The organism is Flavobacterium sp. 21.1, assembly GCF_057801535.1.
Genome location: NZ_JBYNXA010000001.1, coordinates 459,861 through 690,546, shown reverse-complemented (window position 1 = coordinate 690,546; position 230,686 = coordinate 459,861). Strand labels below are relative to the sequence as shown.

The 230,686-nt window shown below is 37.7% G+C and carries 207 protein-coding genes, 2 tRNA genes and 2 pseudogenes (2 of these 211 only partly in view); 88 read left to right on the top strand and 123 right to left on the bottom strand.

Annotated features, from left to right (window positions below; all coding sequences use genetic code 11):
• The 7 genes from AC3E9U_RS03140 to AC3E9U_RS03110 form a co-directional block, all read right to left on the bottom strand.
• Positions 1 to 6,114, bottom strand: partial view of a T9SS type B sorting domain-containing protein gene (locus AC3E9U_RS03140; protein ID WP_488745450.1) — the 5' portion only. It extends 1,335 nt beyond the left edge of the window; 6,114 of the gene's 7,449 nt are visible here — the first part of the coding sequence; it begins with the start codon at positions 6,112 to 6,114; its stop codon lies off the left edge, out of view.
• A gap of 373 nt (positions 6,115 to 6,487) precedes the next feature.
• Positions 6,488 to 8,746: a monovalent cation:proton antiporter family protein gene (locus AC3E9U_RS03135; protein ID WP_488745449.1), complete on the bottom strand. Its 2,259-nt coding sequence runs from the start codon at positions 8,744 to 8,746 to the stop codon at positions 6,488 to 6,490.
• A 125-nt stretch (positions 8,747 to 8,871) separates the two neighbouring features.
• Positions 8,872 to 9,405: a YybH family protein gene (locus AC3E9U_RS03130; protein WP_488745448.1), complete on the bottom strand. Its 534-nt coding sequence runs from the start codon at positions 9,403 to 9,405 to the stop codon at positions 8,872 to 8,874.
• 265 nt (positions 9,406 to 9,670) lie between these two features.
• A complete protein-coding gene (gene purB / locus AC3E9U_RS03125; RefSeq protein ID WP_488745447.1) occupies positions 9,671 to 11,014 on the bottom strand; it encodes an adenylosuccinate lyase in 1,344 nt (447 codons plus the stop codon).
• 245 nt (positions 11,015 to 11,259) lie between these two features.
• Positions 11,260 to 11,943, bottom strand: a complete 684-nt coding sequence (locus AC3E9U_RS03120; RefSeq protein WP_488745446.1) for an SIR2 family NAD-dependent protein deacylase — start codon at positions 11,941 to 11,943, stop codon at positions 11,260 to 11,262.
• 74 nt (positions 11,944 to 12,017) lie between these two features.
• Entirely contained in the window at positions 12,018 to 12,818 is an 801-nt protein-coding gene (locus AC3E9U_RS03115) for an anti-sigma factor (RefSeq protein ID WP_488745445.1), read from the bottom strand.
• On the bottom strand, positions 12,818 to 13,348 hold the full coding sequence (locus AC3E9U_RS03110; protein ID WP_488745444.1) for an RNA polymerase sigma factor: 531 nt from the start codon (positions 13,346 to 13,348) through the stop codon (positions 12,818 to 12,820). The genes AC3E9U_RS03115 and AC3E9U_RS03110 overlap by 1 nt, the downstream gene beginning before the upstream one ends.
• 57 nt (positions 13,349 to 13,405) lie before the next feature.
• Between AC3E9U_RS03110 and AC3E9U_RS03105 the strand changes: the two genes are divergently transcribed.
• On the top strand, positions 13,406 to 14,074 hold the full coding sequence (locus AC3E9U_RS03105; RefSeq protein ID WP_488745443.1) for a TrmH family RNA methyltransferase: 669 nt from the start codon (positions 13,406 to 13,408) through the stop codon (positions 14,072 to 14,074).
• A gap of 50 nt (positions 14,075 to 14,124) precedes the next feature.
• Here the strand turns inward: AC3E9U_RS03105 and AC3E9U_RS03100 are convergent, their stop codons facing one another.
• From AC3E9U_RS03100 to AC3E9U_RS03075, 6 genes are all read right to left on the bottom strand, one after another.
• Positions 14,125 to 14,529, bottom strand: coding sequence for a lipocalin family protein (locus AC3E9U_RS03100; protein ID WP_488745442.1), 405 nt, complete (start codon positions 14,527 to 14,529; stop codon positions 14,125 to 14,127).
• A gap of 26 nt (positions 14,530 to 14,555) precedes the next feature.
• Entirely contained in the window at positions 14,556 to 15,446 is an 891-nt protein-coding gene (locus AC3E9U_RS03095) for a YARHG domain-containing protein (RefSeq protein ID WP_488745441.1), read from the bottom strand.
• Positions 15,443 to 16,009 carry a DUF2306 domain-containing protein gene (locus AC3E9U_RS03090; RefSeq protein ID WP_488745440.1) on the bottom strand — a complete coding sequence of 189 codons (567 nt, stop codon included), beginning with the start codon at positions 16,007 to 16,009 and terminating at the stop codon, positions 15,443 to 15,445. Before AC3E9U_RS03090 ends, AC3E9U_RS03095 begins: the two co-directional genes overlap by 4 nt.
• 88 nt (positions 16,010 to 16,097) lie before the next feature.
• Positions 16,098 to 16,871 carry a carboxypeptidase-like regulatory domain-containing protein gene (locus tag AC3E9U_RS03085; RefSeq protein ID WP_488745439.1) on the bottom strand — a complete coding sequence of 258 codons (774 nt, stop codon included), beginning with the start codon at positions 16,869 to 16,871 and terminating at the stop codon, positions 16,098 to 16,100.
• A gap of 79 nt (positions 16,872 to 16,950) precedes the next feature.
• Positions 16,951 to 18,843 carry a DEAD/DEAH box helicase gene (locus tag AC3E9U_RS03080; protein ID WP_488745438.1) on the bottom strand — a complete coding sequence of 631 codons (1,893 nt, stop codon included), beginning with the start codon at positions 18,841 to 18,843 and terminating at the stop codon, positions 16,951 to 16,953.
• 99 nt (positions 18,844 to 18,942) lie between these two features.
• On the bottom strand, positions 18,943 to 19,515 hold the full coding sequence (locus tag AC3E9U_RS03075; RefSeq protein WP_488745437.1) for a non-canonical purine NTP diphosphatase: 573 nt from the start codon (positions 19,513 to 19,515) through the stop codon (positions 18,943 to 18,945).
• A gap of 531 nt (positions 19,516 to 20,046) precedes the next feature.
• Between AC3E9U_RS03075 and AC3E9U_RS03070 the strand changes: the two genes are divergently transcribed.
• The 10 genes from AC3E9U_RS03070 (at position 20,047) to AC3E9U_RS03025 (ending at position 29,457) form a co-directional block, all read left to right on the top strand.
• A complete protein-coding gene (locus tag AC3E9U_RS03070) occupies positions 20,047 to 20,565 on the top strand; it encodes a hypothetical protein (protein WP_488745436.1) in 519 nt (172 codons plus the stop codon).
• 263 nt (positions 20,566 to 20,828) lie between these two features.
• Positions 20,829 to 21,242, top strand: a complete 414-nt coding sequence (locus tag AC3E9U_RS03065) for a hypothetical protein (RefSeq protein WP_488745435.1) — start codon at positions 20,829 to 20,831, stop codon at positions 21,240 to 21,242.
• 36 nt (positions 21,243 to 21,278) lie between these two features.
• On the top strand, positions 21,279 to 21,656 hold the full coding sequence (locus AC3E9U_RS03060) for a 2-dehydro-3-deoxyphosphooctonate aldolase (protein ID WP_488745434.1): 378 nt from the start codon (positions 21,279 to 21,281) through the stop codon (positions 21,654 to 21,656).
• Between the two features lie 170 nt (positions 21,657 to 21,826).
• The gene (locus AC3E9U_RS03055) at positions 21,827 to 23,299 is read left to right on the top strand and encodes an FAD-binding protein (RefSeq protein WP_488745433.1); all 1,473 of its coding nucleotides are present in this window, start codon (positions 21,827 to 21,829) and stop codon (positions 23,297 to 23,299) included.
• A 47-nt stretch (positions 23,300 to 23,346) separates the two neighbouring features.
• On the top strand, positions 23,347 to 24,456 hold the full coding sequence (locus tag AC3E9U_RS03050; protein WP_488745432.1) for a serine hydrolase domain-containing protein: 1,110 nt from the start codon (positions 23,347 to 23,349) through the stop codon (positions 24,454 to 24,456).
• A gap of 235 nt (positions 24,457 to 24,691) precedes the next feature.
• Positions 24,692 to 26,218 (top strand): GNAT family N-acetyltransferase, encoded by a 1,527-nt coding sequence (locus AC3E9U_RS03045; protein WP_488745431.1) that lies wholly within the window; start codon positions 24,692 to 24,694, stop codon positions 26,216 to 26,218.
• Between the two features lie 159 nt (positions 26,219 to 26,377).
• Entirely contained in the window at positions 26,378 to 27,037 is a 660-nt protein-coding gene (locus AC3E9U_RS03040; RefSeq protein WP_488745430.1) for a hypothetical protein, read from the top strand.
• Positions 27,038 to 27,070: 33 nt separating this feature from the next.
• On the top strand, positions 27,071 to 27,457 hold the full coding sequence (locus tag AC3E9U_RS03035; RefSeq protein ID WP_488745429.1) for a hypothetical protein: 387 nt from the start codon (positions 27,071 to 27,073) through the stop codon (positions 27,455 to 27,457).
• Positions 27,458 to 27,461: 4 nt separating this feature from the next.
• On the top strand, positions 27,462 to 28,112 hold the full coding sequence (locus AC3E9U_RS03030) for a sigma-70 family RNA polymerase sigma factor (RefSeq protein WP_488745428.1): 651 nt from the start codon (positions 27,462 to 27,464) through the stop codon (positions 28,110 to 28,112).
• A 199-nt stretch (positions 28,113 to 28,311) separates the two neighbouring features.
• Positions 28,312 to 29,457 carry a M23 family metallopeptidase gene (locus tag AC3E9U_RS03025; protein WP_488745427.1) on the top strand — a complete coding sequence of 382 codons (1,146 nt, stop codon included), beginning with the start codon at positions 28,312 to 28,314 and terminating at the stop codon, positions 29,455 to 29,457.
• Positions 29,458 to 29,597: 140 nt separating this feature from the next.
• On the opposite strand, the gene AC3E9U_RS03020 is transcribed toward AC3E9U_RS03025, so the two are convergent.
• The 6 genes from AC3E9U_RS03020 to AC3E9U_RS02995 all read right to left on the bottom strand — a co-directional run bounded on the left by AC3E9U_RS03020 (position 29,598) and on the right by AC3E9U_RS02995 (position 37,095).
• On the bottom strand, positions 29,598 to 29,834 hold the full coding sequence (locus AC3E9U_RS03020; protein ID WP_488745426.1) for a hypothetical protein: 237 nt from the start codon (positions 29,832 to 29,834) through the stop codon (positions 29,598 to 29,600).
• A 60-nt stretch (positions 29,835 to 29,894) separates the two neighbouring features.
• Positions 29,895 to 30,272 carry a hypothetical protein gene (locus AC3E9U_RS03015; RefSeq protein WP_488745425.1) on the bottom strand — a complete coding sequence of 126 codons (378 nt, stop codon included), beginning with the start codon at positions 30,270 to 30,272 and terminating at the stop codon, positions 29,895 to 29,897.
• 532 nt (positions 30,273 to 30,804) lie between these two features.
• The gene (locus AC3E9U_RS03010) at positions 30,805 to 32,244 is read right to left on the bottom strand and encodes a TolC family protein (RefSeq protein WP_488745424.1); all 1,440 of its coding nucleotides are present in this window, start codon (positions 32,242 to 32,244) and stop codon (positions 30,805 to 30,807) included.
• On the bottom strand, positions 32,231 to 35,443 hold the full coding sequence (locus AC3E9U_RS03005; RefSeq protein ID WP_488745423.1) for an efflux RND transporter permease subunit: 3,213 nt from the start codon (positions 35,441 to 35,443) through the stop codon (positions 32,231 to 32,233). The genes AC3E9U_RS03010 and AC3E9U_RS03005 overlap by 14 nt, the downstream gene beginning before the upstream one ends.
• A gap of 27 nt (positions 35,444 to 35,470) precedes the next feature.
• Positions 35,471 to 36,556 (bottom strand): efflux RND transporter periplasmic adaptor subunit, encoded by a 1,086-nt coding sequence (locus tag AC3E9U_RS03000; RefSeq protein ID WP_488745422.1) that lies wholly within the window; start codon positions 36,554 to 36,556, stop codon positions 35,471 to 35,473.
• 125 nt (positions 36,557 to 36,681) lie between these two features.
• Positions 36,682 to 37,095 (bottom strand): hypothetical protein, encoded by a 414-nt coding sequence (locus AC3E9U_RS02995; RefSeq protein WP_488745421.1) that lies wholly within the window; start codon positions 37,093 to 37,095, stop codon positions 36,682 to 36,684.
• Between the two features lie 287 nt (positions 37,096 to 37,382).
• Here AC3E9U_RS02995 and capB point away from each other — a divergent pair, with 287 nt between their 5' ends.
• Positions 37,383 to 38,642, top strand: a complete 1,260-nt coding sequence (capB, locus tag AC3E9U_RS02990; protein WP_488745420.1) for a cysteate-C-fatty acyltransferase — start codon at positions 37,383 to 37,385, stop codon at positions 38,640 to 38,642.
• A 316-nt stretch (positions 38,643 to 38,958) separates the two neighbouring features.
• On the opposite strand, the gene AC3E9U_RS02985 is transcribed toward capB, so the two are convergent.
• Positions 38,959 to 40,077 carry a GTP cyclohydrolase gene (locus AC3E9U_RS02985; protein WP_488745419.1) on the bottom strand — a complete coding sequence of 373 codons (1,119 nt, stop codon included), beginning with the start codon at positions 40,075 to 40,077 and terminating at the stop codon, positions 38,959 to 38,961.
• Between the two features lie 2 nt (positions 40,078 to 40,079).
• Entirely contained in the window at positions 40,080 to 41,033 is a 954-nt protein-coding gene (locus AC3E9U_RS02980) for a transporter (protein WP_488745418.1), read from the bottom strand.
• 128 nt (positions 41,034 to 41,161) lie between these two features.
• Here AC3E9U_RS02980 and AC3E9U_RS02975 point away from each other — a divergent pair, with 128 nt between their 5' ends.
• The 4 genes from AC3E9U_RS02975 to AC3E9U_RS02960 all read left to right on the top strand — a co-directional run bounded on the left by AC3E9U_RS02975 (position 41,162) and on the right by AC3E9U_RS02960 (position 45,645).
• Positions 41,162 to 41,425: a hypothetical protein gene (locus tag AC3E9U_RS02975; protein WP_488745417.1), complete on the top strand. Its 264-nt coding sequence runs from the start codon at positions 41,162 to 41,164 to the stop codon at positions 41,423 to 41,425.
• 103 nt (positions 41,426 to 41,528) lie between these two features.
• Positions 41,529 to 43,961, top strand: coding sequence for a YfhO family protein (locus tag AC3E9U_RS02970; protein ID WP_488745416.1), 2,433 nt, complete (start codon positions 41,529 to 41,531; stop codon positions 43,959 to 43,961).
• A 34-nt stretch (positions 43,962 to 43,995) separates the two neighbouring features.
• Positions 43,996 to 44,367, top strand: a complete 372-nt coding sequence (gene crcB, locus AC3E9U_RS02965; RefSeq protein ID WP_488745415.1) for a fluoride efflux transporter CrcB — start codon at positions 43,996 to 43,998, stop codon at positions 44,365 to 44,367.
• Positions 44,368 to 45,645 (top strand): glycosyltransferase family 4 protein, encoded by a 1,278-nt coding sequence (locus tag AC3E9U_RS02960; RefSeq protein ID WP_488745414.1) that lies wholly within the window; start codon positions 44,368 to 44,370, stop codon positions 45,643 to 45,645.
• A gap of 47 nt (positions 45,646 to 45,692) precedes the next feature.
• Here AC3E9U_RS02960 and AC3E9U_RS02955 read toward each other — a convergent pair whose 3' ends face one another.
• Positions 45,693 to 46,694, bottom strand: coding sequence for an SIMPL domain-containing protein (locus AC3E9U_RS02955; RefSeq protein WP_488745413.1), 1,002 nt, complete (start codon positions 46,692 to 46,694; stop codon positions 45,693 to 45,695).
• Positions 46,695 to 46,894: 200 nt separating this feature from the next.
• On the opposite strand from AC3E9U_RS02955, the gene AC3E9U_RS02950 reads away from it, so the two are divergent.
• Positions 46,895 to 47,761: a hypothetical protein gene (locus AC3E9U_RS02950; RefSeq protein WP_488745412.1), complete on the top strand. Its 867-nt coding sequence runs from the start codon at positions 46,895 to 46,897 to the stop codon at positions 47,759 to 47,761.
• A 1-nt stretch (position 47,762) separates the two neighbouring features.
• Positions 47,763 to 48,326 carry a hypothetical protein gene (locus tag AC3E9U_RS02945; RefSeq protein ID WP_488745411.1) on the top strand — a complete coding sequence of 188 codons (564 nt, stop codon included), beginning with the start codon at positions 47,763 to 47,765 and terminating at the stop codon, positions 48,324 to 48,326.
• A 63-nt stretch (positions 48,327 to 48,389) separates the two neighbouring features.
• On the opposite strand, the gene AC3E9U_RS02940 is transcribed toward AC3E9U_RS02945, so the two are convergent.
• Both AC3E9U_RS02940 and AC3E9U_RS02935 read right to left on the bottom strand, forming a co-directional pair.
• Complete coding sequence (locus tag AC3E9U_RS02940) at positions 48,390 to 49,106, bottom strand: hypothetical protein (RefSeq protein WP_488745410.1); 717 nt, start codon at positions 49,104 to 49,106, stop codon at positions 48,390 to 48,392.
• Between the two features lie 238 nt (positions 49,107 to 49,344).
• Complete coding sequence (locus AC3E9U_RS02935; protein ID WP_488745409.1) at positions 49,345 to 49,737, bottom strand: VOC family protein; 393 nt, start codon at positions 49,735 to 49,737, stop codon at positions 49,345 to 49,347.
• 112 nt (positions 49,738 to 49,849) lie between these two features.
• Between AC3E9U_RS02935 and AC3E9U_RS02930 the strand changes: the two genes are divergently transcribed.
• On the top strand, positions 49,850 to 51,037 hold the full coding sequence (locus AC3E9U_RS02930) for a M28 family peptidase (RefSeq protein ID WP_488745408.1): 1,188 nt from the start codon (positions 49,850 to 49,852) through the stop codon (positions 51,035 to 51,037).
• 153 nt (positions 51,038 to 51,190) lie between these two features.
• On the opposite strand, the gene AC3E9U_RS02925 is transcribed toward AC3E9U_RS02930, so the two are convergent.
• Both AC3E9U_RS02925 and uvrA (AC3E9U_RS02920) read right to left on the bottom strand, forming a co-directional pair.
• Entirely contained in the window at positions 51,191 to 51,820 is a 630-nt protein-coding gene (locus AC3E9U_RS02925) for a porin family protein (RefSeq protein WP_488745407.1), read from the bottom strand.
• Positions 51,821 to 52,058: 238 nt separating this feature from the next.
• Positions 52,059 to 54,845, bottom strand: coding sequence for an excinuclease ABC subunit UvrA (uvrA, locus tag AC3E9U_RS02920; RefSeq protein WP_488745406.1), 2,787 nt, complete (start codon positions 54,843 to 54,845; stop codon positions 52,059 to 52,061).
• 306 nt (positions 54,846 to 55,151) lie between these two features.
• Between uvrA (AC3E9U_RS02920) and AC3E9U_RS02915 the strand changes: the two genes are divergently transcribed.
• A complete protein-coding gene (locus AC3E9U_RS02915) occupies positions 55,152 to 55,736 on the top strand; it encodes an RNA polymerase sigma factor (RefSeq protein WP_488745405.1) in 585 nt (194 codons plus the stop codon).
• A gap of 51 nt (positions 55,737 to 55,787) precedes the next feature.
• Positions 55,788 to 55,931 carry a hypothetical protein gene (locus tag AC3E9U_RS02910; protein WP_488745404.1) on the top strand — a complete coding sequence of 48 codons (144 nt, stop codon included), beginning with the start codon at positions 55,788 to 55,790 and terminating at the stop codon, positions 55,929 to 55,931.
• A 35-nt stretch (positions 55,932 to 55,966) separates the two neighbouring features.
• Here AC3E9U_RS02910 and nth read toward each other — a convergent pair whose 3' ends face one another.
• Entirely contained in the window at positions 55,967 to 56,620 is a 654-nt protein-coding gene (gene nth, locus AC3E9U_RS02905) for an endonuclease III (protein ID WP_488745403.1), read from the bottom strand.
• A 171-nt stretch (positions 56,621 to 56,791) separates the two neighbouring features.
• Between nth and bcp the strand changes: the two genes are divergently transcribed.
• Positions 56,792 to 57,247 carry a thioredoxin-dependent thiol peroxidase gene (gene bcp, locus AC3E9U_RS02900; protein ID WP_488745402.1) on the top strand — a complete coding sequence of 152 codons (456 nt, stop codon included), beginning with the start codon at positions 56,792 to 56,794 and terminating at the stop codon, positions 57,245 to 57,247.
• 44 nt (positions 57,248 to 57,291) lie between these two features.
• On the opposite strand, the gene AC3E9U_RS02895 is transcribed toward bcp, so the two are convergent.
• Positions 57,292 to 58,770: a TonB-dependent receptor gene (locus AC3E9U_RS02895; protein ID WP_488745401.1), complete on the bottom strand. Its 1,479-nt coding sequence runs from the start codon at positions 58,768 to 58,770 to the stop codon at positions 57,292 to 57,294.
• Positions 58,771 to 58,856: 86 nt separating this feature from the next.
• Here AC3E9U_RS02895 and AC3E9U_RS02890 point away from each other — a divergent pair, with 86 nt between their 5' ends.
• The 3 genes from AC3E9U_RS02890 to AC3E9U_RS02880 are packed head-to-tail and all read left to right on the top strand — an operon-like array spanning position 58,857 to position 60,679.
• The gene (locus AC3E9U_RS02890) at positions 58,857 to 59,621 is read left to right on the top strand and encodes an MBL fold metallo-hydrolase (protein ID WP_488745400.1); all 765 of its coding nucleotides are present in this window, start codon (positions 58,857 to 58,859) and stop codon (positions 59,619 to 59,621) included.
• 1 nt (position 59,622) lies between these two features.
• Complete coding sequence (locus AC3E9U_RS02885) at positions 59,623 to 60,126, top strand: hydrolase (RefSeq protein WP_488745399.1); 504 nt, start codon at positions 59,623 to 59,625, stop codon at positions 60,124 to 60,126.
• 49 nt (positions 60,127 to 60,175) lie between these two features.
• Positions 60,176 to 60,679 carry a hypothetical protein gene (locus tag AC3E9U_RS02880; protein ID WP_488745398.1) on the top strand — a complete coding sequence of 168 codons (504 nt, stop codon included), beginning with the start codon at positions 60,176 to 60,178 and terminating at the stop codon, positions 60,677 to 60,679.
• Between the two features lie 29 nt (positions 60,680 to 60,708).
• On the opposite strand, the gene AC3E9U_RS02875 is transcribed toward AC3E9U_RS02880, so the two are convergent.
• The 20 genes and pseudogenes from AC3E9U_RS02875 to AC3E9U_RS02780 form a co-directional block, all read right to left on the bottom strand.
• Positions 60,709 to 61,353 carry an alpha/beta hydrolase gene (locus AC3E9U_RS02875; protein ID WP_488745397.1) on the bottom strand — a complete coding sequence of 215 codons (645 nt, stop codon included), beginning with the start codon at positions 61,351 to 61,353 and terminating at the stop codon, positions 60,709 to 60,711.
• A gap of 2 nt (positions 61,354 to 61,355) precedes the next feature.
• Entirely contained in the window at positions 61,356 to 61,685 is a 330-nt protein-coding gene (locus AC3E9U_RS02870) for a hypothetical protein (protein ID WP_488745396.1), read from the bottom strand.
• 6 nt (positions 61,686 to 61,691) lie between these two features.
• Positions 61,692 to 62,945: a dihydroorotase gene (locus AC3E9U_RS02865; RefSeq protein ID WP_488745395.1), complete on the bottom strand. Its 1,254-nt coding sequence runs from the start codon at positions 62,943 to 62,945 to the stop codon at positions 61,692 to 61,694.
• Positions 62,942 to 64,870, bottom strand: a complete 1,929-nt coding sequence (locus AC3E9U_RS02860; protein WP_488745394.1) for a vWA domain-containing protein — start codon at positions 64,868 to 64,870, stop codon at positions 62,942 to 62,944. The genes AC3E9U_RS02865 and AC3E9U_RS02860 overlap by 4 nt, the downstream gene beginning before the upstream one ends.
• Before the next feature lie 100 nt (positions 64,871 to 64,970).
• Complete coding sequence (locus AC3E9U_RS02855) at positions 64,971 to 66,317, bottom strand: DEAD/DEAH box helicase (RefSeq protein WP_488745393.1); 1,347 nt, start codon at positions 66,315 to 66,317, stop codon at positions 64,971 to 64,973.
• A gap of 138 nt (positions 66,318 to 66,455) precedes the next feature.
• Positions 66,456 to 66,812, bottom strand: coding sequence for a response regulator transcription factor (locus tag AC3E9U_RS02850; protein ID WP_488745392.1), 357 nt, complete (start codon positions 66,810 to 66,812; stop codon positions 66,456 to 66,458).
• An 18-nt stretch (positions 66,813 to 66,830) separates the two neighbouring features.
• Positions 66,831 to 68,039, bottom strand: coding sequence for a YaiO family outer membrane beta-barrel protein (locus AC3E9U_RS02845; RefSeq protein WP_488745391.1), 1,209 nt, complete (start codon positions 68,037 to 68,039; stop codon positions 66,831 to 66,833).
• Positions 68,040 to 68,077: 38 nt separating this feature from the next.
• Positions 68,078 to 69,511, bottom strand: a complete 1,434-nt coding sequence (locus AC3E9U_RS02840) for a glycosyltransferase family 2 protein (protein ID WP_488745390.1) — start codon at positions 69,509 to 69,511, stop codon at positions 68,078 to 68,080.
• The gene (locus AC3E9U_RS02835) at positions 69,508 to 70,566 is read right to left on the bottom strand and encodes a HEAT repeat domain-containing protein (protein ID WP_488745389.1); all 1,059 of its coding nucleotides are present in this window, start codon (positions 70,564 to 70,566) and stop codon (positions 69,508 to 69,510) included. Before AC3E9U_RS02835 ends, AC3E9U_RS02840 begins: the two co-directional genes overlap by 4 nt.
• Before the next feature lie 291 nt (positions 70,567 to 70,857).
• Positions 70,858 to 71,124, bottom strand: a pseudogene (locus AC3E9U_RS02830) (DUF2400 family protein); the annotation flags it as partial.
• 36 nt (positions 71,125 to 71,160) lie between these two features.
• A complete protein-coding gene (locus AC3E9U_RS02825; protein WP_488745388.1) occupies positions 71,161 to 71,790 on the bottom strand; it encodes a hypothetical protein in 630 nt (209 codons plus the stop codon).
• A gap of 38 nt (positions 71,791 to 71,828) precedes the next feature.
• Positions 71,829 to 72,116: an SMEK domain-containing protein gene (locus AC3E9U_RS02820; protein WP_488745387.1), complete on the bottom strand. Its 288-nt coding sequence runs from the start codon at positions 72,114 to 72,116 to the stop codon at positions 71,829 to 71,831.
• Between the two features lie 7 nt (positions 72,117 to 72,123).
• Positions 72,124 to 73,041 carry a hypothetical protein gene (locus tag AC3E9U_RS02815; RefSeq protein ID WP_488745386.1) on the bottom strand — a complete coding sequence of 306 codons (918 nt, stop codon included), beginning with the start codon at positions 73,039 to 73,041 and terminating at the stop codon, positions 72,124 to 72,126.
• Positions 73,042 to 73,162: 121 nt separating this feature from the next.
• The gene (locus AC3E9U_RS02810) at positions 73,163 to 74,938 is read right to left on the bottom strand and encodes a DUF6119 family protein (protein WP_488745385.1); all 1,776 of its coding nucleotides are present in this window, start codon (positions 74,936 to 74,938) and stop codon (positions 73,163 to 73,165) included.
• Between the two features lie 65 nt (positions 74,939 to 75,003).
• The gene (locus AC3E9U_RS02805) at positions 75,004 to 76,797 is read right to left on the bottom strand and encodes a recombinase family protein (RefSeq protein ID WP_488745384.1); all 1,794 of its coding nucleotides are present in this window, start codon (positions 76,795 to 76,797) and stop codon (positions 75,004 to 75,006) included.
• Between the two features lie 107 nt (positions 76,798 to 76,904).
• Complete coding sequence (locus tag AC3E9U_RS02800; protein ID WP_488745383.1) at positions 76,905 to 77,243, bottom strand: hypothetical protein; 339 nt, start codon at positions 77,241 to 77,243, stop codon at positions 76,905 to 76,907.
• 263 nt (positions 77,244 to 77,506) lie between these two features.
• Positions 77,507 to 78,196, bottom strand: coding sequence for a hypothetical protein (locus AC3E9U_RS02795; protein WP_488745382.1), 690 nt, complete (start codon positions 78,194 to 78,196; stop codon positions 77,507 to 77,509).
• A 77-nt stretch (positions 78,197 to 78,273) separates the two neighbouring features.
• Positions 78,274 to 79,479: a hypothetical protein gene (locus tag AC3E9U_RS02790; protein WP_488745381.1), complete on the bottom strand. Its 1,206-nt coding sequence runs from the start codon at positions 79,477 to 79,479 to the stop codon at positions 78,274 to 78,276.
• Between the two features lie 55 nt (positions 79,480 to 79,534).
• Positions 79,535 to 80,215, bottom strand: coding sequence for a recombinase family protein (locus AC3E9U_RS02785; protein WP_488745380.1), 681 nt, complete (start codon positions 80,213 to 80,215; stop codon positions 79,535 to 79,537).
• Positions 80,216 to 80,382: 167 nt separating this feature from the next.
• Positions 80,383 to 80,694 carry a hypothetical protein gene (locus AC3E9U_RS02780; RefSeq protein ID WP_488745379.1) on the bottom strand — a complete coding sequence of 104 codons (312 nt, stop codon included), beginning with the start codon at positions 80,692 to 80,694 and terminating at the stop codon, positions 80,383 to 80,385.
• 200 nt (positions 80,695 to 80,894) lie between these two features.
• Here AC3E9U_RS02780 and AC3E9U_RS02775 point away from each other — a divergent pair, with 200 nt between their 5' ends.
• Positions 80,895 to 81,881 carry a DNA cytosine methyltransferase gene (locus AC3E9U_RS02775; RefSeq protein WP_488745378.1) on the top strand — a complete coding sequence of 329 codons (987 nt, stop codon included), beginning with the start codon at positions 80,895 to 80,897 and terminating at the stop codon, positions 81,879 to 81,881.
• A gap of 62 nt (positions 81,882 to 81,943) precedes the next feature.
• Here the strand turns inward: AC3E9U_RS02775 and AC3E9U_RS02770 are convergent, their stop codons facing one another.
• Both AC3E9U_RS02770 and AC3E9U_RS02765 read right to left on the bottom strand, forming a co-directional pair.
• On the bottom strand, positions 81,944 to 82,420 hold the full coding sequence (locus AC3E9U_RS02770; RefSeq protein ID WP_488745377.1) for a hypothetical protein: 477 nt from the start codon (positions 82,418 to 82,420) through the stop codon (positions 81,944 to 81,946).
• A gap of 37 nt (positions 82,421 to 82,457) precedes the next feature.
• The gene (locus tag AC3E9U_RS02765) at positions 82,458 to 83,120 is read right to left on the bottom strand and encodes a hypothetical protein (RefSeq protein WP_488745376.1); all 663 of its coding nucleotides are present in this window, start codon (positions 83,118 to 83,120) and stop codon (positions 82,458 to 82,460) included.
• Between the two features lie 106 nt (positions 83,121 to 83,226).
• Here AC3E9U_RS02765 and AC3E9U_RS02760 point away from each other — a divergent pair, with 106 nt between their 5' ends.
• The 3 genes from AC3E9U_RS02760 to AC3E9U_RS02750 all read left to right on the top strand — a co-directional run bounded on the left by AC3E9U_RS02760 (position 83,227) and on the right by AC3E9U_RS02750 (position 86,121).
• Entirely contained in the window at positions 83,227 to 83,469 is a 243-nt protein-coding gene (locus AC3E9U_RS02760; RefSeq protein ID WP_488745375.1) for a helix-turn-helix domain-containing protein, read from the top strand.
• A 483-nt stretch (positions 83,470 to 83,952) separates the two neighbouring features.
• On the top strand, positions 83,953 to 84,201 hold the full coding sequence (locus AC3E9U_RS02755) for a hypothetical protein (RefSeq protein WP_488745374.1): 249 nt from the start codon (positions 83,953 to 83,955) through the stop codon (positions 84,199 to 84,201).
• Between the two features lie 498 nt (positions 84,202 to 84,699).
• The gene (locus tag AC3E9U_RS02750) at positions 84,700 to 86,121 is read left to right on the top strand and encodes a hypothetical protein (protein WP_488745373.1); all 1,422 of its coding nucleotides are present in this window, start codon (positions 84,700 to 84,702) and stop codon (positions 86,119 to 86,121) included.
• Here the strand turns inward: AC3E9U_RS02750 and AC3E9U_RS02745 are convergent.
• The 6 genes from AC3E9U_RS02745 to AC3E9U_RS02720 all read right to left on the bottom strand — a co-directional run bounded on the left by AC3E9U_RS02745 (position 86,118) and on the right by AC3E9U_RS02720 (position 94,117).
• Entirely contained in the window at positions 86,118 to 87,107 is a 990-nt protein-coding gene (locus AC3E9U_RS02745) for a PD-(D/E)XK motif protein (RefSeq protein ID WP_488745372.1), read from the bottom strand. The genes AC3E9U_RS02750 and AC3E9U_RS02745 overlap by 4 nt on opposite strands.
• Positions 87,104 to 89,416 carry a Z1 domain-containing protein gene (locus AC3E9U_RS02740; RefSeq protein ID WP_488745371.1) on the bottom strand — a complete coding sequence of 771 codons (2,313 nt, stop codon included), beginning with the start codon at positions 89,414 to 89,416 and terminating at the stop codon, positions 87,104 to 87,106. Before AC3E9U_RS02740 ends, AC3E9U_RS02745 begins: the two co-directional genes overlap by 4 nt.
• 1 nt (position 89,417) lies before the next feature.
• Positions 89,418 to 90,953 (bottom strand): ATP-binding protein, encoded by a 1,536-nt coding sequence (locus tag AC3E9U_RS02735; protein ID WP_488745370.1) that lies wholly within the window; start codon positions 90,951 to 90,953, stop codon positions 89,418 to 89,420.
• Positions 90,950 to 92,287, bottom strand: a complete 1,338-nt coding sequence (locus tag AC3E9U_RS02730; protein ID WP_488745369.1) for a DNA cytosine methyltransferase — start codon at positions 92,285 to 92,287, stop codon at positions 90,950 to 90,952. The genes AC3E9U_RS02735 and AC3E9U_RS02730 overlap by 4 nt, the downstream gene beginning before the upstream one ends.
• Positions 92,288 to 92,479: 192 nt before the next feature.
• Positions 92,480 to 93,124, bottom strand: a complete 645-nt coding sequence (locus AC3E9U_RS02725) for a hypothetical protein (protein ID WP_488745368.1) — start codon at positions 93,122 to 93,124, stop codon at positions 92,480 to 92,482.
• A gap of 9 nt (positions 93,125 to 93,133) precedes the next feature.
• The gene (locus tag AC3E9U_RS02720) at positions 93,134 to 94,117 is read right to left on the bottom strand and encodes a hypothetical protein (protein WP_488745367.1); all 984 of its coding nucleotides are present in this window, start codon (positions 94,115 to 94,117) and stop codon (positions 93,134 to 93,136) included.
• 281 nt (positions 94,118 to 94,398) lie between these two features.
• On the opposite strand from AC3E9U_RS02720, the gene AC3E9U_RS02715 reads away from it, so the two are divergent.
• Positions 94,399 to 95,682: a hypothetical protein gene (locus AC3E9U_RS02715; RefSeq protein WP_488745366.1), complete on the top strand. Its 1,284-nt coding sequence runs from the start codon at positions 94,399 to 94,401 to the stop codon at positions 95,680 to 95,682.
• Between the two features lie 41 nt (positions 95,683 to 95,723).
• On the opposite strand, the gene AC3E9U_RS02710 is transcribed toward AC3E9U_RS02715, so the two are convergent.
• The 4 genes and pseudogenes from AC3E9U_RS02710 to AC3E9U_RS02695 form a co-directional block, all read right to left on the bottom strand.
• Positions 95,724 to 96,128 carry a hypothetical protein gene (locus AC3E9U_RS02710; protein WP_488745365.1) on the bottom strand — a complete coding sequence of 135 codons (405 nt, stop codon included), beginning with the start codon at positions 96,126 to 96,128 and terminating at the stop codon, positions 95,724 to 95,726.
• Positions 96,129 to 96,229: 101 nt separating this feature from the next.
• A complete protein-coding gene (locus tag AC3E9U_RS02705) occupies positions 96,230 to 97,000 on the bottom strand; it encodes a TIGR02757 family protein (protein ID WP_488745364.1) in 771 nt (256 codons plus the stop codon).
• A 65-nt stretch (positions 97,001 to 97,065) separates the two neighbouring features.
• Positions 97,066 to 97,581 (bottom strand): annotated as a pseudogene (locus tag AC3E9U_RS02700) (DUF2400 domain-containing protein); the annotation flags it as partial.
• 84 nt (positions 97,582 to 97,665) lie between these two features.
• On the bottom strand, positions 97,666 to 98,349 hold the full coding sequence (locus AC3E9U_RS02695; RefSeq protein ID WP_488745363.1) for an ABC transporter ATP-binding protein: 684 nt from the start codon (positions 98,347 to 98,349) through the stop codon (positions 97,666 to 97,668).
• A 251-nt stretch (positions 98,350 to 98,600) separates the two neighbouring features.
• On the opposite strand from AC3E9U_RS02695, the gene msrA reads away from it, so the two are divergent.
• Together msrA and AC3E9U_RS02685 are read left to right on the top strand one after the other, a co-directional pair.
• A complete protein-coding gene (gene msrA, locus AC3E9U_RS02690) occupies positions 98,601 to 99,143 on the top strand; it encodes a peptide-methionine (S)-S-oxide reductase MsrA (protein WP_488745501.1) in 543 nt (180 codons plus the stop codon).
• A gap of 76 nt (positions 99,144 to 99,219) precedes the next feature.
• Complete coding sequence (locus AC3E9U_RS02685; RefSeq protein WP_488745362.1) at positions 99,220 to 99,516, top strand: hypothetical protein; 297 nt, start codon at positions 99,220 to 99,222, stop codon at positions 99,514 to 99,516.
• A 14-nt stretch (positions 99,517 to 99,530) separates the two neighbouring features.
• On the opposite strand, the gene AC3E9U_RS02680 is transcribed toward AC3E9U_RS02685, so the two are convergent.
• The 7 genes from AC3E9U_RS02680 to AC3E9U_RS02650 form a co-directional block, all read right to left on the bottom strand.
• Positions 99,531 to 99,860: a DUF6787 family protein gene (locus tag AC3E9U_RS02680; protein ID WP_488745361.1), complete on the bottom strand. Its 330-nt coding sequence runs from the start codon at positions 99,858 to 99,860 to the stop codon at positions 99,531 to 99,533.
• Positions 99,861 to 99,888: 28 nt separating this feature from the next.
• Complete coding sequence (locus AC3E9U_RS02675; RefSeq protein ID WP_488745360.1) at positions 99,889 to 100,353, bottom strand: DUF6146 family protein; 465 nt, start codon at positions 100,351 to 100,353, stop codon at positions 99,889 to 99,891.
• Between the two features lie 103 nt (positions 100,354 to 100,456).
• Entirely contained in the window at positions 100,457 to 101,008 is a 552-nt protein-coding gene (locus AC3E9U_RS02670; RefSeq protein WP_488745359.1) for a hypothetical protein, read from the bottom strand.
• 59 nt (positions 101,009 to 101,067) lie between these two features.
• Positions 101,068 to 102,024 (bottom strand): D-2-hydroxyacid dehydrogenase, encoded by a 957-nt coding sequence (locus AC3E9U_RS02665; RefSeq protein WP_488745358.1) that lies wholly within the window; start codon positions 102,022 to 102,024, stop codon positions 101,068 to 101,070.
• A gap of 161 nt (positions 102,025 to 102,185) precedes the next feature.
• Positions 102,186 to 103,259, bottom strand: a complete 1,074-nt coding sequence (gene serC / locus AC3E9U_RS02660) for a 3-phosphoserine/phosphohydroxythreonine transaminase (protein ID WP_488745357.1) — start codon at positions 103,257 to 103,259, stop codon at positions 102,186 to 102,188.
• A gap of 5 nt (positions 103,260 to 103,264) precedes the next feature.
• On the bottom strand, positions 103,265 to 103,666 hold the full coding sequence (locus tag AC3E9U_RS02655; RefSeq protein WP_488745356.1) for an LNS2 domain-containing protein: 402 nt from the start codon (positions 103,664 to 103,666) through the stop codon (positions 103,265 to 103,267).
• A gap of 101 nt (positions 103,667 to 103,767) precedes the next feature.
• Complete coding sequence (locus AC3E9U_RS02650; RefSeq protein ID WP_488745355.1) at positions 103,768 to 104,826, bottom strand: acyl-CoA reductase; 1,059 nt, start codon at positions 104,824 to 104,826, stop codon at positions 103,768 to 103,770.
• Between the two features lie 68 nt (positions 104,827 to 104,894).
• Here AC3E9U_RS02650 and AC3E9U_RS02645 point away from each other — a divergent pair, with 68 nt between their 5' ends.
• On the top strand, positions 104,895 to 105,245 hold the full coding sequence (locus AC3E9U_RS02645) for a 4Fe-4S dicluster domain-containing protein (RefSeq protein ID WP_488745354.1): 351 nt from the start codon (positions 104,895 to 104,897) through the stop codon (positions 105,243 to 105,245).
• Between the two features lie 90 nt (positions 105,246 to 105,335).
• Here the strand turns inward: AC3E9U_RS02645 and AC3E9U_RS02640 are convergent, their stop codons facing one another.
• From AC3E9U_RS02640 to AC3E9U_RS02610, 7 genes are all read right to left on the bottom strand, one after another.
• Positions 105,336 to 107,357, bottom strand: coding sequence for a S9 family peptidase (locus AC3E9U_RS02640; protein ID WP_488745353.1), 2,022 nt, complete (start codon positions 107,355 to 107,357; stop codon positions 105,336 to 105,338).
• Positions 107,358 to 107,596: 239 nt separating this feature from the next.
• Complete coding sequence (locus tag AC3E9U_RS02635) at positions 107,597 to 109,393, bottom strand: acyl-CoA dehydrogenase FadE (protein ID WP_488745500.1); 1,797 nt, start codon at positions 109,391 to 109,393, stop codon at positions 107,597 to 107,599.
• A gap of 73 nt (positions 109,394 to 109,466) precedes the next feature.
• Positions 109,467 to 109,820: a four helix bundle protein gene (locus AC3E9U_RS02630; RefSeq protein WP_488745352.1), complete on the bottom strand. Its 354-nt coding sequence runs from the start codon at positions 109,818 to 109,820 to the stop codon at positions 109,467 to 109,469.
• A 45-nt stretch (positions 109,821 to 109,865) separates the two neighbouring features.
• On the bottom strand, positions 109,866 to 111,047 hold the full coding sequence (locus AC3E9U_RS02625; protein WP_488745351.1) for an acetyl-CoA C-acyltransferase: 1,182 nt from the start codon (positions 111,045 to 111,047) through the stop codon (positions 109,866 to 109,868).
• A 79-nt stretch (positions 111,048 to 111,126) separates the two neighbouring features.
• Positions 111,127 to 113,517, bottom strand: a complete 2,391-nt coding sequence (locus tag AC3E9U_RS02620; protein WP_488745350.1) for a 3-hydroxyacyl-CoA dehydrogenase/enoyl-CoA hydratase family protein — start codon at positions 113,515 to 113,517, stop codon at positions 111,127 to 111,129.
• A gap of 93 nt (positions 113,518 to 113,610) precedes the next feature.
• On the bottom strand, positions 113,611 to 114,060 hold the full coding sequence (locus AC3E9U_RS02615) for a MarR family winged helix-turn-helix transcriptional regulator (RefSeq protein WP_488745349.1): 450 nt from the start codon (positions 114,058 to 114,060) through the stop codon (positions 113,611 to 113,613).
• A gap of 116 nt (positions 114,061 to 114,176) precedes the next feature.
• Positions 114,177 to 115,955: an AMP-dependent synthetase/ligase gene (locus AC3E9U_RS02610; protein ID WP_488745348.1), complete on the bottom strand. Its 1,779-nt coding sequence runs from the start codon at positions 115,953 to 115,955 to the stop codon at positions 114,177 to 114,179.
• 398 nt (positions 115,956 to 116,353) lie between these two features.
• Here AC3E9U_RS02610 and AC3E9U_RS02605 point away from each other — a divergent pair, with 398 nt between their 5' ends.
• The 3 genes from AC3E9U_RS02605 (at position 116,354) to AC3E9U_RS02595 (ending at position 121,422) form a co-directional block, all read left to right on the top strand.
• Positions 116,354 to 118,282 carry an LTA synthase family protein gene (locus tag AC3E9U_RS02605; protein ID WP_488745347.1) on the top strand — a complete coding sequence of 643 codons (1,929 nt, stop codon included), beginning with the start codon at positions 116,354 to 116,356 and terminating at the stop codon, positions 118,280 to 118,282.
• Between the two features lie 97 nt (positions 118,283 to 118,379).
• Positions 118,380 to 118,958: a dual specificity protein phosphatase family protein gene (locus AC3E9U_RS02600; RefSeq protein WP_488745346.1), complete on the top strand. Its 579-nt coding sequence runs from the start codon at positions 118,380 to 118,382 to the stop codon at positions 118,956 to 118,958.
• A gap of 208 nt (positions 118,959 to 119,166) precedes the next feature.
• Positions 119,167 to 121,422 (top strand): ATP-binding protein, encoded by a 2,256-nt coding sequence (locus AC3E9U_RS02595; protein WP_488745345.1) that lies wholly within the window; start codon positions 119,167 to 119,169, stop codon positions 121,420 to 121,422.
• Between the two features lie 17 nt (positions 121,423 to 121,439).
• Here the strand turns inward: AC3E9U_RS02595 and AC3E9U_RS02590 are convergent, their stop codons facing one another.
• The 4 genes from AC3E9U_RS02590 to AC3E9U_RS02575 all read right to left on the bottom strand — a co-directional run bounded on the left by AC3E9U_RS02590 (position 121,440) and on the right by AC3E9U_RS02575 (position 128,352).
• Positions 121,440 to 122,225, bottom strand: a complete 786-nt coding sequence (locus tag AC3E9U_RS02590) for a DUF3667 domain-containing protein (RefSeq protein ID WP_488745344.1) — start codon at positions 122,223 to 122,225, stop codon at positions 121,440 to 121,442.
• Positions 122,226 to 122,306: 81 nt separating this feature from the next.
• Positions 122,307 to 125,975 (bottom strand): phosphoribosylformylglycinamidine synthase, encoded by a 3,669-nt coding sequence (purL, locus tag AC3E9U_RS02585; RefSeq protein WP_488745343.1) that lies wholly within the window; start codon positions 125,973 to 125,975, stop codon positions 122,307 to 122,309.
• 168 nt (positions 125,976 to 126,143) lie between these two features.
• Positions 126,144 to 126,788 (bottom strand): DUF1579 domain-containing protein, encoded by a 645-nt coding sequence (locus tag AC3E9U_RS02580; RefSeq protein WP_488745342.1) that lies wholly within the window; start codon positions 126,786 to 126,788, stop codon positions 126,144 to 126,146.
• 25 nt (positions 126,789 to 126,813) lie between these two features.
• The gene (locus tag AC3E9U_RS02575) at positions 126,814 to 128,352 is read right to left on the bottom strand and encodes a right-handed parallel beta-helix repeat-containing protein (protein ID WP_488745341.1); all 1,539 of its coding nucleotides are present in this window, start codon (positions 128,350 to 128,352) and stop codon (positions 126,814 to 126,816) included.
• A gap of 153 nt (positions 128,353 to 128,505) precedes the next feature.
• Here AC3E9U_RS02575 and AC3E9U_RS02570 point away from each other — a divergent pair, with 153 nt between their 5' ends.
• The 6 genes from AC3E9U_RS02570 to AC3E9U_RS02545 all read left to right on the top strand — a co-directional run bounded on the left by AC3E9U_RS02570 (position 128,506) and on the right by AC3E9U_RS02545 (position 132,041).
• Positions 128,506 to 128,940, top strand: coding sequence for a PaaI family thioesterase (locus AC3E9U_RS02570; RefSeq protein WP_488745340.1), 435 nt, complete (start codon positions 128,506 to 128,508; stop codon positions 128,938 to 128,940).
• Positions 128,933 to 129,997, top strand: a complete 1,065-nt coding sequence (locus tag AC3E9U_RS02565) for an isochorismate synthase (RefSeq protein WP_488745339.1) — start codon at positions 128,933 to 128,935, stop codon at positions 129,995 to 129,997. The genes AC3E9U_RS02570 and AC3E9U_RS02565 overlap by 8 nt, the downstream gene beginning before the upstream one ends.
• 2 nt (positions 129,998 to 129,999) lie before the next feature.
• Complete coding sequence (gene bshB1 / locus AC3E9U_RS02560) at positions 130,000 to 130,716, top strand: bacillithiol biosynthesis deacetylase BshB1 (protein WP_488745338.1); 717 nt, start codon at positions 130,000 to 130,002, stop codon at positions 130,714 to 130,716.
• Positions 130,717 to 130,778: 62 nt separating this feature from the next.
• A tRNA-His gene (locus tag AC3E9U_RS02555) sits at positions 130,779 to 130,854 on the top strand.
• Positions 130,855 to 130,929: 75 nt separating this feature from the next.
• Positions 130,930 to 131,469: a hypothetical protein gene (locus tag AC3E9U_RS02550; protein ID WP_488745337.1), complete on the top strand. Its 540-nt coding sequence runs from the start codon at positions 130,930 to 130,932 to the stop codon at positions 131,467 to 131,469.
• 35 nt (positions 131,470 to 131,504) lie between these two features.
• Positions 131,505 to 132,041 (top strand): hypothetical protein, encoded by a 537-nt coding sequence (locus AC3E9U_RS02545; protein WP_488745336.1) that lies wholly within the window; start codon positions 131,505 to 131,507, stop codon positions 132,039 to 132,041.
• A 263-nt stretch (positions 132,042 to 132,304) separates the two neighbouring features.
• On the opposite strand, the gene AC3E9U_RS02540 is transcribed toward AC3E9U_RS02545, so the two are convergent.
• Positions 132,305 to 132,781, bottom strand: a complete 477-nt coding sequence (locus AC3E9U_RS02540; RefSeq protein WP_488745335.1) for a hypothetical protein — start codon at positions 132,779 to 132,781, stop codon at positions 132,305 to 132,307.
• A gap of 300 nt (positions 132,782 to 133,081) precedes the next feature.
• Positions 133,082 to 134,155, bottom strand: a complete 1,074-nt coding sequence (locus AC3E9U_RS02535; protein WP_488745334.1) for an AI-2E family transporter — start codon at positions 134,153 to 134,155, stop codon at positions 133,082 to 133,084.
• Between the two features lie 225 nt (positions 134,156 to 134,380).
• Here AC3E9U_RS02535 and AC3E9U_RS02530 point away from each other — a divergent pair, with 225 nt between their 5' ends.
• The 4 genes from AC3E9U_RS02530 (at position 134,381) to AC3E9U_RS02515 (ending at position 137,591) form a co-directional block, all read left to right on the top strand.
• Complete coding sequence (locus AC3E9U_RS02530) at positions 134,381 to 135,319, top strand: SdiA-regulated domain-containing protein (protein ID WP_488745333.1); 939 nt, start codon at positions 134,381 to 134,383, stop codon at positions 135,317 to 135,319.
• 151 nt (positions 135,320 to 135,470) lie between these two features.
• A complete protein-coding gene (locus AC3E9U_RS02525) occupies positions 135,471 to 135,830 on the top strand; it encodes a hypothetical protein (protein ID WP_488745332.1) in 360 nt (119 codons plus the stop codon).
• 89 nt (positions 135,831 to 135,919) lie between these two features.
• Positions 135,920 to 137,167: an MFS transporter gene (locus AC3E9U_RS02520; RefSeq protein WP_488745331.1), complete on the top strand. Its 1,248-nt coding sequence runs from the start codon at positions 135,920 to 135,922 to the stop codon at positions 137,165 to 137,167.
• A 94-nt stretch (positions 137,168 to 137,261) separates the two neighbouring features.
• Entirely contained in the window at positions 137,262 to 137,591 is a 330-nt protein-coding gene (locus tag AC3E9U_RS02515; RefSeq protein ID WP_488745330.1) for a YegP family protein, read from the top strand.
• A gap of 54 nt (positions 137,592 to 137,645) precedes the next feature.
• On the opposite strand, the gene AC3E9U_RS02510 is transcribed toward AC3E9U_RS02515, so the two are convergent.
• From AC3E9U_RS02510 to uvrA (AC3E9U_RS02495), 4 genes are all read right to left on the bottom strand, one after another.
• A complete protein-coding gene (locus AC3E9U_RS02510) occupies positions 137,646 to 138,674 on the bottom strand; it encodes a M28 family metallopeptidase (protein ID WP_488745329.1) in 1,029 nt (342 codons plus the stop codon).
• Positions 138,675 to 138,736: 62 nt separating this feature from the next.
• On the bottom strand, positions 138,737 to 139,798 hold the full coding sequence (locus tag AC3E9U_RS02505) for a DUF3667 domain-containing protein (RefSeq protein WP_488745328.1): 1,062 nt from the start codon (positions 139,796 to 139,798) through the stop codon (positions 138,737 to 138,739).
• A 131-nt stretch (positions 139,799 to 139,929) separates the two neighbouring features.
• Positions 139,930 to 140,655, bottom strand: a complete 726-nt coding sequence (locus AC3E9U_RS02500) for an LOG family protein (RefSeq protein ID WP_488745327.1) — start codon at positions 140,653 to 140,655, stop codon at positions 139,930 to 139,932.
• 28 nt (positions 140,656 to 140,683) lie between these two features.
• On the bottom strand, positions 140,684 to 143,515 hold the full coding sequence (gene uvrA, locus AC3E9U_RS02495; protein ID WP_488745326.1) for an excinuclease ABC subunit UvrA: 2,832 nt from the start codon (positions 143,513 to 143,515) through the stop codon (positions 140,684 to 140,686).
• A 349-nt stretch (positions 143,516 to 143,864) separates the two neighbouring features.
• Here uvrA (AC3E9U_RS02495) and AC3E9U_RS02490 point away from each other — a divergent pair, with 349 nt between their 5' ends.
• The gene (locus AC3E9U_RS02490) at positions 143,865 to 144,557 is read left to right on the top strand and encodes a hypothetical protein (protein WP_488745325.1); all 693 of its coding nucleotides are present in this window, start codon (positions 143,865 to 143,867) and stop codon (positions 144,555 to 144,557) included.
• A 96-nt stretch (positions 144,558 to 144,653) separates the two neighbouring features.
• Here the strand turns inward: AC3E9U_RS02490 and AC3E9U_RS02485 are convergent, their stop codons facing one another.
• The 3 genes from AC3E9U_RS02485 to AC3E9U_RS02475 all read right to left on the bottom strand — a co-directional run bounded on the left by AC3E9U_RS02485 (position 144,654) and on the right by AC3E9U_RS02475 (position 147,798).
• A complete protein-coding gene (locus AC3E9U_RS02485; protein WP_488745324.1) occupies positions 144,654 to 146,474 on the bottom strand; it encodes a chloride channel protein in 1,821 nt (606 codons plus the stop codon).
• A gap of 74 nt (positions 146,475 to 146,548) precedes the next feature.
• Entirely contained in the window at positions 146,549 to 147,214 is a 666-nt protein-coding gene (locus AC3E9U_RS02480) for a DNA alkylation repair protein (protein ID WP_488745323.1), read from the bottom strand.
• Positions 147,214 to 147,798, bottom strand: coding sequence for an acyl carrier protein phosphodiesterase (locus tag AC3E9U_RS02475; protein WP_488745322.1), 585 nt, complete (start codon positions 147,796 to 147,798; stop codon positions 147,214 to 147,216). Before AC3E9U_RS02475 ends, AC3E9U_RS02480 begins: the two co-directional genes overlap by 1 nt.
• Before the next feature lie 688 nt (positions 147,799 to 148,486).
• Here AC3E9U_RS02475 and glmM point away from each other — a divergent pair.
• Positions 148,487 to 149,875, top strand: coding sequence for a phosphoglucosamine mutase (gene glmM / locus AC3E9U_RS02470; protein ID WP_488745321.1), 1,389 nt, complete (start codon positions 148,487 to 148,489; stop codon positions 149,873 to 149,875).
• Between the two features lie 43 nt (positions 149,876 to 149,918).
• Here glmM and AC3E9U_RS02465 read toward each other — a convergent pair whose 3' ends face one another.
• Positions 149,919 to 150,404 carry a cupin domain-containing protein gene (locus tag AC3E9U_RS02465; RefSeq protein ID WP_488745320.1) on the bottom strand — a complete coding sequence of 162 codons (486 nt, stop codon included), beginning with the start codon at positions 150,402 to 150,404 and terminating at the stop codon, positions 149,919 to 149,921.
• 182 nt (positions 150,405 to 150,586) lie between these two features.
• Entirely contained in the window at positions 150,587 to 151,363 is a 777-nt protein-coding gene (locus tag AC3E9U_RS02460) for a slipin family protein (RefSeq protein WP_488745319.1), read from the bottom strand.
• A gap of 274 nt (positions 151,364 to 151,637) precedes the next feature.
• Between AC3E9U_RS02460 and yaaA the strand changes: the two genes are divergently transcribed.
• Entirely contained in the window at positions 151,638 to 152,396 is a 759-nt protein-coding gene (gene yaaA, locus AC3E9U_RS02455) for a peroxide stress protein YaaA (protein WP_488745318.1), read from the top strand.
• Here the strand turns inward: yaaA and AC3E9U_RS02450 are convergent, their stop codons facing one another.
• From AC3E9U_RS02450 to AC3E9U_RS02395, 12 genes are all read right to left on the bottom strand, one after another.
• On the bottom strand, positions 152,397 to 152,747 hold the full coding sequence (locus tag AC3E9U_RS02450; protein ID WP_488745317.1) for a hypothetical protein: 351 nt from the start codon (positions 152,745 to 152,747) through the stop codon (positions 152,397 to 152,399).
• A 195-nt stretch (positions 152,748 to 152,942) separates the two neighbouring features.
• Complete coding sequence (locus AC3E9U_RS02445; protein ID WP_488745316.1) at positions 152,943 to 154,523, bottom strand: MDR family MFS transporter; 1,581 nt, start codon at positions 154,521 to 154,523, stop codon at positions 152,943 to 152,945.
• A gap of 1 nt (position 154,524) precedes the next feature.
• Positions 154,525 to 155,604 carry an HlyD family secretion protein gene (locus tag AC3E9U_RS02440; protein WP_488745315.1) on the bottom strand — a complete coding sequence of 360 codons (1,080 nt, stop codon included), beginning with the start codon at positions 155,602 to 155,604 and terminating at the stop codon, positions 154,525 to 154,527.
• A 15-nt stretch (positions 155,605 to 155,619) separates the two neighbouring features.
• A complete protein-coding gene (locus AC3E9U_RS02435) occupies positions 155,620 to 156,930 on the bottom strand; it encodes a TolC family protein (RefSeq protein ID WP_488745314.1) in 1,311 nt (436 codons plus the stop codon).
• Positions 156,920 to 157,543 (bottom strand): TetR/AcrR family transcriptional regulator, encoded by a 624-nt coding sequence (locus AC3E9U_RS02430; RefSeq protein ID WP_488745313.1) that lies wholly within the window; start codon positions 157,541 to 157,543, stop codon positions 156,920 to 156,922. Before AC3E9U_RS02430 ends, AC3E9U_RS02435 begins: the two co-directional genes overlap by 11 nt.
• 331 nt (positions 157,544 to 157,874) lie before the next feature.
• Positions 157,875 to 158,636 (bottom strand): tryptophan synthase subunit alpha, encoded by a 762-nt coding sequence (gene trpA, locus AC3E9U_RS02425; RefSeq protein WP_488745312.1) that lies wholly within the window; start codon positions 158,634 to 158,636, stop codon positions 157,875 to 157,877.
• 129 nt (positions 158,637 to 158,765) lie between these two features.
• Entirely contained in the window at positions 158,766 to 159,947 is a 1,182-nt protein-coding gene (trpB, locus tag AC3E9U_RS02420) for a tryptophan synthase subunit beta (protein WP_488745311.1), read from the bottom strand.
• Between the two features lie 59 nt (positions 159,948 to 160,006).
• On the bottom strand, positions 160,007 to 160,639 hold the full coding sequence (locus tag AC3E9U_RS02415; protein ID WP_488745310.1) for a phosphoribosylanthranilate isomerase: 633 nt from the start codon (positions 160,637 to 160,639) through the stop codon (positions 160,007 to 160,009).
• Positions 160,640 to 160,727: 88 nt separating this feature from the next.
• Positions 160,728 to 161,519 carry an indole-3-glycerol phosphate synthase TrpC gene (gene trpC / locus AC3E9U_RS02410; protein WP_488745309.1) on the bottom strand — a complete coding sequence of 264 codons (792 nt, stop codon included), beginning with the start codon at positions 161,517 to 161,519 and terminating at the stop codon, positions 160,728 to 160,730.
• Between the two features lie 17 nt (positions 161,520 to 161,536).
• The gene (gene trpD / locus AC3E9U_RS02405) at positions 161,537 to 162,565 is read right to left on the bottom strand and encodes an anthranilate phosphoribosyltransferase (protein WP_488745308.1); all 1,029 of its coding nucleotides are present in this window, start codon (positions 162,563 to 162,565) and stop codon (positions 161,537 to 161,539) included.
• Between the two features lie 86 nt (positions 162,566 to 162,651).
• A complete protein-coding gene (locus AC3E9U_RS02400; RefSeq protein WP_488745307.1) occupies positions 162,652 to 163,221 on the bottom strand; it encodes an anthranilate synthase component II in 570 nt (189 codons plus the stop codon).
• 10 nt (positions 163,222 to 163,231) lie between these two features.
• A complete protein-coding gene (locus AC3E9U_RS02395) occupies positions 163,232 to 164,632 on the bottom strand; it encodes an anthranilate synthase component I family protein (RefSeq protein ID WP_488745306.1) in 1,401 nt (466 codons plus the stop codon).
• Positions 164,633 to 164,959: 327 nt separating this feature from the next.
• Between AC3E9U_RS02395 and AC3E9U_RS02390 the strand changes: the two genes are divergently transcribed.
• The 14 genes from AC3E9U_RS02390 to AC3E9U_RS02325 all read left to right on the top strand — a co-directional run bounded on the left by AC3E9U_RS02390 (position 164,960) and on the right by AC3E9U_RS02325 (position 182,677).
• Positions 164,960 to 165,475, top strand: coding sequence for a DUF2975 domain-containing protein (locus AC3E9U_RS02390; RefSeq protein WP_488745305.1), 516 nt, complete (start codon positions 164,960 to 164,962; stop codon positions 165,473 to 165,475).
• A gap of 4 nt (positions 165,476 to 165,479) precedes the next feature.
• Positions 165,480 to 165,686: a helix-turn-helix domain-containing protein gene (locus tag AC3E9U_RS02385; protein ID WP_488745304.1), complete on the top strand. Its 207-nt coding sequence runs from the start codon at positions 165,480 to 165,482 to the stop codon at positions 165,684 to 165,686.
• Between the two features lie 128 nt (positions 165,687 to 165,814).
• Complete coding sequence (locus tag AC3E9U_RS02380) at positions 165,815 to 166,711, top strand: ABC transporter ATP-binding protein (protein WP_488745303.1); 897 nt, start codon at positions 165,815 to 165,817, stop codon at positions 166,709 to 166,711.
• Positions 166,704 to 170,249: a M1 family aminopeptidase gene (locus tag AC3E9U_RS02375; RefSeq protein WP_488745302.1), complete on the top strand. Its 3,546-nt coding sequence runs from the start codon at positions 166,704 to 166,706 to the stop codon at positions 170,247 to 170,249. Before AC3E9U_RS02380 ends, AC3E9U_RS02375 begins: the two co-directional genes overlap by 8 nt.
• 545 nt (positions 170,250 to 170,794) lie before the next feature.
• Positions 170,795 to 171,490: a phosphoadenylyl-sulfate reductase gene (locus AC3E9U_RS02370; RefSeq protein WP_488745301.1), complete on the top strand. Its 696-nt coding sequence runs from the start codon at positions 170,795 to 170,797 to the stop codon at positions 171,488 to 171,490.
• A gap of 43 nt (positions 171,491 to 171,533) precedes the next feature.
• Entirely contained in the window at positions 171,534 to 172,436 is a 903-nt protein-coding gene (gene cysD, locus AC3E9U_RS02365; protein WP_488745300.1) for a sulfate adenylyltransferase subunit CysD, read from the top strand.
• Between the two features lie 188 nt (positions 172,437 to 172,624).
• Positions 172,625 to 173,857: a sulfate adenylyltransferase subunit 1 gene (locus AC3E9U_RS02360; RefSeq protein ID WP_488745299.1), complete on the top strand. Its 1,233-nt coding sequence runs from the start codon at positions 172,625 to 172,627 to the stop codon at positions 173,855 to 173,857.
• Positions 173,857 to 174,672: a serine O-acetyltransferase EpsC gene (gene epsC, locus AC3E9U_RS02355; protein WP_488745298.1), complete on the top strand. Its 816-nt coding sequence runs from the start codon at positions 173,857 to 173,859 to the stop codon at positions 174,670 to 174,672. The genes AC3E9U_RS02360 and epsC overlap by 1 nt, the downstream gene beginning before the upstream one ends.
• A 131-nt stretch (positions 174,673 to 174,803) precedes the next feature.
• Positions 174,804 to 175,715, top strand: coding sequence for a cysteine synthase A (gene cysK, locus AC3E9U_RS02350; protein WP_488745297.1), 912 nt, complete (start codon positions 174,804 to 174,806; stop codon positions 175,713 to 175,715).
• A 78-nt stretch (positions 175,716 to 175,793) separates the two neighbouring features.
• A complete protein-coding gene (cobA, locus tag AC3E9U_RS02345; RefSeq protein WP_488745296.1) occupies positions 175,794 to 176,609 on the top strand; it encodes a uroporphyrinogen-III C-methyltransferase in 816 nt (271 codons plus the stop codon).
• Positions 176,599 to 178,257: a diflavin oxidoreductase gene (locus tag AC3E9U_RS02340; RefSeq protein WP_488745295.1), complete on the top strand. Its 1,659-nt coding sequence runs from the start codon at positions 176,599 to 176,601 to the stop codon at positions 178,255 to 178,257. The genes cobA and AC3E9U_RS02340 overlap by 11 nt, the downstream gene beginning before the upstream one ends.
• Before the next feature lie 587 nt (positions 178,258 to 178,844).
• Positions 178,845 to 180,494, top strand: coding sequence for an NADPH-dependent assimilatory sulfite reductase hemoprotein subunit (locus AC3E9U_RS02335; protein ID WP_488745294.1), 1,650 nt, complete (start codon positions 178,845 to 178,847; stop codon positions 180,492 to 180,494).
• On the top strand, positions 180,439 to 181,230 hold the full coding sequence (locus AC3E9U_RS02330; RefSeq protein ID WP_488745293.1) for a DUF2490 domain-containing protein: 792 nt from the start codon (positions 180,439 to 180,441) through the stop codon (positions 181,228 to 181,230). The genes AC3E9U_RS02335 and AC3E9U_RS02330 overlap by 56 nt, the downstream gene beginning before the upstream one ends.
• On the top strand, positions 181,223 to 182,677 hold the full coding sequence (locus AC3E9U_RS02325) for a TSUP family transporter (RefSeq protein ID WP_488745292.1): 1,455 nt from the start codon (positions 181,223 to 181,225) through the stop codon (positions 182,675 to 182,677). The genes AC3E9U_RS02330 and AC3E9U_RS02325 overlap by 8 nt, the downstream gene beginning before the upstream one ends.
• Before the next feature lie 50 nt (positions 182,678 to 182,727).
• Here AC3E9U_RS02325 and AC3E9U_RS02320 read toward each other — a convergent pair whose 3' ends face one another.
• From AC3E9U_RS02320 to AC3E9U_RS02310, 3 genes are read right to left on the bottom strand one after another with little or no spacing between them, the layout of a single operon-like run.
• A complete protein-coding gene (locus tag AC3E9U_RS02320) occupies positions 182,728 to 183,300 on the bottom strand; it encodes a YceI family protein (protein WP_488745291.1) in 573 nt (190 codons plus the stop codon).
• Between the two features lie 54 nt (positions 183,301 to 183,354).
• Positions 183,355 to 183,987: an NAD(P)H-dependent oxidoreductase gene (locus tag AC3E9U_RS02315; RefSeq protein WP_488745290.1), complete on the bottom strand. Its 633-nt coding sequence runs from the start codon at positions 183,985 to 183,987 to the stop codon at positions 183,355 to 183,357.
• A 2-nt stretch (positions 183,988 to 183,989) separates the two neighbouring features.
• On the bottom strand, positions 183,990 to 184,445 hold the full coding sequence (locus AC3E9U_RS02310; protein WP_488745289.1) for a MarR family winged helix-turn-helix transcriptional regulator: 456 nt from the start codon (positions 184,443 to 184,445) through the stop codon (positions 183,990 to 183,992).
• Between the two features lie 223 nt (positions 184,446 to 184,668).
• On the opposite strand from AC3E9U_RS02310, the gene AC3E9U_RS02305 reads away from it, so the two are divergent.
• The 4 genes from AC3E9U_RS02305 to AC3E9U_RS02290 all read left to right on the top strand — a co-directional run bounded on the left by AC3E9U_RS02305 (position 184,669) and on the right by AC3E9U_RS02290 (position 189,275).
• On the top strand, positions 184,669 to 187,647 hold the full coding sequence (locus AC3E9U_RS02305) for a M4 family metallopeptidase (RefSeq protein ID WP_488745288.1): 2,979 nt from the start codon (positions 184,669 to 184,671) through the stop codon (positions 187,645 to 187,647).
• 139 nt (positions 187,648 to 187,786) lie between these two features.
• A complete protein-coding gene (locus AC3E9U_RS02300; protein WP_488745287.1) occupies positions 187,787 to 188,320 on the top strand; it encodes a TlpA disulfide reductase family protein in 534 nt (177 codons plus the stop codon).
• 3 nt (positions 188,321 to 188,323) lie between these two features.
• The gene (locus AC3E9U_RS02295; RefSeq protein ID WP_488745286.1) at positions 188,324 to 188,938 is read left to right on the top strand and encodes a thioredoxin family protein; all 615 of its coding nucleotides are present in this window, start codon (positions 188,324 to 188,326) and stop codon (positions 188,936 to 188,938) included.
• Positions 188,939 to 188,960: 22 nt separating this feature from the next.
• Positions 188,961 to 189,275 (top strand): rhodanese-like domain-containing protein, encoded by a 315-nt coding sequence (locus tag AC3E9U_RS02290; RefSeq protein WP_488745285.1) that lies wholly within the window; start codon positions 188,961 to 188,963, stop codon positions 189,273 to 189,275.
• Between the two features lie 35 nt (positions 189,276 to 189,310).
• Here the strand turns inward: AC3E9U_RS02290 and AC3E9U_RS02285 are convergent, their stop codons facing one another.
• Positions 189,311 to 189,991: a Crp/Fnr family transcriptional regulator gene (locus AC3E9U_RS02285; protein ID WP_488745284.1), complete on the bottom strand. Its 681-nt coding sequence runs from the start codon at positions 189,989 to 189,991 to the stop codon at positions 189,311 to 189,313.
• Positions 189,992 to 190,095: 104 nt separating this feature from the next.
• On the opposite strand from AC3E9U_RS02285, the gene AC3E9U_RS02280 reads away from it, so the two are divergent.
• The 9 genes from AC3E9U_RS02280 to AC3E9U_RS02240 all read left to right on the top strand — a co-directional run bounded on the left by AC3E9U_RS02280 (position 190,096) and on the right by AC3E9U_RS02240 (position 199,155).
• Complete coding sequence (locus AC3E9U_RS02280) at positions 190,096 to 192,468, top strand: heavy metal translocating P-type ATPase (protein ID WP_488745283.1); 2,373 nt, start codon at positions 190,096 to 190,098, stop codon at positions 192,466 to 192,468.
• 114 nt (positions 192,469 to 192,582) lie between these two features.
• Entirely contained in the window at positions 192,583 to 192,759 is a 177-nt protein-coding gene (ccoS, locus tag AC3E9U_RS02275) for a cbb3-type cytochrome oxidase assembly protein CcoS (protein ID WP_488745282.1), read from the top strand.
• A 2-nt stretch (positions 192,760 to 192,761) separates the two neighbouring features.
• A complete protein-coding gene (gene ccoN / locus AC3E9U_RS02270) occupies positions 192,762 to 194,957 on the top strand; it encodes a cytochrome-c oxidase, cbb3-type subunit I (RefSeq protein ID WP_488745281.1) in 2,196 nt (731 codons plus the stop codon).
• Positions 194,958 to 194,962: 5 nt separating this feature from the next.
• The gene (locus tag AC3E9U_RS02265; RefSeq protein ID WP_488745280.1) at positions 194,963 to 195,157 is read left to right on the top strand and encodes a CcoQ/FixQ family Cbb3-type cytochrome c oxidase assembly chaperone; all 195 of its coding nucleotides are present in this window, start codon (positions 194,963 to 194,965) and stop codon (positions 195,155 to 195,157) included.
• Between the two features lie 3 nt (positions 195,158 to 195,160).
• On the top strand, positions 195,161 to 196,069 hold the full coding sequence (locus tag AC3E9U_RS02260) for a cbb3-type cytochrome c oxidase N-terminal domain-containing protein (RefSeq protein WP_488745279.1): 909 nt from the start codon (positions 195,161 to 195,163) through the stop codon (positions 196,067 to 196,069).
• Positions 196,070 to 196,123: 54 nt separating this feature from the next.
• A complete protein-coding gene (gene ccoG, locus AC3E9U_RS02255; protein ID WP_488745278.1) occupies positions 196,124 to 197,542 on the top strand; it encodes a cytochrome c oxidase accessory protein CcoG in 1,419 nt (472 codons plus the stop codon).
• 45 nt (positions 197,543 to 197,587) lie between these two features.
• On the top strand, positions 197,588 to 198,034 hold the full coding sequence (locus AC3E9U_RS02250) for a FixH family protein (RefSeq protein WP_488745277.1): 447 nt from the start codon (positions 197,588 to 197,590) through the stop codon (positions 198,032 to 198,034).
• A gap of 142 nt (positions 198,035 to 198,176) precedes the next feature.
• On the top strand, positions 198,177 to 198,884 hold the full coding sequence (locus AC3E9U_RS02245; RefSeq protein ID WP_488745276.1) for a sulfite exporter TauE/SafE family protein: 708 nt from the start codon (positions 198,177 to 198,179) through the stop codon (positions 198,882 to 198,884).
• Positions 198,885 to 198,981: 97 nt separating this feature from the next.
• Positions 198,982 to 199,155, top strand: a complete 174-nt coding sequence (locus tag AC3E9U_RS02240; RefSeq protein ID WP_488745275.1) for an HP1242/YdcH family protein — start codon at positions 198,982 to 198,984, stop codon at positions 199,153 to 199,155.
• A 162-nt stretch (positions 199,156 to 199,317) separates the two neighbouring features.
• On the opposite strand, the gene AC3E9U_RS02235 is transcribed toward AC3E9U_RS02240, so the two are convergent.
• The 5 genes from AC3E9U_RS02235 to hemN all read right to left on the bottom strand — a co-directional run bounded on the left by AC3E9U_RS02235 (position 199,318) and on the right by hemN (position 204,517).
• The gene (locus AC3E9U_RS02235; RefSeq protein ID WP_488745274.1) at positions 199,318 to 199,806 is read right to left on the bottom strand and encodes a hypothetical protein; all 489 of its coding nucleotides are present in this window, start codon (positions 199,804 to 199,806) and stop codon (positions 199,318 to 199,320) included.
• Between the two features lie 173 nt (positions 199,807 to 199,979).
• A complete protein-coding gene (locus AC3E9U_RS02230; RefSeq protein ID WP_488745273.1) occupies positions 199,980 to 200,420 on the bottom strand; it encodes an SRPBCC family protein in 441 nt (146 codons plus the stop codon).
• A 47-nt stretch (positions 200,421 to 200,467) separates the two neighbouring features.
• Complete coding sequence (locus AC3E9U_RS02225) at positions 200,468 to 202,009, bottom strand: carboxypeptidase-like regulatory domain-containing protein (protein ID WP_488745272.1); 1,542 nt, start codon at positions 202,007 to 202,009, stop codon at positions 200,468 to 200,470.
• A gap of 173 nt (positions 202,010 to 202,182) precedes the next feature.
• Positions 202,183 to 203,016 carry a hypothetical protein gene (locus tag AC3E9U_RS02220; RefSeq protein ID WP_488745271.1) on the bottom strand — a complete coding sequence of 278 codons (834 nt, stop codon included), beginning with the start codon at positions 203,014 to 203,016 and terminating at the stop codon, positions 202,183 to 202,185.
• Positions 203,017 to 203,152: 136 nt separating this feature from the next.
• Complete coding sequence (gene hemN / locus AC3E9U_RS02215) at positions 203,153 to 204,517, bottom strand: oxygen-independent coproporphyrinogen III oxidase (protein WP_488745270.1); 1,365 nt, start codon at positions 204,515 to 204,517, stop codon at positions 203,153 to 203,155.
• A gap of 168 nt (positions 204,518 to 204,685) precedes the next feature.
• Between hemN and AC3E9U_RS02210 the strand changes: the two genes are divergently transcribed.
• The 3 genes from AC3E9U_RS02210 (at position 204,686) to AC3E9U_RS02200 (ending at position 208,223) form a co-directional block, all read left to right on the top strand.
• On the top strand, positions 204,686 to 206,956 hold the full coding sequence (locus AC3E9U_RS02210) for a cation:proton antiporter (protein ID WP_488745269.1): 2,271 nt from the start codon (positions 204,686 to 204,688) through the stop codon (positions 206,954 to 206,956).
• A gap of 62 nt (positions 206,957 to 207,018) precedes the next feature.
• Complete coding sequence (locus AC3E9U_RS02205) at positions 207,019 to 207,735, top strand: DUF3784 domain-containing protein (RefSeq protein ID WP_488745268.1); 717 nt, start codon at positions 207,019 to 207,021, stop codon at positions 207,733 to 207,735.
• A 50-nt stretch (positions 207,736 to 207,785) separates the two neighbouring features.
• Positions 207,786 to 208,223, top strand: a complete 438-nt coding sequence (locus AC3E9U_RS02200; RefSeq protein WP_488745267.1) for a VOC family protein — start codon at positions 207,786 to 207,788, stop codon at positions 208,221 to 208,223.
• 124 nt (positions 208,224 to 208,347) lie between these two features.
• Here AC3E9U_RS02200 and AC3E9U_RS02195 read toward each other — a convergent pair whose 3' ends face one another.
• Complete coding sequence (locus AC3E9U_RS02195) at positions 208,348 to 210,750, bottom strand: alpha-ketoacid dehydrogenase subunit alpha/beta (RefSeq protein WP_488745266.1); 2,403 nt, start codon at positions 210,748 to 210,750, stop codon at positions 208,348 to 208,350.
• 204 nt (positions 210,751 to 210,954) lie between these two features.
• Positions 210,955 to 213,783: a gluzincin family metallopeptidase gene (locus AC3E9U_RS02190; RefSeq protein WP_488745265.1), complete on the bottom strand. Its 2,829-nt coding sequence runs from the start codon at positions 213,781 to 213,783 to the stop codon at positions 210,955 to 210,957.
• A 193-nt stretch (positions 213,784 to 213,976) separates the two neighbouring features.
• Here AC3E9U_RS02190 and AC3E9U_RS02185 point away from each other — a divergent pair, with 193 nt between their 5' ends.
• The gene (locus AC3E9U_RS02185; RefSeq protein WP_488745264.1) at positions 213,977 to 215,947 is read left to right on the top strand and encodes a T9SS type A sorting domain-containing protein; all 1,971 of its coding nucleotides are present in this window, start codon (positions 213,977 to 213,979) and stop codon (positions 215,945 to 215,947) included.
• A gap of 133 nt (positions 215,948 to 216,080) precedes the next feature.
• Here the strand turns inward: AC3E9U_RS02185 and AC3E9U_RS02180 are convergent.
• From AC3E9U_RS02180 to AC3E9U_RS02160, 5 genes are all read right to left on the bottom strand, one after another.
• Positions 216,081 to 216,162, bottom strand: a tRNA-Tyr gene (locus AC3E9U_RS02180).
• A gap of 159 nt (positions 216,163 to 216,321) precedes the next feature.
• Positions 216,322 to 217,449: a redoxin domain-containing protein gene (locus AC3E9U_RS02175; protein ID WP_488745263.1), complete on the bottom strand. Its 1,128-nt coding sequence runs from the start codon at positions 217,447 to 217,449 to the stop codon at positions 216,322 to 216,324.
• Positions 217,450 to 217,622: 173 nt separating this feature from the next.
• A complete protein-coding gene (locus AC3E9U_RS02170) occupies positions 217,623 to 219,038 on the bottom strand; it encodes an MBL fold metallo-hydrolase (protein WP_488745262.1) in 1,416 nt (471 codons plus the stop codon).
• Positions 219,039 to 219,097: 59 nt separating this feature from the next.
• A complete protein-coding gene (locus tag AC3E9U_RS02165) occupies positions 219,098 to 219,892 on the bottom strand; it encodes a sulfite exporter TauE/SafE family protein (RefSeq protein ID WP_488745261.1) in 795 nt (264 codons plus the stop codon).
• Positions 219,892 to 220,524: a Crp/Fnr family transcriptional regulator gene (locus AC3E9U_RS02160; protein WP_488745260.1), complete on the bottom strand. Its 633-nt coding sequence runs from the start codon at positions 220,522 to 220,524 to the stop codon at positions 219,892 to 219,894. The genes AC3E9U_RS02165 and AC3E9U_RS02160 overlap by 1 nt, the downstream gene beginning before the upstream one ends.
• 233 nt (positions 220,525 to 220,757) lie before the next feature.
• On the opposite strand from AC3E9U_RS02160, the gene AC3E9U_RS02155 reads away from it, so the two are divergent.
• Complete coding sequence (locus AC3E9U_RS02155; protein WP_488745259.1) at positions 220,758 to 222,032, top strand: Glu/Leu/Phe/Val family dehydrogenase; 1,275 nt, start codon at positions 220,758 to 220,760, stop codon at positions 222,030 to 222,032.
• A gap of 77 nt (positions 222,033 to 222,109) precedes the next feature.
• Here AC3E9U_RS02155 and AC3E9U_RS02150 read toward each other — a convergent pair whose 3' ends face one another.
• Together AC3E9U_RS02150 and AC3E9U_RS02145 are read right to left on the bottom strand one after the other, a co-directional pair.
• A complete protein-coding gene (locus AC3E9U_RS02150; RefSeq protein WP_488745258.1) occupies positions 222,110 to 222,454 on the bottom strand; it encodes an eCIS core domain-containing protein in 345 nt (114 codons plus the stop codon).
• Between the two features lie 11 nt (positions 222,455 to 222,465).
• Positions 222,466 to 222,846 (bottom strand): DUF423 domain-containing protein, encoded by a 381-nt coding sequence (locus AC3E9U_RS02145; protein ID WP_488745257.1) that lies wholly within the window; start codon positions 222,844 to 222,846, stop codon positions 222,466 to 222,468.
• Positions 222,847 to 223,032: 186 nt separating this feature from the next.
• Here AC3E9U_RS02145 and AC3E9U_RS02140 point away from each other — a divergent pair, with 186 nt between their 5' ends.
• The 5 genes from AC3E9U_RS02140 to AC3E9U_RS02120 are packed head-to-tail and all read left to right on the top strand — an operon-like array spanning position 223,033 to position 224,978.
• Positions 223,033 to 223,593: a hypothetical protein gene (locus AC3E9U_RS02140; RefSeq protein ID WP_488745256.1), complete on the top strand. Its 561-nt coding sequence runs from the start codon at positions 223,033 to 223,035 to the stop codon at positions 223,591 to 223,593.
• Complete coding sequence (locus tag AC3E9U_RS02135) at positions 223,580 to 223,720, top strand: hypothetical protein (protein WP_488745255.1); 141 nt, start codon at positions 223,580 to 223,582, stop codon at positions 223,718 to 223,720. Before AC3E9U_RS02140 ends, AC3E9U_RS02135 begins: the two co-directional genes overlap by 14 nt.
• A 10-nt stretch (positions 223,721 to 223,730) precedes the next feature.
• The gene (locus tag AC3E9U_RS02130) at positions 223,731 to 224,006 is read left to right on the top strand and encodes a hypothetical protein (RefSeq protein ID WP_488745254.1); all 276 of its coding nucleotides are present in this window, start codon (positions 223,731 to 223,733) and stop codon (positions 224,004 to 224,006) included.
• A gap of 37 nt (positions 224,007 to 224,043) precedes the next feature.
• Complete coding sequence (locus AC3E9U_RS02125; RefSeq protein ID WP_488745253.1) at positions 224,044 to 224,430, top strand: YchJ family protein; 387 nt, start codon at positions 224,044 to 224,046, stop codon at positions 224,428 to 224,430.
• Positions 224,430 to 224,978 (top strand): hypothetical protein, encoded by a 549-nt coding sequence (locus tag AC3E9U_RS02120; RefSeq protein WP_488745252.1) that lies wholly within the window; start codon positions 224,430 to 224,432, stop codon positions 224,976 to 224,978. Before AC3E9U_RS02125 ends, AC3E9U_RS02120 begins: the two co-directional genes overlap by 1 nt.
• Here AC3E9U_RS02120 and AC3E9U_RS02115 read toward each other — a convergent pair whose 3' ends face one another.
• Positions 224,979 to 225,533, bottom strand: coding sequence for a 2'-5' RNA ligase family protein (locus AC3E9U_RS02115; RefSeq protein WP_488745251.1), 555 nt, complete (start codon positions 225,531 to 225,533; stop codon positions 224,979 to 224,981).
• Between the two features lie 181 nt (positions 225,534 to 225,714).
• Between AC3E9U_RS02115 and AC3E9U_RS02110 the strand changes: the two genes are divergently transcribed.
• The gene (locus tag AC3E9U_RS02110) at positions 225,715 to 227,319 is read left to right on the top strand and encodes a class I SAM-dependent methyltransferase (RefSeq protein WP_488745250.1); all 1,605 of its coding nucleotides are present in this window, start codon (positions 225,715 to 225,717) and stop codon (positions 227,317 to 227,319) included.
• 44 nt (positions 227,320 to 227,363) lie between these two features.
• On the opposite strand, the gene AC3E9U_RS02105 is transcribed toward AC3E9U_RS02110, so the two are convergent.
• From AC3E9U_RS02105 to AC3E9U_RS02095, 3 genes are all read right to left on the bottom strand, one after another.
• Positions 227,364 to 228,506: a saccharopine dehydrogenase family protein gene (locus AC3E9U_RS02105; protein ID WP_488745249.1), complete on the bottom strand. Its 1,143-nt coding sequence runs from the start codon at positions 228,504 to 228,506 to the stop codon at positions 227,364 to 227,366.
• 196 nt (positions 228,507 to 228,702) lie between these two features.
• On the bottom strand, positions 228,703 to 229,701 hold the full coding sequence (locus AC3E9U_RS02100; RefSeq protein WP_488745248.1) for a metal-dependent hydrolase: 999 nt from the start codon (positions 229,699 to 229,701) through the stop codon (positions 228,703 to 228,705).
• Positions 229,702 to 229,837: 136 nt separating this feature from the next.
• Positions 229,838 to 230,173: a hypothetical protein gene (locus AC3E9U_RS02095; protein ID WP_488745247.1), complete on the bottom strand. Its 336-nt coding sequence runs from the start codon at positions 230,171 to 230,173 to the stop codon at positions 229,838 to 229,840.
• 212 nt (positions 230,174 to 230,385) lie between these two features.
• Here AC3E9U_RS02095 and AC3E9U_RS02090 point away from each other — a divergent pair, with 212 nt between their 5' ends.
• Positions 230,386 to 230,686 carry the start of a DnaJ C-terminal domain-containing protein gene (locus tag AC3E9U_RS02090; RefSeq protein WP_488745246.1) on the top strand. The gene runs 602 nt beyond the window's last position, so the window shows 301 of its 903 coding nt (coding positions 1-301); it begins with the start codon at positions 230,386 to 230,388; its stop codon lies off the right edge, out of view.

Below are 230,686 nucleotides of genomic sequence, written 5' to 3'. Positions count from 1 at the left end.
TGGTGTTCCAGGACATCCGTTATTGATTGGTGTGATGGTATAAACCGCCTGACCGATTGTAGTACCTGAAGCCGTAAGAACCTGATTGATTGAAGAACCCGTTCCGCTTGATGCTCCAGCTACGCCATTGGTCTGAATAACATTCCAGTTAAAAGTCGTAGTCGCTACGTTACTAGTCATGGTAATATTTGTTGTACCACCAGTACAGATAGATTGATCCGTAACATTAACATTTACTAATGGTACCGGAGTCACTGTTACTGTTACCGTAATCGGAGTTCCTGTACAGCTTCCAACAGCAGGGGTGATGGTGTAGGTAACCGTTCCCGGTGAAATTCCCGCTGTAAGTACCTGCGAAATAATATTTCCGCTTCCGTTAGAGGCACCTGTTACACCACCTGTTTGGGTATAAGTCCATGAAAAAGTAGTATTTGGAACAGTACCTTGCAATTGGATTCCGGTAGATTGTCCTGAACATAATGTCTGAGATGTAGGAGTCGCTGCTACTGTAGGTGTCTGCACCACAGTTACTGTTACCGATCCTGATAATGCTTGGACGCAATTAGGTGTAGTTCCTGCGGTTACATCGACCAAAGCATATGTTGTAGTTACTGCTAAATTGCCTGTGTTTATTGTAGTTGTTCCACCAGCGCCAAGGATAACCGACTGATTTGTTCCTCCGTTCACCGTGTATTGAACTGTTGCTCCAGGTGTACCTGTAAACGTTATATTGGCTGATGAATTAAAACAAATTGATGTAGTTCCTGAAATTGAAGCTGTTGGCTGAGGTGCAATATTTACTACCACTGATTGTGATAATGATGATGTACATCCGGAACCTGCAGATACACTTACCAATTGATAAGTTGTCTGAGCTGATAAATTTGCTGTAGCGAAAGTGGTCGTTCCCGAAACTGGTAAATTAACAGAAGCAGGCGTTCCATTAATAGTGTAATTAACTGTAGAACTGGAAGATCCTGTTATAGTTATGGTTGTGGATGATCCTGCGCAAATAGTAGATGGTCCTGAAATAGCTATTGTAGCCGTTGGCGTAGAAAGCACGTTTACAACAGCAGTTGTGGAACATCCGTTGATGTCGATATAAGTAATCGTTGCATTTCCTGCCGCAACACCCGTGATTACTCCTGTAGTACTTACAGTTGCCACTGAAGTATTTGAAGACGACCAAGCATTTGAAGACGCCGGTGTTCCTGAACCTGTTAACTGCGAAGTTGACCCAATGCAAACTGTCAGGTTACCTGAGATTGTTGGTAATGGATTAACAGTAACCGTAGCACTAACCGAACATCCGTTACTGTTTGTATAAGTAATTGTTGTTGTTCCGGCTGATAGAGCTGTAACCAGTCCGCTGCCATTAATAGTTGCCACCGTTGTATTGGATGATTGCCATGCATTTGTTGCTGCAGGTGATACTGAACCCGTCAACTGCGTTGTTGAACCATTACATAAAGATAATGTTCCCCCGATTGTTGGTAATGAGTTCACCGTAATGGTCATTGTACCTGTGTTTGCACATTGTCCGGCAGTCGGTGTGAAGGTGTACGTTGTGGTAGCCGTATTGTTTATCGCTGGTGACCAAGTTCCTGTTATGCCTTCATTTGAAGTTGTCGCTAAAGCTGCTAATGATCCGCCTGCACAAATAGGAGCAACCTGAGTAAACGTAGGGTTTACAACCGGATTCACTGTAATTGTCATAGTAACCGTACTTGAACACTGACCAGCATTCGGCGTAAATGTATAGGTAGTTGTTGCTGTATTGTTCAAAGCCGGCGACCAAACTCCTGTTATTCCATTGTTGGATGTCGTTGGTAATGCCGCTAATGTTTGTCCCGAACAAATTGCTGCAACCTGAGTAAATATAGGTGCAGTATTAGGCGTTACCGTAATGGTCATTGTAGTTGGAAGAACGCATGTTCCAGTACTTGGTGTAAAGGTATACGTAGTTGTAGCTGTATTGTTTATAGCCGGTGACCATGCTCCCGATATTCCTTCGTTGGAAGTCGTAGGTAAAGGTGCCAATGTTCCGCCTGCACAAATAGGGGATACCTGTGTGAAGGTAGGTGTTGTATTAGGAGTTACTGTAATCGTCATTGTAGTCTGACTTGCACATTGACCGGTAGTTGGCGTAAATGTGTATATAGTCGTAGCAGTGTTGTTCAATGCCGGTGACCAGGTTCCTGTAATTCCATTGTTTGAAGTTGTTGGCAAGGCGGATAACGTCGTCCCGGAACAAATTGCCGCAATTTGAGTAAATGTAGGTGTAACCACAGGGTTTACAGTAATGGTCATTGTCGCAGTAGTTGCACATTGACCTGCATTTGGAGTAAATGTGTACGTGGTTGTAGTTGTATTATTCATAGCAGGTGACCAAGTTCCTGATATACCTTCAGCAGAGGTAGTTGGCAATGCTGCTAATGTCGCACCGGAACAAATTGGCGTAACCTGTGTAAATGTTGGTGTTACTATCGGGTTTACGGTGATAGTCATCGTAGTTGTAACTGCACATAGGCCAGGGTTCGGTGTAAAGGTATACGTCGTGGTAGTCGTATTGTTCAAAGCCGGTGACCATGTTCCCGAAATACCTTCGTTGGAAGTTGTTGGCAATGCTGTCAATGTTCCTCCTGCGCAAATTGCCGGAACCTGTGTAAAGGTAGGCGTGGTATTAGGGGTAACTGTAATAGTCATTGTAGCAGTACTTGCACACTGACCTACAGTTGGTGTAAATGTATAGGTAGTAGTAGCTGTATTGTTCAACGCAGGTGACCAGGTTCCTGTTATGCCTTCATTGGAAGTTGTTGGTAATGCTGCTAACGTTCCTCCTGAACATATTGCCGGAACCTGAGTGAACGTAGAAGTCACAATCGGATTCACTGTAATAGTCATAGTTACCGGACCTGAACATTGCCCAGCATTAGGTGTAAATGTGTAGGTCGTAGTTGCTGTATTGTTTAAAGCCGGTGACCAAACCCCAGTGATTCCATTGTTGGATGTTGCTGGTAAAGCAGCTAATGTTTGTCCTGAACATATTGCTGCAACCTGAGTAAATGTAGGTGCGGTATTAGGTGTTACCGTAATGGTCATTGTCGTTGGTACCGCACATGGTCCTGCATTTGGCGTAAAGGTATACGTAGTTGTATTTGTATTGTTCAAAGCCGGTGCCCATGTTCCCGCAATTCCTTCGATAGAAGTTGTCGGTAACGCTGCCAATGTTCCGCCTGAACAAATAGGGGGAACCTGTGTAAACGTAGGAGTTGTATTAGGTGTAACCGTAATTGTCATTGTGGTCGGACTTGCGCATTGTCCCGTAGTTGGTGTAAACGTATAGGTTGTGGTAGCCGTATTATTCAATGCAGGTGACCAGGTTCCTGTTATACCTTCAGCAGATGTTGTCGGTAATGCCGCTAATGATCCTCCTGAACAAATTGCCGGAACCTGAGTGAATGTAGGTGTAGCTCCAGGAGTTATCGTGATAGTCATTGTTGCTGTATTAGCACATTGTCCTGCATTTGGTGTAAATGTATAAGTAGTGGTAGCAACATTATTAATTGCAGGTGACCAAGTTCCTGTTACACCATTGTTAGATGTTGTTGGTAACGCTGGGATAGCTGCCGAAGCACAAACCGCCGGAACCTGAGTAAACGTAGGTACTACGTTTCCATTATTCACATAGGTAACCTGTATCGTTGTGGTACAATATAAAGTTGTCCAACTATAGGTATAAGTACCCGGTACTGAGAAACCACTTATAGTAGTCATATTTGCCGTCGTATTTCCAATAACGGTAGGTGAAGGATTGGAAGCACTGGCAGACCATGTTCCCATTCCGGCAGCCGTAACAGTTGTTACATTTGTGTTACAATCCAAAGTATAAGGAGAAGCAGAAATGATACTGTTGTCTGCTGTGAAGTTGATAGCATCCAAGAAGTTACCGATAGTGGCACCTCCCACACTTGATATGGATTGGAAAATAAATCGGGTAATTGGCTGGCCTGAAGGAACCGTGTAGGAACCGGTATTATAACTCCAAGCTGATGGTGCTGAACCCGTACTAACTCTTCTGATCTCAACATAGGGTCCGCCCGGAGGTCCTGCCAAAAGAGCAACAGTGTCAACACCTTGTCTTCCTTTGTGAGCAAATCCGTAATTAAACACGGTAGTAACCGGTGTCGCGTAATCCTGATAAATTCCGGAAACCTGATTTGCATTTAATTCAACGAACTGTCTTCCGGAATAAGCGGTATGTCCTTCATAATTTGGTGCCGGCCAAAATTCTAACTTATGATCCGTAGCGGTTGTTCTCCATCCCAAAACCGTATAGTCAATAATACTAAAATTTGGAGAAGTACCGGTAATTACAGGATTTTCAAAATCATAATTTACAGTATTAATCATACAGTTTAAGCTACTTCCATTCGTTGGAGGTGTCGGTGTTTTAACGCATACGTTAAACTGAAGATTCAAGTTTGTTGTTACTGCATTGATTGACGCTCTTACTAAATAAACTGTATTAACCTGTAATCCTGTTACTGTTATAGAGTTGTTGAAACTGCAGGCAATCTGATTTAAACTTGCACACGTCCCCGAATACAGTGTTAATGCAATTGGTTGGGGCGTTCCGGTAAAATCGTTAATATCTATAGTCTGCGCTGAATTAATAGCTCTAAATGAGAACCAGATGTCGCCTGAATTACTGGTTCCGCAAGATGTACCACCTTGTGCCGAAACTGTTGATCCCACAAAGGATACGTTTCGTACCTGAGTACACGCATTTGTATTGTTTACAGGAATATCTAACGGCATTGAACACTGATCATATCCAATCAAGGTAGCTGCTGTAGCTGGTCCAAACCATGTACTTGAATCTGTAGGAGAACAAATAGCTCTTACATAAAAATCATACGTAGTAGATGCATTTAAACCATTTAAAACAAATGGCGGCGGACTTGAAACCGCTGTCCCAACCATCCCGACAAAAGGCGCAGGTGATCCTGTTGGTAATGCAATAACTTCCCATTGTGTTTCATTATAACCGGGAGTCCAATTTAAGGTAGCGCTTGTATATCCCATAGAACCTGCGGTTAGGTTTGTTGGGTTTGGACATGTCGGAATGTCTTCAATAATTACATTGTCGATATATAATCTGTTGCCATCGACACCGCCGTTGGGTACATGAAATGCAATGTTTACAGCACCTGTTAATGGGTTGTTTGACGCGTCAACTAAGTTAATGATGCGTTCTACATAAGCAATATTGGTATAGGAGGCCAATGGTAGAATGGTTTGCGTGAAGTTAGCAACAGCATTTCCGGTTGTTGAAAGCATCACTCTAAAATCATTTGGCTCTGTAGCCGACTGAACCTTATAGTGGAATTTTAATCTTTTAGGACGGGTTGTAGAGTTCAAATTGATCTTTGGTGAAATCAACCAGTCATCATTGTTTCCTGCGTTAAGATCAGTGAATAACATCGCTACCTGATTTCCTTCGTATGGCGTTGTAGCATAGTCCATATTCCATGAATCCGCATCTGCGTTACTATTCACCACTGTCCAACATTGCTGGGTGATGGACGAGGAGTTGAAACCTTCTATATAAGGTACCGGAAACATATCACAGCTAGTGTCAATATATCCTGGCCCCGCCCAGGGACTTGATTCACTTGCAGAGCAAACAGCTCTTACATAAAACTCATAATTAGAGACTGGGTCCAATCCGGTTACAGTAAAAGGATTAGTTCCCGCGGCGATAATGGTACTCGATCCTGTAGGAGTCCCATAACCGACATCCTGAACCACGATTTCCCATTGTGTTTCGGTTGAGCCCGGAGTCCACTGCAAGGTAGCGGTGGTTCCCGTTACGCTAACTACTGTTAAAGCAGTTGGCGGAGGACAAACCGGTAAAGCTTTATAACTTGTTGCATCTGCACTGACACGCGCAGCATTAACATTGTTCGGTATCCGAATATCCGTCAAGTTACGTTCACTTTCAGGCAATCCCAAAATGACGTTTCTTGAAGAATCAAAGTTTCCTAATAATCGGGAATAACCCGCCAAAGAAAACATTGACATCAAAAATAACAATGTAATTTTTTTCATAATGAATAATTGGTTGTTTGGTATATTATCTGTAATGTTCCCAAATTTATGTTAATTTACCTGCCAACATTCTGAAACCGATTAACATTCACAAAAATCAAGGTACTTGTGTTTTTTTTTATTTTTTTGTTGTTTTTGTGTAAAAAATTAAAAAAACAATGAGGGTATGTTGACAAAATTGACGTAAAATAAGCATTTTGTTGACATTAAAGAAATTGTGAAATGTTTAAAAAATAGGTTTTTTATTACAATATTTAATTTTATCGGCTTGATATCTAAAAATATTGCTAATCCATATCAGATAATATTAAAAAAGGTGTTCCCAAATTGAGAACACCTTAATTTTTTTAATAACGTATTGATTTGTAGGTGACTATGAAGTTTTTCGAATCTGTCCTTTAGCCAAACTTGACAATAGTTTTTTATCGCCTACAACCCAAAGGATATCACCCTGTTCCAAAATGAGATGGGAATCCGGATTTAGCATACGCCGTCCGTCACGTTCGATTCCTACTACCAGACCGCTGGTTTTTTCCCGTATTTGAGATTCACGGATGCTTTTGCCAATGAATGATTCGTTTTTAAGTTCCAGATGTTGTAATACAATATCACTTTCTTCAACACGTTCCGGCGCTTCAATTTCGTTCTGTTCGAGATACTTCTTGAATTTCTTTACCTGAAAGTCGGTTCCAATGACACAAATTTCGTCACCCGGAAATAACCGTTCATTTCGACTTGGAACATTGATCGTGATTTCCCCTCGCTTAATAAAAGCAATGTTGATCCCGATCTTTTCGCGCATTTGCAGTTCTTTCAGCGTTTTTGCAACTATATTGGACGATGCTGCCACTTCAAAGGTTGCCATGTGTCCGTCCCAAGGCGTCAGATCACGACGGTTTTTCTTTTCTTTGGCAATCTCGCGGTCGTTCAGATTACTCAAAAAGTGTCGCTCTATTTTATGATATCGGGCGTGAAGTTGTTTCGGGAAAATAAAATACGTCACCAGTGCGACAATCAGGGCAACGAAAGCAATCCCGGGTGAAAAGAAGTTATTCAGAATGAATCCCACGAAAAACAGACCAAGAATCATTCTGAAAAAAATTATCAGCACAATCGGTCCGCGTTGTTTTCGCGTTTCAAATAATTCGGTTACTTCTTTAACGGCAATTTTTCGCAAAGAAAGCGCCCATAAGAAAGGGGATACTATAACAAGTGTAATCAATGCACCGGCCGCGTGGCCAAATTTAGACCCCTCAATCAACGGTAATATATAACGTGTTGAGACTACAATGATACCTATAATTATTATGGAGTGTAGAACAATCTGAAAAAGGAAAGCCCGTAAAACGATCTGCCAAGTGCTAACTGTCTTGATTGCTTCTGCGTTTGCGCTGTAATTTTGTATGTTTTTGATCCATTTACGAGGTAGCTTTTTTTCCAATAACAGTGCCAAAGGCGTTCCCAATTTAACCATGTACGGTGTGGTGAAAGTGGTAATGGCTGAAACGGCGACTATGGTCGGATACAGGAAATCACTGGTTACCTTCAGAGACATTCCTAAAGTGGCAATGATGAATGAGAATTCCCCAATTTGCGAAAAACTGACACCCGACTGAACCGCCTGTTTTAACGGTTGCCCCGATAACAGAGAGCCTGCAGTGGAACTTATCGATTGTCCTAAAAGCACTACTAAGGTGAGAATCGCAACCGGTAGTGCATAATTCATCAGCGCTGTCGGATTGATCATCATACCAACCGATACAAAGAAAACCGCGCCGAATAAATCTTTTACCGGTTTAACCAAATGTTCGATATGTTCGGCCTGCGTAGTTTCGGCAATGATGGAACCCATGATGAAAGCACCCAAGGCCGGTGAAAAACCTACATTGGCAGCTAAAGTTACCATAACCAGACATAGGGCAATGGAAAGTATCAGAAGCATTTCATCGGTTAACAGTTTTTTGGCGTGTTTAAGCAAGGTCGGAACAAAGAAAATTCCGCCCACAAACCAGATAGTCAGAAAAAAAACCAATTTTGTAACCGAGTAGAATAATTCCGATCCGGATACCTGCTGACTAACGGCAATGGTTGATAGTAATACCATCATTAAAATAGCCAGAATGTCCTGTACGATGAGCGCTCCGATTACATTTCCTGCAAATTTCTGCGCTTTTACACCCAATTCATCGAAGGCTTTAAGGATGATAGTTGTTGATGAAATCGATAATATAACGCCGAGAAAAAGACAATCCATATTTTTCCATCCCATTAATTGTCCGGCAATAAAGCCCAGAATGACCATGGTTACAATTTGAGTAATTGCAGTAATTGAAGCGGTGCCGCCAACTTTGACCAGCTTCTTAAAACTAAATTCCAAACCTAAACCGAACAGTAAAAAAATCACACCGATCTGCGCCCAAATCTCGACGCTGTGGGTGTCTTTTACAGAAGGGAAAAAATCAAAATGATTACCCGCCAGAAAACCGGCGATAAGGTAGCCCAAAACCAAAGGCTGTTTTATTTTTTTAAACAAAAGAACCGCAATACCCGCAGTCATAAGTATTAACCCCAAATCACTGATTAAGGGTGGAATATGAGAGGTGGCGGATGGCGCGGCAAGGGTTAAGAGCATGGGCGTATAATTATTTTATGGTTTGAATGAAAAGAAGTGTAAAATAATAAAAAAAGCCCATATTTTCAATTTTTTTTATTGAAATAGGGCTTTTTAGAAGCATTTCTGCGAATATTTTAAAAACGTTATTTTTTGGCTGCAGCAGGCGGTGGCGGCATTGGTGGCATATCGCTGTTCCAAATTTCAGTCACAATTTTCCATGAATCGCCAACTTTTCTCCAGGTACAAACGAATTTCCCTTTGTCCGCAACATTTCCTTTTCCGTCTCCAATCGAATATTTTCCGATTTCAACCAGATTGTCTTCCGTGCCGGAAAGTGATACGGCCTCAATTTTGAAATCGGTCATTTTCATGTCCATCGGATGCATCATGAATTTTTTGATTTCCGCTGTTCCGGATTTAGCTTCCATGTTCGGAGGAAATACTTTCGAATTGTCATCATACCGCGCCATTAGACCGATACTGTCGTTTGCCATCATAGCCTTGCAGAATTCGGCATTACTGGCGTCTATCGCGGCACGAGCCGATTCCGGATTAAAGGAAGCTTCTGCTTTAGGAGCTTCTTCCGGTGATTTGTCCTTCATTTTGTCACAACCTATGATAACCACAAGGGTCGCAAGTAAAAGAAGGTAAAGAAAGAGTAAATTTTTTCTCAACATGATCTTAGGTTTTTAGGTTATTATTTAAAAAATTAGTTTAAAAATTTTTAGCGGGAGAATAAAGATAGAACCTTTTGTTTTTCGCCATCATTTTAATCTTTGAACGATATGAAAATCTCGTTAAAATGATTTTTGTGGTTTTTGAACTTTGAAATTGCGGATACAATGTTTTGAAAATTATGAACTTTGGAAATCGGCCAAAAAAAAATCCGTAACTGATTTTAGTTACGGACTTTTAAAACCTTTCGGTCTGTATGTTGCACTTTTAGATTCCTAAGTAATTACTAGGTGTAATCCTCATCAATTCCGATTTAATATCCTCAGAAACATTTAAAGTTCCGATGAAATTATGAATCGCTTCTTTATTGATTACCGTGTTTGTTCTGGTTAGTTCTTTCAAAGCTTCGTACGGATTCGGATACGCTTCACGACGTAAAATCGTTTGGATCGCTTCTGCTACAACTGCCCAGTTTTTCTCTAAATCTTCTGCGAATTTATCTTCGTTTAAAAGTAATTTGTTCAAACCTTTCAAAGTAGCTTCAAAAGCGATGATAGTGTGTCCCATCGGTACGCCGATATTACGTAAAACGGTACTGTCGGTTAAGTCACGCTGTAATCTGGAAACAGGTAGTTTTGCCGATAAATGTTCGAAAATAGCATTGGCAATTCCTAAGTTACCTTCCGAGTTTTCAAAATCAATCGGGTTTACTTTATGAGGCATAGCTGATGAACCGATTTCACCTGCTTTGATTTTCTGTTTGAAATAATCCATGGAAACATACGTCCAGATATCTCTGTCCAAATCAATCAAGATCGTATTGATACGTTTCAATGCATCAAAAAACGCAGCGAAATGGTCATAATGTTCAATTTGTGTTGTAGGGAAAGAATGGTGTAATCCTAAAATATCTTCCACAAATTCATTTCCGAATTTTTTCCAGTCGTTGTTTGGATAAGCCACAGCATGCGCATTGTAATTTCCGGTAGCGCCACCGAACTTAGCAGCAAACGGTACGTTGAACAACAAACGCATCTGCTCTTCCAAACGCTCTACGAAAACGTTGATTTCTTTACCTAAACGGGTAGGGGAAGCCGGCTGTCCGTGCGTACGGGCTAACATCGGAATATCTTTCCATTCGATGCTTAATTCTTTCAGTTTTGAAATTACGCTGATTAAGCTTGGCATGTATACTTTTTCGAACGCTTCTTTAGTAGAAAGAGGAATCGCTGTATTGTTTATGTCCTGAGAAGTCAATCCGAAGTGGATGAACTCTTTGTATTGCTGTAATCCTAACTTGTCAAACGCCGCTTTGATGAAATATTCAACAGCTTTCACATCGTGATTGGTGGTCTTTTCAGTTTCTTTGATCCAAAGCGCATCTTCTGTTGAGAAGTTTTCATACATTTTACGTAACTCAGGATACAAGTTTTTATCCACGCCTGAAAGTTGCGGTAAAGGCAATTCACAAAGCGCAATAAAATATTCCACCTCCACCAAAACACGGTAGCGGATTAAAGCTTCTTCAGAAAAATATTGGGATAACGAAACGGTTTTATTTCTATAACGACCATCAATTGGTGAAATAGCGTTCAATTCAGTTAGTTGCATCTTTTTGTATGTTGTTTTTACGAAAGGGCAAAGATAATTTTTTTAAGGCACAAGGCAAAAGGGAGAGGGGAAAAGTTATCAGGGTAAAAAGACGAAGAAAGAAAATAGGTTTGGACCAAGAGTAAGAAGAAAGAGACGAGAAGTAAGAGACAAGAAATAAGAGACAAGAAATAAGAGAGGTAGGTCGTTAGGATTACAACTGTTTGGTTTTCTTCCGCATTATCCGCAATCCTTGGTTCTTCTCCCTATCTCAACTGATTTTTTATAAAATTCATTCCCTCACTCGCAGTCATTGGTAATATCTCCAACGGATTCGGAAGATCGTAAATCGTGGCAGGTTTTAAATCGATATAGTAAACCGGAACATATTGTTTGGCGAAATTCATTAATCCGGCGGCAGGGTATACCTGTAATGAGGTTCCGATGACTATAAGAACGTCGGCGGTTTCTACAATATCAATGGCTTCGTCCATCGCGTTCACTGCTTCTCCAAACCATACGATGTGGGGACGGAGCTGATGTCCGAATTGGTCAGTATCGCCTAAATTTAAATCGGTTTTCCAGTCGAGGAGGTGGTTTTCGTTGTGGATACTGCGCACTTTTAGCAACTCACCGTGAAGGTGGAGCACCTTGGTGCTTCCGGCGCGTTCATGGAGATCGTCTACGTTTTGAGTGATAACGTGAACGTCGAACAAGTTTTCCAGTTCGGCGATGATTTCATGTCCGCGGTTCGGTCGCACTTCGAAAAGTTGTGCGCGGCGTTTGTTATAGAAGTCCAAAACCAGTTCCGGATTCTTGTTCCATCCTATGGGAGAGGCTACTTCCATAATGTCGTGGCCTTCCCAAAGTCCGTCGGCATCACGAAAGGTTTTAATGCCGCTTTCGGCACTCATGCCGGCGCCGGACAGGATTACAAGTTTCTTCTTCATCTCTAAAAGTTTAAGGTACAAAAAGCGGTTGAATAGTTCCGTTTCGATAGCTGTAGGGGAAGACGCTCTAAATATTACATTTTTCCTAAAGCGTACAGTTGTTCCATGGTTGGCATTGCGCTTCCGCCTTCCGGTTCCAGAGTGATTCCAAAGGCCTCAGCATCAACCGTGCTTTCCACCTGGTATATTTTTGTGGTGTCAGCGGTCATTTGATTTAGTATGCCGATGCTGGTCGGTGTTAACGGATCCATTTTTAGGGACCAAACCTGATAAACCATTCCCTGAGGAGGTCTGGGTAATCCCTGCACGTCGACGTAAACAGCTTGTGTGGCTTTGTTCCAATAGATTTTTGCCATTGCTCCTGGCATCGCGGGTTGCCCTTCTAAGGTTACTACCCTGTTGTTTTTATCGCGGATGATCTTTAAAAGGTTTTCGGTGGTTTTGTTTTTGCTTTCCAGCGTTGTGATGGTCTTTTGCATCCCCTTGAACTCGGAATTGTTTTTTTCAATTTCCGTATTGATAATTCCGTTCATCTGGTCGTTCATCTGCAGGTACATGAAAGCAGCGCCCAAGAGAATTACTACTGCGGCAGCCCAGCCTATATACTGCGACCAGTTGGTTTTTGATTTCGTCTGAACTTCTTCCGTGCTATCACCTAATAACTCATGACGGATTTTATCGTAGGTTTCGGAGGAGATGTTAGGTGCAACACTTTGCGAAAGATTGACCACCGCGTGTTCAATGGCTGCGATCTCAGTTCGCATCGCGGGATTGTCTGCGGCCATTTGCTGTACGTCACGGGCTTCTTCTTCTGAAAGTTTTCCAAAAACATAAAGCTCCAAAATGCCGCTCTCTATATATTCTTTACTGTTCATTAGGCTTTCAAAAGATTTCTTAATTCGTTTATGCAGTTTCGGTTTTGTGTTTTCACGGTGCCCAGTGGAATTTCAAGTTCATCGGAAGCTTCCTGTTGGGTATACCCTTTAAAAAACAACAGATCAATCAACTGTATGCATTTAGGTTTTAATTTTTTGACAAATTCATGAACACCAATCGCATCAATCTTATTGGTTACTTTGGCCGGATCGTCAAGTATATGTACGAAATTATCAGCCGACAGGTTTTTCTGCTGATTGTTAAAATCTTTGGAGCGTAATTTATCGATGGCATTATTGCGTGCGATATTGAGAATCCAGGTGTAAAAACGACCTTTGCTTTCGTTGTAGCTATCGATATTTTTCCAGATTTTCACAAATGTCTCCTGCAATACGTCTTCCGCTTCTTCCTTATCTCTTATCAGACTGAATATTACGCCAAAAAGACTCCTGGCGTACATATCGTACAAAAGGGTAAAAGCTTTATTGTCTTTTTTATAAATTAGCGGCAATAATTCGTCTTGAGTCATACGTAAGAATTAACTCCGACTAATTTACTAAACAATATTCAAAATTCAGTGTTTTTAATGGAAAACCTTTTATCAGACCCCGATTATCTGAATTATCTGGAAGAATTTATCACGCCAAACCGGAAAGAAGGCTTTTTGAAAGTCTTACAAAACCGAACCAAACATTTTACGGTTGCTTTGGAAGATGTTTATCAGTTACACAATACGAGTGCAGTAATGCGAAGTTGTGAAGTTTTCGGAATACAGGAGCTGAATGTCGTAGAGCAACGTTACGGGAAAAAAATTGATAAGGAAATCGCAATGGGTGCTGAAAAATGGGTAGACATTCATCGTTTCAGTAATAATCAGGATTGTATTGATAACCTAAAGGCGAGGGGTTACCAGCTTATTGCCACCACGCCACACGAAAACGACTGTATGCTGGAAGAATTTGATATTAGGAAACCTTCTGCGATTTTTTTCGGTACGGAACGACTTGGATTATCCGAAGAAGTGCTGCAACAGGCTGACGGTTTTCTGAAAATTCCGATGGTAGGTTTTACCGAGAGTCTGAACATATCGGTTTCAGCAGCGATTATTCTGCAGCATATTTCCACGCGCCTTCGTCATTCAGATGTTGAATGGCAGTTAACAGATGCAGAATTGCTGGAAAAGCGCATCGATTGGACTCGAAAATCGATTAAGGATATTGATTTTATTACGCAAAAGTATTTGGAGCGGGTTTAGCTGGCAGTGTTCAGTGATCCGTTTGCTCAAAGGCAGTGCAAAAAGGGTTTTTACAATTTTGGTTTTGGTTTAGAGAATAAACTTGTTCTTTTCAACACCAATCTATTTTTTGTAAGTTTTATGATTCTCTTGCTCTGAAGGAAATATTGAGTTTTTAAAATTAGAATTGAATCCGATTTGATCTCCCAGGTTCCTTTTGACGTTTCGTATTTAAATTCGCTTGCAGAGGTTTCATATTTTATGGTTTCTGAATAGGTTCCATCTTTTGAAAATTCAAAGCATTCACAATTTTCCGGTAACTTTTTTTGAGCTTTATAAATCAATGTGTCATTTATTCTGCTTTCTAAAACCCAAATTTTTTCCAAAGAAATCTTATTATTTTCTTTAATGTTGATAAAAGAAAAAGATATAAAGGCAAATAGAATAAGACAGAAGTAGTTTTGTATTCCCGCCATTTTGGTAAAATTTTTAAAAAAAGAAATTAACGCCCGAATGAATCATAATTGTCTTCAGCATATTTTTCAAACCGTTCTAACAGCACTATGTTTTTCTTTTCAATAGCTGTAAGTTTGCCTGAAACATTATCAGAAACAGGGATATACCAATCGACAGGATCGAAAAACTGGCGGTAACTTTTCTTTTTGAAAGAATAGCCATGTCGTGCAAAGATGGTGTTTCGCAGTATTTCAAGTTCTAATTTTTTCAGGTTTTTGACGTCTTCTTCAGCCAGTAATTTTGTGGAAGAATTAATGGTGAAAATAACATCGGAAGCGGCTCTGTATAATTCGGTGTATTCCACTACTTCTTCTCCCTCAATTTCCAATGTGTCTGCTGCAGTACTGTCCACTTTCCTGCTGTACATATCAAAATACATATTGTCCTCGGGAAGCATAGCTTCGGGTTTGTATTCGAAGTTCTGTTTTACGAGTTTGAAAGTGCGTTTTGTGACAACGGCATTTTTGTCATAAGCTGCCCATTCCCCCGAAAGTGTATCGCTTTTGATGTTAAAGGTGAAAATGCCATCACCTTTTTGGTCTCCCGGTTCTTTTAAAACGAAATGACGGTCGCCGTAGCTATCAATGGTCATAGTTCCTGAAATCGGTCTCATATTTCCGGCCACGATATTTATACCGGTGACAGCTTCACCCTGTATTCTTTTGATGATGATATTGATTTTGTTTGAATAAACATAATCGTCGTTTTCCGTATTATCACGGTGTTCCGAAACAATAAAATCACCCACCCAGTTTCCGTAAAGAAATTTGTAGGGTTCTTTTTCTATTTTTTCATTCGAAGCGGTAAATTTAGCTCCTTCATTTTTGCAGGAAACCAAAAAGAGAAGAGTAAGGGTAAGTACGATGATTTTTTTCATGATTTGAATTTTTTGTACAGATATAATTCAATGATAATGATATTGGGAATCCAACCCAGCCAAGCTATGATCTGATAGGTGTCCATAGGAGCGGGGTGGAACAAATATACAAGAATTACCTTCCAAAAACGCAGGGTTATGGCAGAGAATGTCAAAGCAAAACTCCGATTCATGTATTTCTGGTGTTCCGGAATATTTTTGTTTTTAATGGAGGTAAACGCTTTGAATGTAAACCAAAACCAGAGAAGGGAAAGTGTTATGAATGCTATTTTGGAATACAGCCCACCATTCGCAAAACAAGCAATGAAAAGCCCTGAGGGTGCTGCAAACAAAAGAATAATTGCGACATAAAGACTTCCGATTTTGCGATGCAGTTGTTTGTTTCTTTTCAGAATCCGATCATTAAACTGCGTGAATCCTGATACTAGAGCAAAAATGGAGGAGAAAACATGAATGTAAAAAATAGGCAAATAGGCTTCAACCTGATTTACTTCTGTCTGCTTGATGTTTAGAAAACCTGCTGCTGAATTTGCGGGAATATATTTCAGCGTTATCTCGATCATCAGAAGGAAGAAAATGCCAAAAATCAGTTGCCACCAAAGAGTTTTATGTCGGAATAGCCAAGAGATCAATAGTAATTGTAATAAATGGCTACTGTTTTTTCTTCAACAACTTGTAATCTTCGTAACAGCCTTTGATAGCGTCCATGATCTGAAGGTCGTTTGCTGTTTCGATAAATGCATCTGAATAATTACAGCCTTTCAGGATTTCCTTGATTTCTTTTTTCTCGATACCTAGAATAGCGGAAACGGTTTCGCGATCGTACTTTGAAGCCAGCACGTTACGGATGGTTTCGTCTTTTTTGAACTCGCGGAGTTTTTTCATCTCTTTAGATTTTTTACCGAATACATTATAAAGCGCGTCGGCCGGATTGGAAAGCGAACCCATTACTTTGTTGATCTGTGATGCGGCACTTCCCCCGGATTCATATCCGTAATTTAACCCGGAAATGCTGTAACGCTGTGCGTCGTTAAGTGCAATAAGTTTGGTGTCTACTTCTATGTATCCTGTAAGTAAGTATCTTGGAATAAACATTTCTTCAAGCGCATAGGCTTTCTCGGTCAGTTTTACTTTGAAACCGGTTTTGTTTTTAACCCAGTCGGCAGAAACACGGATTTTAATCGATTGGAAACCGATATAAGAAAAGTGAAGGGTATCGTTGACTTTTGCTTCAATTTCAAATTCCCCGCGACCGTTGGTTGTAGTTCCTTTTACGGTATTGAGGTTGATAACGTTTACGTCGCTTTTAGGCAGCAAATTAGCCTCATTGACCACTACGCCCGATATTTTGGTATATTCTCCGTCCTGTGCAAATGAGGAAAGAGAGGTAAGGAAAAACAATAAAAAAACTACAAAATACTTCATACTGAATTTAGAAAGGTCTAAATGTACTCGTTATTTTGTAGTTTTTGATTTTTATTTAAAGAAAATTAACAAAAAGTGATTAACTTCTTCTTCCTCTTCTTGGAGCCGGACTGTCCGAACGTCTTGGTGCTGAGCCTCCTGAACGTCTTTCGTTTCTTGGTGCTCTGTCATCAGAACCGCTTCTTCTTTCTGAACGTCTTTCACCACCAAAACCTCCACGGTCGCTTCTTTCTCCTCTTGGAGCTCTGTCACGATCGCCTCCGAAACTCTTGCGTTCTCCTCCGAAACCACCTCTGCGTTCACCGCCAAAGCCGCCTCTTCTTTCTCCGCCTGAATTTCTTCCGTTATGGTCACGTCTTCCGCCACCGTCGTTTTTAGAAATTTCAACGTTGATACGTCTTCCTTCCAATTGGACGTTGTTTAAGATCTCCATTACTTTATCAGAGTGTTCTGCGTCTGTATTAAAGAAAGAGAATCCTTCTTTAACGTCTACTTTAAATACGTCATCACGACCTAAGTCTAATGTTTCTTTTAAGTAATCTTTCAATGACATCCAATCGAAGTTGTCTCTCGAACCGATGTTGATGAAATAACGAACCGCGTCACCTGCTTGAGGAGTTCTTCCTTCAGAACTTCTTTCGCTGCCAGACTGGCTTGATAAATCTCTTTTCTTTTTGTAGTAGCTGATGAATCGGTTGAATTCTACAGATACCATTTTCTTGATAAGATCTTCTTTTGATAAACCGTCTAACACTTCGTTGATTGCAGGAAGGTAGTTGTCGATTTCGTGATCAACTTCCGTGTCTTTAATCTTGTTAGCTAAGTGTAATAACTGAATTTCGCAGATTTCAATTCCGTTTGGAATTGTTTTCTCTTCAAATTTCTGTTTGATGATTCTTTCGATAGCAGAAATTTTACGCAATTCACTTTTCGTGATGATTACGATCGAAGTACCTAATTTACCTGCACGACCTGTACGGCCAGAACGGTGGTTGTAAGTTTCGATTTCATCCGGTAACTGATAGTTTACTACGTGCGTTACGTTGTCTACGTCGATTCCACGAGCCGCTACGTCTGTAGCAACCAACATCTGGATCTGACGGCCACGGAACGATTTCATTACCCCGTCACGTTGTGCCTGAGATAAATCACCGTGTAAAGCTGCAGCGTTGTATCCGTCTTCGATTAATTTTTCCGCGATGGCCTGAGTGTCTCTTTTTGTACGACAGAAAACTACCGAGAAAATATCCGGGTTAGCATCCGCCAAACGTTTTAAAGCCTCATAACGGTCACGTGCGTTAACTAAATAAAATTCGTGCGATACAGTCGCCGAACCTGAGTTTTTATGTCCTACCGTAATTTCTTCCGGGTTTGACATGAATTGTTTTCCGATGCGTGCTACTTCAGCAGGCATGGTTGCGGAGAATAACCAAGTGTTTTTTTCCTCCGGTGTGTCCGATAAAATGGAACAAATGTCGTCGTAGAATCCCATGTTCAACATCTCATCTGCCTCATCCAAGATACAGAAATCGATGTTTTTAATGTTTACAAGACCTCTATTGATCATATCTTGCATTCTACCTGGTGTAGCCACAATAATCTGTGCGCCACGTTTTACCTCTCTAGCTTGTTCTGTAATGCTTGCACCACCATAAACAGCCACAGTATGTAACCCCTTTATGTACTTTGAGTATAATTTTATCTCGTTGGTGATCTGTAAGCATAATTCACGCGTTGGCGACAAAATCAATGCCTGAGTATTTTTGTTCTCAGCGTCGATTTTTTGAATTAGAGGGAAACCAAAAGCGGCGGTTTTCCCTGTTCCTGTTTGCGCTAGGGCAACTAAATCTGTGTTTTGTTCCAATAGTACTGGAATCGCTTTTTCTTGCACTTCTGACGGATTCTCAAATCCTAGATCTTTAATCGCCAGCAGTAGCGACTCATTCAATCCTAATTGTTCAAATTTATTCATAAAATATTTTAAATTGGGTGCAAAGGTATTGTTTATTAATGGAATAAACTAATGCAAAATCCAATATTAAAATTTTATTATGAATTGAAAATCAATAAGTTACTGTTTTAAAAAAGCGATTAACTGAGCAACAGCCCTGCCGCGATGGCTTATGGCGGACTTTTCTGCGAGTGAAATTTGTGCAAAAGTATCAGAAAAACCTTCGGCAATAAAAATCGGATCGTAACCGAAACCATTGGTTCCAAGTGGGGCATTTGTTATTTCTCCATTGATGATTCCGGTAAAAAGGTGTTGTTTCCCGTCTAAATTGAGGGCGATAACGGTTTTGAAGTTGGCTTTTCGGTTAGCTTCGTTTTTCAGAAGATCCAACACTTTATTGATATTATCATTGTCATTGCGTTGCGAACCTGCATAACGTGCGGAATACACACCCGGTTCACCGTTCAAAGCATCGATTTCCAGACCACTGTCATCGGCGAAGCAGTTGTAGCCGTAATGTTCGGTCACGTAATTGGCTTTCAGCATGGCATTACCTTCAATAGTATCTGCCGTTTCGGGAATATCAACATCACAACCGATATCATTTAAACTTAAGATCTGAATATCGGCAGGAACCAATTGTTGGATTTCCTTTATTTTATTGGCATTGTTGGAGGCGAAAACGAGTTGCATTTGATATCAATTATATAAGTGAGGAACAAAGATAGAATTTGAAGCGGAATTGTTTCAGTATTAAATAAGCTTTCTTGTTTTGTGTGTGTCAAAATGAAATTTGGTTTTCAATTTGAAACAGCGGTCACTTCCTTTTCAAACTATAGCAAACCAACATTAAAACGTATAACTCTAATTTACTTTATTAACGAACAAAAACCACAACTTTACAGGTTGTATTTGTTTATTTGCTCTCATTGTAGACGCAGATTACAAATCCGTGCTATCTGGTAAAAAAATGAATGCCATTGGGGTTGTGTTTGTGTAGTAACAATGTGTAGAAAATGGTTAAATTTGCAAAAAAATAAACTGATTCCCGTTTTAGGACTCCTTGTTTTTTGAAATCAGCAGAAATTCTAAAAAAAAGTGACTATTTAATAAATTCAAATAATGAAAAACCATTTTCTAAAAAACATACTCCTGATGATAGGGTTAATAATTACTTGCACAATTTATCATAGTTGCGCTATTCCGTCGCTACCAAGTCAACCTATGTATTTCAAAAAAGGAAATACGGAAAAGGGTATGATGGTAGGCTCAATAACTTTCCCCCAAGAAAAACCAAATTTTGACAGATATTTCTTTAAAGTCGATTGTTTGAATGACGACCCAAAAATCTCAAAAAAAAATAGTACAGAAATATCCATTACACCCGAACCGGTTAGGCCAAAACATCGTGGGCAATACACAAATGGCAGAACATATTTGTTTGCGATAGAAAGACCTGAAGGGAAATATACAATGTCCGGGATTAGATTATATTCAAATTATGGTTATGGTGGGAAAGAAAGCTATATTTCCGGTTTTTCCATACCTTTTGAAGTTAAAAATGGTGAAATTACTTATGTGGGGAACCTAATGTTTAACGATTATGCCAAAGACAATGATACAATTGTGAAACTTGAAAATAATTTCGAAAGAGATATAAGGGGGCTTAAAAAATTACAGCCGAGCGTAGATTGGAGTAATGTCAATGATGATAAAGAAAGGAAAATCGAATATTTGAAATAGATCTTTGGCAAACAACATCACCCGATAGCACGGATTTACAATCCATTCCCACAAAGAGAAGAAAACAAAAAAGTTGCGGTTTTTTTTGTCACGGATTGTTAGAAATAGCCGGTTTTTTAATGGAAACTGTTGTGAAAATTTTCGAAAAATCACCAAAATTGGTGAGGGCGCGAATGGATTGAAATGGTTATGTTTGGGAAATCTAAAACAGACCGCATATTTGCTGTTTTAGTACTTTAAACTAATCCGAAATTCTGTAAAAAATGGGGATGAATCAGCTGCAAAGAATAGGGAAGAAAAACACTATACTGATTTCAATCAGTATTTTATTAGTGTCGCTGTACACTATATATTTTTATAATTTACTTGTACCAAATGCCGGAACCGGGAAACTTAGCCAACAGATGATCAGGTTTATTTTGACAGGTGGTTTGTTGGTGTTTGCATATAATGGAAAGAACTGGGCCCGAATACTATCAATAGTATTATTTTCAATTGCGTCTTTTGGAGCTGTTTTCTCTTTGTTTTCTCTTTCATCCCCGTTACCTGCGAAAATTCCTTTTTTGGTGATGATAATTGTTTATTCCGCATCGGTATACCATTTTGGATTTTCAAAAAGCTTCAAAGCTTTTTCAAAGTATCAGAATGAGAAACTGAGTCTGAACAGAAAATATTAAAAAACAACGATCCTAATTTTAATAACTGTATACAGAATGAAAAAAATAATTGTCCTCATTTCATTATCAGCATTGTTTTCCTGTTCGTCAACAGGATCAGGAACCCAAACCGCTACAACTGATGCGACTTATGGGTATTCGGAGAAAAATCCGATCAAAGTTGGCGGTGTTTCGGAAGGTCCAGGTAATGAAAGGAATTTTTTAAATTCATTGTCCGGTCCCAACGGGGAAGCAGTAAGTTATTACCGTACGGGTAGCTGTTGCGGTTTTGATACTAAAAACAGTCCGTTTGGTATGGGCATGCTGGATATTTATAAAGTTACCTATGAAAATAAAAAAGATACGGTAAGTTTATATATTAATATGTATGACAAAGCAAAACTTAAGGCTCCAATGGGATTCAAGTTTAAATAAACACCCCTACAAGAGTAGTGCATATGAAGCGATCCGGATTATTTCCGGTCTATAGGTGATTGCTCAGTTCAAAATTTTCTTTTAGTCTTTTTGGTATATTTGTAAGAAGAAATAACCAATTTTTAAAGCAGCCCATGGTTGCACATCATCGGAAATTCCGGTAAAAAACAATGAAAAAGAAACACTATTGGCTTTTAGGAGCAACACTCATTATTCTGATTTTTGTAGCGATTCCGGTTGTTCATATCCTTAAAACAAAATGGAATGAAAACGACCATAAAACAGAAATTCCAAACGGTTATTCCAACGACGCAAGTCAGCTGAACCTCACTAAGGTTGATACCATCATAAAAGTTCCCAACGATAAAGCGGAAATTGAAAATCAGCTTCGTCTTATTTTAAAATACGCTAAAGAAAACAAGTTGAAAATTTCAATTGCCGGCGCTCAGCACAGTATGGGCGGTCATACCATTTATCCGAATGGGATTGTTCTGAACATGCTTCCGTACAAGCAAATGAAATTGGATACTGTGAATAACATCCTGACCATCGGCTCAGGTGCGCTTTGGGAAGATGCGATTGAATATCTGGATGGTTATGGGAAATCGATTGCTGTAATGCAGGCTTTTAGTTCTTTTTCGGTTGGAGGTTCGATGAGCGTGAACGGTCACGGATGGCAAAAGGATTTGCCGCCAATTTCGTCCAGTGTAGTTTCCTTTACTTTAATGACCGCCGAAGGTGAAATACTCGAGTGCAGCAGAGAACAAAATGCAGAACTGTTCAAACTGGCAATCGGCGGTTATGGCTTATTTGGGATTATCCTTGACGTGAAGTTAAAAGTGGTTGACAATATCGCACTACAATACAAATACCTTCGACTGAGTCCGGAAAATTATGTTGCTAATTATAAAAAATATATTTCCGACAATGGCAAGGTGAATCTCGTTTTTGGAAGGTTACGCATTTCAAATAAAAAATTCTTAGAAGAAGCGACCATCAATTTCTTTGAAAAAGTTGATGAAAAACCATTGCCCTTACAACAGCAAACTGAGAAAAACGACGAAACAAAACGATTGGTTTTCAGAAGCACGGTAAATAGCGAATACGGAAAGCGGCTGCGATGGGATTTGGAAACCGGTATGAATAAAGTATCCAGAAACAGTGTTTTCTCGCGCAACGAATTACTGAATGACCATGTTTCCCTGATCGAAAACAAAGATCCGAAATCGACAGATCTGCTTCAGGAGTATTTTATACCGGAAAACAATTTCAATCAATTTATCAAAGACATAAAACCGATTTTACTCGCGTCAAAAATTGATTTGCTGAACATAACGATTCGCGGCGTTCATAAGGACAACGACAGTTACCTGAATTATGCCAGAGAAAACACCTTTGGTTTTGTATTCCTGTTCAATCAGAAGAAGACAGAAAAAGAAGAAAACGAAATGAAGAAACTGACCAACCTGTTAGTAGATGCGGCCTTAAAAAACCAAGGTACGTTCTATCTGCCGTACCGTCTGCACATTGACAGGGAAAAAATGCGTAAATCTTATCCGCAGGCGGAATCTTTTTTTGAATTGAAAAGAAAGTACGACCCGACAGAACTGTTCAATAATAAATTTTATGAGCATTATAAATAAAGCGGAAGCACTCACTTTACAATCGATACAAGAAGAATATAAACGTGATGAAAATCAATAGAATCCTGTACTTTATATTTTTTCAGATGTTCTGCTACGCCACTGCTACAGGACAAGTAACTATTTCTAAAATTGACTCGCTGTTAATCAGCTTTCATAATGGGGGTAAATTTAATGGCAATGCTGAGGTTATTAAAGAAGGTAAAATCATCATCAGAAAAAGTTTGGGTTATGCCGACTTTGATAAGAAGGTAAAGCTAAATGAAAATTCTGTTTTTTATTTAGGGTCTTTGTCCAAGCAGTTTACGGCCATGTGCATTGTTATTTTGAAATCCAAAGGACAATTGCAGTATGATGATCCTGTCAACAAGTATATTAAAGATTTTCCGTTTCCTAATGTTACCATTCGTCATTTGCTGACACACAGTTCTGGTATTCCTGATTATATCAACATGACACTGGAGCAATGGCAAAAATTTCCCAAGGCAACTGACAAGGATATTGTAAAGATTATCCTTGAAAATTTCGGTAAGCTTGATTTTCAGCCAGGGGAGAAATTCCTTTACAGCAATAGTAATTATTCGCTATTGGTTACCATTATTGAAAACTTGTCAAAAGACAGTTACGCAAAGTTTATCCATAAAAATATTTTCAGGCGACTTAAAATGAAGCATAGTTTTATAAAAACAGAAAAACAGGCTGCAGATAAATCGGTGAAAGGGTACATTAAAAACGATTCGCTGAACAAAATAGAATTGCCCGACAAATTAAACGGTCTGTTTGGAAGTCCTACCTACGGAATTATTGGCGGTGGAGGAATCTTCTGCGATTTAGAAGATTTATATAAATGGGACCAGGCATTATACACCAATAAACTTGTAAGTACAAGTGATCTGAACGACATTTTCACCCAGTATACCTTCAATGATGGTAATAAAAGCAGGTATGGTTTCGGCTGGAATCTATACCATAGGGACAATGGTGATTTCGTAATGCGACATGCCGGACAGTTTACTGGGTACCTTTCAATTATAACCAGAAATGTTTCAAGAAAAGAATCCATTGTTTTATTGACCAACGTTACCGGTGAGGGCGATGTTCAAAGCATTGTATCGCTTATGTCGCAGATTGAGCGAATTCTTGAAGAGGGAAAATAGTTTATGGTACTCTAATTGAATTAAATAATTAATGTAAATAGTTGATGCACAGTGATTTGCGTTTATCAAAACCTCGGAAATTCTTTGTTAAACCGCAAAGTTTTAGTAATTTTGTTATACCCCACTCGGTAAAGGCATAATGCCATAACAATGAAGCTGCAGCCTCTGGTTTGCAATGCGATTCTCAATACACACCATCCTATCAGTCTTTCGGAATCCGAAAAACAGTATAATCATGAATGATATTGTTGAAGTGCGGGAACTAAAGCTCGACGACTACAAACAGTTGATTGAAACGATGGAAGCCGCCTACAGAAACTGGCGCGGAAACGTGTGGGCATTCGATTCCATCGATACGCTTATTAATAAATTTCCTGAAGGTCAGTTGGTGGTCTGTTTTAATGAGAAAATCGTCGGTTGCGCATTATCCATCATTGTGAATTACGACGATTTTGGCGACAGGCATACCTACGAGGAAATTACAGGCAATTATTCTTTTTCCACGCATAATAAGAAAGGCGATGTGCTGTACGGAATTGAAATATTCATCCATCCTGATTACAGAGGCAAGCGTCTGGGACGAAGACTTTATGATGTTCGTAAAGAGCTGTGCGAAAAAATGAACTTAAAAGCAGTGGTTTTCGGCGGAAGAATTCCGAACTATCACAAATATGTTTCGGAGATGAAACCGAAGGAATATATCACCAAAGTCAAAAATAAAGAGATTTATGATCCGGTGTTAACGTTTCAGTTAAGCAACGATTTTCACGTAAAAAAAGTACTTTATAATTACATGCCCGGAGACAAGCAAAGCCAGGAATTTGCGACATTGTTACAATGGGACAACGTGTATTACGACGATAAAGAAGCTATTGAAGTCAAAAGAGTAATTCGCAGCGTCCGTCTGGGATTGGTGCAATGGGAAATGCGTTATTACACTACCTTGGATCAGGTGTTTATGCAGGCGGAGTATTTTATTGACTCGGTTTCGGGATATAAATCGGATTTTGCTGTTTTCCCCGAATTCTTTAATGCACCGATGATGGCTTTGTTGGAGAGTAAAGATGAAGCCGATGCAATGCGGCAACTGTCGAATTACACGGAACAGATCCGCGATAAATTCCATGAGTGGGCCATTAAATACAATGTGAACATTATTACCGGAAGTATGCCGTTTGTAGAGGATAACCGACTTAAAAATGTAGGTTTCTTATGCCATCGCAGCGGTAAAATAGATATCTACGAAAAGATTCACATCACACCCGATGAAGAAAAATACTGGGGATTGAAAGGCGGGGACACTATTCAGGCCTATGATACCGATGCCGGTAAAATAGGTATATTAATTTGTTATGACGTCGAATTCCCCGAATTAGCCCGATTGCTTTCTGAAGAACGAATCCAGATTTTGTTTGTTCCTTATCTGACTGACACCCATAATGCTTATATGAGAGTACGGCACTGTTCTGCTGCCCGTGCCATAGAAAATGAATGTTTTGTTGCTATAACGGGAAGTGTCGGTAACCTGCCACAAGTGGAAGCGATGGACTTGCACTATTCCCAAGCCGTTGTTTTTACCCCCTGTGATTTCGCTTTCCCATTTAACGGAATTAAAAGCGAAGCCACTGCCAATACCGAAATGATCCTTATTTCGGATGTCGATTTAAGTCTCTTGGAAGACCTCCATTTTCACGGAAGCGTAAAAAATCTGCTCGACAAAAGAACCGATCTGTACTCCTTACAATTTAATCCGAAGTCGTAACCTAAATGTGTTTGGTAATTTAGGTTGATTTGGTCGGTGGCTGAGGCTATGGAAGCCACCTGTCATGAAAAGAGAAAGCACAAAACTTTCTCCGATTTTTTGTAACCTTTTTATTTTTCATTTACTCTAATCTTTTAACAATCACTAAAAATTAAAAGCATGAAAACAATAATCTTTATTCTTACCTTTTTTATGGTAAGTGCGACTGTCAGTGCGCAAAACATGGATCATTCCGGTATGAAAAGCACTGATTCCAAAGAAATGGCTAAAATCATGAGTAGCCCGAAATACCTGAAACTTAATCAGGATATGCGTAAGTTATGGTCGGATCACATGCATTGGACATTGGCTACCGTTGATGCCTTCTACAATGAGCCAAAGCAATTCGATGCTAAACTGACCCGCCTGTTGGAGAATCAAAAACAAATTGGCGCTGCCATTGTACCGTATTACGGAAAAGCGGCCGGAGACCAATTGGCAAAACTTTTAAAAGAGCATATTGAAGGATCTGTTCCGGTATTAAAAGCGGCGCAGGCAAACGATAAAATTGCTTTAGATAAGGCACTTGCGGCCTGGCATAAAAACGCTAAGGAAATCGCCGACTTTCTTTCTGCAGCTAATCCTAAAAACTGGCCTACATCAGCTACCGAGCCAATGATGAAAAGCCATATTGATCAAACAACAGCTTATTCTGTTCATATACTTAAGGGGGAAGTTAAATCTTCAATCGACGAGTTTGAAGAAGCACTCCAACATATGATGATGCTTGCCGATACTTTATCTGAAGGAATCGTTAAACAGTTCCCCGATAAATTTTAAAACCAAACACCAAATACCTTAACAAAAAATAAAATGGAAAATAACAGATCAGAGCAGCTTGTGTTAGTACAAACATACAATTTGTTAAAATACACATTCGTAATTGTACCCATCGTAGCAGGAGCAGACAAATTCACTAACTTGCTTACAGATTGGGATCAGTATCTTAATCCTACAATTGCAGGGATGTTGCCTTTTTCGACAGATACCTTTATGATGATTGTGGGAGTTATTGAGATTGTTGCAGGACTGATTGTTCTGAAAAAAGCCGAAATTGGAGGTTATATTGTCGGAGCTTGGCTGACATCCATTGCATTGACACTGATTCTCAGTTTACATTATTTAGATGTGGCAGTAAGGGATCTTGTGATGGCTATAGCCGCTTTTTCAATGGCCAGAATTTCAAAAATTGTAAATTAACAGTATGCGTCAGTTTGATCAACTTTCTGAAACGGAAATAATTGACCGGGTTTTAAACGGAGAGAAACTACTTTATGAACTTATAGTAAGGCGGTTTAACTCCTTTTTATACAAAATCGGAAGATCTTACAATTACAACCATGAAGACACACAGGATTTGATGCAGGATACTTATGTTGATGCTTATAAAAGTCTGAAACAATTTGAAAACCGCTCCAGTTTTAAAACATGGCTGATCCGGATCATGCTGAACAACTGCTACCGGAAAAGAGAAAAATCCAGTTTCAAAAACGAGTTTGCGAAAGCAGATGTAAACGAAAATGTAATACCGATGTTTACCAATTCAAATACCGATGCCAATAAACAGATTCACAACCGTGAATTAGGACGTATCATAGAAGAATCACTCCATAAAATACCCGAAGATTACCGAATGGTTTTTTCTTTGAGGGAAATTACAGGATTGAATGTGGCGGAAACCGCTGATTTGCTTAATATCAGTCAGGCAAATGTAAAAACGCGGCTCAATAGGGCAAAAGTGATGCTGAGAGAACAATTGGAAAAATCCTATTCGACCAGTGAACTCTTTGAATTTAATTTGATCTATTGTGATGCCATAACCGAAAATGTGATGCGGAAAATAAATGAACTTTAAAATAATTGGGGAAACTATTATCCATGTGAATAGCAGAAACACTCATAAATAAACTAAAATTTTTGTAAACAGTGGCTGAGGTTCTCCAGGCCACTGTTTTTATTTTTACAACATTTTCAGGTCTAATTCAAAATAAAATAACAGTTCTATTGAAAAAAGTATAAATTTGGTTCAATCATTAATCAAATTTAAATCATCAATGAATCAATCAATCAAAAAACAATCAATCATCAGTGCATTTTTTTTAGTTTTTGCAGGATTCTCACTTATGGCGCAAGATCAGAAAGCCATTATGAACACAGTTCCCGTCGAAGTAAAACCGGATGTCGTCTATTTTGAAAAAGACGAACACAATCAGTACCTAAATTTCGACTTCATCATTACCAATACAGGGAAAACCGGTATCATCCCGACCACCATCGAAGTATCGGTTTTGGACGAAAAAGGAAAGTTGGCACATCGCGATTTTATCAATCTTTATAGCCGAGAAAGCCTGGAACTCACGAAAGCAAAACCAATCGAATCGAAAGGCATACGCATGATTTACAATCCGTTTAGCGTATTGGATATAAACATTCCGCTGCATCAGTTGAAATTTGAGTTGGGTTTCCAAACCGAAGACGGTAGTCAGAATTTCATTACCGAAGTCAGCGTTTTTCCGAAATTTTATCAAACCAAAACCAATCTGATCTTACCCGTAAAAGGAAGATTGTTGATTTGGGACGGACACGATTATGCCTCACACCACCGACGTTTTGATTATACCGATCCGTATTTTGTGAAGCGAGGTTCAAAAACGAATTTCCAGCGCTATGGTTACGATTTTGTGGTGGTGGATGATAAAGGCTCAATCTACAAAGGAGAACCAAAAGTGCATATTAACTACTACGATGATAAACCTGACGCAAATACTGACTATTACGGTTTTGGGACAGACATTTATGCAGCCGGGGACGGAGTAGTGGTAGACGCTCAGGACGGTGCGGAAGATAACCGAACTTACAGCCAGGCCGATTTGGATAAAAACGAAAAAGCTTATGGAGGAAACTACATCATCATCGACCATTTGAATGGAGAATTCAGTTGGTTCGGACATCTGCAAAAAGGAAGCGTAAAAGTCAAAAAAGGAGATAAGGTAAAGCAAGGAGCAGTAATTGGTAAAATGGGAGCGTCCGGTAGTTCTTTATTCCCGCATTTGCATTACGAGTTGCGCAATGGCGACGGTGCCAATACCGTGGAAGGATTACCGTCGTATTTCAGTAATTACACCAAGGTACTAGGACAGAAACAGCAGGGAGTCAAAAAAGGTCTTGTGAAAGTTGGAGATGTTCTTGAGAGTAAATAGTTTTTCAGGACAATTAATGTCCCTGCTATTCATTTAAAAATACTAAAAAGCTGCAACGTTTATTGGTGCAGCTTTTGTTTTTATTGTTTTTTGTTGGTTGTTTCTTTGATTTGTTTTGTTACTTTTCGAAGAACTAGTTACTATCTCCATGAAATCATTTTGTAATTTGAAAAATTTGTTTCCATATCATTTATTCTGTCTTCAAGAATCTTGGCACCTTTGCTGAAATATTCTGTCTTTTCAAAATCACTTAAAACATAAATAATATCAAAACCGGGAGCCGGGATTGAAATCGGAATGGATAATTCAATAGTATCTTCGACTTCATAAATGTAATATTTCAGTTCTTTTTTTTCTAATAGGATTCTTGCTGTCATAAGTTAATTTTGGTAAGGATTCTGCTGCTATTTTTTCCGATTGTTTTTTGCATTTGATACCTAATTTGTTGCATAAACTGCTTCTAAATTTAAAATGTATCTTCCCGGCTGTTTCTCGCCAAAGGAAAATATGTACAGGTAATTTTCCTTGATTAAAAAATAAAGCGAAAGTCCATCGTCCGATCGGTAAAAATCTTCAAGGAAGGTTAAATCTTTAAACTGTTTGACGAATTCTGAATTTTCAAGAGTCTGAAATTTTAGTTCCTGTGTGATTTTTGAAAAATCTTCTTCGGAAATATGCTTTTTTAAATTCGCAATTTCGCTGGTAATTATTTCGGAAAGTTTGAAATTGTGATTGTTAACGATAAAAATTCCGGTATGCAATTCGTTGTTTTCCACCCCGTCGTATAATGTTTTCCTATTTTCCAGTGGTGTCATTTTTTGTTCCGATTTCAGTAGTTTGCTGGGTATTATTTCATCACTATTCAAATATATCAATCCAATAAACAAATCAAAAGCAGATGGAAGAATTTTTATATTTTTGGGAAAATACCAATCTGAATTTTGATAAAGTGCTGAAAATATCAAATCCTAAAAGCAGCAAAGTTTGATTTGGCGAAAAGAAAGATTATTGAAATTGATTTACAGAAAGAAAAAATAGCGTGTTTTCCGGAGCGTGATTAAATAGGCGGATAAAAACATCCGATAATCAAAAAAGGCTGTAAAAAGAAAAAAGCCGAGGTGGAGCCCCCGACTTTTAAGATGAACATGTAACCACATTACTGTGTGTTCAGGGGCAAATATACATCTTTTTAATTAAACCAAGCATAACTATTCTATTTATAATTAAAATATCTGAATATACATGCAGAGGATTTTGAAAATACTAAAGTAAAAGAGCCATTATACAACTTTGTATAATGGCTCTTTCTTCATTTAATCAATCTATTGTAACTAACTTAAATTAATTTTAGTTCCATCCGCCCCCCAAAGCTCTGTAAATGTTCACCATTGCATTTAACTGCTGCATTTTGGTTTCCACTAAATCGAACTTTGATTCCAAAGCATCGCGTTGCGTCAATAATACTTCCATATAATCAGCATGAGCCGAACGGAACAAATCGGTGGAAATGTTTACCGAACTGTTCAAGGCTTCCACCTGCTGGTTTCTTAAAGTATAGCTTTTTTCCAGATTACTGATTTTAGAAACCTGATTGCTAACTTCAACATAAGCTTTTAAAATAGTCTGCTCATAATTGTAAACGGCTTGAATTTGTTTAGCATTTGCTGTGTTGTAGCTGGCTTTGATCGCATTTCGGTTAACCAATGGCGCTACTAAATCTCCTGCCAATGAGTACAATAAAGACTGCGGTTTAAAAATAAATTCCGGATTGAAAGCCTGATAACCGATACCTGCTGTAATCCCTAACTGAGGGTAAAAGCGCGCTTTAGCCGATTTAATATCAAGTTTTGAAGCGGCCAATTCAAATTCAGCCTGTTTGATATCCGGACGATTAGCTAACAAATCTGCTGGCAAACCTGTATGGATACTGTTTGGAATACTTTCATTGAAAGAACCTGAATTACGTTCAACATGCTGCGGGAATCGGCCAACAAGGAAATTGATCTTGTTTTCCGTTTCTACGATTTTCTGCTGAATGTCAAATTGAAGACTTTTCGTTTTAAAAACTTCCGCTTCAAATTTCTTAACTGCCAATTCAGTCACACGTGCTGATTCTTTCTGTAATTTTACAATATCCAATGCATTACTCTGAATGGTAATGTTCTGGTTTACGATTTCCAGCTGATTATCTAAAGCCAATAATTCATAATAAGAATTGGCAATTTCCGCAATCAGATTGGTTACCATAAAGTTTTTACCCTCAACAGTTGAAAGATAACGGCTCACAGCTGCTTTTTTAGCATTGCGCAGTTTACCCCAAATATCTACTTCCCAGTTGGCATAAAGACCTAATTTATAATCCTGCAAAGGTTCCGGCATTTCTTCTCCCGGTCGAATTTCAGTATTAGCTTCCATTGCTCCGATGTTGGTGTAACGGGCCACTTTATCAACGCCAGCACCAGCCTGAGCTCCAACAAACGGAAGATATTCTCCTTTACGGGCTTTTATTTCGTTTTTGGAGATCTCGATTTCCTGCATGGTGATGTTCAGCTCCTGGTTGTTTTTCAGGGCTTCATCGATCAGGCTTTGTAAATTCGTATCCTTAAAGTAATTCTTCCAGGTTATTTTTCCCGAATTAACCGTATCCTGAACAGTAGTTGCATACTGTTCAGGGACTTTGGTGTTAGCTGCTTTTTCAGCCACACCCGACGTTTTGCAACTGGCGATGCTCAGTAAAATAAGGGCACCGGCAACAAATTTATAATTCCAATTCTTAATGATTTTCATTGTTTTCGTCTGTTTCAGGGTTGATTTTAAAAGCATCCATACTATGTACGAAATCTTCACTTAAGGAGCTTTCCTCTTCATTTTTGATAAGTTTACGGCCATCTGCTAAACTCGCAAAGATGTAATACAAGCCGGGAACAACAATTACTCCGAAAACGGTTCCCAACAGCATACCTCCTAAAGCGGCACCACCAATGGTTTTATTACCGATAGCTCCCGCTCCGGTCGCAATAATCAACGGGATCAATCCGGCGATAAACGCGAAGGAAGTCATCAAAATTGGTCGGAAACGTACTTTAGCCCCTTCAATGGCGGCTTCCAGAATGGTCAGACCTTCGTTGCGCTTCTGTATGGCAAATTCAACGATAAGTACCGCATTCTTACCGAGGAGTCCGACGAGCATGATCAGTCCGATTTGCGCATAAATATTGTTCTCAAGTCCCATTAACTGAAGGAAGAAGAAAGAACCGAAAATACCGGCAGGCAACGAGAAAATTACCGATAGCGGGATAATGAAACTCTCGTATTGGGCCGCTAATACCAGGTAAACGAATATCAATACAATTCCGAAAATAATGATCGACTCATTTCCTCTGTTGGATTCGTCATACGAAAGACCTTCCCATGCAATGTCATAACCTTTAGGTAAGGATACTTCAGCTGTTTCGCGGATCGCTTGGATTGCGTCTGCAGTAGTATAACCTTGTGCAGGAAGTCCTTGAATAGCAGACGAATTATACATGTTATATCGCGTAATCTCATTTGGACCTTGTGATTTCTTAAGTGTCATAAAGGCCGAATAAGGTACCATTTCCCCGTGTTCGTTTTTAACAAACATGTTCAGGATGTCTGATGGTAATCTTCTGAATTTAGGATCCGATTGTACATATACTTTAAAGAAACGTCCAAACTTAATGAAACCTTGTTCGTAGGTACTACCAACCATAATGTTGAGGTTTTCCATGGCTTTACCGATAGAAACTCCTTTCTGCATGGCGAGATCATTATTGATTTCCAGCTCATACTGAGGATAATTGGCAGCAAAGAAGGTGAACAATCCTGTAAGTTCTTTGCGTTTCGCCAGATCAGCCATGAATTTTTTGTTGATTTTATCAAATGCACGGTAATCCGTAGTGGTGTTTTTATCCAATAAACGCATGGAGAAACCTCCCGAAGAACCGAATCCAGGGATGGCCGGCGGCTCGAAATATTCCACAACGGCTCCAAGACCTTTGGATTTCTCTTCCAATTCTTCCATGATCTCTTTTACCGTATGTTTACGGTCGTGCCATGATTTTAAGTTGATCAGACAGGTTCCGGCATTAGAACCACGACCTTCTGTCATAATTTCATAACCCGCAAGGGAAGAAACGGATTCCACACCTTCAACCTGTTTACAGATTTTCGAAAGTTTCTGGGAAACCTGATTAGTTCGCTCTAAAGTTGAACCCGGAGGTGTCTGGATGATGGCATAAATCGTACCCTGATCCTCACTTGGGATGAATCCCGCCGGTAGCACCTGATTCTCTATAAATATTCCAGCACCGAAAATCAATAAGATACCGAAAGTTACCCATCTTCTGCTGGCAATCGATCTTAATAAGGTTACATATTTTCCGGTTAGTTTGTCAAATCCGCGGTTGAATGTATCAAGAGCTCTTGTAAATGCATTGCTTTTCTTTTCTTTTCCGTGATTGTTCTTAAGCATCATCGCACACAATACCGGGGTAAGGGTAAGTGCAATAATTGCTGAAATCACAATGGAACTTGCCATGGTAATAGAGAACTGACGGTAGAATGTTCCCACCGGACCGGACATGAATGAAATCGGTAAGAATACCGAAACCATTACTGCGGTAATTGCGATAATCGCACCACTGATTTCACCCAATACTTTTTTAACAGCCATGTAAGGCGTAATGTGCGGATCTTCTTCAAATTTCGCGTGGACGGCCTCGACGACGACAATCGCGTCATCCACCACAATACCAATAGCTAGTACAAGGGCAAAAAGGGTTACTAAGTTAATGGAGAGTCCGAAGAACTGAATCACGAAGAAGGCACCGATTAACGATACCGGTACGGCCAAGATCGGGATTAAGGTCGAACGCCAGTCTCCCAAGAAAATAAACACTACCAATGCAACAAGTATGAACGCATCTCTCAAAGTGTCAATTACCTGCTCGATCGAAGCGTCAAGGAACTGAGAAACGTCATAACTGATCTTGTAATCCATTCCCGGAGGGAACGATTCTTTCATTTCTTCCAGTTTTCCTTTGATCTCTTCGATTACATCACTCGCGTTACTGCCATAGTTCTGTTTTAATACGATAGCGGCTGACGGGCTGCCATCCAAATTCGAATAGATATCGAAGAATTCACTTCCTAATTCCACCTTACCGATATCTTTTAAACGGATGCTTTCACCGGAAGCATTAGCCCGGATAATTACGTTTTCGTATTCTTTTGGTTCGCTGTATCGTCCTTTATAGGTTAAAACATATTCCAAGGACTGCGCAGAAATACCCGAACTCTGTCCGATACGACCGGGACGTCCGATAATACTTTGTTCTCCCAAAGCAGTCATTACTTCATCCACAGAGATGTTGTACGAACGCATACGATCCGGATTTAACCATACTCGCATCGCGTAGGTTCTACTTCCTAAGATCTGGGAACGGGCAACCCCTTTAAGACGATTGATTTCCGGAATCATTTTTACGTTGGCATAATTGTACAGGAATTTTTCATCCATACCTTTATCCTTAGAGTAAAGATTCACATACATCAACATACTCGGTTGGATCGGGGTAATAACAACCCCTTCACGCTGAACAAGTTCCGGTAAGAGCGGCATTACCTGGTCGACCCTGGTTTTTACACGGACGACCGCCTGATTGGGATCGGTTCCTGGTTCGAAAATGATTCTTAACGTCGCTTCTCCGGCACTGGTGGCGTCGGTAGCGATATAACGCATACCTTCAACACCATTAATAGCGTTTTCAAGGGTGATAAGTGTGGACTTCACCAATACATCGGCACTTGCACCCGGATAAGCAATAAATATATTTACTGTTGTTGGCGCAATTTGGGGGAACTGAGATATAGGTAGTTGCTTGATTGCAAGCGACCCCATAAAAAGTATTACGATAGAAATTACTATCGCAAATACCGGTCTGTGTATAAATTTGCTGAACATTTTTTCTTCTTTTTAAGATGCATGAAATTATTCAGCGTATAAGCCTAGATTTGACATTACAGATGCCGCATCAACTTTTTTATACTCGATTTTTTCGTTCTCTTTCACAAGACCTAATCCTTCAAGAAGAATTTTATCACCTTCTGCCAAACCGCTGCTAATAGCAAAAAGATGCGGTAATTCAGCAGCAATCGTAATAGGTCGTGAGTGTATCACATTGTTTTTGTCTACTACGTAAACATATTTTTTGTCAAGTACTTCGAAAGTTGATTTCTGTGGTACCAATAAAGCATTTTTTAACGGAATGGTAGTTTGAACACTTCCTGTTTCTCCGTGTCTTAATAAGGCTTTCGGGTTAGGGAAGGTAGCTCTGAACGATATATTTCCGGTTTCGTTATTGAAATCTGCTTCGATGGTTTCCACAACTCCGTTGTAATCAAAATATTGATTATTAGCCATTAATAATTTTACAACGGTTTTCTCGTTGCCTTTTACTTTTGCCTTATAATCTAAATATTCTGCTTCAGGAACATTGTAATATACCCACATTTTACTGTTGTCGGACAATTCTGTTAATAGATCTCCTTCTTCCAACAAACTACCTAATCGTACATGGAATTTATCGATAAATCCATCAAAAGGCGCTCTGATCTCGGTAAACTGCAAATGTACTTTGGTCAGGGCTAACTCGGCTTTAGCTTTGTCTAATTTTGCTTTAGCCATTGCTAATTCACTAGGAGCAACAACGTTTTTCTCTGCCAATCGTTTAGTGTTCTGATATTCGATCTCAGTAAAATTAACTTCAGCCTGCGTTTTTTGAACTTCAGCCTGATAAAGGTTCGGCATGATCTGGAACAGTAATTGTCCCTTTCTTACGAATTGTCCTTCATCAACATAAATTTTCTGTAAATAACCTCTTTCCTGAGCTCTTAATTCAATGTGGTTGATAGAATGAATCTGACACACATAAGACTTGGTAACTAAGGTGTCTTTCTTTATTGGATTAGTAACCAGGAAATTATTTTTTTCTTCTTTTTTTTCTTTGTCGGTGTTGCAGCTTGTGTTTAAGATAAGACCACACAAGCTAATAAGCAACAAAAGTCTTTTAGCCATAATTATAAAAATGGAATGATTATATAAGTAAATAGAAATAGAGGGACACCGCCTTCTTTCGGAAAAAAGAAAGTTTTGCTTACTTAATAAGGTTTATGGTGTCGATACAAGGCAGACTTATAAAATCATATCCTGAAGACGCAGAAAATAATGCGAAGGGATTGCATCTTTTCTAAATATAAAATATGCTTGCAGGGTGCTAAGCCATTTTGTATTTGTGTACTGAAATTTCCTGATGAGTGTGTGTAGAAGTAATTTTCAAAGAAGTTGAAATTACCGGGAACGTATAAAGCATGAGAATCTTCGGTTTCATTTTCATTTTCCGAAAGCTCGATCTTATCTTTATCTGTCTTCTGAACAAAGTAAGGTTGTCTGAGAACGGAAACCGATTCGAATTCCACAACCAATTCTGTCGGATCCTGAAAAGTGGTCTGTGATTCCGAAAAAGGAGCCGTGGACTTAAATGTATTAGCGAACGATTGGTTGCTAATCATTAAAGCCGTCGAAAGAATCAGTATGTAACTTAACAGTTTTTTCATAACAGAAGCGCAAAAGTAATTAAACTTTTTTGTTGCGGAAATTTAATAGGAATAAATTATTGTTAAAATAAATTAACGTTTTTGCAAAGAAATGGAAAGGCCGCTTAGGAGTTTTCAGTAGAAATCAGAACTAAATTAAGTACTTAAAATGCGGTTTATCCAACTGATTTATCCGTTAAATTTTGGGCACGAATTTTAGTTTTTAAAAATTGTAATTTATTATGATAGAAGAATAGAAATAATTACTTTTGGAGCGATTAAAAATCAGATTTATACCTATTTGAATTATGGCTAAAGATTTATTTGAAAGAATACAGAACAATAAAGGTCCTTTAGGAAAATGGGCTTCACAAGCAGAAGGATACTATGTGTTTCCGAAATTGGAAGGAGAATTAGGACCGAGAATGCAGTTCCACGGAAAAGAAATTTTGAACTGGTCTATCAATGATTATTTAGGATTGGCAAACCATCCTGAAGTTCGCAAAGCGGATATTGAAGCAGCACAGAGATACGGTGCAGCTTATCCGATGGGAGCGAGAATGATGTCAGGACATACAACATACCATGAGCAGTTGGAAAATGAATTGGCTGCTTTTGTAATGAAGGAATCAGCTTATTTATTGAATTTCGGTTACCAGGGAATGGTATCTATTATTGATGCTTTGGTAACTAAAAACGATATTATCGTATACGACGTGGATTCACACGCTTGTATCATTGACGGTGTTCGTTTGCATATGGGTAAACGTTTTACTTACAAACACAATGATTTGGAGAGCATGGAGAAAAATCTTCAGCGTGCTACTAAAATGGCTGATGAAACCGGCGGAGGAATCCTTTTCATTACAGAAGGTGTTTTTGGTATGCGTGGTCAGCAAGGTAAGCTGAAAGAAATCGTAGCCATGAAAGAAAGATACAACTTCCGTTTGTTGGTTGACGATGCACACGGTTTCGGAACACTTGGTAAAACAGGTGCTGGAGCAGGTGAGGAGCAAGGTTGTCAGGACGGAATTGATGTTTATTTTTCAACATTCGCAAAATCGATGGCTAACATCGGAGCATTCGTTGCGGCTGATAAAGACGTTATTGACTATTTAAAATATAACCTGCGTTCACAAATGTTCGCAAAAGCATTACCGATGATCCAGACTATCGGTTCATTGAAACGTTTGGAGCTGTTGCGTAATTCTTCTGAAATCAAAGATAAACTTTGGGAGAATGTAAACACGTTACAAAACGGTTTAAAATCAAGAGGATTCAATATCGGAGATACCAATACTTGTATCACACCGGTTTATCTGGAAGGTTCTATTCCGGAAGCGATGGTAATGGTGAATGATTTACGTGAGAACTATGGGATTTTCCTTTCGATCGTAGTATATCCGGTTATTCCTAAAGGCATTATCTTATTGCGTATGATTCCTACAGCATCGCATACTTTACAAGATATCAACGAAACTTTAACTGCTTTTGAGGCGATCCGTGAAAAGCTTGTAAATGGTACCTATAAGCAGATTGCACAGGAAACTACAGTAGATGTTTCATAAAGAAAATTAATTCTTACAAATAAAAAAACCATTCGTTTTACCGGATGGTTTTTTTTATTTTTTTTAACAAATAGTGATTTTCTTCGTTAACTGAGTGTGGGGTTTTACAAACTAAAAAATGACATTCAGAAGATAGGGAAAAATGGCACTACGTTTTCCCGCTATCTTTGATGAAAATTAAAGCCCCCGACCCCATGAAAACATTATTCAAAAAAGACCGTACCGAAACCATGTTACTTATAATGTATGCAATAGTGATTGCATCTGTATTGTTTTCATTAGTGTAACGTAATTTCTTCAGATTTTCGGCGGATATTTAAATGTCTTTCCTGTAGGTCCTTCTTCTTTTATGGATTTTCGGATCAAAGTTTTTCCAAAGATTGTGCATAGCGTGATTCTCTTCTAATTCAGGAGTTCGAATGAATTTTTTGATTTTTTTCTCCTGGAATACTTTGTAGAAATCATCAAAGATTACAGCCGTTATTCCTTTATTGTGGTATTCGGGATGCACACCTATCAGATAAAAAACCACTTCTCTGGATTTCTTTTTTGCATGCAGCAAATGAAGGAAACCAAACGGGAATAATTTTCCTTTAGCTTTTTGTAAAGCAGCTTCGTAGGAAGGCATTACAATGGTGAAAGCAATGATTTTATCGTTACCGTCAACGACGAATTTAATATATTCCGGGTTAACAAAGCTGATGTACTTTTTCTTGAAATAGTCCTGCATTTCCTTACTTAGGGGAACAAACGACTGCAAACCGGTATAGGCTGCATTGAATAAATCAAACATCTGATCCACATAAGGCATTACCTCGGAGTTCTTCTTAAATTCCAGTGTCCTTAAACCGTAACGTTCCCTGATCATTTTGCTGGCCCGCTGGAAAGGTGCCGGGTTGATGGCATCCATGGTAAACCAACTCTCGTAAAATTCTTTTTCAGGAACCATTCCCAGTTTTTCGAAATGTTCTTTGTAGTAAGGCATGCTGTACCAGGAAATCATGGTTCCCATCTGATCAAAACCCTCAGTTAAAACACCGACTTTATCCAAATTAGAAAAACCCATAGGACCTTCGATGTGATCCATCTGATGTTTATGACCTAATTCAACAGCTTTATCGAGTAAAGCTTTAGTAACTTCAATGTCGTCAATAACATCAAACCAGCCAAAGCGTACTTTCTTTTTGCCCAGCAGATTTACTTCATCCCAATTGATCATGGTCGCAATTTTCCCGACAATTTTGTTGTCCTTGTACGCCAGATAAAAATGAGCTTCGGCACTCTTGAACGCCGGATTTTTGGCAGCGTCAAACGATTCCAATTCGTCTGAAATTATAGGGGGGATCCAATAGGGGTTGTCCTTGAAAATTTCAAAAGAAAACAATACAAACTCTCTGAGTTCTTTTTTGGAGCCGACTTCTTTAATGGTAATCATAATTATTTTACTTCGTCTGAACGTTTTTTCTTTTCTTCTTCTATTTTTTTGCCTTGTGAATCGCCTTTTACTTCTTTACCGCCTTTGATCTCGATTGGTTTGTAGCTCTTGTCAAAACGCCATGAGAATCCTACCGCACCGGTAAAGATAGATGGTGTGTTTTTGATACTTGTTCCGACGGAAGCATCAATTTGCATATTTTTCTTTAGCAGGTATGCTGCACCTCCTCTAAAAATACAGTCGGCATACCAATCACTTTTATAGCCCTGATTTTCTAAAAACACAGACCAATTTTCATTAATTCCGCGGCTCAGTGTTAAAATGTAGCCGTAAGTCGGATAATCGGTGGTGAATTTGTCGGCAATAAGGTTTGTGGTCAATACGGTTCGGCTGCCGAAGTGGTTCTGAAGCAATAACATTACTTTCGGACTGACGCTCGGATCCGTTGGGAAAGTATATGGATTATCGCCCGGATTAAAATTAGCGCCGATATAACCGCCGATAGCAGGTCTTAATTTTCTCCATTTGAATTTATGTTCGGCTTTCCAACTGTAAACGTTTACTTTTTCCACATAGTTTTTCCACGGATCATAAAATAAATATTTGGCACCCACCGTCAATTGTCGGAATCCATTTCGATCTTCCTGAAAGCCCCCGGGAGCGGTGTACGTGTCTTTTTGATATTGCATCTCGGCAATGAACTCCAGCTGCTCAAAAAATGCTCCGTATCGCGCCACTAATTCCAGTCCGAAACCTTTTGACTCCCATTCCTGAAGATCATGTTCTTCTTTGGTGTAATAAATGCCGGTTTCGGCCTGAATTACTTTTTTTCCTATTGAGAACGCGCCAAAGGATTTTCCCGGACGGTTCGAATTAATTTCATCGGTATGTTGAGCGATTGCAATTCCTGACGTAATAAGTAAAAAACCAAGGAGTTTCGATTTTAATTGGAGCATAGGGTTATAATTTGTTTAAATTTTAAAGGTATCAGTTGTCCAAAAATAGTTATTTTATTATTATTTTAAGAAAGTCATCTTATTTTTAAATGTAGCTTTGCTTAAATTTGATAAAATTTTGATTCAGGATGGAAACAGCATCATTTACAGGTTTGATAAGAGTATTACTTTGGATCTTTTTCATATACTACGCACTGAAATTCATTATGCGTCTCATGGCACCGTATTTTCTACAGCAGGTAGTTAAAAAAGCGGAAGAAAATTTCAGACATCAACAACAAAATTACCAACAGCAGCAATCACAATCCAATACCCATTCGTCTGCTCAGGCCGAAATGCCGAAAGAGAAGAAGAAAGTCGGTGAGTATATTGATTTTGAAGAAATTGAATAGTTTAAATTAAAACGAATAACAGCCGAGTTATTCGTTTTCTTTTTTTAAAGGGTTTTTATTGTTACTTTAGCCTGATTTTTAAGCCAATTGAAGCAGAAAAAACATGAAAAACCTGAACAAGATTTATCCTTATTTATTAGTCGTAATCGGCTTTACAGTAATTTCCATTCTATATTTTTATCCGGTAATGCAGGGTAAAAAAGTGTTTCAGAGTGACATCGCTCAGTACACCGGAATGGCGAAAGAGCAAAACGACTTCAGAAAGGAAACCGGTGAAGAACCTTATTGGACAAACAGTGCTTTCGGAGGGATGCCGACCTATCAGTTGGGAGCCAATTATCCGCACAACTATATCAAGCAATTGGATGATGTGATTCGTTTTTTACCACGTCCTGCGGATTATCTTTTCCTTTATTTTATTGGATTTTTCATTTTGCTGAAAGCTTTAAAAGTAGACAATCTTAAAGCCTTTTTCGGGGCACTCGCTTTCGGTTTTTCCACCTATATGATTATTATTCTCGGCGTAGGACACAATGCTAAAGCGCATGCGATTGCCTATATGCCAATGGTCGTGGCCGGTGTAATTATGGTTTATCAGAGGCGCTATTTGGCGGGCGGATTATTGACGATGATTGCCGCTGCTTTCGAAATCAATGCAAACCACTTCCAAATGACCTTTTACCTGCTTTTATTTTTACTGGTAATTGCGGTTTATTTTAAAATCCAATACATTAAAGAAAAGGATTTCAAGGGACTGTGGAAGGCTTTTGGTGTTTTTATTATTGCCGGAATCCTGGCTGTCGGAGCTAACGCAACGAACTTAATGGCTACATCAGAATATGCTAAGAATTCGACACGTAGCGACAGTGAATTAACGTTTTCAGCAGACGGAAAGAAAGCAGAGAATAATAATGCAATGTCCTATGAATATATCACGGAATACAGTTATGGTATAGGGGAAAGTTTAAATTTGATCGCACCGCGTTTGTTTGGTGGTTCCAACCATGAGAACGTAGGCGAAGGATCTCCAATGTACGAATTCGTTCTGGGTCAGGGCGCATCTCCGACAGAAGCTAAAGATTTTGCATCAGCGGTGCCAACATACTGGGGAGCTCAGCCAATTGTGGCAGCACCAGCCTATATCGGAGCAATCGTGTTCTTCCTTTTCGTTCTGGGAATGTTCATCGACAAACGTAAAATCAAATATGCCTTTTTAGCGGGAGCTGTATTTTCGTTACTGCTGTCTTGGGGTAAATATTTCCCACTTTTGACGGATTTTTTCATCGATTTCGTACCGATGTACAACAAATTCAGAGCCGTTTCTTCTATTCAGGTAATTTTGGAATTGTGTATGCCGGTAATGGCAATATTAGGAATGCAGGCTTTCTTCAATGCCGAAGAAAAAGAGCGTTTCAAGGCATTATGGATGACAGCTGCAACCACTTTGGGAATCATTGTTGTACTGTTCCTGTTTAAAGGGATGTTCAGTTTTACTGGTGGTTCCGACAGTATGTACCTGCAGATGTATGGTGAAATGGGACCTCCTTTCATCAGTGCACTGAAAGAACAACGCCAGGAAATGTATTCTTCCGATCTAATGCGTTCCGCAATTTTAATGATCTTGGTGGCAGTGGTGCTTTGGTTCTATATCAAAAACAAACTATCAGAACTTGCAGCTATCATTATTGTTGGGGTTTTGATGGTGGGTGATTTGTTCTTCGTAGATAAGAATTATGTGAATAACGACAGTTTTGTTTCGGCACGTCAGGCAGACATTCCTTTTGAAGCGACACCGGCGGATCAACACATTTTGGCCGATACAACTAATTACCGCGTGTTTGAGGTAGAAGGTAATATGGCGAGTGCAAGAGCATCTTATTTCCATAAATCAATTGGTGGATATCACGCAGCAAAACCTAGAAAAATGCAGCAGTTGTTCGATTACCAGATTGCAAAAAACAATATCGGTGTGCTGAACATGCTGAATGTGAAATACATTATTCAGAAAGACGAGCAAGGGCAGGACATGCCAATGACCAATCCGAATGTCAATGGAAATGCTTGGTTCGTTAGTGAAGTTAAACTGGTAAATTCAGCCGATGAGGAAATGAAAGGGCTGGACAAACTGGATACAAAGAAAACGGCAATTGTAAACCAAAAAGAGTTTGCAGGTGCGGTGAAAGCTACTTCATTGGTAAAAGACAGTCTGGCAACGATCGAACTGAAACTTTACAAACCGAATCATATAAAATACGTTTCAAATAATACCAATGCAGGTGTGGCCGTTTTCTCGGAAATCTATTATCCAAAAGGTTGGATTGCTACTATCGATGGTAAGGAAACCAATATTTTCTGTGCTGATTATGTGTTGAGAGCCATCAATGTTCCGGCAGGAAAACACACTATAGAATTCAAATTTGAACCTCAGGTGGTGAAAACCGGAGGCATGATTTCGTTATTCAGTTTCATCGGAATGTTGATGTTAACAGGTTTCGGAATTTTTACTGAAATTAAGAGAAAAGAGAATAAGGAATAAGAAACAAGGTTGCACTTTGTAATTCGTAATTAAATTGAGAACTATTTTATTAATAGCATTGGGTGGTGGTTTAGGTAGTGTTTTTCGTTACCTGACAGCGCAATGGGTTAATAAATATACTCAACTGTTTTTTCCATATGCAACTTTTATAACCAATGTCTTAGGATGTTTTCTTATTGGGTTGTTTTTGGGTTGGATGGAAAAAAATAATGTCACTAATCCTGATCTAAAATTCTTTCTGGTAACAGGTTTTTGTGGAGGATACACAACTTTTTCAACATTTTCCAACGAGAACATACAGTTGTTCAATGCTAATCAGACCGGAACGGCGTTTTTGTATATCGGATTGAGTGTGGTTTTAGGATTAGCCGCAACTTTGGCTGGACTAACGGTTTCAAAATTGTAAATGAAAAAAGTACTTATCATAACCTATTATTGGCCACCGGCAGGTGGTCCCGGCGTTCAGCGTTGGTTAAAGTTTGTGAAGTATCTGCCTGATTTCGGAATCGAACCAATAGTTTACATTCCTGAAAATCCGACCTATCCCTTACTGGATGAAAAATTACTTTCGGAGGTATCTTCTAACGTAACTATTCTTAAAAATAAGATTATTGAGCCGTATGCCTGGGCGTCGGTTTTTTCAAAAAAGAGCACAAAAAAGATCAGTTCCGGAATCATTCCCAACCAGAAAAAGCAATCGTTCGTTCAGAAAATGATGCTTTGGATAAGAGGAAATATTTTTATTCCTGACGCAAGGGTTCTATGGGTAAAACCATCAGTTGCCTATTTATCGAAATACATTCAGGAACACGGAATTGACACCATAATTACTACCGGTCCGCCGCACAGTCTGCATTTGATCGGTTTAGAATTAAAAGCAAAACTCAATGTAAAATGGGTAGCGGATTTTCGTGACCCGTGGACAACCATTGGTTATCATAAGGCATTAAAGTTATCAGCTTCATCGGCTGCAAAGCATAAAATGATGGAATCTGAAGTGATGAATACTGCAGATTTTCTTCTGGTCACAAGTCCAACAACAAAGAAAGAGTTTGAGGCAATCACGATAAAGCCGATTCACGTTATTACCAATGGTTATGATGTGGAAAATGTGAGCCGACAGCCTTTGGATGAGAAATTCACTCTGGCGCATATCGGTTCGTTTTTATCCGAAAGAAATCCCAGGATTTTATGGGAAGCACTTCAGGAATTGATTCATGAAAATGGGAAGTTTAGGGATGTCTTCGAGCTGAAGTTGATTGGCGCCATCAGTCAGGAAGTTTTAGATACCATAACCGAATTTGAGTTGGATGACTATCTCAATAATCTCGGATATGTGTCGCATCAGGAAGCTTTGGAACACCAACGTAAATCGCAGGTTTTGTTGCTTATCGAAATCGATTCGGAAGAGACTAAAAGTATCATTCCCGGAAAACTGTTTGAATATATGGTTTCCGAACGACCGATTTTAGCGATTGGACCGAAAGATGCCGACTTCGCAATAATCCTAAAACAAACAAATACCGGGATTTTTGCTTTATACGATGAAAAGGAAAAGGTGAAAGAAGCAATTTTGAACTACTTCAATTTATACCAGGAAAACAATCTGAAAGTTCATCCGGTTGGTTTACAGCAATACAGTCGCAAGAACCTGACAAAGGAATTGGCGACGTTATTGCAATAAAAAATCCCGCGTCACATTGTCGCTTCACGGGATTCTTCTTAATTTCTCTATAAATTCAATGGTTTGATATCACCGGCAGGAGTGATGATGTAATATCGGTTGTTTCTGATGATCGTATTTTTAGGTAGCTGATCTTCTTTGAGTTTTATCTTGATGGTCATATCATAAAAAAGCTGAATAGTTGGTTCGGTAATTTCAGGATTGACAACGAAAGTGTGAGATTTGGACAAAGCCGCATCGTAAAATTGTGTGCTGTTTTTCTTCACTTGATTCACTTGGCTTTTCGGATCAAAATTGATGGAAGCCTGACTGTAAGCGGTATATGATTTATAGCTTTCCATCGGATAGACTGTATTGTAACCTTCTGTCAGCGTTTTTTCTTTTTTGAACAAATCAGTATTCATTATTGAAGAATAATTGGTGAGCATCTGCTTGTATTCTTCAAGCGCTTTTGCCTGAAGCACATCTCGGATCTGGTCAAGATTATTGGTAACATAATCTACCTTTGCCATATCGTAGATTTCCTGTTTGGCACAAATGTTCATGATTTTGTTCAGGTCGTTGGTATTTTTGTATTTGATAATCAGGTTTTTCTTCAGCTCAAATCCTGATGGTTTTTCATTGTAGGTTTTTGGATTAAAGATTTTTTTCTCGACTTGGTATTCGTAAGTTGGGATGAAGGTTATAATGTCGGATACTACATCAATATCTTTGTTGAACTCCTGAAGTTCCTTTACCACTTTGCCGATACGTTCATCAATAAGATTTGTTACTTCTTCCGCCGATTTGCCAATTTGAAGTACACTGAATACGGCTCGTTGCGCAGTAGCTTTTTCATTGTAAATCCCCTTGATGTTAATTATCATTTCATAATCGTTGGAGTAGGTGGTCTGAATGCTGTTCACTTCGCGATTCTGATACTGGTTGTTGTAATTGTAATTTCCCATTTCTTTCTGAGCGGTTTCGGAATTCACATTGCCCGAATGTTGTGCATGAACAGTTACAAAAGAAGTTGCAATGCATACGATGGTTAGCCATTTTGATTTCATAATGTTGGTTTTTAAAGTTTATAGGGCAAATGTATTTTTGGGTAGCGGATTGTTTACTGTAAAACCGGTTTCGACTTTCTGTAATGTTTTTTCAGTACATTTACAGTGCTTTTACAGTAAGAAAAATTAAGCGGGAACTACTTTTACAGCAGTTATTTATGACCGAATTGCAAGTGTTTTTTCATTTAAAACAAAGTGTTTTGGAAACGTATCAAAATCAGCATCCGTATTTTTCCGGAAGTTGGAAGACATTCAGTTCCCAGGATATTTTTAATCTGATCGATGCAATTCAGTTGAGTACAAAGCAGTCGGTAAGTGAGAAGTGGATTTACACCCATCTGAAACCGGAACACAATGAAAAGCTGCCCCGAAAAGACATGCTTGATATTTTGAGTCAGTATGTTGGTTTTTCGGGTTGGGACGAATTTAAATTTCAGTATCAGAAAACGGAATTAAATGATGAGAAAGCAGTCATTGTTCCCAAAAACAAGAAAAACAGAATGTTGTATGTTGCGGTCGCAGGTTTAGTTTTAGTCCTTGTCACTTTCCTTATAAAGAATATGTTTGTTCAACAAAAACAAACAATAGAATTGAAAGACACTTTTACCAAAGAGAAAATAACGACAGATGAAGTAAGTGCTTTTGTTGTGGAGGACTCTGTGGAGAAAGCAATTCCGGTAAAAAATGGTGTTTTGGAAGTTCGGGAGAAAGAAAATGTGGTTTTGAAAAGTCCGTTTTATGAATCCAAGCTAATTACGGTAAACCCCAATGAGGAACCTCAGGTAATTGAACTGAAACCGGACGACTACGGAATGATGTTGAAAGCGTTCATGCAATCCGATGTTAAAGATTGGGAAATCCGAAAAAAACAATTAGAGATGATCTTATCGGATGAACTTGAAGTAATGATAATGCTGAAAGATAATCTGGGAATTGAGTATTTTGATAAAAAAGAGTTCACACAACAATTAGTAGTACCGACGCCATCGCTTAAGCAACTTAAAATAGTGGTTTTGGAAAAAGACAGTGATAACAAAATTTCACTAATCCGATTAATTCAGAAGTAAGATGAAACAATACCTAAATTTATTGCTGGTGCTGAGTTCTGTTTTTTGTTTCGGGCAAAATGTTTCGAATAAGGAAACGAGTACCGAAGCGGCTGGTGTTAATAAAAAAATGCCCAAGCAAGCGATTCAGGCCAACTTCAATGTTGCGGCAATTGGCGTTTATCAGGAGAATGCGGAAGAAAAAATAAAAGATTTGTACAGTTATTTTCAAATGCTTTCAGGAAATGAAGCGGACGATTTTAAACTGCAGGTTGTTCAGAATATCAATGATCTTTTCGGAAGTTCTTCGATAGTGATGGATAATATTTTATTGGCTTCCGGATCCAAAATCAACCTTGACATTTTTTTACAGAAACTAAAAACTTCAAAACACAATATTCAGTTTTTGGGAATTGAAAAAAAGACGGTTCTTGAAAATAGTTTTCTGTTTACCTATACAATTCTGGTGGATTCCGAGAAGAAAACAGTTCAGCAGGAGGTGTTTTTTTACCCGACGCAAAAGCAATTCGGAGGCAAAACAAAGGAAGTCTGGAAGTATACTTTAGGATCGGTTAAAATGCAATAAAAAATCCCGGTTCACATTGCTGTTCCGCGGGACTTTAATTAACCAAACTTACCAACCAATTTATTATGTTCTCTTGTTTTTCTCTATTACTGTTTGTTCATCTTTTTTAACGGCATCGATTTCTTCTGAAGTCATTTTGGCTTTTGTTCCGTCGGCTTTGTAGTAATAGTAATCTTCTTCGTTATATCCTGAGCCGTTTTCGTATCCGTAATCGTTTCCATAATCCTGGTTGTCATAACTGTTTCCGCCATAAGTATAAGGGTTGTAGCTATAACCGTGACTCCATCCGTTTACATAACCAACTACATCGATGATGTGACCTCTTCTGTTGTACAGTATTCGTAAACCACCCACCTGTGTAAGTGCAAAGCTGTTGTATCGCATATAAACTGAACCCACACGTTTCACCCTGTTGTATCCGTCATAGTTGATAAATACATTTCCGATGCGTCGCACTCTGCCGAAGTTATCATGTTCAACACGTACACCGTAGTTAGCCGGACCATAATAAGCTGATGTGTGAACTCCGGGCGCTCCGTAGGTTGTGTTCACAGTTGCACGTCTTGGACCTGATGGGCGGGTGTTGAAATCAAACTGTCCGTCAGGGAAAACATAAAACTCGATGCCACGTTCCATGAAAACAATTGGTTCGGCATTTCTGTAATCTGCAGCATAACGCGGACCTTTGTCATTATTGTCAGAAAAAACAGGATTTTCTGACGCATAAGCCATACTTCCTACCAGAAGTATACTGGCTACTAAAAGAGTAATTTTCTTCATAATACAATAATTTAATAGTTTACCTACTCGTAACGTTTTTCGGTTTTCACGTTTCTGATTTTATTCAGAGTTTCATTTGGTAAGTGATATCCAATTTGCGTGCCAAAAAATGAAAAGATATTTTCGGTGTGAATTAAAATGATTGTAATTACTTGATTTTCAAAAAGATAATTTACAAAAAAAAATCCCGATTCTTTTTTGAAACGGGATTTCTGCGAAGACTGAATGTTGATTTTAATTATATTTTTTCGGCGAAGGCGATAACATGACCATCCGGATCAGAAAAATAACAAGCCCGGTCACCCCAGTTGCGTTCTTCAATTTCGCTGATAATTTTCGCTCCTGCTTTTACGGCATTTTCAAATTCAAAATGAATATTTTGAACCTGAAAATACAATTCACACCGCGGAATTCCATTTCCCGTTTTAGGATGTGGAGTTTTGTCAGCCAGTATTTTTGCAATTCCATCGTTTGGCATCAACCCTATTTTTAAATTTTCGGAGAGCATAAATTCTGTCATGCCGGGAACCTCTAATATGGGTTTGGTTCTGAAAAGTATTTCATAAAACCGGGAACTTGTTTGCTGATTGCTAACGTAAAGGATAAATTCTGACGAAAGGATATGTTTCATTTTTGCTTTAATAGTATTGTGATGAAAAAATATAAAAAAATGCAATCGATTAGTTAAATTTTTTTAAATTCGTAAACCAAAACTAACTGACTTAACTAAAACTAACAAGAAAATGAAGGTTTTTACCCGGAACACAGTAGTGTTTTTATTGGCAATCTTTGGTCTGCAAACCACCACAGCGCAGACATTCATCCAAAGATACGCAGATATTGTCAATCAGACTTCTCAAACTAACATCACCAACAATTTAACCCAATTTGAAGCTTTTGGTGTAAAAAGAAGGGGAACCACCGCACTGCAAAATACCTTAGATTGGTTAAAGAACAAATACCTGAGTTATGGTTACACCGCAGGACAGATGGTCGAAGATTCCTATTCTTATTCCGGTTTTACCTGTAAAAATCTGGTGCTGACAAAAATCGGAACTCTTTATCCCAACACCTATGTAATCATTTGCGGCCATTATGATTCTATCACCGGTTCGGGAACAAACGACAATGGCAGCGGAACAGCAGTACTACTTGAAGCTGCACGTTTGCTGCAAAATGTACCTACCGAGTATTCAATCAAATTCATCAATTTCAGTGGTGAAGAGGACGGATTGTACGGTAGTCAGCATTATGTGTCTTCAGTGGTAAACGGAACTACTCCGAAAATGGATATCAGACTGGTGTTTAACATTGATGAAGTAGGAGGTGTGGCCGGAATGACTAACAATAATATTACATGTGAAAGAGATACCGGAAGCCCGACCACTAATAATGCAGCGTCAAATACAATTACTAATGAACTGATTACTTGTGTTGGTCTGTATTCTCCGTTAAGTACAACTTTGTCGTATGCCTATGCTTCTGATTATATGCCTTTTGAAGATAATAATGAAGTAATCACCGGATTTTTCGAAACCAATGAAACGGCTTATGCACATACGGTAAATGATTTGCTGGTAAATATGGATCCGGTATATAATTATAAAGTGTCTAAAGCGGCTACAGGGGCTTTACTGCACTTTGCGCGAGCCAGTACAACCTTAACAAATAGTGAATTCAATGCCGATTTTCAGATTAGTTTCTTTCCCAATCCGACAAAAGGAAAATTAAATATTAATTTGGGAACCTTGCCGAAAAACAATTATACGTTTTCGTTGATTGATATCCAGGGGAAAGAGGTTTACAGGGATACCATAGCCAATGCCAGACAAATTGAAACAATTGATGTTTCCCGTTTTAATAGCGGAATTTATATGGGAGTTCTCGAAAGCGGCGAAACAAGAGTCACCAAAAAGATAGTTATCGAATAAATTATAGGGTCGAAACTGACTTCAAAGGCGTGTTGACCTTAAAAAAAAACAAGCGATTGTTGAATAGTGTATAAATGCTATTCTCAATCGCTTGTTAGATTATAAGACCTTTTGTTATGACGTTAAATGCGTTTGCAAAAAGGTTTTGATTATTTATTGGAATCTGAATCCTAAACCAATTTGAAATACAGAATTTTTAATGTTATCACCTTCTCCGGCATCTCCAATTTGAGTTAAACCAAACTGATATCTTGCATTAGCAAAAACAACATCGGAAAAGTCATAGTTCATACCAAAGCCTAAACCAAAATCTGTTGATTTAAATAGGTCTTTCTGATCAGATGTATCCGAGCCTAAACCTTCTATTTCAACCTTTACTTTAGCAGTTGTCAAAAACCCTACATATGGACCTCCTTCTAATGAAAAATCTTTTACGACTTCATATTTAAACATCACAGGAACATTAATGTAGTTTAATTTTAAAGTAGCATCATAATTATATCCAAGATAATTTCCTTCACTTTTAGAACCTTGAGCCGAATACACTACTTCCGGTTGGATCGATAATTTATCAGTTAAAGGAATTTCAACAAATAAACCGGCATTAAATCCGACAAACATATTTGCATCGCCGGCATCATCACCAACTATGTTAGCTAAATTCAGACCCGCTTTGGCTCCATAGCTTACTTCTGAAGTTTTTGAATTCGTTTTTGTTGTTTCCTGTGCATTAGCAAAACCAAATGCTAATAATGCTACTGCAGATAATGCAATTTTTCTCATTTTGTAATTAATTTTTCGCAAAAATAAGGAAAATCACGTTATATATTTAACGATGCAATATTTTGTGTTTTTAAAATTGTAAGAAAAAGATCTTAAAAATTTCAATTAAGACATAGGATAAAATTGTAAGCCAAACAATATCAATCTCTTTTCTAAAGACTGGTTTAAATTCTTTTTTTAAATCTTTTTTTCCTTCAAAAAGTCCACTCGTTTTGGGAAAATATTTGTATCGTACTTTTTACAGTTTCTCTTTCAGGTATTTACCTGTAGCGGACTGCTTATTCTTGACGATTTCTTCCGGAGTACCAAAAGCAATCAGTTTTCCTCCGTTTTCACCACCTTCCGGACCAATATCGATAATGTAATCGGCACATTTGATCAAATCAAGATTGTGTTCGATTACGATAATGGAATGTCCTTTTTCAAGCAATGCATCAAACGAAGCCAACAGTTTTTTGATATCGTGGAAGTGCAATCCGGTTGTCGGTTCATCGAATACGAATAAAGCTTTTTCTTTTGTTGCCCCTTTCACTAAGAATGAAGCCAGTTTGATACGCTGTGCCTCTCCGCCGGAAAGAGTAGAAGAGGACTGCCCCAACTGAACATAGCCCAAGCCAACATCCTGAAGCGGCTGCAGTTTCTGGGTGATTTTAGTCTGCTTATGTTCGTTGAAAAATGCAATGGCATCATCAATGGTCATCGTCAAGACATCATCGATGTTTTTGTTTTCATAATTAACTTCCAGAATCTCTTTTTTGAAGCGTTTACCGCCACAGGTTTCACATTCCAGATGCACATCGGCCATGAACTGCATTTCAATCGTCACTTCACCATCTCCTTTACAGGTTTCGCAACGGCCTCCTTCCACATTGAAAGAGAAATGTTTGGGCTGATAACCACGCATTTTCGACAATTGCTGTTTGGCAAACAAATCACGGATCTCATCGTAGGCTTTGATATAAGTTACGGGATTCGAACGTGAACTTCTTCCGATCGGATTCTGGTCTACGTATTCAATGTGTTTTATATGAGAATAGCTTCCTGCTAATTCAGTAAACTGACCCGCTTTTTCTCCCACGCCTTCCAGTTTTTTCTGGATCGCCGGGAACAATATTTTTTTGACCAAAGTACTTTTTCCACTTCCTGAAACACCGGTAATTACCGTCAGGCATTCCAAAGGAAAAGTAACATTGATATTTTTTAAATTATTTTCACGTGCGCCGATAACATCAATATGATTTTTGAATTTTCGACGTTTTTTAGGAACTTCGATCTGCATTTTACCATTTAGGTATTTTGCAGTCAGCGAGTCAGCTTTAAGGATTTCATCGTAGGTTCCCTGAGCAACCAGTTCACCTCCTAAAGTTCCTGCTTCCGGACCTATATCGATGATCATATCTGCCGCTTTCATGATGTCTTCATCATGTTCCACTACAATTACAGTATTTCCTAAATTGCGCAAGTCTTCCAGAACTTTTATCAGTCTTTCGGTATCTTTCGGATGTAAACCGATACTTGGTTCGTCCAAAATATACATGGATCCCACCAAACTGCTTCCCAAGGATGTAGCCAGGTTGATTCGTTGTGATTCTCCTCCTGAAAGTGTGGCTGAATTTCGGTTTAAGGTCAGATAATTTAATCCGACTTCATCCAAAAAGCGCAAACGGTTATTGATTTCGATCAAAAGACGTTTGGCCACTTTCTCGTCATATTCGGATAAAGTCAGCGCTTTAAAGAACTCGATCAGGTTTTTAATAGGCAAATCCACTAAATCAGAGATGGTTTTCCCACCAACCTGAATGTAATTGGCTTCAGGGCGTAATCGCTTTCCTTTACAGGCATTGCACTTCGTTTTTCCGCGGTAGCGTGACAGCATTACGCGGTTTTGGATTTTATAATTTTTCTCTTCCAGTTCTTGAAAGAAGGCATCCAATCCTACAAAATAGCGGTTGCCGTTCCAGATCAACGCTTTTTGTTCGTTTGACAGTTCGAAAAAAGGTTTATGGATCGGAAAATCGAAATGATGGCTGTTGTTGACCAACTGATCGCGGTACCAGCCCATGCTTTCACCACGCCAAGGGTAAATGGCATTTTCATAAACCGAAAGGGCCGTATTTGGGATTACTAATTCCTCATCAATACCGATAACATTTCCGTAGCCTTCGCATTTCGGACAGGCGCCATAAGGATTGTTAAAACTGAATAGATGAACGTTCGGCTCTAAAAATGTGATTCCGTCCAATTCAAAGTTATTGCTGAAAACAAAACGTTTGTCGGAATTCAACTCCTGAAGATAGCATTCGCCTTTTCCTTCATAAAAAGCGGTCTGAACGGCATCGGCAAGACGATTATAGAACTCTTCCTCTTCTTTTACAATGATTCGGTCGATGATTAAAAGCACGTCTTTGTTATCTAAGGAATGCTGATCGATTTCGTCTAAACGAACCATTTCATTGTCAACCAGAATACGGGCAAAACCTTGCTGCAGCAAGACTTTCAATTTGTCCTCAAGCGCTCTTCCCTGTTCTAAATGAATAGGGGCGAGGAGAAGCCATTTGCTTTCCAATTCAAAACGCTGAACTTCGGCAATGACATCGCTCACGGTTTGTTTTTTCACTTCTTTTCCTGAAATCGGTGAAAAAGTTCTTCCAACTCGGGCATACAGTAATTTCAGATAATCATAGATTTCTGTTGAAGTTCCCACAGTCGAACGTGCGTTGGTCGTGTTTACTTTCTGTTCAATGGCAATGGCCGGTGCTATTCCTTTTATGTAATCGACTTTCGGTTTGTCCAATCGGCCTAAAAACTGACGTGCATAAGAAGATAGACTCTCAACATAGCGACGTTGCCCTTCCGCATACAGCGTATCGAATGCCAAACTGGATTTTCCCGAACCTGAAAGTCCGGTGATAACCACAAGTTTGTTTCGCGGAATCGCGACATCCACATTCTTAAGATTGTGAAGTTGCGCTCCCTTTATGATGATGTTTTTCTTTGGCTCTAATGTTGTAATGTCAGTTTTCATAGAAAGTCGATGAACTGCAAAGATAGCGAAAAACCAAATTTTAAAGAATTTGTTTCGGTATTATTAGTGTCAAAATAAGGAGGGTAGATTCTTTATTAACAGACTTTAAAGTATTGATTTCATAATTTTATTTAATTCATTTTCAGGTATATTGTATTGTCAAATGTTAAATTTTAGAATATTATTTGTAGGATAAAAACATTTATTCTTATATTTGGTTAACAATAATTCAAAAAAAAAACAACAGCCTATTGTATAAAAATACTTTTTAGAATTAATCCCAAACCAAAACTAAAAGGTATTATTATGGCTAATGTTGTACTTCCGGACGCAGTCCTAGTAAAAAATTATGTAGGCGGAGATGAAAATGCTTTAGCTACATTAATTGAGAGACACCAATCTAAAATTTACGGATTTATTTATTCCAAGGTAATGGACAGAGATGTCACCGAGGATATCTTTCAGGACACTTTTATTAAAGTTATCAAAACTTTAAAGACTAAAAATTATAGCGAAGAAGGTAAATTTTTACCTTGGGTGATGCGTATTTCTCATAATCTGATTGTTGATTATTTCAGAAAGACCAAAAAAATGCCATTTAACAGAGATACTGAAGAATATTCTGTTTTTTCACTGATGACGGATAACAGTCCGAATATCGAAAGCAGAATAATCACGGAACAGGTGGAGGTAGATTTACAGCGTCTTATCAATGAATTACCGGACGATCAGCGTGAGGTATTGGTTATGCGAATTTATGATGATTTAAGCTTCAAAGAAATTGCAGATTTGACTGGGGTTAGTATCAATACAGCCTTAGGCAGAATGCGTTACGCTTTGATGAACTTGAGAAAAGTGATCGAGAAAAATCAAATTATTTTAACCAATTAAACAATATTATTGGTCGGGTTGCGTTATTGTTTTATAATTAATACAGAAGCAATGGCAAAACTCTACTCTAAAAAGAAAAAAGCAACTCCAAAAATGTTACCTAAAAAGGAAACCGTAAATTTTTTGCTCAACTATTCTAAAGCGTTGAACATTACAAAGGTGGGTGACTTAACTTTTGAGAATATTGCTAATTAGGAAAATGTCCCGAAACAGGAGTTTCGGGACATTTTTTATTTACCCTTGTAGTACTCATCCAAAACCGATTTTCTACCAATGGTTTTTGTGATTATGTCTTTCTCGATGTTCCAGCCGCGAGCCGGAGAATATTCCCTTCCATACCAGATAATCTGAAGATGCAGGTCGTTCCACAATTCGCGTGGAAAAATACGTTTTGCATCTTTTTCCGTTTGTTGAACGTTCTTTCCATTGGTTAGGTTCCAGCGATACATTAGTCGGTGAATATGTGTGTCAACCGGAAAAGCAGGAATTCCAAAAGCCTGACTCATTACCACACTTGCTGTTTTATGTCCTACAGCCGGCAAAGCTTCCAGTTCTTCAAAACTCTGTGGTACTTCTCCATTGTGTTTTTCAATCAATATTTGGGATAGGCCGTGAATTCCTTTTGATTTCATTGGCGAAAGTCCGCAGGGCTTTATGATTTCTTTGATTTCTTCAACCGAAAGTTTTACCATATCATAAGGATTATCCGCCTTGGCAAATAAAATTGGAGTGATTTGATTTACCCTGACATCCGTACATTGAGCCGAAAGAAGAACGGCTATTAACAGTGTATAAGGATCTTTATGATCTAGCGGAATAGGAATTTCGGGATAAAACTCATTCAGCTTATCAATTACAAACTGAATTTTTTCGTCTTTGGTCATTTGGAATTACGAATTAATAATTACGAATTACGAATTGCGAAAATAAGTTTTCTTCAGCAATAAAACACAGAGGTTCCAGGAAACTGCTAAATTTGATCTTAGAACCTTAGAACCTTAGAACCTCCGATAAACTTTGTAACTTTGCTGCTTTACAACTTTGAAACTATAGAAATGACAACATTACAAAAGGGAGATAAAGCACCTAATTTTTCGGCAGTGGACCAAGATGGAAAATTACATTCCTTGGCAGATTATGCCGGGAAAAAATTAGTGGTTTTCTTCTATCCAAAGGCTAATACACCAGGTTGTATAACAGAAGCCTGTGACTTGAGAGATAATTACGAACGTTTTAAAGCCGGTAACTATGCGCTTTTAGGAGTGAGTGCTGATAGCCAAAAAGCTCAGGGAAAATTTAAGAATAAATTCGATTTTCCTTTTCCGCTTTTAGCCGATGAGGATAAAAAAGTAATTGAAGCCTTCGGGGTTTGGGGACCAAAGAAGTTTATGGGAAGGGAATTTGACGGAATCCACCGAACCACCTTTGTAATTGACGAAAACGGAATAATAGAAGATGTTATTACCAAAGTTAAAACCAAAGCACATGCTGCCCAGATTTTGGATAGTTAATTCAGATGATAAAAGAAAAGAGGAAGCAATTAGCTTCCTCTTTTTTATTTTGTTGTATTCTCTTCTTGTAAAATGGTTTCCTCATTATAACCAAAAAGATGGTTTTTCTTGATGAGTTCCGCAATACCTTCAGGCAACATTTCTTCCCAGCCTTTTTTTCCTTTACTGATCATTTTCAATACTTCACGGGAGAAAATCTTAAGGTGATCTTTATCAAAATCTGTGATATCCATTACTTTCCCATTGTAAGCGAAGAATTTGTACAATTCTTTCATTCGCGGATGAACTTTCAGGTTTTGCGAGGTAATAATCTGATGGTCTTCATCTTCCATCGGATATAAAAACACTTTTAAATCACGATAGAACAATTTACCGAAAGCTTCCAGGATGCCTCCGCTTAAGTGACGGTAATATTTCTCGTCGAAAATATCGATCAGGTTACTAACTCCCATGGCTAATCCCATGCGGGCTTTGGTGTATTCTGAGAAATATTCCACCACTTTATAATATTCCTGGAAATTGGAAATCATAACGGTTTTTCCCAGTGAGCAAAGCAATTCCGCTCTGTCGATGAAGTCAAGTTCGTCAATTTCTCCTTCGGAACGTAAGTTGGAAAGTGTGATTTCAAAAACTACTAAAGCATTTTCTTTTTCTACTTTCTTTTCCTGAAGGAACATTTCCAGTGATTTCTCATACATGTCCATGTTTACCTTCGTAACCGGTCTGAAACTTCCGCGAAGTGCTAATATATTTTTCTTGTATAAAACGGCAGCCGGCAGTACATTGTTTCCGTCAGGACCAAACATTACTGCGTCGGTCATTCCGTTTTTAACTAACTGCAAACTCATTAATCGGTTATCTACATCTTCAAAACGCGGACCTGCAAAGTTGATCGTGTCAATTTCCAGCTGGTCTTTGTCCAAATGGTCGTACAGGTAACGTAATAACTTTCGGGGATCGTTGTATTTGTAAAATGCGCCGTAAATCAAATTTACTCCCAGAATTCCAAGTGTTTCCTGTTGTAATTTAGCATCGTTTTCTTTGAAACGAATATGCAGAATGATTTCGTTGTAGTCCTCATTAGGCTCAACCTGGAATTTGATTCCTACCCAACCATGGCCTTTAAATTGTTTTGCAAAGTCAATGGTTGCAACAGTATTTGCATAACTGAAGAACATTTTGTCCGGGTGTTTTGCACGGTCCAAACGCTCTTCAATCAGACGGGTTTCATGGGTTAACATTTTTCGAAGACGGCTTTCCGTAACATAACGACCGTCATCTTCAACACCATAAATAGCATCACTGAAGTCTTTATCATAGGCAGACATTGCTTTTGCGATCGTACCTGAAGAACCACCCGCACGGAAAAAGTGTCTTACTGTTTCCTGACCGGCACCAATCTCGGCAAATGTCCCGTAAATGTTCTTATTGAGATTTATTCGAAGTGCTTTGTCTGCAACAGCAGGTATAACTTCAATTTCGCGATCTCCTTTTAATTTGATTTCGCCTCCTAAATTCTTCATAGTTCAATGATATAATGACAAAGTTAACAAAATAGCTATTTTTAAAAAAGAGAAATAATCCTATTTTTGTAAAAAACACTACAATTTTGAAAGTATATTTTTTAGGAACCGGAACTTCACAAGGTATTCCCGTAATCGGCAGCCATCATTCGGTGTGCCTGAGTGATGATATAAAAGACAAGCGATTGCGTGTATCGGTGTGGATTCACTGGGAAGATCACTCATATGTAATCGATTGTGGCCCTGATTTCCGACAGCAGATGCTGGCTTCAAAATGCCAAACATTGGACGGGATACTGTTTACCCATGAACATGCTGATCATACGGCTGGTCTTGATGATATCCGCCCTTTTAATTTCCGCAAGGGAGCTTTGCCGATTTATGCCCAGGACAGGGTGGTTGAAAGTTTGGTAACGAGGTTCGGTTATATTTTTGAAACGGAAAACCGTTATCCGGGAGCACCGTCAGTGATTGTAAATGAGATAGAAAACAATAAGCCTTTTGCAATCGGAAACAAAACAGTAGTTCCGGTTTCAGTATGGCATGGAAGTTTGCAGGTTTTTGGTTTCAGAATTGATGATTTTGCCTATTTGACGGATGTAAAAACCATAGACGAAGCCGAGATTGAAAAGCTGAAAGGAGTTAAGGTTCTGGTAGTCAATGCGCTTAGAGAAGAGTTGCATGCCACGCATTTTAATTTGCAGGAAGCGTTGGATTTCATAGATTTGATAAAGCCGGAGCGCGCTTATTTAACGCATATAAGCCACTTATTGGGTTTCCATGCAGAAGTAGAAAAAAACTTGCCCAAAAATGTATTTTTGGCTTACGATAATTTAGAAATCAGTATTTAAAATGAAAAAAGCAGTTTTATATTTATTTATTCTTTCCCTGTTGTTTAACGTGTTTCAGTACATGAATTCAACAAAAATCCTTAAAACACAAATTAAGGAAATTGAAAATGCCAAGGCAAAAACTAAAGTAGTAAGGGATTCGGCCAATATTCTGTACAATCAGATGGTGGATGCCAATTATTTTTCGCTGGAACAGGATGATGAATCGATAAATTATCTTGAAAATTACAGCATTCCGGAACTGACCAATATCATTAAAAACGAATTATTGGAACTAAACAATAAACCGAATGGTAACCCGTTGGTTCCATATGATCCGATCGACGGAAACAAATGGATTATCAATAAGATCAAGTTGCTAAATCATCGTTGGATTATTGCTGATATATATAGCGGACAGATGCGGGGCGAAATTTTAATCAAATACTTTGTAAACGAAAATAAACCGACCGATTTTGAAACCATAGAAACGATTTTGCATTCGAAAAATGCGCCAGGTCGATAAATTTGTAGTAAATTAGTCCGGATATTTAGTATTTAAACCTTTTCATGACATGAAATCAGTTTTCGCAATAATCATAGCAGCCGTACTCTTTACTTCCTGCGATCTCATTTTAAAGGATCATTCCAAAGATGATGAGATTCAAATGGAAACAAAGCCTGTGGTTCTTGGTACTGATAGAGATGATAAAGGTTGTGTTACTTCTGCAGGGTATGTCTGGTCGCAGACTAAGAAGAATTGTATTCGTATTTTTGAAGAAGGTTTTCGCCTGACGCCCTATCATTCACCTGCTGACACCATTGATGTGGACGGAGAACAGGCAACTTTAAACGCTTATGTCATTTTTAATGAAGAAAAATCCGTAGCCGAATTATTTTTACCGGATACTAAAAATTCCCTTTTATTAAAAAGAGAAAGTGACGAAGAACCCTATGTAAAAGATGATTGGAAACTGGAAGCAAAGAAAGGCTATGTTCTTAAAAAAGGCAGTCAGATAGAATATGTTTCGGCCTTGGCCATAGAAAAGAAAATAACCGGCAGTGATACCGGTGAATAAAAAAAGCTCCTTTTTTGGAGCTTTTTTTATTATTGTTCTAACCAGTTTTTAAAGTCGAAGAAATTCTGAGGAGCGACACCATGACCAACCGGATATTCTTTATAAACAACATCCAGTGCCAGATCTCTTAAAACTTCAGGAGCTTTTCGTGCCCAATCCACCGGAATAACCTGATCGACAGTGCCGTGAGAAATGAAAAATTTCAGTTTACTGATATCATTGTTTTGGAAATTTTCTTTTAGAATGTCGAAGTTCAGGTAACCGCTCAAAGCTACCACACGGCGTACTTTTTCCGGATAGGAAAGTGCCACTGCATAACTTAAAATCGTACCCTGACTAAATCCAACCAAGGTTACATCTTTCGGATCGATCGGATAATTAGCCACTAATTCGTCAATAAATGTCACAATTAAATCGCGGGAAGCTCTTGCCTCGTCATTATCGGAGAATTTGTTTTCATCGGCATCAAAATGAATAGCGTACCAGGCATTTCCATAAGGTGGAAGCGGGTAGGGAGCACGTGCCGAAATCACAAAATAGTCATCAGGTAATTCCTGTGCGAAAGAGAATAAATCTTCTTCATTACTACCATAACCGTGCAACAGCAGCAATAAAGGGTTCTTATCTTTTTTGATTTTTGGTTCTCTGACCAAATGATATAATGAAAAACTCATGTTTATGAAATGCTTTTAAACCAACTCTGAAAATAAGTTCCCAGCAACGGAACCGGTTTTGTTTCGCCTTTTACGGCTGACATGATGCCAAATGCCCAAAGAACAGAAACTCCAATCCACGCGGAAATAGTAATCATCGGGTTGTTGAAATTATTGACAATCAATCCTAATCCTATGAAAGTAATGGTTAACCCTAATGCCTGCCGAATATGAAAAGAAGCAAAACTGTTTTTGCTTTCCGCATTCATGGACATTGCAATAAGAACACCAATTCCCAGAATGTAGCTGGTTATCGCTGTTGTTTTACCTTCTTCTACCGTGTTGTTTTCCATGTCCGGTTAGTTTAAAATCAATTTTCCGTTATTATAAATTCCGTATGCTTTACCTTTCATCGGTTGTCCCAGAAAGGCAGAGTTTTTTGATTTTGAAAGGATGTTTTCTTTGCTGAATTCCCAGTTTCCTTCAGGAGTAAACAAAGTAAGAGAAGCTTTGTTTCCTTCTTGAACACCGTGTTTTTCAATACCGAAAACTCGTTTTCCATTTGTTAGTTTATCGATGATAACTTCCAGAGGTAATACCGTTTGTAACGCGCCGAAAGCACTTTCCAATCCGATGGTTCCGTTTTTGGCATTATCGAATTCCATTTTCTTGTGTTCGATATCCAATGGGTTATGATCAGAAGTAATCAAATCGATAGTTCCATCCAAAACGCCTGCAATTAAAGCTTTTCTGTGATTTTCGTCACGTAAAGGCGGACTTACTTTGTATCTGGTGTCAAATCCGGTTAAAACATCGTCAGTTAACACTAAATTATGAACGGCAACACTACAGGTTACATTCAACCCTTTTGCTTTCGCTGATTTAATTAATTCAACTGATTTTGCAGATGAGATCGTCGGGATATGCATTTTTCCGCCTGTATATTCCAATAAAAACAGGTTTCGGGCAATTTCAAGTTCTTCTGCCAAAGCCGGAATAGCTTTTAATCCCATGCGTGTGCTTACCAACCCTTCGTGAACCACTCCGTTTCCTTTGATGGTTTTGTCCTGGCAGTAAGCAAGAACCAATCCGTCAAAATCCTGAACATATTGCAATCCGATTTTCAAAATATTGGCATTATCGGAATTCTTGTTATAATCTCCAAAAGCAACCGCTCCGGCATTTTTCATATCAAACATTTCAGCCAAATCGTTGCCTTCGCTGTTTTTGGTGAATGCTCCGATCGGGTGCAATTGTGTAGCAAATCCGTTAGATTTATTAAGTACGAAGCTCACTTGAGATTGATTGTCGATAACCGGGAGCGAATTAGGCTGCAGAGCTACATTGGTAAATCCGCTTTTTGCCGCAGTTGAAAGTCCGTTTGCAATGGTCTCACGATCTTCAAAACCAGGCTCACCAAAAGAAACCGATGCGTCAAACCAACCTTGTGAAACGTGAAGGTCTTCTAATTCGATCACTTCAAGACTTTCATCATTGGAAAGGTTCTGACCGATTTTTGTTATGATTCCGTCGATAATTTTAATGTCGGCTTTTTGATTGTGAAAAGCACTTTCATTATCAATAATAGTTGTGTTTTTTAAAATTACGTTCATTTTACGAATTTTTGTATCAGTAGTTCGAGTACTAAAAATAGTAGTGTTGCCAGTATAAAATAGTTCCATACTTCGTTGCCGGTTCGGGCAGAATGGATGTCGTTGAAAACAGCTTCCACAGAAGTTACGGAGGTAAAATTATCAAATATATTGTCGTTGATCAGACTTAGGTCGCTTTCAGTTCTGGGATGATTAAAGCTGATGTTTTTCAGGACTTCCTTGTTCTTCATTACCGAGAAATTACCCGATTGTTCCGGATAATCACCAAAGGTTAATTTGATTTTGTTGTTCAGGATCTGTTGCATCGGAATGAAGTCCGAGTGATCGTTTGCAATGGTAACCACTTCATCTTTAGAAAGTAAAGCGTCTAAGATCAGGTTTTGGTTATCACCGATAGTAAACGCCGTAATTCCAGTTTTCTGATTGTTCTGAGCCATGTTGAAAAACGTCGGTACAATCAGCGGTGAATTTTGGAAATTACTGTTGGCTTTGTTGATCGGAGCTGAGAAAACATACAGATTTCCTATCTTGTTGGTGGCCGAACCTAAAAAGAAGGACTGATCGGCATAACTTAAAACGGGAGAACCGCTATTGTTGGTGCTGAATGCCGCATTTACTTTAGGATATTGAAAATTATCGGTTTTTCTTTCGAATACAGTTTTGTATAACGGATGGCTGAAAGCGATTTTGGTAATCTGTTTTTCCTGATTTTGAAGTGCTCCGAACTGAATACCGCTGAAATTACTCAAAAATGAATTGATATTTTGAGGAGTACTTTCCGCAGAAGGAATCAATACTACGTTGCCTCCTTTTTCGTAAAAGGCTTTCAGTGTTGTGGTTAGCGCCTGCGGAATGTCTGTGATCTCGTTCAGTACAACCGCGTCCTGTCTTTCAATGGCATTGTAATCCAATCCGCTAAGTTCTGTTGATGTGAAGTTGAACTCGTCTGTTGTATAAATTCGGGAAAGGAAATTGTTTTTCTGGCTTTCGCCGATGGCAATGACATTAGATTTTTGCGGTTTTGAAATACTGAAATAATAAGTATTATCATAACTCAGACTATTGTCTTCGATGGAAACATAACCGTGAAAATCCTTTTTCGGCAAATTGAACTGCACCGATTTTTTGTTGTCTTCAAGCTTTGCAACCGTTTTGGCAATAAGATTTTTTCCGTTGTAAACTGACATCGGGATTTCTTTTTCGTGATCACCAAATCCTTTTACGTCGACTTTTATTTCATAAAACGTCTCTGATTGTCCTGTTATGGAAACCGCACCAATACTGACATTGTTTTTGTTTTCCGCCGTTGGGATCCAATAATAAACCGGAGAACTTTCACTGATTTTTTCAATGTTTTTCGACTGCACATTAACGGCATCGGTTATGATGAAAATATCTTTAGGGATGTTGTGTTTTTTGGTTTCTATTTTTGTCAGCAGAAAATCCAACTGAAACGGAGTCGCACTGTATTGCAGGTTTTGCAGATCCTTCTGAATCGATTTGATATCAGTGTCCCAAAAAGTCTCGGTATTGGTAACCAATGAAAAACGCTGGTTTCCCGGAGTGTCTTCCAAAAGTTCCTGAATGGATCTTTTTAATAATTCCCCACGGCTGCCTTTTGCCTGCATTGAAAAAGAATTATCGAGAATGATAACCATTTCGTTTCCGGAATTCTGACTGTCTTTGGCTTTAAAAAAAGGCTGCGCAAAAGCTATAATCAGACACGCTAATAAAAGCAAACGGATTGCAAGCAATAACCATTTTTTGATTTTGGAACTCTTTCGGGTTTGAATACTGAGCTCTTTCAGGAAGCGAACATTGGTGAAATATTCGGTCTTAAAGCGGCGTAATTGAAATAAATGCACCAAAATTGGTATCACCAATAAAAAAAGGAAATACAGAATTTCGGGATGTTTGAATTGCATTTATTTTTTAAGATTTTTCAAAGATAACTATTAGTTTTTAGTGTTCAGTATTCAGTATTCAGTTTTTTTTTATTGATTACTGATAACTGAACATTGCCAACTATTTCTTCTTTCTCTTCTGTGCACGTTTTTTCTCAACGCCTCTGTTTCTTGGTGCCGTTTTTCTTGGTTTTGTTTTACCCGGACCTCCAAGATTTACTTTTTTGTTTTTATCCGATTTTTCATGAAAAGCAGCTCCACCTTCAAGTTTCACCTTTTTCATAAGGAATTTGACTTTTTTCTTGTCTTTTTCAAATTCCAATCGTTTTTCCTCGATGGTTATTTCCTCCGGAATTGCAAGGATCTCCAATTCTTTTTCCATTAAAAGTTCAGCTTCCATCTGGAATTCTTCTTCCGCAGGAGAAATCAAACTGATGGCGATACCGTCTTTGTCCGCACGACCGGTACGCCCAATACGGTGAATGTACTGCTCCGGCACTTCCGAAAACTGCATATTGATAACGTGTGTAATGTCGGAAATATCCAAACCGCGGGCCATGATATCGGTAGTTACAATTCCTCGGATTTCCCCAGCCTGGAAACTGGCCATTGTATTCAAACGGTAATTCTGAGATTTATTGGAGTGGATAACACCGAATTGTCCGGAGAAATCTTCTTCCAAAAGATCCATCAGAATATCCGCTACTTTTTTATTATTGACAAATACCAAAAGACGCTCCATGCTTTCATCTTCTGCAAGTAAATGCTTCAGTAAATTGACTTTAGTAAGGAAATTAGGAACATGGTAAGCCAATTGTTGTATTTTTTCTAAAGGAGTTCCCGATTGTGCCAGGGACACTTCTTCAGGAAAATCGAAAAACTCTTCCAAAATCTCATCAACTTCATCCGTCATCGTTGCCGAAAACAAAATGTTCTGACGCTTAGGACGCATCATCGAGAGTATGGAAGTAATCTGGAAACGGAAACCTAAATTCAGGATTTCGTCAAATTCGTCAATTACTAATTTCTGGGTTTCATCAAAACGAACAACATTATCTAAAGCCAAATCCATCATACGGCCCGGTGTTCCGACTAAAACATCAACTCCTTGATATACAGATGTTTTTTGTGTATTAATGTTTACACCTCCATAAACTCCTAAAACGCGAACCGACATATATTTGGTCAGTTTTTCCACTTCTTCGGCTACCTGAACAACCAATTCACGGGTAGGGACTATAATCACCACTTTTGGTGTATGCGTTGGAGTAAATTTCCACTGTTTTAAGATGGGAAGTAAATATGCATAAGTTTTACCCGTACCGGTTTGGGCAATTCCCATAACATCGCGTCCCGACATGATAACCGGAAAAGATTTCACCTGAATCGGTGTTGGGGTTGTTATGCCCAACTCGTCAATGGCTTTCTGTAGGGATTTTGGAAGATTGAATTGCTCAAAAGTACTCATAAAAACGTATATTTTCTGCAAAGATACGATTTTCTGACTCAGTAAGCGAATCGGTTGTGCGGATGTAAAAACATTTGATTATCAATCCGTTCGATTGACAATCATTTTTATAGGGGAAGTTTTGGTAAATACTTCGGTTTAAATCAAATTTTTGACTTTTGCTATCAGTTCGGCAGGATTAAAAGGTTTGGCGATAAATTCATCGACACCCAAATTCCTAACATCGATTACCGTCTGGTCTTCTTTTCCCAATGCCGAAATCATGATTATTGGTATTTCCGGATAATTGGTTTTTGAAAACAAAGTTATTTCACGACCCGATTTGAATGGCATCATGATATCTGAAATTACTAAATCCGGACGAACGGAACTGATTTTTTCGATACCTTCAATACCGTCTTTTGCGACATGCGTTTCATATCCTTCTTTCTTAAGAAGAAAATCCAAGATGTTGATAATGATCTTATCATCCTCAATAATTACTATTTTTTTCATACGCAACTGAATTTTGGATTAGAATTTATACTGAATAGAAAAAAACAAATCGAATTCGTTCTGGTAATTATTTGGAGTATATTCCTGACGGTTTAAAACTCCCTGTAATCCCAAACAATAGTGTTCCCACAAAAGTTTATAATAGCCTGCTCCGACTCTGAACGAGTTTAAAGCAACCCTCTGCTGTATCTGTCCTAAAGTTACTCTTTCGTCCGGCGAGGTTCCGTAACCTGCAAGTACGGTTGCATAATCGAATTTTGTGTCAAAGTAATATCTTGCGGTAGCTGTAAATGCCGGATACATTTTATCATCCTCCCATTGCCAGTATGATTTCAAATTGAACCAATAAGGTCCTGTATATTTCCCGATTCCCACAACTGCTGCATATATATCAGCATCTGCAGTGTTAATGTAACGTCCGCCTAAATCACCTTCCCAGCCTTTGCCCAGATTTCTGTAATAAGAATAGGAGAGGCGTAGTTTTGGAAAGATAACTTCATCACTGATGGCTACATTGGCAAAAGAATAGCTTTTCTTTCCGGTAGTGAAATAGGTTTCAAATTCATATTGGAATCCTGAATTTACACTGTTGCCGTTATAACGTCGATCCGCATAATTGATGCGCCCGATCAGGGTTAATTTTTTACGCTCACGGACATATTGTAATCCGACCAAATGCCAGGGGCCAACACCGTCACGGCTAAAAGTGGTATAATTATAACCTAAACCGATACGGTCTGAAACTGATTTCAGTTTTAACTCTGTTATTTGATTTTGCAATTCTTTATCATCCGGGTATTTTTCGGATACAGAATTCAAGTATTCAATCGTCTTTTCATCATCTTTTTCCAATGCAATTGCATCTGCTTTAAGAAGGTAGAATTCTTTTTCTTCCGGATAAAACGAAAGGCCTTTATCCAATGCAACAACTGCATTTTTACTGTTTTTTTCCTCAATTTCCAATTTAGCAAGATAGCTGAAAGCCTCTTTGTATTTTGGATTTTGAGCGATCACATGATTAAAATAATAACGGGCACTGTCCTTTTGTTGGGTAAGCCAATGAGCTCTTCCCAAAAGAAGATGGAAATCCAGATAATTAGGAGCATTTTTGATTCCGAGATGCGCTAATTCCTTGGCTTTTACGTAGTTTTTATTTGTATTTAACTCAAACGCAGCTTTTACCAAAAGACTGTCGGTATTTACTTTTTGTGCTTGTAGCGCAAGCATACCAATCAGATTCAAAATGATTATAAGAACTATTTTTTTCACTGTAACTGCGTTGAATTAGTAAATCCTTTTCGGGACATTACTCCCCATTTCTGTTTCTTTCTTATCACGTAATTGAAATACCCTCTTAATGAAGCATAAACATTTAAAGGATGATAAATGAAAGGCTCTAAAAATGCCAATACGATTAATCTGAGAATTTCTTTGATACCTGAATAATGCTGGTATATCAGCTGATCCAAAAGAACCGACAACAGGGTTACCGTAGTGTAGAACAGATAAATGAAAACACTGACGATCAGCAGAAAATCATAATTGATGTCAAAATAGAAAAAATCGAGTACTAAAACCGCTAGTCCTATGACTTCCAATATTGGAACCACAAATTCAAAAAAGACAAAATAAGGGAAGGCCAGCATTCCGGTTTTTCCGTATTTCGGGTTCAGAAATACTTTTTTGTGTAAAAATAAGGTCTGAAGTAAACCTCTTGACCATCTTGTACGCTGTTTTACAAATACTTCCATGGTGCTCGGCACTTCAGTCCAGCAAAGTGTCTCCGGAATATATTTTATCAGGAACTTTTCCTTTCGGTCGTGCATGTACTTTCGTATGCGGGTAATCAGTTCAAAATCTTCACCTAATGATTTATGCCAATAACCACCGACTTTAATAACCGTTTCTTTATCAAACATTCCCAGTCCTCCGGAAACTAAAAGCAAACTGTTCATTTTACTCCAGGCCATTCTTCCAAATATGAAGGCTCTGATGTACTCCAGTTCCTGGAATCCTGCAAAGAAATTTTTAGGATAATGCGATTTGTAAAGTTCACCGTCTTTAAATTCACATGAGTTAGACGTACGGATCGTTGCTCCGGTGGCAATTACTTTCTCGGTGTTTTCAATGAAAGGTTTCGCTAAAATAGCTACGGTGTCTTTTCTTAAAATACAATCTACATCAGTACAAAGGAAAAGAGAATACCTAGCAGAATTAATTCCGGCATTAGTAGCATCCGCCTTACTGTTTCCGTTAAATTTATCAACTACCAATAATTTCGAATAGATCGGATTGGTCGATTTGTAATGTGCTTTTACGGGCTGCGTAACTATTTTTTCCTGATAGAAAAAGTCAACTTTCACCAAACTGAATTCGGAGATAAGTAATTCCAGTGAATTGTCCGTACTTCCGTCATTAACGATGATTACCTCAAATTTAGGATATTCCTGGGAAAGTAATGATTTAACGTTGTATACAATAGTTGCAGATTCGTTGAACGCAGGTGCAATTATAGAAACTCCAACAGTATGATTGGATTTAACCAATACGTCTTTGTGTAAATAATACTTTGAATTATAGTATTTTTTAATGGCTAAATACGACATTAGTGCCAATAAAAGGTACAGTATTACATAGCTTACGGAATAATAAGCTGCGAATATTTCGTAGTATTTTATGAAGAATTCTAGCGTTTTCAATTCAGATATGGATTAATAGCGTGTAATACAATTTTACTGACGATCTCGTCTTCTGTTTTATTACCGGTCGTGAAATTTTTAAAGTAGGACGGATCAATTTTATTGATACAGCTTACGATTTCAAACTTGATTTCCAGGTCGTTTTCCTGAGTTAAAATCCCAGAAGCGAATTCCAGTGTCTTTTGATTCCCGATAATCCCTAATGTTTTCAGACAGGAAATCTTATTTCGCTTATTGGTTTCTGTTGGATAATGGCTGATCAGAATATCATTAGCATCAGCGATTTTTAATTCACGTATCGCCAATAAAGTTTCTTTTCGCACTAAAACATCTTCATTATGAAGTAGTTGCTTTATCTGCGGAATATCTAATGCTTCTTTATAACGGATCATTAATTTCAGCGCCAGAATTACAATGGAATCATTGCTGTGGGAAATCCATTTGACAATGTTCTTCGGAAGTTTTGATTTTTTCTGATAGATGATATCTAAAATCTTAAGTTCATCCGCTCGTGAAATTTTTTCCGTATAGTCGTCTAAAACTCCGAATTTTTCATCGGATAACGCTATAGTTGCAATCAAAGCATTGGAACGCAGGTATTTGTTTTTAGATTCTAAAAGTGATGTAAGCTGTCCTTTTTTAATTTTATAATCCAAAACCTGAAAATGGTAAATACCCAATGATTTGAAATACCATCTACGGTCGTTAAACAATTTACGGCTATAATTTTGAAGTCCGAAATATTTGTAGATTAATAATATCCTATTCTGGTCTAATCCGTGGATGTTTTGTTTGAAATGGATCAGTTTGTTAAGAATCATGTACCTGCACCAATTTTCCTCATAAGGAATCGTGGTTTTGAAATCGGCGATCTTTTTCTTCAGCTCTTTTGAATCGTAAGTCGAAAAAATAATTTCAGTCAGAAAATCATTCACCAACGTATCTATTTCCTTTTTCTTTGCGGTTAGTTTTTCCGATTTAAATCGATTGATAATTAATGAAAAAATCAATGTGCCTACAATCAGAATAAAAAAAGGAATGAGGAAGAATTTCAAAATTGAATAGAAACAGTCAAAGGTATAACAAGGTTCTAAATCGTTAAGATTTAGCTTGTTAAAAAATTCTGTCAGGGCCTCCGAATCTAAATTCCCTATTTCTGGGACTAAGTTTTGACTTTTGTCTTTAAGAAAGAGCAAAATAGTATTAAACATAAAAATTTATTACAAAATCAAGGTTACTTAGGTTTTTTATGAAACAGATTTGGGAGAAATGTTTGAATAAAAATCAAAATAAGCGGCAAAGATAAAGATAAAATTAATTGAATGTTGGTAAAATGTTATGTTTTGCTAAAATTCTTCAAAAACACCTAATCCAAAGAGGGCAAAATCATATTTTGCGGGATCGGTAGGGTCCAGCAGACGTAAATTGGTGTCCAGTTCCTGTAAAGCTTTGGCATCGTTTTGTTTACGTGTAAGTAATTCCAGTTTTCTGGCTACATTCCCGGAATGCACATCCAAAGGGCATGAAAGTTTGGAAGGAGAGATGCTTTTCCAGATTCCGAAATCGACGCCCTTGTTATCTTTTCGGCACATCCATCGCAAAAACATGTTGATAAGTATAAATTGTATGGCTCAGTCTTCAAATATTATTTATCTCATATGCTTTTTAAAATCAATCATTATTTCCTTTTCGTTATAATGTCTAAGTATAATATTAAAATCCAGTAGAATGTCTTCTCGAAAATTATCAAATACTGAAATTGTTTGTATTTGATTTTTAGGAAAAAATCTTTTACTATTGGGGTTTATTTCTCCTGTCTTTACATAAAGTTTATAAAGTCTATGTAACTCTTGAAACTTATATTGTAAGTTTTCTAAGCTATCTTTAGTGTTAACATCTTTGAATAAGTGAATTGGCTTAACTTCAAGACCTTGCTTAATTAGTCCAATAGAGAATGCCTTGTTTATTTCAATAATTGCTTCTTCAAAGTCATTCATACTTCCTTCAAGGTAAAATGTATCTAATAAAGCTTTTCGCTTTATCAGACTTTTATAATTTTTAATTGCTTTGTCATCATTTTGTGAAGTTAAGCTATTAAGTTCATTGTAATATTTCACTTCATTTGATAAAAAGTCGCAAATTCTTTGAAGTTTTGCTGTGTCAAGAATTTTAATATCTACAATTAAACTTTGAAAGTCAATGATGTCTTTTTCGGTAAAATTTATTTGACTTACATTAGAAAATGGAGAATATTTAGGTAGCTTACTTCTTAATAACAAAATTTTGAGTGTGTCAAATTGTTTTTTTAATTTATGCTTTACGAAACTATCAATAGTCTTTTGAACTTTAACTTGAGTATTTGTCGAAGTAACTTGATAAGCATTTTTTTAGTTTCATCAACAAGGTCTACACTAGCTGCGTTTCTTTTTGTATTGTTTATGTTTTGTAAATTTAAGTCATAAATAATATTTAGAAGTCCTGCAAAAAAGTCTTCTGAAATTATATTACTGTCATAAAAATTTAGCAATATTCTATTTCTAAAACTTGTCTCAAGTAATGCGAATGTGTCTGTTATTTTTTGAATGTAATCTTGTCTTAATAGCATTTTATTTTTATTTCATTTGATAGTAAATGTCTCCAGTTTGAGATGCATGTCTTCTTTTTATCAATATCATATCATTTAATCGAATTCTGCCTTCTAAAACTTGCATTAAGTCCATTCCATCCATTAAAATCATTGATTTTAGAATAGGACTACCCGTTTCGGTACATTCTGAAGAGAATGGACCAAGTGAAATAAATAAGCCTAATGTGTTTTTTAGTTTACCTTGTATTTTTCCTCCAAAGGAATACAAGTCGGCAGCAACTATTGATTTTTCTTGCCATTTTGCTTCTAAAAGATAATCAGTGTTATCAAAGGTAAAAGCTCCATCAATTTGTTCACCAATAACTTTAAAAGCCGCTTTTGGGTCTAAATCAAAAAAGGTAAACAGTTTATTTAAAAACTTTTCAAACTGAAATCCTTTTTGTTGAGAATTAGTATTCGAAGCTATTTCGTAAAATTCCATTTTTAGCTCATCTAGTTTCTGCTGATATGCAATACTGTTTTTAAGTTTTTCTTTATTTATTTCTCTTCTTTCTTCTGCTTTTTTTAATTCTTCAATTGTTTCAAAATGCCCTTTTGCTTGATTTCTTAACTTTTCAACAGCTACTTTAGCTTTTTTTATTAAACCTTTATTTTCTTTTTCCCAATACTCCAAATGTGAAAAATCATTAATATTGCCCACTTCTTGAACTAATTTTAAGAGGTCTGTTTGATATAAATCTTGTCTCTTTACCATTCGGTCGATTAACTGAGATACACTTTCGTATTTTACATTATCATTCCAATCAATAGTAGAGACAATTGCCTTATTCTCAATAGTCAATTCAATAAACTGCCTTAAATCTTTTTTTCGATAATATATTGCAACTAAAGCATCCTTTAGTGCTAAAATTGAATTAGTCGATATTTTTTTATTAATGTTCATTTTTTTTGTTATTAATAATGATGCTAAGTTCTGTAAGTGATTTTGAAAAAGTAGATTAAGTCCAAATGTACCAATTTAAGGTTAAGTTGCAAGAACTAAACAAACACACCTGGAATATAAATTAATTATTAGCCAAATCAAATATTTTTATTGGATATGAATTAGTATTCATATCTCTTACGCATTGAATTAAGGCATATTTTGCAATATTTGAGCGAAGTGACGCTACATCTGTTCTTATATCTAGATGAGTACTTATTTTTGATTTAAATGCCATTACAAAGTAAATATCCTTAGTATTTAAAGTGTTCAAGAAATCAATTTTTATTATTTGCCTATTTACGTTTTCAGGTTTAGTATTATATCCATCAATAATTCCATTAACGAATTCATAACCCCCAGAACTTTTATCATTCCAAAACCTTGTTGCTGATATTACTACTTGATTTGTTAAATCCCTAATTTTTCCATCAAAGCCATCCTTAACATGAATAAAATAAATTGAACTTTCGTCTTCAAAAAAGATGTCACAAAGTTCAATGCCTTGATTTAAAATAGTGTCAAAATTTCTATAATTTGGAAATGCTGAATATTCACTGTTATAATTTGTTTCAGTCATAGAACTAGGCCAGTTAACTGTCAAAATATTATCTCTCAAATAATTTTTAGAAAGAATCGTAGTACATGTTTGATTAATTGTATCAATGAAGTTATTTTCGACTTTATACCAATTATTATCTATTAAAAATATAGGCCTTGCATTAACTGAAATTTCACATGTAAGATGCATTGCAAACATTGCAACTGTTTTTTGGATAGCACCTCTAAAACCTTTTACTTTTATACCTGATAATGTATAATTAAAATCTAATCCTGCATGATTGTTAAATAACCATTTTAATCCTTCAAAATAAATTTTATCCTTATCATTTACAGTAGCAAAAGGATTTTGAGCTCCTCTCTCATAAAGTTCATATTTATCACATTGATAAAATTCTTGCAGTCTTGAAGGGTGAACAAAATCAATATCAAATCTCGGTGGATTTACAGCAGAAGTAGGTACTAATCTATCAAACATATCTTGTCTAATTCTAAAGTTTAATTCTCTTCTAAAATCACCCTCAGTAATATATTTATCTTTTATATGGATAAATGAAGTCAGTGAGTGATGAACTTCATTTTCCAAAACACTTGCAATGACTTTAAAAACTTGATGAAGTTCTCTGAATGTTACTCTAATTTTTATGCAAAAATATGAAGCTACTTCTAAATTAATTTTATCAGCAGTAAGGTCAAGGAAATCAAACAACGTATCTTTTAAATCTTGTCTTAAAACAATGTTAATAGATGTTGGAATGTTCGTGAAGTTTAACGTATCACTTAACTTTTGTCCATATTTAAAAGTAATCTTTTCTTCACTTAAGTTTCCTGAAATACCTCTGGTAACAATGAAATTAATAATATCTTCATTGGGGTCCGATAAGTATTCGTATAGTTCTAATCCAAAACGATGATTAATAAATCTTAGTATTGCTCTAATACCTGTGCCTCCAATGAATAAAAAGATATGGTCATCAACTTCCGCAAATAATACAAGTGATAATTGCTGAATAGTAAAATTATGTTCTGAAACTAATTCAGATGGTAAAAATGATGCCCAATATGAATCTTTTTGTTCTTCATTATAAACATATGTGGAGTATTTTACACCATCGTGAATTCTAAAAGGTATTGGAGTTCCAATGTTCTCTTCATCATCAATTTTACGTCTATGCGCATCTACAATATGTTGAATAATTTGTGTCGATGTATTGTAATCTCTAAATTCATAGAAAGTTTTATCAACTTGAAATATCTTAATTTCATATTTATTATCAGAATCGAAGAAATCGTTCATAAAAAGCGTTTATAATCAAATATAATGATTAAAATCAGTTGTAAGAAATTTCTAAAAACAAATCCTCAATTAACGACTATAAGTTCTTCTTTTGTAAAATATAAATTCTCGTTTACATAAGTTAATTTCTCATCGCCAATAAAAGCATCGCTAAATGGATTTCTCAAATCATCATCATGGATTACATCTGTATTATAATATTTTCCATTCTTAACTCTTTTAACCAATCCAAGTTCAATTAGATTATTAAACCTACTTCTATAGGATTCATATTCTTCTTTGCCTTTGAAATTGATTCTTTTAAGAACTCTTGCTCTATCCTTTTCTAATTGTTCAGGACTCGTAGCCTGTTTTCTATAGTTTATTAGCCAATGAAAATTATATAATGTTGATTTTGCGATGAATGTAGATACCTCATCGTAATTTCTATATTTTATCTTAAATGTAAAATTTCCGCCATGTGATGTTGGAATTCTGTCGTAATCAATTTCAACCTTTTCAATAAGAGAATTGACCATTTTTTTAAGAGACTCAAAATCAATTTCTTTAATATAACTTTCGATTGTTTCTTTCGTCTTCGAATTCCTTTCCTCATTGGAAGCTACAGACAATTTCTCAATAAGAATATCAACCTCCTTTTTAATTTTATCCAATTTTCTCTTTGATTTTAGATAATCTGTTTGAATTTTTTCATCATCTGAAAGATTAGGATTTGTAATAAGGTTGTATAGTTTATTGAATTGTCTAGTTTCTTTTTCTTTCTCAAGCTTCTTTTTATTTAATTCATCATTTAGCAGAACAACTTCTCCTTCATTTTTTGGAGCGTTTATAAGCATTTCTTTTAGGGTTTTACTTTCAAAGAGATGTTTTATAATAAACGTATCCATTTTTTCAATATTTATACCTCGATTTTCGTGACATATATGTTTTGTAGAAAGAGAGCGTCCCCAGCATTTATATTGCGAATTAGTGCTTTCCTGTCGTTTTTTTCCATAATATTTCTGTCCACACTTGGAACAAAATAGAACCTCATCTAATAGATATTTGAATTCTTTCTTTTTGCCAACTTTTATTCTTTTACTTGTGTATAAATCATTTACTTTATTGAAATAATCTTCCTCAAATATTTTGATTGGTATTTCAGTTTCAACTCTATTTTCCTTATCATGTTTTGACCAAATTCTTTTTCCTATGTATATCTTATTTTTAATTATACCATCAATCGTAACGCCACGCCATTTAGAATTCTTACGTGTTGGAATTTTCATATCATTGAGTTTATTAGCTATATGATAGTTTCCGAGCCCTTCAAGCTTCCATTTAAAAATTTGCTTCACAACCTCAATCTCATCTTCAGCTATAGCAAAATTATTGTCATTATCTCTAGTGAATCCATATGCTTTTAGACCATGAGTTTTACCATTAATGAATTTTTTTTCATTTGCACTTTTCACTTTCATGCTTGTCATTGAAACATGATAACTATTAATCAATGATAGCATTGAAGCCATCAACATATTAGTAGCGTCATTCAAATTGTATTCATTGCCAGCTGGATAATATCCAACATTATTGTTAAGGCATTCAGCCGAGAAGTATATCCAAATATTAGAGTCTCTTTCAATTCTTGATTGGTCATAACAATAAACATGAGTAATTTTTTTCTTGGAAATAAGTTTCATCATTTCACCAAAAGCGGGGCGAATTTTTTTAGTTCCAGATACTCCTTCATCAACAAAAAACTCATAATTCATCCCCAGTTTTGTCGCTAATTCTAAACCGCCTTCCTTTTGCGTTTCAATTGAATAATCTTGTTTTCCAGATTTTAGATTTGAAGTTCTACAATAGATTGCTAGCATAAGTTAAAGTCTTTAAAGATTAGTATATTCATTTTTTGGAAAATCTGCCTACACTTCAATATTTGTGTAGGCAAAGGCTTTCCATTTTTGACAACATTCTCATAAAATCAACTTTTGGATTGATTTAAGATTTCCATTATTTTTTGATGTGGGGGCATTATATTTAGTAACTTATAACCACTACCACAATCATCAACAGTATACATGACTTCAAGAATTAACAACAGTACTTCAACTTCTGATAATTTTTTGAGTTTTCGAGTTATTGATTTTAATTTAACTCCCCATTTTTCTTCGAAGTTCTTTAAGTCATTAGCAACTTCTAAGTCCGCAATAAATACGTCTTTCCAATTGACACATGATAAATCATGTTTTAAATGATGTGTTGAATCACAGATTAAATTCATTTCGTTTACGGTTAAACCGAATATTTTTACTTTACTCATAATTTTAAATTTTTTAATTAATAATTTATTTAAGTCAGGACAAAGGAGTCCCTGTTCGGATATTTTACCGAATATTTTATACTGAAAATCAGTTATTTGTTTTTTTTTGATTTTCGTGAAAGATTACCTTTCTTTCACATTTTTGAACTTTAATTTTTAAGCCATTCAATTGCTTAATACTGCGAGGATAGAAGGAAATTTTGATTCTCGCCACCTTTTTTGGTTTTTTCCTCTCCGTTGTATTGGAAATGGGCTTTTAAATCTTAGGCAGCATAACCAATAAATGTTGCTTTATCAATAAGCAAGTCAACAATATCCATAAGTTCTTCAAACTCATCTACTTGATTAACGTGCAATTTTAATGCTTCATTGATTTGATTTTCCAACAATCTTAATTCTGATTTGCTTGGTTTTCTTGATATTGGAAAATCATTCTGTAAAAAATAATGTCCACGCTTTTTCCCACTGTACCAAGCAATATTCATACTTTCGCCAAAAATGCTTAATGAAACAAAAATTGGTTGGACTTTTACTTGGATGTTTAATGGGAAAACAATTCTTGAAATAATTTTTCTCATAAAAATCCTAACTCCGAAACATATTGAAGTATAATATAATTTTACATATTTTTCATTGCGTTTACTTGCATTTGAATAGTCTGAATCAAACTGTTTTTTTAATTCATCACAAGCTTTAAGGAATTCTGATGAAAATTCTTCTTTGCTTCTACCAAAACTATCATGAAGATAACTGCTAACAGAGTTAGTCAATAAAATGCTTTCAATGATATTATGGTTGACAAAAACGTTATCAAGTTTATTATCAAGTTTATTGGCTTCTTCCATAACTTGGATAATTAAGCGAGCATAGATTCCTTCTTTTTTAGTATAAGAAGCATTTTTCATTTCATTTAACATTGATTGTGTCATTGATTTTTTGTTTGAATTTTTCATGTTATTAGGTTTTAATGATTAACATGACAAAGGTATGTGGGGTCAAAAAAGAGGGTCTACCGAAATAGACCCTTTTTTTATTTGTTATTTAAATTTATTTTATTTCTTTCGAAGAAATCCTCTATTTCTCTAGTGATTTCAGCTTTTCTAATTTTCTCTTTTTCTTTATCAGGATTTACTTTGTATGTTTTGTCAATTAATTTTTTTGCATTTTCAACACTGACCCCCATTATTAACCCTAATACCATGTTCTTGCTTTTTTTAGAAGTATCTAATTTCGATATAATATTTTCAATGCCCAATTGAATCAATATCTCATATCTTTCAGCTAAATTATAATTAGGTAGCTGAGAAAGGTTAAGTGTAATATCATCATCTGTCTCAGTAGAATCTTCAGGTAATGGTATTAGATTAATTTTAATTTCTTTTTTCTTTTGAAGAACTTCAGGGGTATAACCTTTTTTGAAAATTTCATCAGTTATAAAATCAAGTTTTCTTTGCCTTACTAGATTAAGAAACTCTTTGTTTTTATTATCTAATAATGAAACGTAGTCAAACATTAATAGTGAATCCTTAAAATCTGTATCTAAAAAATTATAATTAACATTGACACTATTAATCTCTTCAACAAAAAAATGTTTGTATTCATTTTTCAAAAAATCTAACTCATTTGAATTAGGAAACTCCTTTAAGTAATTTTCTTTTATCTGATGGTAAAAATTTCTATACACATCTACTGTGCAATTATGCCAAAAAATGAGATTATCATCGCAGAAGTTAAACATTTTAATAATAAACTGATTAATCATTTTATTTGATAATATGAGTTCTTTACTCAAACCAATTATTTCATTGTCAACTATAGCTTTCTCAAATGAATTTAAATATTGATGCGCCTTTGTCGTACGTTTAATTTTCTTTTTCAAATTAATTGATAAGGAGACACCTTGTTGAATAGCTCTTGAAAAAGTTTCAAACTCCAAATAAATATCATCTTCATCATCAATAGAGTTGTGCTCTTGTGATAAAGCTAAAAAATCTTGGTCACCATCTGATAAATATAGTCTTTCTTCTTCTGCTGCTTCAGGCATATTATCAAAATTAAAGGCATGATACTCAAACCATTCATTTCTAAAATTCTCTTCAAAAAGAATAACATCATCGCCTTTAATATTAAATGATTCATAATCGCTATCTGATAAATTCCCATTATTGTTTACAAACAATTCCTTGAGTTTAGATTCGACCGTCTTAAAATATTCTAGTTTTTGTTTTTTAGTCATTGTAATTGAGATTGAAATTACAAACTCAAATATAATTACTTTGTTGCAATTACTTTTATACGTTGTTTGACGCTTGATATCTTTTATGTAATCTATAGACACTTGTTGGATTATGAAGTTTTCCTTTTGCAGTACCAAAATTCAGTTGATTTAACAAATTAGCTATCTTATCGTAGCTGAATCCTTTTGCTCTATATTCAACAATTAGAGCTGTTGATTGCACATTCGATTTGTTACTAAGTGCTTTTTGTTTAATACTTTCTACCCCTTTTTTCTGAGCTTCAGAGGTTAAATTTTGTGGAGAGCCAAGTTTTATACCTTGCCTCTTTCTTTCAGCTAAAGCAAGGCAAGTACGACTTGATATAGCCTCCCTTTCTGCTTGAGCAACTGTCGCATAAATTCCCAAACTCATTGTATTAAAGCTAGGCATATCTAAAGCTTTTATTTCAATATTGTTTTTTGCAACACGGTCACGCAGCTGAAATAAAAATGAAATGCATCTCGAAAGTCTATCAAGCTTTGCTATAATTAAAGTGCATTCTCGTTGTTCGCATAATTTAATTGCTTTTTCCAATCCTTCACGTTTGTCATTTTTCCCGCTTTCTTGTTCTGCCACTTCACCTATTAATTCGCCTCCAATACTTTTGATATAATTTTGAACAGCGGTCTTTTGTGCCTCAATCCCCAAATTCTGTTTTTGCGTTGATGTGCGATAATAAGCAATAAATTTTGTCATGGTATATATTTTACGGATGTTAAACGTTCGTTTATGATTTGTAATTTCCACGAGTGTAAGAGGAAATATTTTCCCGCGCCAGCTTTTTGGGATATTTTTTTGATTTTCTTCCAAAAAGAAAACCCTGCGCAAAGCAGGGCATCTTCTTATATTTTATATCGATAGAATTATTTGCCCTCTATGAAGTCGATAACAGGAACCAGCATGTCACAGTAGCACCCTTCAACGGTTTTAACTACTTCACGATTTTTATTGATGAATATAATTGTATAATCATCCACCCATCTTAAACAAACTTTTACCCAGCCTTTATGGGTTAATCCTTTTACTTGAAAAGCCAAACCTCCTTGAAATTCTTTCGATTCACTAATTGCTGCGAAATGTCTAGCTCCCCAAGCCATTAATGCCGAACGGTCTGCATATTTGATTTGGTCCATGATTGTTTGGGCGATTTCCATTGTTCTTTCTGATGTTTCCATGTTTGTATATTTTAATATTCCTTGTACACCACGAGTGTACAAGGAATATTATTCCCGTGCCAGCTTTTTCACAACTATTTTTAAAAAACTTTCAGCTGTAAAGACCCGTGAATAGGGAGATTGTAGAAATATTTCACTTTTCCCCATAGCAAAATATGTCTTTTCCTCCAGGGCGAAATATTTATCAATAAAGGATAAATATGATAAAAGAAAAGACAGAAGGGATTAATGTACTTTCCCTATTTGACGGCATCTCTTGTGCCAAATTAGCTCTGGAAAGAGCAGGAATAAAAATCAGTAAATATTACAGTTCCGAAATAGATAAATCAGCTTTAGCAATCCAAAAGCATCATTACGGAAAAGATAAGAATTTCATTCAGCTGGGTGATGTAAAAGATATTAATGGAATTGATTTAAACGATGAGATTGATTTGGTGATATTTGGTTCACCTTGTACCAATTTAAGCAGCATAAACCCTGTTGATAGGCGTGGTTTGGAAGGTGATGAATCGAAGCTATTCTATGAAGCTCTAAGGATATTAACCGAAATCAGGGTTTCAAAACCAGCAAGCAAAAAACTTTATTTTTTAATGGAAAATGTAGCGAGCATGAAGGCCATTGACAGGGATAAAATAACCGAAGAACTATCAAAGATATTTTATGATGTAGAGCTATTGAAAATCGATTCAGCATTGATAACACCAGCACATAGAAGACGTTTGTATTGGACTAACATTCCTAATGTTTCAGTTCCTAAGTCAATTGATATAAAGTATTCGGATATTCTTGAAAATGGATTTGTAGATAGAGATAAGGCCAATGTTTTATTATCAGGTAATGTCACCTTGACCAATGGGATATTCAGGCATTTTAAAATGAACATTGGTAATATCATTTACAAAAATGAATCATTCGCAAAACTGCCAATTGATGAGAAGCTTTTGAAATATCCAGCAATTTTGGAATCGTCGGGGTACATTGGAAAATCGGGTAGTAACCCCGATGAATTGGATTTTCCAAATGGGTGCTATCGTCATCCTTCTATTAAAGAGTATTCTCGCTTAATGACTGTTCCAGATAATTATGTGGAAGGTGTTCCTAAAATCAGCAAAACTGATAAATTAAAAGTTTTGGGATTGGCGTTTTCAGTTGATGTAGTTGCACATCTTTTAAAAGAGTTAGAATAGTAAAAAAGAAAAAGAGCCGGAGACGGCTCTTTTTTATTTTCTTAGTATTCGTCTCTGAATATTTATTCCCAACCTTTTTCGACTACCCAATAGGAAACTCCATAGTGGAACCCACTTTTAGCCACAAATAAATCACCAATAGCTCTTTGCTCCATTGTTAAATCTCCATTATTGTCCCATTCCAAATATCTTTTAGTGTCTTTTGCGGTCAACTCACCAACTTTAAAATTATAAGTTTCATTTGATGGCTGTGTCATATCCCAGTTGTAATCATTCTCATTATTATGGTCATTAACAGTTGACCACGTCTTAATCGTATTTCCTTCTATAAGTAGGCGAACGTGAATGGTTAAGCCTCCTGATGGGTAATAAGCTAGATGCCACTTCCCTTGCACGTAATTTAGAACATCGCTTTCGTTCTTGAGATTCACTTCTGAATTTTCAGATTCTGAATCCTTGTTGATGTTTGAATCACATTTCACAGCCCACATGAAAATGATAAATGCGAATCCTAAAATGTACAGTAAATTATTTTTCATTTTTGATAATTTAGAATTATAACTATTAATAATTGAATTAGAAACTTCGGATTGCTCTAACATTTATTGCCAAAGCTGGAGATTGTATATATAAATGTTGTCGCCAATAATTGTTATTTGAATGCCAATCCACACTCCAAACGTTTGTCATTGGACTTGAATTATACGGATTGGGGTCCGCGGAATCGTTGATATCATGTGATGAACTCCAAGTATTTTCATTTATGCTAAAAAAGTCAGGTATAGGATGCTGATACTTGAAAAAATAAAGTACCAAGTACAATTCTTCCCTTGATGGCAAGTACCAATCATCTTTACCATTTTGAACCAAATCATAGCATATTTTAGCCGCATAAGTTTCACCATTATTATTGCCAATATGATTGACAATTTTAGTGGTGTTTTCTTTTCCAGTTCCGATATCAACACCTAATTGTGGTACTGGAACAAGCAATTGAGTTTGTGGATTACGGGGTAATTCTCCCCATTCTACAAGACCTAATACTCCAGTTACTTCAAGTCCATGTTGACCAGTGACATCTAGAGAAAATATACGACCTCCCCCTGGACCAATACCTCCTAATGTATAAGTTGTCGGTGTTGGATTTGGGTCAGGGTTTGTATTATCGTTTGCAGAAGAATCATCACTGCTACACGAGAACAAAACAGCTAATAATGAGAGAGTAAATATTTTTTTCATCGCTTCAATTTTATGGTTACAGAGCAAATATATACGAAAAATAGGTTATAAGCAACCTGTCGTAATGAATTAGTTGTTTGCGACTTCTTTAATCTAATTTCCACTCATGGAAACAAAACAAAAAAATGAAGTAATACTTCTTGGTAAAAAGATAAAAGCATTAATAGTCGAGAAAAACTTAACTGTTATGAATGTAGCACACGATGCTAATCTTGATGCTACTAATCTTAGAAAGTATATTCGTGGTTCCCAAGAAATGAAGGTTACAACTCTCATCAGAATTGCATCGGCTTTAAATGTTTCAACTAGTGAATTACTTGACGATTTGAAACCCAAGAAGAAAAACTAACTCTTCTTTTTCCTTTTTAATAGCCTATATAACTCATCCAATTCCTTATCGGTTATTCCATCCATTATTAATATTAATGGGAATTTAGGCTCTTCCGTCCTTAATATTTCTCTTAATTGTGAGAATTTGATTTTCAATTTTCTTTTCATGATTTCCTTTTATAATAAATACTTTCCCCATAGGATTTCGCTAAAATTTTTAGAAAAAAATTTTTAGAAATTTTCAAAACCAATCAAAGTGCTTCAAAAAATGGGAATATGAATTTCCCTTGAAGAGGGCGGTCACCGCAGATTGAACTAGATTAAAGCCTTATATGTCTTGAAGTTACAAACAGGTAGGGAGTACATTAACTTTAAAAAGTCTAATTTACTTCTCATCAGCAATGAGTTGTCAATGAAGCACATAAAATACCAGGTTTTATGGACTTTTGTTGGTTTATTCACGTGGTTTTGATACATTCACGGAGTATAAAAACCTGTAAACATGAGTAATAAACAAAATTTCAATGATTTCTTCCCAACAGATAATTCATCAAGCACAAACCTAAAGTATGATTTAGTAGCCAGTAAATTTATGACTGGATTTGAAAATCATCAAAGAAGACAATACCATAATGCCCAATCCACTACATTTCTTTTTGGAATCATTGGAGGAATATTCCAAATAGCTATCGGGTTAATCATCTTCTCATTTGGCATCTTGAAAAGCATCTTCAACACCTCAAGCAAGTAAAACATCCTTTAATAATGTTTTTTGCGATATTTATGAATTTTGTGAAGCATTGATTTTATTGGTATTCACAACGATTTTATACCTTTTTGATACACATAAGGGCGGCACGCTTTTGGAAATTCCAACCGCAGGCGGTCCTTATGTGTATCATTTTTTAAAAATATCCTCTACAAGCCTTATGAATAAAGGGGGTATAGAGAATCATAAATTTCGCATTATTGATTTTCTCATTAAAAAAGGATTATTTCTGGGTGTTTTCAGTTTCTACAGATACTTATTGATAAATGCCATGGGCAAAAACTTTATATCAGTTTCTAATCCATTGCTATTGACTATGTCTTTATTTTTTCTTATATTTTATGAAAATCAGAACATAAGAGAATAAACTCTCTAAAATTCTTGCTTGCTGGCAGGTCGCAACTGTCAGCTGCTCTTAGCAGGCCAAATCAAGAGCATAACCATTCCTAACAGAATGGAAGAATAAGAGCATAAATATTAATGAAAATTGCAAAAAATGAGTACAGGTATGTTACAAAACCAGTACTGGATTACATAACAAAAACAGACTACAAAAGAAAAGATGATTTATACTGCATCATTGACCTAATATACAGAAGACAAATCTACTTCAAGACCGAACTGCAAAGACGTTACGGCTATATTGAAATTCCTAGGTCTTCGTTCCAAAAACTGATACCAAGTCCAAATAACATAACAGAAGCATTGGACTTCTTAGTGGATAACGGTGTGATTAAAAGAAATGATTTCTATACCTATGGCACCATCGGAAAAGCTAAAGAATATAAGATAATGACGGAATATCTTGGGTCTAAGGTTCCAGTTGAGATAACTGATTCCAAAATAAACAAACGCATAAAAGAAATCAAGCTAAGTGCTAGGAAGAAAAAGGTGAAGAATCTTGAATTCTTCAAATCCAAATATTACAAGAATTTCAAGATTGATTTTGATAGTGCTATGTCTGCCATTACTGAAAAAGCGATATCTGAAATCAACGAGTTATGCAAAAAAATCAATTATGATATCAGTGACAAAAGGATATTGGATTTAATAGAATGCAAAGCCAATAACTCAATGGATAGGATAATCATTACCCAACGTTGCGGTTTTGTACTGCATGATATATTACATCGATTGATGGTCCATCAACAGCAGGTATACGCCATTCATGACGGTTATTTGTTCTTCAAAAGAAACAAAACTAACAAGCGTTTGGATACCAACCTAACATCATTGCCGTCATATCTTAGAAAGTTCCTTAAAAGCGATGAAAAACTGTTCAATTTGGATATCAAAAACAGCCAGCCGTTCTTTTTATACACCAAGCTCTTGAATGAAAATGGAATTGATAAAAAGGAATTGAAATTGTACGGTGAATTGGTGGTTAACGGAGTACTTTATGAATACTTAGCCAATCATTTCTTCAGAATTGATTTTGATTCATTGCACGATGATGACAAGGTGATTTACAGAGAGAAATCTAAAATAAACCTGTTCAGGATTTTCTATTCGAAAGTGTCATCTTACATAGGTATCAAGGAGGCATTTTCGAATAAGTTCCCAACGATTATGAAGTATATCAATCAAGTTAATTTCAAAAAGAACAATACGCTTGCAGTGCTACTTCAGGAAAGGGAATCATTGACGGTTTTGGATATGGTGATGGTCAGACTTCAGGAGAAGGAAATCAATCCTTTTACGATTCACGATTCGTTTTTAGTTAATGAAAGTGAATTATTGATTGTTAAAGAAACCTTGATTAATGTCTGTATGGAAATGTATGGAATTTCACCGCAATTGCATGAGAAGGATTTATTAGGGGAAAATGGAAATGAAGGGGAATTTGAGTTTATTGATGATGAATATATTTTGCCAGAGAGTTTTTTGAATAATTATGATTAGTCTTTATAAATTGATTCAAATAGTATACCATCACTATCAATTCCATTAGGATTTACATATGCTACCTCTGTCAAATCAGATTTATATTTAACTTCAGAAACTCTTTCAGGAATGTTTAGTCTCTCAATTTTTGATATATCTTGATGACGATAGAATCTCAAAGAGTTTGTTGCTAAATCATAATCATATTTAATCCGAATCGACTGTTCAACAGAGCACCCAAGTGTTTTTGAGACAATTGAAAAAAGTTTTGTAATCAAAGATGTTTCAGAAATTTTACTTTGAATTGATTGCATTAAATCAGTTACACTCTTTCCGTTTGCTGTTTGTTTTGTAAAAATAGAAGCAATTAATACTTGTTTATCTTGTGGCGGGTCCAGTTGTTCTGATGAAAAAATGTGTACCCTATTTAAACTGCTACTGCTTTTGACCTCTATTTTTTCTATATCAGCGTTAAAGTCAAATTTTTCTTCAGGAATGTTATGCCAGTAATTCAATAAACATTCGGGGTTTTCGGCTTTATCTATTAGAAAAAGTTCAGCCCATAAACCTTGAAGAGTTTTTGAAGGTGAATCGGAAAGTGAACGAAAGATTTCAATAAAACTTTTGAATGTCTCAAAAATTTCTTTCTGTGTTGGATTCTTGGATAATGATTGAAGTAATGTTTCTGCAATACCTAAAAAATAGGATTGAAGATTAAGTTGCTCACTCCTAAATATAATGACTGTAAAATTATCAAATTTCGAATTTCCGTTTTCTGAAACTTTACACTCAAGATTATGTGTTAGTTCAATATATTTTAAACGAACATTTTTTTGAGAAAAAAATGTTCTATCTGTAACTGATGAAATCAGAATTACAGGAAATCCTTCATTATTTACTCCAATTTTTGCAAATGAAAATTCATCCAATGTTAAAGCATTGAAAAGTTTTGGGCTATCTGAATCTGGAATAATTAATTCTAAAAAAGCATCTAATAAATTCATATGTTATCAGGTTGTCTGATGATATCTTTACCTATAGTTTCAGGTATCCAAACAGCTATACTTACTAAATCTTCATAATGTGGTGAACCATTTTCATCAATGATTTCATTTCCATTTGTGTCTGTAAGATTAAGTCGGTGAATTTGAATTGTAACCATATTCTGATTCTTAATATTTCTATCTCCAGGGTAAACTTCACCTTTTCTTAATCTCCCATTTGTTGTTGGCTGCTCTCCTTGAAATAATTGCTGTATAGCATCATTTTGATTTAGCCTACGTTTTCTAATTACTTGAAAAACCTGATTGCTCTGAATTTTAGAACTCATTAAGTATACTAAACAATTTTCGTTTGGATTTTCCTCCACATATCCATTAATAACTCCTCTCAAACTCGAATAAGTTTGACTATCACTTTCACGAGTGAATTTCAATTTATTAAGAAGTTGTTTTATACACTCGGCAAGAGAAACTTCTGCAACTAAATGTTTCTGTAAGTCTGTTCTCTCGCTATGTCCTGTATCTGCTAAAAAAGTGGCTAAATGATTTGCTGTAAAATCTGCAACTATTTTCTGATTATATGGAATTAAATTATCTGTATCGTGAGGAGCTCGAACAATAAACCATTCTTCACCAAAATAATCTCTGTCAATATCATTAAACAAAATATTAGGACGAGTAAGGTTTAACATTTGGTCTAAAACGGTTTCTCTATCCCATTCATTCAAATGTTTATTATTTACATCAAATTCTTCAAGTCTTCTTCTTACATCTTCCTCATGCTCAATTATTGAACGAAAAGCATCAATATTTGCTTGGTCAAGCCATACTCTACAAAAACCTATATAACTTCCTTTATATCCAAAAAATCTCGCTCTCTGCAAAGTTGTATCAACTTGACCAGTTGCCAAAGGTCTCGGCATATAAGTTACTGTTAAGCCTTCAACAGTAAATCCTCTATCCATTGCTTGACCTCCTACTAAAATATGAGAATAAAAATCACTCCAACGAATTTCAGGTGTTCTACCTCTGCTGGCATTCACTTCCATTATTCTTGTGTTTTTTATAGCATGAAGAAGCCTATTTACTGTAAGTTCTTCAAATGTTGGCAAATCATCAACTGTAAGTTTTAAATCGTTGTAAGCTTCTTTAAATTCCCTTAATAATTCTTGTTTCTCAACTTCATCAGAAGGGTCTGTCCTTTGCAAAAGTCGCTTCCAACTCTCACAAACACTTCTTATCCAATTAAAAAAGATGTTTTGAGCGTTTGTAAGTCGTGATGGATGAACCATCATTGAACGGTTCCTCTGGTCTTTTTTTATTTCACCAGCTACCACTCCCAAGAAAAAAATTCTCAAAGAATAAAGTAAACTTTCTGGTGGTTCACTCAGTATATTGTGATTTGTTGGTATTTCATTCGGGAGAATTACTTTAACTAAATGTGGGTTCTGAATAAAAAAAGCATTTCCTCCTGTATAACCATTCCCTGGTGTTAATAGTTTTATAAAGTTAGGAGAAAGTCTATCCATAATATTAATGAACAGATTTGCTTGTGGTGTTGCGGTATATTGTAAAAATGTGTGATGAGGAAAAGCACTTCTTAATTCATTTATTCTTCTATAAATAGTTGAAGCTTCACCTTCATTTACATCATTTCCAGCTTGGGCGTTTGCACGCCCTCTTGTATTTAAGCTAGCTTGGTCGCTCTCGTCATCTATTATTAAAGTTGGGACTCCCTCAAGATTCAATCCTCTAAAGATGTTTGTTAGATTGTTCAACCTTGTGCCATTTTTCATTACAGTTATCAAGAGGGTCGAACAATTTTCTCTTGGATATGTTGGGTCAGCCCATTGCTCTAATTTCATATCAATTGTATCCCTATCCTCAATCGAACCAGCATTTTTCAAAATTGTCCATTTGCGGTCAAACCTTGTTTCAACTTGTAGGTCTTTTCTCATTCTTTCGTAGGATTGCTCTGAAAGTGGTATAGAAGTACCTGCAATAATGATTACTATTTGATATTGATTATCGTTTGCTAATGCTGTTAAAGACGTAAAAGATAGTGTCTTACCACTCTGAACATATCCTATAACTAAACCCGTTTCAATATTTGATAATTGGTTTGGGTCCCCACACATTTCAAATATTTTGAAAGTTTCATCGATTACTTTTTCACCTGTAGAATTAATCGTTCCTGAGGCATCAACAAATCCTTTATTTTTTATCAATGTAGTAATTTCTTCTCCCTGATAAGGTTGCCATTTCGAATTATTGGAATTATTTGAGCCTGTTATTTCTATTATTTCAGCCATGTTATTTGTGTGAGATTTTAGTAATAAGTTCATTGAAATTTCTACGAATTTCGCCTTGTGTCTTTGCGCCACTTTCTTTAGCAATTATTTCTGCCAAACCCATGGCGGCTACCATTTTTAAAATTGGCTCAATTTTAGCATTGTCAGTACCTGCATATTCAACCATAAACGGATGAGTTAAGGAAAGACGAATACCTATCTGTCTTTCGCTTTTGAATAATGAGGGATTTTTAATCAAGTGGGGGCCAACTTCAAACAATTCGTTAAGCGAAGGGTCATATGATAATTCAATTGAAATACACCAATCGGTTTTATTAAAATTTACTCTAAAATCCTTATGAATAGCTTTTTCTGTTTGAACCAGTGGTGTCTCCGATTCCTCTTCTACAATAGGTTTTTCAAATGTTTCTTGAATAGCTTTTGGTGCTTTATCTTCAAAATCAGAAACTGTTTGGGCTAAAGCCTTTGCCCCCGAATCCTTATAATCCTTTTCATTTGCTCTCGCCCTATATCTTTCAGCTTGGGTTAACAGTGGGAAGTTATCTGTTGAAAGTTCCTCCCGTAAACATTTAAGAAAAACATCAAGATTATCATCCCATTGGATACCTTTCTTTGTAAATGAAACATCAAAACCTTCTAAATGAAGTTCTCCAAAAACTCTTTGAAATCTAAAACTATTAGGGGCGCCAAAAATAAATTCAGGTCTAAAGCCATTGTCAAAACTTCCTTCTATTACACGGCCTCTTCTGAAAAGAGCGAAACCTGCTTCGGCAGTCGAACCAGTTTCACGAATTGCAACAAATCCTCTAACGCTAAGTCCTTCTTCTACATCAAAATCAATTGCTTTATTCCATACAATTGCTTCTCCATCTGTATCATCATACTTTGGAGCAACTAAAACTTTTGGCTCTGAAAATTTTAATTCAACATTATCTACAATCAATTTTAAAATCCCTTGTCTAATAAATTCTCTATAAATACTTGCTAAATGTGACTTAACTTTACCAAGACCTTTCCTTCTCGGCATTTTATTTACATTATGAAGTTCTATAATAGTATAATGCAAATTTTCATTTACGGGTTTTGAGGTGTATTCTAATTCTTCTATTTTATCTTCAAATATCTCATTCATGTCAAACTTTACGGTTTTTTCGTAAGTTTCACCTAGCGCAGTAGTTCTTACGCTCCATAAGTCAGAAAACCAACAAGACGCCGATTTCATACCCATTCCAAATTCAGAAAGCCCATTAGTGTCACTAGGAATTTCAGCCGCTCTAAAAGCTCTTGCATAATTTGATTCTTCAATTCCTCCTGCATTATCACGAATAGTTATTTTACTTTCAGGGTCATTGATTTCAATTATCACTTCAAGTTGAAAGTCATCTCCATGAAGGTCTTTTAATCTCTTTGCATTATTTTGATAACTTTGAATTGCATTATCTACAAATTCAGCAAGTGCAAACCATGTTTCATATTCCAAATACTTTAAAACTGAAAGCATTGAAACATTTGGTCTTATATTTACTTTGTTACTCATAATGCTACACTTTTTGAGATTTTATTACCACTTAATTTTGTTTCAGGTATTTCATCATGTGTATTCCTATCAATTGGTCCTCGAATTAATTGATTTGCAATAAGCCCAATAATATGAGAGTTTACTGCATTTCCTAAAGCTTTAAAAGCGGCATTGTCATTATCTGGCAACTTAATACCTTCTAATGATTGGAGTTTCAATCCTTCATTTTTCGAAATGTATCTTTTTTGCCAACCAATAATCGGAATTTGAGTTGTTGTACAAACTAGAGAAGGGAAGAAGTCAACTTTTTTAACCCTAATACCAGAAGCTCTAAATTGAAGAATGTAATTAGTTATTTTACGCTCATTCTCGCCAACATTCCATTCAAGTTTTTGCCAACTTTGAGAAGGTAGCTGCCCAATTTTCTTAACTACACTTTCTATATACTCCTTATTTTCTTTATAAAAAAGCCTGTTGTATTTTATATATCTTTTCTTCCAATCAGGAAATTCATCTTCAACCCTTGCATAGCTTGGCAAATTTGCAAGTTGTTCCTCTTTAGTCATTCCTTTTAAACTCTTTCCAAAATTTCCTTTATATTTTGATAGTTCAGTCTCAGAAAGATTATGCGGATACTCATCTTCATAAGGATATGTTGCTCCGAATTCCATTCCCCAAATTGGGAAACCAGGCAGTTTCACGTTTTTTGGAACACTACTTATAAATTCTTGCCAAAGTTCTAAACAATCTTGATTTACTTGTGGAAGTAGCTTAGCGTTCTTTGGTTTAGAATCAATAAATCTTTTCACGTCAATATAATCCGATTTTAAATCGTCGATTTCTTTAAAACTAAAATGTGATAAACCTATTTTAGACCCCACAATGAAGATTCTTTTTCTATGTTGTGGGATTCCAAAATCTTGTGGCGAATATATTTCATGGTCAACTGCATATCCTAAATTTTCAAGGTCTTCTTTCATAACACGCCAAGTTTCTTCATTGTCATGTTTTGCGATAAAAGGAACGTTTTCAAGGATAAAATATGTAGGTTTACGAAACTCTAATATTTTAACTATCTCATCAAATAAAGTTCCTCTGTCATCTTCTCGTCCAAGTTGTTTTCCTGCTTTTGAAAATGGCTGGCATGGAAAACCAGCGCATAAAATATCATGTTCTGGAATTGATTCTAATTCCACTTTTCTTATATCTCCGTATGCTTCAATTTTCCAATTATCATTATAAACTTTACGTAAGTTCGCATCAAGTTCGCTGGCAAATACACACTCATGGCCAAGTTCATGCAAAGCTTTATGAAAGCCTCCAAGTCCCGCGAATAAATCAATAAATTTCATTTATTAGTTTTAGATAATTATTCTTATGAAAAACCTGTTCTCATTGTAAAAAGTATCAGGAATTTACATTATTGTTCTGCTTCAAAAATAGATAAAAGAATTTTAATCCTGTTCATTATTAAAAAATCTTACAATGTAATGTAAGATATAGATAATCAATTAATTGTTGTTAAAAAACCATATTTTCGACTATTATTCATACTTCTTTTTTCGTTTATATTTCTTGGAATTCAAATATTCTGAAAAATCATCTTCGGCAATTTGGCTCAGTTCCCTATATCCGTGCCAAAAAGCATCTATTGGTGTTACGAAAAGTTTGTTAACTAAAATTTCTTTACATTCTTTATTTGTATCCAATTTGCGAAATTCATTTATTAAAAGAAATCCTTGCTCATTGGTGGATTTAACCTCACCTCGCGAAATATTTATAAAATATTCTTTCTCATCAGTTTCAAACAATACTTTTATTTTAGGACTAAATCTAACAACTTCATTTTTTTTTGCTTTTTTTATTAAGTATAGAGTTTCGTTAATTGGATTCTCTAAAGGTCTTCCCCAATCGTCTGTACTCAATGGGGATTGATTAATTGAAAAAGACATTCTTATTTCCTTTTTACCATTTCCTAGGTCTTGAGTAAATTCATACTCAGTTAGCATATCTAAAATTTCAGACTTAACTTCATAATGAGCATAGTCAGAAGCAAAATTTATTTGAAAAATATTTTCTAATTCTACTATAAAAACAGGAGATTGAATTTGTGTTTTTTTTATAGCTTTTTCTACTACTACCAAATCTTCTTTTCTGTAAAGAACTAGATTTATTGAGGTATCAATCATTTATTTATGTTATCTTAATCTTTGAAGATTAGTTAAATATTTTTTGCATAATCGTTCTTCATGTGTACCATTTAAAGCCTTATGCACCGAATACATTCCACCCATTCCTATTCCTAAAGCCCCCAATATTTCTTTGGTATACTCAGCAGATAAAGCCTCTTGATTATTAATTAGCATATATGTTGAAAATGGGATAGATGCTAAACCAATTCCCATAAGAACTATTTCTCTTGTAAGCTCAGAGTAAATACTATTGAAACTTTCAATAAAATCTCTTTCAGTAACTCCATTTCCTATTGATTCTTCAATTTTATCAATTTGATTATTAAATGCTGTTATTTTATCCCTATTGGCATTCCTAAACTTAATTAATTTATCAATACTTATGTCTGCTATATTAGCAGGGACTAATAAACTTATAATTCCCTTCATAAATTTTCTTCTTGTTGGAAAACCATTATTCCCAATTCGGGCAAAATTCATGTAATTATCAAAATCTACATTGTCCGTAATAATAGAACCATTCCTTTGGTGGGATATTTCCTTTGCAAGATGTGTCATAAATAGAAACGCTAAATCTTTTGACAACAATAACCCATCATTGTTTATTTCTCCTAAATTATTTTGCACACAATAGTCACCCCATTGGAATGAAAATTTTTCAGAATATATCTGGTAATTCCATTTATTCCTATCTCTCCAATTTCTAGAGACATTAATCCTATTGAAAAGTGTACTTCTCCTATCAGTTTCTAGAAGAAATTTTTCAGTTTCTTCAATTGATTTTATAGAAGCTCTTTCCCCTTGATGGTATTCTGGAGAATACATTTCTACTAAATCTGTTTCATTAGATAGTTTTCTATAATCATCAGTAATCAGATGTTGACGACCATAAGGCACTATACTTTCAAATTTTTCGAGATATAAAATTGAAAATTTTAACCATTCAGTATCGGGTGGTTCTAAGTTCGGGTAGTATAGATATTTTTTCATTTTTATAACTTTTGGAGAGCAATGTATAACAATTAATGAACACCAAACAATCCCTGATTTCGGTGATATTTAATCTAACTGAAATAGGTGATATATTTAGATTCTCGATAGTAAATAACATCAATAAATTCATTATTTCATTACGGAAAACCGTAACAAGAAAACGAATTCTAATATATAAAGCAATACGTATTTATACTGATTCGATTTCGATACTTTTACTTAGTTTTGCTTATCTTAATTGCAATTAGCAGTAATATTAATTCCCTTTTACTAAATAAATGGAACGATTAAACTATTTCAATCCCTACACCAGCAAGAACTCTAATCATGAAGACCAATTAACAAGAGCTTTTTTAGTTTTAATAAAACATTCATTTCATGCTTTTACATCCTTTTTAAGTTATATCAATAAACAGAACAGTAATAAGCAAAAATTTGAATTTATTGATTACCTAGATGAAGGCTGGAGTTTTGAAACCCAAAGAAGTAACCCATATATAGAAACAAGTTTACTAGCATCAATCCTAATCACAGACAATAGTTTTGAAAATAACTTTCAAATAAATTTTAGTGAAAGAAATGCTCGTTATGATGGGATAATAACATTTGGTGCAAAATTAACTTTTGTTATAGAGAATAAACCAAGGTCATATAACGTTTGGTTTGACCAGCTAAATCCATCAAGGAATAATTTATCAGAAGAAACAGAAATTGTTAAGTCACCAATAATATTAGAATGGAAAACTATAATTAAACATTTAAATCTTATAAAAACATTAGAATCAATTAACGGTTTTGAAAAAATTATGATTGAAGATTTTTTGAATTATATTGACCAAGACTTCCCATTTTTAAATCCATTTGATAATTTTAAGCTTTGCAAATCAAATAGTGAACTTTTATACCGTAGAATAAGCAATATTTTAAAAGAAATTGTAGTTGATGAGAATATTGTTGAATATCATCGCGGTTGGGGGTTTTATATCAAAACACCATTCGATGCAATCAAAAAAATTGGATTGATATTGGGTCAAAAGGATAATGTATGGTGGTTAGAATTAAGCCTATATTTTGGTGATACCCAAAGTCAAGCCAAAACCTTTTATAGTAGTAATCCTGACCTTACTAAACTCAACAGTAATTGGTCTTATCATTATCCTAATTTCCATTTGGCCTTTGTAACCTCCAATCTTGTTTGGTTCTCAACAAAAAAAGAGTATAATAAAAAATATTTGGAATTTTGGAAAAATAACAAATCACTGATTCATCAGCATCCAAGAAATCAAGTCCAAAATCTCATTGACACGCTTGAAAATGAAAATATAATAGTAATTGATGACAAAAAAATCAATCAACTCAATGAACGTTTTTTTGATACTGCAATGCAAACTATTAATATATGTCCAGGTTTTGGACTAATCACTGAAATTTCTTCCAATTCTTGTGAAGATGATGATGAAAAAGGAGAACTAGTTTACTACATAGCCGAACAAATCAAAAATGGACTTCAAATAATCGAATGTGATGCGAACCAAATTATAAAAGAGCAATACTTTCGTTAACAAAAATTAACCTCCCTTAAGTTAAGCGAGGTCATATTATTTTATCTATTTTCCAAGTAAAGTCTAGTATTATTGATTATAGCTGGAATAATTGGTCGAATATTTACATTGTATTTCACTTTAGGAGGGTAAATATTTGTTTGGATACAACTTGAAGCAATAAGTTTAGAATTGTAGCTTATGTTTATTTTAAGTAATTCATTTTTAAGAGGTTTATAGAACATTATTTTTTCACTGTTGGAATCATAATTTTTCCAAAGCAAATCAATTGATTCAGATTTCAAAAGGTCCCTAATTAAATCTGTCACTGAAGTGATAATTTCAACAGAGTTGTTGAAGTCAATGTGATTTTTATGGTAGTTATTACACTTGAAAAATCTTTGGCAAATAATTTTATCATTAAAAGATAATGTAAAATCAAACTGGTAATCGGATTGTGTTTTCATGATAATGAATTTTGAGTTAAATTTTTAATTTCTAAATCAATTAAAATAACTTACGCAAAATCAGTTACATGCCATCAAACAACATATAAATTATATAGGATTTAGAATTTTTCAAACACACCCAATCCAAACAAAGCAAAGTCATACTTTACGGGGTCTATTGGGTCTAATAGACGAAGATTTGTATCTAATTCTACTAAGGCTTTACCATCGTTCTGTTTGCGAGTAAGCAATCCTAATTTACGGGCTACATTACCCGAATGTACATCCAGCGGACAAGAAAGTTTGGATGGAGCAATACTTTTCCAAATTCCGAAGTCGACGCCTTTAATGTCTTGTCTACAATTCCACCTCAACCACATATTAACCCTTTTACAAGCAGAGTTTTTACTTGGGTCAGATATATGTTTTTCTGTTCTGTTAAGATGGTCTATCTCGAAGAATATTTTCTTAAATTCAGAAATGCTTTTTTGCATTGAATCAGTCTCTTGATGATTAGTAAAAATTGATTCAAGTCCATAGTGATTCTTATAAATGTTTTGAAGACATTTGATGAAAACGACAAAATCCTGACTGTTAAAAGTTCTATGTACAAAACTTTCTAATCGTTCCAAATCACTTTCATTATATGACATTATAAAGTCATACGGTGAGTTCCCCATTAAGGAAATCATTTTTTTTGCATTGGTAATAATCATTTTACGATTACCCCAAGCAATTGTTGCAGCTAGAAATCCAGAAATTTCAATATCTTCTTTTAGAGAAAAAGCATGGGGTATTTGAATCGGGTCACTTTCAATAAAGTTTGGATTGTTATACAATTCAACTTTTTCATCAAGAAACTCCTTTAATTCTGAATGATTTAATATCATTGGTTAGTTATTATATACATACAAAAGTACTACATAATCGTTTAAGATTTAGCTACACTATTTATACGTACTAACATGTTGATTCGTTTGGCCGCGGAACCACCTAGGGGATCTGGTAAATGTTTTTCGGTTCGGGCTAAATGATCAATTTCAAAGAAGATTTTTTTGAATTCGGAAATGCTCTTTTGCATTGAGTTTTCTTCCTGATGCATTGCAAAAACTGCTTCCAATCCACCATGGTTTTTGTAAATGTGATGCAGACTTTTAATAAACCCGATAAAATCCTGACCATTAAATGTACGATGTACAAAATCCGCCAGGCGCTCAAGATCTTTTTCGGAATGGTTCATCACAAAATCGTAAGGTGAATTTCCCATCAGATCCATTTTCTTCTGCGCATTTCTGATGATCATCTTACGGTTTCCCCAAGCAATCACCGAAGCAAGAAAACCTGCGATTTCGATGTCTTCTTTCAAAGTATAGGCGTGCGGAATCTGTATCGGATCACTTTCGATAAAATTCGGATTATTGTAAAGTTCAACTTTTTGGTCGAGGAAGGATTTTAGCTCGGAGTGGTTCAAAGTTTAGAGAATAGAAGATGGATGATAGAAAATAGAATCAGGAGTCAAGAATCAAGAGTCAAGAACAAATAGAATAACTCATAACTAATGTACTGGTCTAAGCACTTCGCTTCGGATGTCGCCATCTACCATGATCAGTTTTCGGTCGGCCATATTTGCCAATTCTTCGTTATGTGTTACGATTACAAATGTCTGCCCGAATTCATCTCTCAGTTTAAAAAACAACTGATGTAAATTTTCCGCAGAATGTGTGTCCAGATTCCCGGAAGGTTCATCGGCAAAAATAACGGCCGGTTTGTTGATCAAAGCTCTTGCAACCGCCACGCGCTGTTGTTCTCCGCCGGAAAGCTCGCCAGGTTTGTGGTTATAGCGGTGGGATAATCCTAAATAATCCAATAAACGTTTGGCTTCTTCTTCAATTTCTTTTTTGTCTTTTCCGGCAATGAAGGCGGGAATGCAAACGTTTTCAAGAGCTGTAAACTCAGGTAAAAGCTGATGAAACTGGAAAATGAATCCCAATTTTAAATTTCGGAATTTGGAGATGGCTCTGTCGCTCATCTTCAAAAGATTTTCCCCATTGATGAATAATTCGGTTCCTTTTTCTGCCGTTGGTTTGTCGAGCGTTCCCATAATTTGCAGTAAAGTGGTTTTTCCTGCTCCCGAAGCGCCTACGATAGATACAACTTCGCCTTTCTTGATGTGAAGATTAACGCCTTTAAGGACGTGCAATTTGTCGAAATATTTATGAATGTTATTTACTTTGATCATTATGCTCAATTTGTACAAAGAAACGAAGATTTGATCAACTTTAAATCCAACCGTTCATAAAAATCGTAAGTGTATTTATAAAGTTTCGTTAAAGAAATTTTGATGTTTAGTTATTAGGTATATTTGATAAACAAAAAATTGACACTATGAAAAGTTTATTTTTTAGTTGTTTTGCGCTTGTAATAATGTCTTGCGAGGCTAAAGACAAAAACAAGGCGAGTAATGTCGGTCAGGAAAAAGAATTTGAAGTTATGAATAGTCAAAAGGTTGAAAAAGCCACATTTGCTGGCGGATGTTTCTGGTGTACGGAAGCACTTTTTTTAGAATTGAAAGGAGTAGAGAAAGTCGTTTCAGGATATACCGGCGGAACAGTTAAGAATCCGTCGTATTCCGAAGTATGTACAGGAACCACAGGCCATGCCGAAGCTATCGAAATCATTTATAATCCGGATTTAGTTTCTTATGAAGATTTACTGGAGGTTTTTTTCGGAACCCACGACCCCACAACGTTAAACCGTCAGGGAGCCGATGTCGGAACCCAATACCGAAGCGAAATTTTCTACCATTCGGAAGCACAGAAAAAAGCGGCGGAGAATTTCATTCAGTTGTTAAATGACCAGAACATCTACGGTAAAAAAGTGGTAACCAAAGTTTCTTCCGCAAAAGAATTTTATGCCGCGGAAGATTACCATCAGGATTATTACAACCGCAATAAAAATCAGGGCTATTGCATGGCCGTTATCAGTCCGAAATTAGATAAACTGAAAAAGAATTATAAATCAAAGTTGAAATAAACAGCGGTTTGGTTATTTAGTAATTGGGTTAACTGGTAATTTGCGATTTTTTTGAAAATTGAAACACGATTTTTTAATGACAGAAGCAGAAGTAATAAAGGCACGAAAGAGCAATAAAAATCGTAACCTCATTCTCGGAATTATTTTCGATTTGGTTGGTTATGCGTCCTATAGCGTTCCTTGGGTTGCTGAAAGTACTGATGTGGTTTGGGCACCAATCGCAGGTTTTATGTTAGCGCGGATGTATAAAGGAACAGTGGGAAGAGTAGGAGGTATTTTGGAATTTTTGGAGGAAATAATTCCATTTACCGATTTCATACCAACTTTTACGTTGACATGGATTTATACTTATCTTATAAAGAAAGAGGAATAGAGAATAGAGGAGGCTTATTGGTCTCCTTTTTTGTTTTCGAAGGCGTCGGCGATAAAACCAAGTTTCATGCCTCGCAACATTTTGTAAACGAAATTTTTAAAGAATGTGTGTTGTCCGAATAGGGTTCCGATCAAAACCAACAGTACTTTATAAACCGGTAATATGATCAGGATATAAAGTGTCCAGTACAAAACAGGATGTAAGTTATCTTTGGTAATGCCTAATAACGCCAAGATGGGCTTCGAAAGATAGGAAGCCGTAGTTCCGGTAATGGCGAAAACGATTATGATGACCGCCATCTGCCAATTACTTTTAATACCCCAACGCTGTTTTAAATTTGACATTTTTCAGAAATATGCCCAAAAATACAAATTATGGTCGAGGCGCAAAACCTCCCAAACGAATATTATTTTTTAATTGAAAATAAACCAGATAATTATAAAGTAAATAGTTTACTTCATAACCATAATCTGTGCCGTTTTGATAATCTATTTGGAGTAGATATAAGTCGGAATCATATTTGGATTTTGGTGAACGGACTCTGTTGTTCCATTCCACTACCCAAGGTACATTTCTGCTTTCAAGATAATTCTGACTGTAAAAATTTCTTGGTTTTGCAGTAGTTTGTAACCATGGTCTGAATCCTACATCTAAAATGATTACCTCATAGCCCATATCAAGGTTGGAAATGCGAACTGTGTCATTGACTTCCTCAGGTTTATTTTCAGCAAGAGTCTTCGTATTTGGATTGTTTTCAGCAACAGGTTTTGCTGTGGAATTACATCCGAACATAACAGTTACCAATGTTACAACGCATATGTAAAGTAAGGTTTTCATTGCTTTCTAATTTACTATAAAGTTACTAAAACTTGAACAAAAGAAATATCTAATTAACAAAAAAGCCAGACGTTAAAGTCTGGCTTTTATAGGTTTATAGGTTTTATTTTCCGAACAGTTTTCCGAGAATACCACTTAAAAAACCGCCACTTTTTCCAGAAACGGCTGCGGCAGCGTCATTGATATCTACTTTCCCGTCCCTGTTTTGATCCAATCCGAACTGTCCCCCGTATTTTGAGATGGCATCCATTAATCCTGATCCACCGCCAATAGAGTTAACTATATCCGAAACATTGAATCCGGGCTGATTAGGATCATTGGCTTTGCCTACTAATGAATTTAAGACGTTTGGAATCATATTTCCGGCAACACCTGAAGCAGCATCAGAACTCAAACCAAATTTCTGTCCCAGATTACCCGAAAGCTGATTGGTCAACTGTTGTACAACAGGATTTGAAGCATCAATATTTCCGCCTTTTAATAATGCGGCGACATCGTTTACATTTCCTTGCGCTACTATGCTTTGGAGTCCGGACAAAATACTGTTTCCGGTTTCGCTCATCACAGCCTCGTTGTGCTCGTTTGGAACTGATGGATTGTTTACAATGGCATCACCACCAAATTGTTTTACTAATTCTGATATCTGATCTAACATTGAAATAAATTTTAAAGGTTGGATATCAAATTTAGTGAAAAAACAGTTACAAATTTGAGTTAATCGTTCTTTAACAGACTGATAATCTGCGTTGCCAGTTCTGTTCCGATTCGATCTTGGGCTTCCAGTGTAGCGGCACCAATGTGTGGCGTCAGCGAAATCTTCGGATGCATCAAAACCTGGATGGCCGGGGTTGGTTCTTCTTCAAAAACATCCAATCCTGCAAAAAGAACTTTTTCATCATCAAGCGCATCGATCAGTGCTACTTCATCAATCACCCCACCTCTGGCACAATTAACAATTCCTACACCGTTTTTCATCATTGCAAATTCTTTCTCTCCGATTAAATGATCACCCACGGCTGGCGTATGAACGGTAATGAAATCAGAATGTCTGAAAATATCTTCCAATGGTTCCGTTTCTATGTTTACATTGATGAACTGTCCGTTATAGAAATCGACCTTGATTACTGCTTCGTCCACATGTTTGTCTGTTGCCAGAACTTTCATGCCTAAACCAAGTGCCATTCGTGCCACTTCACGACCAATACGGCCAAAACCAATGATTCCTATTGTTTTTCCGCGAAGTTCGATTCCGTTCGAATATGCTTTTTTAAGGCTATTGAATTGTGAATCACCTTCCAACGGCATATTTCTGTTGGAATCATGTAAAAAACGCGCGCCTGAGAATAAATGAGCGAAAACTAATTCCGCCACTGATTCGGATGAAGAAGCCGGCGTATTGATTACGTGAATTCCTTTTGCTATTGCATAATCTACGTCGATGTTGTCCATTCCAACTCCGCCACGACCTATAATTTTTAAGGACGGACAACTGTCGATGATATCCTTGCGCACTTTCGTCGCACTGCGGACTAACACTACATCGATGTTGTTGTTATTGATATAATTGGCTACCTGTTCCTGAGCCACTTTGGTTGTTATTACTTCAAATCCGGCTTTCTCAAGAGCGTTGATTCCGCTTTCTGAAAGTCCGTCGTTTGCTAATATTTTCATTTTATTATTTTATTAATTATGGTAGGGACAAGGGAGAAGAGAAAAGGGATAAAGGAAAAGAAAGCTTTTAAATACAGTTTCTTCTTTCTGCTATCTGCTTTCTGCCTTCTGGTATCTGCTTTCTGTTATCTGCCTTCTGTTATCTGCCTTCTGCTATCTTATTATTGAATACTTTTTTCCAACTCTTTCATTACGTCAACTAAAGCCTGAACGCTTTCAATTGGCAATGCATTGTACATCGAAGCTCTGTACCCGCCAACAGAACGGTGTCCGGTGATTCCCGAAATACCTGCTGCTTTCCACATCGAATCAAATAGTTCTTTGTGATTTTCATCCGTTAAAACGAAAGTAGCATTCATGAGCGAACGGTCTTCTTTCACAGTCGTACCTTTGAATAGCGGATTTCTGTCGATTTCTGCGTACAATAATGCTGCTTTAGCCTCGTTAAGTTTTTCAATTGCTGGGATTCCGCCAAGGTTTTTCAGCCATTGTAAAGTAAGAAGTGACGTATATACTGCAAAAACAGCTGGTGTATTATACATACTTTCCTTTTCGATATGCTGCTGATAGTTCATGATATTCGGAATGGCTCTTCCTGTTTTTCCAAGAATTTCTTCTTTTACAACAATCAGAGTTACCCCGGCTGGCCCCATGTTTTTCTGAGCTCCGGCATATATCAGATCGAATTTTGAAAAATCTAAAGTTCTTGAAAAAATATCCGAACTCATATCGCAAACCATTGGAACAGTAATTTCCGGAAAATTTTTCATTTGCGTTCCGAAAATCGTGTTGTTGCTGGTGCAGTGGAAATAATCAGCATCTGTCGGAATAGAATATTCTTTCGGAATATAAGTATAATTGTCCGGTTTCGAGGAAGCAACCACCACGGTTTCACCAAATGGTTTTGCTTCTTTGATGGCGCCGCTCGCCCAGGTTCCTGTATCAAGATAGGCTGCTTTTCCGTTAACTTTCATTAGGTTATAAGGAATTCGTAAAAATTCCATACTGGCACCGCCTTGTAAAAACAATGCCTGATAACCTTTACCTTTTAAACCCAAAAGTTCTAAAGCCAGTGCTCTGGCATCTTCCATTACCGCAACGAACGCTTTGTCTCTGTGGGAGATTTCTAAAATGGACAATCCCATTCCGTTGAAATCCAAAACTGCCTGTGCTGCTTTTTCAAATACTTCCTGTGGCAGAATGCAAGGTCCTGCGCTGAAATTATGTTTTTTCATTGATGTTAATCGTTAAAAACCTGGATTACTGCTTCTTTTTCAATCAGATCGGTAAATTTACCATTAAAGCGGGTTGCTTTTACAAGGTGGTTATCAATCCAATGATAATTTCCGCCTCTCGGTTTACCAAATAAGATGCTATGGAATTGAAATCCGTGCTTGTTGAGCCACTGAGTGGTCACTTCACGATGTTCTTCGGTTCTTGAGGTAAAGAAACAAATCCGATGGCCTTCGCTGTACCATTTGTTGATTGTTTCCAAGGCATCCGGGAAGGGTTCACAGGTTGCCATTCTTTCGGGTTGTTCGTTCGGAACATCTTCCGTAATTGTACCGTCAATGTCAATGAGGTAGTTCTTAATCCCGTCTGGTAAAACAGGACTAAGGTTGTCTTTGTGTTGTAGTTGCATTAGGTTGTGTGTTTAATGCAAGCAAATTTCAAAAAAAAAACCGAATTTATTGATGAAAAAACACAATCTGCGCTATTATTATCATTTTCGGGGGTAAAATGCTATAATTTTAATAAAAATTGAACAGTATCGATATTATCAGCATAATCACATAATTTCGGTTTTTGTGATTTTCCGAACAAAATACTGCGATTTATCAAATTATTTGACACAATACATTGGATTTTTTCCGAATCTTCTAACAGTTTGCTTTTTACCGCTTCCAAATCATCGTAATATTCGTAAAATACAGATGAAATAGGGGAAGCGTAGCTTGAATCTTCTTTTAAAGTTAAAAATTCGTTATCCAAAAGTTTAAAAAGACTCATCAAGAATACCGCTTTGTTGTAATCGTAATTGTTGGCATACTTTTCATAATGAATAATGTCTCCGTATTTGTATATAGATTCAAAAAACATTTTGAAATCGTATCCTCTGGGTACAAAAAGCTTGGAAACACTTCGGCATCCCAAACCAAAATAGCGGAAGATATCTTCTCCCAAGGCTTCTAAATCTTCTTTGGATTCATTTCCATCAAGAACGGCGACAGAATTTCTGTTTTTGCGGATGATATTCGGTACGTCTTTAAAGTAATAATCAAAATAACGTGCTGTATTGTTGCTGCCGGTTGCGATTACCGCATCATAATTTTCCAGTTTTCCTTCGGTGAACTTAATATTTTCTGCTAATTCCGGAGCCACTGTAATAAGGTAATCGGCAAGGAAAGGAAGTAACTTCTGATCATTCGAAGACATTTTTACAACAACATTGTTTCCGGAAATCAAAACCGATAAAAAATCGTGGAAACCAACCAGCGGAATGTTACCGGCAAGTATCAGTCCGACCGATTTTGGCTGAACATTCGAAAAATCATAAGCTGAAAGCCATTCAGTAAGATTCTCTTCAGTTAAAGCTTCTGCCCAAGAATCGATGGCGTAATGCACCTGCTCAGGCGTAAACCAGCCATTGTGACTTTGAGATAATGCAATCAGATCGATAAACTTATCAAAGAACAAATCATTGTGCAAGACACCTTCTTTTCGGGAGGAATTATCCAATGAAAACTGACTTAAAAATTTGCCTAATTCTACGAAAGCTGATTTTTTCTGATTAAGGTTCATATAATTTGCTTATGATAGGTTTTGATTGTAATTTTGTGCAAATTTACGCTTAATAATTAATATACGCTATGGCAATCATAATAACAGACGAATGTATCAACTGCGGGGCTTGTGAACCGGAGTGTCCGAATACTGCAATTTATGAAGGAGCAGACGATTGGAGATACAAAGATGGAACAAGTTTAAGAGGTAAAGTAGTACTTCCTGACGGAACAGAAGTGGATGCAGAGGCTCCTCAAACTCCTATTTCAGATGATATCTATTATATTGTTCCCGGAAAATGTACGGAATGTAAAGGATTCCACGAAGAGCCGCAATGTGCTGCTGTTTGTCCGGTAGACTGTTGTGTTCCCGATGATAATCATGTGGAAGACGAAGAAACATTGTTAAACAGACAATCGTTCTTGCACAACGAATAATTAAGAAGGCAGACAGCAGAATGCTTCAAATTAAAAAAACAAAGCCTGAAAGTCGTTCAACTTTCAGGCTTTTTTATTGATTGAATAATTCTATTTCAAGGTAACGGTGCTGACATCAACCGTTATTTCTTTCAGTCGTTTTTCCACTTCCGGGGTCATGCTGGACTGGTAGCGGCCGTTAAGGTGTTTGGCGAGGAATTTTTCGGCTTCGGCGTACATCGCCATATTATTAACCGGTCTTTGAAAACCATGTCCCTCGTCCGGTGCTAAAATATAAGAAACTGGGAATCCTCGGTCGCGCAGTGCAACTACTATTTGGTCCGATTCCGCTTTGTTAACCCTTGGATCATTTGCGCCCTGGACAACCATGAGCGGAGTTTTGATTTTGTTAGCATATGTCAAAGGCGATTGTCTTACTAACTGTTCTTTACCTTCCGGAGTATTTGGATCTCCCATTCTCAGATAGAACATTTTCCGAATCGATTCCCAATACGGAGGGATGGAATTAAGCAAAGTGTTCAGATTTGAAGGTCCGACAATAGAAACAGCGGCAGCATAAGTGTCCGGTGTAAATGTTACTCCTGCTAATGTCGCATAACCGCCGTAAGAACCGCCCATTATTCCAACTCTTTTTGGATCGGCAATTCCCTGGTTAACCAGATATTTGACGCCCCACGTAATATCGTCCTGCATTTTTTGTCCCCATTCATTATTTCCCGCATCGATGAATTTTTTTCCGTAACCAGTAGAACCTCTGAAATTCGGCATTAATACGGCATAACCTCTGTTGGCCAGAAATTGTGGCAGTCCGCTGTAACCCCAATAAATTCTCGACCAAGGTCCGCCATGAGGGACTACTACTACAGGAAGATTTTTACTGTCAACCCCTTTAGGTAAAATCAAATAGGCCGGGATTTCCATTCCGTCCGACGATTTATAAGTAATGGAAGTCATTTTTGCTAAATCCTTGGTTGGAATTTTTGGTCTTGGAGAATATTGAAAAGTTGTTTTTTTTGTTTTTCGATCGAATAGATATACACTGCCCGGATTGATATCACTGGAAACACTCAATAGCCAGAGATTTTCGTCAAGATTGGAAGAAAAGAATGAGATATCATCGTTAGGAAATGATTTTTGTACCAATTTATAATCATTTTCAAAGCCCTTATCTTTCCAGTACATTCTTCGTTTGCTGTCGTTGTAGATTGTCGAAACAATTGATTTTGTTTTTTCGGAAAAATTTAGTCCGTTTAAATCCACTTTGTTTTGCGGATCTTTTTCCACAAACTCTGCTATTTGGGTTTTGGGATCTAAAAGCATTAATTGTGAAAAGTTAATATCACTACCTTTATTAGTTACGATATAGATTTTCTTGTTGTCTTTGTCAAAAATGTACGGATCGGCCGACTCAAAGGAGTTGGTACTGTATATTTTTTCGAAGCTGTTTTTATCGACTCTTAATATGTCATTGCTTCCATCCTGATTGGAACGCGTGGCCAATCGTAAATTGCCGTCCCAATCGAAAATCCAGCCAGTAATTCGGTCGGTTTCGAGGTTTTTATATACTAATGTTTTTTCGCCGGTGGAAATTTTTAGCTTATAAAGATCGTGCCATGCTTTATCACGGTCGTTTAGTCCGATGTAGATGATGTCAGGATCATTTAAGGGAAGTTCATAAATATAAACCCTGACTCCTTTTAAGTTTGTTAAGTCTTTGCTTGTTGGTATATCCTGTCCTTTTTTTAAGGTTTCATTTGGGTCAATCGCATAAAGATTGAAATTCTCATCACCTCCTTTGTCCTGAGAGTACAGAATATATTTACCGTTTCTCGACCAGAAATAATTAGAAATCGGGCGCAAAGTATCACCGGAAATCGGTTTGGCTTTTTTGAAATCCTCATTAGTTTTTTTTACCCAGATGTTTCTGGTTCCCTTGTAAGTTTTGATGAAGGAAATGAATTTACCGTCTGGTGACAATTGTGCTCCGGTAATTTCGGGATCTCCAAAAAACAATTCTCTGTCAATGATGGGCGGTAATTGTTTTTTTTGAGCCATATTGGTCAGACTCATCAAAGCAAAACCAATAAAAAGAATAATTTTAACTTGTTTCATAATCTAAATAGTTTAAATGAGAGTGAAAAAATGTAAGTAGGGGAATTCTGAAATGCTACTTAAAGATACTTTTTTTCAGCTGCTCTCTTTCTTTTAGACGATGACATGCATTTTATTCCGTTGATTACAAGGCGGATATTATTCAGGAAAGAAAAGACATAAAAAAAACCGCCCTGCAGGAAGCAAAAACGGTTTTTTAAACAAACTAAACCAATTTTCAAGTCAGTTAATCTTTCCGATTAAAAGCAGTAAGTGTTCTCAGCCACAACTTTAGCAGCAATAGTTTCTCTCAGAGCCGCTACGTTTGGCATATTTGTATATTTTGTAAAACGGCGTAATCCCATTAACATCATACGTTGTTCGTCACCTTCAGCAAAAGAAACGATACCTTCTTTACCTTTCTGATTGATGGTATCCACTGCATGATATAAATACAATTGTGCCATGGCGATTTGTTCTTTTACGTTTTCGGCTCCTTTTGATTTTGCCAATTTTTCAGTTCTCAGAATAGTACTTTCCGCCATGTAGATTTCAATCAGCATATCGGCTGCAGCCATCAGTAACTGTTGGTGTGCTTCTAAATCCGGACCATATTTCTGAACTGCCGAACCGGCCACCATTAAGAAAGCTTTTTTCAGTTTTCCGATCATTTCTTTTTCTTCAGCGAATAATTCGGAATAATCAGGAACATCGAAAGAAGGGATTCCCATTAGTTCTTCAGCAACTTTCGTGGCCGGACCTAATAAATCCACATGTCCTTTCATTGCTTTCTTAATCAACATTCCAACGGAAAGCATACGGTTGATTTCGTTCGTACCTTCGTAAATACGGGCTATACGGGCATCTCTCCATGCTGATTCCATGGGAGTGTCTTCAGAGAATCCCATACCTCCGAAAATTTGAATTCCTTCGTCCGTAGCGTTCTGTATATCTTCAGAAACGGCAACTTTCAAAATAGAGCATTCAATGGCGAATTCTTCAACACCTTTCAATTCTGCTTCCTGATGTGAATTTCCCTCGGCTTCACGAGCATTGATTCTTTCTTCTATACTACCGGTGGCGCGGTAAGTTGCACTTTCGCCTGCATAACATGACGCGGACATCTCAGCAATTTTAGAACGAATGGCACCGAAATTAGCAATAGGCGTATTGAATTGTATTCTTTCGTTTGCATATTTTACAGCTCCTGAAATAGTGCGGCGTTGCGCATCCAGACAGGCAGCGGCCAATTTGATACGACCAATATTTAAGGCGTTCATCGCAATTTTGAAACCGTCACCTCGACCAGCCAACATGTTTTCAATAGGAACGACTGTGTCACTGAAGAAAACCTGACGGGTAGAAGAGGCGCGAATCCCTAGTTTATGTTCTTCCTCACCAAGGGTAATTCCGTTAGGATTGGCAGCATCGTATTCGACAATGAAACCGGTTAGGTTTTTATCATGTTCGATTCTTGCAAAAACAATCATCAGGTGACAGAAACCGGCATTGGAAATCCACATTTTCTGTCCGTTGATTTTATAGCTTTTTCCATCAGCTGAAAGTTCTGCTCTCGTTTTTCCGGAATTCGCATCCGAACCGGCATCCGGTTCCGTCAGGCAATAAGATCCAAACCACTCGCCAGACGCTAATTTTGGAACGTATTTTTGTTTTTGTTCTTCGGTACCATATAATGTGATTGGCATTGTCCCGATTCCGGTATGTGCTCCAAAAGCAGTCGAAAACGAGCCTGTAGCACCTGAGATATAATCACAAACCAACACCGTATTTACGAATCCCATACCTAATCCGCCATATTCTTCCGGAACAGCTACGCCAAGAAAGCCAAGCTCTCCGGCTTTTTTCATGCATTCTTCCGTATATGCATAATCCTTTTTCTCAAATTTATCTTTATGTGCCCAAAGCTCTTTATCGACGAATTCCTTAACAGAATCACGCATCATAATTTGGTCTTCGTTAAAATCTTCAGGTGTGAAAACCGTTTCACAGTTGGTTTCTTTTACCAGGAACTGACCACCTCTAGTGATATCTTCCATAGTTTTAGTTGTGATATTTTCCATAGTTTTAGTTTTTTAATTGATTATAGAAAATAGATGATAGAATATAGACTTAAAGACTATTCTGAAATGACATAGTCATTCTTTGGAATTCTTCTATCTTCATTTCTAATTGGTTAAAAGTTTTTTCGTTTATATAATTTCTATGTTTAGCAATTACAAGTTGTGTAATCAATTCAAATGATGAACCTAAAGAAATATCAATAAAATGATTGAAAGATTTATCTGTCCTGGAAGATCCTTCAGCGATGTTACTTGGTATTGAAACCGAACATCGGCTTAACTGAGAGCACAAATCATATCTCTCATGCTTGGGAAATTCTAACAAAATATCTGAAACTTCATTTGCAATATCGATTCCTATTGTCCAAATCTTTAAATTTTTGTAATTGTGGCGTTTACTCATGTCATTTTGGCTAATATCTATTCTCTATAATCTATGTTCTTTGTTCTATAAAAGTTCATAAATCCCCGCAGTTCCCTGCCCGGTTCCCACGCACATGGTTACCATTCCGTATTTGTTTCCGCGACGTTTCATTTCGTCGAATAACTGAACCGAAAGTTTCGCACCGGTACAGCCTAATGGGTGACCTAAAGCAATGGCGCCACCGTTTACGTTTACGATATCCGGATTTAATCCTAATTCACGGATAACAGCCAGGGATTGCGACGCAAAAGCTTCATTTAATTCGATTAATTCGATGTCTTTCAGTTGCATTCCGGCTTGTTTTATAACTTTCGGAATTGCTTTTACCGGACCGATTCCCATAATTCGAGGTTCAACACCTGAAGAAGCGAAGTTTACTAATCGCGCAATCGGTTCAAGGTTTAGTTCCTTTACCAGTTCTTCCGACATAACCATTACAAATGCTGCTCCGTCACTCATTTGCGAAGAGTTTCCGGCGGTAACCGAACCATCCGCTGCGAAAACGGGTTTTAATTTGGATAAAGCGTCTTTGTTGGTATCGGCTCTCGGACCTTCATCTTTAGTAACGACATAAGATTTGGTCGCTTTTTTACCATTCTCATCAATATAAGTTTGTTCAACTGTAATAGGAACGATTTGTGTGTCGAATTTGCCTTCTCCCTGAGCTTTTAAGGCTTTCATATGTGAATTATAAGCGAATTCATCCTGATCCTCGCGTGAAACGTTGAATTGCTTTGCAACCGCTTCAGCAGTTAATCCCATTCCCCAGTAGTAATCTTCGTGACCTGCTGCGGCCGCTTTATAATCCGGAGTAGGTTTGTAGCCACCCATCGGAATATAACTCATACTTTCTGCACCGCCGGCAATGATACAATGTGCCATTCCCGACTGGATTTTAGCTGTGGCCATCCCGATAGTCTCAATTCCCGAAGCACAATAGCGGTTTACGGTCACGCCCGGAACATCATTTATTTTCAATCCCATTAAGGAAATCAGACGGGCCATGTTCAAACCCTGTTCAGCTTCCGGCATGGCATTTCCTACCATTACGTCGTCAATTCGGGTTTTATCGAAGTCCGGCAACTCTTTCATCAGATATTCGATGGTCTCAGCCGCCAGTTCATCAGGTCTTTTAAAACGAAATACTCCCTTTGGTGCTTTACCAACGGCGGTTCGGTATGCTTTTACGATATATGCTGTTTTCATTTTATTGTTTTTTTGAGAGGAAAGAGACAAGAGACAAAATCGACTTGTATTCTTGTTTCTTGCTTCTTGTATCTATTTTCTAATTACGCAACGGTTTTCCTTTGGTTAACATGAACTGAATTCTTTCCAGGGTTTTTCTTTCGGTACAAAGCGATAAGAAAGCTTCTCTTTCCAGATCCAGTAAATATTGTTCGCTGACTAATGTCGGTTCCGATAAATCACCGCCGGCCATTACATAAGCCAGTTTGTTAGCGATTTTACGGTCGTGCTCCGAGATGTACTGTCCGGCTTTCATCTGATCTGTTCCTACCAAAAACATTCCTAAAGCCTGTTTTCCTAATACCTTGATGTCTTTTCGTTTCGCCGGTTGCGTGTAACCCGCTTCAGCCATTAAAAGAGCCTGTTTTTTAGCTTCTGCAATCTGGCGGTCTTTATTTACCACAACTATATCTCTTCCTTTCTGAAGAACGCCGGTATCAAAAGCTTCATAAGCGGAAGTAGCCACTTTTGCCATACCGATTGTAAGGAAATATTCTTGTAAAACATTCAGTTCCACATCGTTTTTACGGAATAGATCCGAAGCACGAAGCGCCATTTCCTTAGAACCACCGCCGCCCGGAATTACACCGACACCAAATTCAACCAATCCGATGTAGGTTTCCGCTGCAGCTACGGCTCTGTCCGCGTGCATGGTCAATTCGCAACCACCACCCAATGTCATCCCGTGAGGCGCTGCAATTACCGGAATTCCCGAATAACGCAGACGCATCATGGTGTCCTGGAACGTTTTGATGGCCATATTTAATTCGTCATACTCCTGTTCAACAGCCATCATAAATATCATTGCAATATTCGCGCCAACAGAGAAGTTTGCGGCCTGATTTCCAATCACTAAGCCTTGGTATTCTTTTTCTGCAAGGTCGATGGCTTTATTGATTCCCTGAATCACCCCACCACCGATGGAATTCATTTTTGACTGGAATTCCAGATTCAGAATACCGTCGCCCAAATCCTGAATTACTGCTTCTGGATTGCTCCATACTTTTTTGCTTTCGCGGATGTTATTTAAGATAATGAATGAATCTTGTCCAGAAATTTTTAGCTGTGATTTTGAGGCGATGTCATAATAATAAGTTGCACCTTCTTTTACAGTATAGAACGATGAATTTCCTGATGCCAGCATGTCAGTTACCCAGGCAGCGGGACTAAGTCCTTCCGATTTCATTAATTCGATTCCTTTTTCCACGCCGATAGCATCCCAGATTTCGAACGGACCATTTTCCCAGCCGAAACCGGCTTTCATGGCATCATCAATTTTATAGAAATCGTCTGTAATTTCAGGAACACGGTTAGAAACGTATGCAAACATGGCGCTGAAGTTCTTTCTGTAGAATTCTCCGGCTTTGTCGGTTCCTTTGACCAATACTTTGAAACGGTCTATTGGCTTGTCAATCGTTTTGGTCATTTCCAAAGTCGCGAATGAAGCTTTTTTAGCCGCGCGGTATTCTAAAGTATCTAAATCTAAAGAAAGAATGTCTTTGTCTACTTTTTTATAAAAACCCTGACCTGTTTTGCTTCCAAACCAGTTGTTTTCCATCATTTTGTTGATGAAATCCGGTAGTTTGAACAATTCGTGGGCTTCATCGTCCGGGCAGTTTTCGTATAAACCGTTGGCAACGTGAACCAAAGTGTCCAAACCAACTACATCGACCGTACGGAAAGTTGCTGATTTAGGTCTTCCGATCACAGGGCCTGTCAGTTTGTCAACTTCTTCAATGGTTAGTCCCATATCTTTTACCAAATGGAACAGACTCATGATTCCGAAGATTCCGATTCGATTTCCGATGAATGCAGGTGTGTCTTTGGCTATAACTGAAGTTTTGCCTAAGAATTTTTCACCGTATTCATTTAAGAAGTCCAATACCTCGGCTGAAGTTTGTGGACCCGGTATGATTTCAAATAATTTTAAATAACGAGCTGGGTTAAAGAAGTGGGTTCCACAGAAATGTCTCTGGAAATCTTCGCTTCTTCCTTCGCTCATAAAGTGGATCGGAATACCGGAAGTGTTGGAAGTGATTAATGTTCCCGGTCTTCTGTATTTTTCAATCTGTTCGAAAACAGCTTTTTTGATATCCAATCGTTCAACAACAACTTCGATGATCCAATCGCAGTCTTTGATCTTTGCTAAATCATCAGTTGTGTTTCCCGTTGCGATACGACTTGCAAATTTCTGATCGTAAATAGGAGAGGGCTTCGATTTTAATGCATTTGATAAATGGTCATTCACCAATCGGTTTCGGACGGCCTTATTTTCCAGCGTAAGTCCTTTTTTGGCTTCTGCTTCAGTCAGTTCTCTCGGAACAATATCGAGAAGCAGTACTTCGACACCTATATTGGCAAAGTGACAAGCAATTCCGGAGCCCATAATTCCGGATCCGATCACCGCTACTTTTTTGATAAGTCGTTTCATTTGTAAGGTTTGTTTTTTTTTGATGGTTATGCTAACGTTTCAAATCTTATAAATACAATCAGAAGGTTTGACTCGTTCCTGTAATGTTTTTGTTTATTCTTTGTCTTCGAGATTGAATATGTTTTTATCGGCAATCAGTTCGTTAATGATTTCTGCTACTTCCATAAAACTGTTCAGCTGTTCTTCAGTGACATTCGTTCTTACTGTTTCATTGAATTTCAAAACGGTCGATTTTGATAATTCTCTTTTTTCTTTTCCCAGTTTGGTAAGATGGATTATGACTCCGCGTCCGTCGGTTGGATTTTTCTTGCGGATAATCAGACCTTTTTCTTCCATTGATTTCAATGTTCTTGTCAGACTTGTAGCTTCCATTCCCATTCGGGTTCCAATTGCTGTGGAAGGCGTTCCTTTTTCCTTGTCGATACTTAGCAAAGCAAATCCCGTAGCCATGGTAGCTCCATATTTTGTAGCCTCTTCATTGTACATTCTGGCTACTGCCTGCCAGGTCGCTCTTAGGACATAATCAATTGTTTTATCTTTCATACTTTTTCTAAAGGAATTCAAATATACAAATAAATACTATGCATGCATAATAAAAATTGTAATATTTTTAAGGTAATTAAAAAAAAACTCCTCAATTGAGAGGAGTATGCGTGTTTTTAAGCATTATTGTAAATTTTATCATAAAGATTCTGATATTTCTCTTTTATGATTTTACGTTTTAACTTCATCGTAGGTGTTAAATGACCACCATCTATGGACCAGATGTCCGGAGTAAGTTCGATTTTTTTGACCTGCTCCCAGTTTCCGAATTTTTTGTTCAATTCTTCGACTTCTTCCAGAATACGTTGTTTAACTTCCGGATTTGAGGAGATTTCCGCTTCAGTTGTACCAATGTTCAGTCCTTTTAATTTGGCCCATTCTTTTACGAAATCAAAATTCGGCTGAATGAAAGCGCCCGGCATTTTTTCACCATCACCAACTACCATGATCTGTTCTATGAAACGGGATTGTTTGAAAGTGTTTTCCAAAACCTGAGGAGCTACATATTTTCCGCCGGAAGTTTTGAACATCTCTTTTTTGCGATCGGTGATTTTTAAAAATCCTTCCGAATCGATCTCGCCGATGTCTCCGGTATGGAAATAGCCACCTTTCAAGGCTTCATTCGTTTGGGTTTCATCTTTGTAATAACCCATCATAATGTTCGGGCCTTTGCAAAGGATTTCTCCGTCTTCGGCAATCTTTACTTCAACCCCATCTAAAACGCGACCTACGGTTCCGACTTTAAAACCTCGGTTTTTTTGTTCGTTAACCGATATTACGGGTGATGTTTCGGTCAAACCGTATCCTTCCATGATTGGGATTCCCGACGCAGCAAATACGCGGGTCAGTCTTGGTTGTAAAGCGGCACTTCCTGAAACCATAAGTTCAAGCTCACCACCCAAACCTTCTTTCCATTTACTGAAAATTAATTTTCGCGCAATTTTTAATTGGAATTCATACCACCAGCCGTTTGCTTCATAGGGTTGGTATTTTAATCCTAAATCAATGGCCCAAAAGAATAACTTCTTTTTAATTCCGGTTAAATCGGTGCCTTTGGCGTATATCTTGTCGTAAACTTTTTCCAAAAGACGTGGTACCGCTGTCATTACGTTTGGTTTCACTTCTTTCAGGTTGTCACTCATTTTCTCAATACTTTCCGCAAAGTAGATTGAAATGCCATAATATTGGTAGAGGTACAGAATCATTCTTTCAAAAATGTGGCAGACCGGTAAAAAGCTCAAGCCGCGGCAATTTCCGGCTCTTAGCGGTACTCTTGGTGCACTCATCAGTACGTCGGAAACAATATTCTGATGGCTTAACATAACACCTTTCGGGCGTCCGGTAGTTCCGGAGGTATAGATTATTGTAGCGAGATCAGTTGTTGTAATGCTGTTTTTTCTTTCTTCAACTTCAGTCTGATTAGAAGTGTCTTCGCCTAATTGCAATACTTCTTTCCAGTTTTTACATCCTGGTATATCATTATAAGAGTAGATTTCCTTTAACGTCGGAACATTTTGCTTTATGGAGTTTATTTTGGTGAAAACTTCGATGTCTGAAATGAAACAGTATTTTGATTCCGAATGATTTAAGATGTATTCATAATCTTCTGCTGAAATCGTCGGATAAATAGGTACAGTTTGCGCTCCCGTTTGTAACACACCAATGTCAGTGATATTCCATTCGGTTCTGTTATTGGAAGAGATAATAGCTATTTTATCATTTTTCTGAACTCCCATGCGAAGCAATCCCCTTGAAATGGCATTTGCTCTATCTAAGTATTCCTTTGTAGAAGTTTTAATCCATTCTCCATTTTGTTTCGTTACCAGAGCATCAGATAAATTATATTTTTCCAGCTGATAATAAGGGAAATCAAAAAGACGTGTAATTTGAATCATTTTCGCAGATTTTATTTCTGCAAATTATGAAAAATTAAATTTTATTGCAAAAAAAAAGGGAAAAGCATGGGTATTAGCTATATCTCATTGTTTTATTTTCAAAGTCGAAACTGTAATACGTTGGTAATTATAACTTTGAGTTTGGTTATTATCCACTATGCTTTTTGCAATTGGAGTTTGTTTTGAAAGAATTTTAGCTCTTTTTCATCTGTAAATTTTGAACGAGTAAGCTCTTGTTCGGCAACAAAAGGTAAAATAGTATGAAAGCATAGTATTTTTTTGAGAACGAAAGGTTGTTTTGAAACTTAAAAAATTATTAATCTTTTCATAATGAAGCGGTTTTCAGGTCCATATTTCGTAGTTTTGGACGCAAAAAATTTCGATTTTCAAAACAAATTATGAAGAATTTCTTTCGGATAGGTGAGTATAAGGCTTTGTTTTACAGGTTGTTGCTGGTATATGTTTTTTATTTTATTGCCCGCGTCCTGTTCTTTGTCTATAACTACAGTTTATTGAAAATAGATTCAATTAGCGAATTTTTCAGATTGGCTTATCACGGATTAACCTTTGATACAACAGCGATTCTGTACATAAATGGTCTTTTTATTTTGCTATCGGTGTTACCTTTATGGATCAATACAAAGCAAGGTTATCAGAAGTTTTTGTTTTACCTTTATTTCGTTACCAATCTGATTGCTTATGCGACAAATTTCATCGATTTAATTTACTATAAATTCATTTACGCCCGAACCACAATTGCGGTATGGGATTCTTTGGAACATGAAAAGGATAAAGGATCGATGATGTTCCGTTTCCTGATCAGCTACTGGCATGTGTATCTGCTGTTCTTCCTAATGGCGGCACTTTGGATTTATCTGTACAGAAAAGTGCGCGTTACTCATGGACCGATTAAGCACACGAAAGCGAAATATTTCCCTTTTTCTATTATTGGTGTTTTGTTGGTTGCTTTGTTGACTGTTGGTGGAATAAGAGGTGATTTTAAAAAAAGTACCCGACCTATCAATTTAATTGACGCCAACCGATATGTGACAAAACCCCAGCACGCAGATGTTGTTTTAAACACGCCATTTGCGATCATCAGAACTATGGGGACAACCAGCTTTAAGAAAATTAATCTGGTGGATGAAAGCGTTGTTGAAGCTAATTTCCAACCGATCAAGCAATATGCGAACAATCCGAAATCTACGCCGAATATCGTACTGATCATTACAGAAAGTTTCGGACGCGAATACTGGGGTTCTTATAATAAAGACATGAAAATCCTTAATTATGAAGGATATACGCCATTTTTGGATTCATTAGCACAACACAGTATGATTTATACTAACGGTTTTGCTAACGGAAGTAAGTCCATTCACGGAATGTCTTCAATAATAGCAGGAATACCTTCGTTTAGAGATGCATTTACTTCATCACCATTCCCAAAACAGAAGATCCAGTCATTAGTTTCCTGTCTTAAAGAAATGGGCTATGATACTTCTTTCTTTCACGGCGCTCCAAATGGTTCGATGGGCTTTTTAGGCTTTGGTAACATTCTTGGTTTCGATCATTATTATGGTAAAACCGAATTCAATAACGATGCTGAATTTGACGGTGTTTGGGGAATATGGGATGAGTCATTCCTTCAGTTCATGAAGCAGACCTTGGATAAAAAGCAAAAACCATTCTTCAGTACAGTATTCACAGTTTCGTCTCACGAACCTTATATTGTGCCTGAAAAGTATAAGAATAAGTTTCCGAAAGGTCACGTGCCGATGCACCAATGTGTAGGATATACCGATTATTCATTTAAGAAATTCTTCGAGGAAGCCAGAAAGCAGCCTTGGTTTAAGAACACTATTTTCATCATTACTGCAGATCACGGAAATCAGACATATTACGGAGAATATGAAAAAGTAGTTAACCGAACAGCCACTCCGATCTTAATTTATAAACCTGATGGAAGTCTGAAAGGCGAAAGTAAAGAATTGGCGCAACAAATCGATATTTATCCGACGATTCTGGATATGGTAGGTTATGATAAGCCGTTCAGAAGTTGGGGAAGAAGTTTAATCGGCGATAAAAAGATCAAACCATATACGATTAATTTTAACGGAAATCTGTACCAGTTCCAACGCGGCAATTATATCTGTACTTTTGACGGAAAAGAAGTTGTCGGTTATTATGACATAAACGACAAAGCTTTGGAACGCAACCTGATTTCTAAACCGAATAAAGAAATGCTCGAAAACGGGGAGGCTTGTAAAGCTATTCTTCAGGATTATTTCGAACGAATCATTGATCAGAAATTATATTATAAAAAATAAGTTATGAAATCGCCATTAACAACAAGTTTGCCCAAGCAAACACCGATAAAAATAAGGCGATACCAAATATGACCGCTAAAAAATAAATTATACAGATATGAAAAAGAAAATAGGATTATTGGTCCTTTTAATTGTGGTTATCGGAGTTGGTAAGTATGTTTATGATATGAACATCAATCATAATTTCGAGACCATTACGGAAGGGAAAGTCTATAAAAGTGGGGTAATTCCGCCAAATGAAATCGAAAGTTATGTGAAAAAATACCATATCAAGTCGATTGTGGATTTGAGAATGCCGGGAACTAATGATTTGGTTCTGAATCCGGAGCAACCTGGAGAATTAGAGCAGGAGCGTGTGGCGGTTTCAAAAATCAAAGGTGTTAATTACTACAGTAATCCTTCGGATCAGGTTCCGACGCAGGATAAAGTGGATTCCTTCTTAAAGATTATGGATAATAAGGACAATTACCCGGTTTTGATCCATTGTTATCACGGAACAGGGCGCGCCGAAATGTATTCTGCTTTGTACCGCATTGAATATGAAGATATGGACAGAGATCAGGCGAGAGAAAATACCCGCTTTTTAACCAAATGGAGTTCGTTTGATTTAGGAAAACCGAAAGGTGATTACCTTCATCAATACGAAAGCAGAAAAGACAAAGCTGAAAAAAAATAAGTTATTGCTTACAGTATTAAAAAAGCCATTTTTGATTAAAAATGGTTTTTTTATGCCCATTGCTGAGATAAATGTTGTTTCTGGCTCGAAATCGTAACATTATGCATATAAAATGTTGAAATTTAACAAGATGGCTTGACGTTAATCGAAAATATTTTATTACAAGTGAATATTGTCGTAACTTCAATATCAGCTAAATTTCAGAACGGTGGAACATTTAAAAACATTGGTCCGTGGTTTTCTTAAAAACAAAGATTTCAAATCTTCGTTGCGATCATTGGGATATTTGTTCTTTTTTTTCTTCCTTCCTTCTTTAGCTTTTTCCCAACAAACTGTAATCGACAGCACCGTATTAAGAGAATTTGAACGAGCCAAAGCGCTTATTTCAAAAAATGAATATGAAGCCTATCAGCAGGGAACCACTATCATAAACAATTTAGAGAAACGATTGGTTGCTGATAAAAATTATGATCAGTTGTTATATCTTTATTTAGAGATTTCCTATTTCTATTTGACGGAATACGATTATGCTACCAGCAAAAAATCACTGGATAAAGTTGGTAAGATATTGGAGACTCACAATAACAATTGCATACGAGGTGAATATTATGAACATCTGGCGGTATTTTATAATTCTCAGGGGAAAACCGTTTTGGATGAAAAATATACGCTTTTATCCGAAAAATACCTGACGAAATATGCCCCTAAAAATAAGCAGGTGGATTTGTATTATAATCTTACGCTGCTGTATTTTCGACGGGAAGACTGGAACAGAACATTAGAGAATTCAATGAAATTCCTGAAAATCAATCAGGAAACCGGAGGCAGTCCCGATCAGCCTGAAATCAATTTATTTATTGCGGAAAGCTATTTTAATTTAGGTCAGTTCGACAAAGCTTTTCAATATTTAGACGCTGTAAAGAAATCCGATTTTTTTCAGAACCATGATAATGATTTCGTATTAAAATCCCGTTACTATCTAATATTGGGAGAGTTGTACGAAAAACAGACTAAATTCCAGGAAGCGGCAGCCAATTTAAAAATAGCCAACAATTATTTTAAGAAACGATTGGTGTACCGGGTGGTAAAATTGAATCAGTCGCTGAACCAAAAAAGGGAACTGCAGGTAAAAAACATTAAGTTCCAGTCGATAATCAAACAAAATGAACTTAAAACGGAGAACATTAAATACAAAAACTATTTGCTTATTCTCTGTTTGATTACGATTATCAGTCTCTTGATACTGTTGTATATTCAATATAGGAATGCCCGATTCAAGAGCTCTACAAACCAGTTATTGAATGAAAAAAATGAATTGCTTCATAAGGCAAATTCAGAACTGGAAGCTGCATTGAATATCCGGAAAAAGCTTCTTGATACCATTTCACATGAATTGCGAACGCCTATTTACACTTTAAACGGACTCCTGCATTTAATGAGGGAGGATACAACCCATTATGAGAAAAACCTCGACGAATTGGAGTCTTCTGTTCAAAATCTGTATAATTTATCGGGTAATATCATTGAAATCAATGTAATTGATAGTTTTGACAACGACTATATTCCTAAAAATGATGTTGTTTTATTGGAACCATTGCTGTCAAAAATGATTGATTCCGTGAAAAAAAACAGAAATAACGGTAACAGCAGTTCGTTACAGTTTGATTCTAAAATACCGCATAAACTGATCTTTGATGAAGCTAAACTAAGACAGGTTTTATTCAGTCTGATCGATAATGCTTTTAAATTCTCAAAAAACGGCAGCATTCTTGTAGAAGCCAAAAAGATATCCGAAAAGGATGAAAAGGCGGAAATCCAATTCGCAATCAAAGACACGGGTATCGGAATAGCACCTGAAATCAAGGACAGAATTTATGATTTGTTCTTTCAGGGGTCGGATAAGATTAATTATGAATATGGAGGAAGTGGTTTGGGACTGACTTTAGTAAAAAAGACACTGGATCTTTTCGGTAAAACAATAAACATTGAGTCGGAACCTAATTTCGGAACAACGATTTCATTTTCATTGGATTTTGAAATTCCGAATGAAACTGAAGGATCTGAATCAATTCCGATATCTGATGAAATAGAAGATCCGTCCAGCGTGAGAATCTTACTGGTGGAAGATAATAAGACCAATCAGCTAATCACTAAAAAGATCATTACCAAAAAAGGCTATGTTTGTGATGTGGCCAATAACGGTTTTGAAGCCTGCAATATGGTGGGGCAAGCCGATTATTCCTTGATTTTAATGGATATAATGATGCCTATCATGGATGGTTTTGAAGCATCGGATTATATCTCAAAATTTAAACCCGATATTCCCATCGTTGCTTTGACCGCCATTTCCGAAGATGTCAATAAAGAATTGTTCACCGCTTCAAAAATCAGAAAGGTCCTCAGTAAACCTGTGAATGTCGAGGAACTGTATAATACGATTCTTTACTATTGCAAAAAGCAGTAAAAAAGACGGTTTCGTTTTTATGGTAGATATGTGATATCTCCAAACTTCCAATCCGTTGCAAATCCAACAATGCAGATCAGCATGAAGATTAACTCAAAAAACAATAATAAAAGAAATAAGATCATTCGGAGCGAAAAACCAACTTTGCTGTAATTTTCCTTAAAGGCACTGTAATAGCTGTATAAAACAAATAGAAAAATAATTAGGACCGCGGCTGTACTGACAATATCGGATAAAATACCAAAGTGTTTTGTGAAATCAAAGAAAGTAGACAGACTACCAATCGTTTGTATTATAAGTATTCCCAAAAATATAATTCCGGCAACGATAAAATGTTCACTTAAATTCAGTTTTTTTCTTCGGAATACCAAATAGCCATTCCAAGCAAAAAAAGGGACAAAGGAAAAAATTATCAACTTGGCATACTTACTCATAAAAGCGGCAATCTTTTTGCCGTTACTGTTTTTAACGCCTTCATGAAGTCCGTTGTATACTTCCTGGAAGTGGTCGTAATAGTGGTTGATAAATATATTTAAACCGATGAGTAATAAGATGAGGTAGAATACATTGTAATATCGGATGCGTTTTCCGCTTATGTAATCCAAAGCAGCCTTGCCGGGACGGGTGAGTGCTTCTTTAGCCGTGAAAAGCATGCCTTTTTCAAAATGCCATACACCATGCAAAACATCATGCATGATGAAATGTTTGAAAGTGATTCTGTGGGTATCTGCCTTTTGTCCGCAATTAGAACAAAATTTACCCGATAAAGAAGTATCACAGTTTAAGCAATTGGCGTGGTTCATGTTGAAACAGAATAATTTCTTACAATAATACAAAAAAGCACCCTAAAATTAGAGTGCTTTCTTTCAGAATTTATAAAAATCTTATTTGTTCTTTGCTTCAATCCATTTACGTGCATTCACAAACGCTTCATGCCATGGTGTTACTTCATCTTTCTGTCCGTTGTCCGGGTAATGTGCCCAATTCCAAGGGAAAGTAGAACGCTCAATGTGTGGCATAGTTACTAAGTGGCGACCTGTTTTGTCGCACATCATAGCGGTGTTGAATGCAGAACCGTTTGGATTTGCAGGATATCCTTCATAACCGTATTTTCCAACGATGTTGTATTTCTCTTCTGAATAGGGTAAGTTGAATTTACCTTCTCCATGAGAAATCCAAACTCCCAAAGTAGCACCTTCCAGAGAAGAAAGCATTACCGAATTATTTTTCTGTACCGTTACGGAAGTAAAGCCACTTTCGTGTTTGTGGGAGTTGTTGTGAAGCATTTTCCCGTGTACTTCATGTTCCGGATTTACCAATTCCAATTCCATGAACAACTGACAACCATTGCAAATCCCTACTGATAAAGTATCCTCACGTTTGAAGAAGTTCTCTAAAGCGGTTTTTGCTTTTTCGTTGTAAAGGAATGCTCCGGCCCAACCTTTAGCCGAACCTAAAACGTCTGAATTTGAGAAACCACCTACAGCTCCGATAAATTGGATATCTTCCAACGTTTCACGACCTGAGATCAAATCCGTCATGTGAACGTCTTTTACATCAAATCCTGCCAAATACATTGAGTTAGCCATTTCACGTTCGGAATTACTTCCTTTTTCACGGATGATAGCCGCTTTTGGTCTTGGTTTTGTATTGTCGATAACCGGTGCTTTTCCATCAAAATGAGAAGGGAAAGCATAGGTTAACGGCTGGTTTTTATAATTTTCGTAACGCGCTGCCGCCATTCCGTTTTTAGATTGTTTTGAATCCAAAAGGAAAGACGTTTTGTACCAAGTGTCTCTTAATTTTGAAACACTTAAAGTATAAGCATCGTTGTTATTGATGAAAGTTACCACATCACCTTCTACTACGGAACCGATGTTGAAAATTTCAATATTGTTCTGAGCAAAAACAGCTTCCACTTCAGCATTTGCCTGGAAAACCACTCCGATATTCTCATTGAACAACGCCTTTACAGTATCTTTTTCACCTATTGAAGACAGATCATAAGAAGCACCTAAATTCACATCTGCAAAACACATTTCCAATAGCGTAGTGATTAAACCACCGCTTCCAACATCGTGTCCGGCATTGATTTTACGGTCTTTGATCAAATCCTGTAATACATTGAACGCTTTTTTGAAGAATTCTGCATTTGTAATTGTAGGAACTTCCGAACCGATTTTGTTTGTGATCTGTGCAAAAGACGAACCTCCTAATTTGAAGTTATCCTGAGACAAATTAATATAGTAGATGTTTCCGCCGTTTCTTTTCAAAACAGGTTCCACAACTTTAGTAATGTTAGAACAGTTTCCGGCTGCGGAAATAATAACCGTTCCCGGCGCGATTACTTCATCATTCGGATATTTCTGTTTCATGGAAAGTGAATCTTTTCCGGTTGGAATATTGATTCCCAATTCGATAGCAAAATCCGAACATCCTTTTACGGCTTCGTATAATCTTGCATCTTCACCTTCATTTTTACAGGCCCACATCCAGTTGGCAGAAAGAGAAACTGATTTCAATCCGTCTTTTAACGGAGCCCAAACAATGTTTGATAACGCTTCTGCGATTGCCGTTCTGGATCCAGCAACAGGGTCAACCAAAGCTGAAACAGGGGAGTGACCGATAGTAGTTGCAATACCTTCTTTTCCTTTGAAATCCAACGCCATAACTCCAACGTTGTTCAATGGCAATTGTAATGGTCCGGCACATTGCTGTTTTGCTACGCGTCCGCCCACACAACGGTCTACTTTGTTGGTTAACCAGTCTTTACAAGCTACTGCTTCTAATTGAAGTACTTGGTTTAAGTAGGTTGGAATATTTTCACTTGAATATTGTAAGTCCGCATAATTAGCAGGAACCGATTTGTCATTCATGATGGTTTTAGGCGAACTTCCGAAGAAATCTTCCAAAGCATAGTCCATTGGTTTTGCACCAGTTGTTTTGGATTCAAACGTAAAACGATGATCCGCAGTCACATCACCCACCTGGTACATTGGCGAACGCTCACGGTCTGCAATTTTTTGAAGGATATCGATATTTTCTTCCCCGATAACCAATCCCATTCTTTCCTGAGATTCGTTTCCAATGATTTCTTTAGCAGAAAGGGTAGGGTCACCAACCGGTAATTTATCCAAATCGATTAAACCTCCTGTATCTTCCACTAATTCAGAAAGGCAGTTTAAGTGTCCGCCCGCACCGTGATCATGAATAGACACGATTGGGTTGTTGTCACTTTCCACCAAACCACGAATGGCATTGGCAGCACGTTTTTGCATTTCCGGATTTGAACGTTGGATTGCATTCAATTCGATTCCTGAACCGAACGCTCCGGTATCTGCAGAAGAAACCGCAGCACCACCCATTCCGATTCTATAATTTTCTCCACCAAGAATTACGATTTTATCGCCTTCCTGTGGTTTCTTTTTAATTGCCTGATCTAATTTTCCGTATCCGATTCCACCTGCTTGCATGATTACTTTGTCGTAACCGATTTTGCGGTTGTTTTCCTCGTGTTCGAAAGTTAAGATTGAACCTGTAATTAGCGGCTGACCAAATTTGTTACCGAAATCCGAAGCTCCGTTTGATGCTTTGATTAAGATATTCATTGGTGTTTGGTACAACCAAGGTCTTGCGTTCATCGCATCTTCCCAAGGACGGTCTTCTTCTAATCTTGAATAAGAAGTCATGTAAACCGCTGTTCCGGCTAATGGTAACGAACCTTGTCCACCTGCTAAACGGTCACGGATTTCTCCGCCTGAACCTGTTGCAGCACCACTGAACGGTTCAACCGTAGTAGGGAAGTTGTGGGTTTCTGCTTTTAGGGAAAGAACCGAGTCGAATTCTTTTTCCTGGTAAAAATCAGGTTTGTCAGCACTTTTTGGTGCGAATTGTGTCACTTTCGGTCCTTTAACGAAAGCAACGTTATCTTTATAGGCAGAAACAATATCGTTAGGATTTGTCTCTGAAGTTTTCTTGATTAATTTGAATAAGGAAGTTGGTTTTTCTTCACCATCCACTACAAAAGTTCCGTTGAAAATTTTGTGACGACAGTGTTCCGAATTCGCCTGAGAGAAAGCAAAAACCTCTGAATCCGTTAGTTTTCTTCCAAGTTTAACAGCTAAATTATCTAAATAATCTACTTCTTCATCGCTCAACGCCAAACCCTCCTGTTTGTTGTAAGCAGCGATATCATCAATATCCAGAATAGCTTCCGGCTGAATGTTGATCGTAAAAATATCTTGGTTTAATTCAGCATATTTTTGAGAAATCATCGGATCGAACGCATGGAAATCTGAAGTTGTTTTTTCAAATTCCTCGATTCGGATAATTCCTGAAATGCCCATATTCTGGGTGATTTCAACAGCATTGGTACTCCATGGCGTGATCATGGCGGCGCGGGGCCCAACAAAAAAATCCGCAAGGACGGATTTTTCTATTTTATGTGCGTTGCCGAAAAGCCAGTTTAATTTGTTGATGTCTTCAGTCGATAATTCGTTTTGCGTTTGAACAGCAAAAACAGTGTTCGTTTGGTTTCCGAAGAAATGAATCATTGTGTGAGTTGTTTTATTCCGCTGCGTTCCAAACAGTTTGGCCCGTGTCGGATGTGTTGTTGTTTTTAAAGTGCAAATTTATTCTAAAAAAGTCAGTTGACAAAGTTTGTTTTCATAAAAAAAGCACAAGATTTACCTTGTGCTTTTACAGTATTATTCATACATGTATTATTTCTTTCTGGTCGAAATGATTTCCATGTTTTTGTATTCTTTTCCGTCATAACCGGTATCATACATTTCCATTTTACGGGTGTTTTCATCAACCACAGTAATCGTTTCTCTCATTTTTTTGGTCTTTTTTGTAACCGGATCTACGATGTCGCCTTCAAAACTCAGCATTTTTGCGGCAGGATCGTATTTTCCTTTCATGATCATAACTCCTGTTCCCATGTTGTCGATCCAGGTAGAAATGTATTCCTGGCTTGCGTTATCATAAGCTAGGGTACCTTTTCCTTCAAATGGCATGCCCATGAAATTTCCTTTATAAATACCTTCCTGATAACGGCCGCCTAACACCATTTTGTACTCGGCGGTGGTGGTGCTTTTCATCGGTTTGGGATCATTGGCAAACATCCACATGGTCATGTCGCCTGTCCATTTTCCGTCTTCCATGGCCATCATTTTGTGTGCCTCACCAACGGCGGCATATTCTGTGAATGCTTTGGAAATAGCGGCTGAATCCGGAGCAGCCATCGGAGCTTCCGCAGCTGCTGGTTCTGTAGCTGCAGGGGTTTCTGCTTTTTTCTCTTCTTCTTTTTTACAGGAGATCAGTGTCAGTGATGCAACTGCTAAGGTTAAAATTGTTTTGTTCATAATTATTTTTGGTTTTGGTTAATAATTAATTTGGAAAAACAATAGAATTATAGGCGCCCATATCTGTCGTCAGATCTGTTCTCGGCTGGTTTAAGATATCATTAAATGTTGAAAATGCAGGATCCGCGGTTCCATTGGCGGCAGAGTTATCCCCGATGTTTAACTTGTTATTTTGCGGATTAAGAAAATGTGGCAGGTTAGTGGACGAATTTCTGGCTATAATACAGTTAGGGTAATTCGCTGTATTGGCGATCGGATATAATGGATCCTCTTCGAATTGTCCGAAATCGATAAATTTGATCAGACAGTTTTTGAAATTATAATTAAAAGCGGCTGTGCCTTTTGGTGTCAGTGAAATGCCGTAACTGCTCGATCCGTAAATAATGCAATTAGTGAAATTGGCATTGGTAAGATCGATTTGAAGTTCATCTGTTCCGTTGTCAATGGCAACGGGAACCTGATTTGGTCTTGGCCAGAAATTCGCAAACGTACAATGTGTGAAATTGTAATTACCGCCATAAGAACAGGCTAATCCTGCCTGACCGCAGTTGTTGATTACTACATTTTTTCCGTCAATGGTGCCGGTACGGGCTAAGATGCCGACATTGGAACAATTATAAATCTGAACATCTCTCATGTTCACGGTTCCTAAATTTTTATCGATCAGTAAGCCAACCGTAGCATTTTTAATGGTTGTGTTCTGGAAAGTACCGTTACTGTCCTGGGTCATCCAAACGGTTAACCATTGCCCTGGAACATCAGAAAAACTGGGTTCAAGACGGTCGCTTTCAAAAACGATTTCGTTATCATCTATAATATTTCCTTCGGAATCGTAAGTTGAAATGCCTCCGATAGAATTTATTGTAGCGTTACTTCCTATGATCAAACCGGCATCCGCATGAAAATGAATTTTTGCGCCTGGGTCAATATTTAGCGTCTCTCCGGTGGGGACTGCGGCCAAGCCGTATATTACATAGGGTTTTGTATTGTTCCAATGGTATTCGTCACCGTTTGCGGGGTCATTGTGGTCTAAAAAGAATCCGTAAACCTGTTGTCCATCAATTGGAATGGTTTCATAAGTTCCTTCACTGTCTCTTTTTGGGTAAAGGAAATAAGCATCTCTCACCAGCGTAACCAAATCAACGGTTTGCGGAGCGCCACTGATGTTATGAAATTCGATTTTATCCGTGTATAAGTATTGCGAATCCGGATTGGCATATTCACTGTAATCGATAGTCGTTTCTATGAAAATGAACATACTGTCCTTGGCCAGCAGTTCCACATTGTTAAATACTTTTCCGGGAATTCCGTCCACCATTAGGCGATACTTGGAGTTTTCTCCCTGTGCTAATTTAAGTGTCGGAATTTCGATGTCTTTGTCACTATTGTTATACACTTTAAGCGTATAGGTACTCGAACCGATATTGGTGAAAACTGTATCGAGATATACGGTTTGTTTTGAAAATTCCAGACCGCCCGTACTGGGCTCAAAGTCGAAATCCTGACGACAGGAGGTAAGGGAAAGTCCAAAAGCAATAAAAAGTATATAAATGTAATGACGCATAAAAAAGCTTATTTTGGTAAAAGTATTGATTTTTTTTAAATTTTGATACAGATTATCTTATGCTTTAGAACGTTTTTTAAAACAAATTAGTTTATAAGGATGTGGTTAATTTGACGGGACATTTCATAAATTTACACTTCTAAAGAGAAAAATATGTCATTTGATAAAGATAAAACACTTCAGCGTTGTAATTCTTATGGTAAAAACACATTGATGGAAACGCTGGAAATTCATTTTACCGATGCCGGTGAAGATTTTCTGACTGCCACCATGCCGGTAAATCCACGAGTACATCAGCCAATGGGACTTTTGCATGGAGGTGCTTCTGTAGCCCTGGCCGAAAGTGTCGGAAGTGCAGCGTCCATGATGTTTGTTAATGGTGAAAAACAGGAAGTGCGAGGCATTGAAATATCAGCCAATCATTTACGAAGCAAACGTGAAGGAATGGTGACCGCTACGGCAAAAATCATTCATAAAGGCGCCAGTATCCATTTATGGGAAATCAGAATTGTTGATGAAGAGAACAAACTGGTTTCACTTTGCAAACTCACCACTATGGTGCTACCAAGAAAAAAGAAACATGACTGATATATTTCTGAAAGTAAAAACACATCAGGAGCAGCAGCTTCCTTTTGTTTTGTACTCTAAGCCGAATTCCAAAGAAATTGTGGGGTTGTTTCAACGCAACGATCATTTGTATTTCTTGGAATCGTTTGAGGAGAACGGTTTTGTATTTGCGCCTTTCGACGGAGAAAATTATGTGCTTTTACCGGAAATTCATCTGAATGTGATGGTCGAGCCTTTTGAAAACCATCCTGTTGTTGATACTCCAGCTGTTTTTTATGAAATGGATGAAAAGGCAAAACATGATTTTGAACATCTGGTTGAAAAGGCTGTAGATGAAATCAATTCCGGATACTTCAAAAAAGTAGTGCTTTCCAGAGAAGAGATCGTAAATCTGGATCATTTTGAAGTAACCGATTTTTTTCAGAAGCTGTTGAATAATTACCCGCAGGCCTTTAAATACTGTTTTTTTCATCCGAAAATAGGCATGTGGATGGGAGCAACTCCGGAACAGCTTTTAAAAGTGAAAGACTTTGAAATACACACGGTTGCCTTAGCGGGAACCAAAGTTAATAAAGGTAAAGAAGAAGTAATCTGGAAGCAGAAAGAAAAAGACGAACAGCAACTGGTAACTGATTTCATACTTGAAAATCTTAAGGATCATGTTTCGGAACAGGTGGTTTCCAGTCCGTATACAGCTTATGCAGGGAATCTTTTGCACATTAAAACCGATATTTCCGCTAAAATGAATGATGCCAACAGTCTGAAACAGGTGTTGAAAATTTTGCATCCGACGCCGGCCGTTTGCGGTTATCCGAAGTTATTGGCCAAAGATTTCATTTTGCAGAATGAACAACATGACCGCGAATATTACGCCGGTTTTTTAGGGGAACTGAATATGGATTTTGTTACCGGACGAAGTGAAAATTCCGATTTGTTCGTCAATTTACGATGTATGAAAATAAAAGATAATAAGGCGCATTTGTTTATAGGTTGTGGTATTACCAAAGACAGTGATCCGCAGAAGGAATTCCTGGAAACCGTTAATAAATCAATGACCATGAAAAAAATCCTGAATTAAATATGAAACTTGATATACTTGCTTTCGGGGCACATCCCGATGATGTTGAATTAGGCTGTGGCGCTACAATTGCCAAAGAAATTTCGCTCGGTAAAAAAGTCGGAATTGTTGATTTGACTCGGGGAGAACTGGGTACGCGCGGTTCGGCAGAAATACGCGATAAAGAAGCGGCTGATGCGGCTGAAATCATGGGCGTGGCTGTTCGTGAAAACCTGAGATTCCGCGATGGATTTTTCGTAAATGATGAACAGCATCAGTTGGAAGTCATCAAAATGATCCGAAAATACCAACCGGAAATCGTTTTGTGCAATGCCATAGACGATCGTCATATCGATCACGCAAAGGGAAGTAAACTGGTTTCTGATGCCTGTTTTCTTTCGGGTTTGCGCCGAATCGAAACGGAAATGGATGGTGCACCACAGGAAGCCTACCGTCCGAAATTAGTATATCATTACATCCAATGGAAGAATATTGAGCCGGACTTCGTAGTCGATGTGACCGGATTTATAGAGAAAAAAGTGGAAGCAATTATGGCTTACAGTTCGCAGTTTTATGAACCGAATTCCAATGAACCAATCACGCCAATAGCCACCAAAAACTTTAAAGACAGTCTGATTTACCGTGCACAGGACCTCGGAAGGCTTATTGGTACTGATTTTGCGGAAGGTTTTACGGTTGAAAGATATTTGGCTGTCAATAGTTTAGGAGATTTGCGATAATTTTTTTAAAAAATTATTTGCGAAAACTGATAAAACCCCTATATTTGCACCCGTAATCAAATGGTGATTGTAGCTCAGTTGGTTAGAGCGTCGGATTGTGGTTCCGAAGGTCGGGGGTTCGAGACCCCTCATTCACCCTTACTACATAAAAGCTTCTAGGAAACTAGGAGCTTTTTTTATGCCTAAAATTACCGTGTTTTTTAAAAATTGTATATGATTTCGAATATTAAAATAATAAAATTTTTAGGATTGTTTATCTTAATGATGACACTAACCGGCTGTCCTGGAGTGGAAGAAGAGTGTTATGATTATGGAGGTGGGACAAGAGTAAATGATTTAGTAACTATATCACCATTACAACCAACATATACTGTAGGAGATATTATTACTTATAAAGTAGAAATCCCGTCAACAAATTCTTTTTTTGGAAATCCAGTAAATTTGTTTGAAGAAACGAGAGATTATAATGCAAGACTATACGCAAATCCAATTTTTCTTAATGACAATGAGGTTACTTTTATTAAAGGTTCAGTAGAAGGACATAACGGAGGTTGGTTAAATGTTTCGTACAACAGTGTTACAAAAAATTATGAATTGGAAATCAAGATTAAACTTTTAAGAAGGGGTCTGTATTCTATGATTTCGGGAGAATATATGGAATTTCAGGGAGATTCAAAGTGTAATCGTTATTCAATCGAAACTAATATAGAAGGTTGGAATAGTGATGGTAAGATCGAATTTATCGTACAGTAAATTTTTACTATCAAACAATTAAATGAATTATTTGGATGAATATTAAAATAATAAAATTTTTAGGATTATTTTTTCTGTTAACACTCTTAACTGGTTGCCCACTGGAAGGAGAGGAAGATTGTTATGATTATGGTAGCTCAACAAGAGTTGATAATTTAATTACGTTAACTCCATCACAAACAAGTTACAATATTGGAGATGAAGTTATATTTAAGATGGTTATTCCTTCTACGAATGTTTATTTTGGAGAAGAGAAAAATCTATTTCAGTTAACGAATGACATGGCCGCAAATTTAGAATTTGAATCTACTTATCTTTTTGATGGAAATTCAGTAACTTTTATTTCAGGGTCTCAAGGACAGGAAAGAAATTGGTTTAATGCTTTTTATAATGTTTCTACATCAAATTATGAATTAGAAATTAAGGTTAAATTGAATAAAGTTGGTGACTATTCTTTCTACTCTGGTGGGTCGCTACATTTTCAAGGTAGTAGTAAATGTAATCGTTATAGACTTGACACAAACATTGAAGGTTGGAATAGTGAGGGGAAAATTGAATTTACCGTGCAGTAAAAAACATTTACCGTCAAATAAGACCTGAAATTCGCTTTAGGAATATTAGAATTGTAGAACACAAAAACTGAACACGATTTACATTAAAAATTAGAAAATAACATCTTGTAATCCTAGCAAACACGTTGTGATTTTTCAAATATAAAATTGTGGTTCCGAAGGTCGGGGGTTCGAGACCCCTCATTCACCCTTAACACAGAAAAAGCTCCGAAGAAATTCGGAGCTTTTTTATTTAAGTATTTTTGAATATCTAAAAACTTATTTTACTTCTTGTTTGCCGCAACTTCTTTGAGCGATTTTTCAATTTTATCCAACTCAAAGTTGATCTCTTTTTTAAAGTCTTCCCAGTCACTATCATGACTAACGGTGTAACTCTCCACTTTAGAGTTCAATTCGGCATTTCTTTTTTCAATCTGACTTATATTTTTCAAATTGGCATCATCTGTTTTCTTTGCTGTTTTTTGGATTTCCATTTTCAAAAGGTCGATTCGCTTTTCATTGGCTTTGAGTTTTGCTTCGGCTTCTTTTTTATATTGGTTCCATTCAGAACTGTCATGGTAGGCGATATTCTTTTCATGCATTTCGTCTAACATTTCCTCTTCTTTTGCATCTTGAATTGCTGCAGGACTTAATGTAACATCATCTGCATTTGCTTCACTATCTGCGTCTGATCTGCAACTTATTCCCAGTAATCCAACCATAAAAAAGGATATGGTCAGTATTAATATTGATTTTCTCATTATATTTTTGTTGTTTAGTTTTTTTGGGAAAAAACATCAAAATTATATCGATTCCATGCGTTTTGGGGGTAGTCCGTCATTTCCTCATCCATCTTCCTTAACACAAATCATAATTATTTAAAATCTGTGTTTATAGTTCATTCTACACTTTTACGTGTGTGCAAGTAGTGCTATATTGAAATAAAGTGTAAAGTTAGTTATATTATTGATTATTAATGCATTGTATTTTCTAAATATATGCTTAAGATAGTCTTTCTGTGATATTTTGACGTATTAAAAACAATAATCGTCTTGACGGATTTATTTTTTTAAACGGTTTTTTATTGTTGTGATGAGGCTGGTACGTTTTTTTACAGTATCGCCAATCAAAAAACCATACGGTTTAAGAGGGTTAATATGATCACAGAGGATTTTCAATATGGCAGTCATTGGTATGGCAAGAATGATCCCCGGAATTCCCCATAGCAATTCTCCTATTACAAGCGCTATTATAGTGAAGAGTGAATTGATTCGTATTTGTGGCCCTACAATTATCGGTTGTAATACGAATCCCTGAACGAACTGGATCGTACCATACACAAGCACAATTCCGCCTAATAATGGAAAACTCGCGCCATGCAATGCCGAGACTAGTACTGTAAGTGTAGTGCCGATTATATTTCCGATCCATGGAATAATTTCCAATAATCCACAAAGGATGGCAAACAAAATTGCGTTTTTTACACCCAAAAGGCTAAATCCAATGCTGTACATTACCCATAAACACATAATCATTTTGGACAATCCGACCAAGTATTGCTGAGCGATGTTTGAAGAACTGTAAATGATTTTTTCGATTTCACTTTGTTGCGAAGGACTTGAGAGTTGAAGGATGAAATTTTTAAGGTGAGAACGGTAATAGAGTAAAAGAAGAAAGTAAACTAATGTAAGAACAAAATGGGCAAGTAATTGAGCTAATGAACCGATAATGAACGGTATAATGTGGGCGAAGGATTGTTGTTCTTTTTTCAGGATTACATTCTGATCTTCAATGGTAATGCCTAGGTGATTTAAGATATTTTGCTGTGTGTAATCTCTGGCCTCAATGATTTTCTGTTTTACCATATCAATATCAATGATTACTTCTGAAACCTTCCAGGATAAAAGCACCACAAATCCCGCAATGATTAGTAACAACAACATCAGACAGAAAAAAACAGCTAATCCCTTGGATACTTTTTTCTTTTCCATCCATTTACAGACAGGTAAAAAAAGAGTAGCCAAAAGACCTCCGATAAGTAGTGGCATCAGAAAAGCTTTTGCGAAATACAAACCGGTAACCACTAAAATGAACAGTAGTAATTTTTGTGTAATTGATTTGTCGTTAATCGTCATAAGCTGATGTTTGTTGGTTAAAAATCAGTGGTTTATATGACAGGAAGAATATAAAATTAGTGATTTATGGCAAGATTATCTTCCGAAATAAACAAAAAGTTATAGTTTCGTATTTCCCAATATTGTTCTTTTCCTTTTTTGATTGGGAGAACAAGGCAATTATCCGCTCACACAGAACCGAAACTTCTTTCGTATATTTGTTTTAGTGCTATTAATCAGAAGATTATGAATAGAATCAACATCATACTGCTGTGCTGTTTTTTGGTTTCCAGTTGTGAATCGCAAACCGCGAAAAAGCCTACTACCGGTTTAAAGATTCAGAACCGAGTATCCGAAAGAACCGACAGTATTCATTCCGGGATTCCATACAATCTGAATCAGCCGGACAAAAAATACGAGTTGCCTGCTATTCTGGAAGAAGTTTCGGGACTTACGGATATTGATTCGACTCACATTGCCTGTGTACAGGATGAGATCGGAACCGTTTTTATTTATAATTTTCAGAAAAACACCATCATAGCCAAACATAAATTTGACAGTCTGGGTGATTTTGAAGGATTAACTTTCACTGGTAAATCCCTTTTTATACTGAGAAGCGACGGGCGTTTAACAGAATGGAGAAATTTTGATCCTAAAACAGGTGCAGGTGACATTTTTCATTTGGCTTTACCACTTCAAACCACAAATAATGAAGGACTTTGCTTTGACAGCAGAAATAATCGTCTGCTGATTGCCGCAAAGAATAAACCTGTGAACCCCAATTATAAGTCGGAACGATTCATTTATGAATATGATCTGTCCCAAAATAAGCTGAACCGCAATCCCGTGTACAGTATTAATACCGTTGATTTAGAAGCTGCTGCCAAAAAATTCAAAATTATTCAACAAAGCCGAACAGCAACGGGGAAACTCAAACCCTTTAATTTCAGACCTTCAAGTCTGGCGATTCACCCGTACACTTTCAATATTTATATCATCTCCGCGGCCGACAGGTTACTTCTGGTGATTGATGAAAAAGGGAAAATAATAAGTATGGAAAAGCTCAATGAGAACTTATTTGCAAAACCAGAAGGAATAACGTTTCTCAAAGACGGAACCATGATCATTACAAATGAAGCGGCAGGTTTAGTTCCGACATTACTCCTCTATAAACTTATCAAATAGATTATATAATTCATCAGAATTATAACATAAAGCATTGTTTTTGAAATTAAAAAAGTATTTTTAAACCCTGAATGAAATCTACGGCACTACAAGTTACTGTCTGTAATGAGAGAGAGAAAAAATTAAAAAAATCGAAAACAATCCATTGAATATGAAATCTTTAATAAAATCACTTCTGTTATTTATCACTTTGATTTTTGCTTCCAATACGGTAATGGCGCAGCAAAAAAGCAATGAAAAGGCGGTTATTAAAACCGTTTTATACTGCGATCATTGCAAAGAATGCGAAACCTGCGGCTTGAAGTTCAAAACGGAAATGCTTAAAATAAAAGGTTTGAAAATGTATGAGTTGGATGATAAAGCAATGACATTCACCATTTATTATAATCCGAAGAAAACCGATTTACAGACTATAAAATTGGCTATAAGTAAGTTAGGATATGATGCCGATGAAGTTAAAGCGGACCCGCAGGCCTACGAAAATTTGGACGGATGCTGTAAGGCTTCTTAATTTGCGATTGAATCATGTAACAAAAGTTACGGTCAATCAGGTAAATAATTAAGTAATTTGTGTTGATGCAGTGTATCTTCTGATAAATTATGGAGCACATAAAACTTGGGTTAAAGGAGAATTGGAAGCAGTTTTCGATCTTAGTCGTCGTCAATGCCTTCGTAGGAGGAATGATCGGGATGGAGCGCACCATCTTTCCGCAATTTGCCAATCTTGAATTCGGAGTAGCATCCAAAACAGCCATACTTTCTTTCATTACGGCCTTTGGGATAACCAAAGCCTTTACAAATTATTTTACCGGCAGATTGGCGAACAGATTCGGAAGAAAGAATTTGTTGCTTTTCGGTTGGTTTTTAGCACTTCCGATTCCTTTTTTACTTATTTATGCTCCAAGTTGGAGTTGGGTTATTTTTGCCAACGTATTGTTGGGCGCAAGTCAGGGACTTACCTGGAGCAGCACGGTGGTAATGAAAATTGATCTTGTAGGTGAAAAAGACCGCGGTTTTGCGATGGGATTGAATGAGTTTGCCGGTTACTTAGCCGTTGGAGTTATTGCTTTTCTTTCAGGGTACATAGCAAATTTATATGGCGTCACACCTTATCCTTTTTACATAGGGATTTTCATCTCAATTACAGGCTTTTTACTCACGTTCTTTTGTGTGGAAGATACGCGATTGTTTGTACATAAGGAAAGTGTTTCGGATACTAAAGAACATTTAGATAATGTGTTTTTTGAAACTACCTTTAAAAATAAGACGCTGAGTGCGGTAACACAAGCGGGTTTGGTAAACAATCTGAACGACGGAATGGTTTGGGGACTGCTCCCGATCGTCTTACTCTCATTGAATTATAACACGGAAAATATCGGAATCTTAACCGCAATTTATCCCACCATTTGGGGAATAGGGCAACTTTTCACCGGAAAAATGGCTGATTTATATTCAAAAAAAGCAATGCTGTTTTGGGGAATGTTGTTACAGGGAGTAGGCGTTTTAGCCATTCCGTTCAGTGAAAGTTTTTTTCAGTTTGCTGTTATTTCAGCACTTTTAGGATTGGGAACGGCTTTGGTTTATCCAACCTTTCTGGCGACAGTAGCACAGGCTACGAGTCCGAAGCAACGTGCGGAAAGTATTGGAACTTTTCGTTTGTGGAGGGATTTGGGCTACGCGTTTGGCGCTTTTATTTCCGGAATCACTGCTGATGTTTTCGGGATAGAATATGCTATTTTCCTGATTGGAGGGATAACTGTTATTTCTGCACTGATAATCAGATTTCGAATGGAGGAACTTGATAATCCTGCTAAAGAAATTATTGAATTGGATGAGCTTAAAGTGTAATTTATTTCTTAAATTAAATTCCGAATTTCTTTATTTTTAAATAAAATCTGATTATTTTAGTAGTAAACTATTATTAATCAATAACATCATATTCATGGGATCATTTTTAATTACAAAGAGAGCAAACGGTGAATTTCAGTTTGTTTTGAAAGCAGGGAACGGACAGATTATTTTAGTTAGTGAATGGTATACTACAAAAGCGGCCTGCGATAACGGAATAGAATCGGTCAGGAAAAATTCGCAGGATGATGCAAGATTTGATCGATTGGAGTCGAAAAACGGAAAACCTTATTTCAATTTAAAGGCCACTAACGGACAAACCATTGGAACCAGTGAAATGTACGAATCGGTTGCTGCCCGTGAAAACGGAATCGAATCGGTAAAGAAAAATGCTCCTGATGCATTAGTGAAAGAAGATTTGTAACCGAAGCAACATAAAAATAAAAAAAGCTCCAAAGTAAATTGGAGCTTTTTTTATTTATTTACCGTCTTTGTCAACTACCGGTCGCTTTTCGCTGTTGGTCAGCTTCCAGGCTAAGGTAAAAGCCAGTTTAGCACGTTTAGCTAACAAATCATATTCGATCTTATCCGGAGTATCTGTGGATTTATGGTAATCATCATGGATACCGTTGAAAAAGAAGATCGCAGGAATTCCTTTTTTAGCAAAATTGTAGTGGTCGGAACGATAATAGATCTGTTCCGGATCGTTTCTGTCGTTGTATTTGTAATCCAAACGCAGATTTACGGATTCTTTGTTTGCTTCTTCATTCATACGGTGCAAATCAGAACTTAAACGGTCAGAACCAATTACGTAAATATAATTGTTGTCGTTCGGATTCAAGTTGTCGCGACGACCAATCATGTCGATATTGATATCAGTAATAGTATTGGCAATCGGGAACAAAGGATTCTCGGAATAATATCTTGAACCATGAAGTCCGTGCTCTTCGCCCGTTACGTGAAGGAATAAGATGGAACGTTTTGGTCCGTGGCCGGCTTTTTTAGCTTCCATAAACGCTTTTGCAATTTCAATTAAAGCTACTGTTCCGGATCCGTCATCATCCGCGCCATTGTAAACATCACCGTTTTTCATTCCCACGTGGTCATAATGCGCAGAAATAATCAATACTTCATTAGGTTTTTCAGAACCTTCGATATATGCCCAGATGTTTTCAGAATCGTTCAATTTGGGTCCGAATCCTTTTTTCATGAATTCAGACGGCACTTTTTGATAGTAACTGTCCGCTCCTTTAGGATAGGGAACGCCCATTTGTTTGTACTGATTAATGATATATTCCCCGGCTTTTTTCTGACCCGGTTCTCCGGTATTTCTGCCTTCCATTTCATCAGAAGCGATAACAAACAGGTTTTTCTTTAAGTTTTCAGAACTTATTAAGTTCATGTAGTCTTTAGCTTCTGTTTTCTTATCCTCCGTAAGTTTTTGCTGTGAAGTACAGCTCAAAAAACTAAGCGTAAGTGCTAAACTTAGAATCAATATCTTTTTCATAGACGATGTATTTGCTTATTAGTACCAAAAAGGCGGATTTTGTTTCAATATAAAAGTAATTTTTAATGGATACTCATAAAAGTATATAAACCATATAATGCGAGTATGGTCCAAAATGTGATGAAATTCATTAAAAATAAGGCGGAACTCTTCAGGAAAGAAACGATTTTCCTTTCGCCATAAAGTCGTTTATGGGCCTTGTAAAAATAAATGATAGGCCAGAACATCAAAATAGTATACAAAAGGGCCTGAAGGATATCCAAAACAATTGCATTACCCAGGCTCAAAAGTAATTGTAAGAGCATGACAAGGCTTGTCAGCAGAAGAAGGAAGGAGAAATAATGAAGCGTAAAAATTCCGTGGTCAAAATAATACCAACGTTTCTTTCCGTGGAACAGCCATAGCCAGAAGGCGAAGAACGGCATGTAAAAAAAGAGCAGTTTTGGCAGATTTCGGATAAAAAGTTCTGCTGATTTCTTGAAAGCCTGCTGCATTGTATTATGTTCTGCAACGGAAACACATCTTTTGGTAAACCAATATTGCACTGCTGATAATTTATCTTTTTCCGGACGTGATTTCTGAACAGAATCAAGTTCGTGCACCGATTTATACCCAGGCATCCAACCGTATTTATCACTTTTTGAAATTATTTTTTCGGTACTGTTGGAAACCACTTTTTCACCACTGTTTGAAATCACTTTATCACTAATGGGGCCATCTGTGGTATAATTAATATTGAGCCCTTCTTTTTTTGGTCTTTCTTTTACAGATATGGGTCCGTCATTGTCATTAACATCCATATCGTCCAGATTTACCAGAAATCCGGTGATAAAGAAGGTAATGAAACTTATGAAAATATAAAGTTTGATGGGAACGACGAAACTTTTTCTTCTCCCCGAAAGATATTCCCGGGTGAGACGGGCAGGGTTGAAGAGGAGGTATTTCATGGTATTCCAAAAACCGCTGTCATAATGAACAAGATCTTCGGCAAAATGAGTAAATAAGAAGTGAAATGATTTTCTCGTTTCCGTATTTTCCTGGCCACACTGCGGACAAAAACGATCTTCAACGTAAGTGCCGCAGTTCAAACAGGTTTTGTCTTCACGAAGTGTTCCTTTACTCATGGCAGAAAATGGTTTACCGTAAATAAAGTTATGAATTTTTTTTGAAAGAAGTACTTTTCTTATCTTTTCAATTCTGATGTATCTGTCTGATTTTAAATAAAAAAGCCTTCAAAATGAAGGCTGTTGATGTTTTAAAAGTTCGGACTGAGGTTGTATTTTTTATAGAAACTATCCAGTACTTCAAGAACTTCATCTTCGGTATCTACGACTTTTATTAAGTCCATATCTTCAACACTGGCATTGTGTTCTTCGTCGATCAAGACGTTTTTGATCCATTCCAACAGTCCGGACCAAAAGCTTCTTCCCACAAGGATAATAGGGAATTTGCCTATTTTTTTGGTTTGGATAAGGGTAACCGCCTCAAAAAATTCATCTAAAGTTCCAAAACCACCCGGCATTACTACGAATCCCTGGGAATATTTTACGAACATTACTTTACGAACAAAGAAATAATCAAAATTAAGGTTCTTGTCCTTGTCAATGTAGGGGTTATGATGCTGTTCAAAAGGTAAATCAATATTTAAACCTACCGAAGTTCCATTGCCTAAATGGGCTCCTTTGTTTCCGGCTTCCATGATTCCGGGACCTCCGCCCGTGATGACGCCATAACCGGCCTGACTGATCTTATAAGCAATCTTTTCTGCTAAAATGTAATATTTGGTGTCGGGCTGCGTTCTTGCGGAACCAAATATGGTAACACAGGGACCGATTCGCCCCATTGATTCATAACCGTTAACGAATTCCGACATAATTTTAAAAATAGCCCATGAATCGTTGGCACGAATCTCATTCCAGGTTTTTTGTTTGAATTTATCCTGGATTCTGTCGTCATCATTTAAATAATCGTCTTTCATCATCTTTTTCCATTGTGTAAAAGTTAGTCTACTAAGATAACTCTTTTTTGAGGAATTGTGCGGTATAACTTCGCTTATTTTTGATGATTTCCTCCGGAGTTCCTTTGGCAATCAGTTCGCCGCCGCCTTTTCCACCTTCATAACCAATGTCGATAATGTAATCGGCTAGCTTGATCACATCCATGTTGTGTTCAATGATCAAAACAGTATTTCCTTTGTCAACCAATTTGTTGATTACATCCATTAATACGCGGATATCTTCAAAATGCAATCCGGTTGTAGGCTCATCAAGAATATAAAACGTGTTTCCGGTATCTTTTTTAGACAACTCAGTCGCCAGTTTAATTCGTTGTGCTTCACCACCGGAAAGTGTTGTACTTTGTTGTCCTAGAGTAATATAGCCTAATCCTACATCCTGTATGGTTTTGATTTTACGATAGATCTTCGGAATGTTTTCAAAGAACGGAACGGCTTCATCCACAGTCATTTCCAATACATCAGAAATCGATTTTCCTTTATATCGGATTTCAAGCGTTTCCCGGTTAAAGCGTTTTCCCTGACAGGTTTCACATTCCACATAAACATCCGGAAGGAAACTCATTTCAATGGTTCTTACACCTGATCCTTCGCAGGTTTCGCAACGTCCGCCCGAAACATTAAAACTGAAACGTCCCGGTTTATATCCGCGAATCATGGCCTCAGGCGTCTGCGTATACAAACTTCTGATTTCAGAGAAAACATCGGTATAAGTCGCCGGATTGGAGCGCGGTGTACGCCCGATCGGACTTTGGTCAATGTCAATTACTTTGTCGATATATTCCAGTCCCTCAATCGTTTTAAAAGGCTGTGGTTTTTTAACGGCATTAAAGAAATGGGTGTTCAGAATAGGGTAAAGCGTTTCATTGATCAAGGTCGATTTTCCGCTTCCAGAAACTCCGGTAACACAAATCAACTGACCTAAAGGAAATTCCACCGAAACATTTTTTAAGTTGTTTCCGGTCGCTCCCGATAATTTCAAAAACTTTCCGTTGCCTTCACGACGTGTTTTCGGAACGGCGATCTCCATCTGACCATTCAGGAATTGTGCCGTAATGGTTGATTCTTTAAGTAATTCGGCCGGAGTTCCGATGCTTATGATTTCCCCGCCAAAACGACCTGCTTTCGGACCGATATCAATCACATAATCCGCCCGTTCGATCATGTCTTTATCATGCTCCACCACAATAACGGAGTTTCCGATGTCACGCAATTGCTCCAGCGAATGAATCAGTTTTTCGTTATCACGCTGATGTAATCCAATACTCGGTTCATCCAGAATATAAAGAACTCCCACTAATTGAGAACCAATCTGTGTAGCCAATCGTATACGTTGTGCTTCACCACCCGAAAGTGATTTTGAACTTCGGTGCAAGGCAAGATAATTCAGTCCCACATCCACCAAAAACTGGAGACGGGCTTTGATTTCCTTAACTACCTCCACAGCAATGGCTTTTTGTTTTTCAGATAAATGCGTATCTAGATTCTTAAACCATTCGCTCAGTTCATCAACATCCATCGAAGATAATTCACCAATGTTCTTTTGGTTGATTTTAAAATATAAGGATTCTTTTCGAAGACGGGTCCCATGGCATTCCGGACATTCGATTTCATCCATGAATTCTTTAGCCCAGCGCTTTATGGAAGCCGAACCGCTTTCATCGTATTGGTTTTTGATAAAATTGGATATTCCTTCAAAATCGATTTTATAATCTTTCGTAATTCCCATCACCTTAGAAACCACAGAGAATTTCTCGTTTCCTCCGTTTAGGATCATATCCATAGCCGTTTCCGGAATGGATTCAATGGGATCGGTTAATTTGAATCCGAATTTCTCGCCAATAATTTCCAGCTGTTTGAAAATCCAAGTGCTTTTTTGTTCACCTAATGGTGCAAATCCACCTTGTTTAATGGATAGTTTCGGATTAGGAATAATTTTGTACAGATTGATTTCATTAACGGTTCCCAAGCCATTACAGTGCGGACAGGCGCCTTTCGGTGAGTTGAATGAAAAATTGTTAGGTTCCGGATTCGGATAAGAGATTCCTGTAGTCGGACACATTAGATTTCGACTAAAATAACGTACTTCCTGACTTTCCTGCTCAATAATCATCATAATCCCGTCGCCGTGATACATGGCCGTTTTGATGCTTTCGGTCAGACGCTTATCAACATCTTCTGTCGAATCAATCGCCATTCTGTCGATAACTGTTTCAATATCGTGGGTTTTGTATCGGTCGACTTTCATTCCGAATTCCAAATCACGGATTTCACCGTCTACGCGTACTTTTACAAACCCCTGTTTTGAAATCTGCTCAAACAATTCACGGTAATGTCCTTTACGGGAACGGATGATCGGCGCTAATATGTTGATGCGTTTTCCGTCGAAATTCTCAAAAATCAATTCCTTGATCTGATCGTCAGAATAGGACACCATTTTCTCACCGGTGTTGTAACTATATGCTTCTCCGGCTCTTGCGAACAATAGTCTAAGAAAATCATAAATCTCGGTAATGGTCCCAACGGTCGAACGTGGACTCTTACTGGTAGTTTTCTGCTCAATCGCGATTACCGGGGAAAGTCCGTCTATTTTGTCCACATCAGGTCGCTCCAAACCACCCAAAAACTGGCGGGCATAAGCGGAAAATGTTTCAATATAACGGCGCTGTCCTTCTGCGTAAATGGTGTCAAATGCTAATGACGATTTTCCCGAACCCGAAAGCCCGGTGATTACCACAAGTTTTTCACGCGGAATGACAACATCAATGTTTTTAAGATTATGGGCACGAGCGCCAATAACTTCAATTGTATCCTCAGTATTTAGCATAATTTGTTGAGTAGATGTGCAAAACGCAAAGGTACAGTTTTAGACCGACATTACAGAATGGAACTCAAAAGGTTTTGTATTGATGCAACACCAATAATGTTTCTAATGATAAATTATTGTGATTATCGAAAAAAGCAATTAATAATATATCTTTTTTAGTTTTTGTTCTACTTTAATTTCTTGATAATCACTTATTAACGATTTTTTATACAGTTAGTCATATTTTTTTTTTGCTTCAAATTTTTGTGTTCAAATTTGTCTTAACTAATCCACGAAAAACAAATCAGGTTGTATTTTCTCCAACTACCTATTCGCTTTTTTCGAATTATTAACCAAAACTAAGATATTTATGAGAAACATTAAATTGTTAACAATTGTTGCCCTGGCAACATTGCTGGGTGTGATTAGCTGTGCAAAAGAAGATGCTGTATCATCAGAAACTGATGAAAATTCAACAACCAGAGCTAGTGAAAATTTAGTTGTAAGTCAATCTTACGATTTAAACATTATCGGAGTTCCACAAAATTATCAGGGAACGTGGCCGAACCTACCCAATACTATTTTTGTTCCACTGGGAGGAAGGCCAAAACTCTTGGTAGCTAAAGCTGATCCAGGTCCATATAGTATATTGGATGATTTTGCCGTTGATGGTTCATCAAAGTTTGTACTGCCATCTTCGGATATTGATGGAGACGGAACTTCGTCCTATAGCATTTTTGCAAAATTAGTGGGAGCAAATGGAGGAATTTTTACCTGCAGTGGTAATAGCGCACCAAATAGTGATGGCTATTATGAAATATGTTCTGCCGGGTCATTAACCTTTCGTGTAGGTGGGAATCCGAGGTTTGTAAGCGCGAGCGAACAATTACTTAATATAGTTGTACCAAGAGGCAGAACTATAAATCTGGAAGGAAGTTCTGGGAACATTACATTGACATCTGGGAAGTATCCGGTTTTTGATAATCGTTTCGAAAATCATTATTGGGAGCGCTATAACGATGAGGGTTTAAGAATAGTAAAATTGCGATTTGTCGGGAAATAGCTTCCTGTATTTCACCACAATAACATTTATGAATAGCCTGTCAATTTGTGACGGGCTATTTCATTTAAAAAATAATAAACAGTTTTAGATATAAAGCTATTCGATTCGGAAGGATTTCAGCTTTTCGCGATAAGTATCCAAGATGTCCAATTTGGTAACATAACCAAGGCATTTGTTGTCTTTTAATACAAACAAAAGAGGGGCATTGGTAGTTTCGAATTTTTCCATGACCGTTTCCATAACTTCGTCGTAGGAAATAACGGCTTCCGGTCTTTGGATGATATCGCTTAACAGACTGTATTTTACCTGAAAAGCATTAAAAATCATAGGGCGAATGCTGTCAAAATGGATGACGCCGACAAAAGAATCCTGTTCGTTAACCACCGGGAAAACCGACTGTTTTGTTTCGGAAAGCAGATTCACCACATCTTCAATTTTTGCAGAAGAGGAAATCGTGGCAAAATTTGTTTGCATCATTTTTGACAGATCGATGGAAGAGAGGATGTTTTTGTCTTTATCGCTGGTAAAAACGGTTCCTGTATCGGCAAGGGTTTTAATGTCCATGGAATGTACTTCCAGTTTTTTGGAGATGATGAAGCTGATGGAAGAAACAATTAAAAGCGGAACCATCAAACCATAACCGCCGGTAATTTCGGCAATCAGGAAGATGGCTGTTAAAGGCGAATGAAATAATCCGCTCAGCACTCCTGCCATTCCCACAACGGAAAAATTACTTATCGGCAGATCCCGGTCGATTCCGGTCAGCTGGAAAAATTTGGAAACAAAAAAACCAAGATAGGAGCCCACAAAAAGGGAAGGAGCAAAGTTACCGCCATTTCCGCCACTGCCCAATGTCAGTCCGGTTGCGACTGATTTTATCATTAAGGTCACACCGATGAAACACAATAGAATCCATTCGTTTGATTTGTGCTCGTCTAAGATTGTGTTTTCCAGTAAAACTCCCGGATCGGCTGACGAAAGCGTTTTAATACTCTCGTAACCTTCACCGAAAAGTGTCGGGAAAAAGAAGATGAGTACGGCTAAAATGGAAGCACCAAACAATGCTTTTTTATAGACGGGCGATTTGGATTTGCCGAAAAAATGCTCCACTTTTCTAAAACTCCGGGCATGATAAACCGAGACCAGTCCGGCTAAAATTCCAAGGATGATATAATACGGAATGTTATGATAATCGAAAGCGAGTTGGGTTTTAAAAGTTATCAGAATACCTTCTTTTAAAACAACTTTTGAAATCAAAGCACCAGTTGCTGCCGAAATCATGATTGGAATAAAAGCCGTAACGCTAATGTCGGCCAAAATAACTTCAATGGAAAACAACACGCCCGCAATCGGCGCGTTAAAAGCGGCTGCAATTCCAGCTGCCACTCCGCAGGCTAACAGGAGTGTGCGGTCTTTGTAATTCAGCCGGTATTTTTGCGCGTAATTCGATCCGAAAGCCGCGCCAGTAATGGTAATCGGCGACTCAAGTCCGGCCGAACCACCCATGCCAACAGTCAGGGAACTGGTTATGATCTGCGCATACATTTGCTTTTTGGGCATGATTCCCGATTTGTTAGCAACCGCGATCATGATTTGAGAAGTTCCTTTTTCGATGCTTCCGTCCAGGAATTTTTTAACTACAAAAGCGGTCAGAAGAATTCCTGCGATGGGAAGAATACTGTTTGAATAAGGCAAATGAAGTATGCCATCGATGTAATTTGCAAAACGGAAAACGGCATGAGCAAATGTTTTCAGAACAATTACAGCCAAAGCGGATGAAATTCCGACCAAGACACAGGAAAAATACAAAAACTGCCGGCTGCTCAAGACCCTTTTCAGTAAAAACAGAAAAGCTTCAAACCGTTTTAATAGTTTGCGAATCAGCAAAATAAAAGGGGAAACTTTTTTTTCGGTCATTGTTCTTTCTTTCGATTTTCGATGTGCTATCCGCTAAAATACGGCGTTTTCGTCAGAATATTGCATTGAGAAAATTATAAATTTCGAAGAGCTTCTTTTTTGCTGAGTGGTTTTAGGTCGGTTTTTATTACAAATTCCGTTACACCTTTCGGGTTGAACCGGCTATAATCGCGTAAGGCCCATCCAATGGCTTTTTGGATGAAAAATTCCTTGGAATCCTTATGTTTTTCGCAGAGGGAAAACAGTAATTCTGCATCGGTATTCGCTTTGTAATCCAATTGGAAGAGTATTGCGGATCGGTTGAGCCACATGTTATCAGACTCGGAAAATTTCGATACGATCTTTTGTCTTTCTTCCGGAAACTGAGCAAGATAATTTCCAAGAAGAAATTTAGCAACAGTATCCACACTGTCCCACCAGGAATGGGTTACAAGCATTTTTTCAATCAAAGTTATATGGTCTTTGGTATATTTCTTTTCGAGTTCTTTAATCAGGATTTCGATGGCACAATAGTGGAATTCGCGTTCTTTTCTTGAAAACAGTTCGTGAGCAATTGTTCTGCTGTTTTGCCTGATTTCTTCTTTGTAGGTGTTCCAGAGTTCCTTCAGAATTTCTCGTCGTGGCGAGGTTTTAATTCCCAAAAAAGGGAAATGGTTTTTCATGTAAGCTTCCATTGGTGCAGCCATTTCGGCAGAGGCCTTTTCACGGAACGCTTTTTCCAGTTCAGGTATGAAAGTCATTATAAGATGGCCAGTTTTTGTTGTACGTGAGCACGTAGTTCTTCAAAAAAAGTGGTGAATTCCGATTCGAATTCCGTGTAGTATTGTTCCAGTTCCACTACCGCATTTTGCATGGAAACTCTATTTTTAGTGCGATGGTCCATCTGAAATAAAATCATCCCTATCCCTTCAACCGTGGCATAACTTGCCAGCCAGTTTCGGGCAATCATATAGGGCATCATTTTTTGGGTTTTTACGTTGAGCCAGTCATAATTGACCCGAAGCGATTCATAAAAACGTTCAGCATACGATTCCAGATTTTCATTTGAATAGTTTGCCCAGTTCTTAGCCAGAAAATGATCATAGAAGATATCCATGATTACCCCGGAATAGTGGCCATATGCCTCATGAAGTCGGTGTTTGCTCTGACGGAAAACAGGATGCGCATCCGTAAAAGTATCAATGGCGCGATGGAGTAAAATGCCTTTCTGTACATCCAATGGAAATTGTTCGTAGTCGTGACCCCGAATACCGTCCGCGATAAAGTTTCCGATTTTTATCAGATCATTTTCGCCCGAAAGATAGATGTGTGCTAAGAAGTTCATTTAACAAGGTACTAAGGTTCTGAGAGGCTAAGGTTCCTGAGGGCTTTTGTAAATATAAAGAAACTTCTGTAATTATTGGTCGCATTTTGTTGAAAAAGTTAGATTCACAGGTTCTGAGGGGGTAATATTTTGCGTTGTTTTTTTAAGAATATGGGTTTTTCATTAATTGAACCCAAGGTTTGCGTTGTAATATATAGCATTGCTATAGCATTAACTTATGAATGTATCACTGATGTATCACTGATGTGTGACTGGTGCGCTATTGATATAGCACAGATATAATACAGATATAATACAGATATAATACAGATATAATACAGATATAATACAGATATAATACAGATATAATACAGATATAATACAGATATAATACAGATATAATACAGATATAATACTGATACAGTACTGATATAGTACTGATATAGTACTGATATAGTACTGATATAGTACTGATATAGTACTGATATAGTACTGATATAGTACTGATATAGTACTGATATAGTACTGATAATCTATTTTAGATTAAGGGTGGAAATAAGTAAATATTTACAATTCATAATGGGATTCTGATTGTTTTATTGAAATTTATTGTTATGAGAAACGGGTTTATTTAAAAAAAACTTCGCCCCTCAGTATCTCAGTACCTTAGTACCTTATTATATTTGTACTTCCAAAAAAAGATTTAATTATGACTTTAATAAAATCCATCTCAGGAATCCGCGGAACCATCGGCGGAAAAGTGGGAGATAACCTTACGCCGGTTGATGCGGTGAAATTCGCTTCAGCTTACGGAACCTTTTTAAAACAAAATATAAAGAAAGATAAGTTAACGGTTGTAATCGGTCGCGATGCCCGTATTTCAGGACCGATGATCCACAATCTGGTGGTAAATACACTTGTCGGACTGGGAATTGATGTAATCGACTTAGGTCTGTCAACAACACCAACTGTTGAAGTTGCAGTGCCTCTGGAGCAAGCAGATGGCGGAATTATTCTGACCGCTTCTCACAATCCGAAACAATGGAATGCCTTGAAGTTATTGAATGCAAAAGGCGAATTTTTAAACGGTGCCGATGGCGCTAAAATTCTTGAAATCGCCGAAGCAGAAGCTTTTGATTTTTCGGATGTTGACAATTTAGGAGAAGTAACCGAAAATGGTGCTTACATGGACATTCACATCGATGAGGTATTGAATTTGCCTTTGGTGGACGCTGATGCGGTTGCGAAGAGAAAATTCAAAGTGGTTGTTGACGGAGTGAATTCTTCGGGCGGAATCATCATCCCGAAATTATTAGAGCAAATGGGCGTGGAAGTGGTAAAACTTTACTGCGAACCAAACGGACATTTCCCTCACAATCCGGAGCCTTTAAAAGAACATTTAGGAGATATCTGTAAATTGGTTGTGGAAGAAAAAGCTGATTTCGGAATTGTTGTTGATCCGGACGTAGACCGTTTGGCATTTATTTCCAATGACGGAGAAATGTTTGGTGAAGAATATACTTTGGTAGCCGTTGCCGATTATGTGTTGAGCAAAACGCCTGGAAATACGGTGTCCAACATGTCGTCTTCCCGTGCTTTACGAGATATCACAGAAAAACACAACGGAAGTTATCAGGCAAGCGCAGTAGGAGAGGTGAATGTGGTGGAATTAATGAAATCAACCAATGCAATCATCGGCGGTGAAGGAAATGGCGGAATCATTTATCCGGAGAGTCATTACGGACGAGATAGTTTGGTAGGAGTGGCGTTGTTCCTGACGCATTTATCGAATATGGACATGACAGTGGCTGAATTGAGAGCATCATATCCACAGTATTTCATGAGTAAGAACAAAATCGAACTTACGCCGCAAATCGATGTGGATGCCGTTTTGAAAACTATGACGGAGAAATACGCTTCTGAAAATATTTCCACAATCGACGGAGTGAAAATCGATTTCCCAACTGAGTGGGTACACTTGAGAAAATCAAATACGGAGCCGATTATCCGAATTTATACTGAAGCTCCAACACAAGCAGAGGCCGATGTTTTAGCGGAACGTTTTGTTAGTGAACTGAAACAGATTGCCGGAATATAAAAAAAACAAACCCTGAGTTCTGGCTCAGGGTTATTTTTTTAATCTATTTCTTAGCTCGGGGATCATCTGCCGGATATACATAAGTAATTCCCCATGGACCCATTCCATGAATCTGTACGATGGTTTCGCCTTTGGTAAACGCATAGTGAACAGTACCCACTTTCATTACGGCAAATCCGCCAACAGGAATTGATGTTGCTGATTTTTCATCATAAGTCGCACCCAAGCCCATATTTAAAGCGCCTTTGATCACTGTAACGTGTTCGTCAGCGGGATGAGTATGTGGTTTGATTTTGTAATTAGCAGGCATTTTTACTCGGATGGTAAACATTCCGGCGGCGGCAGGATCACCTTCCAAAACCGTAACCTGACTTCCAGGTGGTAAACCCGAAGGTCCGTCAACCCATTTAATGTCTTTCGGGAGTACCATAATATGGCCTTCGTCATGATGGACCTGTGCCTGAATATTCATTACTACGCTGCAGATACAAAACAATATCAAAGCAGCAATTGTTTTTGTCGTTTTCATTATTCCATTTTTAGTTTTAAGAGCTTCGTTCTTTTTCTACAATTGATATAACTTTCAGCATTCTGAAGGCAAGAAACGGTTAAAGAAAATGGGGATTGGTAATGAATTCAACTTGTTGATATAGTTGATTTTGCAATCAATAAAGTTAAGCATAAAACTTTAGTAATGGTGTTAACTAAGTCTTATGATTTTTTTCCTCCGGATTTCTTTTTGTTAATAGGTTGAAGAAGATTTTTAGCGGCATTTGTAAAATCAGACGGAATCAATACAATCGTGGTAGTGTTGTTATCGATACCGATTTCGGACAGCATCTGCATTCTTCGCAACTCAAGCGCCATCGGACTTTCTTCCATTTTTAGAGCGCCTTGTGTTAATTTAATAGAGGCTTCTAGTTCCGCTTCGGCTTTTACGATGCGGGCTCTTTTTTCTCGTATGGCTTCAGCTTCACGGGCCATGGCTCTTTGCATACCTTCAGGGATTTCAACATCTTTCATTTCGACCATTTCAATTTTGATGCCCCAAGGTTCTGTGGCGGTATCAACAATTCGCTGAAGGGTTCCGTTTATTTTCTCTCTTTCTCTTAATACTTCATCCAACGAATGTTGTCCGATAATGTTTCGCAAGGCCGTTACTGAAAACTGATACACCGCTTTGTTATAGTCCGCCACTTTAATGATGGCAGCTTCCGGGTTGGTAATCTTAAACCATAGTACCGCATTAACTTTAATGGTAACACTGTCTTTTGTAATGGTTTCCTGTTGTTCAAGATCTACGGTCTTGGTTCGGATGTCTACTTTTTGCTGGCGGTCAATTAATGGAATGATCCAATACAATCCGGGACCTTTTACGGCATGGAACCGTCCGAGCCTGAAAACTACTCCGCGTTGGTATTCCTGTGCTATGCGAAACCCGGAAAGAAGAATCACAATGATAATTCCGATGATTTGAATTGCTGTCATATTTTTTGAGTTATTATTGAACTGTTTTCAATTCTTTGTGTTTGATTTTTAGTAAGGAATTCTTGTATAAATTTACGATTAATGTTGGCATAAATGAATTCTTTTTTGAAGAAATTAAGCAAACAATAAGTTGTAAATGAATTACTTGTGTCTGCTGGTGTGTGACTGATTTCAAGACCTGATGGTGTCATTTTTAAATCTGTAAAATCAATTTTGCAGAGGGTGGATTTAATGATTGTAATTTGTATTTTTGAAAACCATTAATACGCAAAGCATGAAAATCGTTATTTCTCCGGCTAAATCATTGGATTTTGAAAAAGAATTACCAACTGCGCAGCACAGCGAATTCTCCTTTCCGAAGGAAGCCAATTCGGTGCATAAGGTGCTGAAGAAAAAGAAACCGAAACAGCTGATGGAATTAATGGATATTTCTGATAAGTTAGCTGATCTGAACTGGCAGCGCAATCAGGAGTGGGCGACACCTTTTACCCCTGAGAATGCCCGCCCTGCGGTTTATGCCTTTAACGGCGATGTTTACCATGGTTTGGATGTTTATAATCTGCCTGTTGAAAAATTAGACGTTTTGCAGGACAAACTTCGCATCCTTTCAGGATTGTACGGACTTTTGAAACCTTTGGATCTGATTCAGCCGTACCGGCTTGAAATGGGTACCTCATTGCCAATCGGGAAGAACAAAAACCTTTACGAATTTTGGAAAACGAAAATCACCAAAGAACTGAACAAGGAACTTAAAAAAGGTGATTTGTTCCTGAACCTTGCCAGTAACGAATATTTCTCGGCCGTTGATGCAAAAGCTTTGAAAGTACCCGTTATTACTCCGGAGTTTAAAGATTATAAAGACGGAAAGCTGAAAATGATAAGTTTCTTTGCTAAAAAAGCCAGAGGAATGATGGTGCGCTACATTATCGATACAAATGCAGAAACCCTTCAGGACTTGAAAGGATTCAATTATGAAGGGTATAAGTTTGATGAAAATCTAAGTAAAGGTAATACGCTGGTATTTACTCGATAATTATCCTAAATGTAAATATTCTTCATAGTCGCGGAATGTTTCTCGTGTCATTTTACGTTGATCTCTCGCAATTTCACGCAGTGCTTCCACACCTTTGCGCGCACAACGTTTCACTCTTGCCAATCTTGATGAGAATTCCATAAGCTTACTTGCATCGGAAGGAGGAAGTTTTTCACGAAGTTCGTTTACAAACTCAGAAAATTCACTCATAACATAACTGTTTTCTTCATACTCTGCTTGTAAGTCTACTAAAAACTCATCAATTTCCTTTTCGATGTCGTGACAATTATGTTCACTTTTCGTTAAAAATTCCTTTAGAATTCGTCGGTCCCCGTTTGTAAAAATGCCCATGGTGAAGAAGTTTTGGTTAATAATGAGTAACTATCTATGTATCAATCAAATGTATTTTAATTTTAGGTTAAATTATAATCATTTTTTCTAAAATCGACTAAGTGAAAAAAAACACGACCAAACGAAATTTTAATAAAAAAACTCTGAATATCAACTATTCAGAGCTTCTTAAAAAATCAAATAACTATGTTTAAATTAATGAACATTCGACATATCTACTTTTCCGCTTCCTCTCTTGATTAACAGCATAAAAGGGATACAGATAAGGAACATAATTCCCAAATACAAAAAGACATCCATATAGGATAATACGGTGCTTTGTTTCATAACCGACATTTCAAGTGCTTTATGTGCTTTATCCAAAGCTTCACTCGCACTGAAACCTTTCGACATGAAACTCATTTGCAGCTGATGGATTCTTTGCTGTACTTCAAACTTTGTAGCATCCAGGTGTGCGATCAGATTTACACGGTGTTCTTGTGTGAATCTGGAAATGAAGGTTGTGATGATGGCAATTCCGAAGGAACCTCCCAATTGCCGCATCATCCCTGTAAAAGCAGCACCTTCACCAATCTGTCTTCCGCTTAGAGTGGATAATGCTAAAGTCGTAATCGGTACGAATAATAATCCCAAACCTATACCGCGAAGAATTAAAGGCCAGAACATGTATTCCCCGCCGGTATCCGGAGTCATAATGCTGTGCATCCAAAAAGTAAATCCGAAGAACACTGCGAAACCAATCGAAACCATGTATGCCTGAGGAACGCCGCGTTGGATCAACTTACCGATAAAAGGCATCATGATACCTGTCATTATCGAACTCGGAATTAACAATAAACCGGCATCCAAAGCGGTCCAGCCTAATATCGACTGCGTATAGATCGGGATAATAAAAGTAGAACCATATAATCCGAAACCTAAAATAAAACACATTATGGTTCCGATACGCAGATTTTGATCCTGCAAAACCCGAAGGTTGACAATCGGATACTTATAAGTCAGCTGACGCCAGATAAAGAACACCAATCCAAATAAGGAAATCAATGTTAGAATGATAATGGTTGTGTTTTCAAACCAGTCGTCCTGCTGTCCGTGTTCGAGAACGAACTGCAGCGATCCGATGAATGAGGCCAGAAATACGATTCCCCACCAATCTACCTGATTTGCTTTTAGTTTTTCTCCGTATTTCGGACTTTTAACAAAAGAAAGCGTCAAAATCGTCGCTATAATCCCTAACGGAATGTTGATGTAGAAAATATAAGGCCATGAAAAATTATGTACCAGATATCCACCAAGAGGCGGACCTAAAGTTGGTCCCACAATTACACCCATTCCGTAAATCGCCTGCGCCATTCCGCGTTTTGCTGTCGGATAACTTTCGGTAATGATGGTTTGTGCCGTTACCAAAAGTGCACCACCACCCATTCCCTGAATGAAACGGAAAAAAACCAGCTCCCATATGTTGGATGCATTTCCGCAAAGGAAAGAGGAAACGGTAAAGATGATGATGGAAGCGGCAAAGTAATTTCTTCTTCCGAATTGCTGGGATAGCCAGCTGGTCATCGGGATGATGATTACGTTGGCAATCGCATAAGCGGTAATTACCCAGGCAACATCAGTTAAAGTTGCTCCCAAACTTCCGCGCATGTCATTCAGCGCTACGTTTACGATAGTAGTATCGACAATCTCCAACAGTGCACAAAGAACTGCTGTGATTGTTATAATGACTCTGCGAAAGCCATATTCTACTAAATCATCAGGTTGAGTTGTTGCCATATTATTTTACGTGAACGTCCACTTCCACGTTCATTCCGGGACGTAGTAATTTTATTTTTTCTGCATCGTTGTTTGCCGATAATTTTATTTTTACCGGTAAGCGCTGAATTGTTTTAACGAAGTTACCCGTAGCATTATCAGGAGGCAGGATTGAGAAACGTGATCCTGTTGCCGGCGAAAACGAGTTTACCTCCCCGTCAAATTCGGTTCCGGGATAAGCGTCTACTTTAAGTGTAACTTTTTGTCCGATGCGCATTTTGTTCAATTGGGTTTCTTTAAAATTGGCAATTACCCAAGTATCTTTATTGTTTACTATATAAAACAACGACTGACCCGGCTGAATCATTTGTCCGGCCTGAACATCCACGCTTGAAACCTGACCGTCCACAGAAGCTGTAATTACGGTATAACTCAAATTAAGTTCCGCGGCATCCAATACCGACTGTGCGCGTTTTACGTTTGCGGCTGCCACTCCGGTCTGTTTGTTGGCAACATTCGTTTTGGAAACAACTGCCTCACGTTGATGTGCGCTGGCATTTCGTTGTTGTTGTAAGATTTCAACCTGTTTTTCAGCTTCCTGTTTCGCTGCTAACGCCTGCTCGTATTGTTGTTTTGTAATGGAATGATTTTTATAAAGATTAGAATAACGTTCAAAATCGTTTGAAGCTCTTCCTGCCCGGATTTTTGCCGCTTCAATGCTTCCCGAATTGGATTGGATCGTTGCATCAGAAATGGAAATGTTTGCTGCTGCTGCTCCAACATCGGCTTTTGAAACTTCCAGAGAGGTTTCGGCTACGGTCAAAGCGGCTTTAGCTTCTTCCACTTTAACCAAGAAGTCTTTGTTGTCGATCACTAAAAGCGTATCACCTTTTTTAACGAAATCATTGTCTTTGATATACACTTTTGACACATAACCCGCCACACGAGGGATGATCGGGTTCATATTCTGTTCAATTTGAGCGTCATCGGTTTCTTCGTGTGCCTGTCCGTGCATGTATTTGAACGTGCCGTAAACGCCTCCAAGAATTACTAATGCGCTGATTATGATGATGAATTTTTTATTTGCTGGTTTCTTTTCCATGTTGAATAAATGGGATTAGTTTTTGATAGTTGATGAGGTGATTAATTTTCCGGAAGCTGCCAGAACTTCATAGTATTTTTCGATGATATCCGCTTTAGAGGAAGATTCATTGATTTTGGACAGTAATTGCTGTACATCCGCTTCTAATAATTCGTCGGTGTCGGACAGACCATTATCGTGTTTGTCTTTTACGATTCTGAAATTTTCTGCAGCCTGAACCACGGCTTCTTTGTAAACGATATTCTGTTTTTGCGCCAAAAGGTAATTTTCGTAGGCCTGTTGTATCTGCATTTTAGCCTGGTCTGTCATTATATCCATGGTCTGTTCCGTTTCTTTTGCTCTGCTTTTTGCAGCTTTAACATCTTTTCCGTTTTTGAAAACAGAACTCAGGTCATAGGAAAGTCCGACACCAAAATTCATGGCATTGGTCACCGTTACCAGGTTTTGCAAATCAAAACCAATATAACCGCCCATTAAAGTTAAAGCAGGGTAGTAGTTGCCTTTTGCGACTTTCACATTGGTTTCGGCTGCTTTATGTTGCATACGAATGGCATTTAAATCGTTTCTGCCGGAAATATCATTAGAAGGTGAGGCAAAAGATGATTCTTGTTTAAAAATGTCAGAATCGGGATTTATTTGCGTACCTTCCGGTAATTGCAAAAGCGTTACCAGTTGAAAATTTACCGTCTTGATGTTTTTCTTAGCTTCTTCCAATGCAATTTGATAATTAGAAACCTGTAATTGAGATCTAAGTAAATCATTTCGGGCTATGAGTCCGTTTTCCTCCATCGCTTTGAAATCTTTTACGCGCACTTCAGCTCTTTTAATATTTTCCTGAATCAGTTTTTCATTTTCCTGCGCCTTGTACAGGGCCACGTAAAGTTTTACTACTTCCAGTGCGATTTGCTCTTTGCTGCTTTTGGCGTAGAATTGTTCTGCTTCATATAAACTTTGTGATGCTTTAATGCTGTTTTGGATCTTAAATCCTGCAAATACCGGAACGGTAGCCATAGCATTGCCCAGAATTAGCTGGTGCACTTTAGGTGTTTCTCCGCCTTGGGAGCTGTTTCCAATTTTAACATCTACATCCGCATTAGTCAGTCGTTGGAATTGACCGTTGATTTTAGCATCAGGGTATTGCTTGTTTTTAACGGTCTGCATTTCGAATTCTTTTGTGGCTACCTTGGTATCCGCCAATTTGGCTTCGTGACTTTGCGTAGCCGCCAGTTGAATTGCTTCTTCGAGTGTGATTTTTTTCTCCTGCGCTTTTACGGAGAAAACTCCAAATAGTAAAAAGAGGCCCAGTTTTAGGGAATTACTTTTCATAGGTTAGTAGGGCTTTAATTGTTTTTTGAATGTGACTGGTTAATTGGCTACTGATGTAGTTATCGTAATCTTCCTGAGTGTTCAGATTAAACAGATCAGAATAAAAAGGTTTGTTCATGTGAAAATGAAAATACGTTCCCATGATCGTTGGGGGAATCAAAGTAACGTTGATGTCTTTTCCGAAAAAACCTTTTATCTGACCTTCTTCGATAATATTTTTCAGGACCTGAAGATTATACTTTTTTACCTCGTTAAAAGCCTCGCAATTGATCTCTCTTTTTTTGCTAGCGATTTCAGAATGAATGATCTGATACATGCCTCGGTTTTTGTTGATGCGTTTGATGTATAACTCAACCAGTCGGTCAATTTTTTCAAGAGGAGATACATTCTCTTTAAAGATGTTTTCCATTTCCAGTTTCAGATCGGAAATGCGGTAGAGGATAAGTGCCTCAAGCAACTTTTCCTTCGAACCGAAATAATACGAAATCATGGCGATGTTTATGTCGGCCTCTTTCGCGATATCACGAACGGAAGTTCCGTCAAAACCATCTTCCGAAAACAGCTTTTCCGCTACGTGTAAAATCTCAATTTGTTTATCATTAAAATCGGTCATTTTATTTTGATTTTAAATTCGGATACAAAATTAAACACTTGTTTAAATTAAACGTTTGTTTAAATTGTTTTTAACTTTTTTTTAACAGTGACGTTTTATGATTTTTTTCTTGCTGGTCCGGTGGAGTAGGTGAGTGAAAAACAGATGATAATATAGGTTGCTTATATCTTTTTTTGTTTACTTTTATCGAAGCGAAATTTGCCCACTTAAATAGGAAGGCAGCAAACGAAAAACCACTTTTTAAGACCTTAAAAAGTGGTTTTTTTGTGCATAAATAAAATCTATAGTTGTTGTTTAAATTATTAAAAACCAGTATTTTAATTGTGTTTGATTAAATAAAATGTTTAATATAATTCCGAATGCTGTTTATTTCGTTGTTTTTGAGGTAATTTACGAACGAGCTTCCGATAATTGCTCCTTTTTGGTGCTTTGTTGCCTCTTGAAATGTTGTTTTATTTGAGATGCCGAAACCAACAATTTGCGGGTTTTTAAGCTCCGTTTTTGCTATTCTTTCGAAGTAGTTTTGCTGCATTTCTCCGAACGAATTTTGACTGCCTGTTGTACTTGAACTGCTTACCATATAGATAAAACTATCGGAGAAATTATCAATTTTCTGTATGCGCTCTTCCGAAGTTTGCGGCGTAATCAAGAAGATATTTTTGAGATTATTTTGTCTGAAAATTGATGAAAAATCAGCTTCAAAAACGGCCATCGGAAGATCCGGAATGATGAGTCCGTCGATACCTATTTCGGCACATTTTTGACAAAATTCAGCTACTCCATATTGCAAAATCGGGTTAAAATAGCCCATAATCAAGAGCGGAATTTTTACTGTTTTTCGGATGTTTTTGAGCTGTTCAAAAAGCAATTTTGTGGTCATTCCGTTCGCTAAAGCTATGGTTGAACTCTCCTGAATAGTTGGTCCGTCAGCCATCGGATCGCTAAAAGGAAGACCGATTTCGATCATATCCACACCGCTTTTTTCGAGCTCTTCAATGATGGAAACTGTGTCGTTGAGGTTGGGAAATCCTGCTGTGAAATAGATGGAAAGAAGCTTTTTTTCTTCCTGTAATTTGCTGTTTATTCTGTTCATTTTTATTCGAGTTTCAAAGTTTCAAAGTTTCAAAATAATCGTATTACGGATAAATTTTAATTTTGCTTACTGCTTACTGCTTACTGCTTACTGCTTACTGCTTACTGCTTACTGCTTACTGCTTACTGCTTACTGCTTAAAATAGTCGATATAAGTGTTCAGATCTTTGTCACCACGACCTGATAAATTGATCACAACTACATCATTTTTCTTAAATTTTCGAGTTTCCAATACTGCTAAAGCATGCGAACTTTCGATGGCCGGAATAATACCTTCTGTTTTACATAAATTCAGTCCGGCCGTCATAGCCTGATCGTCCGTAATTGCAACAAAATCAGCTCGTTTACTTCTGTGTAAATGCGCGTGCAACGGACCGACACCCGGATAATCCAAACCAGCGGAAATTGAGTAGGGTTCTGTAATTTGTCCGTCTTCTGACTGCATTAAAAGCGTTTTGCTCCCGTGAATAATCCCAATCTTTCCCAAGACAGATGTAGCGGCACTTTCACCCGAATCAACGCCTTTTCCGGCTGCTTCCACGGCAATCAGTTTCACATTTTCATCGTTTAAAAAGTGGTAAAAAGCCCCGGCCGCATTGCTTCCGCCGCCTACACAGGCAATCACATAATCCGGGGTTTCACGGCCTTCTTTTTTTACTAATTGGGTTTTAATTTCCTCGGAGATAATACTTTGGAATTTCGCCACCATATCCGGATAAGGATGCGGGCCAACTACCGATCCGATGATGTAAAAGGTATCTATCGGGTTGTTGATCCAATCCCTAATCGCTTCATTGGTAGCATCTTTCAACGTTTTGGAGCCGGATTTGGCCGGACGAACTTCTGCTCCGAGCATTTTCATTCGTGCAACATTCGGAGCCTGTCGCTGAATATCGATTTCGCCCATATAAACGATACACGCCAAACCCATTAAAGCACAGACAGTTGCGGTAGCGACTCCGTGTTGTCCTGCTCCGGTTTCGGCGATAATTCTGCTTTTTCCAAGACGTTTGGCTAATAAAATCTGACCAATAGTATTGTTGATTTTATGGGCACCTGTATGGCAGAGATCTTCCCTTTTTAAATAGATTTTAGTGTTGTACTTTGTGGATAAACGTTCTGCGAAATATAGCGGAGTCGGCCTTCCGACGTAGTCTTTCAGGAGTTGCTGGAACTCGTTTTGAAATTCATCGGTTTGTATGATTTTCAGATAGTTTTGGCGTAATTCTTCCACATTCGGGTAGAGCATTTCCGGGATGAAAGCACCGCCGAATTCGCCGTAAAATCCGTTTTCGTTAACTTGATATTTCATGTGTTTGAGATTTAAAGATTGAAAAATTGAATGATTAAAAGATTTTGATTGAGCAGAATTTAATTTTTGGAATTTTGTGATTGGAATTTGGAATTTAACTTCTCAATCAATTTTTTACACTCGGTAATGTTCTTCAGTCCGGGTTCGATTTCGAATTTGCTGTTTACGTCTATAGCATGTATCGGTAAATTCAATTGCTTTATTTTGTTAATCTCTTGTAAACCAATGCCTCCACTTAAAAAGAATGGCTTTTTGGAAGAATAGTTTTTTAAAATTTCCCAATTGAAAGTAGTTCCGTTGCCGCCTGGATTTTGTCCTTTGGTATCGAAAAGGAAGTAATCGCAAACGTTTTCGTAGGGTGCAAGTGATTCAAAATCAAATGTATCATCGACTGAAAACACCTTGATGACTTTAATGTCCATCCGTTGGAATAATCTGCAGAATTCCGGTGTTTCATTGCCGTGCAACTGAATGACCTGCAAATTGAATTGGTATATTTTTTTTTGAATATCATCTAAATACGCATCTACAAAGACTCCAACTTTTTGTGTTGATTTTGGTACTATCGGAATCACACCATTGAAAAAACGCGGCGATTTTTCGTAGAAGATAAATCCCATATAATCAGGTTGTAATTGCGCTATTTCCTGAATGTTTTCTTTGTGTTTCAAACCGCAGATTTTCAGTTTCATATATGAAATTTATTTTTTAGTAGTTATATATGTTATCGCCTTTCATTTATTGATGTTTGTTTGTAGCAAAATAGTTTTAGTGGCGATTTCATGATTTCTTGAGTATTGAGTTGATAAATTTTGCTGCCGATTGACCCGGATTTTCGGTTTTCATAAAGTTTTCACCGATCAAAAATCCCTGGTAACCAAAGGATTGTAATTCGGTTATGTCTTTTGGTGTTCTGATGCCACTTTCGGAAACCTTTACGAATTCGTTCGGAATATGAGAAGCTATTTGTTTACTGTAATCAAGATTTACTTCGAAGGTTTTTAAATTACGATTGTTCACACCGATCATGTCCAGACTTGGCATAATAGCTTTGTCCAATTCTTCTTTATTATGAACTTCCAATAAGACTTCCAATCCTAAAGAATGTGTGAATTCGGAAAGTTGTTTGATTTCCTGGCGGGTTAAAATGGCGGCAATCAGTAAGATAACATCAGCTCCGTGGGCTTTTGCTTCCAGAATTTGGTATTCGTCGATGATGAATTCTTTTCGGAGCAAAGGAATGTTTACAGAAGCTTTGGCCAACAACAAATCATCCAATGAACCTCCGAAATATTTACCATCCGTCAAAACAGAAATACCAGAAACTCCTGCGTTTTGGTAGCTAATTGTTACTTCTTCCACAGAAAAATCGTTATTAATCACGGATTTTGAAGGAGAACGTCGTTTGTACTCGGCGATGATTCCCACCAAATTGTTTCGTAAATTCTTGCTGAGTGAATAGGTGCGGCTTCCGAAAAGTGCTGTGTTTTCAAGTTGTGATATAGGAATTAATCTCTTTTTGAGTTCAACTTCTCTTTTTTTATCGATTATTATTTTATCTAAAATTGTCATTTTTTTATTTTTTTGAGTTAAAAGGGAAAAGGGAAGAAGTTGGATTTACGAGCTACATTACTTATCCCTTGTAACTTTGTTAATTTTTGTAGTGCTTTTCCACTTAATAAACTTTCTTTAGCCATTTCAAATCCGTCTGTAACCGAACAGTTTTTTACCGTTGCAATAGCCATTCCGGCGTTGGCAAAAACGACGTTATTCTGTGATTCCGTCCCGTTTCCTTTTAAGATGTTCAGGAAGATTTCTGCGGATTTTTCAACGGTGATTCCCCCTAAAATTTCGGTTTCGTTTACTTTTTTTACTTTAAAATCCTCCGGTTTTAGAATTTGCTCATAGTTTTTGGAAATGATCTTGGTATTCCCGGTCAATGAGATTTCGTCATAGCCGTCTAAACTGTGCAGAATCGTGAAATTCGTTTCGGTATTCTGATACAGATAGGCATACATTCGCGCCAGTTCCAGGCTGAAAACACCTACCAACTGATGTTTCGGAAAACTCGGATTTACCATCGGTCCCAACATATTAAAGAAGGTTTTTACCGCCAGTTCTTTTCGGATCGGAGCAACATTTTTCATAGCTGGGTGGAAGAGTGGCGCATGCAAGACGCAAATTCCTGCTTCCTCAATTGATCTTTTCAAAAATTCTTCTTCATTACTGAATCGTATGCCTAGAGTTTCCATCACATTACTCGAACCCGAAATCGAGGAAACGCCGTAATTTCCGTGTTTTGCCACTTGAATCCCTGCTCCGGCAGCTACAAAAGAAGCCAAAGTCGAAATGTTGAAAGTGTCCTTTCCATCACCGCCGGTTCCGCATAAATCTATGGTTTGATAATCGGATAAATCAATGGCTATGCATAGTTCCAATAGGGCTTCCCGAAAACCGGCAAGTTCTTCAATGGTAATGTTTCGCATCATAAATACGGTGAGGAAACTTGCAATCTGACTTGGATTGTAAAGTCCGTTGGAAATGTTTTTCAATATCGATTTGGCTTCCTCTTTGGTAAGCGTTTCGTGTCGGATCAATCGGTTTAATATTGTTTTCATAATGTCTGAATTAGAGATGAGTTGTGCCGGGTCTTAAGTTTTTTCGACTTAAAACCGATTTAGATTTTCGATAAAAGAGTTGTTAATTAGCTATTTACCCAGTTTTCCAGGATTTTCTTTCCGTCGGGTGTAAGAACGCTTTCCGGGTGGTATTGAACGCCACGAACATCATAGGTTTTATGTCGGAGTGACATGATTTCGCCGTTTTCATCAATGGAAGTGATTTCCAATGTATCCGGAAAATCATTTGTATTTACTACCCAGGAATGGTAGCGTCCGACTTCAATTTCACCATCCAAACCTTTAAAAAGAACATCATCCGGAACAGTGATTTTGACTTTTGTTGCCACACCGTGATAGACTTTTTCAAGATTAGTCAGACTTCCGCCAAAAACTTCTCCAATCGCCTGCTGGCCAAGACAAACACCAAGAATACTTTTAGTGGGAGCATAGGTTTTGATCACTTCTTTCAGTAATCCGGCTTCATCGGGAATTCCCGGTCCGGGAGAAAGCAGGATTTTATCGAAGTCCTTAAGTTCATCAATGTAAAATTCATCGTTGCGGTAAACGGTTACTTCGCAATTCAAATCTTCAAGATAATGAACCAAATTGTAAGTGAAACTATCGTAATTGTCTATGACTACTATCTTTTTCATGGTTTTGATTTTAAATTGTTTCGGCTAAATCTAATGCTTTGTTTAACGCTCCTAATTTATTGTATACTTCCTGTAATTCGTTTTCTTCGCTGGAATTGACCGTAATTCCGGCTCCTGCCTGATAATACAACTGATGATTTTTACTCAAAAAGGTACGGATCATAATGGCGTGGTTAAAATTACCATCAAAATCCATAAATCCAATGGCGCCTCCGTAGAAATTTCGGTTAGTGTTTTCAATGGATTCAATCAATTGCATTGCCTTATGTTTCGGTGCTCCCGACAAAGTTCCGGCCGGAAAGGTACTGGCAACAACCTCCATGGTAGCAGCGCTTGAATGCATTTTTCCTGTTACTTTTGAAACCAAATGAATGACGTGTGAGAAAAACTGAACTTCTCTGTATTTTTCGACTTTCACTTCATTGGAGTTCCGACTCAAATCATTTCTGGCCAAATCCACTAACATCACATGTTCACTGTTTTCTTTCTGATCTTCAGCTAATTGTTTGGCTAAAACGGCGTCCTTCTCATCGTTTCCGGTACGTCTGAATGTTCCTGCAATAGGATGAATTTCGGCTTTTCCATTTCTGATTACCAGTTGTGCTTCAGGCGAAGAACCCATTATTTTGAAATTCCCGTAATCAAAAAAGAACAGGTAAGGAGAAGGATTAATGCTTCGTAAAGCTCTGTAAACATTGAATTCATCACCTTTGAATCCTTGTGAAAATCTTCGGGATAAAACCATCTGAAACACATCGCCACGATGACAGTGCTTTTTTGCTAAAGTAACATTGGCTTTAAAATCATCGTCGGATAAATTGGAAACCGAAGTACCTTCTTTTGAAAACGAATAGGAAGCAAAGTTTTTCGACTGAATCACCTGTTCGATTTCGGCAATATTGTTTTGATTGTCAGTGCTGTGGCAGAAAATATGAGCTTCATTTTTGAAATGATTGATAGCGATAATGTTCTGATAAACAGCATAAAAAATATCGGGAATCTTTAAATCATCGGTTCTCTTTTCAATAGTCACTTTTTCAAAATAGCGAACGGAATCATAAGCGATATAACCAAATAACCCGTTGTTGATGAATTTAAACTCATGTTTTTCCGACTCAAATTGCGACGAAAATTCATAAATACAATCGGATACATACTTTTTATTTTCAACTGCTTTATTGGTTGAAGTTCCGTCAGGAAGCGTAGCGGTAATGATTTCATTTTCCACTTTTATACTTGCAATTGGGTTGCAGCAGATGTATGAAAAACTGTTTTCATTTCCGCGATAATCACTGCTTTCCAGCAAAAGACTGTTCGGGAATTTGTCGCGGATTTTCAGATAAATGCTCACCGGTGTAATAGTGTCGGCAAGGATTTGTTTGTAATGTGTATGTAATTTATATTTTCTCATGATGCTTAAATTTTGGAAATAAAAAAAGGCTTGTCGTGATTGACAAGCCTTTATATCTATTTTGGTTTTAAAAATACAGATAGGAGGATTCGCTCACGATTTTCGACGTAAGTTGTTCCACCACCAAGTATTGTTTAAAATGTTGTTCATTTTGATTTTTGTATGGCACAAAGTTATAGAATTGTTTTTGGGTTACACAAGTTTTTTTTAAAATAAATTTTCACTCTCAAATCTGTATTTTTGATTTTTTATATAAAAATGATAAATAATTATTGTTTTATGATAATTAATTATTAATTTCGTTCTATAGAATTTTAAATTTAAATCATGAAATTAGTACGGATTATATCGACAATCTTATTTTATCTGTCCAGAGTATTGGCAGTCGCTTATATTTTAACGGCGCTTCATTTGTTCTTTTCGGTCGTTTTTAAATTACCAACATTTGAGCTGACCGAGAACAATCGTTTTGTAATTCAATATCCATTTACTGAAAAAAGTTTTTTGCTAGGCAGCGAATATTCTTTTGCTTATGTAGCGGAAATGGTTTTAATAGTAGGGTTTTACGGCTTGTTTTTCTGGCTTTTGGGGAGTGTTTTTAAAACGTTCAGACAAACACCTTTATTTACTAAAAACGGAATCTGGAATCTGACCGCCTTCTGTATTGTTAATTTAGTAGTGTCACCTGTGCTGTTTGGTTTTTTAAGTATTTTTTCGGTCGAGGATATGCCCTTTTTTCCCATGATTGTTGCACATGCAATCATTGGGGTATTTGCCTATTTCCTAATGGCAATTTTCAAAGAAGGTGTCGGGTTGCAAAACGAACAGGATTTATATATTTAGAACCATGCCAATTATCGTAAATGTTGATGTAATGCTGGCCAAGCGCAAAATGCAGTCAAAAGAATTGGCGGAAATTCTGGGTATTACCCCGGCCAATCTGTCAATTCTCAAAACGGGCAAAGCCAAAGGTATCCGGTTTGAAACGCTCGAGGCGATTTGTAAAGCTTTGGATTGTCAGCCGGGAGACATTTTAGAATACATCAGCGAGTAAATACCATTTCAGTTAAATAAAATAGTATCGGTTTTTTGACCGACAGGGATTTTTTTGCCCAAATTTTTTCAAACGGAATTCTCAAAATTCAATCAATAATCATCAATAATCATAAAAATCAATCAAAAATGAACAGTTTAATTATTCAAAATCTCCAAAAAACGTATGAGAACGGAGTAAAAGCGATCGATGGTATTTCGCTTGAAATTAACAATGGAATGTTCGGCTTGTTAGGACCAAACGGAGCCGGAAAATCGTCACTGATGCGAACAATTGCGGGGCTACAGCAACCAGATAATGGCAGCATTGAATTCAATGGGAAAAATATTCTGGAAAACCCGAACCACATTCGTCAGCACTTAGGCTATCTGCCGCAGGAGTTTGGCGTTTACCCTAAAATTTCAGCATATCAATTGCTGGAGCATGTAGCTGTCCTTAAAGGAATTGTTAGTAAAAAAGAACGTCATGAGCAGATCCTTTTCTTATTGAATCAAACCAATCTGCTGCCCCACAAAGACAAAGCGGTGCATTCGTTTTCCGGGGGAATGCGTCAACGTTTCGGAATTGCCCAGGCGCTTTTAGGTAATCCGAAGATCATTATTGTAGACGAACCTACAGCGGGTTTGGATCCCGAAGAACGCAATCGTTTCAATAATTTGTTAAGTGAAATCGGAGAAGATAAAATAGTAATTTTTTCAACACATATTGTTGACGATGTGCGCGATTTATGTACCAGGATGGCAATCCTGATTAATGGTCAGATTGTGTTGGAAGGCAATCCGTTTGAGGCAATTCAGACTTTGGAAGGAAAGATCTGGTCACGAAACATCAAGAAATCGGAACTCGAAACATTTAAAGCAGAACACAATGTGATTTCGACACGATTATATGCAGGTAAAATGCGCGTCAATGTTTATTCCGATCTTCCATTGAACCATAATTTTACTCCGATAAGACCGGAACTGGAAGACGTTTATTTCTCAGAGTTATTTGCTAATCACTCAAAAAAGAAAAGCCATGTTTAAGAAGTTATTGCAGTTCGAATGGCATTGCCACACGCGAACCCTTTTATTTTATGCAACGTTGGTTTCGCTTTTTTTGTTGGGATTTATGGTGACGAAAGGTAATTTTTCATTTGCCAATACGAATCACAATTCGCCTTATATCATCAGTTATCTTATTGGCATGATGTCGCTGATCCTTATTTTTTCAATGACGGTTTTGGTCGCACAAACGCAGTTGAAAGACTCAGAAACCAAGTTTGATTCTATTGTTTATGCTACACCGGTATCGAAATTTATGTACCTATCGGCTCGTTTTTCAGTCATTTATGCGATTAGTTTCTTATCGTTTCTGATGCTTGTTTTAGGGGTTCTCATAGGACATCTTTTTCCTTCAGAAGTACAACAGATGGGGCCTTTTTCAATAGTAAATTATATTGTTCCGACCTTGCTGTTTGTTGTCCCAAACGTGTTTTTGATTGCCTCAATACTGATGGCTTTAGCCTGGCTTACAAGAAGTAAACTCATGATTTATGTTGGCGGACTTTTTATTTACATTTTGTATGTGATGGGTTCGGTTTTTTCTAATTCGCCCATTTTTGCAGGAGCTTCACCGGCCACTCCCGAAGCGATGAGCCTAATGGCAAAACTCGATCCTTTTGGTTTGGCAGCTTTTTTTGAACAGACCCGTTATTGGACTGTTTTTCAGAAGAATGATCAACTGTTTTCCCTGAGTGGTAACTTTTTGTTTAACCGAAGTCTGTGGATGGGAATTTCGCTGATTATCATGTCTGTTTCTTATCGGTTGTTTTCCTTCCGAAATCTGAGGGAGAAGCCAGGCAAATCAACTTCTAAAAATCAAAAAGAAATTTGGGTGCCGGGTGTGTTCCTTTCTGCAAACGTCGAATTTCAAACGTTCAGACATAATTTTGAAGTACTGAAGAGTTTTGTCATTATCGATTTACGCCAGATTATAAAAGGCATTCCGTTTGTGTTGATCGTCATTATGTTGACGGGATTGCTGGCTGTCGAAATATCTGATGAAATTGACGGCGGGAGACGTATGGCCGAAAGCATTGCCACAACCGGATTAATGATTACGACTTTAATGGACCGATCGCCAATTATCCTGATTCTCATTATGCTTTTCTATAGTAGCGAATTATTATGGCGAAGTGAGTCCGTTCGGTTTTCGCAATTGGAAAATGTTACGCCTCACTATCCGATTATGACATTTTTCTCGAAATGGATTACTTTATCGATTGTACCTTTTCTATTAATTTTACTGGGAATTTGTATTGGCGTTTCATTTCAGTTACTAAAAGGAAATGCACCTGTTGAAATCACCTTGTATTTGTCGTTGTTCTATTTTTTGGGATTGCCGATGGTGTTAATTGCGGTATTGGTTTTATCGGTGCAAACAATGATTCAAAGCAGGTATGTTGGTTTGGTAATAGCTTCAATTACAATAATCTTAGTATCGACTAGTATTGGGCAGATGGTTGGTGTGACGTATCCGTTATTCCGTTTTGCCGATACTTTGAAAGTGGAATATTTCGATATGAACGGTTTCGGGCAATACACTTTTTCGTTTCTTATTAAAATCCTCTATGCAACCGGTTTGTCTTTGGTTTTACTCTTTTTGAGCAGCATTTTTTGGAAGCGAAACGGATCGATAAGAACCGTTTTTAAAAATCAGCAGATAACATTTTTTCAAAAAACGGTTTTGATTACGGGAAGTTTGCTGCTGATGGGTTTTGGAAGTTATACCTTTTATGAAATCAACATCAAAAATCGATATCTAACTGCGAACGAGCAATTCGACTGGCAGCAGCACTACGAAGAAAAGTATCGCCCATTTCAGAATTTTGATCAGCCGACCATCACTTCAGTAAAAACAAAGGTTGATTTGTTTCCATCAGAAAATCGTTATGAAGTAAAAGGAACGTATCAGCTGATAAACAATTCCGACAAACCCATTGACAGCCTTCTTTTGTATGTAGATGAAAATATTCAGTTGCAATCCGTTGCCATTGAACGGGCAAAAAGAATTACCACTGATGCAGAATACGGTCATTTTTGGTACAGAATGACATCACCTTTGCGACCAAAAGAACGTATCGCAATGACTTTTTCCTTTGTTTCTTCATGGTCATCATTTACAGGGCATACAGGATTCAATTCTATTATTGACAATGGTTCCTTTATGCGTATCAGCAGGTATTATCCGGGTTTTGGTTATCAGTCGGGTAATGAGATAACCAATTCCAAAGAACGGAAATCGCGAAAAATGAAGGCTGAAACTCCAATCCGTAAATTAGAAGACCAAGAAATCCAGCCGTATGATTTTATTGATTTGGAAGTCGTTGTTTCCACATCAAAGGACCAGAAGGCCATTGGGGTAGGCGACTTGGTTAAAGAGTGGGAATCGAATGGCAGAAATTATTTTCAATACAAAACCAGCGGTAAAATTCCTTTTCGTTTTGCGTTTTCATCTGCTCGATATGAGGTGAAAAAAGAACAGTATAAAGGAATTTCTATTGAAGTGTATTACGATAAACGTCATAGTAGGAATATCAATGAACTGATTTCAGCTACAAAGAGAACTCTGGATTATTGCCAGATGAATTTCGGACCTTATCCGTATAAAACGATTCGTTATGCGGAAATTTCAGCTTTCGCGGAAGGTTTTGCGGCTACCGCTTACCCATCCACATTATACATGAAAGAGAATTTTGGGTTTTATAGTGATATTACAAAAGGCGATAAGGAAGACGTTATCAATCAGTTGGCCGGTCACGAACTTTCACATCAGTGGTGGGGGAACGGTCAGTTCAATCCGGAAGAAAAGGAAGGTGGTTGGATTTTAACGGAGACTTTGGCACAATACACCGAAATCATGCTTTATGAAAGACGTCACGGCTGGGATCGCGCTTTGGAAACGTTACGAATGCACCAGGATTTGTATTTGAGCAGTAGAAGTTTTGAAACTGAAATGTCATTATACAAAACGCACTATGACACGCCACATTTGCCTTATAATAAAGGAGCTGTGGTTATGCATCAGTTACGAATGTTAATCGGGGAAACCAATATAAACAAGGCTTTGCGAAGTTTGATGACGAAATATGCATTTCCGAATAAACCAGCCGATACCCGTGATTTTCTGAATGAAATTTATAAAGTTTCCCCTTCGGACTTACACGGAAAAATTGATGAATTATTCAAGCAGATTGTCACTTATTCGGCTAAAGTAGATTCCGTTTCATCCAAAAAAGCGGCTAACGGGAAATATGAGGTAATTTTTGAGATCAGCACTAAAAAATTCCGGGAAGACGGTAAAGGAAAGCAAACTTTTATCCCAAATGACAGTACTATAGATATCGGAATTTATGATATAAACGGAAAGTTGCATATTCAAAGTTATCCGATACAAAACAATAAAGTAAATGGTAAAATGACGCTTTCAGTCGAACCGGAATTACTCGAAATCGATCCTAATCTGAAAATTATGGATACTTTTTTGGAGGATAATTCAAAAGAAATTTCAAAAAAAGAATAAAATTTTCCAAATTATTGAAATTGCATAAAAACCTTTATTTTTAAGGCGTTTCATGATTAAAAACGAGTGTTTTTGCTTGTTTTTTGATGAAAAATCAGTGATTAAGAAAAAAAATAATTTGGAGCGTATTAAAAAAATAACATAAGTTTGCACTGTTGTAAAAATATATAACAAAATGAAAAACCAAGTTTTAAATATGATGATGTGTATGTGCTGCTCAGACAATGAGGAGGGCTTTGCTATTCGTTAATATTTAAAATCATAAATATTCAGCAAAAACTCCTCAAGCAATTGGGGAGTTTTTTTTTTTGCAAAATTTTATAAAATAGAAAATAGAAAATAGAAAATAGAAAATAGAAAATGAACACACTTACGGCCATAACGACAATTTTAGCATCTGCAGTTTGTATGATGATGATGTGTTGTATGCGAAACTTCGCAAGAGGCCGTCTGTCGTATTATTTGCTGTAAAGAATAGTATTTAAAAACGTAAGCCTCTTGATCTCAAGGGGCTTTTTTTATATCCGAATATCAAACCATAACCAATGAATACAGAAATTATCAACCATTTAACCGAAAGCCAAGATCTGGCTGAAAACCTGAAAATACTTTCTGAAAACGTACCGGGGAAGATTGTGTTTTCAACCAGTTTCGGGATTGAAGACCAATTGATCACTGATGCAATATTCGCCCAAAAGCTTGCAAATATTGAGGTTTTTACATTGGATACCGGCCGATTGTTTTTTGAAACGTATGACACCTGGTATAAAACGGAATTACGCTACAAACAGAAAATTAAAAGCTATTTTCCCGACAATCGGGCTTTGGAAAATTTTATTGATGCTAGCGGAATCAATCCCTTTTATGAAAGTCAGGAACTAAGGAAACAATGTTGTCATATCCGAAAAGTGGAACCTTTGCAACGGGCATTGAAGGGCGCAACGATCTGGATTACCGGTTTACGGGCTGAACATTCTCCCAATCGAAATGCTTTAGAAGTTGTTCAGTGGGACGAGCAAAATCAACTGTACAAATACAACCCGCTTTTGCATTGGACGACGGAAGAAGTCAAAGCGGCAGTTATTCAGGAGGGAATTCCATACAACCCGCTTCACGACAAAGGCTTTATCAGTATCGGATGTGCCCCTTGTACACGGGCCGTAAAAGAAGGCGAAGACTTCAGGGCCGGCCGTTGGTGGTGGGAAGACGTGTCCAAGAAGGAATGTGGGTTGCATAGTTAGTCTTAAGATGATAGAATATAGAACATAGAAAATAGATAAAGATATGAGCGTAACAAATTATTTAAATCAATTGGAAGACGAAGCGATCTACATCCTCAGGGAAACGGCAGCGCAGTTCGAGAAACCGGCTTTGCTTTTTTCCGGCGGAAAAGATTCGATTGTCTTGGTGCACTTGGCTTTAAAAGCCTTCCGACCTGGGAAGTTTCCATTTCCGTTAGTCCATGTCGATACGGGACACAATTTTCCGGAAGCGATTGCTTTCAGAGATTATTTAGCCGATAAGATCGGAGAAAAACTAATTGTGGCTTCAGTGGAAGAAAGCATCAGAAAATACAATCTGAAAGAAACCCAAGGCCGTTTCCCTTCCCGAAATGCACTGCAAACTTATGCTTTATTGGATGCCATTCAGGAAAATGAATTCGATGCCTGCATCGGCGGAGCGCGTCGTGATGAAGAAAAAGCCCGAGCCAAAGAGCGTATTTTCTCCGTTCGGGACGATTTCGGTCAATGGGATCCAAAACTGCAACGCCCGGAATTATGGGATATTTTAAACGGTAAAATCGAGAAAGGTCATAACGTTCGCGTTTTTCCAATCAGCAACTGGACCGAATTGGACGTGTGGAATTACATCCAACAGAACAACATCGAATTGCCGAGCCTGTACTTCGCCCACGAAAGGGAATGCATCGTGCATCAGGACAAATTAGTTGCTACTTCCAACTTCATCCAACCTTTACCAACCGATGAAGTAGTTGTGGAAAAAGTACGATACCGAACCGTGGGAGATATGACCTGTACCGCCGCCGTTCCCTCCGAAGCCACTACAATTCAGGATATTATTGAGGATATTATTCAGACAAGAATCAGTGAAAGAGGGCAAACGCGACTGGACGATCAGCTTTCGGAAGCCGCGATGGAGGATCGAAAGAAGCAGGGGTATTTTTAGGAAAAGGGAAAAGAGAAAAGAAGAGAGACAAGAAGCAAGAAACAAGAGAAAAAATCTGCGTAATCTGCCCAGTCTGCGAGAAAAAAAATAATAGAAAACGTGGAGACTGAGTGTCTTTGTGGAGAAACAAATAAAAAAAAAAACTTAGAGTCCTACTGCCTTCGTGGCAAAATAAAAAACTATAAAAAATGAACACATTAAAATTCATAACCGCAGGAAATGTAGACGACGGCAAAAGCACGCTAATAGGTCGTTTACTCTATGATTCCGACAGCATACATACTGATCAGCTGGGAATTTTGCAAAAACATACCAAACAGGAAGGTGTGGCAATCGACTTGTCCTTGATTACTGACGGATTGCGTGCTGAACGCGAACAAGGGATTACCATCGATGTCGCGTACAAATATTTTTCCACCAAAAAGAGAAAGTTCATAATCGCCGATGCACCCGGACATGAACAATACACGCGCAACATGATTACGGGAGCTTCCAATTCGGATTTGATCATCATTTTGGTGGATGCGCGAAAAGGAATCACAACCCAAACCAAAAGACATGCAAGTGTAGGTTCTTTAATGGGCATCAAAAAAGCGATATTGGCTGTCAATAAGATCGATTTGGTTGATTATTCGGAAGACGTTTTCAATACGATTAAATCGGATTTCGAGAACTTAAAACAAAATCTGAAGTATGAGGAAATCGCCTATATACCTGTCAGTGCCTTGGTCGGCGATAACATCGTGGCGAAATCAGAAAACACACCTTGGTTTGAAGGCGATACGCTGTTAAGTACTTTGGAACACATCGAAATTCAGACCAAAGAAAATTTATCCGCGCGCTTTCAGGTACAATGGGTAATTCGTCCAAAAGATGAGGACCATCACGATTACAGAGGTTATGCCGGTCAGGTGCTGAGCGGAAGTTATCAGGTAGGTGATGCGGTAAAAATACTGCCATCCGGAATTGAAACAACAATCGCTAAAATCGAAAAACATCAGCAATCCATCGTAAAAGCCATTGCCGGAGATAACATCGTTTTGCATTTAGCGGATAATATAGACATCAGCCGTGGTGACAGTATTGTAAAATCGGAGAACGTTCCAAGTGCGGACAACAACCTGAAAACCTGGATTTGTTGGTTGGACAATCAGCCGCTGCAAATCGGGAAAACGTATCTGTTACAACATCGATTCAGGACGGTTCGGGTTAAAATCCAGTCGGTTGATCAGACTTGGGATGTTAATCAATGGCAGTTCAATAGTGCCGAAAATATTAAGCTAAATGATATCGGTCAGATTTCCATACGAACCAATCAACCCTTGTTTTTTGATGCTTTTGCGGAAAATTCGAAAAACGGGAATGCGATTTTAGTTGATGAAACCACTTTTAACACCGTTGGAGCCTTAATGTTTTTGTAATGGGAGATTTTATATTTCAAAAGAATCGGAAACAGCTTAAAAAACTACTGGATAAACGCGAGGTGGAAGTCTGGACGGAAGCTGTTTTTAACTGGTTATTCTATTTCGGAGAATTATATGAAGGTTACCATTTCTTTTTCAGCAAAGAAGATGAACTGCAAGAACAATTAAAAGAATTACTGAAGAACGTACTAACGGAACCGGAAGCTATTGAAGCAATTGTTTACTCGTTTTTTGAAAATCTGGAAGTCATCCACGAAAATCTGGAAAAAGATCTGGAAGCGGTGCTGGAATTTGATCCGGCCGCCAATTCTGAGGAAGAAGTACTTCTTGCTTATCCGGGATTCTTCGCGATTGCCATATACAGAATCGCGCATGAACTGTGGAAACACAAAGTGCCGATTCTACCCCGATTAATTTCGGAATATGTACACAGCAAAACGGGAATCGACATTCATCCGGGAGCGAAAATCGGGAAACGTTTTTTTATCGATCATGGTACAGGTATCGTAATCGGGGAAACTTCAATAATCGGGAACGATGTAAAAGTGTATCAGGGCGTAACCCTGGGAGCGTTGACCGTAAGCAAGGACAAAGCCGAAACCAAACGCCATCCGACCATCGGAAATAATGTAACGATTTATGCCAACGCAACTATTTTGGGCGGACAAACGGTGATAGGCGATGACTCGGTAATAGGGGGAAATGTCTGGATTACGAACTCAATTCCGCCAAAGTCCTTAGTGTATCATAAGAGCGAGATCGTTATTAAGAACAAGAACCCGTTTCCAGAGCCTTTGAATTTTGTGATATAGAGGAGGGAGAGAGACAAGAGACAAGAGACAAGAGAAAAGGGATAAGGGAAAAGAGAAAAGGGAAAATCTGCGTCGTCTGCCAAGTCTGCGGGAAAAAAGAAAAATAAAACCAACAACACAAATAATAAATTATGAAAAAGAGCAACATCTTAGAAACCATAGGAAATACGCCGGTGGTGAAAATCAACAAGCTTTTCGGAGCGAACAAAAATGTATGGATTAAACTGGAAAGAAGTAATCCGGGAAACAGTATAAAGGATCGTATTGCATTGGCAATGATTGAGGATGCCGAGCGTAAGGGAATCCTCAATCCGGATAGTGTAATAATTGAACCAACCTCTGGAAACACGGGAATCGGATTGGCTTTGGTAGCCGCTGTTAAAGGTTATAAAGTCATTTTGGTAATGCCGGAATCGATGAGTGTGGAGCGTCGAAAGCTAATGGAAATCTACGGCGCACAATTCGAACTGACTCCACGCGAAAAAGGAATGAAAGGCGCTATTGAAAAAGCCAACGAGTTGGTAAGCCAAATCCCGAATGCCTGGTCACCGCAACAGTTCGATAATCCTGCGAACGTGGAAGTACATGAACAGACAACAGCACAGGAAATCATAGCCGATTTTCCGGAAGGGTTGGATTATCTGATAACCGGAGTAGGAACCGGCGGACACATAACCGGAACGGCAAAGGTTTTGAAAAAGAAATTCCCAAAGCTTAAAGTAATTGCGGTAGAACCGGAATTGTCACCGGTATTAAGCGGAGGGGCACCGTCACCACACCCGTTGCAAGGTATCGGAGCTGGTTTTGTTCCGACCATTTACGGGAATGATTTAATTGACGAAGTAATTCAGGTAGGAAGGGATGAAGCTTTTGAAAATGCCCGAAACATTGCCAAAGAAGAAGGCATTCTGGTTGGAATTTCCACAGGTGCTTCTTTATCCGCGGTTGCCAAGAAAATCAATGAAATTCCCGACGGCGCGACTGTGCTAACCTTCAATTACGACACCGGAGAACGCTACCTTTCCATAGAAGGGCTGTTCTAAAAACCTAATACATATTGTGTGATTTTTCCTTGCTTTTACAAGTGAGCCTGGAATTCTCATGCCTAAAATCAAGAAAAGATGAAAATAAGAAACATAGGAAAAGTAATTCTGGCCGGCGCCGGACCGGGTGATCCCGAACTGATAAGCCTCAAAGCCCTTAAGTATCTCCAAAAAGCTGATGTGGTACTGACCGACCGTTTAGTTTCACCGGAACTTATTGAAGAATATGCCAACAAAGACGCGACTGTAATATATGTAGGTAAGCAATGTTCCAAAGGGATTCACACGCCCCAGGAAGACATTAACGAACTGATGGTAGAATTCGCCCGACTGGGGAAACTGGTTCTACGTTTAAAAGGCGGTGATTCCATGCTGTTTTCCAATATTTTGGATGAACTGCAGGTGCTGAAAGCTAACGAAATAGAGTATGAAATTATTCCGGGAATATCCGCGGCTTTTGGTGCGGCTTCGTATACCGGAATTCCGTTAACGGCAAGAGGCTTTTCACGAGGCGTGCGCTTTCTGACGCTTTATGATCTGAAGAATGTATTGCCAAGTCAGTGGAAGGATTGGGCAACCACTTCCGATACCTTGGTGTTTTACATGAGCGGACAACGTTTGAATACTTTAACGGAAGTTTTACTTGAGAACGGCATCAGTACTTCAAAAGGAATCGCAGTAATACAGCAGGCAACTACACCAAATCAGAAAACCACAGTTTTCTCTTTTGAAGATTTGCAAACCAAAGAGTTTCCCGACTTTGAATACGTGCCAACCCTAATTATTATAGGTAACGTCGTTCAGCTTCACGACCAATTTAACTGGATAAAGGAGCAAAGCGGTTCCGAATCCTATTTTGATAACCATAAAACGATTTTTCAACATGTTATCTGATACCAAACTAACATTGCTGCAGCAATTAGTGCAACAATCTACCAAGGATGAAATCCTATGGACCAAAGGCTATTTGGCTGGTTTTCTGGCAGGACAAGGCAATATTGTTCCCAATCAGGAATCTGAAACTGCTGTTACTGTAAAACCGCTGATTGTTTACGGAACCGAAACCGGTAACGCCAAAAAGATAGCAACACAGCTATTGGGAAATTTCAAAAAGAAGAAGATCCAGGCGAAGTCGACCGATATTTTTCAGTTTGATGCGGCTAAACTGGAGAAAGAGACGTTGGTGCTTTTCATTGTAAGTACGCAGGGAGAAGGCGAGTTTCCTCAAAATGCTGTAGGTTTTTATGAGAAATTGAAAGCAGCTGATACAAGTTTTAATCAACTAAAGTACGCCGTTTTAGGTTTAGGCGATTCGTCCTATCCGTTGTTCTGTAACGCGGGCGTTTTATTGGACGAGGTTTTGGAGCAGAAAAAGGCACAACGATTTCTGCCATTAGTAAAAGCAGATGTCGATTATGCCGAAGCAGTTACGAATTGGGAATCCGATTTAGAGCAGGCGTTCTTAAAAAGTGGTGCACCCTCCGAAACGACTATAAAAAACACTGTTGCTTCAGCAAATCACAAGAAAAATTTCAGAGGAATCGTATCGCATAAAATCATTTTAAATGACAGAGGATCCAACAAGGAAACCTATCACATCGAAATTACCCCAAACGAAGAAGTGATTTACGAACCGGGTGATGCTATCGGATTTTATCCGAAAAACAACGAACAGGAAATTGATGAAATACTATCTTTTTTTGATGAAAATGCCAAAAAAGGGATGCTTTTTGATAAAAACATACGCGGATTGGGTAAAAAATCACTTGAAACGATTTCTGTATTGTTTGGAATTACCATTGCTGAAGATAAATCTGATTTGATCGACATTCTGAAAAAATTTGAGAAGCCGAAAACCGTTTCCTTTGAAGATGTTCTTGCCGTACTTCACCCAATTGCCCCTCGTTTGTATTCCATTTCATCGGCGGTTAACGCGCATGATGGCGAAGTACATATAACCGTGAACAAGAATACTTTTTCCATTGACGGTAATAATAAAACGGGCTTATGTTCGCAGTTTCTTGCAGATTTCCCAACGGAGGGTGAAATTGAATTCTACATCCATAAGAACAACAACTTCAAATTGCCTTCGGATGAAACGGATATCATTTTGATTGGCCCCGGAACCGGAATTGCGCCTTTCAGAAGTTTTCTGGCGCATCGTGATGCTGAAGGCGTTGAAGGTCAAAACTGGTTATTCTTTGGAGAGCAGCACTTTGCCTTGGATTTTTATTATCAGACGGAAATCCAACAATGGATCGCTTCGGGGTTGCTGACCCGCTTCGATGCTGCTTTTTCAAGAGATCAGGAACGAAAGATCTATGTGCAGGACCGAATCCGCGAGAAAGGTAAGGAATTCAATCAATGGCTGCAAAACGGTGCGTCACTTTACATCTGCGGGCAAAAAAATCCAATGAGTACCGATGTGGAACAGACTATTGTTGAGGTCATTGCTTCCGAAAGAAATATCAGTAATGAAGCAGCCAAAGAAGTACTGGAAGCATTAGAAACCGCCGGAAAATATCAAAAAGACGTGTATTAAGTGGTTCGGAACGTATACAACCGCGTTGGGTAACGTGGTAAATGACGTTCGAAATATAGTCAACCACATTGGGTAACGTGGTAAATAGGGTTCGGAACGTATAAAAACACGTCGGTTAACGTATTAAAAGTGGTTCGGAGCGTATTAAAATACGTCAGGTACCGTATTAAAAGTGGTTCGGAACGTATTAAAATACGTCAGTTAACGTATTAAAAGTGGTTCGGAACGTATTAAAATACGTCGGGTACCGTATTAAAAGTGGTTCGGAGCGTATTAAAATACGTCGGATAACGTATTAAAAGTGGTTCGGAGCGTATTAAAATACGTCGGATAACGTATTAAAAGTGGTTCGGAACGTATTAAAATACGTCAGGTACCGTATTAAAAGTGGTTTGGAGCGTATTAAAACACGTCGGGTAACGTATTAAAAGTGGTTCGGAACGTATTAAAACACGTCGGGTACCGTATTAAAAGTGGTTCGGAACGTATAAAAATACGTCAGGTACATAGTAAAGAGGATTATTAATAGTTGACAATTATCAGGTAACAGTGGATTACCATAAACTGTAAGCCATAAACTAAACACAATGAACGAAAAATTATCACCCATAGAAGCCATAAAAACCAAAAGCGATGGTTTGCGCGGCACCTTAAAAGAGAGTATAGATTTAGACAATTTTACCGGGAATGTCCGGCCTGATGATGAGACCCTTGTGAAATTCCACGGGATGTATGTACAGGACGACCGTGACCGCAGGGCAGAAAGAGCGGCAAAGAAGCTGGACAAACTGTATTCCTTCATGATCCGTCTGCGCATCCCGGGCGGGGTTATTAATGCCGAACAATGGTTGGCGACCCACGCTATTTCCGAACAATACGGAACGGGAACCTTGAAAATCACAACCCGACAGACCTTACAGTTGCACGGTTTGCTGAAACATCAGTTGCGACCGACAATCCAGGCGTTTAATCTGGCCGAACTGGATTCGATTGCCGCTTGTGGCGACGTGAACCGAAACGTAATTGCCAGTTCGCATCCGCAGTTGTCGCCTTTGCACAAGGAAATCCATGCGTATGCCGATACAATTTCGACTTTGCTTTTACCGAAAACACAGTCGTATTATGAGGTTTTCGTCGATGGCGAAAAGATCTACGAACGTTCCGCGGAAGCCGATCCTTTGTATGAAGACCGTTATTTGCCAAGGAAATTCAAAATTGCCATCGCGATTCCACCAAGCAATGATGTGGATGTATTTGCCAACGACATTGGATTGATTGCCGTTATCGAAAACAACCAGTTAAAAGGATTCAATATTGCAGTAGGAGGCGGATTGGCAACCACGCACGGCAACCCAAATACCTATGCGCGTTTGGGAAGCATTGTAGGTTTTACGGATACAGAAGAAAAGACCCTGAAAGCCGTTTATGAAATTCTGACCGTACAGCGTGACTTCGGAAACCGTTCCGACCGTAAGTTCTCCCGATTGAAGTATACGGTCGATAAAATGACGGTGGAAGGTTTCAAAAAAGAATTGGAAAGCCGCATTGGTTTTGAGTTGTTACCGGAACAACCGTATGAGTTTACGGAGCGAAACGACCGCTTCGGCTGGCAACAGAACCATGAGGGAAACTGGTTTTACACCTTGTTTGTGGAACATGGCGTAATCCGACCGTATCAGAAGCAGTTTCTGTTTGAAGTCGCACAGTTGCAGGTGTCGAACTTCATTTTCAGCGGAAACCAAAACCTGATTTTAGGGAACATTTCGGCTGCGGATAAAGCAAAAGTGGAAAGTCTCATTACGCAATTCGAAGTAGAAAAACATGACAGCGCTTTGCGTAAGAGTTCTATGGCTTGTGTGGCTTTGCCAACCTGTCCGCTTGCCTTGGCGGAAGCGCAGCGTTATCTGCCCGAATTGGTTACGAAAATTGAACCGATTTTGGAGAAGTACCAGCTTCATAACGAAGAAATATCCATTCGTATGACGGGTTGTCCTAACGGTTGCGGACGACCTTATGTGGCCGAGTTAGGTTTTATCGGAACCGGGCCGGGGCAGTACAATTTTATGTTAGGCGGCGACCGGTTTGGCGAAAGGCTGAACAAGCTGTACAAAGAGAAACAAACCGAAGCAGAAATTTTAACCGAAGTCGACCACTTGCTGGAACGCTACACAAAAGAGAAACATGAAAACGAAACCTTTGGCGATTTCGCCTTCCGAACGATTATCAGCACCAATTAAATTCCTTCTGCTGGCTTTATTGGTTCAGGCACCTGGACAAGCCCAGAAAAAAGTAACGCACCAACAACAACTTTGGTATGGTTATTACAATTCGCTCACGTTTAACGAGAAGTGGACTCTGAAAAGTGAAATCCAGGAACGGCATTTCATCAATCCTTCGGCACAGCATCAGTTGCTTTTCCGTGCGGATTTGGAATATAAGTTTGTTGAAAACTGGAATGTTCTCTTTGGAGGTGCCTTTTTTCTGCAAAGTCCGAATGATCCCTATTCCGAAAGCGATTTGATGGTACCCGAATTGCGTCCCAACATCGGTTTTAATAACAAACAGAAGTATGCTTTCTTATCGGTTAGTCATCGGTATAAATTCGAAGCCCGTTTTTTTCATGATGTTGAAAAAGGTGAACTGGTGGGCGGGTATCGGTTTTCGAATTTCCGGTTTCGATATCAGTTGGGATTTGATATTCCGCTGTTGAAAGAAGAAAAACAAGAGAAAGTTATTTTAAAACTGAAAGATGAGGTTATGCTGAACGTCGGAAATAAAATCGTCAAGAACACCTTCGATCAGAACCGAATTTATGTCGGACTGAATTATGTGTTGAGCCCTTCGTTTGCAGTGGAAGCTGGATATATGGACTGGTTTCAGCAACAGAAATCAGGCGTGGATTATTACGATCGGGACATTATCCGGTTTTCATTATTTCATAACATCACAATAAAAAAGAAAAACCATGAGTAGTACATTATTCCCTGTATTCCTGAAAACCGAAACGGCCCGATTTTTAATCGTGGGAGGCGGCAATGTAGGTTTGGAAAAAACGGAGACATTATTAAAACAGAATCCGGATATCAGCATTAAATTGGTGGCCAGTGAGATTTCATTGGCATTGAAAGAAGTGCTGAGGAAACATCCCCATATTGATTTTCACGAACGGCCTTTTGAAGAATCCGATTTGACGGGAACCGATTTTGTGATCACCGCCACAAACGATAAAGTCATCAATGCGGAAATAAAACAAAAAGCCAACGAAAGGAAACTATTGGTGAACGCCGCCGATCAGCCTGATCTGTGTGATTTTTATCTGGGTTCAATCGTAAAGAAAGGGAATCTGAAAATTGCGATTTCCACTAATGGAAAATCACCTGTTTTATCCAGACGGTTACGGGAACATCTGGAAGAAGCCATTCCGGATGATATCAATGACAGTATTGAAAACCTGAATCAGTTCAGGGAAAAACACAAAGGTGATTTTCAGGCGAAATTGGCTTCGTTAAATGAGGTGACGTCTTTACTAGTAGCTGAAGAAACGCCAAAAAAACAAGGCAAAAAATATAAGAAACTTACTTTTGAGATCGCCGTGGTTTTTTTGGCGCTTTTCTTTGGTTATGGATTGTCGACGGTGATTTCGGTTGAGGACCTGAATTCGTTCGCCAGCGCTATTCCGCCCGCCTTTTTCGCGATGATAGCGGTTGGTTTTTTTGCCCAGATGGTAGATGGGGCGGTAGGTTTGGGGTATGGTGTTACCTGTGCCACGAGCATGATGTTATTCGGAGTTAAGTTACCGGCTATTAGCGGGAGTATCCATACGGCTGAAATGTTTTCCAGCGGCATCAGCGGGTTTTCGCATTATAAATTCGGAAACGTTAATAAGAAGTTGTTGTTGTGGTTGGCGATTCCCGGAGTAGTGGGAGCAGTAAGTGGCGCTTTGCTGCTGATCTATCTTGGGAATAGATACGAAACGATTACCTATGTACTATTAGCTTCTTATACCATGATTATCGGAATTCGGCTGATTATCATCGCCTTTCGAAAGAAAATCGTGAAGAAGAAAATTAAAAACACCGGAATCTTAGGGTTTTCCGGCGGTCTTTTGGATGCTTTCGGTGGCGGAGGCTGGGGCCCGATCGTTACTTCGACACTTTTAGCTAAAGGCAGAAAATCGAGTTATGTTGTGGGAACCGTGAGTTTGGCTGAGTTTTTTGTTACCCTTGCCGCTTCGCTGACTTTCTTTGTGTCTATAGGCGTAAGTCACTGGTACATTGTAGTGGGACTGATTCTTGGTGGTTCATTGGCGGCTCCATTGGCAGCTAAGGCAGCCGGAAAGCTTCCGCAAAAGACAGCAATACTTGCCGTTGCTTTTTTGGTGATTGTTTTCAGTATCCGTATGCTGATTAAAATTTTTTAAATAAAAAAGCCGCTTAAAAGTAAGCGGCTTTTTTTATAATGTATCGGCAATTAGATTGCTAAAGTAACATTCAATTCGAATTCATCATAGATCGCTTTGTCTCCAATACCTTCGAAGAACGATTTAGAACCGTATTTGATGTCGTATTTAGTTCTGTCTACCATCAATTTAGTCGTAGCAGTACCATTAGCAACAACCATGTCAAAAGTAATTGGGTTTGTGATTCCTTTGATTGTTAAGTCTGCAGTAACTGTGTAAGTGTTATTACCTTTAGCAGCAATAGTTTTGAAAACTAATTTAGAAGTTGCGAATTTTTCAGATCCGAAGAAATCGTCCGCTTTTAAGTGACCTTCCAATTTCTCTTTTCCTTGACCTGCTTTTAAGTCAGTTACGTTGATAGAAGTCATATCAACTGTGAAGTTTCCACCAGCTAATTTTTTTCCTTTGAAAACTAAAGCACCGTCTTTAAGAGCGATAGTTCCTTCGTGCTGACCGGTTACTTTTTTACCAACCCATGCAACGTTACTTTTAGTTACATCTACTTTTTTTGTTGTTTGCGCTGTAGCTGATAACGTTCCTAAAGCTACTACTAATGCTAAAGCAATTGATTTTAATTGTTTCATGATTTTAATTGATTTGTGTTAATTGTTTTAAATTTATTTGATTAGGGTGTATTATTACAAATTGATAAATAATTCTTTTTTTGATTTACGGACTTTCACATTATGCTGCGTTGCATCTTCTTCATGACGATAACCCACGGTCGCAATTAATGACGCGTTTAATCCTAACGCATTTAGTCCGAGAATTTCGTTTACTTTTTCTGCTTCGAAGCCTTCCATCGGCGTAGCATCAATCTGAAGTTCGGCAGCGGCATTCAGTAAATTTCCAAGCGCAAGATACGTTTGTTTTGACGTCCAATTGTTTTTTACATCTTCAGGTAAAGAAATAATTTTGGATTTCATGAAATCACCGTAACCCGCAAGGTTTTCAGCCGGAATTCCTCTTGTCTCAGCGATGTTCGCAATATACTTGTCGATTTCTTTTTCGCCCATGTTGATCATGTTGGCAAAAATAAATAGGTGGGAAGCTTCCGTAATTTGGGTTTGGCCCCAGGCAACCGGTTGTAATTTTGCTCTTAATTCCGGGTTTTCAACGATGATTACTTTGTATGGCTGAAGTCCGTATGAAGACGAGCTCAAACGAATCGCTTCTTTTAAGATTTCCAGATCGTGTTCCGATATTTTTTTGGAAGCGTCGAATTTTTTGGTGGCATAGCGCCAGTTTTGATGTTTTATGAAATTGCTCATGTTTAAATTGTTCTGTATTTTTCTAATAAATTATTTAATTGCTCCAATTCATCCTTGCTAAGGTTTTTGGAAAAGAGTTGTTCATGGTTTTCTACTTTTGGATCCAGTTCGGTTAACAGGTCCATTCCTTTTTCGGTAATGGTTACTTCCATCTTTCTGCGGTTCTCAGGGCATACTTCACGGGTTACCAGATCTTTTAGTAAAAGTTTGTCGACCAGGCGGGTAGTGTTACTTGTTTTGGCCAGCATTCGTTCCTGAATATCGCACATATTGGTAGCCTTTCCGTTCTGACCTCTGAGAATTCGTAGTACATTATATTGTTCTCCTGACAAATCATAAGGTTTAAGTACTTCTGAAAATTTGTCGGAAACAGTATTCTGCGTATACAAGATATTAAGAACGGTTTTCTTGGCCGTTGATAATTCTTTTGTCGATTTTATGATTTCTTCGATTTTCATACGATGATTAATTTGTCGATACAAATGTAGTAATGTTTTTAATTGTATATACAAATGTCATGCTAAATTTTTGTTAATAATAAAAAAGTCCAGTAATGATGTGCTAATCTTGTGATATTAAATTGCTTATTTAAAAAAAAATAAAGAAACGTATGTGAAATGTTAAATTTTTATTAATATTGCGTACCATAAAAACCTGACTTAACTAAAACCAACTTAACGCATGAAAATTAATTACTTTTTAGCAATCTGTCTGACAGCATTGTCTTTAGAGGGAGCTTCTGCCCAAGTCGTAAATAAATACGACGAGGACACAGCTTATCAAAAGAGTCTGACCCTCGCGGCTCCATCCACAAGAGAGTATGCAATAGCCCAGTTCGGGAAATTGTACAAACTGGAAAAAGGAAATTCCTATCAGACGATCAGAACAACTTCTGATGTAACGGGAATGACTCACGAGAGAATCCAACAATATTATAAAGGTATAAAGATCGAGTTTGGTACGCTGATCATACATTCCCGCGACGGACAGGCTGTTTCTGTGAACGGGGAGTTGTATAATGCGTCACAAGCTTCTTTAGTTGCATCTATTTCTGCGGAACGCGGATTACAAAGAGCAATTGAAGCAACCGGCGCGACAAAATATGTATGGGAAGATCAGCAGCAAGCTAATCTGATCGACTATTCAATGCCTAAAGGAGAATTAGTACTTTTTCCAATCGTTAAAACAGGCGTTGTAAGATTAGCCTATAAATATGACATCTACGCCATGGAACCTATTTCGAGAGAAGAGGTTTTTGTTGATGCGGTTACCGGATTGATTTTATTCCGAAATCCTATCATTAAACATGCGCATGGTCTGATTTCAAGTCAGGATATGAAAGCATATTCAGAACAGGTTGAGGCGATTACTGTAGGTAAAAAATCGATGCTGGTTTCAGCTTCTGCAGATACCAGATATAGTGGAAACCGAACAATTGAAACGACATTTAATTCGACTTCCAACAAATATAATCTTGAGGATATGACGCGAGGTAATGGTGTTGTAACTTATAACAGTGCAAGAACCAATACGATGCCGTCAACTCATTTTGAGGATAATGACAATAACTGGACTACAGCAGAGTACAATAATGCCAACAAAGACAATGCTGCATTGGATGCGCATTGGGGCGCCATGAAAACTTATGATTTCTGGAAAAATACTTTTAACAGAAACAGTTTTGATGACAACAACGGAAGAATCAGAAGTTATGTACACTACGATGATGTTCCCGGAGGTGCCGGCTGGTACAATGCACAATGGACCGGAAGCGAGATGCGATACGGAGACGGATCAGGAAACCCGTTAACATCAATTGACGTAATCGGTCACGAAATTGGTCACGGTGTTTGTTCATATACTGCTAATTTAGCTTACCAAAACCAATCAGGAGCAATGAATGAAGGTTTCTCGGATATTTGGGGAGCTTGTATAGAGCAATATGCAAAATATGGTAACTTAAATGCAGGTCAGGATACTGCTTCACCCGGTACTTTGGGAATATGGAAAATTGGTGAGGAATTATCTGCTTCTCCATTGCGTTCCATGAGCTACCCGAATACAAGAAGTAATCCGGACACCTTTAAAGGAACTTATTATACTACAACAGCTGATGATGGAAACTGTACGCCGGGTTCAGGTAATGACAATTGTGGAGTACATAACAACAGTGGGGTTTTCAATCACTGGTTCTATATTTTAACGGCAGGAAAAGCAGGTACAAATAATGCACCTGTAGTTACTCGTGATACTTACAATGTGACCGGTATCGGTATGACAAAATCTTCTCAGATTGCTTATTATGCGGAAAGAGATTATTTAACACCAAACTCTACTTTTACAGATGCGAGAAACGCAACGCTTGCGGTAGCTACTTCTTTGTATTGTTCAAGCAGTCCTGAAGTTATCGCTGTAACGGATGCATGGATGGCTGTAAACGTAGGTAATGCTTATGTGGGACAAACAAATGATGTTGCTCTTAAATCTATTACAGGTTCATCAAGTATCACATGTGGTGCTCCTTATTCGGCATCGATCTTGTTTGAAAATGCAGGTTCTGCTGCGATTTCTTCTGTAACAGTTTCATACAATGTTGACGGAGGTACTAATACAACAAGTACATGGACAGGAAACTTACCTAACTGTTCTTCTATTACCTATCCTATTCCGGTAAGCGGATTAACCCGCGGGTCACACTCATTAAACGTAACTACCACGATTACAAGTGATGGGAATGCATCAAATAATACAAAATCAGTTGTGTTAACAGTTAATGACAACGGAACTGTAGGTGTTGTTAACACTTTCAACGCTACAACTGATGCTTTAGTTTCTATCGATGAATCAGGAAAGACAAATACAATCTGGGAAAGAGGTACATCAACAAAAACGTTGTTGAGCAATACAGTTGCCGGATCTCAAGTGTATGCTACAAAATTAGCAGGAAATTATCTTGATAACACTACATCTTATTTAGTGTCTCAATGTTACAACTTAACCAGTTTCTCGAATCCTTCCGTTAGTTTTGATATGGCTTTCGATTTAGAGTCGAACTGGGATATCATTTATTTTGAATATTCTACAGATGGTGGAACAAACTGGAACGTATTAGGTACTTCAGCGGATCCAAACTGGTATAACAGCAGCAGAACACCTAACGGAACAGACTGTTTCAATTGTATCGGTAAGCAATGGACAGGGGATTACGCAACAGCTCCGCTAGGAGGTACAGGAGTTAACGGAAACAAGAGAAATTACAGTCATACTTTAGCTCCGTTTGGAAATGGAGGAGCAACACCTGCATCAAATATCATTTTCAGATTTAAATTTGTTTCTGATGAGGCAGTAACTCAGGAAGGTGCAATTATCGATAATTTTGTTGTGAACGGAACACTTTCAACGCAGGACAATAATTTTGAAACGTTCAATGTATGGCCAAATCCATCAAACGGGAATGTTAACATTCAATTGACTACTTCGGATAAAGTAAATATTACTTTGTTTGACATCCGCGGAAGAAATGTTTACAATAAAGTATTTAATTCTTCGGGAGTTATGTTTAATCAGGAAATCAATTTCAATTCTTTACAGAAAGGGATGTATCTTTTAAATGTAGAATCAGAAGGTAAGAAAGCAACTAAAAAGTTAATTATCAACTAAATTGGTTATAAATGGGAGAGAGCGGATAAAAGTAATTTTATCCGCTTTTTTTATGTCCAAAGACGATATAATTTTATGTTAATTAAAAGGATGAAAAAAGTAAGATTTTTTATCTTTAAGCAAAATAAAAAGTAATTCCATGAAAAGTTTGGCCATTCTTTTATTATTTACCGGTTTATTATCTTTTGCGCAAAACAATAATGTTCAGGATGAAGAACTAAAGCCAATCAAGACTTACGAAAAGGAAGGAGTGAAAATTCATTCCTACGACTTTAAGTCACTAGAACCCATTCTGAATAAAAATACTGAAACCACCTATGTGATTAACTTCTGGGCGACCTGGTGTGTGCCCTGCGTAAAAGAATTGCCTTATTTTGAGCAGATAAATAAGGTATACAAAGGAAAAAATGTAAAAGTCATATTAGTTAGCATGGATATGCCGAAGAAGGTGGAAACCTCCTTGATTCCCTTTGTGAAGAAAAAGAAACTGGAATCTTCAGTCATGCATTTAGATGATCCGGATGCTAATGCATGGATAGAAAAAGTAGATAAAAACTGGAGTGGAGCTATTCCTGCTACGATCATCTACAACAATAAAGCCAGAAAGTTCTACGAGCGTTCTTTTACGTATGAAGAGCTTGAAAAAGAGTTACTAACAATTATTAATAACTAAATTATGAAAACAGTCAAATTTGCAGTATTGGTATTATTGGTGAGCATCATGAGTGCTTTTACCTTGGTTAAATCAGAATCGGGCGGTTACCAGGTTGGCGATGTTGCTACCGATTTCAGCCTGAAAAATGTAAATGGGAAAAAAGTGTCCTTAAGCGATTTCAAGGATGCGAAAGGATTTATAGTTGTATTTACGTGTAATCACTGTCCATATGCAAAAGCTTATGAAGACCGAATTATTGCTTTAGATAAGAAATACAAATCAATGGGATATCCCGTGATTGCGATCAATCCGAACAATCCTGCCGTTCAGCCGGATGATAGTTTTGATTTGATGCAGAAACGTGCCAAAGAAAAAAACTATGCTTTCCCGTATTTATTTGATGAAGGACAGAAAATCTATCCGCAATATGGTGCGACCAAAACACCTCATGTATACATTCTGGAAAAAACCAAAGGAGGCAATGTGGTGCGATACATCGGAGCTATTGATGATAATTACGCAGACGAAGCAGAAGTTAAGACCAAATATGTTGAAAATGCTGTGGATGCGCTTTTGAAAAACCAAGAGGTTCCCGTAAAAACAACTAAAGCTATTGGATGTTCCATCAAAGCATAGTATTTTTGCAAAAAACACAACTATGAATATTTCACAAGAACAATGGTGGGAGGGTGCTCAGGATGATGAGAATGCCGTAATCCTTGATGTAAGAACGGAAGGAGAATGGAACGAGGGTATTATTCCGGGTGCGATCAACATTGATATTTATAAAGGACAAGGATTTATCTACAAATTGGATGAACTTGATAAAACAAAAAAATACTATGTGTATTGCCGCTCCGGAGCACGTAGTGGTCAGGCATGTAACATAATGCAACAAATGGGTTTTGCAAACGCATTTAACCTTTCAGGAGGTATAATGGAGTGGGAAGGACCTGTTGTTTCACCGGAATAAAAATAAAAAGGAGCTTATAACAGCTCCTTTTTTTATTACTCGGCTAATTTTCTAAGCCCTTTTTTGTCTTTCAATACGATTTTCTTCCCTTGAAGTTCGATCAGGCCACTTTTGTTGAATTCGGAAAGTAATCGGATGCAACTTTCCGTGGCGGTACCAATGATGCTTGAAATTTCCTCTCTGGACAGTTGTATTTTCAAAGAATGATCTTCGTCTGACCCAAAGTTGTCTTCAAGATATAAAAGGGCTGAAGCAAGTCTTTCTTTAACACTTTTCTGTGCCAGGTTTACCAAAACGTTATCGGCTTCTTTCAAATCGTGGCAAACATTTTTCATCATGTTAAGAGAGAATTTGTTGTTTGCATTGAAAAATTCCATTACCTGGTTTTTAGGTATAAAACATACCTGCATGTCTTCCAAAGCAACCGCACCTAAATTGGCAGGCTCTTCGCTAATCAGGGAACGTTGTCCTAAAAGCTCGCCTTTAGTCACCAGTTTAACAATCTGATCTTTACCGTTGGAACTTAATTTGGTAAGTTTACAAACGCCGTCTTTAACGCAAAAAATTCCGTCGAGGGTGTCACCTTCTTCAAAAATAATTTCGCCTTTTTTTACAGTGAAGGAACTTTTACAATCCGCAAGCTTTAGTAATTCATCTTTATTCAGGGCTTTTAAGGCGCTGAACTCCCTCACAATGCATTGCTCACATTTACTCATTGTAACTGTTATTTTTTGCAAAGATACTATTTAAAGCGTATGATAAATATCATGTTTTAAAAATTCGTAAATTGTAAACTTTGTATCAGGTAAATGAGCAAATTATGAATGAACAAAATTGTTTCCATTGCGGTAACGATGTTGTCAAAGCAGACGAAATTGTTTTTGATGAGAAAGCATTTTGTTGTAACGGTTGTAAAACGGTATACGAAATTTTCAGTCTGAATGACCTGACCTGTTACTATGATTTTGAGAATGCTCCGGGAGCAACACCTCAGGATATAAAAGGTAAATATGATTTTCTGGAGAATGAGACCATTGTTTCAAAACTCCTTGAATTCGAAGAAGAGGGAATCCATATCGTCTCACTTTATATTCCGCATGTCCACTGTAGCTCTTGTATATGGATTTTAGAAAATCTACACAAACTTCAAAACGGAATTTCCACATCTCAGGTAAATTTTCACGCCAAAACGGTCCGGGTTACCTACGATCCGAAAGAAACCAACCTGAAAGATATTGTTGTATTGCTGAATTCTATCGGCTATGAACCCTACATCAGTCTTGAAAATTATGATGCTAAAAAGGAGACAGTCGACAGAAGTTTGCATTATAAAATCGGAGTTGCGTTTTTCTGTTTTGGAAATATCATGCTTTTATCGTTCCCCGAATATTTTGAAGTAGGCGAATTCTGGATCGAGCAATACAAAGGATTTTTCCGTTGGTTGATTTTCGGATTATCCCTGCCGGCCTTTTTTTATTCGGCTTGGGGATATTATGTTTCTGCCTGGAAGAGTATCAAATCCAAAATGCTGAATATCGACATCCCAATCGCACTGGGAATTGTGGTGATGTTTATAAGAAGTACCGTCGATATCGTTTTCAATTACGGTCAGGGTTTTTTTGACAGCATGTGCGGATTGATTTTTTTCATGCTTCTTGGGAAGTTATTTCAGCAGAAAACGTATAATTTCCTATCTTTTGAACGTGATTACAAATCGTATTTCCCTATAGCTGTCACCAAAATACTTGCGAATGGTACCGAAGAAGCAATTCAGGTCTATGATGTTGAAAAAGGCGACCGATTACTGATCCGAAATCAGGAACTGATTCCGGTTGACGGGATATTGATAACAGAAAGTACGTTAATCGACTATAGCTTTGTAACTGGTGAAGCAGAACCAATAGAAAAAAAATCGGGAGATAAGATCTTTGCCGGGGGAAAACAATTGGGTAAAGTCATCGAGATGGAAGTTTTGCATTCGGTTTCTCAAAGTTATCTGACCCAATTATGGAGCAATGATGTTTTTCAGAAGAGAGTCGACCAAAAATACAAAACCATTACCGATACGCTTAGTCGTTATTTTACGCCGGCTTTATTGCTATTGGCTTTTGTATCCTTTGGATATTGGATTTTTATCGATACAACCACTGCATTTAATGTTTTTACGGCCATTTTGATTGTGGCATGTCCGTGTGCTTTGGCTTTAACGGCTCCTTTTACTTTAGGAAATGTGCTGAGGATTATCGGTTACCGAAAATTATATTTGAAGAACGCAACGGTTATCGAACAGCTTGCTAAAGTAGATACCATTGTTTTTGATAAAACGGGAACCATTACATCAAATAAAAAATCGGCCATCGAGTATGTTGGTGCTCCAATTTCAGAATCTGATTCCGTTCTTGTAAAAAATATGCTTCGAGGTTCAAACCATCCGTTGAGCCGCAGATTGTATGATTTTCTTCCTCAGGTAGAAATTAAAAAAGCACTGCATTTCGAAGAAATCACCGGAAAAGGTATTCAGGGAACCATAGATGGAAAAAGACTGAAAATCGGTTCGGCTTCCTTCATTGGGAAATCTGAAGAAGATCAGATCAGGCAGACATCCGTCCACATAAGCATAGATGATACTTATTTAGGTAATTACGTGTTTGGAAACCAATATCGCGACGGATTAGAGAAACTGTTTTCCGATTTAAGCAAAACCTACGAGTTGAAAGTGCTTTCAGGGGATAACGAAGGGGAAAAAGAAGCTTTAGAGCAATTACTTCCAAAAAATACGGAACTGGTTTTTAATCAGAAACCAGAACAAAAATTAACCTTCATAGAAAACCTTCAGGAACAGGGGAAAAACGTTCTGATGATCGGAGACGGACTTAACGATGCGGGAGCTTTGGCACAAAGTAACGTTGGGATTTCAATCTCGGAAAATGTTAATGTGTTTTCACCGGCGTGCGATGGGATTCTCGATGCTACGCAGTTTTCTAAAATCAGCTTTTTCCTGAAATTCTCCAAAAATGCAATGAGAACCATTATGATGAGTTTCGGATTGTCATTACTTTATAATGTCGTTGGACTGAGTTTTGCCGTCACAGGAAATCTTTCCCCTATAGTGGCAGCCATAATTATGCCGTTAAGTACGGTAACCATAATCAGCTTTGTGACGATAATGAGTAACCTTTTCTCGAAAAGATAACATAATGTTTTGTTATTCAGAAAAATATGATTAATTTTTAAGTTAATTTCCGATATGACAATTGTCATATTTTATACCATATCGCTAAAGTAACTTTGTTAAAACTAAATAGGTATGAGTGTTATTTATCTGTTAATCTCCATTAGTATCGTCGTAGCCGCTGTGTTTCTATACATCTTCATTAGAGCAGTAAAGAGTGGCCAGTTTGACGACGATTACACCCCGTCAGTAAGAATGCTTTTTGACGACGAATTAAAAAAAAATCCAAGTAAATCAGAAAAACAAAAATAATTATGGAAGTGCAACAATTTTACTATGACAACAAAATTGTAAAAAAATTCCTGTATGCCACTATTGTCTTTGGTGTGGTAGGGATGCTGGTCGGGTTACTGGTAGCAGTATTGTATCTTTTTCCCGGTCTGACCGATGGGATTTCCTGGTTGAGCTATGGTCGTTTGAGACCATTACACACGAACGCAGTAATTTTTGCGTTCATCGGGAATGCTATTTTCGCAGGAGTTTATTATTCTTTGCAGCGTCTTCTGAAAACAAGAATGTTCAGTGATGTTTTAAGTAACATTAACTTTTGGGGATGGCAATTGATTATTGTGGCAGCGGCGATTACATTACCGCTGGGTTATACAACTTCAAAAGAGTATGCCGAATTGGAATGGCCAATCGACATCGCAATAGCCATTGTTTGGGTGGTCTTCGGTATCAATATGATTATGACCATTTTAAGACGAAGAGAGCGACATTTATACGTAGCCATCTGGTTTTACATTGCCACTTTCGTAACCGTTGCGGTTCTGCATATTTTCAACAGTTTGGCTTTACCGGTAAGCGGAATGAAGAGTTATTCGGTTTACGCTGGTGTTCAGGATGCCTTGGTACAATGGTGGTATGGTCACAATGCTGTAGCATTCTTCCTTACAACACCTTTCTTAGGATTGATGTATTATTTCATTCCGAAAGCCGCTAACCGTCCGGTATATTCTTATCGATTATCTATCATTCACTTTTGGTCTCTGATTTTCTTATATATCTGGGCTGGTCCGCACCACTTACTTTATACTGCATTACCGGATTGGGCACAAAATCTTGGAGTAGTGTTCTCTGTAATGTTGATTGCACCTTCTTGGGGTGGTATGATCAACGGATTGTTGACCTTACGGGGTGCTTGGGATAAAGTACGTACCGAACCAATCCTGAAGTTCTTCGTGGTTGCCATTACCGGATATGGTATGGCTACTTTTGAAGGTCCTATGTTATCACTTAAAAATGTGAATGCAATTGCCCACTTTACCGATTGGATCGTGGCTCATGTTCACGTTGGCGCATTGGCTTGGAACGGATTCATGACGTTTGGTCTGATCTACTGGTTGATTCCGAGAATGACAAAAACAAAACTTCACTCTGTTAAATTGGCCAATTTCCATTTCTGGGTTGGTACTTTAGGTATCATTTTGTATGCTTTACCACTTTATGTTGCCGGATTTACGCAGGCTCAAATGTGGAAACAGTTTAACCCGGACGGTTCTTTGGTTTACGGAAACTTCCTTGAAACAGTTACGGCGATCATGCCAATGTATGCAATGCGTGCGGTTGGAGGAACTTTATATCTTATCGGAATGTTCGTTCTGGTATATAATGTTGTGATGACAATCAGACAAGGTCAGGGTGTAGAAGATGAGTTGGCTGAAGCACCGGAATTACAACGAATTGCCGCTCACCGATTAAAAGGCGAAAAATTCCATACCTGGTTAGAAAGAAAACCAATCCAGCTAACTGTTTTGGCTACGATTGCGATTCTGATCGGAGGGATCATTCAAATCATTCCGACTTTGGTCGTAAAATCAAATATTCCGACGATTTCGAGCGTGAAACCTTATACTCCGTTAGAATTGGAAGGCCGTGACCTGTATATCAGAGAAGGATGTGTGGGATGTCACTCGCAGATGGTACGTCCGTTCCGTTCGGAAGTGGAGCGTTACGGTGAGTATTCCAAATCCGGAGAATATGTTTATGATCACCCGTTCCTTTGGGGATCGAAACGTACAGGACCTGATTTGTTCCGAGTGGGTGGAAAATATTCAGACAACTGGCATTTCAACCATATGTGGGATCCGCAAAGTACATCTTCAGGATCGATTATGCCGGGATACAAATGGTTGTATGACAATGAACCGATGGATTATGCCAACATAGAAGAAAAAATGCGTGTAATGGTAAAATTAGGGGTTCCTTATACCGATCAGGAAATCGCGAATGCTAAGCAAAGTATCGCAAAACAGTCGGAGCAGATTGAAAAGAACCTTACCAACGATCCGGATTTTGTGAAGAGTTACGAGGAAAGCAAGAAAAATGCGCAGGCTAAAGGCGAACGCTTTATACCGATGAAAGATCGTGAAATCGTTGCTTTAATCGCATACTTGCAACGATTAGGTACCGATATTAAAATTAAGGATGTAGCGCAACTTCAAAAATAAATGTTATGCTGAAGTTTATTAAACACAATTTGGAAACGATCTCAGGGGTTGAGATCTATCCGATCATATCACTTCTGATTTTCTTTATCTTCTTTGTCGGACTATACACTTGGGTGTTTACCTATAAAAAGGAGAAAATTAATGAAATGAGTAACATCCCTTTTACGGATGCAGAAACCAATGATACTTTAAACAGTTAAAAGATGAAAAAGTTTTTTCCAATATACGTTAGAATTCCGGTGTTGTTTGGCCTGTTTTTCCTGGCAATGGAGTTCTTTATTGATTCCGGGAACCAACCGGCATTTATAAAATATCCCATTGTTTCCATACTGCTTTTACTATTTCTGTTTGTCCTGATTGCATTTGAAATCGTTGCAAAAGCTTCAAACAATGTTTTAAACAGCTTGCTTACCGAGGAACAGCGCAAAGCGAAGGAAGAAGAAGAGAATCTTCCATTTATGGAATCATCATTCTATAAAAAAATGATGCACAAATTAACGCGTTCCAACAAAATAGAAGAGGAGAAGGAATTATTGTTGCATCATGATTATGACGGAATCAAAGAACTTGACAATGTATTACCGCCATGGTGGGTGTATTTGTTCTATTCCTGTATTGCTTTCGCTTTTATTTACCTGATTCGTTATCATGTTTTAGGACACGAAAATCAGATAGATGAATTCGAAAAAGAGATGGCCGAGGCAAAAATAGCCGTGGAAGAGTACAAAAAAACGGCTCCTGACATCATGGATAAAGAAAAAGTTACTCTGTTAACAGATGCTGAAAGTATTGCAGCCGGTAAAACTATTTTCGAAACCAACTGCGTGGCTTGTCACAGACCGGACGCGGGAGGAGCGATCGGGCCAAACCTGACCGATGACCACTGGATTTTGGGAGGCGGAATCAAAAATGTTTTCAATACGATTATGGAAGGTGGTCGCGACGGAAAAGGAATGGTGTCCTGGAAGGCAACCATCAAACCATCGGATATTCAAAAAGTGGCTAGTTATGTGCTGAGTTTGCAAGGCTCTAATCCTAAAGATGCAAAAGCGCCGGAAGGTGATGTTTGGACAGAAGAAGGAGCGGCTCCTGCAACACCTGCCGCAAAATAAAGGAATCTATAGAATCAACTGTTAGTAATAGCAGTTTTACTAAATAATAAAAACATGTCCAGTTTACCCGACGAAAGTTTTAGAGACACCATTGGAACAATAACCGATGAAGGCAAGCGCGCCTGGGTTTTTCCTAAAATTCCTAAAGGGAAATGGTATGAGAGGCGAAAATGGGTCAGCTATTTTTTACTGCTCTTTTTGTTTGCCGCACCTTTTGTCAAAATTGGAGGAAATCAGTTCTTATTGTTTAATGTGATCGACAGGAAGTTCAATATTTTCGGATTTCCGTTCTGGCCTCAGGATTTTTATCTGTTCGTTTTGACAATGATCATCGGAGTGGTCGGGCTGGCTCTTTTTACGGTTGCTTTTGGTCGTATCTTTTGTGGTTGGATCTGTCCGCAGACCATTTTTATGGAGATGGTTTTCAGACGGATTGAATTCTGGATCGACGGCGATCGAGGCACTCAGATGCGACTTGCCAAACAGAAATGGGACGGCGAGAAAATCAGAAAAAGAAGTGCGAAATGGACCATCTTTTTCATAATTTCCTTTCTGATTGCCAATATCTTTTTGGCTTATATAATCGGAAGTGATGAACTCTTGAAAATGGTAACAGAGGGACCAATGCATAACACAACAACACTGATTGCTTTATTGGTGTTTACAGCGGTGTTTTATTTTATCTATGCCTGGTTTCGTGAACAGGTTTGCATTATCGCCTGTCCGTATGGTCGTTTGCAAGGCGTTTTACTGGACAATAAATCAGTAGTTGTTGCTTATGATCATAAAAGGGGAGAAGCTGAAAAGGGGCGCGCGAAATTCAATAAGAATGAAGACCGAGCCGCATCGGGTAAAGGGGATTGTATCGATGATCGTCTATGTGTAAATGTTTGTCCGACCGGAATCGATATTCGCAACGGAACGCAATTGGAATGTGTAAACTGTACCGCGTGTATTGATGCCTGCGACTTTATCATGGAAAGCGTTAACTTACCAAAAGGATTGATCCGTTATGCTTCGGAAGATGAAATCGTTAAGAAGGAAAAATTTGTTTTCACGACCCGTATGAAAGGGTATGCAGCAGTTTTGGTCATTCTCACTGGTATTTTCATCGGACTGTTGTTCTTAAGAAATGATGTACAGGCTACGGTTTTACGTCTGCCGGGACAATTATTTGAGCACAAAGGGGAAAATATAAGTAACGTGTTTACCTATAAAATTGTAAATAAAACTGTTAAGGATTTTAATCACGTACATTTCAAACTGTCAAACATCAAAGGTGAGATTAAGGTAGTCGGGAAGCCTGAGTTCGCGATCAAAAAAGAGGGAATGGCTCAGGGAACGTTGTTTGTGGAAATTAATCCGGCGCTTTTAAAAGGCGATAAAACAAAACTGAAAATTGAGGTATACGACGGTGATTTGCTTCTGGAGACCACAACCACCAATTTCCTCGGACCGAGAAGTTTTAATTAGGAGAAAGTAGCAAGTGAAAAGATATAAACAAAAAAATAAGAAAGTATGAAAATAAATTGGGGAACAGGTATCGTAATCGCTTTTGCTTTGTTTATGACGTTTATTTTATATTTCGTTTTCAAAGTGCAATACGACTCACAGTACGACCACGAAATGGTTACTGAAGAATATTACAAGAAAGAACTTGACTTTCAGAAAGAATTAGACAAGGAACAAAATGCTAACAATCTTGCGGAAAGAGTAACGATCGAACCTAATGAAGAAGGCTTGACGATTGCTTTTCCGAAAACCTTTGATATTGCCAAAATAAAAGGAAAAGTATCCTTATACCGACCGTCCAACCAGAAATTAGATTTCGAAATTCCGATTTCGTTGTCTACATCAAATTTGCTCATACCTAAAACAAATTTGGTTGGCGGTCGTTGGGATATTTCCGTGGAATGGGAGTATGATGGGAAGGAGTATCTGAATAAAAAGGGAGTTAGTTTGTAAGCAGGAATAAAGAAGCAAGAACCAAGAGACAAGAAATGAAAACCGAGAATAGAGAATTTCTTTAATCTCCCGTATGTTCTTTTGCTTTATTTTAAATTCTTTGCTCTTGTCTCTTGCTTCTATTTTCTAAAAATTAAAAAATATGTTGTACTCAGGATTCATACTAGGGTTAATCAGCAGTCTGCATTGCATTGGTATGTGTGGTCCCATAGCGCTGATGCTGCCTGTGGATCATAAAAATCCGGTAAAGAAAACAATACAACTTTTCACCTATCACTTCGGAAGAATAACCGCTTATATGACTTTGGGGTTGGTTTTTGGACTGTTGGGTAAAGGGCTTTTTCTGGCAGGAATGCAGCAGCAATTGTCAATAATTATCGGCATTCTGATGATTGCTTTTGTTCTGATCCCTGAAAAAGTCTTCGCACAATATAATTTTTCAAAACCGGTTTACAGAGTCCTGTCGCTTATGAAAGCTAAATTGGGAAGTCAATTCAAAAACAGAACGTTTAAAGCGCTCTACACAATTGGTTTACTAAACGGTTTTTTACCTTGCGGATTGGTTTATGTCGCTCTTTTCGGAGCCATTGCCATGCAGAATGCGAGTATGGGAGTCGGTTACATGTTTTTATACGGACTGGGGACAATCCCAATGATGAGTATGATATCGTATGTTTCAGGATATCTGACCGTTCCGGTGCGGAATAAAATACAGAAAGTCATTCCGATTATTACGGTTTTTATAGGGATGTTGTTTATTATGAGAGGATTAGGATTGGATATTCCGTTTGTTTCTCCGGGTAATATGAGTCTTTTTGTCCAACCAGAAACGATATGTAAAACAGATTAAGTACCTTTATAGTAAGATAATAACTTGATAGTATAGCATTATGGAAAGACATGATTTATTACACGAATTCCCTGAGTATCAAGACAAAATTCAAACCTTGAAAACATCTGATACTCATTTTAAGGAACTTTTCGACCAGTATGATGATTTGGAACATCAAATCCACAAAGTCAACACGGGAGAGGATGTTATTATTGACGAGGCAATGCATGAAATGAAAGCAAAGCTCCTTTTTATAAAGGATGAAATCTTTTCAAGGCTGCAAAAGTAATCGGAGATCCAATTTTGGGTAGTGTGTTACAAAAAAATCAAACCGCAGATTCAGGAATAAAATTAGTTTCTGAATCTGCGGTTTTTTAGGTTTTATAGTAAATGATTTTGCTTATTTCAAATTCCTTCCCGAAACGAAATTCTATCTGAGTTATATCCCGTTTTACGGTTTTTTTCTTCTTGCCAGTAATTCGCCATAGGTTGGTATCTGCTGCATGATTTGCGCTCTCAAAAGCGTTAGCAGATAAATTTCAGACTGGTAGAATTGAAATGCAACAGTAGCATTTGTAGCTGTCTTGATCTTCTTGTAATAGGTTTCCAGCTTTTTTTCCTGATCTGTTCGGTTAGCAAAATACACAGTTGCTAAAGAATCGGCTCTTGCCGGAGTCAGATTACTGTAGGACATTGCCGTTTTCTCATACAATTTCATCCTCTGGGTGGCAGTCTTTTTATTATCTTTTTGATATTCATCATAAATTTTCCAGAAGGCGATGGAATCTTTTCCGGTAACGTGTACCAGATGGGCAATGGCTTCTCTTTTCTGAACCCCAAGAAGGTTAATCATGGCCTCTACTTCTGCATCGGAAGTTTGGCAATAACTTGCAAGTGTACCGGCGAAGAAAACGGTTAAAAGTAGTTTGAATTTTTTCATAGGATGTAATAGATTTTGTTGTTGAAGGATAAAATGTAGTTAACTGTCTTAAAGTTAAGGATTTACTTCTTAAATAAGGAGAAAAAACTTAAAATTTTGTCAATAAAAAAACCGATAAACTAAGATTTATCGGTTTTTGAAAGGTATCGTTGTATTAACTTAATTATTGATGGTTATGCCTGACTCTCAGCAAAATTTTTGAAAGCAGTCAAGTATTTCATGGATTGTTTTTTAAAGGCGCCCGGCATAAGGAAGACCATGATTTTCATCATAAATCCTTTAGCCTCAAATTCATGTTGGGTTACGTATTTGGTTTTTGAATCCGAAATTTTTACAAAGGAATTCTTCACCTTGGAAAGGCTTCCGTGTACTTCATAAGTTCCTGTAAATTCATCAGGTAGATTGCGAACGGTCACGGTTTCAATCATTTCCATTTCACGGTTTCCCATTTTGAATTTAAGTTTTGATTTCGCGCCCGGTTGTCCCGGAGTCCCGCTTATGTGCTCGAAACTCTGAAGTCCCTCCATCCAATACTTCAGATTATCAGGATTATCAAAAAGAGCTATGACTTTATCTAACGGTTGATTGATTTCTATTTCAGTTGTATATTTCATTTTTTTGCATTTTAATGGATTTAAATATACAAAAGTTTCGGTTTGCGCTATGGTTTTTCTTCTTCAGCAACACTGAATTGCTTCATTTCTTCCAAAGGTTCTATGGAAACGTAATCTTTCCATATTTTAGGATCATAACGTTTAAGAACTATATAATTAAAATCCTCTTCTTTAATGTTGTCAAAGGCTGTATCATTGATTTCCGATTTGGAAATATTTAGAAACTCGGTTTTATCAATAGTGTTTATTTCCATTTTCAGGTCGAAAGCGATCATATCCTTTTCACCATCAGTAAGCTCAATGAATTTAAACGGTCTGTTTAGGTAAATGTACTGACCTTCTTCTACGGAAGCATAGTGCAAATAATAACCTGAGCTCTCAACGTTTTTCTTGTAGATAAGTGTTCCTTTGCTTCTGTTTTCTGAAAATTTAATTCCTAAAAGCAATTTCATATTGAAGCCGCTCAGCTTTTCTCCTTCATCTAAATTATAATCACATCTAACTACGGCATAATCCGACTCAGAAATGTATAATTTACCCACATATTTAGCTTTACTTTTTCTCGGTTTAAATTTTAATACATACATCGACTCATCTTTATCATTAAAGATTCTTCCCTCATAAGTATACTTGTAAAGCTCCGGATTGGTAACAAAATCAAGTTTGTTGTTTTGTGAAAAGTTATTCGCGCTTAAAAATGCGGTTATACCTGATTTATACGAAGTCAGTTCCGGTGTCTTCTCTTTTTCTTTCTTTTTATTTTTCTTCTCATTGAAGTTTTTACTCAGCGAAATCGTATCATGAGAACCGAAAATACCGCTTTTAACCCTGTAAAATTTAGTGGAATCCAGATGTTTAAGGAAGATATTTTCTGCTGATTTTTGCATTTCGTCAAAATTCACCGAACGATCTTCATCCTTAAGTATTGTAGCTTTTACTACATCAAGTTTGGTGTTGGTTACCGGTTTATTGTCCTTTGTTTTTGTGGTTGTATAGTAATTGCAAAGTACGTCTTTGAATTCTTTTGGCGGATGAGAAATGAGTTTAGAGGTGAATGCATTCAACTCGGCATTGGCAGATGCAAGCGCTTTTTTATCAAATCCGGTTGATTTGGTAAATTCGAGATCTATTTTGGATGGATTAAAACTGTTGCCTGATCTATAAAATAACATGTCCTTTGATGCCTGTGTCCCGTTTTTGTAATGTATCGGAAGCTTCTTTTTAACCTCCTGCATTATCGCGTCAGGGTCAGGTTTTACATTGGAAATAGTTACGTTTTGAAGTTCAAATACGCCCGGCTCAAGTTTTATGATGTATTGGAGATTTTTAAGTTCGCCAACCGTTATCTTACGCGGAGTGTATCCAAGATGTGTAACTGTCAGAATGGAGGCGTCACCGCTGTTTTTTTCAGAGACAGTGAAGTAACCCTCTGCGTTTGAAACCAGATTTGTTGATTCGTTTACCATAATGTTGGCGTAGGGAAGGATTTCACCGTTTTTGGAATCAATGATTTTTGCTGTTACATTCTGCGCAAATGTCATTACATATCCGAGCAAAATAAAAAATAGGGTGATTGCGATTCGTACCATTATTGTACTGTGTTTTTGATTTTGATGATTTAAATTTAATTATTCAGATTATCATTTGCACAATGCAAAGTGATATAAATGAAAAAATTCCTTCAAATATATAAATAAGAAGGAATTTACTGTAAAAAAAATGCGTTAATAAAATCACAAAGTCATTTAGCCAATTGTTAGTGCTAGTCTGATGATTTTATCATTTCATTGTTTGGATCTATTATTTCCAATTTGTTATTTGCGTTTATCCTGAAATAAAACAGTTCAAAACCATCCTTAACTTCATATTTATCAGCCTTTTTTATTAATTGGTTTACGGTTTCAAAACCATTTTCGAGTTTAGTTGATAAATACCAGTTACCATTTTTAAGTTGCTTTATAGTAAAGTCTTTTTTGTTTTTATGTTGCGTAAAACTCCAGGTTCCCAGATTGTTTTTAGTACTTAGGTTACGAATTTCCAAACACTCTGTAATGATTCTTTTTACTTTGTTTGGTTTTATCTTATTATTTGAATTACTTAGATATTCTAAAGTGGACGTTAAAACGTTGCGATCATTTATGTTAAAGCTCTTGTCAAATTCCATGTCAAAACCATATGTATCTATTAAAAAACCTTCGACAAAGTAGTTTGGAAAAAATTCCTGTGGAATTAGATTTAGCTTTTCACCTTCAAGAAGAATCTGAAATGTATATTTTTTTAATGTGGTAGATTTACAGTGCGACCAGACCACCCAAGGTGTCGTATAAGCAGGATATTCGAATTCTTTTGTTGGATATCCAAAATGATCTATTAATATTATGACTTTGTAAAAATTTAATAAATCTGTTTTCTCATCATAATTGCCGGAACCATCGTTATTTTTTTGGTCCGATTCATGAACTTTTATCCAATATTTCTCAATGTCGCTTTTATTATTAAGTTGATTTATTTCATTTTCAATAATTTGAAACTCTGTTTTGCTGTAAACATGGTTGGTAAGATGAAAAAAACAAAGAAGTATAATATATTTAAACATTGTTGTTAGACTATTACTGATGAAAAAGTGTGCATTGGTGGCAAAAAAAGAAGTTTATCTATTGGCTGCATTCAAAAAAAAAATTCCTTCAAATATATAAATAAGAAGGAATTTACTGTAAAAAAGTTATGAAAAATTACACGGTCATTGAGAACAACTGTGTTTGGGGTGCCTTGCGTTTCAATCGTAAGTCGAACGCCATGCAGATATTTCGAACAAACGGTTTGCCTTTTTCGGTAACGGTGATCGCATTGTTCTGGATCACTACTAAGCCGTCTTTTTTCATTTCATCAAGATGCTCCAGTACTTCTGGAAGTTCTTTAAAATAAAGATGTTTTTCATCCCATGAGGTGGTAAACTGACACATTAAATTTAGAATATGTCTTCGAATGGTCAAATCTTCATCGGTTAATAAATGACCTTTAGAAATAGGTAATTCGTTCTTTTCCAATCGGGCGTAATAATCTTCAATTGTTTTTTCGTTTTGGGCAAAACCGTACCAGCTGTCGCTGATCGAAGAAGCGCCAAGACCGATCATCAATTGGGTTTTGGAAGACGTATAGCCCATAAAATTACGATGCAGTTTTCCTTCCTGAAAAGAGGTGAACATGCTGTCTTTTTTCAGCGCAAAATGATCCATTCCGATTTCATGATAGCCTTTTTTTGCCAAGAGCTGTTTTCCGATTTCGTAAAGTTTTCTTTTTTCATCGTCCTTCGGCACATCTTCATCTCTGAAGCCGCGTTGTCCGTTTCCTTTGATCCACGGAACGTGTGCATAACTGTAAAAAGCCAGACGATCAGGGGAAAGTGATTTCGTTTTTTCAATCGTATCCACGACATTTTCCATCGTTTGGAACGGCAATCCAAAAATCAAATCGTGGGAAACTGAAGTATATCCGATCTCTTTTGCCCAAAAGGACACTTTTGCGACATTGTGAAAGGGTTGGATTCGGTGGATGGCTTTTTGAACCGTTTCACTGTAATCCTGAACGCCGAAACTAACACGGCGGAAGCCCAAATCGTAAAGCTGCTGCAAGTGCTCTCTGGTGGTATTATTTGGATGGCCTTCAAAGCTGAATTCATGCTCGGCGGCTCTTACAGCTCTTTTGAATAGCCCGTCAATTAAAGTTTTTAGATTTGCGGGTGAAAAGAATGTAGGGGTTCCGCCTCCTAAGTGAATTTCCTTAATTATAGGTTTCTCAGGAAATAAGTTGCAGTACAGATCCCATTCATGCAAAACGGCCTGGATATAAGGATCTTCAACTTCATGACGTTTGGTGATTCTTTTATGGCAACCACAGAACGTGCACAGACTTTCACAAAATGGAAGGTGGATGTAAAGACTTATCCCTTCTGCTTTATTACTTTCTGCAAAAGACTGAAGGAAAGTTTTTCCCCATGTTTCACTTGTAAAGTTCTCGTCTTCCCAATAGGGAACGGTGGGATAACTTGTGTATCTGGGGCCTGGGACGTTGTATTTTTGTACTAATGAAGTTGACATAATTGATCATTTTACAGAACCAAAATTACTTAGGGAAGGTTTAATTTAAAATGATAATTGTCATATTTCCCAAGAGCAAGAAAAATGGTGTCAGCCTTAAATAATTCTATTTTTATTAGTAATATTGGTGTCCGTAAGCGAAAGGGCAAAAAGCGCTTAATTTTAAGCATGAAAAAATTTAAAAACAGCTTTTTTTATATCGGAATTGTTGGTGTTACTACCGCAATTATGTACTGGACCATCCAAAACGGAAAAGTCCTTGAAGCTGGGCGAAATGTCGTTGTCCCAAACAACGGGAAAAGTCAGTGGGAAGAATTTCTTCATTCACTTGTACACAACCTTACGCATCCTTTAGCCATTTTGCTGGCCCAGATTGTTACGATTGTTTTCGTGGCAAGATTATTTGGTGCTATTTTCAAGAAAATCGGACAGCCTTCCGTTATTGGGGAAATCCTTGCGGGTATTGTGCTCGGACCTTCCTTGGTTGGTAATTATTTTCCGGAATTCTCCAACGCTTTATTTCCCGAAGCTTCCCTTGGAAATCTTCAGTTTTTAAGTCAGATTGGGTTGATCCTGTTCATGTTCGTTGTCGGAATGGAACTTGACTTGAAAGTACTTCAAAATAAAGCAAAAGAAGCAGTTATTATCAGTCATGCCAGTATTGTGATTCCGTTTACGCTCGGACTCGTTTTGGCGTATTTTATATTCCAGCGATTTGCTCCGGACGGCGTTGAATTTATTTCCTTCGCACTTTTTACCGGAATTGCCATGAGTATTACGGCTTTCCCGGTTTTAGCCCGAATAGTGCAGGAGCGGGGCTTACATAAAACGAAACTCGGCGCCATGGTAATTACCTGCGCTGCTGCAGACGATATTACTGCCTGGTGTATTTTGGCAGCGGTTATTGCAATTGTGAAGGCGGGTTCTTTTATCAGTTCGCTTTACATCATCGCGCTTGCTTTGATCTATGTTTTACTGATGCTTAAAGTGGTAAAACCGTTTTTAAAGCGTATAGGCGATTTGTATGACCATACCGAAGTTATCACCAAACCCGTAATTGCGATATTCTTTCTCACGTTACTGATTTCTTCGTATGCCACAGAAATTATTGGTATTCACGCTTTGTTTGGCGCATTTATGGCTGGTGTAATCATGCCGGAAAGTATGCGTTTCAGAAATATCTTCATCGAGAAAGTGGAAGATGTTTCGCAGGTCATGCTTTTACCGTTGTTCTTCGTTTTTACCGGACTTCGTACGCAGATCGGTTTGTTGAACGACGCTTATCTGTGGGAAGTATGCGGTTACATTGTTTTAGTGGCTGTATTGGGTAAATTCGTCGGCAGTGCGCTAACGGCAAGATTTGTCGGGCAGACCTGGAAAGACAGTTTAACGATCGGAGCTTTGATGAATACCCGCGGTCTGATGGAACTGGTGGTTTTGAATATCGGATATGATTTGGGCGTACTGAAACCGGAAATCTTTGCGATGATGGTGATTATGGCTTTGGTAACTACTTTTATGACCGGTCCGTTTCTGGATTTGTTTGAATATATCTTTAAGACCAAAACCGAAATCGTTCCCAAGGAAATCGTTCAGAATAAGAATTTTAAGGTGTTGTTTTCCTTTCATAATGCAGAAGAGGGAAGGTCACTGCTTCGACTTGCCAATAACTTTGTCAAAAAGAATCACAACAATTCGCTGGTGACAGCTATGCATATCTTACCGATCAACGAATTGAATCCATACAACATTGATGAGTACGAAGAAGACAGTTTTAAACCAATTTTACAGGCTTCGGAAGAATTACATCAGAAAGTAACCACTTTATTCAAAAGTTCGATAGATGTTGAATGGGACCTTATCGAAGTATCGAATCACGGGGATTTCGATTTGGTGCTGATGGGCTTAAGTCAGTCGATTTTTGAAGGAACCCTATTGGGGAAAGTACTTGGATTTACAACCCGAATCATCAGCCCGGAAACTTTACTGAACAAATTTACCGGTAAGGAAAAATTATTCGAAAATTCGCCTTTTGACGAGCGTACCAGTCATGTTTTAGCAAGAACGGAAGTGCCGGTAGGAATATTGGTTGATAAAAATTTCACGGAAGCTAAACGCGTTTTCGTCCTGCTTTTGGAAGAATCCGATTTGTTTTTGATGGATTATGCCAAACAGCTTATCCATAATGTGAATTCGGAAGTGACGGTTTTGGATAAAGCCGGAAATTTTAAAGACAATAAAGAATTTACCGACTGCATTCATAAAATAGAGATTAAACATCCGAAAAACATCAAACTGGCTACGGAAAGAAAGATCGAAAAGGCTTTACTTGACGAACAGGATCTGATGATCATCAGCGTTGAAAGCTGGAGAAAACTTCTGGATGCCCAAAGTTCATGGCTGAACAAAACGCCTTCTTTGCTTATCATTAAGAAATAAAAAGAAAGTTTTGTAAAGTTAAAATCGACCATCCGAATGAAGGGTACTATAAATTTTCTAATATGATTTACGTAATACTAGGATTAAGTATACTTTTTATAGTAATCGGATTTGTTGTAACCGAAAACAACGCAAAATACATTCTTTCAGGTTATAACACCATTTCCGAAGAGGAAAGGAAGGAAGTCGATATAAAAGCGTACATCTCTTATTTCCATAACTTTCATATTTTTTTAGGAATCTCTTTAGCTAGTATGGGTTCGATTCTTTACTTCTTTTTTGATCCGGATTGGAGCTGTATTTTTTTATTCATGTATCCGACGCTTGCCTATACCGTTTTCATCTGGAAAGGACTTAAATTTTCAACCGATCAGAACCGAATGCCGGCCTATTCTGCAATAATCATATTACCTGCAGTGACAGGATTCATTTTATATCAATTTATCAATGACACTAAGGAAAACGAAATTCTGATAAAAACTGACAGCATAGAAATTTCGGGAAGCTATGGAGAGGAGATCAATAAGAGCGATATTGAAAAGGTCGAATTGGTAAATGAATTGCCTGCAATGTCAATCAGAACAAACGGGGTAGCACTTGAAACAATAAAGAAAGGCTATTTTAGAACCGAAAAAGGGGAAGAGGTAAAACTTCTGATAAACTCAATTGACAAACCCATTATCTTAATTACCAAAAAGAATAATTTTAAAATCTATTATTCTGCTAAAGACCGTTCCAGCGAGAAGATCTGTAAGGAACTGATAAAAGAACTTAAATAGAAACTCAAATCCTTTTTTGTATCTTTATGTGAAGATAAACTTATAAAACTATGGCACTTATCAATCCTCACATTAACTTCAACGGAAATGCCGAAGAAGCATTCAATTTTTACAGATCCGTATTTGGCGGAGAATTTGCAATGGTCATGCGTCTAAAAGATTTGGCAAGCGCCGAATTCCCGGTAGATGAAAATGATGCTAATAAAATAATGCATATTGCTTTGCCTATTGGCCCAAATGTTTTAATGGGCAATGACGTTCCGGAAAGTATGGGACGGGTAAATGAAAATGAAAACCGATCTAAAATTTCTGTCAGCGCAGAAAGTCGTGAAGAAGCCGACAGATTATTTAACAAACTTTCATCAGGCGGAAGTGTTGAAATGCCTATTGCTGACAGTCCTTGGGGCTCCTATTTTGGAATGTTCAGAGACAAATACGGTATTGAATGGATGATTGATTTTGATCCGAAATATAAAGGGAAAGTATAAGCAGAAATAACGAATATCGTTGTAGCTTATAAGGACGGACCTGTCTAAAAACAAAAATTCCACTAATTTACGAGAGCAATTCTGTGTAAATCAGTGGAATTTGTATTTAAAAGTATATCTGAATTTAGTACAAGCTCGGGTATTTCACCGGATTAACTTCATTCATAATACCATAAACTTTCTCAAAAATATCTTCTACAGAAGGTTTAGAGAAGTAATCGCCATCTGTTCCGTAAGCAGGACGGTGTGCTTTAGAAGCCAATGTTTCCGGATTACTGTCTAAGTGTTTGTATCCTTTTTGCTCATCAACGATCTGCTGTAAGATGAAAGCAGATGCTCCACCCGGTACATCTTCGTCAATTACCAATAAACGATTTGTTTTAGCAACTGATTTTACGATATCGTGATTAACATCAAAAGGAAGTAAAGACTGAATATCAATGATTTCCGCATCGATGCCAACTTCCAATAGTTCTTTAGCAGCCTGCTCAACCAAACGCAATGTAGAACCGTAAGAAACTAACGTGATGTCGCTTCCTTGTTTGATAGTCTCCACAACTCCGATAGGGGTTTTGAATTCACCTAAGTTCGTTGGCATTTTTTCTTTCAAACGGTAACCGTTCAAACATTCCACCAATAAAGCCGGTTCGTCAGTTTCCAATAAAGTATTGTAGAAACCTGCTGCTTTGGTCATATTTCTGGGAACCAAAACGTGAATACCGCGAATTGCATTGATGATCATTCCCATTGGAGATCCTGAGTGCCAGATTCCTTCCAAACGGTGACCACGTGTTCTTATGATTAGCGGTGCTTTTTGGCGACCTGCTGTTCTGTATTGTAATGTAGCTAAATCGTCACTCATGATCTGGATCGCATACAAAAGGTAATCCAAATACTGAATTTCAGCAATAGGGCGTAAACCTCTCATTGCTAAACCGATTCCCTGGCCTAAAATCGTAGCCTCACGGATACCGGCATCCGAAACGCGGAATTCACCGTATTTCTCCTGCATCCCTTCTAAACCTTGGTTTACGTCACCGATATTTCCGGAATCTTCCCCAAAAATTAAAGTCTCAGGGTGTTTTTCGAAAATTACATCGAAGTTGTTTCTTAGTACTAAACGAGCGTCCACTTCTTCAGAAGTTTCGTCATAATGAGGTAAAACTTCTTTGGTAGCTAATACGTTTTTGTCTGATTGAGAGAATAAGTGAGAACTGAATTTCGGCTGAATTTTTTCGGTATAAGCCGTAATCCACGCAGCAAGTTGCGCTTTTCCGCTTTCTTTTACGATCAAACGCAAAACTTTACGCGCTGTAGTGATAATATCTTTACGGATCGGCTCTTTAATGGAAGCCAAGTCGTTAGTGTGTTTTTCAATGAAAACTTTGTTTTCGCTTGCCGCCGCAATCGAGTTCAATACAGCAACCAACTCTTGTTGTTCTGCTTTAATCGGTTCAACAAATGCTGCCCAAGCTGCTTTTTTGCCTTCAAGGACATCTTTTTTAGCCTGAGAGTCAATCGCTTCAATTTCTTCAGCGGTAGCCAAATTATTGTCGATTAACCAGATGCGCATTTGAGCCAAACAGTCAAATTCCACTTCCCAAGCCAAGCGGTCTGCATTTTTGTAACGCTCGTGAGAACCTGAAGTTGAGTGTCCTTGTGGCTGCGTTAATTCCTTAACGTGAACTAAAACCGGAACATGCTCTTCGCGGGCAATTTGTGATGCTTTCTGGTACGTTTCAACTAAAGTTGGATAATCCCAACCTTTAACCGTGATGATTTCATACCCTTTATGGTTTTCATCACGTTGGAAACCTTTCAGGATTTCCGAGATATTTTCTTTTGTAGTCTGGTATCTTGCGTGTACTGAAATTCCGTATTCATCATCCCAAACGCTCATAACCATCGGTACCTGTAATACTCCGGCAGCATTGATGGTTTCAAAGAACAAACCTTCAGAAGTCGACGCATTTCCGATAGTCCCCCAAGCTACTTCATTTCCTTTTTCAGAGAAATTAGTCTGGTCGATACCGCCAACGTTTCTATATATTTTAGATGCCTGAGCCAAACCTAACAAACGAGGCATTTGCCCTGCGGTAGGAGAGATATCGGCGCTTGAATTTTTTTGTTGTGTAAGATTCTTCCAGTTTCCGTTTTCGTCAAGCGAATGTGTTGCAAAGTGACCACCCATCTGGCGTCCTGCACTCATCGGATCATGAGCTAAATCTGTATGTCCGTACAAACCTGCGAAGAACTGTTGGATCGTCATTTGTCCGATTGCCATCATGAAGGTCTGATCGCGGTAGTATCCCGAACGGAAGTCACCATTTCGGAAAGCCTTTGCCATGGCTAACTGCGGCACTTCTTTTCCATCACCGAAAATCCCAAATTTTGCTTTACCGGTTAAAACTTCACGTCTTCCTAATAAACTACATTCGCGGCTTACGGTTGCAATTTTGTAATCGTTAAGCACTTCTGTTTTGAAATCTTCAAATGACAGTACTTCTTTAGTGGCTGTTTGGTTCATATAGCTATATGATATGTTAAGTGACAAATTTAATTATTTCTGCAATATAAAACAATGGGGTGGTAAAATAATAATTTCACTTTTGATAATAATATTGTTTCATACCGTGTTTTTTATGAATTATTTTTATATAAGTTGGTTTTTTAATGATAATTTTTCAATTAAACATGATAAAAGCAAGTGTTGATTTTCTGATTTTGAGCATTATAGCCACTTTCTGGTGAATAATGATATCAGGGTTTTCGGACTCAACGTAATCACAAAACGTATTTTTTCGGCATAATTAGGCTGTGCTATTTCCCATCCGTTGTTAGATGAAACAGGGAAGTACAATTCGAAATAATCCGGGACAAAGTTCAGTCGGATACCGTTATCGTACACAAATTCTGAGCTAATGCCTTCGTTTTTAACCAGTCCGACATCACCATAAACCTCGATCCAGTTCCATATATTGAAACTTGCGTTAATGGTCGTCATCCATTGGTTGGCCAATCGGGTATCCAGTTTCGATTTAAATCCTCCTTCGGCCATAATATACTGCTGACTGAAAATCCCGGTGGTTTCCGAACGTCCCAATAAAGCATAATCGTAGAGATAATCAGTAGGACGGTCCAATCCGAAACTGAAAAATTCTGACTTGGTATCGCGATACATGAAAGCTCCGGCAAAAAGACGTAAATTGATCTGTCTGTTGTTTTCAAAAAGTTTGCGGTATTGGACTTCACCGGCTAATTTCCCAAAGTTTTTATCAATCTGGACATCGGTCATCATGCTGTATACTTTAGTAATTTCCGATGCGCCTCTGGTGTAACGTAAGTTGAAAACCGAATAATTTTCATCTTTGCTGACTACAATGTCGGAGTGTTCTCTTTCTACAAATACGTGTCTGATCAGAACATTTTCTTTTTCATTGGATCTATAATTCAAATCTCTGAATTTGAAATTGATAGAAGGTGTTACTTTGGTATATGCGGCATCCGGTGCGTAATGATATGTGGATCCGCCGAGACTGTATCGAATGTTATATAACCGGTCTTCACGAACATTCTGGTTTACCGTAAAATAAGCGCCTCCTATAAGTGACTTTGTTTTAACGGAATAAATAGGGGTTACATCAAAAATAAAAGGCTTGTCCAATAATGATTTATTATGAAAGCTTAATCCGGGCGAAATTCCGTCATAGTAGTTATAAGATACTTCCGGAACGTAAAAGATCTGATTTACAGAGGAATCTTCAAGGTCTTTGATAAAGGTGAATTTTATTGGACGATTGTTTCCTAAAAAGCTTTTTGTCGCTTTCCAGTTGTTTCGAGAATTGTATTCCGGAATTTTGTTTTCATAGTTCAAAACAAGCTTGTCAACATTTTCCTTCGGTAAAGTCAAAATACTGTCTGTGCTAATGTTTTCAACCCATTTTTTAAAAACGACAGCGCCTTTGTTAACTCCGTAAACCGAAACAGGGACATTGGTTTTGGTTTTGTTTTTAAGAACCACTTTAATGGAATCATTCTCTTTTTTGATGGCACCGAATTTAAAGTCAATCAAGTCACGCGTATGAACAACGGTTTTAAAAAACCAATCGGTGTTTTTATCAGTTTTCTGGTTTAAAATGGTTTTAAAATCCTCTTCATTGGTCTGTTTGGTCTGATTCAGCGCAACAAAATCGGTAATGGTCTGTGATACTTTGTCATCGCCTAAATAATCATTTAAATAATCCAGTCCTATCCCGGCCTTATATCGTCCTGAGATCTGTTCGTTGAATTTAATAAATGTACTTTTTGAATCGCCAATAGGTTGGTCAAGATTCTTTCGGGCCATCAGAAGATAGAGATAACTGTACTGTTCGTTAAAATCAGCAGAAAAAAGATTATAGCCTTTCAGAAGTTTAAATTGGGACAAGCGGCCCATCATTTTCATGTTGGGATAGGTTTCTTCTATGTATTTCATCATAACATAGGTCTGAATTCCGTCAATCAACCAGGTTTCCTGTCTCGGATTAACATGCAGAGAAGCTTTCAGATAGTTGTTGACGTAGGTCTTAAGAAATTTCAGTTCATACAGGAATTCATCAGGAAACGGACTCAGAAACGCAGGCAACTGATTAAGGCCATAAAAAGGATTTCGCTCGTAATCAACCTGAGGAACCATGATTTTCTCCTGTGGTAATTTGCCCAACCGCTCGGAAACGAAGGTAACAACGCGGTCAATGACAATGGCTTTCTCTATGTCGTTTAGCCGTCTGTCTTTTAGATTGGTTACGACTACCTGGTCTTTGTTTTTGTAATTGGCGTACGTTGGATTTCTTTCAAGAACAAGATTGAAATCGGTTGTGTTTTTTCCTGTAAGACGGTATTTTTTTCCATTGTCATCATCCGATAATTTATCGCTTTGCAAATCTGTAAAAAGATGAACACCGTATGGAATGCTTATCTCGATATCATAATCGGACGGAGCATTGGCAATATCGTCTAGATTTTCATTACTGTTTTTAACGAAGACGCCATTTTCTATTCTTGCCGGCGCTAAAAACCAGTTTTTTAAGTGCATGCTTCCTGATTTCTCATCATTTCCGAATCGGGTAAAACGTTGATCTTGAACCTGAACTTTATATCGTATATGCAATGTATAGTTCTGATTAGGAGAAATAGGAAAATCAAACTTTATATTTAGTAAGTCGATCTGGTTTTCAGGTCTTGAAAATTCAAGTATTTTTCCATTTTGGTCTGTAATAGAAATTATTGCGGTCATGCCTCTTTCAGAATCGTCCGCCAAATGAAAACTGCGGATAAATTCATCTGAAAATCGTTTCCCTAACGGAGAATTCTTGTCGGAATAGGCATTGGTCCAGTCGTTGAACAGATATTCCTTCAGAGGATTGTTCGTATTGTTAACAAGTGTGATTTCCTGATCAATGGTTAAGGTCTTGTTATCCAGGTCGGCTATTACGACAAGGTGGTTGCGGTGCTGTGCGGATATGAAACCTACATTCAAAAGCAAAAACAGGGCAAGGAAAAATTTAATTATGGCTTTCAAACGGCTGTTGAATTAGGTGCTTTGGGTTATTAATTTCGTAAATTTAGGAAAAACATCGAATTGCCCTAATTTTATGATTAAAAATTAAAATCCTATTACTTTTCTTACAAGATTGTATTTTTGTAAAGTTTTCAATTTCAGCAAGTTATTATCTAATAAATGTGTATTTTTGAATCCCTCAAAAAATATAGAGATGGTAAAAAAAATACTTTTGCTTTTCATTGTTTTTGTTTACAATGCAGGTTTTGGACAAATTGTTATAAACGAACTTGATGCCGATACCCCGTCTACGGATGTATTGGAATTCATAGAACTAAAATCTGCTACGCCAAATTTTCCATTAGATGGCTACGTGGTTGTTTTTTTTAATGCTACCAGCACCAGTCCATATTCAGGAACATTGAGTTATTATGCGATAGATCTTGATGGATTGATTACGGATGGTAACGGGAATGTCTTGTTAGGAAATCTGCAGGTTTCACCGGCTCCGTCATACATTATACCGCAGGCAATGATTCAAAACGGCCCGGATGCAGTGGCTGTTTATCTTGGAAATGCAGATGATTTTCCTTTGAACACGCCGGCAACAGCAACAAATCTTATCGATGCATTGGCTTATAGTACAAATACGACAAGTGCTGCCAATCTGATGAGCATATTGGGTGAAACAGTCAGTTATAATGAAAATGCAAATGGTCTAAAAGATACTCAGTCGATCCAAAGAAAAGTAGATGGAACCTACGAAGTAAAAGCTCCGACTCCAAGGGCAAACAACGACGGCTCGGGAATAGTTTTCAACGGAATTACTACGACATATTCACCGGCAGCTCCTTTGACAGAAGGGCAGAGCCTTACTGTCACTTTTACAACAGATACGAACGTAACGTCAGACCTGAATTTTTCGTTTACGTTGAATAACGGCTCTTTTACGACGGCTGATTTTTCAGGAAGTACGACCGTTACGATCCCGACAGGTTCTAATACTGTTTCGAAAGTAATTCAGATTTTAAATGATGGTGTTAATGACGGTGATGAGAATCTCCAGATAACCATCGGTACTGTTCCTCCTCAATATCTTGTCTTAAGAAACAATATTTCAGTAAGGATTATTGATGCCAATTTTGTGACATCACCTTGGGGCACACCGCTTAATCCTACATATGGTCAGGTTACAAGTACTGTTCCTGCCGGATACTACAGTTTGCTGGAAGGATTGTCGGGAGCAGCTCTAAAACAGGCGATTCAAAATATTATCGCTAATCCGGCTGTAGTTCATGCGCATAATTATGGTGATATATGGGAGATTTTAAAGTCGGCAGACCAAAATCCGTTGAACAATAATCAGGTTTGGCTGATGTATGTGGAAAGGCCTCAGACGAAAATTGACTACCAGTCAGGAAACAGCATCGCCGGTTTCTGGAACAGAGAACATATCTATTGTCAGTCAAGAGGTGGTTTTGCTGATGGCACATCTTCTTTTTCTGACGGAATCAATGTTTGGCTTCCAACCGGTCCAAATGATATCCTTGCCGGTCACGCGGATGCCCATCATATCCGCGCCGAAGACGGTTCGGAGAACAGTTCCCGAAACGAAAGAAATTACGGAGTGGATTATAATGGTCCGGCTGGAAACGCTGGAAGCTGGCACGGTGATGTAGCCAGAGCGATTTTTTACATGTGTGTTCGCTATAATGGTTTAGATGTCGTAAATGGGAATCCGTCACAAAATCCGGATGGTTTTATAGGAGATTTAGCTTCGTTGTTAACATGGAATCACTCCGATCCGGCCGATGATTTTGAGATGAACCGAAACAATTACATTTACACATGGCAGGTAAACCGCAATCCGTTCATTGATTATCCGGATTTGGCAGATTACATTTGGGGATCGCATGCCGGTGAACCTTGGCATTTTAATTTAGGTACTAATGACGTGGCGGATTTGAAATTCCAGATGTATCCTAATCCCGCAAACGATCATCTTACCATTTCAGGGATTAGGGGAGAAGCGGCTGTAGGAATTTATTCTTATACGGGCCAGAAGGTACTTAGTGAGAATTTTACTGATACCGCATATTTACAATTGAATTTGTCATCAGGAGTGTATTTTGTAAAAGTGACCTCCGATGCTAAATCGACTATACAAAAATTGATAATAAGGTAAAGTTTCAAATAAATGAGTTAAAGCCATTCAGAAGTGAGTGGCTTTTTTATTGGCTGAATTGAGATTGTTATGGAAAGGTGTTAAACGAAAAAAGCAAGCTAGTGTAGCTTGCTTTTTTGTTTCATTTAGTTTGTGGGGAGAGCAGGATTCGAACCTGCGAAGACTTAGTCAGCAGATTTACAGTCTGCCCTCGTTGGCCGCTTGAGTATCTCCCCAACGCATAATTGTTTATTGCGATGCAAATATAGGACTGTTTTCTCAGTATCCAAACATATTTTAAAGATAATTCATAACTTTTTTTTAACGTGTTGGATGTGAATAAAATAAAAAAATCCCCCGAAGGAGATTTTATTATTTTGAACCTGAAAAGCGGTTTATTTGGCTAATAATTCAGCGATTTTAGCCTTCAATTCCGCTCCTCTTAAGTCTTTGGCAACAATATTTCCTGATGCATCTAAAATAAAAGTAGCTGGAATTACACCTACGTTATATTGTTTTGCAATTGGTTCCTGCCAGTATTTTAAATTGGAAACCTGTGTCCAGGTTAATTTGTCTTTAGCGATTGCCTCTTTCCATTTGTCAGCATCTTTGTCTAATGAAACTCCGATGATGTTTAATCCTTTTGCATGGAACTCATTGTAAAGCGCAACTACATTGGGATTTTCCGCACGACACGGTCCGCACCATGAAGCCCAAAAATCAACGATAGTCACTTTTCCTAATGATTCTTTCAAGGAAACGGTTTTTCCTTCCGGGGTTGGGGCAGAAAAATCCGGCGCAGCATTACCTGTTTTTACTGCTTTTTGACTGTTTGCGAAGTCGCCTACACGTTTTCCGCTCGCCGTTTTCTTGATATCCGAAGATAGCGAATTGTATAATTTTACAATTTTATCAGATTCCAACGTTTGTCTCCCTATAAAGTTCTCCAATAAAAGACAAGAAATGAATGCTTTTGGATTTTTCTCTACGAAAGATTCAGAAAATTTATCCATGTCTTTTTGAAAGCTCATGTCCTGTTTGGTTAGCGAATTCATAACAGCCGTATCGTTTGCTTTGCGCGCATCTTTGAATTTTTGCTGATTGGCTTTTCGGAACACTACCATCTTTTTATAAATAATTCCGGCTCCGTCATTGTACTCCTGGAATTTGTCATTGTTACCGGTACCGCCGATTTTAGATTTTTGGATTGTATCTTTATCAACTTTGATGTTTATTTCTCCGTTTTCAAGAATAAGCGGAACCATACCGTTGTTTACGCTTTCTATAATGACAAAAGCAATTTCAGGTCCTGTAGTCGTTTTTCCTTTAAATTCGAATTTTCCGTTCTCAACTTTTACAGTGTCTTTTGCTATCGGCCCCATATCATCCTGAAGCTGAAGTATTGCCATTTTTCCGTTTTCGATGCCTTCAGCTGTTCCTGTGATAAGGTATTCGTTATCTCCAACTTTGCTGCAAGAAGCCAAAAGGGATAATCCGGCCAATAAAAGAAGTTTTTTAGTCATAATTTGATTTTTTTAGCATTTATGAATCTTAAGATTCTTTTGCATTTTATTTATTAGTGATGCAAAAGTATTTATTTTTTTAGGATTGGTAATTTGATTAACTAATTTTTGTTAGTCTGCAAATAAAAAAATCAGACCTGAGCCTGATTTTCTTATTCTTTATTATTGTTTTTCTATTTCAAAGTTGAAGGACAAACAAACTGTGTCAATGGTACTCCGGCGTTACGGATTCCGCTGATTCCCTTTTCAACATTGATCATATTGTGATAACCGCGCGCTTTTAATATCGAAGCCATAATAACGGAACGATATCCACCTGCACAATGCAAGTAGAAGTCTTCATTCTTAGGAACTTCCGAAAGTTGTGCGTTTACAAAATCCAACGGAATATTTATAGCGTTCTCAACATGTTCAGCTTTATATTCACCTGGTTTTCTTGAGTCTACAATAGCAAGTTTAGTTTGATCTTTTTCAGTCGCAAACTGTTCCGGAGAAATCGATGCGATATTTTCAGTTTCAAAACCTGCTGTCTTCCATGCTTCGATACCGCCTTTCAGATAACCAAGGCAATTATCGAATCCAACACGTGCTAAGCGGGTAATGGCTTCTTCTTCTTTTCCTTCCGGAGCAATTAATAAGATCGGGTGTTTAACATCCATGATCAACGCACCAACCCATGGCGCAAAATTTCCGTGTAAACCAATAAAGATAGAACTTGGAATATGTTCTTTCACAAAATCATTTTCATGGCGAACATCTAAAATCAAAGCTTCTGCTTCATTTGCAATGGCTTCAAATGCTTTTGGTTCTAAAGCGGTATTGGCTTTACTCATGATAGTTTCCAGACTGTCATATCCTTGAATGTTCATCATAACATTTTGAGGGAAGTAAGCCGGAGGAGCGTTAAGACCGTCCAGTAATTCTGTGATGAATTCGTCTTTGGTCATATCGGCACGTAAGGCATAATTCACCTTTTTCTGATTTCCTAAAGTATCAGTGGTTTCTTTGCTCATATTCTTTCCGCAGGCGCTTCCGGCTCCGTGATTCGGATATACGATCAGCTCATCGGATAACGGCATGATTTTGTTGCGAAGCGAGTCAAAAAGCATTCCTGCCAGTTTTTCCTGAGTCAGATCCGTAACCATTTTCTGCGCCAAATCAGGTCGTCCCACATCACCGATGAATAAAGTATCGCCTGTAATGATTCCGTGTTGTTTTCCGTTTTCGTCGATCAAAAGGTACGTAGTGCTTTCTAATGTATGTCCGGGAGTATGGATTGCTTTAATGGTATAATTTCCAATTTTAAACTCCTGATTGTCTTCCGCTATAATGGTTTCGAAACTTGGGTTCGCCGTTGGTCCGTAAACAATCTGGGCGCCTGTTTTTTTGGACAGATCCAAATGTCCGGAAACGAAATCTGCATGAAAATGCGTTTCGAAAATGTATTTTATTTTTGCGTTGTCTTTAGCTGCTTTATCGATGTAGGACTGCACCTCACGTAACGGGTCAAAAATAGCCGCTTCGCCGTTATTTTCAATATAATAGGCGGCGTGAGCCATACATCCGGTATAAATTTGTTCTATTTTCATATCTGTATTCAAATTTTGTGTAAAGGTAATTTTTTATTTAAAAATCAAAGTAACATTGGTTACAGTTTGAGGAATTCTTTGGATAAAATAAAAACTGCCATTAACAGTACAAAGTAACCAAACCCTTTCTTAAGTTGCGCCTCATTTAAGAACTTATTAAGATAAATTCCGATAAAAATCCCAACAACAGATAAGGAGGAAAATCCTAGTAAGAAAAGCCAGTCGATTTTCATGGTCTGCATGTCTCCGGCAAACCCGATCAGTGAATTTAGGGATATTATAAATAGGGAAGTAGCTACTGCTTTTCGCATCGGAAGTTTGGCAAAAAACACCAATGACGGAATAATCAGGAAACCACCGCCGGCTCCCACCAAACCAATCAAAATCCCTATTCCGAAAGTCTGTGCTATAAAAATGAGTTTCGATTCTTTATTTTCTGTTGGTGTAAAATCTTCTATTTTCTTTTTTTTCAACATGGATGAAGCTGCAAAAAGCATAATCACGGCAAACAACACCATTAAAAATGCTTCTTTACTCAGACTAAAACCTGAAATGGTAAAAATAGTATCGGGAAGTTTAGGAACTAAAAGGCGTCGGGTCAGGTATACAGCTGTAAAAGAGGGAATGGCAAAAAGAAATCCTTTTTTAACATCCACAAAACCTTTTAAGAAATTCTGTGTGGCACCAAAAGCAGAAGTAGTTCCTACAATAAATAAGGAATAAGCTGTTGCCGTTACCGGATTAAAACTTAGAATGTAAACCAGAATCGGCACCGTAAGTATGGAACCGCCACCGCCGGTCAGTCCTAGAATCAAGCCAATAAGTAAAGCGCCAATGTATCCGAATATTTCCATTAAAATTGAAGTATTTCTATTTTGTTGCGGTTGAGTTTGATTTTTCCTTCCAGTTCCAGACTTTTTAATAAACGGGAAACCACCACACGGGAAGTATGCATATCGGTTGCAATTTCCTGGTGTGTATTCGCGATTTCTGAAGTTCCCAAAACTTTGGCCTTATCGGTCAGGTATTTGTATAAACGTTCGTCTGTTTTCATAAAAGCTAAAGTATCAATGGCTTCCAGCATTTCCAACAAACGGGAATTATAGCTTTCGAGAACGAAATTGCGCCATGATTTGTATTTCACAAGCCATTCTTCCATTTTCTCGATCGGGATCATTATCAGATCGCCTTCCGTTTCGGAAATCGCCATTATTTTGCTTTTGTTTTTCCCTAAACAACAGGTTAAGGTCATCGCACAGGTGTCGCCGCGTTCTAAAAAATATAACAGCAGTTCATCGCCGTTTTCATCTTCACGAAGGATTTTTATAGCGCCGTTTAATAGTATCGGCATGAATTTTATCTCTTCGCCAATTTCGATAAGAATTTCGTCCTGGCGGAATTTTCGATGAATTCCCAGAGCGGCAATTTCTTTTAGTAATTCATCTTCAAACAAATAGGAGTAGGATTCAATTAATTGCTGATACATGACCTGATTTTTTGCAAATGTAAGATTTTGAAAAACTTAAGTGAGCAACTTTTGTTACTAATCTGGCGATAATTCACAAATAACCCTTAAGGCGTTGTTAAATTGTTGGTTTGTGTTACATTTTTAATGATAAAAATCACTTTATGTAATTTTAAAAAACATATATTTGCTTGCTTTTTTACAGAGCAAGGAATAAACAAACAAAAAACTTTAAGTTGAAAATCATAAAAATTATGGCAACAACAGCAAAGCCCCAGCCGAGCATGTATGAAAACGTTAAGATACAGTTTGAAAAAGCTGCTAACGTTATGGGATTGGATGATACTGTAAAAAAAATCCTTTCTTCTACAAACAATGAAATTATAGTTAACTTTCCTGTGAAAATGGATAACGGAACTGTAGAAGTATTTACAGGATACCGTGTTCAACATAACAATGTATTAGGTCCTTACAAAGGAGGATTACGTTACCACCCGACAGTTGATATTGATGCTGCAAGAGCATTGGCAACATGGATGACATGGAAAACATCTTTAGCAGGTCTTCCTTATGGAGGTGGTAAAGGTGGAATCCAATTGGATCCTAAAAAATATTCTCAAGGTGAATTAGAGCGTATTACTCGTCGTTTTACTTATGCACTAGGTGATAACATCGGTCCTGAGCACGATATTCCTGCACCGGACGTTAACACAAACGCACAAATGATGGCGTGGATTGCAGATACTTACATGTCTACAAAATCGCCTGCAGAGCGTTCTAAAAACCAACACGTTGTTACTGGAAAACCAGTAGGATCAGGAGGTTTGGAAGGTCGTGACCGTGCAACAGGATTCGGAGTAGTAGTTACTTTGGAATCATGGGCAAAATTAAGAAACACTTCTTTGGAAGGTAAAAAATATATCGTTCAGGGATTCGGTAACGTAGGATACTGGGCAGCACACTTTATGAACAAAAACGGAGCGATCTTAGTTGGAGTTCAGGATGCTACAGGTACTATTTACAATCCTGAAGGAATCGATCCTGAGGCATTATTACGTTTCCAGGCGGATAACGGAACTATCTCAGGTTTCAAAAATACACAAGACTATACTTCATCTGAATTCTTCGGAATTGACTGCGATATTATCATTCCGGCAGCTTTGGGGAACCAAATTACAGCTGAAAATGCAGAGTCTGTAAAAGCAAGAGTTATTGCTGAAGGTGCTAACGGACCAACAGATACTGAAGGAGAAGAAATTTTATTAGCAAAAGGAATTGAAATCATCCCGGATATCTTATGTAATTCAGGAGGTGTAATCGGTTCTTACTTTGAGTGGTTACAAAACCGTAACGGAGAAATCTGGACCATGGATGACGTAATCATCAAATTAAGAAAGAAAATGGAAGACGCATTCAATCGTGTTGTTATTACTGGTGGTCAGTACAAAACAGACTGGAGAACTGCAGCTTACATTCAGGCACTTGTGCGTATTGAAATGGCTTACAAACAAAGAGGTATCTTCCCTTAATTGATACTTTTATCAGATACAAAAAACATCCCGACAAAAGTCGGGATGTTTTTTTTTGAAGTAAATCGGAAGTTGTTTTATTTCTTATTGATTTTAGTACCCAAGATATCCGCTTCTTTTTCCAATTCCTTACTATCATCGAGAATTGTTCCTTCTTTTATCTGTTTAGTTGGTTTTATTCGCCCGTCTTTTTGTTGAACAACATGCCAGGTTTCACGAGGTATATGTTTTTCCTGACCGGGAGCAAGATGGATGCTTGTTCCCTGCTCGTAGGCACGATTGTTAAGTTGTTCCGGCTTTTCCTGATTGTAATGCACTTTCACTCCATCCATGGAAAGACCGGAAAGATATTCAATTCCGGATTTCAGATCCTCCGGTAAAACAGTTTTTTCTTTTTTCGTTTTACGGTTATCCTTGTTCATTATGCAACAAATTAATTATTGATTACGCTGAAAAGTAAAAGAATCCATCCGGAAACTAATAGTAAACCTCCGAGCGGCGTAACCGGGCCAAGAAAGCGCCATTTGTTACCGTTCATCGAAGTAAGACACAAACCGTAAATACTGAAAGAAAACAATATGACACCAGCGATAAGACACCAGCCAATGCTTTCCTGTAACGTAGAATCAAAACTCAATAGCTGCGGAAGAATCAGTAATACAATGGCATGATACATTTGATATTTTACTCCGGTTTCAAAACTTTTCAGCAGATCGTCGCTCATTCGTTTCTTTAAGGCATGGGCACCAAAAGCACCAAAAATAACTGCCAATCCTCCATATAAAGCACCAAATGCCAAAACGGTTTCTTTCATAGATGTTTTTTTTTCAAAGATAGAGAATTACAGTATCAATAACGGTTGTTTTTTGGAATGCAGATGACACAGATTTTGCAGATTTTCACGGATTTAATTATTAGTTTTAAAATCCGTTTTAATCCGCGTTGCTTGCATTCCTTTAATCCTCGTTCCATAAAACCGAAAAAGACTATCTTTGCCGCCATGCAAAAAACCTACAACAGAACGAACTTCCACAAACATACTTTTTGTATTTACAGAGAAGTACCTTTGACGGAAATCGAAGGTCTAAAACTTGGTTATGCCAGCAAATCAGGGAGTATTTATTATTTTACAGAGAAAGGATTGTACAGGGTTTCGAATCATTGGGGACGCGCCGCGAATTGCCGCTGGCGCTTATTGCCTTTAAGCGAAACAACTGCTTCGAAAATGAAAGTCGGCTATGCAGATTGGACTGATTTTTATCCCAACAACGAACATGAAAATCTTTTTTACGTTGAAGTGGATTTTGAAACCGGGGAAGTTAGTTTTCAGCACAAAGCAAATCCGCGTTATGATGGAAAAGCACTGGTTCGCAATGCAGCCGAAACAGCTAAAGTAATCCGACAAATAAATGAGGTGTTAACTGCCGAAAATTGGGCAAAATATCTTAAATTTAATAGTATAAATGAGTTGCGGAAAGAAGTGATATGCCAGTTGATTTCTACCAACCAATCGTTTCTTGAAATTAAACGCAAAATAGGAGAGTTGTATGGGACGACGTAATGAAACCAATCGTTTGGCACACAAGAAGAAAGTGGACCAAAAGAAAAACAGAGAACAGGAAGCGGCACAACTTAGAAAAGAAAAACTCAAAGCCATTGTGCAGCAGTTTAAGGAGAAAAACACCTAATGCCAAAACAATGCAAACCAATTACACCCTAATTAGAACCACTATTCAACAGGCAATTGATTATTTGATTGTTGATAAGGATACCAATGCCGCAACATTAAAATTAGTTGATGCAGACGAAATGATTACTGATTTGATAGATCATGCTGAATCCGATGATGATATCATTGAAATAAGCCGTTATCAGGTTTTGCTAAACCAATTGCATCAAAAGATAAATGAGGTGAAGAATGTGAAATATGGAATGAATGATAAAAATAGCGAAGAAGAAAATTATCTTTGCTAATGACACCTTTATTTTCATAACTCATAAATAAAACATTGTGCAAAATTGTTATTGCGGTTCCACAAGACCATTTGAAAATTGCTGCCAGCCTTATATCTTAGGAAAAGAAAAAGCTCCAACTGCGGAAGCGTTGATGCGTTCCCGTTATTCAGCGTATTGTACTCACCATGCGGATTATCTGGTGACGACTACGCACAGTTCCACACGTCGTCATCACAATAAAAGTGATATTTTAGCCTGGTCCAAAGAAAACCATTGGCTAAAACTGGAAGTTATCGCCGCAACCGAAAATGCAGTCGAGTTCAAAGCGTATTTCATGGACAATCGTCTGCAAAACCATATCCATCACGAGAAATCGACATTCAAAAAAGAAGGTGACAGTTGGTTTTATGTTGATGGTATTTTCAATGAAGCTATTCGGTAATGAATTCTGAAACTCCATTTAGGCCTAAGAGAGACACCTTTAAAAACACGTTTTGTATTTTCACGGAAGTTTCATTTTCGGAAATTGAACAATTGGAACAACAGTTTGAAAGCGAATCGGGTAGTGCTTATTATTATACGGTAAAAGGAATGTACCGACTTTCAAATCATTGGGGGCGGCTAGCAAACAGTAAATGGCGGTTATTGGAAACGAATCCTCCTTCATCATCAAAAATTAAATTAGGTTTCGCAAAATGGGAAGATTTCTATCCCGATAATGCCGTGGAAAAATTATATTACATCGAAGCCGATTTTGAAAACCATACGGCAAATTACTATCACAAGAATAGTCCGGATTATAACGGAACAGCTATTTTACGCAGCACTTCAGAAACAAGAAAACGTTTAAAAAATATTCGAAACATTCTCACCTTAACAAAATGGGCAGCCCATTTCAATCAGGATATCGAAGAATTACGAAAAAGAATTGTTTCTGAATTAATCAATACCAATAAAGGCATCGAAGTTATAAAGATGGAAATGATGTAATCAAAAAAGCATTCCCTGTACTTCAGTCGGATTACCATGGAAAGGAAAAACATCTGAAACATAATACTGTTTTACGTTTTCATCGAATGTGCGCAGGACTACACTGCTACATAAGAATTGTTCATTTATGGTAGTAAAATAGCTTTTGGCTATATCCAGCTTTTCACGAGACAATCTTCGGGCGATTGAAAGGTGCGGATCATTGCTTGTATGCAAATCTTTGATGATGAGTGTATCATTAATGCGTTTCATTATCGGCAACAATCTTTTTTTAGTGTCTTGATCCGGATTAATAAAAAAAGCACCGTTCGGGTAAGAACCAAAGCCTGTCAAGTATACTTCGACAGGTTCAAAACCATCACACAACCGAACCAATTGTTGTTTGACTTTCTCAATAACAGCATCCGAAGCTTTGAATTCATTAATTGTGATGTGTCCAGCCGAATTCTTACTGTTGAACCAGCCCACTTTTGCAGCAAGATCTTCTTTCATCGTTTTAACCAACGCAAGTACTTCTTCCGATGGGATTATTGCTACTGAGTAATGCCCTTCCATAGTTGTCTGGATTTATTCCAAAATTAGTAAAAAAAACAGAGAAAAGGGGAGAGAGACAAGAGACAAGGGAGTAGATGGTTTTTTCAGCGGTTAGAAATCTTCGATATAAAAACGTATTGTCCAGTAAATTAAAAATGAACGTATTAAGTATTTTTCTTATATTTGAGAAAAGCACTATCCTATGACCGTAAAAACAGAACAACGTAGTACCATTTTTAGTCATTTAGACGGCCTTGTAACTGCGCCGGTTGCTTATTCCTTATATCAGCATAACGTACTTGATGCCTTGTTGTCGGCAAAGACCATGAGTTTAAAAGAATTGACCGAACAGTTCAAAGCGAATGAAGGTTATCTGAATGTTGCTTTACGGACATTAGCTTCTCAGGGTTTTATGGATTATAATGTTGACAATGGTACTGCTGAAGTAACGGTCAGCACCAATGATAAAAGTGCTTATGCCTTTTCGTTGTTTCATTTATACAAAGACGTCGTAGGTGTTTTACAGCAAACGGATTTATTTACTTCCGTACATATTGCAACGGCTTCATTGCATTTGCTGGAAGTAGTTTTCAACAAATATGAAAACCGCTTCGGGATTGTCTTTTCGGAAGATCCCAATGAAAGAGCATTACAGGAACAGGTGCTACATCATATCGAAGGTTTTTTGGTTGGACCGATTATTGTCAGCCTCGGAATGACAGGAATGTTTCATAAGTATTTTATGGAGACATCTTTCCGTCCGGAAGAATTCCACAAAGAACCCGAAGTTTTTAAAATAATACTCGATTTCTTTACCCATCTGGATTGGTTTAAGGAAAAAAACGGAAATTATCAGTTTACCGAAACCGGTCTCTTTTTCGCCAAACGTGCTACTGCTTATGGCGTAACAGTTTCTTATTTACCGATGTTCCGCCATATGGACGATTATTTATTTGGAAACCCGTCCTTACTGAGAGATATAAGCATTAAAGAAGATGAACTCCATGTAAACCGTGAAATGAACGTGTGGGGCAGTGGAGGAGCGCATGCCACTTATTTTAAAGTGATCGACGAAATAATCATCGAACTTTTCAACAAACCGATACAGGAACAGCCAAAAGGTATTCTGGATATGGGTTGCGGAAACGGCGCTTTTCTGGAGCATATCTTTTACATCATCGAGCGCCAGACCCTACGGGGTAAAATGCTTGATGAACATCCGTTGTTTTTAGTGGGAGCAGATTATAATCAGGCAGCATTAAAAGTTACGAGAGCCAATTTAATTAAGGCCGATATCTGGGCAAAAGTCATCTGGGGCGATATCGGAAGACCGGATTTACTGGCACAGGATCTACAGGAAAACTACAGTATTGATTTGAAGGATTTGTTGAATGTGCGCACCTTTTTAGACCATAACCGAATTTGGGAAGAACCTCTGGTTAAGACACCTAATCGAGTAAGTATTTCAACGGGAGCCTTCGCTCATAGAGGGAAACGACTAAGTAATAATGATGTGGAAGATAATTTACTGGATCATTTCAACAAATGGGCGCCTTACGTACACAAATTCGGACTGTTGATCATCGAACTGCATACTATTGCGCCCGAATTAGCAGCAGCTAATAACGGAAAAACCGCTGCAACGGCTTATGATACCACGCATGGTTTTTCCGATCAGTATATCGTTGAAATTGATGTGCTTCATAAAATAGCAGCCGAGGCAGGCTTACAACCCGATCCTCAATATTTCAGGAAATTCCCGAATACGGATTATGCCACGGTAAGTATAAATTTACTCCGTGGATAATCTTATCTGCCGGTTGAATTGTTCTAACAAACTGTAGTTAATTGCTAAACGTTTCCGTATACCGGCACAACAAAATCACCGTTTAAGAACGCCGTCGGATCGATATGGCTTTGCAGAATTACACCGCTTTGTGAACCTTCCAGTAGTAATTGAGCCGCTTGTGCCAAGGGAGCCGCCGTAGTGGTTTGAATCGCTCTTAACTGATGTTTGCCCACTTTTTGCGGAAAAATATGTTTAGCGATTTCTCTTCTTCTCAAAATACCGGAAGCGTCTTTTCCTTCGACGGAAGCATACACAACAATCTGATCATCTTCAATATGCGGAATTACTTTTTCCATTTTATCCTGCAAACCTTTGATTGGGTCTGGAGAATTGCTCAAATCAGAGAGTTGTTGATCAACCCATGAATAGTGTCCCGGATGACGCAGGGTTTTGTAGTCAAGTGAACCGACCTTTCCGGATAAAGCGTCCGGTAAATCGGCAGCACCTCCAGAAGTCAGATCTTCTTCATAAGTGATTCCACCAATAATGATAGTAGCTCTTTCTGATAAAGAAGGTAATGTTGTTTTCTTATAATTCCGTAATACGATAGTGTCTTTCAGGTATTCGGTTGCAACACCCACTGGACTCCAAGTGAAGCCGTAAAAATGAGGTGCTACCGCATGGTCTGTCAGTGCACCAACTTTAAATTCCAGTTTGTCGGCTTTATCCACACCAAAATCTTCGCAAAACTGCTGAAACAACCCATGAGCTAGTAAGTCAATATAGCCGGGAGCCAGACCGGTTTGAAGTACAAAGCCTGTTTTGGCATCTTTGGCCAATTCAATAATGGCATCGGTTTCCGCTACATATTCCGTAAGGTTGGCGTAATGCAAATGGAAATCTTTGGCAAACTGCGCTATTCTTGGACCCTGACTACCGGGTAGGCAATCAAGGATAATATCTCCTTCATCAAACAATACTTTCATTTCATCGGTTATGCCTTCTTCGGGAAGATAAAAATGCTGAGCGGAACATGGTTTTGTAGTACCGTCCATAATCCATTGGGCCACGCTCTTAGCTTTTTCAGGAATACGATCTCCGATGAAAAGTGTCGGATGTACTTCGCTCCATTCCGCTAACAATAAACCTACTGCTTCGGCAATTCCACCGGCACCGGCAATAATGATGTTGTGATGTTTTTTCATTTACAGTTGATTGATGTTGGATTAATATCCGAAAGTTAACATTTTTTGCGGATATCGCTTTAATTTGTGAAATTAACATGTAGTATTTTTATTATATTGTTAATATGTTTTATTTTAAGCTGCTGATATTCAGTAAGATTATTGTGAGCAGTGTTGATATGTTGTGTCGTTTCCGACAAGGTATGCAATCTGAAAGCTAATTCCCTTTTATCCGGTTAAAAAGCCTTTGCAATAAGAGCTTCGCGTCTTTCCTGTTTTTTTGGACTTCCACGGCTTTTAAACCATGTTTAGAGGGAACAAACTGATAACTGAAGACAAACTGTGGCGCTTTCGGATCGTCATTCAAAATTCCGAAGCGGAGATCATTGAAATAGGTTTTTCCGTTGATCTGATCCACCAAATACCAACCTTCACTGACGATTTTCAGTTTATTGTAATCAATATTATCTGCTAAAGGAATTTCTAAATCTGGATTTTTGGAATATTTTATGAACGAAATCGGTTTGGTGTCGAAAAGTGAATAATCACCTAGGAAATAGGCTTCTTTGGTGGCGACGTTGGCATTCCATAAAATGAGATTGAACGGTGTTGGTTTTACCATAATATCTTCATAGGGAATGTTTTGATTGTCCAGTGCTTTTTCAAACCGATAGAGTACAAACGTCTTTATGCTTAAAGCTAAAAGCATATAGCCAGTGCTTATGTATAAGCCTCGACGCACATATTTTGCCCGAAGTACATTGTTTTTGGTTCGCCACACCATTATCAAAAAAGACAGGAACGGCAGGGTATAGAGGGGATCGATGACAAAGATACAATTCAGGGAATACCGATACGGTAATGGCCAAAGTACTTGAGTACCCCAGGTAGTACACATATCTAACAACGGATGAGTAAACAGGCACCAAAAGGCCATCCAGGAAGCAGTTTTAAATGATATTCGTTTCTTTTCGATTTTAGTGATGAACCATCCCAAAATAGGAGCAAGAAAGAGGTGGAACAGGAGCGAATGGCTCATTCCACGGTGTATCATCACTGCGTCGATCGGGTCCAGGAATAATTTGCCCACGGCTACATCCAAATCAGGGATTGTGCCCAAGATGGCACCATAAAGAAAGGTTCTGTTTTGTAGTTCCTTTCCGGCACAAACCTCCGCTACAGCGATACCTAATACTATTTGGGTGACAGAATCCATAAGGCAAAAGTAAATAGAAGTGCGGAATAGTTTTATAAAAATGCTGTCTGAAACACTTCTTTAAATGGTTAAGAAACCGCCTGTGATGTTCGAGTGGTGGTATAAGGATGTTTTTGTTTTTCAGACAGCACCTTTCTTATTTTTTATGACCGCTCATGGTAACCATGTATTTCAAAATTAGGTCCTTCGATTTTTCATCAAGGGTGTTAGGATGCTTTTTGTTTACTTTATTTGCCATTATCGGAACAATTTTTTCCAATTTTTCTTCCGAGAATTTAGCCGGGTTTTTCAGTTTGTGACATTCGGCGCAATGTTGTTCAACCATTGATTTACCCTGATTCATTTCCTCTAAAGTGTAACCTGGGTATTTTGCCTGCATCCTGTCAACATCTGTCTGCGTTGGAGTGACCAGTTTTACCGCACAACTCACGATTATTACAGCTGCCGCTAAAGTAAGAATGATTTTTTTCATAGTCAGATTGGTTTTGTTGTTAATCAAAAATCAGTTGGTCTTATAAAAATACTAAAAATTGTACAAACTCAGGAGTTTATATTTTCGCAATTTGAAAAAACGGATTATCTTCAGTACATAAAAACCGTATAACTTCAAAACCATGTCTTTTATCGTATCTCTTTGAATCACAAAACTTAAAATTGTATATTTAAAGTCTAAGTAACAGGTATATGGCATACATTGACTATTACGCCGTTTTGGGTGTCCCGAAAACCGCTAGCGCCGATGAAATCAAAAAGGCTTTCCGGAAGCTTGCCAGAAAGTATCATCCCGATGTCAATGCTAACAAGGATGAAGCTAACCGTAAATTTAAAGAAATAAACGAGGCCAATGAAGTGTTGAGCGATCCTGAAAAGCGTAAGAAATATGATCAGTATGGCGAACATTGGGAGCATGCCGAACAATATGAAGAAGCGCGACGTCAACAACAGAGTTCCGGAGGAAGCGGTTATGAGTACCATCAGGGTGGAG

Excerpts from the sequence above, each read along its gene's own strand:
- AC3E9U_RS03135 (WP_488745449.1), bottom strand. The coding sequence starts at position 8,746 with ATGCTCTTAACCCTTGCCGCGCCATCCGCCACCTCTCATATTCCACCC.
- AC3E9U_RS03130 (WP_488745448.1), bottom strand. The coding sequence starts at position 9,405 with ATGTTGAGAAAAAATTTACTCTTTCTTTACCTTCTTTTACTTGCGACC.
- purB (WP_488745447.1), bottom strand. The coding sequence starts at position 11,014 with ATGCAACTAACTGAATTGAACGCTATTTCACCAATTGATGGTCGTTAT.
- AC3E9U_RS03120 (WP_488745446.1), bottom strand. The coding sequence starts at position 11,943 with ATGAAGAAGAAACTTGTAATCCTGTCCGGCGCCGGCATGAGTGCCGAA.
- AC3E9U_RS03115 (WP_488745445.1), bottom strand. The coding sequence starts at position 12,818 with ATGAACAGTAAAGAATATATAGAGAGCGGCATTTTGGAGCTTTATGTT.
- AC3E9U_RS03110 (WP_488745444.1), bottom strand. The coding sequence starts at position 13,348 with ATGACTCAAGACGAATTATTGCCGCTAATTTATAAAAAAGACAATAAA.
- AC3E9U_RS03105 (WP_488745443.1), top strand. The coding sequence starts at position 13,406 with ATGGAAAACCTTTTATCAGACCCCGATTATCTGAATTATCTGGAAGAA.
- AC3E9U_RS03100 (WP_488745442.1), bottom strand. The coding sequence starts at position 14,529 with ATGGCGGGAATACAAAACTACTTCTGTCTTATTCTATTTGCCTTTATA.
- AC3E9U_RS03095 (WP_488745441.1), bottom strand. The coding sequence starts at position 15,446 with ATGAAAAAAATCATCGTACTTACCCTTACTCTTCTCTTTTTGGTTTCC.
- AC3E9U_RS03090 (WP_488745440.1), bottom strand. The coding sequence starts at position 16,009 with ATGATCGAGATAACGCTGAAATATATTCCCGCAAATTCAGCAGCAGGT.
- AC3E9U_RS03085 (WP_488745439.1), bottom strand. The coding sequence starts at position 16,871 with ATGAAGTATTTTGTAGTTTTTTTATTGTTTTTCCTTACCTCTCTTTCC.
- AC3E9U_RS03080 (WP_488745438.1), bottom strand. The coding sequence starts at position 18,843 with ATGAATAAATTTGAACAATTAGGATTGAATGAGTCGCTACTGCTGGCG.
- AC3E9U_RS03075 (WP_488745437.1), bottom strand. The coding sequence starts at position 19,515 with ATGCAACTCGTTTTCGCCTCCAACAATGCCAATAAAATAAAGGAAATC.
- AC3E9U_RS03070 (WP_488745436.1), top strand. The coding sequence starts at position 20,047 with ATGTATTTCAAAAAAGGAAATACGGAAAAGGGTATGATGGTAGGCTCA.
- AC3E9U_RS03065 (WP_488745435.1), top strand. The coding sequence starts at position 20,829 with ATGGGGATGAATCAGCTGCAAAGAATAGGGAAGAAAAACACTATACTG.
- AC3E9U_RS03060 (WP_488745434.1), top strand. The coding sequence starts at position 21,279 with ATGAAAAAAATAATTGTCCTCATTTCATTATCAGCATTGTTTTCCTGT.
- AC3E9U_RS03055 (WP_488745433.1), top strand. The coding sequence starts at position 21,827 with ATGAAAAAGAAACACTATTGGCTTTTAGGAGCAACACTCATTATTCTG.
- AC3E9U_RS03050 (WP_488745432.1), top strand. The coding sequence starts at position 23,347 with ATGAAAATCAATAGAATCCTGTACTTTATATTTTTTCAGATGTTCTGC.
- AC3E9U_RS03045 (WP_488745431.1), top strand. The coding sequence starts at position 24,692 with ATGAATGATATTGTTGAAGTGCGGGAACTAAAGCTCGACGACTACAAA.
- AC3E9U_RS03040 (WP_488745430.1), top strand. The coding sequence starts at position 26,378 with ATGAAAACAATAATCTTTATTCTTACCTTTTTTATGGTAAGTGCGACT.
- AC3E9U_RS03035 (WP_488745429.1), top strand. The coding sequence starts at position 27,071 with ATGGAAAATAACAGATCAGAGCAGCTTGTGTTAGTACAAACATACAAT.
- AC3E9U_RS03030 (WP_488745428.1), top strand. The coding sequence starts at position 27,462 with ATGCGTCAGTTTGATCAACTTTCTGAAACGGAAATAATTGACCGGGTT.
- AC3E9U_RS03025 (WP_488745427.1), top strand. The coding sequence starts at position 28,312 with ATGAATCAATCAATCAAAAAACAATCAATCATCAGTGCATTTTTTTTA.
- AC3E9U_RS03020 (WP_488745426.1), bottom strand. The coding sequence starts at position 29,834 with ATGACAGCAAGAATCCTATTAGAAAAAAAAGAACTGAAATATTACATT.
- AC3E9U_RS03015 (WP_488745425.1), bottom strand. The coding sequence starts at position 30,272 with ATGACACCACTGGAAAATAGGAAAACATTATACGACGGGGTGGAAAAC.
- AC3E9U_RS03010 (WP_488745424.1), bottom strand. The coding sequence starts at position 32,244 with ATGAAAATCATTAAGAATTGGAATTATAAATTTGTTGCCGGTGCCCTT.
- AC3E9U_RS03005 (WP_488745423.1), bottom strand. The coding sequence starts at position 35,443 with ATGTTCAGCAAATTTATACACAGACCGGTATTTGCGATAGTAATTTCT.
- AC3E9U_RS03000 (WP_488745422.1), bottom strand. The coding sequence starts at position 36,556 with ATGGCTAAAAGACTTTTGTTGCTTATTAGCTTGTGTGGTCTTATCTTA.
- AC3E9U_RS02995 (WP_488745421.1), bottom strand. The coding sequence starts at position 37,095 with ATGAAAAAACTGTTAAGTTACATACTGATTCTTTCGACGGCTTTAATG.
- capB (WP_488745420.1), top strand. The coding sequence starts at position 37,383 with ATGGCTAAAGATTTATTTGAAAGAATACAGAACAATAAAGGTCCTTTA.
- AC3E9U_RS02985 (WP_488745419.1), bottom strand. The coding sequence starts at position 40,077 with ATGATTACCATTAAAGAAGTCGGCTCCAAAAAAGAACTCAGAGAGTTT.
- AC3E9U_RS02980 (WP_488745418.1), bottom strand. The coding sequence starts at position 41,033 with ATGCTCCAATTAAAATCGAAACTCCTTGGTTTTTTACTTATTACGTCA.
- AC3E9U_RS02975 (WP_488745417.1), top strand. The coding sequence starts at position 41,162 with ATGGAAACAGCATCATTTACAGGTTTGATAAGAGTATTACTTTGGATC.
- AC3E9U_RS02970 (WP_488745416.1), top strand. The coding sequence starts at position 41,529 with ATGAAAAACCTGAACAAGATTTATCCTTATTTATTAGTCGTAATCGGC.
- AC3E9U_RS02960 (WP_488745414.1), top strand. The coding sequence starts at position 44,368 with ATGAAAAAAGTACTTATCATAACCTATTATTGGCCACCGGCAGGTGGT.
- AC3E9U_RS02955 (WP_488745413.1), bottom strand. The coding sequence starts at position 46,694 with ATGAAATCAAAATGGCTAACCATCGTATGCATTGCAACTTCTTTTGTA.
- AC3E9U_RS02945 (WP_488745411.1), top strand. The coding sequence starts at position 47,763 with ATGAAACAATACCTAAATTTATTGCTGGTGCTGAGTTCTGTTTTTTGT.
- AC3E9U_RS02940 (WP_488745410.1), bottom strand. The coding sequence starts at position 49,106 with ATGAAGAAAATTACTCTTTTAGTAGCCAGTATACTTCTGGTAGGAAGT.
- AC3E9U_RS02935 (WP_488745409.1), bottom strand. The coding sequence starts at position 49,737 with ATGAAACATATCCTTTCGTCAGAATTTATCCTTTACGTTAGCAATCAG.
- AC3E9U_RS02930 (WP_488745408.1), top strand. The coding sequence starts at position 49,850 with ATGAAGGTTTTTACCCGGAACACAGTAGTGTTTTTATTGGCAATCTTT.
- AC3E9U_RS02925 (WP_488745407.1), bottom strand. The coding sequence starts at position 51,820 with ATGAGAAAAATTGCATTATCTGCAGTAGCATTATTAGCATTTGGTTTT.
- uvrA (WP_488745406.1), bottom strand. The coding sequence starts at position 54,845 with ATGAAAACTGACATTACAACATTAGAGCCAAAGAAAAACATCATCATA.
- AC3E9U_RS02915 (WP_488745405.1), top strand. The coding sequence starts at position 55,152 with ATGGCTAATGTTGTACTTCCGGACGCAGTCCTAGTAAAAAATTATGTA.
- AC3E9U_RS02910 (WP_488745404.1), top strand. The coding sequence starts at position 55,788 with ATGGCAAAACTCTACTCTAAAAAGAAAAAAGCAACTCCAAAAATGTTA.
- nth (WP_488745403.1), bottom strand. The coding sequence starts at position 56,620 with ATGACCAAAGACGAAAAAATTCAGTTTGTAATTGATAAGCTGAATGAG.
- bcp (WP_488745402.1), top strand. The coding sequence starts at position 56,792 with ATGACAACATTACAAAAGGGAGATAAAGCACCTAATTTTTCGGCAGTG.
- AC3E9U_RS02895 (WP_488745401.1), bottom strand. The coding sequence starts at position 58,770 with ATGAAGAATTTAGGAGGCGAAATCAAATTAAAAGGAGATCGCGAAATT.
- AC3E9U_RS02885 (WP_488745399.1), top strand. The coding sequence starts at position 59,623 with ATGAAAAAAGCAGTTTTATATTTATTTATTCTTTCCCTGTTGTTTAAC.
- AC3E9U_RS02880 (WP_488745398.1), top strand. The coding sequence starts at position 60,176 with ATGAAATCAGTTTTCGCAATAATCATAGCAGCCGTACTCTTTACTTCC.
- AC3E9U_RS02875 (WP_488745397.1), bottom strand. The coding sequence starts at position 61,353 with ATGAGTTTTTCATTATATCATTTGGTCAGAGAACCAAAAATCAAAAAA.
- AC3E9U_RS02870 (WP_488745396.1), bottom strand. The coding sequence starts at position 61,685 with ATGGAAAACAACACGGTAGAAGAAGGTAAAACAACAGCGATAACCAGC.
- AC3E9U_RS02865 (WP_488745395.1), bottom strand. The coding sequence starts at position 62,945 with ATGAACGTAATTTTAAAAAACACAACTATTATTGATAATGAAAGTGCT.
- AC3E9U_RS02860 (WP_488745394.1), bottom strand. The coding sequence starts at position 64,870 with ATGCAATTCAAACATCCCGAAATTCTGTATTTCCTTTTTTTATTGGTG.
- AC3E9U_RS02855 (WP_488745393.1), bottom strand. The coding sequence starts at position 66,317 with ATGAGTACTTTTGAGCAATTCAATCTTCCAAAATCCCTACAGAAAGCC.
- AC3E9U_RS02850 (WP_488745392.1), bottom strand. The coding sequence starts at position 66,812 with ATGAAAAAAATAGTAATTATTGAGGATGATAAGATCATTATCAACATC.
- AC3E9U_RS02845 (WP_488745391.1), bottom strand. The coding sequence starts at position 68,039 with ATGCTTGCGCTACAAGCACAAAAAGTAAATACCGACAGTCTTTTGGTA.
- AC3E9U_RS02820 (WP_488745387.1), bottom strand. The coding sequence starts at position 72,116 with ATGCTATTAAGACAAGATTACATTCAAAAAATAACAGACACATTCGCA.
- AC3E9U_RS02815 (WP_488745386.1), bottom strand. The coding sequence starts at position 73,041 with ATGAACATTAATAAAAAAATATCGACTAATTCAATTTTAGCACTAAAG.
- AC3E9U_RS02810 (WP_488745385.1), bottom strand. The coding sequence starts at position 74,938 with ATGAACGATTTCTTCGATTCTGATAATAAATATGAAATTAAGATATTT.
- AC3E9U_RS02805 (WP_488745384.1), bottom strand. The coding sequence starts at position 76,797 with ATGCTAGCAATCTATTGTAGAACTTCAAATCTAAAATCTGGAAAACAA.
- AC3E9U_RS02800 (WP_488745383.1), bottom strand. The coding sequence starts at position 77,243 with ATGAGTAAAGTAAAAATATTCGGTTTAACCGTAAACGAAATGAATTTA.
- AC3E9U_RS02795 (WP_488745382.1), bottom strand. The coding sequence starts at position 78,196 with ATGAAAAATTCAAACAAAAAATCAATGACACAATCAATGTTAAATGAA.
- AC3E9U_RS02790 (WP_488745381.1), bottom strand. The coding sequence starts at position 79,479 with ATGACTAAAAAACAAAAACTAGAATATTTTAAGACGGTCGAATCTAAA.
- AC3E9U_RS02785 (WP_488745380.1), bottom strand. The coding sequence starts at position 80,215 with ATGACAAAATTTATTGCTTATTATCGCACATCAACGCAAAAACAGAAT.
- AC3E9U_RS02780 (WP_488745379.1), bottom strand. The coding sequence starts at position 80,694 with ATGGAAACATCAGAAAGAACAATGGAAATCGCCCAAACAATCATGGAC.
- AC3E9U_RS02775 (WP_488745378.1), top strand. The coding sequence starts at position 80,895 with ATGATAAAAGAAAAGACAGAAGGGATTAATGTACTTTCCCTATTTGAC.
- AC3E9U_RS02770 (WP_488745377.1), bottom strand. The coding sequence starts at position 82,420 with ATGAAAAATAATTTACTGTACATTTTAGGATTCGCATTTATCATTTTC.
- AC3E9U_RS02765 (WP_488745376.1), bottom strand. The coding sequence starts at position 83,120 with ATGAAAAAAATATTTACTCTCTCATTATTAGCTGTTTTGTTCTCGTGT.
- AC3E9U_RS02760 (WP_488745375.1), top strand. The coding sequence starts at position 83,227 with ATGGAAACAAAACAAAAAAATGAAGTAATACTTCTTGGTAAAAAGATA.
- AC3E9U_RS02755 (WP_488745374.1), top strand. The coding sequence starts at position 83,953 with ATGAGTAATAAACAAAATTTCAATGATTTCTTCCCAACAGATAATTCA.
- AC3E9U_RS02750 (WP_488745373.1), top strand. The coding sequence starts at position 84,700 with ATGAAAATTGCAAAAAATGAGTACAGGTATGTTACAAAACCAGTACTG.
- AC3E9U_RS02745 (WP_488745372.1), bottom strand. The coding sequence starts at position 87,107 with ATGAATTTATTAGATGCTTTTTTAGAATTAATTATTCCAGATTCAGAT.
- AC3E9U_RS02740 (WP_488745371.1), bottom strand. The coding sequence starts at position 89,416 with ATGGCTGAAATAATAGAAATAACAGGCTCAAATAATTCCAATAATTCG.
- AC3E9U_RS02735 (WP_488745370.1), bottom strand. The coding sequence starts at position 90,953 with ATGAGTAACAAAGTAAATATAAGACCAAATGTTTCAATGCTTTCAGTT.
- AC3E9U_RS02730 (WP_488745369.1), bottom strand. The coding sequence starts at position 92,287 with ATGAAATTTATTGATTTATTCGCGGGACTTGGAGGCTTTCATAAAGCT.
- AC3E9U_RS02725 (WP_488745368.1), bottom strand. The coding sequence starts at position 93,124 with ATGATTGATACCTCAATAAATCTAGTTCTTTACAGAAAAGAAGATTTG.
- AC3E9U_RS02720 (WP_488745367.1), bottom strand. The coding sequence starts at position 94,117 with ATGAAAAAATATCTATACTACCCGAACTTAGAACCACCCGATACTGAA.
- AC3E9U_RS02715 (WP_488745366.1), top strand. The coding sequence starts at position 94,399 with ATGGAACGATTAAACTATTTCAATCCCTACACCAGCAAGAACTCTAAT.
- AC3E9U_RS02710 (WP_488745365.1), bottom strand. The coding sequence starts at position 96,128 with ATGAAAACACAATCCGATTACCAGTTTGATTTTACATTATCTTTTAAT.
- AC3E9U_RS02705 (WP_488745364.1), bottom strand. The coding sequence starts at position 97,000 with ATGATATTAAATCATTCAGAATTAAAGGAGTTTCTTGATGAAAAAGTT.
- AC3E9U_RS02695 (WP_488745363.1), bottom strand. The coding sequence starts at position 98,349 with ATGATCAAAGTAAATAACATTCATAAATATTTCGACAAATTGCACGTC.
- msrA (WP_488745501.1), top strand. The coding sequence starts at position 98,601 with ATGAATAGTCAAAAGGTTGAAAAAGCCACATTTGCTGGCGGATGTTTC.
- AC3E9U_RS02685 (WP_488745362.1), top strand. The coding sequence starts at position 99,220 with ATGACAGAAGCAGAAGTAATAAAGGCACGAAAGAGCAATAAAAATCGT.
- AC3E9U_RS02680 (WP_488745361.1), bottom strand. The coding sequence starts at position 99,860 with ATGTCAAATTTAAAACAGCGTTGGGGTATTAAAAGTAATTGGCAGATG.
- AC3E9U_RS02675 (WP_488745360.1), bottom strand. The coding sequence starts at position 100,353 with ATGAAAACCTTACTTTACATATGCGTTGTAACATTGGTAACTGTTATG.
- AC3E9U_RS02670 (WP_488745359.1), bottom strand. The coding sequence starts at position 101,008 with ATGTTAGATCAGATATCAGAATTAGTAAAACAATTTGGTGGTGATGCC.
- AC3E9U_RS02665 (WP_488745358.1), bottom strand. The coding sequence starts at position 102,024 with ATGAAAATATTAGCAAACGACGGACTTTCAGAAAGCGGAATCAACGCT.
- serC (WP_488745357.1), bottom strand. The coding sequence starts at position 103,259 with ATGAAAAAACATAATTTCAGCGCAGGACCTTGCATTCTGCCACAGGAA.
- AC3E9U_RS02655 (WP_488745356.1), bottom strand. The coding sequence starts at position 103,666 with ATGCAACTACAACACAAAGACAACCTTAGTCCTGTTTTACCAGACGGG.
- AC3E9U_RS02650 (WP_488745355.1), bottom strand. The coding sequence starts at position 104,826 with ATGAACCTTAATCAGAAAAAATCAGCTTTCGTAGAATTAGGCAAATTT.
- AC3E9U_RS02645 (WP_488745354.1), top strand. The coding sequence starts at position 104,895 with ATGGCAATCATAATAACAGACGAATGTATCAACTGCGGGGCTTGTGAA.
- AC3E9U_RS02640 (WP_488745353.1), bottom strand. The coding sequence starts at position 107,357 with ATGAAACAAGTTAAAATTATTCTTTTTATTGGTTTTGCTTTGATGAGT.
- AC3E9U_RS02635 (WP_488745500.1), bottom strand. The coding sequence starts at position 109,393 with ATGGAAGATATCACTAGAGGTGGTCAGTTCCTGGTAAAAGAAACCAAC.
- AC3E9U_RS02630 (WP_488745352.1), bottom strand. The coding sequence starts at position 109,820 with ATGAGTAAACGCCACAATTACAAAAATTTAAAGATTTGGACAATAGGA.
- AC3E9U_RS02625 (WP_488745351.1), bottom strand. The coding sequence starts at position 111,047 with ATGAAAACAGCATATATCGTAAAAGCATACCGAACCGCCGTTGGTAAA.
- AC3E9U_RS02620 (WP_488745350.1), bottom strand. The coding sequence starts at position 113,517 with ATGAAACGACTTATCAAAAAAGTAGCGGTGATCGGATCCGGAATTATG.
- AC3E9U_RS02615 (WP_488745349.1), bottom strand. The coding sequence starts at position 114,060 with ATGAAAGATAAAACAATTGATTATGTCCTAAGAGCGACCTGGCAGGCA.
- AC3E9U_RS02610 (WP_488745348.1), bottom strand. The coding sequence starts at position 115,955 with ATGATTCAAATTACACGTCTTTTTGATTTCCCTTATTATCAGCTGGAA.
- AC3E9U_RS02605 (WP_488745347.1), top strand. The coding sequence starts at position 116,354 with ATGAAGAATTTCTTTCGGATAGGTGAGTATAAGGCTTTGTTTTACAGG.
- AC3E9U_RS02600 (WP_488745346.1), top strand. The coding sequence starts at position 118,380 with ATGAAAAAGAAAATAGGATTATTGGTCCTTTTAATTGTGGTTATCGGA.
- AC3E9U_RS02590 (WP_488745344.1), bottom strand. The coding sequence starts at position 122,225 with ATGAACCACGCCAATTGCTTAAACTGTGATACTTCTTTATCGGGTAAA.
- purL (WP_488745343.1), bottom strand. The coding sequence starts at position 125,975 with ATGATTCATTTCTTCGGAAACCAAACGAACACTGTTTTTGCTGTTCAA.
- AC3E9U_RS02580 (WP_488745342.1), bottom strand. The coding sequence starts at position 126,788 with ATGAACAAAACAATTTTAACCTTAGCAGTTGCATCACTGACACTGATC.
- AC3E9U_RS02575 (WP_488745341.1), bottom strand. The coding sequence starts at position 128,352 with ATGCGTCATTACATTTATATACTTTTTATTGCTTTTGGACTTTCCCTT.
- AC3E9U_RS02570 (WP_488745340.1), top strand. The coding sequence starts at position 128,506 with ATGTCATTTGATAAAGATAAAACACTTCAGCGTTGTAATTCTTATGGT.
- AC3E9U_RS02565 (WP_488745339.1), top strand. The coding sequence starts at position 128,933 with ATGACTGATATATTTCTGAAAGTAAAAACACATCAGGAGCAGCAGCTT.
- bshB1 (WP_488745338.1), top strand. The coding sequence starts at position 130,000 with ATGAAACTTGATATACTTGCTTTCGGGGCACATCCCGATGATGTTGAA.
- AC3E9U_RS02550 (WP_488745337.1), top strand. The coding sequence starts at position 130,930 with ATGATTTCGAATATTAAAATAATAAAATTTTTAGGATTGTTTATCTTA.
- AC3E9U_RS02545 (WP_488745336.1), top strand. The coding sequence starts at position 131,505 with ATGAATATTAAAATAATAAAATTTTTAGGATTATTTTTTCTGTTAACA.
- AC3E9U_RS02540 (WP_488745335.1), bottom strand. The coding sequence starts at position 132,781 with ATGAGAAAATCAATATTAATACTGACCATATCCTTTTTTATGGTTGGA.
- AC3E9U_RS02535 (WP_488745334.1), bottom strand. The coding sequence starts at position 134,155 with ATGACGATTAACGACAAATCAATTACACAAAAATTACTACTGTTCATT.
- AC3E9U_RS02530 (WP_488745333.1), top strand. The coding sequence starts at position 134,381 with ATGAATAGAATCAACATCATACTGCTGTGCTGTTTTTTGGTTTCCAGT.
- AC3E9U_RS02525 (WP_488745332.1), top strand. The coding sequence starts at position 135,471 with ATGAAATCTTTAATAAAATCACTTCTGTTATTTATCACTTTGATTTTT.
- AC3E9U_RS02520 (WP_488745331.1), top strand. The coding sequence starts at position 135,920 with ATGGAGCACATAAAACTTGGGTTAAAGGAGAATTGGAAGCAGTTTTCG.
- AC3E9U_RS02515 (WP_488745330.1), top strand. The coding sequence starts at position 137,262 with ATGGGATCATTTTTAATTACAAAGAGAGCAAACGGTGAATTTCAGTTT.
- AC3E9U_RS02510 (WP_488745329.1), bottom strand. The coding sequence starts at position 138,674 with ATGAAAAAGATATTGATTCTAAGTTTAGCACTTACGCTTAGTTTTTTG.
- AC3E9U_RS02505 (WP_488745328.1), bottom strand. The coding sequence starts at position 139,798 with ATGAGTAAAGGAACACTTCGTGAAGACAAAACCTGTTTGAACTGCGGC.
- AC3E9U_RS02500 (WP_488745327.1), bottom strand. The coding sequence starts at position 140,655 with ATGATGAAAGACGATTATTTAAATGATGACGACAGAATCCAGGATAAA.
- uvrA (WP_488745326.1), bottom strand. The coding sequence starts at position 143,515 with ATGCTAAATACTGAGGATACAATTGAAGTTATTGGCGCTCGTGCCCAT.
- AC3E9U_RS02490 (WP_488745325.1), top strand. The coding sequence starts at position 143,865 with ATGAGAAACATTAAATTGTTAACAATTGTTGCCCTGGCAACATTGCTG.
- AC3E9U_RS02485 (WP_488745324.1), bottom strand. The coding sequence starts at position 146,474 with ATGACCGAAAAAAAAGTTTCCCCTTTTATTTTGCTGATTCGCAAACTA.
- AC3E9U_RS02480 (WP_488745323.1), bottom strand. The coding sequence starts at position 147,214 with ATGACTTTCATACCTGAACTGGAAAAAGCGTTCCGTGAAAAGGCCTCT.
- AC3E9U_RS02475 (WP_488745322.1), bottom strand. The coding sequence starts at position 147,798 with ATGAACTTCTTAGCACACATCTATCTTTCGGGCGAAAATGATCTGATA.
- glmM (WP_488745321.1), top strand. The coding sequence starts at position 148,487 with ATGACTTTAATAAAATCCATCTCAGGAATCCGCGGAACCATCGGCGGA.
- AC3E9U_RS02465 (WP_488745320.1), bottom strand. The coding sequence starts at position 150,404 with ATGAAAACGACAAAAACAATTGCTGCTTTGATATTGTTTTGTATCTGC.
- AC3E9U_RS02460 (WP_488745319.1), bottom strand. The coding sequence starts at position 151,363 with ATGACAGCAATTCAAATCATCGGAATTATCATTGTGATTCTTCTTTCC.
- yaaA (WP_488745318.1), top strand. The coding sequence starts at position 151,638 with ATGAAAATCGTTATTTCTCCGGCTAAATCATTGGATTTTGAAAAAGAA.
- AC3E9U_RS02450 (WP_488745317.1), bottom strand. The coding sequence starts at position 152,747 with ATGGGCATTTTTACAAACGGGGACCGACGAATTCTAAAGGAATTTTTA.
- AC3E9U_RS02445 (WP_488745316.1), bottom strand. The coding sequence starts at position 154,523 with ATGGCAACAACTCAACCTGATGATTTAGTAGAATATGGCTTTCGCAGA.
- AC3E9U_RS02440 (WP_488745315.1), bottom strand. The coding sequence starts at position 155,604 with ATGGAAAAGAAACCAGCAAATAAAAAATTCATCATCATAATCAGCGCA.
- AC3E9U_RS02435 (WP_488745314.1), bottom strand. The coding sequence starts at position 156,930 with ATGAAAAGTAATTCCCTAAAACTGGGCCTCTTTTTACTATTTGGAGTT.
- AC3E9U_RS02430 (WP_488745313.1), bottom strand. The coding sequence starts at position 157,543 with ATGACCGATTTTAATGATAAACAAATTGAGATTTTACACGTAGCGGAA.
- trpA (WP_488745312.1), bottom strand. The coding sequence starts at position 158,636 with ATGAACAGAATAAACAGCAAATTACAGGAAGAAAAAAAGCTTCTTTCC.
- trpB (WP_488745311.1), bottom strand. The coding sequence starts at position 159,947 with ATGAAATATCAAGTTAACGAAAACGGATTTTACGGCGAATTCGGCGGT.
- AC3E9U_RS02415 (WP_488745310.1), bottom strand. The coding sequence starts at position 160,639 with ATGAAACTGAAAATCTGCGGTTTGAAACACAAAGAAAACATTCAGGAA.
- trpC (WP_488745309.1), bottom strand. The coding sequence starts at position 161,519 with ATGACAATTTTAGATAAAATAATAATCGATAAAAAAAGAGAAGTTGAA.
- trpD (WP_488745308.1), bottom strand. The coding sequence starts at position 162,565 with ATGAAAACAATATTAAACCGATTGATCCGACACGAAACGCTTACCAAA.
- AC3E9U_RS02400 (WP_488745307.1), bottom strand. The coding sequence starts at position 163,221 with ATGAAAAAGATAGTAGTCATAGACAATTACGATAGTTTCACTTACAAT.
- AC3E9U_RS02395 (WP_488745306.1), bottom strand. The coding sequence starts at position 164,632 with ATGAGAAAATATAAATTACATACACATTACAAACAAATCCTTGCCGAC.
- AC3E9U_RS02390 (WP_488745305.1), top strand. The coding sequence starts at position 164,960 with ATGAAATTAGTACGGATTATATCGACAATCTTATTTTATCTGTCCAGA.
- AC3E9U_RS02385 (WP_488745304.1), top strand. The coding sequence starts at position 165,480 with ATGCCAATTATCGTAAATGTTGATGTAATGCTGGCCAAGCGCAAAATG.
- AC3E9U_RS02380 (WP_488745303.1), top strand. The coding sequence starts at position 165,815 with ATGAACAGTTTAATTATTCAAAATCTCCAAAAAACGTATGAGAACGGA.
- AC3E9U_RS02375 (WP_488745302.1), top strand. The coding sequence starts at position 166,704 with ATGTTTAAGAAGTTATTGCAGTTCGAATGGCATTGCCACACGCGAACC.
- AC3E9U_RS02370 (WP_488745301.1), top strand. The coding sequence starts at position 170,795 with ATGAATACAGAAATTATCAACCATTTAACCGAAAGCCAAGATCTGGCT.
- cysD (WP_488745300.1), top strand. The coding sequence starts at position 171,534 with ATGAGCGTAACAAATTATTTAAATCAATTGGAAGACGAAGCGATCTAC.
- AC3E9U_RS02360 (WP_488745299.1), top strand. The coding sequence starts at position 172,625 with ATGAACACATTAAAATTCATAACCGCAGGAAATGTAGACGACGGCAAA.
- epsC (WP_488745298.1), top strand. The coding sequence starts at position 173,857 with ATGGGAGATTTTATATTTCAAAAGAATCGGAAACAGCTTAAAAAACTA.
- cysK (WP_488745297.1), top strand. The coding sequence starts at position 174,804 with ATGAAAAAGAGCAACATCTTAGAAACCATAGGAAATACGCCGGTGGTG.
- cobA (WP_488745296.1), top strand. The coding sequence starts at position 175,794 with ATGAAAATAAGAAACATAGGAAAAGTAATTCTGGCCGGCGCCGGACCG.
- AC3E9U_RS02340 (WP_488745295.1), top strand. The coding sequence starts at position 176,599 with ATGTTATCTGATACCAAACTAACATTGCTGCAGCAATTAGTGCAACAA.
- AC3E9U_RS02335 (WP_488745294.1), top strand. The coding sequence starts at position 178,845 with ATGAACGAAAAATTATCACCCATAGAAGCCATAAAAACCAAAAGCGAT.
- AC3E9U_RS02330 (WP_488745293.1), top strand. The coding sequence starts at position 180,439 with ATGAAAACGAAACCTTTGGCGATTTCGCCTTCCGAACGATTATCAGCA.
- AC3E9U_RS02325 (WP_488745292.1), top strand. The coding sequence starts at position 181,223 with ATGAGTAGTACATTATTCCCTGTATTCCTGAAAACCGAAACGGCCCGA.
- AC3E9U_RS02320 (WP_488745291.1), bottom strand. The coding sequence starts at position 183,300 with ATGAAACAATTAAAATCAATTGCTTTAGCATTAGTAGTAGCTTTAGGA.
- AC3E9U_RS02315 (WP_488745290.1), bottom strand. The coding sequence starts at position 183,987 with ATGAGCAATTTCATAAAACATCAAAACTGGCGCTATGCCACCAAAAAA.
- AC3E9U_RS02310 (WP_488745289.1), bottom strand. The coding sequence starts at position 184,445 with ATGAAAATCGAAGAAATCATAAAATCGACAAAAGAATTATCAACGGCC.
- AC3E9U_RS02305 (WP_488745288.1), top strand. The coding sequence starts at position 184,669 with ATGAAAATTAATTACTTTTTAGCAATCTGTCTGACAGCATTGTCTTTA.
- AC3E9U_RS02300 (WP_488745287.1), top strand. The coding sequence starts at position 187,787 with ATGAAAAGTTTGGCCATTCTTTTATTATTTACCGGTTTATTATCTTTT.
- AC3E9U_RS02295 (WP_488745286.1), top strand. The coding sequence starts at position 188,324 with ATGAAAACAGTCAAATTTGCAGTATTGGTATTATTGGTGAGCATCATG.
- AC3E9U_RS02290 (WP_488745285.1), top strand. The coding sequence starts at position 188,961 with ATGAATATTTCACAAGAACAATGGTGGGAGGGTGCTCAGGATGATGAG.
- AC3E9U_RS02285 (WP_488745284.1), bottom strand. The coding sequence starts at position 189,991 with ATGAGTAAATGTGAGCAATGCATTGTGAGGGAGTTCAGCGCCTTAAAA.
- AC3E9U_RS02280 (WP_488745283.1), top strand. The coding sequence starts at position 190,096 with ATGAATGAACAAAATTGTTTCCATTGCGGTAACGATGTTGTCAAAGCA.
- ccoS (WP_488745282.1), top strand. The coding sequence starts at position 192,583 with ATGAGTGTTATTTATCTGTTAATCTCCATTAGTATCGTCGTAGCCGCT.
- ccoN (WP_488745281.1), top strand. The coding sequence starts at position 192,762 with ATGGAAGTGCAACAATTTTACTATGACAACAAAATTGTAAAAAAATTC.
- AC3E9U_RS02265 (WP_488745280.1), top strand. The coding sequence starts at position 194,963 with ATGCTGAAGTTTATTAAACACAATTTGGAAACGATCTCAGGGGTTGAG.
- AC3E9U_RS02260 (WP_488745279.1), top strand. The coding sequence starts at position 195,161 with ATGAAAAAGTTTTTTCCAATATACGTTAGAATTCCGGTGTTGTTTGGC.
- ccoG (WP_488745278.1), top strand. The coding sequence starts at position 196,124 with ATGTCCAGTTTACCCGACGAAAGTTTTAGAGACACCATTGGAACAATA.
- AC3E9U_RS02250 (WP_488745277.1), top strand. The coding sequence starts at position 197,588 with ATGAAAATAAATTGGGGAACAGGTATCGTAATCGCTTTTGCTTTGTTT.
- AC3E9U_RS02245 (WP_488745276.1), top strand. The coding sequence starts at position 198,177 with ATGTTGTACTCAGGATTCATACTAGGGTTAATCAGCAGTCTGCATTGC.
- AC3E9U_RS02235 (WP_488745274.1), bottom strand. The coding sequence starts at position 199,806 with ATGAAAAAATTCAAACTACTTTTAACCGTTTTCTTCGCCGGTACACTT.
- AC3E9U_RS02230 (WP_488745273.1), bottom strand. The coding sequence starts at position 200,420 with ATGAAATATACAACTGAAATAGAAATCAATCAACCGTTAGATAAAGTC.
- AC3E9U_RS02225 (WP_488745272.1), bottom strand. The coding sequence starts at position 202,009 with ATGGTACGAATCGCAATCACCCTATTTTTTATTTTGCTCGGATATGTA.
- AC3E9U_RS02220 (WP_488745271.1), bottom strand. The coding sequence starts at position 203,016 with ATGTTTAAATATATTATACTTCTTTGTTTTTTTCATCTTACCAACCAT.
- hemN (WP_488745270.1), bottom strand. The coding sequence starts at position 204,517 with ATGTCAACTTCATTAGTACAAAAATACAACGTCCCAGGCCCCAGATAC.
- AC3E9U_RS02210 (WP_488745269.1), top strand. The coding sequence starts at position 204,686 with ATGAAAAAATTTAAAAACAGCTTTTTTTATATCGGAATTGTTGGTGTT.
- AC3E9U_RS02205 (WP_488745268.1), top strand. The coding sequence starts at position 207,019 with ATGATTTACGTAATACTAGGATTAAGTATACTTTTTATAGTAATCGGA.
- AC3E9U_RS02200 (WP_488745267.1), top strand. The coding sequence starts at position 207,786 with ATGGCACTTATCAATCCTCACATTAACTTCAACGGAAATGCCGAAGAA.
- AC3E9U_RS02195 (WP_488745266.1), bottom strand. The coding sequence starts at position 210,750 with ATGAACCAAACAGCCACTAAAGAAGTACTGTCATTTGAAGATTTCAAA.
- AC3E9U_RS02185 (WP_488745264.1), top strand. The coding sequence starts at position 213,977 with ATGGTAAAAAAAATACTTTTGCTTTTCATTGTTTTTGTTTACAATGCA.
- AC3E9U_RS02175 (WP_488745263.1), bottom strand. The coding sequence starts at position 217,449 with ATGACTAAAAAACTTCTTTTATTGGCCGGATTATCCCTTTTGGCTTCT.
- AC3E9U_RS02170 (WP_488745262.1), bottom strand. The coding sequence starts at position 219,038 with ATGAAAATAGAACAAATTTATACCGGATGTATGGCTCACGCCGCCTAT.
- AC3E9U_RS02165 (WP_488745261.1), bottom strand. The coding sequence starts at position 219,892 with ATGGAAATATTCGGATACATTGGCGCTTTACTTATTGGCTTGATTCTA.
- AC3E9U_RS02160 (WP_488745260.1), bottom strand. The coding sequence starts at position 220,524 with ATGTATCAGCAATTAATTGAATCCTACTCCTATTTGTTTGAAGATGAA.
- AC3E9U_RS02155 (WP_488745259.1), top strand. The coding sequence starts at position 220,758 with ATGGCAACAACAGCAAAGCCCCAGCCGAGCATGTATGAAAACGTTAAG.
- AC3E9U_RS02150 (WP_488745258.1), bottom strand. The coding sequence starts at position 222,454 with ATGAACAAGGATAACCGTAAAACGAAAAAAGAAAAAACTGTTTTACCG.
- AC3E9U_RS02145 (WP_488745257.1), bottom strand. The coding sequence starts at position 222,846 with ATGAAAGAAACCGTTTTGGCATTTGGTGCTTTATATGGAGGATTGGCA.
- AC3E9U_RS02140 (WP_488745256.1), top strand. The coding sequence starts at position 223,033 with ATGCAAAAAACCTACAACAGAACGAACTTCCACAAACATACTTTTTGT.
- AC3E9U_RS02135 (WP_488745255.1), top strand. The coding sequence starts at position 223,580 with ATGGGACGACGTAATGAAACCAATCGTTTGGCACACAAGAAGAAAGTG.
- AC3E9U_RS02130 (WP_488745254.1), top strand. The coding sequence starts at position 223,731 with ATGCAAACCAATTACACCCTAATTAGAACCACTATTCAACAGGCAATT.
- AC3E9U_RS02120 (WP_488745252.1), top strand. The coding sequence starts at position 224,430 with ATGAATTCTGAAACTCCATTTAGGCCTAAGAGAGACACCTTTAAAAAC.
- AC3E9U_RS02115 (WP_488745251.1), bottom strand. The coding sequence starts at position 225,533 with ATGGAAGGGCATTACTCAGTAGCAATAATCCCATCGGAAGAAGTACTT.
- AC3E9U_RS02110 (WP_488745250.1), top strand. The coding sequence starts at position 225,715 with ATGACCGTAAAAACAGAACAACGTAGTACCATTTTTAGTCATTTAGAC.
- AC3E9U_RS02105 (WP_488745249.1), bottom strand. The coding sequence starts at position 228,506 with ATGAAAAAACATCACAACATCATTATTGCCGGTGCCGGTGGAATTGCC.
- AC3E9U_RS02100 (WP_488745248.1), bottom strand. The coding sequence starts at position 229,701 with ATGGATTCTGTCACCCAAATAGTATTAGGTATCGCTGTAGCGGAGGTT.
- AC3E9U_RS02095 (WP_488745247.1), bottom strand. The coding sequence starts at position 230,173 with ATGAAAAAAATCATTCTTACTTTAGCGGCAGCTGTAATAATCGTGAGT.